This is a genomic window from Paracoccus fistulariae, assembly GCF_028553785.1.
GTDB classification, from domain to species: Bacteria; Pseudomonadota; Alphaproteobacteria; order Rhodobacterales; family Rhodobacteraceae; genus Paracoccus; species Paracoccus fistulariae.
Map to the genome: position 1 here is coordinate 2,797,689 of NZ_CP067136.1, position 222,674 is coordinate 3,020,362.

At 62.8% G+C, this 222,674-nt stretch carries 225 protein-coding genes, 3 tRNA genes and 1 pseudogene (2 of these 229 cut by a window edge); 114 read left to right on the forward strand and 115 right to left on the reverse strand.

The annotated features are described in order from the left end of the window. Positions 1-426: the 3' portion of an IS256 family transposase gene (locus tag JHX87_RS13830; protein WP_272833666.1), read on the forward strand. Its footprint begins 789 nt before the window's first position; the window shows 426 of its 1,215 coding nt (coding positions 790-1,215); its start codon lies beyond the left edge, outside the window; it ends in the stop codon at positions 424-426. 53 nt (positions 427-479) lie between these two features. After that, a pseudogene (locus JHX87_RS13835) lies at positions 480-572 on the forward strand (IS5/IS1182 family transposase); the annotation flags it as partial. Between the two features lie 236 nt (positions 573-808). Here JHX87_RS13835 and JHX87_RS13840 read toward each other — a convergent pair. The 4 genes from JHX87_RS13840 to JHX87_RS13855 all read right to left on the reverse strand — a co-directional run bounded on the left by JHX87_RS13840 (position 809) and on the right by JHX87_RS13855 (position 4,611). Next, positions 809-1,105: a PAAR domain-containing protein gene (locus JHX87_RS13840; RefSeq protein ID WP_271886978.1), complete on the reverse strand. Its 297-nt coding sequence runs from the start codon at positions 1,103-1,105 to the stop codon at positions 809-811. A 31-nt stretch (positions 1,106-1,136) separates the two neighbouring features. Next, positions 1,137-2,063 (reverse strand): hypothetical protein, encoded by a 927-nt coding sequence (locus JHX87_RS13845; RefSeq protein WP_271886979.1) that lies wholly within the window; start codon positions 2,061-2,063, stop codon positions 1,137-1,139. Then, complete coding sequence (locus JHX87_RS13850; RefSeq protein ID WP_271886980.1) at positions 2,063-2,446, reverse strand: hypothetical protein; 384 nt, start codon at positions 2,444-2,446, stop codon at positions 2,063-2,065. The genes JHX87_RS13845 and JHX87_RS13850 overlap by 1 nt, the downstream gene beginning before the upstream one ends. Positions 2,447-2,532: 86 nt before the next feature. Beyond that, positions 2,533-4,611 carry a type VI secretion system Vgr family protein gene (locus JHX87_RS13855; protein ID WP_272833701.1) on the reverse strand — a complete coding sequence of 693 codons (2,079 nt, stop codon included), beginning with the start codon at positions 4,609-4,611 and terminating at the stop codon, positions 2,533-2,535. A 183-nt stretch (positions 4,612-4,794) separates the two neighbouring features. Between JHX87_RS13855 and JHX87_RS13860 the strand changes: the two genes are divergently transcribed. The 3 genes from JHX87_RS13860 to JHX87_RS13870 all read left to right on the forward strand — a co-directional run bounded on the left by JHX87_RS13860 (position 4,795) and on the right by JHX87_RS13870 (position 7,224). Continuing rightward, on the forward strand, positions 4,795-5,484 hold the full coding sequence (locus JHX87_RS13860) for a hypothetical protein (RefSeq protein WP_272833702.1): 690 nt from the start codon (positions 4,795-4,797) through the stop codon (positions 5,482-5,484). A gap of 908 nt (positions 5,485-6,392) precedes the next feature. After that, entirely contained in the window at positions 6,393-6,686 is a 294-nt protein-coding gene (locus JHX87_RS13865) for a hypothetical protein (RefSeq protein WP_271885641.1), read from the forward strand. 82 nt (positions 6,687-6,768) lie between these two features. Continuing rightward, positions 6,769-7,224 (forward strand): transposase, encoded by a 456-nt coding sequence (locus tag JHX87_RS13870; RefSeq protein ID WP_271885663.1) that lies wholly within the window; start codon positions 6,769-6,771, stop codon positions 7,222-7,224. Positions 7,225-7,297: 73 nt separating this feature from the next. Here JHX87_RS13870 and JHX87_RS13875 read toward each other — a convergent pair whose 3' ends face one another. Genes JHX87_RS13875 through JHX87_RS13895 form a run of 5 tightly spaced genes read right to left on the reverse strand, consistent with a single transcriptional unit; the run spans position 7,298 to position 12,555 of the window. Beyond that, positions 7,298-8,245 (reverse strand): phosphotransferase, encoded by a 948-nt coding sequence (locus JHX87_RS13875; protein WP_271885640.1) that lies wholly within the window; start codon positions 8,243-8,245, stop codon positions 7,298-7,300. Next, on the reverse strand, positions 8,242-9,486 hold the full coding sequence (locus tag JHX87_RS13880) for an aspartate aminotransferase family protein (RefSeq protein ID WP_271885638.1): 1,245 nt from the start codon (positions 9,484-9,486) through the stop codon (positions 8,242-8,244). Before JHX87_RS13880 ends, JHX87_RS13875 begins: the two co-directional genes overlap by 4 nt. 44 nt (positions 9,487-9,530) lie before the next feature. Continuing rightward, positions 9,531-10,388, reverse strand: coding sequence for an MBL fold metallo-hydrolase (locus JHX87_RS13885; RefSeq protein ID WP_271885636.1), 858 nt, complete (start codon positions 10,386-10,388; stop codon positions 9,531-9,533). 13 nt (positions 10,389-10,401) lie between these two features. Then, entirely contained in the window at positions 10,402-11,748 is a 1,347-nt protein-coding gene (locus tag JHX87_RS13890) for an aspartate aminotransferase family protein (protein ID WP_271885634.1), read from the reverse strand. Between the two features lie 18 nt (positions 11,749-11,766). Beyond that, on the reverse strand, positions 11,767-12,555 hold the full coding sequence (locus JHX87_RS13895) for an IclR family transcriptional regulator (RefSeq protein ID WP_271885633.1): 789 nt from the start codon (positions 12,553-12,555) through the stop codon (positions 11,767-11,769). Positions 12,556-12,669: 114 nt separating this feature from the next. On the opposite strand from JHX87_RS13895, the gene JHX87_RS13900 reads away from it, so the two are divergent. The 5 genes from JHX87_RS13900 to JHX87_RS13920 all read left to right on the forward strand — a co-directional run bounded on the left by JHX87_RS13900 (position 12,670) and on the right by JHX87_RS13920 (position 18,534). After that, positions 12,670-13,614, forward strand: coding sequence for a tripartite tricarboxylate transporter substrate binding protein (locus tag JHX87_RS13900; RefSeq protein WP_271885632.1), 945 nt, complete (start codon positions 12,670-12,672; stop codon positions 13,612-13,614). Between the two features lie 127 nt (positions 13,615-13,741). Then, entirely contained in the window at positions 13,742-14,221 is a 480-nt protein-coding gene (locus tag JHX87_RS13905; protein ID WP_271885631.1) for a tripartite tricarboxylate transporter TctB family protein, read from the forward strand. A 12-nt stretch (positions 14,222-14,233) separates the two neighbouring features. Beyond that, entirely contained in the window at positions 14,234-15,751 is a 1,518-nt protein-coding gene (locus tag JHX87_RS13910; RefSeq protein WP_271885630.1) for a tripartite tricarboxylate transporter permease, read from the forward strand. A gap of 5 nt (positions 15,752-15,756) precedes the next feature. Continuing rightward, a complete protein-coding gene (locus JHX87_RS13915) occupies positions 15,757-17,241 on the forward strand; it encodes an aldehyde dehydrogenase (RefSeq protein ID WP_271885629.1) in 1,485 nt (494 codons plus the stop codon). A 9-nt stretch (positions 17,242-17,250) separates the two neighbouring features. Continuing rightward, the gene (locus JHX87_RS13920) at positions 17,251-18,534 is read left to right on the forward strand and encodes a Tm-1-like ATP-binding domain-containing protein (RefSeq protein WP_271885628.1); all 1,284 of its coding nucleotides are present in this window, start codon (positions 17,251-17,253) and stop codon (positions 18,532-18,534) included. Here the strand turns inward: JHX87_RS13920 and hpaR are convergent. After that, a complete protein-coding gene (gene hpaR / locus JHX87_RS13925; RefSeq protein ID WP_271885627.1) occupies positions 18,480-18,917 on the reverse strand; it encodes a homoprotocatechuate degradation operon regulator HpaR in 438 nt (145 codons plus the stop codon). The genes JHX87_RS13920 and hpaR overlap by 55 nt on opposite strands. 111 nt (positions 18,918-19,028) lie before the next feature. Here hpaR and JHX87_RS13930 point away from each other — a divergent pair, with 111 nt between their 5' ends. From JHX87_RS13930 to JHX87_RS13955, 6 genes are all read left to right on the forward strand, one after another. Beyond that, positions 19,029-19,418: a 5-carboxymethyl-2-hydroxymuconate isomerase gene (locus JHX87_RS13930; RefSeq protein ID WP_271885626.1), complete on the forward strand. Its 390-nt coding sequence runs from the start codon at positions 19,029-19,031 to the stop codon at positions 19,416-19,418. Next, positions 19,415-20,926, forward strand: a complete 1,512-nt coding sequence (gene hpaE, locus JHX87_RS13935; protein ID WP_271885625.1) for a 5-carboxymethyl-2-hydroxymuconate semialdehyde dehydrogenase — start codon at positions 19,415-19,417, stop codon at positions 20,924-20,926. The genes JHX87_RS13930 and hpaE overlap by 4 nt, the downstream gene beginning before the upstream one ends. A 100-nt stretch (positions 20,927-21,026) precedes the next feature. Next, positions 21,027-22,010 carry a 3,4-dihydroxyphenylacetate 2,3-dioxygenase gene (gene hpaD, locus JHX87_RS13940; RefSeq protein WP_271885624.1) on the forward strand — a complete coding sequence of 328 codons (984 nt, stop codon included), beginning with the start codon at positions 21,027-21,029 and terminating at the stop codon, positions 22,008-22,010. A 195-nt stretch (positions 22,011-22,205) separates the two neighbouring features. Then, positions 22,206-23,060 carry a fumarylacetoacetate hydrolase family protein gene (locus JHX87_RS13945; RefSeq protein WP_271885623.1) on the forward strand — a complete coding sequence of 285 codons (855 nt, stop codon included), beginning with the start codon at positions 22,206-22,208 and terminating at the stop codon, positions 23,058-23,060. Next, entirely contained in the window at positions 23,057-23,857 is an 801-nt protein-coding gene (hpaH, locus tag JHX87_RS13950; protein ID WP_271885622.1) for a 2-oxo-hept-4-ene-1,7-dioate hydratase, read from the forward strand. Before JHX87_RS13945 ends, hpaH begins: the two co-directional genes overlap by 4 nt. Before the next feature lie 10 nt (positions 23,858-23,867). Then, positions 23,868-24,644 carry an HpcH/HpaI aldolase/citrate lyase family protein gene (locus JHX87_RS13955; protein WP_271885621.1) on the forward strand — a complete coding sequence of 259 codons (777 nt, stop codon included), beginning with the start codon at positions 23,868-23,870 and terminating at the stop codon, positions 24,642-24,644. A gap of 232 nt (positions 24,645-24,876) precedes the next feature. Here the strand turns inward: JHX87_RS13955 and JHX87_RS13960 are convergent, their stop codons facing one another. Next, entirely contained in the window at positions 24,877-25,995 is a 1,119-nt protein-coding gene (locus tag JHX87_RS13960) for a class II histone deacetylase (protein WP_271885620.1), read from the reverse strand. Then, positions 25,992-27,425, reverse strand: coding sequence for a purine-cytosine permease family protein (locus JHX87_RS13965; protein WP_271885619.1), 1,434 nt, complete (start codon positions 27,423-27,425; stop codon positions 25,992-25,994). The genes JHX87_RS13960 and JHX87_RS13965 overlap by 4 nt, the downstream gene beginning before the upstream one ends. Positions 27,426-27,823: 398 nt before the next feature. On the opposite strand from JHX87_RS13965, the gene JHX87_RS13970 reads away from it, so the two are divergent. Next, positions 27,824-28,765: a LysR substrate-binding domain-containing protein gene (locus JHX87_RS13970; RefSeq protein WP_271885618.1), complete on the forward strand. Its 942-nt coding sequence runs from the start codon at positions 27,824-27,826 to the stop codon at positions 28,763-28,765. A gap of 17 nt (positions 28,766-28,782) precedes the next feature. Here JHX87_RS13970 and argE read toward each other — a convergent pair whose 3' ends face one another. The 6 genes from argE to JHX87_RS14000 form a co-directional block, all read right to left on the reverse strand. Continuing rightward, a complete protein-coding gene (gene argE, locus JHX87_RS13975; protein WP_271885617.1) occupies positions 28,783-29,940 on the reverse strand; it encodes an acetylornithine deacetylase in 1,158 nt (385 codons plus the stop codon). Positions 29,941-29,942: 2 nt separating this feature from the next. After that, positions 29,943-32,012, reverse strand: a complete 2,070-nt coding sequence (locus tag JHX87_RS13980) for an oxidoreductase (protein ID WP_271885616.1) — start codon at positions 32,010-32,012, stop codon at positions 29,943-29,945. A 62-nt stretch (positions 32,013-32,074) separates the two neighbouring features. Then, entirely contained in the window at positions 32,075-33,565 is a 1,491-nt protein-coding gene (locus JHX87_RS13985) for an aldehyde dehydrogenase (protein WP_271885615.1), read from the reverse strand. Between the two features lie 19 nt (positions 33,566-33,584). Then, a complete protein-coding gene (locus JHX87_RS13990) occupies positions 33,585-34,259 on the reverse strand; it encodes a DUF1028 domain-containing protein (RefSeq protein ID WP_271885614.1) in 675 nt (224 codons plus the stop codon). 4 nt (positions 34,260-34,263) lie between these two features. Next, positions 34,264-34,680 carry a RidA family protein gene (locus JHX87_RS13995; protein ID WP_271885613.1) on the reverse strand — a complete coding sequence of 139 codons (417 nt, stop codon included), beginning with the start codon at positions 34,678-34,680 and terminating at the stop codon, positions 34,264-34,266. 96 nt (positions 34,681-34,776) lie between these two features. After that, positions 34,777-36,048, reverse strand: a complete 1,272-nt coding sequence (locus JHX87_RS14000) for a flavin-containing monooxygenase (protein WP_271885612.1) — start codon at positions 36,046-36,048, stop codon at positions 34,777-34,779. A gap of 687 nt (positions 36,049-36,735) precedes the next feature. Here JHX87_RS14000 and JHX87_RS14005 point away from each other — a divergent pair. Next, positions 36,736-38,130 (forward strand): APC family permease, encoded by a 1,395-nt coding sequence (locus tag JHX87_RS14005; RefSeq protein WP_272833704.1) that lies wholly within the window; start codon positions 36,736-36,738, stop codon positions 38,128-38,130. Positions 38,131-38,256: 126 nt separating this feature from the next. Here the strand turns inward: JHX87_RS14005 and JHX87_RS14010 are convergent, their stop codons facing one another. From JHX87_RS14010 to JHX87_RS14055, 10 genes are all read right to left on the reverse strand, one after another. Then, on the reverse strand, positions 38,257-38,988 hold the full coding sequence (locus tag JHX87_RS14010) for an SDR family NAD(P)-dependent oxidoreductase (RefSeq protein WP_271885610.1): 732 nt from the start codon (positions 38,986-38,988) through the stop codon (positions 38,257-38,259). Further along, entirely contained in the window at positions 38,985-40,229 is a 1,245-nt protein-coding gene (locus JHX87_RS14015) for an MFS transporter (protein WP_271885609.1), read from the reverse strand. The genes JHX87_RS14010 and JHX87_RS14015 overlap by 4 nt, the downstream gene beginning before the upstream one ends. Beyond that, positions 40,222-41,379, reverse strand: a complete 1,158-nt coding sequence (locus tag JHX87_RS14020) for an SAM-dependent methyltransferase (protein WP_271885608.1) — start codon at positions 41,377-41,379, stop codon at positions 40,222-40,224. Before JHX87_RS14020 ends, JHX87_RS14015 begins: the two co-directional genes overlap by 8 nt. Continuing rightward, a complete protein-coding gene (locus JHX87_RS14025; RefSeq protein ID WP_271885607.1) occupies positions 41,372-42,163 on the reverse strand; it encodes a DUF1365 domain-containing protein in 792 nt (263 codons plus the stop codon). Before JHX87_RS14025 ends, JHX87_RS14020 begins: the two co-directional genes overlap by 8 nt. Continuing rightward, positions 42,160-43,446, reverse strand: coding sequence for an NAD(P)/FAD-dependent oxidoreductase (locus JHX87_RS14030; protein ID WP_272833705.1), 1,287 nt, complete (start codon positions 43,444-43,446; stop codon positions 42,160-42,162). The genes JHX87_RS14025 and JHX87_RS14030 overlap by 4 nt, the downstream gene beginning before the upstream one ends. Before the next feature lie 335 nt (positions 43,447-43,781). Continuing rightward, positions 43,782-44,165 carry a GFA family protein gene (locus JHX87_RS14035; RefSeq protein ID WP_271885605.1) on the reverse strand — a complete coding sequence of 128 codons (384 nt, stop codon included), beginning with the start codon at positions 44,163-44,165 and terminating at the stop codon, positions 43,782-43,784. A gap of 9 nt (positions 44,166-44,174) precedes the next feature. Then, positions 44,175-44,507 (reverse strand): DUF2794 domain-containing protein, encoded by a 333-nt coding sequence (locus JHX87_RS14040; RefSeq protein WP_271885661.1) that lies wholly within the window; start codon positions 44,505-44,507, stop codon positions 44,175-44,177. Between the two features lie 90 nt (positions 44,508-44,597). Continuing rightward, on the reverse strand, positions 44,598-44,882 hold the full coding sequence (locus tag JHX87_RS14045) for an I78 family peptidase inhibitor (RefSeq protein WP_271885604.1): 285 nt from the start codon (positions 44,880-44,882) through the stop codon (positions 44,598-44,600). Positions 44,883-44,887: 5 nt separating this feature from the next. Further along, complete coding sequence (locus tag JHX87_RS14050) at positions 44,888-45,250, reverse strand: hypothetical protein (protein ID WP_271885603.1); 363 nt, start codon at positions 45,248-45,250, stop codon at positions 44,888-44,890. 145 nt (positions 45,251-45,395) lie between these two features. Next, positions 45,396-46,046 carry a TetR/AcrR family transcriptional regulator gene (locus tag JHX87_RS14055; protein WP_271885602.1) on the reverse strand — a complete coding sequence of 217 codons (651 nt, stop codon included), beginning with the start codon at positions 46,044-46,046 and terminating at the stop codon, positions 45,396-45,398. A gap of 232 nt (positions 46,047-46,278) precedes the next feature. On the opposite strand from JHX87_RS14055, the gene JHX87_RS14060 reads away from it, so the two are divergent. Beyond that, positions 46,279-47,706 (forward strand): Glu/Leu/Phe/Val family dehydrogenase, encoded by a 1,428-nt coding sequence (locus tag JHX87_RS14060; protein ID WP_271885601.1) that lies wholly within the window; start codon positions 46,279-46,281, stop codon positions 47,704-47,706. 4 nt (positions 47,707-47,710) lie between these two features. Here JHX87_RS14060 and JHX87_RS14065 read toward each other — a convergent pair whose 3' ends face one another. Then, the gene (locus tag JHX87_RS14065) at positions 47,711-48,679 is read right to left on the reverse strand and encodes an L-threonylcarbamoyladenylate synthase (protein WP_271885600.1); all 969 of its coding nucleotides are present in this window, start codon (positions 48,677-48,679) and stop codon (positions 47,711-47,713) included. A gap of 139 nt (positions 48,680-48,818) precedes the next feature. On the opposite strand from JHX87_RS14065, the gene JHX87_RS14070 reads away from it, so the two are divergent. Genes JHX87_RS14070 through JHX87_RS14085 form a run of 4 tightly spaced genes read left to right on the forward strand, consistent with a single transcriptional unit; the run spans position 48,819 to position 52,390 of the window. Next, on the forward strand, positions 48,819-50,516 hold the full coding sequence (locus JHX87_RS14070) for an acyl-CoA dehydrogenase (protein ID WP_271885599.1): 1,698 nt from the start codon (positions 48,819-48,821) through the stop codon (positions 50,514-50,516). Next, positions 50,504-51,535 (forward strand): MBL fold metallo-hydrolase, encoded by a 1,032-nt coding sequence (locus JHX87_RS14075; protein WP_271885659.1) that lies wholly within the window; start codon positions 50,504-50,506, stop codon positions 51,533-51,535. The genes JHX87_RS14070 and JHX87_RS14075 overlap by 13 nt, the downstream gene beginning before the upstream one ends. A gap of 52 nt (positions 51,536-51,587) precedes the next feature. After that, entirely contained in the window at positions 51,588-51,740 is a 153-nt protein-coding gene (locus JHX87_RS14080) for an aa3-type cytochrome c oxidase subunit IV (RefSeq protein ID WP_271885598.1), read from the forward strand. 26 nt (positions 51,741-51,766) lie between these two features. Further along, positions 51,767-52,390 (forward strand): hypothetical protein, encoded by a 624-nt coding sequence (locus JHX87_RS14085; RefSeq protein WP_271885597.1) that lies wholly within the window; start codon positions 51,767-51,769, stop codon positions 52,388-52,390. Here JHX87_RS14085 and JHX87_RS14090 read toward each other — a convergent pair. Both JHX87_RS14090 and JHX87_RS14095 read right to left on the reverse strand, forming a co-directional pair. Continuing rightward, the gene (locus tag JHX87_RS14090; protein ID WP_271885596.1) at positions 52,378-52,710 is read right to left on the reverse strand and encodes an AzlD domain-containing protein; all 333 of its coding nucleotides are present in this window, start codon (positions 52,708-52,710) and stop codon (positions 52,378-52,380) included. The two genes, JHX87_RS14085 and JHX87_RS14090, sit on opposite strands and share 13 nt — an antisense overlap. Continuing rightward, positions 52,707-53,489: an AzlC family ABC transporter permease gene (locus JHX87_RS14095; RefSeq protein ID WP_377776048.1), complete on the reverse strand. Its 783-nt coding sequence runs from the start codon at positions 53,487-53,489 to the stop codon at positions 52,707-52,709. Before JHX87_RS14095 ends, JHX87_RS14090 begins: the two co-directional genes overlap by 4 nt. Positions 53,490-53,561: 72 nt before the next feature. Between JHX87_RS14095 and JHX87_RS14100 the strand changes: the two genes are divergently transcribed. Next, complete coding sequence (locus JHX87_RS14100; protein ID WP_271885595.1) at positions 53,562-54,047, forward strand: GNAT family N-acetyltransferase; 486 nt, start codon at positions 53,562-53,564, stop codon at positions 54,045-54,047. Between the two features lie 83 nt (positions 54,048-54,130). After that, entirely contained in the window at positions 54,131-54,463 is a 333-nt protein-coding gene (locus JHX87_RS14105; RefSeq protein ID WP_271885594.1) for an excalibur calcium-binding domain-containing protein, read from the forward strand. 126 nt (positions 54,464-54,589) lie between these two features. On the opposite strand, the gene JHX87_RS14110 is transcribed toward JHX87_RS14105, so the two are convergent. Then, positions 54,590-55,531 carry a hypothetical protein gene (locus JHX87_RS14110; protein ID WP_271885593.1) on the reverse strand — a complete coding sequence of 314 codons (942 nt, stop codon included), beginning with the start codon at positions 55,529-55,531 and terminating at the stop codon, positions 54,590-54,592. A gap of 14 nt (positions 55,532-55,545) precedes the next feature. Beyond that, positions 55,546-56,016 carry a transcription elongation factor GreA gene (gene greA / locus JHX87_RS14115; protein WP_271885592.1) on the reverse strand — a complete coding sequence of 157 codons (471 nt, stop codon included), beginning with the start codon at positions 56,014-56,016 and terminating at the stop codon, positions 55,546-55,548. 248 nt (positions 56,017-56,264) lie between these two features. On the opposite strand from greA, the gene JHX87_RS14120 reads away from it, so the two are divergent. The 13 genes from JHX87_RS14120 to recO all read left to right on the forward strand — a co-directional run bounded on the left by JHX87_RS14120 (position 56,265) and on the right by recO (position 67,323). Further along, the gene (locus tag JHX87_RS14120; protein WP_271885591.1) at positions 56,265-57,920 is read left to right on the forward strand and encodes an electron transfer flavoprotein-ubiquinone oxidoreductase; all 1,656 of its coding nucleotides are present in this window, start codon (positions 56,265-56,267) and stop codon (positions 57,918-57,920) included. An 86-nt stretch (positions 57,921-58,006) separates the two neighbouring features. Then, positions 58,007-59,830, forward strand: coding sequence for a tetratricopeptide repeat protein (locus tag JHX87_RS14125; protein WP_272833706.1), 1,824 nt, complete (start codon positions 58,007-58,009; stop codon positions 59,828-59,830). Positions 59,831-59,833: 3 nt separating this feature from the next. After that, positions 59,834-60,661: a 4-(cytidine 5'-diphospho)-2-C-methyl-D-erythritol kinase gene (locus tag JHX87_RS14130; RefSeq protein ID WP_271885589.1), complete on the forward strand. Its 828-nt coding sequence runs from the start codon at positions 59,834-59,836 to the stop codon at positions 60,659-60,661. A 25-nt stretch (positions 60,662-60,686) separates the two neighbouring features. Next, a complete protein-coding gene (locus tag JHX87_RS14135; protein WP_271885588.1) occupies positions 60,687-61,421 on the forward strand; it encodes a pyridoxine 5'-phosphate synthase in 735 nt (244 codons plus the stop codon). Continuing rightward, positions 61,418-61,885, forward strand: a complete 468-nt coding sequence (locus JHX87_RS14140; RefSeq protein ID WP_271885587.1) for a hypothetical protein — start codon at positions 61,418-61,420, stop codon at positions 61,883-61,885. The genes JHX87_RS14135 and JHX87_RS14140 overlap by 4 nt, the downstream gene beginning before the upstream one ends. Beyond that, positions 61,882-62,301 carry a holo-ACP synthase gene (gene acpS / locus JHX87_RS14145; RefSeq protein WP_271885586.1) on the forward strand — a complete coding sequence of 140 codons (420 nt, stop codon included), beginning with the start codon at positions 61,882-61,884 and terminating at the stop codon, positions 62,299-62,301. The genes JHX87_RS14140 and acpS overlap by 4 nt, the downstream gene beginning before the upstream one ends. Positions 62,302-62,373: 72 nt before the next feature. Beyond that, a complete protein-coding gene (gene lepB / locus JHX87_RS14150) occupies positions 62,374-63,162 on the forward strand; it encodes a signal peptidase I (RefSeq protein ID WP_271885585.1) in 789 nt (262 codons plus the stop codon). Beyond that, complete coding sequence (gene rnc, locus JHX87_RS14155) at positions 63,159-63,848, forward strand: ribonuclease III (protein WP_271885584.1); 690 nt, start codon at positions 63,159-63,161, stop codon at positions 63,846-63,848. Before lepB ends, rnc begins: the two co-directional genes overlap by 4 nt. After that, positions 63,845-64,759, forward strand: coding sequence for a GTPase Era (era, locus tag JHX87_RS14160; protein ID WP_271885583.1), 915 nt, complete (start codon positions 63,845-63,847; stop codon positions 64,757-64,759). Before rnc ends, era begins: the two co-directional genes overlap by 4 nt. Before the next feature lie 3 nt (positions 64,760-64,762). After that, positions 64,763-65,095 carry a DUF1491 family protein gene (locus JHX87_RS14165; RefSeq protein ID WP_271885582.1) on the forward strand — a complete coding sequence of 111 codons (333 nt, stop codon included), beginning with the start codon at positions 64,763-64,765 and terminating at the stop codon, positions 65,093-65,095. Between the two features lie 72 nt (positions 65,096-65,167). Beyond that, on the forward strand, positions 65,168-66,100 hold the full coding sequence (gene rarD, locus JHX87_RS14170) for an EamA family transporter RarD (RefSeq protein WP_271885581.1): 933 nt from the start codon (positions 65,168-65,170) through the stop codon (positions 66,098-66,100). 53 nt (positions 66,101-66,153) lie between these two features. After that, positions 66,154-66,591, forward strand: coding sequence for a VOC family protein (locus tag JHX87_RS14175; RefSeq protein ID WP_271885655.1), 438 nt, complete (start codon positions 66,154-66,156; stop codon positions 66,589-66,591). A gap of 3 nt (positions 66,592-66,594) precedes the next feature. Further along, positions 66,595-67,323 (forward strand): DNA repair protein RecO, encoded by a 729-nt coding sequence (gene recO, locus JHX87_RS14180; RefSeq protein WP_271885580.1) that lies wholly within the window; start codon positions 66,595-66,597, stop codon positions 67,321-67,323. Between the two features lie 5 nt (positions 67,324-67,328). Here recO and JHX87_RS14185 read toward each other — a convergent pair whose 3' ends face one another. Beyond that, complete coding sequence (locus tag JHX87_RS14185; RefSeq protein ID WP_271885579.1) at positions 67,329-67,796, reverse strand: META domain-containing protein; 468 nt, start codon at positions 67,794-67,796, stop codon at positions 67,329-67,331. A gap of 73 nt (positions 67,797-67,869) precedes the next feature. Next, positions 67,870-69,477, reverse strand: a complete 1,608-nt coding sequence (locus JHX87_RS14190; protein WP_271885578.1) for an acyl-CoA dehydrogenase family protein — start codon at positions 69,475-69,477, stop codon at positions 67,870-67,872. 182 nt (positions 69,478-69,659) lie between these two features. Here JHX87_RS14190 and JHX87_RS14195 point away from each other — a divergent pair, with 182 nt between their 5' ends. From JHX87_RS14195 to rnr, 4 genes are read left to right on the forward strand one after another with little or no spacing between them, the layout of a single operon-like run. Then, entirely contained in the window at positions 69,660-70,424 is a 765-nt protein-coding gene (locus JHX87_RS14195; RefSeq protein ID WP_271885577.1) for a sulfite exporter TauE/SafE family protein, read from the forward strand. A 2-nt stretch (positions 70,425-70,426) separates the two neighbouring features. Further along, the gene (dapE, locus tag JHX87_RS14200; protein WP_271885576.1) at positions 70,427-71,563 is read left to right on the forward strand and encodes a succinyl-diaminopimelate desuccinylase; all 1,137 of its coding nucleotides are present in this window, start codon (positions 70,427-70,429) and stop codon (positions 71,561-71,563) included. Further along, complete coding sequence (locus JHX87_RS14205; RefSeq protein WP_271885575.1) at positions 71,560-71,976, forward strand: GNAT family N-acetyltransferase; 417 nt, start codon at positions 71,560-71,562, stop codon at positions 71,974-71,976. The genes dapE and JHX87_RS14205 overlap by 4 nt, the downstream gene beginning before the upstream one ends. Positions 71,977-72,020: 44 nt before the next feature. After that, complete coding sequence (gene rnr, locus JHX87_RS14210) at positions 72,021-74,279, forward strand: ribonuclease R (protein ID WP_271885574.1); 2,259 nt, start codon at positions 72,021-72,023, stop codon at positions 74,277-74,279. A gap of 70 nt (positions 74,280-74,349) precedes the next feature. Here rnr and JHX87_RS14215 read toward each other — a convergent pair whose 3' ends face one another. The 4 genes from JHX87_RS14215 to JHX87_RS14230 all read right to left on the reverse strand — a co-directional run bounded on the left by JHX87_RS14215 (position 74,350) and on the right by JHX87_RS14230 (position 81,834). Beyond that, a complete protein-coding gene (locus JHX87_RS14215) occupies positions 74,350-75,663 on the reverse strand; it encodes a short-chain fatty acid transporter (protein WP_271885573.1) in 1,314 nt (437 codons plus the stop codon). 142 nt (positions 75,664-75,805) lie between these two features. Next, entirely contained in the window at positions 75,806-77,113 is a 1,308-nt protein-coding gene (locus tag JHX87_RS14220) for an HlyD family type I secretion periplasmic adaptor subunit (RefSeq protein WP_271885653.1), read from the reverse strand. Between the two features lie 248 nt (positions 77,114-77,361). After that, complete coding sequence (locus JHX87_RS14225) at positions 77,362-79,113, reverse strand: type I secretion system permease/ATPase (RefSeq protein WP_271885572.1); 1,752 nt, start codon at positions 79,111-79,113, stop codon at positions 77,362-77,364. Positions 79,114-79,554: 441 nt separating this feature from the next. Next, complete coding sequence (locus JHX87_RS14230; RefSeq protein ID WP_271885571.1) at positions 79,555-81,834, reverse strand: transglycosylase domain-containing protein; 2,280 nt, start codon at positions 81,832-81,834, stop codon at positions 79,555-79,557. A gap of 348 nt (positions 81,835-82,182) precedes the next feature. On the opposite strand from JHX87_RS14230, the gene JHX87_RS14235 reads away from it, so the two are divergent. Further along, positions 82,183-83,499, forward strand: coding sequence for an ammonium transporter (locus JHX87_RS14235; protein ID WP_271885570.1), 1,317 nt, complete (start codon positions 82,183-82,185; stop codon positions 83,497-83,499). A 69-nt stretch (positions 83,500-83,568) separates the two neighbouring features. Here JHX87_RS14235 and JHX87_RS14240 read toward each other — a convergent pair whose 3' ends face one another. Next, complete coding sequence (locus tag JHX87_RS14240; protein WP_271885569.1) at positions 83,569-84,570, reverse strand: polyprenyl synthetase family protein; 1,002 nt, start codon at positions 84,568-84,570, stop codon at positions 83,569-83,571. A 75-nt stretch (positions 84,571-84,645) separates the two neighbouring features. On the opposite strand from JHX87_RS14240, the gene JHX87_RS14245 reads away from it, so the two are divergent. From JHX87_RS14245 to JHX87_RS14255, 3 genes are read left to right on the forward strand one after another with little or no spacing between them, the layout of a single operon-like run. Then, the gene (locus tag JHX87_RS14245; protein WP_271885568.1) at positions 84,646-84,855 is read left to right on the forward strand and encodes a putative signal transducing protein; all 210 of its coding nucleotides are present in this window, start codon (positions 84,646-84,648) and stop codon (positions 84,853-84,855) included. After that, positions 84,848-85,606 (forward strand): tRNA1(Val) (adenine(37)-N6)-methyltransferase, encoded by a 759-nt coding sequence (locus JHX87_RS14250; RefSeq protein ID WP_271885567.1) that lies wholly within the window; start codon positions 84,848-84,850, stop codon positions 85,604-85,606. Before JHX87_RS14245 ends, JHX87_RS14250 begins: the two co-directional genes overlap by 8 nt. 60 nt (positions 85,607-85,666) lie before the next feature. Beyond that, positions 85,667-85,831 (forward strand): YdcH family protein, encoded by a 165-nt coding sequence (locus tag JHX87_RS14255; RefSeq protein WP_271885566.1) that lies wholly within the window; start codon positions 85,667-85,669, stop codon positions 85,829-85,831. A gap of 78 nt (positions 85,832-85,909) precedes the next feature. On the opposite strand, the gene phbB is transcribed toward JHX87_RS14255, so the two are convergent. The 3 genes from phbB to JHX87_RS14270 form a co-directional block, all read right to left on the reverse strand. After that, positions 85,910-86,635: an acetoacetyl-CoA reductase gene (phbB, locus tag JHX87_RS14260; protein WP_271885565.1), complete on the reverse strand. Its 726-nt coding sequence runs from the start codon at positions 86,633-86,635 to the stop codon at positions 85,910-85,912. An 88-nt stretch (positions 86,636-86,723) separates the two neighbouring features. Further along, on the reverse strand, positions 86,724-87,896 hold the full coding sequence (locus tag JHX87_RS14265; RefSeq protein ID WP_271885564.1) for an acetyl-CoA C-acetyltransferase: 1,173 nt from the start codon (positions 87,894-87,896) through the stop codon (positions 86,724-86,726). Between the two features lie 121 nt (positions 87,897-88,017). After that, complete coding sequence (locus tag JHX87_RS14270) at positions 88,018-88,836, reverse strand: EAL domain-containing protein (RefSeq protein WP_271885563.1); 819 nt, start codon at positions 88,834-88,836, stop codon at positions 88,018-88,020. Positions 88,837-88,941: 105 nt separating this feature from the next. Between JHX87_RS14270 and JHX87_RS14275 the strand changes: the two genes are divergently transcribed. Beyond that, positions 88,942-89,520 (forward strand): DNA-3-methyladenine glycosylase I, encoded by a 579-nt coding sequence (locus tag JHX87_RS14275; RefSeq protein ID WP_271885562.1) that lies wholly within the window; start codon positions 88,942-88,944, stop codon positions 89,518-89,520. Here JHX87_RS14275 and JHX87_RS14280 read toward each other — a convergent pair. Further along, positions 89,495-90,043, reverse strand: a complete 549-nt coding sequence (locus JHX87_RS14280) for a TlpA family protein disulfide reductase (RefSeq protein WP_271885561.1) — start codon at positions 90,041-90,043, stop codon at positions 89,495-89,497. The two genes, JHX87_RS14275 and JHX87_RS14280, sit on opposite strands and share 26 nt — an antisense overlap. A gap of 22 nt (positions 90,044-90,065) precedes the next feature. On the opposite strand from JHX87_RS14280, the gene argH reads away from it, so the two are divergent. The 4 genes from argH to JHX87_RS14300 all read left to right on the forward strand — a co-directional run bounded on the left by argH (position 90,066) and on the right by JHX87_RS14300 (position 95,456). After that, complete coding sequence (argH, locus tag JHX87_RS14285; RefSeq protein WP_271885560.1) at positions 90,066-91,472, forward strand: argininosuccinate lyase; 1,407 nt, start codon at positions 90,066-90,068, stop codon at positions 91,470-91,472. Continuing rightward, a complete protein-coding gene (locus JHX87_RS14290) occupies positions 91,469-91,642 on the forward strand; it encodes a hypothetical protein (protein ID WP_271885559.1) in 174 nt (57 codons plus the stop codon). Before argH ends, JHX87_RS14290 begins: the two co-directional genes overlap by 4 nt. Then, on the forward strand, positions 91,642-92,907 hold the full coding sequence (lysA, locus tag JHX87_RS14295; RefSeq protein ID WP_271885558.1) for a diaminopimelate decarboxylase: 1,266 nt from the start codon (positions 91,642-91,644) through the stop codon (positions 92,905-92,907). The genes JHX87_RS14290 and lysA overlap by 1 nt, the downstream gene beginning before the upstream one ends. Positions 92,908-93,023: 116 nt before the next feature. After that, positions 93,024-95,456: a DUF4175 domain-containing protein gene (locus JHX87_RS14300; protein WP_271885557.1), complete on the forward strand. Its 2,433-nt coding sequence runs from the start codon at positions 93,024-93,026 to the stop codon at positions 95,454-95,456. Positions 95,457-95,581: 125 nt separating this feature from the next. On the opposite strand, the gene JHX87_RS14305 is transcribed toward JHX87_RS14300, so the two are convergent. Beyond that, positions 95,582-96,400 carry a zinc-ribbon domain-containing protein gene (locus tag JHX87_RS14305; RefSeq protein ID WP_271885556.1) on the reverse strand — a complete coding sequence of 273 codons (819 nt, stop codon included), beginning with the start codon at positions 96,398-96,400 and terminating at the stop codon, positions 95,582-95,584. 93 nt (positions 96,401-96,493) lie between these two features. Between JHX87_RS14305 and JHX87_RS14310 the strand changes: the two genes are divergently transcribed. The 4 genes from JHX87_RS14310 to JHX87_RS14325 are packed head-to-tail and all read left to right on the forward strand — an operon-like array spanning position 96,494 to position 99,460. Further along, positions 96,494-97,168, forward strand: coding sequence for a cell division ATP-binding protein FtsE (locus tag JHX87_RS14310; protein ID WP_271885555.1), 675 nt, complete (start codon positions 96,494-96,496; stop codon positions 97,166-97,168). Next, positions 97,165-98,094, forward strand: a complete 930-nt coding sequence (locus JHX87_RS14315) for a cell division protein FtsX (RefSeq protein WP_271885554.1) — start codon at positions 97,165-97,167, stop codon at positions 98,092-98,094. Before JHX87_RS14310 ends, JHX87_RS14315 begins: the two co-directional genes overlap by 4 nt. Further along, positions 98,091-98,861, forward strand: a complete 771-nt coding sequence (locus JHX87_RS14320; RefSeq protein ID WP_271885553.1) for a lysophospholipid acyltransferase family protein — start codon at positions 98,091-98,093, stop codon at positions 98,859-98,861. The genes JHX87_RS14315 and JHX87_RS14320 overlap by 4 nt, the downstream gene beginning before the upstream one ends. Then, positions 98,858-99,460, forward strand: a complete 603-nt coding sequence (locus JHX87_RS14325) for a pyridoxamine 5'-phosphate oxidase family protein (RefSeq protein WP_271885552.1) — start codon at positions 98,858-98,860, stop codon at positions 99,458-99,460. The genes JHX87_RS14320 and JHX87_RS14325 overlap by 4 nt, the downstream gene beginning before the upstream one ends. A gap of 32 nt (positions 99,461-99,492) precedes the next feature. Here the strand turns inward: JHX87_RS14325 and JHX87_RS14330 are convergent, their stop codons facing one another. Together JHX87_RS14330 and JHX87_RS14335 are read right to left on the reverse strand one after the other, a co-directional pair. Continuing rightward, complete coding sequence (locus tag JHX87_RS14330) at positions 99,493-99,723, reverse strand: hypothetical protein (RefSeq protein ID WP_271885551.1); 231 nt, start codon at positions 99,721-99,723, stop codon at positions 99,493-99,495. Positions 99,724-100,068: 345 nt separating this feature from the next. Next, positions 100,069-101,028 carry an acetyl-CoA carboxylase carboxyltransferase subunit alpha gene (locus tag JHX87_RS14335; protein ID WP_271885550.1) on the reverse strand — a complete coding sequence of 320 codons (960 nt, stop codon included), beginning with the start codon at positions 101,026-101,028 and terminating at the stop codon, positions 100,069-100,071. Positions 101,029-101,186: 158 nt separating this feature from the next. On the opposite strand from JHX87_RS14335, the gene JHX87_RS14340 reads away from it, so the two are divergent. Continuing rightward, positions 101,187-101,630, forward strand: a complete 444-nt coding sequence (locus JHX87_RS14340) for a hypothetical protein (RefSeq protein ID WP_271885549.1) — start codon at positions 101,187-101,189, stop codon at positions 101,628-101,630. A gap of 266 nt (positions 101,631-101,896) precedes the next feature. Beyond that, the gene (locus tag JHX87_RS14345; protein ID WP_271885548.1) at positions 101,897-102,475 is read left to right on the forward strand and encodes a hypothetical protein; all 579 of its coding nucleotides are present in this window, start codon (positions 101,897-101,899) and stop codon (positions 102,473-102,475) included. Between the two features lie 71 nt (positions 102,476-102,546). Here the strand turns inward: JHX87_RS14345 and JHX87_RS14350 are convergent, their stop codons facing one another. Beyond that, on the reverse strand, positions 102,547-103,731 hold the full coding sequence (locus tag JHX87_RS14350; RefSeq protein ID WP_271885547.1) for a MalY/PatB family protein: 1,185 nt from the start codon (positions 103,729-103,731) through the stop codon (positions 102,547-102,549). 88 nt (positions 103,732-103,819) lie between these two features. Between JHX87_RS14350 and def (JHX87_RS14355) the strand changes: the two genes are divergently transcribed. The 4 genes from def (JHX87_RS14355) (at position 103,820) to fmt (ending at position 106,325) form a co-directional block, all read left to right on the forward strand. Continuing rightward, positions 103,820-104,344 carry a peptide deformylase gene (gene def / locus JHX87_RS14355; protein WP_271885546.1) on the forward strand — a complete coding sequence of 175 codons (525 nt, stop codon included), beginning with the start codon at positions 103,820-103,822 and terminating at the stop codon, positions 104,342-104,344. Beyond that, positions 104,337-104,852: a peptide deformylase gene (locus JHX87_RS14360; protein ID WP_271885545.1), complete on the forward strand. Its 516-nt coding sequence runs from the start codon at positions 104,337-104,339 to the stop codon at positions 104,850-104,852. The genes def (JHX87_RS14355) and JHX87_RS14360 overlap by 8 nt, the downstream gene beginning before the upstream one ends. Before the next feature lie 10 nt (positions 104,853-104,862). Then, on the forward strand, positions 104,863-105,366 hold the full coding sequence (gene def, locus JHX87_RS14365) for a peptide deformylase (RefSeq protein WP_271885544.1): 504 nt from the start codon (positions 104,863-104,865) through the stop codon (positions 105,364-105,366). A 65-nt stretch (positions 105,367-105,431) separates the two neighbouring features. After that, complete coding sequence (fmt, locus tag JHX87_RS14370) at positions 105,432-106,325, forward strand: methionyl-tRNA formyltransferase (RefSeq protein ID WP_271885543.1); 894 nt, start codon at positions 105,432-105,434, stop codon at positions 106,323-106,325. A 59-nt stretch (positions 106,326-106,384) separates the two neighbouring features. On the opposite strand, the gene secA is transcribed toward fmt, so the two are convergent. Further along, positions 106,385-109,102 carry a preprotein translocase subunit SecA gene (gene secA / locus JHX87_RS14375; protein ID WP_271885542.1) on the reverse strand — a complete coding sequence of 906 codons (2,718 nt, stop codon included), beginning with the start codon at positions 109,100-109,102 and terminating at the stop codon, positions 106,385-106,387. Positions 109,103-109,309: 207 nt separating this feature from the next. On the opposite strand from secA, the gene JHX87_RS14380 reads away from it, so the two are divergent. The 4 genes from JHX87_RS14380 (at position 109,310) to JHX87_RS14395 (ending at position 112,002) form a co-directional block, all read left to right on the forward strand. Continuing rightward, the gene (locus tag JHX87_RS14380) at positions 109,310-110,155 is read left to right on the forward strand and encodes a peptidylprolyl isomerase (RefSeq protein WP_271885541.1); all 846 of its coding nucleotides are present in this window, start codon (positions 109,310-109,312) and stop codon (positions 110,153-110,155) included. Next, positions 110,155-111,408, forward strand: a complete 1,254-nt coding sequence (gene argJ, locus JHX87_RS14385; RefSeq protein ID WP_271885540.1) for a bifunctional glutamate N-acetyltransferase/amino-acid acetyltransferase ArgJ — start codon at positions 110,155-110,157, stop codon at positions 111,406-111,408. Before JHX87_RS14380 ends, argJ begins: the two co-directional genes overlap by 1 nt. Then, positions 111,405-111,803, forward strand: a complete 399-nt coding sequence (gene mutT / locus JHX87_RS14390; protein ID WP_271885539.1) for an 8-oxo-dGTP diphosphatase MutT — start codon at positions 111,405-111,407, stop codon at positions 111,801-111,803. The genes argJ and mutT overlap by 4 nt, the downstream gene beginning before the upstream one ends. Positions 111,804-111,873: 70 nt before the next feature. Then, positions 111,874-112,002, forward strand: a complete 129-nt coding sequence (locus JHX87_RS14395; RefSeq protein ID WP_271885538.1) for a hypothetical protein — start codon at positions 111,874-111,876, stop codon at positions 112,000-112,002. 287 nt (positions 112,003-112,289) lie between these two features. Here JHX87_RS14395 and infB read toward each other — a convergent pair whose 3' ends face one another. The 6 genes from infB to pip all read right to left on the reverse strand — a co-directional run bounded on the left by infB (position 112,290) and on the right by pip (position 120,122). Then, entirely contained in the window at positions 112,290-114,872 is a 2,583-nt protein-coding gene (gene infB, locus JHX87_RS14400; RefSeq protein ID WP_271885537.1) for a translation initiation factor IF-2, read from the reverse strand. Positions 114,873-114,880: 8 nt separating this feature from the next. After that, the gene (locus tag JHX87_RS14405; protein WP_271885536.1) at positions 114,881-115,501 is read right to left on the reverse strand and encodes an RNA-binding protein; all 621 of its coding nucleotides are present in this window, start codon (positions 115,499-115,501) and stop codon (positions 114,881-114,883) included. A gap of 19 nt (positions 115,502-115,520) precedes the next feature. Continuing rightward, the gene (gene nusA / locus JHX87_RS14410) at positions 115,521-117,197 is read right to left on the reverse strand and encodes a transcription termination factor NusA (RefSeq protein WP_271885535.1); all 1,677 of its coding nucleotides are present in this window, start codon (positions 117,195-117,197) and stop codon (positions 115,521-115,523) included. 3 nt (positions 117,198-117,200) lie between these two features. Further along, positions 117,201-117,824, reverse strand: coding sequence for a ribosome maturation factor RimP (gene rimP, locus JHX87_RS14415; protein WP_271885534.1), 624 nt, complete (start codon positions 117,822-117,824; stop codon positions 117,201-117,203). Positions 117,825-117,969: 145 nt separating this feature from the next. After that, positions 117,970-119,058, reverse strand: coding sequence for a glycosyltransferase 61 family protein (locus tag JHX87_RS14420; protein ID WP_271885533.1), 1,089 nt, complete (start codon positions 119,056-119,058; stop codon positions 117,970-117,972). Between the two features lie 89 nt (positions 119,059-119,147). Next, a complete protein-coding gene (gene pip / locus JHX87_RS14425) occupies positions 119,148-120,122 on the reverse strand; it encodes a prolyl aminopeptidase (RefSeq protein ID WP_271885532.1) in 975 nt (324 codons plus the stop codon). 48 nt (positions 120,123-120,170) lie between these two features. Between pip and ubiG the strand changes: the two genes are divergently transcribed. Then, on the forward strand, positions 120,171-120,905 hold the full coding sequence (gene ubiG / locus JHX87_RS14430; protein WP_271885531.1) for a bifunctional 2-polyprenyl-6-hydroxyphenol methylase/3-demethylubiquinol 3-O-methyltransferase UbiG: 735 nt from the start codon (positions 120,171-120,173) through the stop codon (positions 120,903-120,905). A 9-nt stretch (positions 120,906-120,914) separates the two neighbouring features. On the opposite strand, the gene JHX87_RS14435 is transcribed toward ubiG, so the two are convergent. The 3 genes from JHX87_RS14435 to JHX87_RS14445 form a co-directional block, all read right to left on the reverse strand. Further along, positions 120,915-121,388, reverse strand: a complete 474-nt coding sequence (locus JHX87_RS14435) for a MarR family winged helix-turn-helix transcriptional regulator (protein WP_271885530.1) — start codon at positions 121,386-121,388, stop codon at positions 120,915-120,917. 216 nt (positions 121,389-121,604) lie between these two features. Next, positions 121,605-121,877 (reverse strand): glutaredoxin 3, encoded by a 273-nt coding sequence (gene grxC, locus JHX87_RS14440; RefSeq protein ID WP_271885529.1) that lies wholly within the window; start codon positions 121,875-121,877, stop codon positions 121,605-121,607. Positions 121,878-121,910: 33 nt separating this feature from the next. Beyond that, on the reverse strand, positions 121,911-122,633 hold the full coding sequence (locus JHX87_RS14445) for a ComF family protein (RefSeq protein WP_271885528.1): 723 nt from the start codon (positions 122,631-122,633) through the stop codon (positions 121,911-121,913). Between the two features lie 49 nt (positions 122,634-122,682). Between JHX87_RS14445 and JHX87_RS14450 the strand changes: the two genes are divergently transcribed. After that, positions 122,683-123,522, forward strand: a complete 840-nt coding sequence (locus tag JHX87_RS14450) for a methyltransferase domain-containing protein (protein ID WP_271885527.1) — start codon at positions 122,683-122,685, stop codon at positions 123,520-123,522. Further along, positions 123,519-124,553: a ferrochelatase gene (gene hemH / locus JHX87_RS14455; protein ID WP_271885526.1), complete on the forward strand. Its 1,035-nt coding sequence runs from the start codon at positions 123,519-123,521 to the stop codon at positions 124,551-124,553. Before JHX87_RS14450 ends, hemH begins: the two co-directional genes overlap by 4 nt. Here the strand turns inward: hemH and JHX87_RS14460 are convergent. Beyond that, positions 124,550-125,011 (reverse strand): Lrp/AsnC family transcriptional regulator, encoded by a 462-nt coding sequence (locus JHX87_RS14460; protein ID WP_271885525.1) that lies wholly within the window; start codon positions 125,009-125,011, stop codon positions 124,550-124,552. The two genes, hemH and JHX87_RS14460, sit on opposite strands and share 4 nt — an antisense overlap. A 117-nt stretch (positions 125,012-125,128) precedes the next feature. Here JHX87_RS14460 and phhA point away from each other — a divergent pair, with 117 nt between their 5' ends. Then, on the forward strand, positions 125,129-125,920 hold the full coding sequence (gene phhA, locus JHX87_RS14465) for a phenylalanine 4-monooxygenase (RefSeq protein ID WP_271885524.1): 792 nt from the start codon (positions 125,129-125,131) through the stop codon (positions 125,918-125,920). Positions 125,921-125,930: 10 nt separating this feature from the next. Then, positions 125,931-126,269, forward strand: coding sequence for a 4a-hydroxytetrahydrobiopterin dehydratase (locus JHX87_RS14470; protein ID WP_271885523.1), 339 nt, complete (start codon positions 125,931-125,933; stop codon positions 126,267-126,269). Positions 126,270-126,317: 48 nt separating this feature from the next. Here JHX87_RS14470 and JHX87_RS14475 read toward each other — a convergent pair whose 3' ends face one another. The 4 genes from JHX87_RS14475 to JHX87_RS14490 form a co-directional block, all read right to left on the reverse strand. After that, a complete protein-coding gene (locus JHX87_RS14475; protein ID WP_271885522.1) occupies positions 126,318-126,803 on the reverse strand; it encodes a RidA family protein in 486 nt (161 codons plus the stop codon). A gap of 72 nt (positions 126,804-126,875) precedes the next feature. Beyond that, a complete protein-coding gene (locus JHX87_RS14480; RefSeq protein WP_271885521.1) occupies positions 126,876-127,265 on the reverse strand; it encodes a c-type cytochrome in 390 nt (129 codons plus the stop codon). Positions 127,266-127,268: 3 nt separating this feature from the next. Continuing rightward, on the reverse strand, positions 127,269-128,867 hold the full coding sequence (locus JHX87_RS14485) for a flavin monoamine oxidase family protein (RefSeq protein ID WP_271885520.1): 1,599 nt from the start codon (positions 128,865-128,867) through the stop codon (positions 127,269-127,271). Positions 128,868-129,059: 192 nt separating this feature from the next. Beyond that, positions 129,060-129,710, reverse strand: coding sequence for a L,D-transpeptidase (locus JHX87_RS14490; RefSeq protein WP_271885519.1), 651 nt, complete (start codon positions 129,708-129,710; stop codon positions 129,060-129,062). A 233-nt stretch (positions 129,711-129,943) separates the two neighbouring features. Between JHX87_RS14490 and dalA the strand changes: the two genes are divergently transcribed. After that, a complete protein-coding gene (gene dalA / locus JHX87_RS14495) occupies positions 129,944-130,459 on the forward strand; it encodes a divisome-associated lipoprotein DalA (RefSeq protein WP_271885518.1) in 516 nt (171 codons plus the stop codon). Between the two features lie 66 nt (positions 130,460-130,525). Here dalA and JHX87_RS14500 read toward each other — a convergent pair whose 3' ends face one another. The 6 genes from JHX87_RS14500 to hslO all read right to left on the reverse strand — a co-directional run bounded on the left by JHX87_RS14500 (position 130,526) and on the right by hslO (position 136,950). After that, positions 130,526-131,041, reverse strand: a complete 516-nt coding sequence (locus JHX87_RS14500; RefSeq protein ID WP_271885517.1) for a L,D-transpeptidase family protein — start codon at positions 131,039-131,041, stop codon at positions 130,526-130,528. 63 nt (positions 131,042-131,104) lie between these two features. Further along, complete coding sequence (locus JHX87_RS14505; protein ID WP_271885516.1) at positions 131,105-132,328, reverse strand: class I SAM-dependent RNA methyltransferase; 1,224 nt, start codon at positions 132,326-132,328, stop codon at positions 131,105-131,107. Next, the gene (locus JHX87_RS14510; protein WP_271885515.1) at positions 132,325-134,169 is read right to left on the reverse strand and encodes an ABC transporter ATP-binding protein; all 1,845 of its coding nucleotides are present in this window, start codon (positions 134,167-134,169) and stop codon (positions 132,325-132,327) included. The genes JHX87_RS14505 and JHX87_RS14510 overlap by 4 nt, the downstream gene beginning before the upstream one ends. After that, a complete protein-coding gene (locus tag JHX87_RS14515) occupies positions 134,166-135,338 on the reverse strand; it encodes a CCA tRNA nucleotidyltransferase (protein WP_271885514.1) in 1,173 nt (390 codons plus the stop codon). The genes JHX87_RS14510 and JHX87_RS14515 overlap by 4 nt, the downstream gene beginning before the upstream one ends. Next, complete coding sequence (locus tag JHX87_RS14520) at positions 135,335-135,928, reverse strand: NUDIX hydrolase (protein WP_377776049.1); 594 nt, start codon at positions 135,926-135,928, stop codon at positions 135,335-135,337. Before JHX87_RS14520 ends, JHX87_RS14515 begins: the two co-directional genes overlap by 4 nt. Further along, positions 135,925-136,950: an Hsp33 family molecular chaperone HslO gene (gene hslO / locus JHX87_RS14525; protein ID WP_271885513.1), complete on the reverse strand. Its 1,026-nt coding sequence runs from the start codon at positions 136,948-136,950 to the stop codon at positions 135,925-135,927. The genes JHX87_RS14520 and hslO overlap by 4 nt, the downstream gene beginning before the upstream one ends. Before the next feature lie 153 nt (positions 136,951-137,103). Here hslO and JHX87_RS14530 point away from each other — a divergent pair, with 153 nt between their 5' ends. Together JHX87_RS14530 and JHX87_RS14535 are read left to right on the forward strand one after the other, a co-directional pair. After that, positions 137,104-137,556 (forward strand): NUDIX hydrolase, encoded by a 453-nt coding sequence (locus JHX87_RS14530; RefSeq protein WP_271885512.1) that lies wholly within the window; start codon positions 137,104-137,106, stop codon positions 137,554-137,556. After that, complete coding sequence (locus tag JHX87_RS14535) at positions 137,553-138,389, forward strand: PhzF family phenazine biosynthesis protein (protein WP_271885511.1); 837 nt, start codon at positions 137,553-137,555, stop codon at positions 138,387-138,389. The genes JHX87_RS14530 and JHX87_RS14535 overlap by 4 nt, the downstream gene beginning before the upstream one ends. 9 nt (positions 138,390-138,398) lie before the next feature. On the opposite strand, the gene JHX87_RS14540 is transcribed toward JHX87_RS14535, so the two are convergent. From JHX87_RS14540 to JHX87_RS14550, 3 genes are all read right to left on the reverse strand, one after another. After that, entirely contained in the window at positions 138,399-139,691 is a 1,293-nt protein-coding gene (locus JHX87_RS14540) for a PP2C family protein-serine/threonine phosphatase (protein ID WP_271885510.1), read from the reverse strand. 70 nt (positions 139,692-139,761) lie between these two features. Then, positions 139,762-141,009, reverse strand: a complete 1,248-nt coding sequence (gene ilvA / locus JHX87_RS14545; RefSeq protein WP_271885509.1) for a threonine ammonia-lyase IlvA — start codon at positions 141,007-141,009, stop codon at positions 139,762-139,764. A gap of 68 nt (positions 141,010-141,077) precedes the next feature. Next, on the reverse strand, positions 141,078-141,938 hold the full coding sequence (locus tag JHX87_RS14550) for a hypothetical protein (protein WP_271885508.1): 861 nt from the start codon (positions 141,936-141,938) through the stop codon (positions 141,078-141,080). Positions 141,939-142,032: 94 nt separating this feature from the next. Between JHX87_RS14550 and JHX87_RS14555 the strand changes: the two genes are divergently transcribed. Next, the gene (locus tag JHX87_RS14555) at positions 142,033-143,256 is read left to right on the forward strand and encodes an argininosuccinate synthase (protein WP_271885507.1); all 1,224 of its coding nucleotides are present in this window, start codon (positions 142,033-142,035) and stop codon (positions 143,254-143,256) included. A gap of 108 nt (positions 143,257-143,364) precedes the next feature. On the opposite strand, the gene JHX87_RS14560 is transcribed toward JHX87_RS14555, so the two are convergent. The 8 genes from JHX87_RS14560 to JHX87_RS14595 all read right to left on the reverse strand — a co-directional run bounded on the left by JHX87_RS14560 (position 143,365) and on the right by JHX87_RS14595 (position 151,464). After that, entirely contained in the window at positions 143,365-143,949 is a 585-nt protein-coding gene (locus JHX87_RS14560; protein WP_271885506.1) for a VPLPA-CTERM sorting domain-containing protein, read from the reverse strand. Between the two features lie 527 nt (positions 143,950-144,476). Continuing rightward, positions 144,477-145,358: a DUF2189 domain-containing protein gene (locus JHX87_RS14565; protein WP_271885505.1), complete on the reverse strand. Its 882-nt coding sequence runs from the start codon at positions 145,356-145,358 to the stop codon at positions 144,477-144,479. A gap of 184 nt (positions 145,359-145,542) precedes the next feature. After that, positions 145,543-146,430, reverse strand: a complete 888-nt coding sequence (ccoP, locus tag JHX87_RS14570) for a cytochrome-c oxidase, cbb3-type subunit III (protein ID WP_271885504.1) — start codon at positions 146,428-146,430, stop codon at positions 145,543-145,545. Then, the gene (locus JHX87_RS14575) at positions 146,421-146,591 is read right to left on the reverse strand and encodes a cbb3-type cytochrome c oxidase subunit 3 (RefSeq protein WP_271885503.1); all 171 of its coding nucleotides are present in this window, start codon (positions 146,589-146,591) and stop codon (positions 146,421-146,423) included. Before JHX87_RS14575 ends, ccoP begins: the two co-directional genes overlap by 10 nt. A 2-nt stretch (positions 146,592-146,593) precedes the next feature. Next, positions 146,594-147,370 (reverse strand): cytochrome-c oxidase, cbb3-type subunit II, encoded by a 777-nt coding sequence (gene ccoO, locus JHX87_RS14580; protein WP_271885502.1) that lies wholly within the window; start codon positions 147,368-147,370, stop codon positions 146,594-146,596. Between the two features lie 4 nt (positions 147,371-147,374). After that, the gene (gene ccoN / locus JHX87_RS14585; protein ID WP_271885501.1) at positions 147,375-149,027 is read right to left on the reverse strand and encodes a cytochrome-c oxidase, cbb3-type subunit I; all 1,653 of its coding nucleotides are present in this window, start codon (positions 149,025-149,027) and stop codon (positions 147,375-147,377) included. Then, positions 149,024-149,218, reverse strand: coding sequence for a cbb3-type cytochrome oxidase assembly protein CcoS (gene ccoS, locus JHX87_RS14590; RefSeq protein WP_271885500.1), 195 nt, complete (start codon positions 149,216-149,218; stop codon positions 149,024-149,026). Before ccoS ends, ccoN begins: the two co-directional genes overlap by 4 nt. Continuing rightward, complete coding sequence (locus tag JHX87_RS14595) at positions 149,215-151,464, reverse strand: heavy metal translocating P-type ATPase (RefSeq protein WP_271885499.1); 2,250 nt, start codon at positions 151,462-151,464, stop codon at positions 149,215-149,217. The genes ccoS and JHX87_RS14595 overlap by 4 nt, the downstream gene beginning before the upstream one ends. 635 nt (positions 151,465-152,099) lie before the next feature. Here JHX87_RS14595 and JHX87_RS14600 point away from each other — a divergent pair. Together JHX87_RS14600 and JHX87_RS14605 are read left to right on the forward strand one after the other, a co-directional pair. Continuing rightward, positions 152,100-152,696, forward strand: a complete 597-nt coding sequence (locus JHX87_RS14600; RefSeq protein ID WP_271885498.1) for an NAD(P)H-dependent oxidoreductase — start codon at positions 152,100-152,102, stop codon at positions 152,694-152,696. Positions 152,697-152,699: 3 nt separating this feature from the next. Then, the gene (locus JHX87_RS14605; RefSeq protein ID WP_271885497.1) at positions 152,700-154,622 is read left to right on the forward strand and encodes a cation:proton antiporter domain-containing protein; all 1,923 of its coding nucleotides are present in this window, start codon (positions 152,700-152,702) and stop codon (positions 154,620-154,622) included. Between the two features lie 36 nt (positions 154,623-154,658). Here the strand turns inward: JHX87_RS14605 and JHX87_RS14610 are convergent, their stop codons facing one another. Then, a complete protein-coding gene (locus JHX87_RS14610; RefSeq protein ID WP_271885496.1) occupies positions 154,659-155,864 on the reverse strand; it encodes an SMP-30/gluconolactonase/LRE family protein in 1,206 nt (401 codons plus the stop codon). A gap of 219 nt (positions 155,865-156,083) precedes the next feature. Between JHX87_RS14610 and JHX87_RS14615 the strand changes: the two genes are divergently transcribed. The 4 genes from JHX87_RS14615 to dinB all read left to right on the forward strand — a co-directional run bounded on the left by JHX87_RS14615 (position 156,084) and on the right by dinB (position 161,760). After that, complete coding sequence (locus tag JHX87_RS14615) at positions 156,084-156,461, forward strand: hypothetical protein (protein ID WP_272833711.1); 378 nt, start codon at positions 156,084-156,086, stop codon at positions 156,459-156,461. Then, positions 156,458-159,289 (forward strand): hybrid sensor histidine kinase/response regulator, encoded by a 2,832-nt coding sequence (locus JHX87_RS14620; protein ID WP_271885494.1) that lies wholly within the window; start codon positions 156,458-156,460, stop codon positions 159,287-159,289. The genes JHX87_RS14615 and JHX87_RS14620 overlap by 4 nt, the downstream gene beginning before the upstream one ends. 50 nt (positions 159,290-159,339) lie before the next feature. After that, positions 159,340-160,242: a GGDEF domain-containing response regulator gene (locus JHX87_RS14625; protein ID WP_272833712.1), complete on the forward strand. Its 903-nt coding sequence runs from the start codon at positions 159,340-159,342 to the stop codon at positions 160,240-160,242. A 408-nt stretch (positions 160,243-160,650) separates the two neighbouring features. After that, on the forward strand, positions 160,651-161,760 hold the full coding sequence (gene dinB / locus JHX87_RS14630; protein WP_271885492.1) for a DNA polymerase IV: 1,110 nt from the start codon (positions 160,651-160,653) through the stop codon (positions 161,758-161,760). Here dinB and JHX87_RS14635 read toward each other — a convergent pair. Both JHX87_RS14635 and efp read right to left on the reverse strand, forming a co-directional pair. Continuing rightward, a complete protein-coding gene (locus JHX87_RS14635; RefSeq protein WP_271885491.1) occupies positions 161,696-162,322 on the reverse strand; it encodes an MOSC domain-containing protein in 627 nt (208 codons plus the stop codon). The two genes, dinB and JHX87_RS14635, sit on opposite strands and share 65 nt — an antisense overlap. A gap of 84 nt (positions 162,323-162,406) precedes the next feature. Continuing rightward, complete coding sequence (gene efp / locus JHX87_RS14640; protein WP_271885490.1) at positions 162,407-162,970, reverse strand: elongation factor P; 564 nt, start codon at positions 162,968-162,970, stop codon at positions 162,407-162,409. A 360-nt stretch (positions 162,971-163,330) separates the two neighbouring features. On the opposite strand from efp, the gene JHX87_RS14645 reads away from it, so the two are divergent. Next, positions 163,331-163,657, forward strand: a complete 327-nt coding sequence (locus JHX87_RS14645) for a DUF6280 family protein (protein WP_042251710.1) — start codon at positions 163,331-163,333, stop codon at positions 163,655-163,657. Positions 163,658-163,735: 78 nt separating this feature from the next. Here the strand turns inward: JHX87_RS14645 and JHX87_RS14650 are convergent, their stop codons facing one another. Next, positions 163,736-164,689, reverse strand: a complete 954-nt coding sequence (locus JHX87_RS14650) for a 1-phosphofructokinase family hexose kinase (protein WP_271885489.1) — start codon at positions 164,687-164,689, stop codon at positions 163,736-163,738. Then, positions 164,686-165,093, reverse strand: coding sequence for a metallopeptidase family protein (locus tag JHX87_RS14655; RefSeq protein ID WP_271885488.1), 408 nt, complete (start codon positions 165,091-165,093; stop codon positions 164,686-164,688). The genes JHX87_RS14650 and JHX87_RS14655 overlap by 4 nt, the downstream gene beginning before the upstream one ends. Positions 165,094-165,172: 79 nt before the next feature. Between JHX87_RS14655 and gltX the strand changes: the two genes are divergently transcribed. Together gltX and JHX87_RS14665 are read left to right on the forward strand one after the other, a co-directional pair. After that, positions 165,173-166,498 carry a glutamate--tRNA ligase gene (gltX, locus tag JHX87_RS14660; RefSeq protein ID WP_271885487.1) on the forward strand — a complete coding sequence of 442 codons (1,326 nt, stop codon included), beginning with the start codon at positions 165,173-165,175 and terminating at the stop codon, positions 166,496-166,498. Positions 166,499-166,646: 148 nt separating this feature from the next. Further along, a tRNA-Met gene (locus tag JHX87_RS14665) sits at positions 166,647-166,723 on the forward strand. A gap of 161 nt (positions 166,724-166,884) precedes the next feature. On the opposite strand, the gene JHX87_RS14670 is transcribed toward JHX87_RS14665, so the two are convergent. The 4 genes from JHX87_RS14670 to ihfA all read right to left on the reverse strand — a co-directional run bounded on the left by JHX87_RS14670 (position 166,885) and on the right by ihfA (position 169,128). Next, a complete protein-coding gene (locus JHX87_RS14670) occupies positions 166,885-167,952 on the reverse strand; it encodes a 2'-deoxycytidine 5'-triphosphate deaminase (protein WP_271885486.1) in 1,068 nt (355 codons plus the stop codon). Positions 167,953-168,015: 63 nt separating this feature from the next. Continuing rightward, positions 168,016-168,093, reverse strand: a tRNA-Pro gene (locus JHX87_RS14675). 80 nt (positions 168,094-168,173) lie between these two features. After that, positions 168,174-168,812 (reverse strand): MerR family transcriptional regulator, encoded by a 639-nt coding sequence (locus JHX87_RS14680; protein ID WP_271885485.1) that lies wholly within the window; start codon positions 168,810-168,812, stop codon positions 168,174-168,176. Between the two features lie 13 nt (positions 168,813-168,825). Beyond that, positions 168,826-169,128, reverse strand: coding sequence for an integration host factor subunit alpha (ihfA, locus tag JHX87_RS14685; RefSeq protein ID WP_111299768.1), 303 nt, complete (start codon positions 169,126-169,128; stop codon positions 168,826-168,828). A gap of 211 nt (positions 169,129-169,339) precedes the next feature. Here ihfA and JHX87_RS14690 point away from each other — a divergent pair, with 211 nt between their 5' ends. Beyond that, on the forward strand, positions 169,340-169,618 hold the full coding sequence (locus tag JHX87_RS14690) for a DksA/TraR family C4-type zinc finger protein (RefSeq protein WP_271885484.1): 279 nt from the start codon (positions 169,340-169,342) through the stop codon (positions 169,616-169,618). A 6-nt stretch (positions 169,619-169,624) separates the two neighbouring features. On the opposite strand, the gene JHX87_RS14695 is transcribed toward JHX87_RS14690, so the two are convergent. From JHX87_RS14695 to JHX87_RS14710, 4 genes are all read right to left on the reverse strand, one after another. Continuing rightward, the gene (locus JHX87_RS14695; RefSeq protein ID WP_271885483.1) at positions 169,625-170,599 is read right to left on the reverse strand and encodes a beta-ketoacyl-ACP synthase III; all 975 of its coding nucleotides are present in this window, start codon (positions 170,597-170,599) and stop codon (positions 169,625-169,627) included. Continuing rightward, positions 170,596-171,705, reverse strand: coding sequence for a phosphate acyltransferase PlsX (gene plsX / locus JHX87_RS14700; protein WP_271885482.1), 1,110 nt, complete (start codon positions 171,703-171,705; stop codon positions 170,596-170,598). Before plsX ends, JHX87_RS14695 begins: the two co-directional genes overlap by 4 nt. A gap of 21 nt (positions 171,706-171,726) precedes the next feature. Continuing rightward, positions 171,727-171,933: a 50S ribosomal protein L32 gene (gene rpmF, locus JHX87_RS14705; RefSeq protein WP_271885481.1), complete on the reverse strand. Its 207-nt coding sequence runs from the start codon at positions 171,931-171,933 to the stop codon at positions 171,727-171,729. Positions 171,934-172,170: 237 nt separating this feature from the next. Beyond that, the gene (locus tag JHX87_RS14710) at positions 172,171-172,698 is read right to left on the reverse strand and encodes a YceD family protein (RefSeq protein WP_271885480.1); all 528 of its coding nucleotides are present in this window, start codon (positions 172,696-172,698) and stop codon (positions 172,171-172,173) included. Between the two features lie 159 nt (positions 172,699-172,857). Between JHX87_RS14710 and JHX87_RS14715 the strand changes: the two genes are divergently transcribed. From JHX87_RS14715 to JHX87_RS14730, 4 genes are all read left to right on the forward strand, one after another. Next, a complete protein-coding gene (locus JHX87_RS14715; RefSeq protein WP_271885479.1) occupies positions 172,858-173,307 on the forward strand; it encodes an outer membrane protein assembly factor BamE in 450 nt (149 codons plus the stop codon). Positions 173,308-173,439: 132 nt separating this feature from the next. Continuing rightward, a complete protein-coding gene (locus tag JHX87_RS14720; protein WP_271885478.1) occupies positions 173,440-174,180 on the forward strand; it encodes an SseB family protein in 741 nt (246 codons plus the stop codon). A 49-nt stretch (positions 174,181-174,229) separates the two neighbouring features. Beyond that, on the forward strand, positions 174,230-174,922 hold the full coding sequence (locus JHX87_RS14725; RefSeq protein WP_271885477.1) for a CDP-alcohol phosphatidyltransferase family protein: 693 nt from the start codon (positions 174,230-174,232) through the stop codon (positions 174,920-174,922). A 68-nt stretch (positions 174,923-174,990) separates the two neighbouring features. Further along, positions 174,991-176,460 carry an ABC transporter substrate-binding protein gene (locus JHX87_RS14730; protein ID WP_271885476.1) on the forward strand — a complete coding sequence of 490 codons (1,470 nt, stop codon included), beginning with the start codon at positions 174,991-174,993 and terminating at the stop codon, positions 176,458-176,460. Between the two features lie 68 nt (positions 176,461-176,528). Here the strand turns inward: JHX87_RS14730 and JHX87_RS14735 are convergent, their stop codons facing one another. The 4 genes from JHX87_RS14735 to fucP all read right to left on the reverse strand — a co-directional run bounded on the left by JHX87_RS14735 (position 176,529) and on the right by fucP (position 180,553). Further along, positions 176,529-178,079 (reverse strand): alanine/glycine:cation symporter family protein, encoded by a 1,551-nt coding sequence (locus tag JHX87_RS14735; RefSeq protein ID WP_271885475.1) that lies wholly within the window; start codon positions 178,077-178,079, stop codon positions 176,529-176,531. Between the two features lie 28 nt (positions 178,080-178,107). Next, complete coding sequence (locus tag JHX87_RS14740) at positions 178,108-178,542, reverse strand: universal stress protein (RefSeq protein WP_271885474.1); 435 nt, start codon at positions 178,540-178,542, stop codon at positions 178,108-178,110. A 469-nt stretch (positions 178,543-179,011) separates the two neighbouring features. Continuing rightward, on the reverse strand, positions 179,012-179,137 hold the full coding sequence (locus JHX87_RS14745; RefSeq protein ID WP_271885473.1) for a hypothetical protein: 126 nt from the start codon (positions 179,135-179,137) through the stop codon (positions 179,012-179,014). Between the two features lie 114 nt (positions 179,138-179,251). Beyond that, positions 179,252-180,553 carry an L-fucose:H+ symporter permease gene (gene fucP / locus JHX87_RS14750; RefSeq protein ID WP_271885472.1) on the reverse strand — a complete coding sequence of 434 codons (1,302 nt, stop codon included), beginning with the start codon at positions 180,551-180,553 and terminating at the stop codon, positions 179,252-179,254. A 402-nt stretch (positions 180,554-180,955) separates the two neighbouring features. On the opposite strand from fucP, the gene JHX87_RS14755 reads away from it, so the two are divergent. The 7 genes from JHX87_RS14755 (at position 180,956) to JHX87_RS14785 (ending at position 189,281) form a co-directional block, all read left to right on the forward strand. Beyond that, on the forward strand, positions 180,956-182,518 hold the full coding sequence (locus tag JHX87_RS14755) for a 2-isopropylmalate synthase (RefSeq protein WP_271885471.1): 1,563 nt from the start codon (positions 180,956-180,958) through the stop codon (positions 182,516-182,518). A gap of 221 nt (positions 182,519-182,739) precedes the next feature. Beyond that, the gene (locus JHX87_RS14760; protein WP_271885470.1) at positions 182,740-183,774 is read left to right on the forward strand and encodes a rod shape-determining protein; all 1,035 of its coding nucleotides are present in this window, start codon (positions 182,740-182,742) and stop codon (positions 183,772-183,774) included. A gap of 41 nt (positions 183,775-183,815) precedes the next feature. Next, positions 183,816-184,757: a rod shape-determining protein MreC gene (gene mreC / locus JHX87_RS14765; protein WP_271885469.1), complete on the forward strand. Its 942-nt coding sequence runs from the start codon at positions 183,816-183,818 to the stop codon at positions 184,755-184,757. Further along, entirely contained in the window at positions 184,750-185,286 is a 537-nt protein-coding gene (locus JHX87_RS14770; RefSeq protein WP_271885468.1) for a rod shape-determining protein MreD, read from the forward strand. The genes mreC and JHX87_RS14770 overlap by 8 nt, the downstream gene beginning before the upstream one ends. After that, positions 185,283-187,223 (forward strand): penicillin-binding protein 2, encoded by a 1,941-nt coding sequence (gene mrdA, locus JHX87_RS14775; protein WP_271885467.1) that lies wholly within the window; start codon positions 185,283-185,285, stop codon positions 187,221-187,223. Before JHX87_RS14770 ends, mrdA begins: the two co-directional genes overlap by 4 nt. 5 nt (positions 187,224-187,228) lie before the next feature. Continuing rightward, the gene (rodA, locus tag JHX87_RS14780; protein WP_271885466.1) at positions 187,229-188,368 is read left to right on the forward strand and encodes a rod shape-determining protein RodA; all 1,140 of its coding nucleotides are present in this window, start codon (positions 187,229-187,231) and stop codon (positions 188,366-188,368) included. 10 nt (positions 188,369-188,378) lie between these two features. Further along, positions 188,379-189,281, forward strand: coding sequence for a 2-hydroxyacid dehydrogenase (locus JHX87_RS14785; protein ID WP_271885465.1), 903 nt, complete (start codon positions 188,379-188,381; stop codon positions 189,279-189,281). Here the strand turns inward: JHX87_RS14785 and JHX87_RS14790 are convergent. The 4 genes from JHX87_RS14790 to folK all read right to left on the reverse strand — a co-directional run bounded on the left by JHX87_RS14790 (position 189,275) and on the right by folK (position 193,218). After that, positions 189,275-189,994, reverse strand: a complete 720-nt coding sequence (locus JHX87_RS14790; RefSeq protein WP_271885464.1) for a DUF2062 domain-containing protein — start codon at positions 189,992-189,994, stop codon at positions 189,275-189,277. The genes JHX87_RS14785 and JHX87_RS14790 overlap by 7 nt on opposite strands. A 46-nt stretch (positions 189,995-190,040) precedes the next feature. Then, complete coding sequence (locus JHX87_RS14795; protein WP_271885463.1) at positions 190,041-192,155, reverse strand: RelA/SpoT family protein; 2,115 nt, start codon at positions 192,153-192,155, stop codon at positions 190,041-190,043. Positions 192,156-192,186: 31 nt separating this feature from the next. Continuing rightward, positions 192,187-192,540 (reverse strand): DNA-directed RNA polymerase subunit omega, encoded by a 354-nt coding sequence (rpoZ, locus tag JHX87_RS14800; RefSeq protein WP_271885462.1) that lies wholly within the window; start codon positions 192,538-192,540, stop codon positions 192,187-192,189. Positions 192,541-192,636: 96 nt separating this feature from the next. Next, positions 192,637-193,218, reverse strand: coding sequence for a 2-amino-4-hydroxy-6-hydroxymethyldihydropteridine diphosphokinase (gene folK, locus JHX87_RS14805; RefSeq protein ID WP_271885461.1), 582 nt, complete (start codon positions 193,216-193,218; stop codon positions 192,637-192,639). A gap of 104 nt (positions 193,219-193,322) precedes the next feature. Here folK and JHX87_RS14810 point away from each other — a divergent pair, with 104 nt between their 5' ends. After that, positions 193,323-193,871, forward strand: coding sequence for a LabA-like NYN domain-containing protein (locus JHX87_RS14810; RefSeq protein WP_271885460.1), 549 nt, complete (start codon positions 193,323-193,325; stop codon positions 193,869-193,871). A gap of 130 nt (positions 193,872-194,001) precedes the next feature. Here the strand turns inward: JHX87_RS14810 and JHX87_RS14815 are convergent, their stop codons facing one another. Together JHX87_RS14815 and secG are read right to left on the reverse strand one after the other, a co-directional pair. Beyond that, positions 194,002-195,645 (reverse strand): CTP synthase, encoded by a 1,644-nt coding sequence (locus tag JHX87_RS14815; protein WP_271885459.1) that lies wholly within the window; start codon positions 195,643-195,645, stop codon positions 194,002-194,004. Between the two features lie 154 nt (positions 195,646-195,799). Further along, a complete protein-coding gene (gene secG, locus JHX87_RS14820; protein WP_271885458.1) occupies positions 195,800-196,282 on the reverse strand; it encodes a preprotein translocase subunit SecG in 483 nt (160 codons plus the stop codon). 71 nt (positions 196,283-196,353) lie between these two features. Here secG and JHX87_RS14825 point away from each other — a divergent pair, with 71 nt between their 5' ends. Continuing rightward, on the forward strand, positions 196,354-197,790 hold the full coding sequence (locus JHX87_RS14825; protein WP_271885457.1) for a cobyric acid synthase: 1,437 nt from the start codon (positions 196,354-196,356) through the stop codon (positions 197,788-197,790). A gap of 9 nt (positions 197,791-197,799) precedes the next feature. Here JHX87_RS14825 and JHX87_RS14830 read toward each other — a convergent pair whose 3' ends face one another. Next, complete coding sequence (locus tag JHX87_RS14830) at positions 197,800-198,195, reverse strand: rhodanese-like domain-containing protein (RefSeq protein ID WP_271885456.1); 396 nt, start codon at positions 198,193-198,195, stop codon at positions 197,800-197,802. Positions 198,196-198,283: 88 nt separating this feature from the next. Between JHX87_RS14830 and ftrA the strand changes: the two genes are divergently transcribed. The 5 genes from ftrA (at position 198,284) to JHX87_RS14855 (ending at position 202,076) form a co-directional block, all read left to right on the forward strand. Further along, on the forward strand, positions 198,284-199,330 hold the full coding sequence (ftrA, locus tag JHX87_RS14835) for a transcriptional regulator FtrA (protein WP_271885455.1): 1,047 nt from the start codon (positions 198,284-198,286) through the stop codon (positions 199,328-199,330). A gap of 9 nt (positions 199,331-199,339) precedes the next feature. After that, positions 199,340-200,293: a 4-hydroxy-3-methylbut-2-enyl diphosphate reductase gene (gene ispH, locus JHX87_RS14840; RefSeq protein ID WP_271885454.1), complete on the forward strand. Its 954-nt coding sequence runs from the start codon at positions 199,340-199,342 to the stop codon at positions 200,291-200,293. Positions 200,294-200,392: 99 nt separating this feature from the next. Then, on the forward strand, positions 200,393-200,995 hold the full coding sequence (locus JHX87_RS14845) for a LysE family translocator (RefSeq protein ID WP_271885453.1): 603 nt from the start codon (positions 200,393-200,395) through the stop codon (positions 200,993-200,995). Beyond that, complete coding sequence (gene rnhA / locus JHX87_RS14850; protein ID WP_271885452.1) at positions 200,992-201,441, forward strand: ribonuclease HI; 450 nt, start codon at positions 200,992-200,994, stop codon at positions 201,439-201,441. Before JHX87_RS14845 ends, rnhA begins: the two co-directional genes overlap by 4 nt. Beyond that, on the forward strand, positions 201,438-202,076 hold the full coding sequence (locus tag JHX87_RS14855; protein WP_271885451.1) for a trimeric intracellular cation channel family protein: 639 nt from the start codon (positions 201,438-201,440) through the stop codon (positions 202,074-202,076). Before rnhA ends, JHX87_RS14855 begins: the two co-directional genes overlap by 4 nt. Here the strand turns inward: JHX87_RS14855 and JHX87_RS14860 are convergent. The 3 genes from JHX87_RS14860 to JHX87_RS14870 are packed head-to-tail and all read right to left on the reverse strand — an operon-like array spanning position 202,073 to position 203,884. After that, complete coding sequence (locus tag JHX87_RS14860; RefSeq protein ID WP_271885450.1) at positions 202,073-202,474, reverse strand: group III truncated hemoglobin; 402 nt, start codon at positions 202,472-202,474, stop codon at positions 202,073-202,075. The two genes, JHX87_RS14855 and JHX87_RS14860, sit on opposite strands and share 4 nt — an antisense overlap. Next, complete coding sequence (locus JHX87_RS14865) at positions 202,455-203,000, reverse strand: FAD-dependent oxidoreductase (protein WP_271885449.1); 546 nt, start codon at positions 202,998-203,000, stop codon at positions 202,455-202,457. Before JHX87_RS14865 ends, JHX87_RS14860 begins: the two co-directional genes overlap by 20 nt. Positions 203,001-203,059: 59 nt before the next feature. Continuing rightward, entirely contained in the window at positions 203,060-203,884 is an 825-nt protein-coding gene (locus JHX87_RS14870; RefSeq protein WP_271885448.1) for a DUF6635 family protein, read from the reverse strand. 207 nt (positions 203,885-204,091) lie between these two features. Between JHX87_RS14870 and ileS the strand changes: the two genes are divergently transcribed. From ileS to mgrA, 3 genes are all read left to right on the forward strand, one after another. Beyond that, positions 204,092-207,025, forward strand: a complete 2,934-nt coding sequence (gene ileS, locus JHX87_RS14875) for an isoleucine--tRNA ligase (RefSeq protein ID WP_271885447.1) — start codon at positions 204,092-204,094, stop codon at positions 207,023-207,025. Between the two features lie 150 nt (positions 207,026-207,175). Next, positions 207,176-208,363, forward strand: a complete 1,188-nt coding sequence (locus JHX87_RS14880) for a GAF domain-containing sensor histidine kinase (RefSeq protein WP_271885446.1) — start codon at positions 207,176-207,178, stop codon at positions 208,361-208,363. 59 nt (positions 208,364-208,422) lie between these two features. Further along, the gene (gene mgrA / locus JHX87_RS14885; protein ID WP_271885445.1) at positions 208,423-209,475 is read left to right on the forward strand and encodes an L-glyceraldehyde 3-phosphate reductase; all 1,053 of its coding nucleotides are present in this window, start codon (positions 208,423-208,425) and stop codon (positions 209,473-209,475) included. Here mgrA and JHX87_RS14890 read toward each other — a convergent pair whose 3' ends face one another. Genes JHX87_RS14890 through JHX87_RS14900 form a run of 3 tightly spaced genes read right to left on the reverse strand, consistent with a single transcriptional unit; the run spans position 209,476 to position 211,381 of the window. Beyond that, positions 209,476-210,468 (reverse strand): hypothetical protein, encoded by a 993-nt coding sequence (locus tag JHX87_RS14890; RefSeq protein WP_271885444.1) that lies wholly within the window; start codon positions 210,466-210,468, stop codon positions 209,476-209,478. Between the two features lie 6 nt (positions 210,469-210,474). Further along, positions 210,475-210,837: an arsenate reductase (glutaredoxin) gene (gene arsC / locus JHX87_RS14895; protein ID WP_271885443.1), complete on the reverse strand. Its 363-nt coding sequence runs from the start codon at positions 210,835-210,837 to the stop codon at positions 210,475-210,477. Between the two features lie 28 nt (positions 210,838-210,865). Beyond that, on the reverse strand, positions 210,866-211,381 hold the full coding sequence (locus JHX87_RS14900) for an Lrp/AsnC family transcriptional regulator (RefSeq protein WP_271885442.1): 516 nt from the start codon (positions 211,379-211,381) through the stop codon (positions 210,866-210,868). Between the two features lie 99 nt (positions 211,382-211,480). Here JHX87_RS14900 and JHX87_RS14905 point away from each other — a divergent pair, with 99 nt between their 5' ends. From JHX87_RS14905 to JHX87_RS14925, 5 genes are read left to right on the forward strand one after another with little or no spacing between them, the layout of a single operon-like run. Then, entirely contained in the window at positions 211,481-211,813 is a 333-nt protein-coding gene (locus JHX87_RS14905) for a DUF2849 domain-containing protein (protein WP_271885441.1), read from the forward strand. Further along, the gene (locus JHX87_RS14910; RefSeq protein ID WP_271885440.1) at positions 211,806-213,464 is read left to right on the forward strand and encodes a nitrite/sulfite reductase; all 1,659 of its coding nucleotides are present in this window, start codon (positions 211,806-211,808) and stop codon (positions 213,462-213,464) included. The genes JHX87_RS14905 and JHX87_RS14910 overlap by 8 nt, the downstream gene beginning before the upstream one ends. Further along, complete coding sequence (locus tag JHX87_RS14915) at positions 213,457-214,188, forward strand: phosphoadenylyl-sulfate reductase (RefSeq protein ID WP_271885439.1); 732 nt, start codon at positions 213,457-213,459, stop codon at positions 214,186-214,188. Before JHX87_RS14910 ends, JHX87_RS14915 begins: the two co-directional genes overlap by 8 nt. Further along, the gene (locus tag JHX87_RS14920) at positions 214,185-214,556 is read left to right on the forward strand and encodes a DUF934 domain-containing protein (RefSeq protein WP_271885438.1); all 372 of its coding nucleotides are present in this window, start codon (positions 214,185-214,187) and stop codon (positions 214,554-214,556) included. The genes JHX87_RS14915 and JHX87_RS14920 overlap by 4 nt, the downstream gene beginning before the upstream one ends. Before the next feature lie 54 nt (positions 214,557-214,610). Further along, a complete protein-coding gene (locus JHX87_RS14925) occupies positions 214,611-215,453 on the forward strand; it encodes a ferredoxin--NADP reductase (protein ID WP_271885437.1) in 843 nt (280 codons plus the stop codon). Positions 215,454-215,562: 109 nt separating this feature from the next. On the opposite strand, the gene JHX87_RS14930 is transcribed toward JHX87_RS14925, so the two are convergent. Beyond that, a complete protein-coding gene (locus JHX87_RS14930) occupies positions 215,563-216,777 on the reverse strand; it encodes an acyl-CoA dehydrogenase (RefSeq protein WP_271885436.1) in 1,215 nt (404 codons plus the stop codon). Positions 216,778-216,938: 161 nt separating this feature from the next. Between JHX87_RS14930 and JHX87_RS14935 the strand changes: the two genes are divergently transcribed. Further along, positions 216,939-218,831: an OmpA family protein gene (locus JHX87_RS14935; protein WP_271885435.1), complete on the forward strand. Its 1,893-nt coding sequence runs from the start codon at positions 216,939-216,941 to the stop codon at positions 218,829-218,831. 69 nt (positions 218,832-218,900) lie between these two features. Here JHX87_RS14935 and JHX87_RS14940 read toward each other — a convergent pair whose 3' ends face one another. The 3 genes from JHX87_RS14940 to rlmB all read right to left on the reverse strand — a co-directional run bounded on the left by JHX87_RS14940 (position 218,901) and on the right by rlmB (position 220,863). Further along, positions 218,901-219,344 (reverse strand): CoA-binding protein, encoded by a 444-nt coding sequence (locus JHX87_RS14940; RefSeq protein ID WP_271885434.1) that lies wholly within the window; start codon positions 219,342-219,344, stop codon positions 218,901-218,903. Positions 219,345-219,565: 221 nt separating this feature from the next. Next, on the reverse strand, positions 219,566-219,973 hold the full coding sequence (locus JHX87_RS14945) for a YHS domain-containing (seleno)protein (protein ID WP_271885433.1): 408 nt from the start codon (positions 219,971-219,973) through the stop codon (positions 219,566-219,568). A gap of 86 nt (positions 219,974-220,059) precedes the next feature. After that, positions 220,060-220,863 carry a 23S rRNA (guanosine(2251)-2'-O)-methyltransferase RlmB gene (gene rlmB, locus JHX87_RS14950; protein ID WP_271885432.1) on the reverse strand — a complete coding sequence of 268 codons (804 nt, stop codon included), beginning with the start codon at positions 220,861-220,863 and terminating at the stop codon, positions 220,060-220,062. A gap of 122 nt (positions 220,864-220,985) precedes the next feature. Between rlmB and JHX87_RS14955 the strand changes: the two genes are divergently transcribed. Then, positions 220,986-221,069 (forward strand) — tRNA-Tyr (locus tag JHX87_RS14955). A 67-nt stretch (positions 221,070-221,136) separates the two neighbouring features. Here the strand turns inward: JHX87_RS14955 and iscR are convergent. Beyond that, complete coding sequence (iscR, locus tag JHX87_RS14960; RefSeq protein WP_271885431.1) at positions 221,137-221,595, reverse strand: Fe-S cluster assembly transcriptional regulator IscR; 459 nt, start codon at positions 221,593-221,595, stop codon at positions 221,137-221,139. A gap of 164 nt (positions 221,596-221,759) precedes the next feature. Between iscR and JHX87_RS14965 the strand changes: the two genes are divergently transcribed. Beyond that, a complete protein-coding gene (locus JHX87_RS14965; protein WP_271885430.1) occupies positions 221,760-222,422 on the forward strand; it encodes an alpha/beta hydrolase in 663 nt (220 codons plus the stop codon). Beyond that, on the forward strand, positions 222,419-222,674 hold the 5' portion of the coding sequence (locus JHX87_RS14970; protein ID WP_271885429.1) for a hypothetical protein. 188 nt of this gene lie beyond the right edge of the window; only the first 256 of its 444 coding nucleotides appear in the window; its start codon is at positions 222,419-222,421; its stop codon lies beyond the right edge, outside the window. The genes JHX87_RS14965 and JHX87_RS14970 overlap by 4 nt, the downstream gene beginning before the upstream one ends.

Below are 222,674 nucleotides of genomic sequence, written 5' to 3' on the forward strand. Positions count from 1 at the left end.
CGGCATTCGATGAACTTCTGCAGCTGGAAGGACCGCAAGGCCGTGGCGGCCGACCTGCGCCCGATTTACGAGGCCCCCACCGCTGAGCAGGCCGCCCGCCAACTGGGTGCCTTCGAGGAGAAATGGGCCGGGAAATACCCATCCATCGCCCCGGCCTGGCGCCGGGCATGGGCGGAAGTGACCCCGCTCTACGCCTTCAGCGCGGCGATCCGGAAGATCATCTACACCACGAATGCGGTGGAATCGCTGAACCGCGTGCTGCGGAAAACGCTGAAGACCAAGGGCTCGTTCCCAACCGAGGAGGCCGCAACGAAGCTGATCTTCCTCGCCATCCGCAACTTCGAAAAGGGCGGCCGCGCGGTCCGGGAATGGGTTGCGGCCCGCAATCAGCTGGCCATAATGTTCGCAGGGCGCTTCGACGCCTGAACGTATCTGAAAACCGCATGGGCCACATCAGATACACAGAGTTTCAGACACACCCCTGGAGGAGGGTCGCAACCCGTTACGACAGATGCCCGGAGACCTTCTTCTCAGCCATCGCTCTCGCCGCAACCATCTTGTTTGGGCTATGAAAAAAGAACGAGTCTGGAGCCTAACAATACCTGTTCTACTGATTTCGATCCGCGCACAGAAACAGCGCCAGGTCGCGATATTCGTTTTGCACCTCGTCAAATTCATCAAGAACCTCTTGTTCATGATAAAGCACCCTTCCGCGCTTGAAGATCATCCATGAAACATAACTGTGATGTCGCAGTTGCCCAATCGGCATCTTGCTACGAAGTCAAAACGTACTTGCAGTCTGACATCTTCAATAGTTATCGTCAGCAAATACATTAGGCGAACCCTGCGCCATTTCACCACCACAATCTATCGCGTCACCAATCCTAACGAGTGATCTGCCATTAACGAAAACGGTTGAGGACCCTTCCGCGACAGTGCGTTCATGCGGCTTATGCTTCGAGCAACTATGCGGCTCCAATCTGTCGCCTAAACGCAGCGCCGGCAGGCCATTCAATTCGACATCTGGACTGCCAGATATCGCAGGGGTGCCCGCGCATCTGTCATGGCCTGCACCCAAATCCGTTTTGCGAGAAACTGACGGCATGATTTAAATCCAACGATTAGGCAGGTGATTTTTATTTGTAATCCCAGTTCGATAGATCCTCCATCGATACTTCGTCAAAAATTTCATCTACTGAGTGCCTGCCCGTATAGGGAAACTCATGAACCGCACCATTGTCCGAATCCATGCCGAGCATATTCTTGACGGAAGGATCTCTTGAAATGTGTAGATTATTCCAACCCGGGATGTCAAAATCTGTCGTGCCGGCAACCCCGAGAAGATCGTAGTCGTATGGCATAAAGTTCACGCTTCTCATTGCTTTGATCGGACCAACAAAATTAGCAGACTCGTCACAGTCAATTTCTATCTCGGTCGAAGCCAGCATATGATTGTGGTTTCCAAACAACTGTCCTGCAGCAACACCTATTCTATGATGCGTATTCAGCATTATTGGTGTATCCGCACTATCCCGTATAAAGACCTCACTATTGGGGAATCCGTCGCCTCTCAAGGTTGATTCAATGAGAATTTTCTTGCGGTGAAGGTCAATTCTCATTGTAAAATTTAGGGTTATATCAAGATTGGGAATCACGGGCTCCAACTTACTTGCCCCGTCATCTCGAACATAATCCTGAGTTGGGCGAGCAGCATGGTTTTTTCCCCAGGAATGCATCACAAGGGAGATGTTCTGTATACTGTCAGGAGTATATCTTGATATTGATTTTGAGAGGTACACCGCTTGAGGCCTCGTCCCCTCCTGCTCATATTTTTCATGCACCGAAAAATATCCACCCAACGGAGATGTGCTTGGATCGGAGTAAGCACTGGGAGCTTCTATATCGCTCTCTTTTGCATCTATGTTCATCAGAACGCCAACACGAGATGTTACCCTACCTCTCGGAAGAAAAGAAAAACCTCTACTATCACCATCAAACCAAAATCCTCCCAAGCCAAAGTTCTCATCAGGGTGAAAGGCGCGTTCATGCAGGGTGAATTTCATTAACCTGCTCCGCTAATAGCATCAAATATTTCTATTTCATTAATATGCCCATAATCTGGATCACAGCTTGGAGTCGCTGATATTGCAACAAAGTCGTAATCAACGCGCGGATAGTCGTCAGGTGTGGGAATAGGAAAATCACCCACTAAAAAACTGCCGTAAGTGCGCTGTTGAAAATACATCCGCACATCTGGACCCTTGTCCAAATTTATAAAACGAAAGTTATATCGACCACTTTTCGAGACAATGATGGCCGGAGTATCTTCAGCGCCGATCTCAAACACTCTGGGAACCACATCTTGTGGTGTATTAGGATCAGAAAATATCAGGAGGGCTGTACAATCCACGCCCCTGAACTTTACAGTGATTTCGGTGACAGACATATCTCTCTCCTCGGACTGGAGTGAGAATATTGCCCACCCCGCAATTAACGCAAAGAAAACCATAAGAATTTTCATTTTATCTCGCGCTAGTTCAGGTCAATCTTATCCGCCTTCATGCGAATGTGCTTCCCCTCGATGGAAATAACGCCTGAAGCATCCATTTTAAACGTGGACGCTCCACAACGAATGTGAACCTCGCGCGCTACGTCAATAAATTGCCGATTTCCGACCATTTCGCGGCGAGATCCAGTCACACTTGAGGTTACCTCGCCCCCGACGTTAAATGAATAGTCCTTAGCGACACTCTCTATGCGATTGCTTCCGGCCATCACAAGCATATTTTCCCCGCTTGTCAGGCTGATGTTTCGCTGAACGCTTAGCTGGTAACTTCCACCAGGCACAGTAGGATGGTCAAGCGAATAGCCCAGCGGTCTGATGCCTTCCCAATTTCGGCCTGCTCTTCCCGTCGCATATGTTTCCCGGTGATTTCCCGTAACGTTGACAGTCATGCTGCCGCCGACATGAACTGTGTCATTGCCTGCTGTCTCCTGAAATCTATTTCGGCCGATTGACCTGACTTCGTTACGATCGATACGGGCGGTACTGTTGTTAAGCACCTTTACAGAAAGATCTTTTTGGGCTCGCAACAGTATTTCCTCTATTTTTGCAGCGTCCTCGAATCTCAGTTCATTAAAGCCTCTGCCCTTGTGGCTATTTGTTCTGAAGGTGGAGCGTGTCTTATTCGCAGGCAGGTCATATGGCACTTTCTGCCTGGCATTCGGGACGACGCCTGTCACCACGGGCCTGTCGGGGTCGCCGTCCAGATAGCTGACCATCACCTCCATACCGATGCGCGGGATCACCTGGCCGCCCCAGCCGGCACCGGCCCAGTTCTGCGTCACCCGCACCCAGCAGGTGTCCGAGCCATCCTTCCTGGCCCGCCGGTCCCAGGGGAACCACAGCTTGACGCGGCCATATTCGTCGGGATGGATCTCCTCACCCGCAGGGCCCGCCACGATCGCCACCTGGGTGCCGTCGATCCGCGGCTGAGGCGTTACCCGCCGCGGCGTCGCGGGCACATCCGCGGGCAGCGCCAGGAAGCGGTTCACATATTCGGGCTGGTTCTCGACGCTTTCATAGCTGGTATCCGTCACCTCATGCTCGATCGCCAGGATCACATGCGGCGCGAAGACATTGTCCGGATTGGCCACGTCATAGGGCGTCAGCCGCGACCCCGCCGCAAGCGTACGCACATTCGACGACCCCTCGACCCGGGCATGCTCGGCCTCATCCGCCTGCATCCGCAGACGGGCCACGCGTTCCACCGCCCCATCCTCGATCCCGTCGCTGGCGCGGCCGCCCGGACCATAGCCCGCCTGTACCGGGTATTCATATCGCTCGTAACCGCCATTCCGGGGCAGGTTGATCAGGCCGGGGCTGACCCCGCCCGGCACATGGCCCGGGGTCTGGAAATTCCAGTCGCCCCCGGCATGCGCCCCCGGAATGTAGCGGAAGGTGGTTTCGAACCGGTTAATGTGATTGCGATCGGTCGAGCCATGGGCAAAGCGCACATCCTCACCCCCCAGATAGCCCGAGGCATGGCTGGCGATATGCAACCGGTGCGCGCCTTCCTCATGCGACCACCAGAAGAACAGCCCGTCCTCCTCCAGCCGCCGCGTCAGATAGGCCAGATCGGTCTCGTTCCATTGCACCGAGTAATGCTGCGGCGGCACCGGATCGGTCACGCCGCCGGTCCGCGGCGCGGCGATGCCATGTTCCGACATCAGCGTCTGCGCCACCTCCAGCGCCGACATGTCCAGCCAGATCCGGCAATCCGAGCGCTGCGACAGAAGCCACAGATCCGGGCGCAGGATCAGCTCGTAATGGCGCAGCCCACGGCTCTGGCGGGGGCCTGCGCGCAGATCGGTGACGATCGCATTCCATTGCCGCCATTGCCCGCCGCCCAGTTCCAGCCGCAGATCGACCGGCTTGCCCAGCAGATCCTGCGGCGTCAGATCCGGCGATTTCGACCGCAGCGAGACACGCCCCTCGAACAGCTCGGAAATCGCCTCACGCCAATGCAGCTTCTGCGCCAGAAGCACATCCGCCCCCAGAGCGCTGTCAATGCGCAGAATCCGCTCAGCCTGGATGAAGTCGGCGCTCATGCGAAACCCCTTAACCACAAAAACTCAACTCAAAATCAGGGCCGACTATATACACGGCCCCGACGGACTGTCAGCCCCGATCTCGCCAGCAACGCAGAAAGACGTCGCGAGAGGCCCTAAAGGCTTTGGCGCGGGCGAAGGGGCCGCTAGAATAAGCGGTCACCGATCGGAGGCAGGAGAGGCATGGCGGATGACAACAATGAGGCGGGCAGCACCGGCAAGTTGGCACCCAAACCGCCATCCCGCCGCGGCCACCCCAGCGACATGTACGGAATTTCCCGCAAGTCACCGGACGCGACCGGCCAGCAAGCCTGGACCGTCCGCCTCTCGCGCGGCGGCCGCATGATCCAAACCTCCTTCTCTGACAGCACATATGGCGGCCCCGCCCAGTCCCTCTTTGTCGCGCGGGCCTACCGGGATGCAGTTCTCGAGATCGTCCCGCCGCTGACCCGCACCGAGATGCGCCAGGTCACCCGCAAAAAAGCCCCCTCCGAGCACCGCTCCGAGATCACCGGCGTCCATTATGCCAAGGCCACAAGAAACCGCTCTGCCGCCTGGATCGCCCGCATCGAGCTGCCCGCCGAGGACATCCCCGGACGCCCCCGCAAGGGCACCAAGCGCCCCCGCCGATCCATCACCCGCCGCTTCTCCATCACGGAACCGTTGGCGCAGCCGGGAAAGACCATCAGCGGAGGATCGACGAAGCGCAACTTCGAAGCGCTAATCCCTAGGGGAAAGCGGGAATGGGTCTTGTCATGTACATATCTAGAGAACAGCGATGCCGATGATCTTCGGTCGCTGGCTGGAGGCGTGGTTCGGCAATGGTGGAACGGCGTCTCATATTTAGGCAATGTTCATCTAAACGTCCGATGAGTAACGCGGCCCGGAGCTGCCTTTCGAGAGGGCCTCGCGCGACCCTGCAGTCTTCATCAGTCCACCCGTTCGTGCGGGACATTTTGCCTAAGCAGTTGGAAGAAACGCGGGGCAAAGCCCGCCGTCGAGACATGATGGCAGCCTGCCAGCAAGGGACGACAAATTGTGCTTGCAGCCTGCTGGGCTACCAGTGGTTGCCGATTGCTGCAAATCTAGTAGGATTGATCTGCAAAGAGACGCATGCTGAAACAAAAAGAGAACGTCTAGGCGATGGCTATTCAACGTGTGCGAGACCCTGTTCATGACCTTATTGAGTTCGACACACGCGACGAGCTTGAACGTGTCGCTTGGATGCTCGTCCAATCGCCAATTTTTCGTCGTCGCTCCACCGGCGCCGACGTTCTACACCCAGAATTTCGCCCCGCATCCCTGCCTCCCTGTAGGAGACGTCTCTAATAACGTCATTATGGACGTCTCTTATCAATCACCGGGACATACGAGCAGGCGGTTCAAATCGGGCGGTTACGAAAAATCGACACCGGAACGCTTGGCCAATGCAAAAGCTTTCTTGGCTGATTTGGCGTCCATCGATCTGCCTCGACCGATTCCCTCTGAGGTGATCCGGTAATTTCAGCTCGAAAGATCAGTCGTGGTCCAGATTACCTACGGAATCCAATTTGTTCCAAAAAGTAGACCTTTGTCTCAAGTGCAGCGAATTCTCACTCATCTCCGGAATTTCTACAAAACAACGCTACGACAAAGGGGAGAATCGCTCCGATAATGGAGGTCTCCGCGCTTCACGTCTTCGCTAACGTAGCAGCCGTAATTTTCTCTTTTTGGTGGCGAAGGTTATGCAACTGGGTGCCGATCTGAGTGAGCCAGCATGCTTGCACCAACAGGAAATTTTGATGCAGACAATTGAAATGTTCGGAACTGAATTGCGGACTACGATTGAAGACCTGAACGGCGAACCCGAGCTCCGAAGAATCGGACTGAGCTTTTTCTATGCAAATGGCTCTATTTGGATCAAGGAAGGGCCACGTCCGGGTGCCGATCTCGCCAATCGAATGGGGGTAGGAGAGGCTATCTCAAGGCACCTGTCAGCAGGCGGAATCCACCTCGCATTGCCTATGGCAAGCGGCGACTCTAAATGGCTTAAGATCACACCAGGAAGGCTGGAGGAACTCGACAAGCCCTCCTAAAGCGGTTCCAGCTTTCATTGAATCGAAAGGGGGGGCTCACGAGGTGTGTTCTCTGATTCATCCTGTTCAGGAGGATCAGTTCATGCCCAACCCGCTTTCCGCCGATATTCGTACGCGTTTTGAGTTGCTCTTTGCCCAAGGCCTGCCGGGCCGCGAGATTGGTCTCCGTCTGATGATTTCGGCGGCCTCCGCTTCGCGCCTGTCTCAAAAGCTCAAACGCGGATTGCGCCTGACGCCCGCCGACAACCCGCGCAATACCGGACATGGGCGGTTGGCTCCGCACCACGATTTTCTCATCGACCTGATTCACCAGGATCCGGACATCACGCTCAGGGAATTGCAGGGGGCCTTGGCCGACGCACATGACGTGACCGCGTCAGTCTCTGGGATCGATCAAGCGCTCAAGCGGCTGGGATACACGTACAAAAAAAGAGCCTCATTGCGGATGAACGCAAGCGCGCAAACCCGTTACGACAGATGCCCGGAGACCTTCTTCTCAGCCATCGCTCTCGCCGCAACCATCTTGTTTGGGCTATGAAACGGGAACGAGGCCTGAACCTAGAAAAAACGGTCGACGGTTCGACGTGACGCGACCTCCCTGAACCCAACGATCATGACTGCTGACTTCTCGACAGGTAATTCCGTGCAAGACGGCGTGCTTCACAGATGAATCGGTCGTTTCGCGCTGCTGCGCCGTCTTCTGCGAGGCGGGTGATGTTCCAGCCGACATAGGTTGCGGCGCGGAGGGCGAGGAAGAGGTCGAGGGCGGCAAGGTCAAGCGGCCGCACGGACGCGTAGCCGTCAAGCAGGGCCGACTGCAAGGCCGTGTAATCGGGTTCGGAGCTGTGTTTAAAAAGCGCCGTGGCGATGTCGAAGATCCGGAAGCCGAACCCGCTGTCGTCGAAATCGATGAACCTGACCTGACCCTCATCCACCATCATGTTGAGGCTGACCAGATCCGCGTGGATCAGGCCGTAATCCAGACTGTCCTGCGACTGTTCAAGAACCGTATTCGCCCTGTCGCGGAATGCCAGAAACAGCGCGCGGTCCTTGTCGTCAAGCGCGGGGTTGGCCCAGAAGCGATCCCAGAGCGGGGCGTCGCCCAGCAGGCCCGCGCGGTCCCACGCACAGCGCATGAACCCCCCGGGCAGGGGCCAGGCGTCGGTGACATCATGCATCCGGGCCATGCGGCAGCCGACCTGACGGAAGATCGCCACCCGTTCTGCGCCCGTCGCCCGGGCCAGAGCCTCGGCCACCGTTCCGCCCTGAAGCCAGGTCAGCACATCGACCTGAATGCCGTCGATGACATGCAGCATCCGGCCGCTGGTCGAGGGGATCGGATCCGGCACCTGAATGCCGCCGCGTGCGACCGCGCTCATCAGTTCCAGTTCGGACCAGAGCTCCTGATCGCTGCGATAGCCCTTGCGGTGCAGGCGCAGGGCGTGGCTGACGCCGTTTGCGGTGACGCGATAGAGCGCGTTTTCCCGCGCCGCGACAAGAGCGTATCTGGCGCCCGAAAGCCCCCACAGGGCAAGGGCCTGTTCGACGACAGCGCTCATGGCGCCACCGGGGTTTCGGTCAGCACCTGGTCGAGCGTGTCGAACAGCAGGTCTGCATTTTCGACAGAGAACGGCATCGGGGGCCGGATCTTGAGCGTGTTCATGTAACGGCCCAGTTTGGAATGGATGATCCCGCGATGGCGCATGGCGTTGATCACCCTGTCGGTGAACCCTGTCGCGGGCGCCTTGCTGTCGCGATCCAGCACCATCTCGGCGCCGAAGATCAGGCCAGAGCCGCGGACATCCCCGATCACCTCGTGTCTGGCGGCAAGCGCGTTCAGGCGCGCGCGGGCGTGATCACCCACCCGTTTGGCATGGGCGACAAGATCGCGGTCGGCGATCTCTTGCAGCACGGCCATGGCTGCGGCGCAGGATACGGGGTTGCCGCCGAAGGTGTTGAAATAGCGATAGCCGTCCCGGAAGGCGCTGACGAGATCGCGATCGGCCACCACCCCGCCCACCGGATGCCCGTTGGCCATCGGCTTGCCCAGCGTCATGATATCGGGGACGACGCCCATTTTCTGATGCGCCCACATATGGGTGCCGGTGCGGCCAAAGCCGGACTGGACCTCATCGCAGATCAGAAGCCCGCCGGCATCGCGCACAACCCTGGCGACGGGGCCAAGCCACCCGTCGGGATGGTCGGGGAAGCCTTCGTTCAGGAAATAGGGGCAGATGAGCAGGGCCGCGAAGCCGGTGCCATCCGCCTTCAGCGCGGCGATCTGCGCGGCGACGCGGGCGGCGAATATCGTGCCATCGGGGTCCGGCGCGCGATAGCTGTCGGGGGCCTCTACGAAACGGAAATACTGGCCCAGTCCAAAGCCCACGCCGGGCGCATTCGATGTGCCAAGCTGACTGACCAGCGCCGTATTGCCGTGATAGGTGGCGTCGGTGGCGATGATGCCGCGTTTGCCTGTCACCGCCTCGGCCATGCGCAGGGCGATGTCATTGGCCTCGGATCCCGTGCAGGTCAGGATCGCGGTATTCAGCGAAGCGTCCATCGTGGCGGTCAGCGCCTCGATATAATCAAGAATCCCGTCATGCAGATAGCGCGTATGCGTGTTCAGCGTCGCCGCCTGACGTTGGATCGCCTCGACCACGCGCGGATTGCAATGCCCGACATGCGGGACATTGTTATAGCAATCCAGATATTTGCGCCCCTCGGCATCCCACAGCCAGACACCGTCGCCCTTCACGACATGGACGGGCTCTTCATAGAAGGTCGGCAGGTTCGGGCCCATCAGGCGTGCCCGGTCTGCGAGAAGCTGGTTTATATCCCGCGCCACTAGAGCTCTATCCTGATACCGTCATGGCCAACGAAAAGCGGGCCGTCCCAATGACCGGCGACGGCATCTTGCCAGTCCTGCGCGCCATAGGCGGGATCGTCGGACGGGATCAGATGCGACAGCGCCAGACGCCCGACCCCGGCCCTGGTGGCCGTCCGGGCGGCGTCATGCGCGAAGGTATGCGAGCGCAGCCAATGCGCCATCAGCTTGTCAGAGCCGTTGCCGACGCGTTCCATCAGCCCCGGCAGGGCGGATTCGAGCATGGCTTCGTGGATCAGCAGATCCGCGCCTTTCGCGAAATCTTCCAGCGCTTCGATGGGGGCGGTATCGCCGGAAAACACGACATGGGTGCTGTCCGTCCTGAAGGACAGCGCAAAGGTGTCGATCAGCGGGGGATGTTCGTTGCGGATCGCCGTAACGGTGACGCCGCCACGCTCCATCACCTTGCCCGAATCGATGACGTGGATGGCGACAAGGTCGCGCAGGTCCGGTCGGCCCTCATCCTCGATCCGCAGGTCGATATCGGCCTTCATCGAGGCCAGGAACCCCTCCCAGCAGACGTCGATCCCGGCAGGGCCGTAGATATCGACGCGGCTCTGCAAACCGGCGGTCCAGGCGGTATGCAGCAGCGGCCCCAGTTCAAGATAGTGATCCGAATGCAGGTGGCTGATGAAGATCAGCGACAGGTCTTTCAGCTGCATCCCCTGATCGACCAGCCCGCGCGTGACGCCCAGACCGCAATCCACCACGATCTGCTGCCCGTTCAGGCAGAACAGGTTCGAGGTGGGCATGGATGAACCGGGCCGGATCGCGGGCCCGCCCTTGGTGCCCAGCAGGGCGACGAAATCTTTTGACATGGTGCTTTTCCCCTCAGACGGCCTTCAGGCCGGCGTCCAGCGCCGACAGGATGGTGTTCACATCGTCTTCTGTCAGCACCAGCGGCGGCGACAGGATCAGGTTCGGGCCAGAGATGCGGACCATGGCGCCGGATTGATAGGCGACTTCCTGAACCGTCGTCGCGCTGTCGGCACCGATGGGTTTCTTGGTGGCGCGGTCGCTGACCATTTCGATGGCGGTCATCAGCCCGTGCCCGCCCCGCACGTCGCCGATGATATCGTGCTTTTCCTGCAGCTTCAGGCAGCCCTCATATAGCTGGGTGCCACGGGCGGCGGCATTTTCCACGACATTCAGGCGCTTGGTTTCCGCAAGGCAGGCCAGGGCCGCGGCTGCGCCCACCGGGTGACCGGAATAGGTATAGCCGTGACCGATCCGGGCCTCGGGGTTGTTTTCGAAGACATCGACCATCCGCGCGCCCAGCATCACCGCGCCAAAGGGGAAAAAGCCGTTGGTGATGGCCTTGGCGGTGCACATCATGTCGGGCTGAATGCCCCACAGCCGCGCGCCGGACCATGCGCCGGTGCGGCCATAGGCGGTGATGACCTCATCGGTGATCAGCAGGATGCCATTGCGGTTGCAGATCTCCTGCACCATCGGGGCAAAGGATTTATGCGGCGGGATGACGCCGCCCGCGCCAAGAATCGGCTCCATGATAAAGGCCGCGATGGTGTTGGCACCCTGAAAGGCGATCTCATCCTCAAGCGCGGCGGCGCAAAGCTGTGCCAGCCGCTCGGGGTCCGTTTCGTTGAACGGGTTGCGATAGGTATAGGGGGCGGGGATGTGGAAACAGCCCGGCAGAAGCGGTTCATATGCGGTGCGGAAATTGGCGTTGCCGTTCACCGAGGCGCCGCCCATATGCGTGCCGTGATAGCCCTTCTTGAGGCTGAGGAATTTCGTGCGCCCCGCCTCGCCACGCAGCTTGTGGTATTGCCGCGCCAGACGCAGCGCGGTTTCAACGCTGTCCGATCCGCCAGAGGTAAAGAAGGCGCGCGACAGGCCGTCGGGCGCAAAGAATTCGCTCAGCTCGTAGGACAGCTCGATCACGGCGTCATTGCTGGTGCCCCGGAAGGTCGAATAATAGGGCAGCTTTTCCAGCTGCGCGGCCATGGCATCTTTCACCGGCTGGCAGGAATAGCCCAGATTCACGTTCCACAGCCCGCCGACACCGTCAACGACCGTGTGGCCGTCGATATCGGTAATGGTCACGCCCTTCGCCCCGGTGATGATCTTGGGCGGCTGTTCGGCACTGTCCTGTGGCGAGGTCATCGGGTGCCACATCCGGCGGCCATTCTGCTCTTTCAGGAAGTTCGAGTCTTTCATGATGTGGATCCCATTAAGTTAAATATGTGACAGATGAGTGGCCCAGGCGGCCTCGATACCGGCGGGGACGGTGCCGCCCCAGTTGCGGGTAATCTCGCGGCTGGCCGCGACCAGATGCGCCTTGATCTTGCGCTCCAGTTCCGGGGTGAAGCGGGATGCGACGCTGGCCACGGTGACCGTGCCTGCGAACAGGTCGGAATGGTCGAATATGGGCGCGGAAACGCCGTAGATCTCGGTCTCGTAGGTCTGATTCGCGCAGCTGAAGCCGGTCTTGCGGACGTTGTCGACCAGCGCGGCCAGATCCTCGCGCGTGGTTGGCGTGGTCTCGGTGAAATGTTCAAGATTTGCTGCCGCGATGTCGAACAGCGATTCGGGACCATAGGCCAGCGCGCAGATGCCCGAGGCGGTCGCGTGCAGCGGAAAGGTATTGATGTCGATCACCGCGCGCGTGCCATGCCGGGGCGATTCGTAATCGGCCAGCGCGTAAAGGCTTTCGCCGGACAGCACGGTGACATGCGTGGTTTCTCCGGTCGCCTCTGCAAGCGCGGTCAGGGCCGAAAGCGCGCTTTCCTTTCGTGGCACCGTGCTTTCCCGCAGATAGGCCAGTTGAATGACGCGGGGGCCAAGGCGGTAATGCCGGGTCGCCGGATTCTGTTCAACAAATCCTGCTGTTTCAAGGGCCTGCAGGTGCCGATAGGTCGTGGCCTTGTCCCGCTTTGCAAGCCGGCACAGCTGCGACAGACCGATTTCCGGCCGCGCGGGCGAGAAATAGGACAAGAGCGCAAGTGCTTTGGCGACAGAGGACATGACGACCATCTCATTTCGTCTGGGTTCAAAAAAGTTTGACACAGTATAATTAACAAGGCAATCTTTATTTTGCAACGATGGTTCAATATATGAACCGAATGCAGGGAGGTGGAGATGTCAAATTTCGTGAAATCCGTGACTGCCATGGCGCTGGCCATGACGGCTGCTGCCGGGGTGGCGCAGGCCGAATACCCCGAAAAGCCGGTCGAATTCGTCGTGCCGTGGCCCCCGGGTGATCTGGAGGACGTGCTGACGCGCATGATCGCGGACAAGTTCCAGGAAACCTATGGCGTGCCCGCTGCGGTGGTGAACAAGCCCGGCGGTGGCGGCGGTCCGTTCCCCGGCGCGGTGTCCGTCGCGACGGCCCCGGCCGATGGCTATACCGTCGGCTCTTTCGTGACCGATGTGTCCATCGGCGGCCCGAAGATCGGCATTCCCGAGCTGAGCCCCAACCCGTTCGAGCCGCTGGGAATCTTCCTGACCTATCCCTTTGTCATCGCCGCGGGCAGCAATGCGCCCTATGACGACTGGAATGGCATGGTCGAATACGCCAAGGAAAACGATCTGGTGCTTGGCCATTTCGGCGACCGTCTGCCGCCGACCAAGGTGACCATTGCCGCCGCGCAGGAATCCGGCGTGGAATTCGCATCCAGCGCCGCCTTCGACGCGCTGGATTGCAATACGCTGGCCTCGGGCGATGTCGATGTGATCAATACCACGCTGCAGCAGATCATGCCCTGCGTGAACGACGTCAAGATCCTTGCCTCGATCGGGCGAGAGCGTATCGGCATCACGCCGGACGTTCCCACCGTGCAGGAAATTCACCCCGATCTGTCGCTGTCGCTGTGGAACGGGCTGTTCGTCGCCGCCGATGTGCCGCAGGATGCCCGCGACAAGATCATCGCGGTGGCGCAAGAGGTCATGGCCTCGCCCGAGGCGGCGAAGCTGGCCGAGGATACGGGCGCGCTGATCTACTGGCAGAATGCCGAGGAAGCGACCGCGCAGATCGCGGCCGATACCGAAGCAACCACCAGGATCGAGGACCTGCTGGCCAAGTAAGGCGAAACCAGAACAGCCGGGCAGAGCGATCTGCCCGGCCATGGCAATTTTGCAAACGGGGCTGGCTATGCTTGGCGTAAAAACGCTTCAATCCTTATTCAAACGATACCGCAGGCCCGGCGACATCGTGTTCGCCTGGTTCATGCTGATCGCATCCTTGTTCCTTTTATTACAACTGACAAAACAGACCACGTGGCGCGATGGCGGTGCCCTGCTGACACAGCCGCGCTTCTGGCCCTCGGTGGCGCTTGGCGGGATGGTGATCTTTGCCGCCTTTCACCTGCTGGGCTCTGCCTGTTCCGACCGTATCCGCGGCCGCCGGGAAGAGGTCTGGCTGTGGATCAGATCGCTGGAATATGCGGGCTGGTTCGTCGTCTATGCGCTGGTGGTGCCCTATCTGGGCTATCTGCCGACGACCGTGATCTTTGCCGTCGCGCTGACGCTGCGGCTTGGATACCGCGCGCCCAAGATGCTGATCGCGGCGGCGCTGTCGGCATTGGTGATCGTCGTGCTGTTCAAGACCCTGATGAAGGTGAACCTGCCTTCCGGTATGGCCTATGAGGCGCTGCCAGACGGGCTGCGCCAGATCATGATGACCTATTTCTGATCGGAAAATCTTATGGAAAACCTCCTTGCCGGAGCAGAGATGCTCGCCCGATGGGACGTCGTCATGGCGTTGCTGGTCGGCTCGATAGGTGGCGTGATCATCGGTGCGATTCCGGGCGTCGGGCCTGCGGTCGCGATTGCGATCCTGCTGCCTGCGACATTCGCCATGGATCCCATCGTGGGCCTGACGATGCTGCTTGGGATCTATGGATCCTCGATGTATGGCGGCGCCATTCCGGCCGTCCTGATCAACACGCCGGGAACGGCGGTGAATGCGCTGACCTCTTACGACGGCTATCCGATGACACAGCGCGGCGAAGCGCATCGGGCGGTGTCACTGGCCTATAGCGCGTCCTTCTGGGGCGGGATTTTCGGCATCGGCTGTCTGATCCTGCTGTCGCCGGTTCTGGCCATCGTCGCGCCGATGTTCGGCAGCCGAGAGATCTTTCTGGCCGCGCTTCTGGGGATCATCCTTGTGATCCTGGCGCATCGCGGTCAGATCTTCGCGGCCGGCTTTCTGGCGATGTTCGGCATCTTCCTGCAGACCGTGGGCCTTGACGCGGTGACCTATACGCCGCGCTATACCTTCGGATCTTCCTTCCTCAGTTCCGGGATAAATCTGATCGTGGTGGTGCTGGGTCTTTTCGCGCTGAGCCAGGCATTCTTCCTGCTGACCACGCCCGACAGCAGCCCCGATGCAAGACCGGTGACCGGCAAGATGTCCGCGGGCTTCCGGGAATTGCTTCGGCACAAGCGGGTGGCGACGGTCGCATCCAGCTTTGGCGTGTTGCTGGGCATGATCCCCGGCACGGGCGAATTCACCGCGCAATTCATGAGCTATACCTACGCGCAGAAGACCTCGAAGACGCCGGACGAGTTCGGCAAGGGCTCTCCCGAAGGGCTGATCGCCTCGGAAGCGGCCAATAATGCCGTGCCCGCCGCCGCGATGATCCCGCTTCTAGCGCTTGGCATCCCCGGCGAGGCGTTGACGGCGATGATGCTGTCGGTGTTCTACGTCCATAATGTCATCCCCGGACCGCAGCTTTTCCAGAACAATATCGATCTGGTCTATGGCCTGTATTTCGCGCTGATCGCGCTGAATGTCATCGTGATGGTGTTCCTGCTGTTCTCGACCAACCTGTTGACCAAGATCATCCGCGTCCCCACACGCTTTCTGGGCATGCTGATCCTGCTTCTGTCCTTTGTCGGCGTCTATTCGCTGCGCAACTCGCTGACGGATTGCATGATCGCGGCGGGGTTCGGGGTGCTGGGTTTGATCCTGAAGCGGCTGAACCTGCCGATCGTGCCGATCATTCTGGGTATGGTCCTGGGCGGCATCATGGAGGTCAAGCTGCGCTCTTCGCTGCCGCGCCTGAAAACGCCGTGGGACATGATCGACCGCCCGATCGCCATGATCATCTTCGGGCTGATCCTTCTGGTCATCGGGCTTCATATACGCATGCTGATCAAGGAATGGCGGTCACGCCAGGCCGCGGAAGACCACGATATTCACGATAGCCAGACGAGGTGACCCCAATGGACCAAAGCAAGATCGACGCCCTTCGGGCCAAACCTGTCCCGGCCTTTTCCCACCTGATCGACGGGCGCCATTGCGCCGCGTCCGACGGCGCCACGATGGAGATCATTTCGCCCATCGACGGGCAGGTTCTGACGACGGTCGCCCGTGGCACGGCGAAGGATATGGAGACGGCCATCGCATCCGCGCGCGCCGCCTTTGAAGATCGCCGCTGGGCGGGCCAGCCCCCCGCCGCGCGCAAGAAGGTGATGATGGCATGGGCCGATCTGATCGAGGCCAACGCACTGGAGCTTGCCGTGCTGGGGGTCAGGGACAATGGCACCGAAATCGGCATGGCATTGCGGGCAGAGCCGGGATCGGCCGCCGCCACGATCCGCTATTACGCCGAGGCGCTGGACAAGGTCTATGGTGAGATCGCCCCGACCCAGGGCGATATTCTGGGGCTGGTCCACAAGGAACCGGTCGGTGTCGTCGGCGCGATCATCCCGTGGAACTTTCCGCTGATGATCGGCGCGTGGAAGCTGGGCCCCGCGCTGGCGATGGGCAATTCCGTGGTGCTGAAGCCCGCGGAAACCGCCTCGCTGTCGCTGATGCGGATGGCCGAACTGGCGCTGGAGGCGGGATTGCCGCCGGGCGTGCTGAATGCCGTGACCGGCGAAGGCGCCGTGGTGGGCGAGGCGATGGGCCTGTCGATGGATGTCGATGTGCTGGTCTTTACCGGGTCCGGCGCGACCGGGCGGCGGCTGCTGGAATATTCGGCACGTTCGAACATGAAGCGGGTCTATCTGGAACTGGGCGGCAAATCCCCCAATATCGTCTTTGCCGATGCGCCCGACCTGTCCGAGGCCGCCAAGGTGTCGGCGGCAGGCATTTTCCGCAATGCCGGTCAGGTCTGCGTGGCCGCGTCGCGGCTGTTGGTCGAAGCCTCGATCCATGACGATTTCGTGGCCGAGGTCGTCAAGGCGGCAGAGGCCATGCGCGTGGGCGATCCGCTGCTGGTCGATACGCATATCGGCGCGGTGAATTCGGAAACCCAGCTTCGGCAGAATCTTGGCTTTGTCGATACCGCCCGCGCCGAGGGCGGCGATGTCGTCACCGGCGGCGATCGCATCCTGACCGAGACCGGCGGCTATTACATGGCGCCGACCGTGGTAACCGGGGTTCGCCCCGATGCGACGCTGGCGCAGAAAGAGGTCTTTGGCCCGGTGCTTGGCGTGACGCCCTTCACCTCGGATGACGAGGCGGTGCGCATTGCCAATTCGACGGTCTATGGCCTTGCCGGGGGGATCTGGACCTCGAACCTCAGCCGGACACACCGGATGCTGCGCGACGTGCGCGCGGGGGTGCTGCATGTGAACACCTATGGCGGGCCGGATAACACCGTGCCGCTGGGCGGGATGGGCCAGTCCGGCAACGGGCAGGACAAGTCCCTGCACGCCATCGAGAAATACATCAACCTCAAGACCGCGTGGATCAAGCTCTAGGAGGTGGCGATGGCCGACAAGACCATTCTGGTAATCGGCACCTATGACACCAAGGATGACGAGCTTGCTTTTCTTGCGGATGTGATCCGCGATCAGGGCGGCAAGGTCGTCACCATGGATGTCTCGGTGCTGGGCGATCCCTCCCGGCCCACCGATTATTCCAAGCATGACGTCGCGCAAGAGGGCGGCAGTTCCATCCGCGCGGCCATCGACAGCGGCGACGAAAATCAGGCGATGCAGATCATGGCGCGGGGGGCAAGCCTGCTTGTCGCGCGGCTATATGCACAGGGTGCCTTTGACGGGCTGATCGTTCTGGGCGGAACCATGGGCACCGATCTGGCGCTGGATGTGACGTCGGTGCTTCCGCTGGGGGTGCCGAAATATATCGTCTCGACCGTTGCGTTCTCGCCGCTGATCGACCGCACGAGGCTGGCTGCCGATACGCAAATGATCCTGTGGGCGGGTGGGCTTTACGGGTTGAATTCGGTCTGCAAGGCGTCGTTGAGCCAGGCTGCCGGCGCCGTTCTGGGCGCCGCCCGCGCCGTGCGTCTGCCCGATCCGGACAGGCCCCTGATCGGGATGATGTCGCTGGGCACATCCGCCCTGAAATATGTGATCCCGCTGAAACCGGCGCTGGAAGCGCGCGGCTTCGAGGTCGCCGTCTTTCACGCCACGGGGATGGGCGGGCAGGCCTTTGAGAACCTTGCCGCGCAGGGCGCATTCGCCTGCGTCTTCGATTTCTGCACGCAAGAGCTGGGCAATCACATCAACGGATCAAGCGTATCGGCCGGGCCCGCGCGGCTGACGGCGGCAGGGCTGAACGGCACGCCGCAGCTTGTCGCGCCTGCCTGTTACGAGCTGGTCGATATGGTCGGATGGGACAGCCTGCCCGAAAAATGGGTCGATCACCCGCAGCGCCCCCATAACCGCCTGCTGGTCAGCGTCGTCCTGAACGAAGAAGAGCGGCGCGATGTTGCCCACGCCCATGCCAGGCAGCTTTCGACGGCGAAGGGGCCAACGGCCCTGCTGTTGCCGAGGCATGGTCTGGGCGAATGGGATCGCGAGGGGGCCGATCTGCACGATCCGGCCGGTCTGGCGCAGTTCTTCAACGACCTCGCCGCGGCGCTGCCGGATAATGTCGAGGCGCATTGGATCGACGGCCATATCAACGATGCGGTCTTTGCCGACAAGGCGCTGGAGATTTTCGATGCCTGGTGCGCCGCTGGAACGGTGACGCCTCAGTCGCGCAGGCCGGGATCAAGCAGTGCCAGCAGGTCAAGCAGCGTCTCGTAATTTTCGGCGCCCAATGTGGTCTTGAAGCCCTGAACGATCTGCGCCGCGCGATCCGAGTGATCGTCGATGATCTTCTGCCCCTCGGGCGTGATCTCGATCAACTGGCGTCGCCGGTCCACATCGTCGCGGGTCTGGGTGATCAGCCCTTTCTCGCGCAGGGTCACGGCCATGCGCGTCAGGCTGGGAAACAGCAGGCTGGCGCGATCGGCCAGCGTCTTGGTGTCCAACTGCCCATGTTCGGACAGTACGCGCAGCACGCGCCACTGCTGTTCGGTGATCCCCGTCTCCGCCAGCATGTCGCGGATCGGCGCCATCACCCCTTCACGCGCGCGGATCAGCGCGATGGGCAGGGATCGGGTCGTCGAAGGCAGTTTGGGCGTCATGCGGACCTCGGAGAATATTTCTGAAAATTCACATGCACCGAGAACCAGCTCTTGACAACCATGCCGGTAATCAATTAACTTAGCAATAATTAACATGTTAAGGAAAATGGGATGCCGCATTTCCACATCGACTATTCGGCCAACCTCGAAGAGGTCGTGGATATGGCGGCCCTGTGCGAAGCCATCCGCGCCGAGGCGTCGCGGATCGAGGCCTTTCCCATGCCCGGCATCCGTGTCCGCGCGACATGCGTGGATCACTGGGCGATGGCGGATGGCGATCCGAAGCATGGCTTCATCGACCTGTCCATTCGCCTGCGCGAAGGCCGGCCGGACGATGTAAAGAAAGATGCCGTGACGCGCATCTTTGCGACTCTCAAGGATTTCCTCGCACCTGCGATGGAAACCCGTTCCATCGCACTCTCGGCAGAGATGCGGGATATCAACGCCGACCTTTCCCCGAAATTCGGGACGGTCCGTCGCCACCTGGAGGGCAAGGCATGACTGTACTCGACGACAATATCGCAAAACTGAACGGCTATCTGCAGCGGTTCCGCGACACCGGCATCCTGAACCGGATCGCGGGCGCGGATGTTCCGGGCGCGGCGGGTGTTTTCGAAAACATCACCCCCGTGGACAGAAGCGTCATCTGTGAGGTGGCTCATGGCGATGCCACGGATATCGACGCGGCGGCGCGCGCGGCCCATGCCGCCTTCACCGACTGGCGCGACATGCCCGCGCTGGAGCGCAAGAAGATCCTGATTCGCGTGGCCGAGGGGATCGAGGCGCGGGCCGAGGAAATCGCCCTCTGCGAATGCTGGGACACCGGCCAGACGCTGAAATTCATGTCCAAGGCCGCCCTGCGCGGGGCCGAAAACTTTCGCTATTTCGCCGATCAGGTGGTGCGGGCGCGCGACGGCCAGCATCTGAAATCGCCGACGCTGATGAATGTGACCACCCGCGTTCCCATCGGGCCGGTGGGCGTGATCACGCCCTGGAACACGCCGTTCATGCTGTCGACCTGGAAGATCGCGCCTGCCTTGGCCGCCGGCTGCACGGTCGTGCACAAACCGGCAGAGGCCTCGCCCCTGACGGCGCGGCTGCTGGTCGAGATCGCGGAAGAGGCGGGGCTGCCGCCGGGCGTCCTGAACACGGTCAACGGATTCGGCGAAGGCGCGGGCAAGGCGCTGTGCGAACATCCGCTGATCAAGGCGATCGCCTTTGTCGGTGAAAGCCGCACCGGCTCTTTGATCGTGAAACAGGGGGCCGATACGCTGAAGCGCAATCACCTTGAACTGGGCGGCAAGAACCCGGTGATCGTGTTTGAAGATGCCGATCTGGACCGCGCGCTGGATGCGGTGATCTTCATGATCTATTCGATCAATGGCGAACGCTGCACCTCTTCGTCGCGCCTGCTGGTTCAGGACAGCATCCGCGAAGAATTCGAAGACAAGCTGATCGCCCGCGTGAACAGCATCAAGGTCGGTCATCCGCTGGACCCCTCGACCGAGATCGGTCCGCTGGTCACGGAAGAGCATTTCAAGAAGGTCACCAGCTATTTCGACATCGCTACCGAGGATGGCGCGACCGTCGCGGCAGGTGGTAAGACCGTTGGCGACGAAGGCTATTTCGTGCGCCCGACGCTTTTCACCAATGCCAGCAACCAGATGCGTATCGCGCAGGAAGAGATTTTTGGCCCGGTGCTGACCTCGATCCCCTTCAAGACCGAGGAAGAGGCATTGCAGATCGCAAATGACATTCCCTACGGCCTGACCGGCTATCTGTGGACCAATGACCTGACCCGCGCCCTGCGCTTTACCGACAGGCTGGAGGCCGGCATGATCTGGGTGAATTCCGAAAATGTCCGCCATCTGCCGACGCCGTTCGGCGGGGTCAAGGCCAGCGGCATTGGCCGCGATGGCGGCGACTGGTCCTTTGAATTCTATATGGAGCAAAAGCATGTCGGCTTTGCCACCGGCCAGCACAAGATCACCCGGCTTGGGGCGGGATGAGCGGAAAGGCCATCCCATCCGCCGCGCCCTGCCGCGCCCTGACTGCCTGCATCTACATTCCCTGTGACATTATCTGAATCCCGGATCTGAGGAGAATCCAATGCCCGTTCCCGCACCGAACCTTTATCCCGATTTCAATACCATCCGCCTGAGCCATGTCTGTCTGAACGTCAAAGACCTGGCCGCGTCGCGCAAGTTCTATACCGACATCCTTGGCCTTCAGGTCACGGATGAGGATGACAGCCGCATCTATCTGCGCGCGATGGAAGAGCGCGGGCACCACTGTGTGATCCTGCAGAAATCCGACCAGCCCGGCACTGTCGAGGTGATGGGTTTCAAGACCTTCGACGAAGACGATCTGGACCGCGCCGAGGCCTATTTCAAGGCAAAGGGCCGCCCGACCGAGTGGGTCGAACGCCCCTATCAGGGCCGCACGCTGCTGACCTCGGACAATATCGGCATTCCGCTGGAATTTTATCACAAGATGGACCGGCTGGCGCCGATCCATCAGAAATATGCCCTGTATCGCGGGGTCAAGCCGCTGCGGATCGACCATTTCAACTGCTTCACGCATGATGTCGATGCATCTGTCGCCTTCTATTCGGATTTCGGCTTCCGCGTGACCGAATATACCGAGGATGAGGACAGCAAGAAGCTGTGGGCCGCCTGGCTGCATCGCAAGGGCGGCGTGCATGACATGGCCTTTACCAACGGCACCGGCCCGCGCATGCATCACGTTGCCTTCTGGGTGCCGACGCCTCTGAATATCATCGACCTGCTGGATCTGATGTCCACCACCGGCTATGTCAGCAATATCGAGCGCGGTCCGGGCCGTCACGGGATCTCGAACGCGTTCTTCCTTTACGTGCTTGACCCCGATGGCCACCGGATCGAGATCTATTGCTCGGATTACCAGACGGTCGACCCGGATCTTGAGCCGATCAAATGGGACCTGAAGGATCCGCAGCGCCAGACGCTGTGGGGCGCACCGGCCCCCGAAAGCTGGTTCAAGCATGGCACGACATTTGCCGGCGTCGAGACAAAGGACTCTGCGCTGGCGGCCAGTCCCATCATCGCGCCCTGATCGGGTTGAACCTGACAGATCCGGCGGTTTCATGGCAGGCCCTGCCTGCCCGAGGCCGCCGGATCGGGGCCGCCTAATCGGGACCGGTGCGAAAGGGGTCGTGGCCCGCTGCAAGACGGCGACCGGCCACGCCCCGGAAACCCGGGCCATATGAAACGACAAAGGCGGCATCTTTGCCGCGACAGGGGTTAGAAAATGCGCTTTGCGACCTATTCCGCCGATGGTGAAACCTTCTACGGCGCCGTGACCGATGCGGGCATGATCGCCCTGAACGATACCTTTCCGCAATGGCCAAGCCTGCTGGATGCGGTTCGGGCCGATGGTCTGGGGCAGCTGGAACAGGCCGCACAGGGCAGGCCGGTCAGCCATACCGATTTCCAATACGACATGGTCCTGCCCAATGCGCGCCGCATCCTGTGCGTCGGGGTGAATTTTCCCGACCGGAATGCCGAATACAAGGATGGCAGCGCGCAGCCGAAATACATGTCGCTGTTTCCACGCTTTGCCAGCGGTTTTACCGGCCATGACCGCCCGCTGATCCGCCCGCCGGAAAGTCCACAACTGGATTACGAGGGCGAGGTCGCCATCGTGATCGGCAAGGGCGGGCGGCGCATTGCGCAGGCCGATGCCTATGACCACATCGCCGCGCTGACCCTGTGCAACGAAGGTACCATCCGCGATTGGGTGCGCCATGCGAAATTCAACGTCACGCAGGGCAAGAACTGGGACAATTCCGGCTCTATCGGGCCGTGGCTCGTGCCATTTACCGATGCGGCGCAACTGGACGATGCCCGCATCGTCACCCGCGTGAATGGCGAAGTCCGGCAGGATGATGTCCTCAGCCGCATGATGCACCCGATCCGGCGAGAGATCGAATATATCTCGACCTTCATGACCTTGCAGCCCGGTGATATCATCGTGACGGGCACGCCGACAGGATCGGGCGCGCGGCTTGATCCGCCGCAATTCCTGAAGCCCGGCGATGTGGTCGAGGTCGAGGTGAACGGCATCGGCATCTTGCGCAACACGGTCGAGGACGAAGCGATATGACACCTCAGGATCACGCCCAGGCCGCCGCCGATCTGCTGAAGGCCGAAGAAACCGGCACACAGATCGGCCTGCTCAGCGCGCGTTACCCCAAGATGACGATGGACGATGCCTATGCGGTTCAGAACGCCATCTCCCGGGCCAAGCTGGATCAGGGGCGCAAGGTGATCGGCTGGAAAATCGGCCTGACCTCGAAGGCGATGCAATATGCGCTGAATATCGATATCCCCGATAGCGGCATCCTGTTCGATGACATGCTGTTTCACGATGGCGCGCAGGTGCCCAAGGGCCGCTTCATCCAGCCCCGCATCGAGGCAGAGATCGCCTTTGTGATGAAATCGGCGGTTGGCGGTCTTGACGTCACGCGCGACGATATCATCGCGGCAACGGATTATGTCGCACCATCGCTTGAGATCCTGGACACAAGGATCGTCCGGGTCGATGAGGCGACCGGCAAGGCGCGCACCGTACTGGACACGATCAGCGACAATGCCGCCAATGCGGGTGTTGTGCTGGGCCCGCAGCGGCACCCGGTCGATGCTTTCGATCTGCGTTGGGTCGGCGCGATCACATCGCGGAATGGCGAGGTCGAGGAAACCGGCCTTGGGGCCGGCGTGCTGAACGATCCGGTGGAAAGCGTCGTCTGGCTTGCCCGTCGCATGGCGCAATATGGTCAGACGATCGAGCCCGGACAGATCATCCTGTCGGGTAGCTTCATCCGCCCCGTCGAAGCCCCGCCCGGCGCGCAGATCGCCGCCGATTTCGGCGCCTTCGGCCATGTCGCCATCTCTTTCGCGTAAGGATTGACCCATGCCCGCACCCGTAAACCCGTTCAAACACGCCATTGCCAGTGGTCAGCTGCAGCTGGGATGCTGGCTGGGTCTGGCCGATCCCTATATTGCCGAGATCAGCGCGGGTGCCGGGTTTGACTGGCTGCTGGTCGATGGCGAGCATGCACCCAACGATCTGCGCTCGATTGTGGCGCAGCTGCAGGTGATCGCGGCGCGCGACAGCCATGCGGTCGTGCGCCCGCCCATCGGCGAAACCTGGATCATCAAGCAATTGCTGGACGCGGGCGCGCAAAGCCTGCTGATCCCGATGGTCGAAACGGCAGGTCAGGCGCGGGCGCTGGTCGATGCGGTGACCTATCCGCCCCATGGCGTTCGCGGCGTCGGCTCGGCCCTGGCCCGCGCGTCCGATTTCGCAGCGATTGGCGATTACCTGACGACCGCCCGGCAAGAGATCTGCCTTCTTGCGCAGGTGGAAAACCGAAAAGGCCTTGAGGCGCTGGACGAGATCCTGTCGGTCGATGGCCTTGATGGCGTCTTCATCGGTCCGTCGGATCTGGCGGCGGATATGGGATTTCTTGGTCAGGCAGGCGCGGCAGACGTAAAGGCTGCGGTGCTGTCCGCCATCGAAAAGATCGTGGCTTCGGGCAAGGCTGCGGGCATCCTTACGCTCGACACCGAATTGCAGCGGCAGTGCCGGGATCTGGGGGCAAGCTTCATCGCCACGGAAATCGACGTGACCCTGTTCGCCCGCAATATGCGCGCTGCCGCCAGAACCGCGGCAGAGCATCTGCGCTGAGCGCTTCGTGGGGGCCAGAAGGCAAGGCCGCAAACAGACAGGCGGTCAGATGGGCGGCCAACCGTTCCTGACAGTGCGGCGTCGCGACGGGCAGGTCCGCCTTTCCGCGCGCCGATGAAGCCATGCTCCACGCAGGCCAACGGGACGCCATCCGCCGGTTCGGGTCAGGCTGAGCGAACCGGGGGGCGGGGCGCCTACCCGTGATCGTCACGAAAGCCGAAGCGCGGGCGGATCAGCCCAGACCAAGCTCTTTTGCGATATCATCGACGATCTGGCGTTGGTATCTTGTCACGCGGTCCGAGGGTTGCTGACCGATGAAAATCTCCTCGAACGGATCGACGACCTCGGTACGAATACCGGAAAGCGCCTCCATCACGGCAAGGCCGCAAAACGGCACAACGGATTCCGCATAGCCACCTTCATGCACCGCGACCAGCCGACCCCCGCAGATCTGGTCGGCTTCTGTCATCAGCATGGCGGTCATCTCTCTGTAAGAGCCGCTATGCAGCATCTGGCGCGCCAGCGGATCGACCGTGTTGGCGTCCAGGCCACTGGCGATGATGATCATGTCGGGCGCGTAATCTCGGATGGCGGGAAGGACGATCTGCTGCATCGCATAAAGATATGCGTCATGTCCCGACCCCGGCGGCATCGGGATATTCAGGTTGAAACCAGCGCCGCGCCCTTGGCCGCGTTCACCCACGCCTCCGCTGTTCAACGGAAAGCAGTTTTCCTGATGGATCGAGATCGTCAGAACGTCATCCCGGTCGTAGAAAATCGACTGGGTGCCGTTGCCGTGATGCACGTCCCAGTCAAAAACGACCACACGACCCAGGCCCATTTCTGCCTTGGCGGCCTCGATTGCGATGGCAATATTCGCCAGCAGGCAGAAGCCCATGCCCTGATCGCGGAGGCAATGGTGCCCGGGCGGCCGCGAAAGCGAATAAGCGTTGCGCAGCTTGCCGTCCAGAACGTCCAGAACAGCGCGCTTGGCCAGACCCGCCGACAGACAGGCGATCTCGTACCCGCCATGAGAAAAGACCGCCTCGTGACCTATTTCACCACCGCGACCGTCGCTGAGCGATTTGAAGCGATCAACATAGCTTGCCGGATGCACGCGCAGCAGATCCTCGCGTGTCGCGGGCGGGGCCGAGTTCACCGCCAGTTGCGGCGTCAGACCCGACACATCCAGCAGCGATTTAAAACGGCGCTTCGATTCCGGGGATTCTGGATGACTTGCGCCCGCCATGGGCTGAAGCCACGGCCCCATCGGCAGGAAAAGAACAGCCTCGCCGGTCGTGTGCCACAGGCAAAGCTCGTCATGGTAAAATCCGGTTCCGGGCCTGCTCATTTCGCCACCTCGCCGGTCTGAAGCGACGGCTGTTCATGATCCTGTTGCGGCGCGGACCTGCGGGCAATCAGGTAATAGGCGCCGCCCGAGACGATCAGCCCCACGATCCACGCGATATCCACCCCGCCAAGATCATCCACCAGAAATCCGGTATAGGCGCCGGTCGCCACGAAGGGAAGCTGCACGGCGACACCGATCACATAGAGGGTCAGGGCAACGACATTCCAGTTGCCGTAACGACCGCCACCCGGAATGAAGAACTCATTGACCGCATAATGCCCGCGACGAACGACATAGTAGTCAACCAGATTGATCGCCGACCAGGGGATGAGGATATACAGCATCCAGGTGATGAAATCGTAGAAGAAGGCAAGGAAGTTCGACTGCGCCGCCAGCGCAATTGCCAGACCGCAGATATGGATCGCGACAGTCACCACCAGACGGCTGGTCAGTCCGGGCATCCAGCCGGGACGAAACGTCTCGGCAACGCTCAGCGCACAAAGGGCGCTGCAATAGGTGTTGACGCTGTTATATGCGGCGGTCGCCAGCGCAAAGCCCAGCAACACAACCGGCCCGGCCGACCCGATAAGCGAATTCAGCGCCGACATCGTGTCCTCGGACCGCGTGATCGCGCCAACTGAAGCGCCAAGGACCATCAGCAGGACAGAGCTTGTCACGCAACCGCCATAGGTGCCCCAAAATGCGCCCTTCGCCCCCGTATCGGCGGGCATATAGCGCGAATAGTCAGAGACATAGGGCGAATAGGCGATCTGCCAGACGGCACCGATCGCAAACATCGACAGGAAACCGGGCAGGGTGAATTGCCCACCGCTCCAATCATATGTGGCGGTGTCATTGATCACGAAGATCCAGAGGAATGACAGGGCGACAAGCGAGCCCACGATCAGCGCGCTGGCAATCGTGACCCAACGCAGCACCTTGTACCCTATGGATGCGACGATCAGGCTGGTCAGCGTGGCCAGTATCAGGACCAGGGTGCTGTCGACGTCAGGCAGGATGGATCCGAAAGCCTGTGCGATGATCACAAGGTTTGATGCGAAGAAACCGATGAACATCCCCACTGCCAGAACTGCAATGATCGCGGCGCCATACATGCCGAACTGACCGCGCGCCTGAAGAAGCTGAGGCACGCCAAGTTGCGGCCCCTGTGCTGCGTGAAGCGCCATCACCACGCCGCCGACCACATTTCCCAGCACGATTGCCAGAATCGCCCAGCCGATGGGAAGGCCAAGGCCCAGCGTCGCCAGCGCACCCGTCACCACGGTCAGGGGCGACATGTTCATCCCGAACCAGATCCCGAACAGGTCACGGACGCTGCCGAAGCGTTCATTTTCGGGAATTGGACCGATTGTGCGGGTCTCAAGCGCGAAATCGCTGCCAGTGTCGTTGGGATCACGGCTTTCTTGCATTAAAACTACTCCCGTCGGGTGGGTTTGCGGGTGAATGAAAAACAGTCATGCAACTTGCAAAGGACGGTATCCCGCCGCCAGAGGCCCGGAAAAGGCGTATTAACCTTGGCTTTGGTAAGGGGAAAACTAACCAGTGGCCGGGCGAGGTGACGCCTGGGTGCCGGTCGTTCCCCGAAGGTGACCAGAGCCTGGTCTGATATGTCTGAATTGCATAGGCCCGGCGACGTGAAATGCGGTGGTCACGGCCTGTCCGCTTGCGCCGGATGGGAAATCAGGTCAATAATTACAGACGCTTACCTTGCCCAACCGAAAGCGATGGCGTTAAGCGCGGCTCGGCTTTGTGTTGCGCCGCGCCCGAGGGTGAGAGCGTAGAAGATCTTTGCCGCAGAGGAAGCCCGATGCCGCTTCGTTATACGCTGAGACAGCTGGAATATTTCGTGGCGGTCGGTGAAACCGGCAGCGTCGCGGCGGCGTCCCAGCAGGTGAATGTGTCGTCGCCGTCGATCTCGGCCGGTGTGTCGCAGTTGGAGGATGAGCTTGGGGTCGAGCTGTTCGTGCGTCACCACGCCCAGGGGCTGACGCCGACATTGGCCGGGCAGAAGCTGCTGGATCACGCAAAGCTGGTTCTGCGTCAGGCGGCGGCGCTGCGCGATCTGGCGGGGGATCTGTCGGGGTCGATCAGGGGGCCGATGTCGGTGGGCTGTCTCAGCAGCTTCGCGCAGGTGGTCCTGCCCGGCCTTCGGCGCAGCTTCATCGAGAAATATGTCGATGTTCGCATCACGCAAGTCGAGGCCGATCAGTCCGAATTGTTCAGCCTGCTGCGGCGCGCGAAAATCGACATGGCGCTGACCTATGATCTGGAGGTGCCGCGCGACCTTCGTTTCACGCCGGTCATCGAACTTCCGCCCATGGTCGCGCTGTGCGACACGCATCCGCTGGCGCAATTGCCCTCGATCCCGGTCGAGCAGCTTGCACCCCATCCGATGGTGCTGCTGGATCTGCCCCACAGCGCGGATTATTTCCTGTCGTTTTTCGGCAAGGCCGGGGTCAAGGCCAATATCGCGGAACGGACGCGCGACATGGCGGTGATGCGCAGTCTGGTCGCCAACGGGTTCGGCTATTCGATTGTCAACATGCGGCCGCTTCAGGATCTGGCGCCCGATGGCAAGCCGCTGCGATTTGTCCCGCTGAGCGGCGATCAGCGGTCGATGAAGCTGGGTCTTCTGACGGCCTCTGGCAATGAGCGGACCGAATTGCACAAGGCGTTTCAGGCCCATGCGCAGGATTGGATCAAGGCGCATACCGGCCAGTTGTTCAGCGGCCGGTCAGCGCCGGTCTGACAGGATGCGGGCGGACGTCATGTCCCGCTGATCTGCGACAGGATCCGATCCATCATCGCGTCGCATTCGGCAAGCTGCCCAAGGCAGAGATATTCGTCCGGCTTATGTCCCTGCGCGTTCATGTCGCCCGGCCCGCAAACCAGCGTCGGGATGCCCAGATCGGCGAAAAATCCCGCTTCGGTCCCGTAGGCGACCTTGATGGGCCGGTCCGTTCCGCACAGATCTGCAACCCGCGCGACTGCCGGATCGTCTGCCGCGACATCAAGACCGGGGTAGCTGTTGGTAATCTCGATCTCGACCCTAGCCTCGGCCTGGCCCGCGTAACGATCGGCCAGTATCCTGTCCATGGCCGCCCCGATGCGCGACAGGAAGGCGGCGGCATCGTCGCTGGGCAGATGCCGCAATTCGAACTCGACCAGCGCCTTGTCGGGCACGATGTTCAGCGCCGTGCCCCCCTGCATGCGACCGGCGTGGACGGTAGAGTAGGGGATGTCATAGGCGCGGTCCTGTGCGCCGGACGCCGCGAATTCATCCTGGCTCTGACGCAGAACCGACAAAAGATCGGCGGCAAGATGCAGGGCATTCACAAAGCGCGGGGCCATCGAGGAATGGCCCGCGACCCCGTGGCAGGTCGCCAGAAAGGCCGCCTTGCCCTTGTGCCCGATGGCGGGCCGCATGGATGTCGGTTCGCCGACAAGACAAAGCTCGGGTCGCCAGCCAAGCGCCCGCAGGTCCGGCAGCATCTGCCTGATGCCCCGGCAGCCGACCTCTTCATCATAGGATATCACCAGCATCAGCGGGCGCGACCAGTCGGTGCCACGAAGCGCCGCCGACAGCATCGAGGCAAGATAGCCCTTCATGTCGGTGGTGCCGCGCCCGTAAAGGCGGTCGCCCTCTTGCGTCAGGCGGAATTGCGGGCGGGACCATTGCTGCCCCTCGACAGGGACGACATCGCTATGGGCGGACAGCATGATCCCGCCCGGCCCCGCGGGGCCAATCCGCGCGACAAGTCCCGCCTTTGTGCCGCTGCCGTCCGGCAACCGCCGCGTGTCGAACCCGGCATTGCGCAGAAGATCCTCGGCATATCCGATCAGGGGCAGGTTGCTGTCGGCACTGACCGTTGGAAAGGCGATCAGCCGGTCCAGGATCTGAAGCGTCGAGGGGTGAGGTGCCATGACTATTCGGCCGCCAATTCGGTGATCTCGCGCCGGAAGGGCAGATCGTCGCCAAGATCGGGCATGTCCAGTTCCCGCGCATAGCGGTGGCCGGCATAGGTGGCCCAGGCGATCGGCCCTGCGGCTTCGGCGTCACCGAACAGCTTGACACTGCGGATCCCGGCATCCGCCCAGTCATCCTTCCGCGCCATCAGATCGTGGAAGACCTGATCATTGCCGCTGCGGGATGCGACCATCACCACCGCGTCGGCGGGATAGCTGCGGGTCTTGCCGGTATAGACGCAATTGCTGATCACGTGATCCGCGGCGATTTCGGTCACCCCGCGGTTCAGCACGATATCCACGCCCATCTCATCAAGGCGGGCGTGAATCGTCGCCTGCTCAAGCGTGTTGTTGGTCCAGTCGGAAACGAAGGCCGAGGGCGTGATCAGCGTGACCTTGACCCCTTTCTGGACCAGAAGCTCGGCCAGAACGCCGCCCATGTAATAGTGATCGTCGTCATAGATCACGACATTGCCGGCCGGGATCGTGCCGTCCATCAGATCGTCCGGGGTAAAGACCTTCGCGCCCTTGGCGATGGGCATCGGGACCACGTGCTGCCGTGCGACGCCATCGCGACGCCATGTCGCGCCGGTGGCAAGCGCGATGTTCTGGAAACCGAATTCCATGATGTCATCGGCGGTCAGGCGGCTGTCGAAATAGGTTTCGACATTGGCGCGCTGGCTCAGCTGATATTCGCGATATTCCAGCACCCGTCCCCAGGCCGACAGGCCGGGAAGCCTGCGTTCGCGCGCGACGCGACCGCCCAATGTGGTGCCCGCCTCGGCAATCGCCACGTCATAGCCACGCAGCGCCAATGCCCGTGCGGCCTCCAGCCCCGCAGGGCCGGACCCCACGACAAGCACGTTCTGGCTATCGCCCTTGGCGTTCATCTTTTCGGGATGCCAGCCCTTGCGCCATTCCTCCATGAAGGTGGGGTTCTGGGTGCAGCGGCTGATCGACATGGTCATATCGCCGGTGATGCAGATATTGCAGCCGATGCATTCGCGAATGTCCTCGATCCGGCCCTCGTCGATCTTCCGGGGCAGGAACGGATCGGCGATGGACGGGCGCGCGCAGCCGATGAAATCCAGCGTGCCCGAATTGATCATCCGCACCATCGTATCGGCCGAGGTGAAGCGACCCACGCCCACCACCGGCTTGTCGGTCAAATCGCGGATGCCGCGCACCAGACCCTCTTGCGCTGCTTCGTCCTTGAAGCGCGAGGGGCCAGAGCAATCTTCCCAGGTGCCTTGCGCCATATCCCACAGATCCGGCAGGTTGCGGTTCATTTCGACGAAATCGCGCACCTCTGCATTGGAAAAGCCCAGCTCGCCGATGGTTTCGTCAAGGCTGACCCGCAGCGTAATGCCCATCGTGTCGCCCACCGCATCTCGCATGTCGGCGATGACTTCGTTCACGAAGCGAGAGCGGTTTTCAAGCGAGCCGCCATATTCGTCGCTGCGCTGGTTGGTCGCGCGGGACAGGAAATGCTGGAAGATCCCGAACCCATGCGCGCCATAAAGGCAGATCAGATCGAACCCCGCCAGTTTCGAGCGTTTGGCTGCGTTCACGAACCAGCGGCGCAGATCGCGGATGTCGGTTTTCGACAAGGCGCGCGCCTGCACGGGATCATTGGTAAAGGTGCGGATCGGCAGCGGGGACGGGGCCAGCGGAACCTCTTTGGTATAAAGGTTCGGCCCGTTGATGCCGGAATAGGCAAGCTGGATCCCCGCCAGCGCGCCATGCGTCTTCATCTTCTCCGACATGCGGCGCAATTGCGGAATGTCCTTGTCTTCCCACAGCCGCAATTCGATGAAGGGCGTGATTTCCGAGGTGTGATGCATCTCGCATTGTTCGGTAAAGATGACGCCCCAGCCCCCTTCGGCCTTGATGCCGCGCATCTCAGCGGCGGCAGAGGGATCGCGATAGCCGCCGCCATTGCAATGGGGCACCTGGTAAAAGCGATTGGGTGCTGTCACCGGGCCGATCTGCATCGGCTGGAACAGGATATCATAGCGGGGATCGCGCATGGTCGTCTCCTTCGCGGATCTAGGTGTTGGTTGCGCTGACAGGTCAGGTGCTGCCTACAAGATCAGACGCCGTACTTGATCCAGGTGGTTTTCAGGGCGGTGTATTTGTCCAGCGAATGCAGCGACAGATCGCGGCCAAAGCCCGATTGCTTCATGCCGCCGAAGGGTGTCTGCGCGGACAGGGCATCGACCGTGTTGACCGAGACCGTGCCCACATGAAGGCGATCGGAGACGCGGCAGGCCCGTGACAGGCTGCCCGTCCAGACCGAGGCCGCCAGCCCGTAGATCGAGTCATTGGCCATTCCGACCGCCTCTTCCTCGCTGTCGAAGGGGATCACGGACAGGACCGGTCCGAAGATCTCATCCCGTGCCAGCGGATCGCCCTGCTTCACGTCGGAAAAGATCGTCGGCTGGACAAAGCATCCCTTGCCCTCGATGCGGACGCGCTCGCCCCCCGTCGCAAGGTCGGCACTGTCGCGCCCGGCCTCGATAAAGCGCATGATCGCCTGCGTCTGCTTTTCATCGACGATGGCGCCCATGCGCGATGCCGGATCAAGCGGATCGCCGGGCTGCATGCCCTTTGCGCGCTCGACCAGACGCTCGACCAGAGCATCCTTGATCGAGCGTTCGACATAAAGACGCGAATTGGCCGAACAGACCTCGCCCTGATTGAAAAAGATGCCAAAGGCCGCCATGTCGGCCGCCTTGTCCAGATCCTCGCAATCGGCAAAGACGATATTGGGGCTTTTGCCGCCGGTTTCCGGCCAGACCTGCTTCAGGTTCGACTGACCGGCATATTGCATGAACAGCTTGCCCGTCGCGGTCGAGCCGGTGAAGGCAAGGCAATCGACATCCATATGCAGGCCAAGCGCCCGACCGGCTGTGGCGCCCAGGCCAGGAACGACGTTGAACACACCGTCCGGCACCCCGGCCTCGGCGGCAAGTTCGGCCAGACGCAGGGCGGACAGCGGCGATTGCTCGGCGGGTTTCAGGACAACCGAATTGCCAGCGGCCAGCGCCGCCGCCGATTTCCACGTCGCCATGTCCAGCGGGAAATTCCAGGGCACGACCGCGCCGACGACGCCCAGGGGCACCCGCCGCACCAGCGCCAGATCGCCGGGCCCGGTCGGTGCGACCTCGTCGTAAAGCTTGTCGATCGCCTCGGCATGCCATTGAAAGAAACGCGCCGAGCCCGGCACATCGACCGTCGCTGCATCCGCGACAAGCTTGCCCATGTCCAGACTGTCCAGCAGCGCCAACTCTGTCAGATTGGCGCGGATCAGATCTGCCAGTCGCAACAGGATTGCCTTGCGATCGCCCGGTGCCATGCGCGACCAGCGACCATCCTCGAAGGCGCGCCGACCGGCCGCGACAGCAAGGTCGATATCCTCGATATCGCAGGCCGCGACAGAGGCCAGCACCTCGTCGGTGGCGGGATTGATGCTGTCGAAGGTCTTGCCCGAACGTGCGGCGACGAATTTGCCGTCGATGAAAGCCTGATTGCGGAACGTCAGCCCTGCGGCGCGAGATTTCCAACCCTGGTGGTCAAGCATGGGGTTCCCCCTCCTGTTTTTATTCGTCGCCGGGCACGCCATAGGACGGCGCGTGCCGCGGATCGATGGCGCGTTGGACGTAAGCCTCTAATTGCGGCTGATAAATTTCCCAGAGTTCGGCAAGGGCTTCAATCGGGCAATCCGCTGTCCAGTCGCAGCGCAGATCGGCGACGGGCCAGCTGACCTTGTCGACGATCATCATCCCTGCCGAATGGACCGGTCCTGCCTCTCCGCCCGCAGCCAATCCCGCGCGCATTGCCGCGATCAGGCGGTCGCCCAGATGCCCGGTGGATGACCGGAAACCGTCCACGATGGCCTGCGGCACGCCGTCATTGGCCAGCAGGTTTCCCCCCGATGCCACATCCGTCGCCGATGCCTGCGTCCAGATCCCAAGCGAGTTCGGACCCGAATGGATCGCGGTTCTGCCTTCCCGATCCACGGCCAGAAGCTGCCTGTATTCCATGAATTTGCCGCGCTGCGAGATCTGGCCGATGGCATCATCCGCAGAGGCGCCGCGCTGCAACAGGTCCAGCACCTGCGGACCAAGCGAGGGATCGGTCACATTCTGGCTGGCCACCGCGCCGACGCCCGCACGGGCAAAGGCACAGCGGGCCGCGACAGCCGGGGACGAGGATGAGATGGCAACGCCGAACATGCCGGTTTCAGCGCAACGGGCGACAAGGGAAAAGGTCATGGGCTCAGTCCGGGATAACGGCGGTGCCGTCGATTTCAACCAGCCATTCGGGCCGCGCCAGCGCCTGCACCACAAGCCCGGTCGAGACCGGATGCACGCCCTTCAGATATTCGCCCATGGTCCTGTAGACCGCCTCGCGATGGCGCACATCGGTCAGGTAGACGACCACTTTGACCAGATGTTCCATGCTGCCGCCTGCCTCCTCGATCAGCTGACGGATATTCTGCATGACCTTATGCGTCTGTTCGACCGGATCGTGGCTTTCGATATTGCGGGCGTCGTCCAGATTCTGCGGGCATTGACCGCGCAGCCAGACAATCCGGCCGCCCTGCGTCACTACCGCCTGGCACAGATCATTATCCAGATTCTGTTCCGGATAGGTCTCCTTGGTGTTGAACTTGCGGATACGGGTATGGGCCATTGTGAACTCCAGTAATGACGCGTCATGCGTCGCGTTTGCGTGCCGGATTATGAAACCAGGGCGACCGGCCTTGTCGGCAAGGTCGGCACCTGTAGCTCAGGCATCCTGCGTGTTGAGCTGCGCCTTGTCATGGTAATCCATATACTTGCGCTGGATATCGATCTGTTCGCTGATGTGCTTGGCGTCATGCCACACACCCCAGATAAAGCTGGAACCACGCCGGGACTGCCAGGGAAGCCCAAGGAAGAAGACGCCCTGCTGCGGCGATACGCCCCGCTGATGGATCGGCCTGCCATTGCCGTCGAAGGCGTCGATCTTCAGCCAGTTGTAATCCTGAACATATCCCGTCGCCCAGATGATGGTGGTGATGTCGGCCTCTGCCAGATCCAGTTCGCGGATCGGGTCCGACACGCAGGCCGGTTCCGGTTCGCGCCGACGCGCCTCGGGCTCCTGCGGCAGATCCAGCCCGTTGGCCAGGACATAGGCATCGGCCTCGTCCAGCAGGCCCAGATAGTTTGCATCGCCCTTGTCCAGATTTTCCTTCAGATCGGCCGCGAAGCTGACGACGCCATCGGAATATCCCTCGGTCCGTCCCAGCAGGATCATGCCCTGATTGGCCAGCCGCCGGAAATCGACCGTCTGCCCGCCATAGGCGCCGCTGACGGCGATTGTCACATGTTCCGTGCCGGGTTCGGGCGCGGACATGTCCCATTTCCCCAGAACGCCCAGCCACCAGCAAAAGTCGCGACCCCGATAGGCGCGCGGCGGCCGGTCATGCGGCCCCATCGACAGATAGACCCGCCGCCCGCTGCGCATCAGTTCATCCGCAATCTGGACACCGGATGAGCCGGCACCCACGACCAGAACGGCGCCGTCCGCCAGCTGTCCGGGATTGCGGTAATCGGCCGAGTGGATCTGCGTGACACCCGCTGTTTCGTCAACGATCGGCGGATAGACCGGCTTCTGGAAAGCGCCGGTCGCAACGACGATATTATCCGCTTCGATGGCACCTTCGGAGGTCTCGACGATATAGCCGCGCCGACCTTCGTTGCGGCGGGCGTTCCTGACCTCGACACCGCAGCGGATCGGTGCACCGATCTGTTCTGCATAGGTGACAAAGTAATCCGCGACCTGTTCCTTGGGGACGAAGCCTTCGGGATCAGCCGCGAATTCAAGCCCGGGGAAGCGGTCATGCCACGCAGGGCCATTCGCGACCAGAGAATCCCAACGCCCGCTGCGCCAGCGCTCGGCGATGCGGCCGCGTTCCACCACGATATGGGGCACGCCCGCCTTGCCCAGATGCTCGCTCATGGCAACGCCGGCCTGGCCTGCGCCTACGACGAGAGTATTGGTTTTCTCCAAGGCCATTCCGGCCTCCTTTCCTGATCAAAAGCGGATGTCGCAGAGGTGCTGAGCCGGAACCTAGGGCAGGTTGCAGATCGCGAACATTATGATTTCTTGCAGCATTGCTTAGGCCCTTCCTAAACTGCCGGTTTGCGCGGCAGATGCCCGCCCGATGCATGCGATTTTCGCAAAACCCGCCCGTCAGGACAGCCGGAAGGAAGGCCGGTTAGGTTTTTCCACAGCACTGGCTCGGCAAAGGTTAATTTAACCGGACCGTTCGTTCGGTCATATCATTCGCCACTCGAACCTTCGCCGGGGGAGGCGGCCTTGGTAAATTCGAACAGACATATGCGCCGGGATGGTGCCGGATGACCGCCCGGACGCCCGGGGCCGCGATGATCTGCGGCCGCATGGCTGCAACTGCGGGACGGGACGGCGGGCAGAGACGCGCCCGCAGGCATGTGCATCGGCAGGTCCGCGATCCGGGTAAGGGCATTCCAGACGCCGCAGGCGGCCATCGCCCGTGACATTCCGCGCGTCCATGCCGCGCAGGAACGGAACCGATCTTCCAGACCGCACATCCTGGCCCGGTCGTCACCCGCTTCGGCGGTGCCCGGAGGCCGATTGAAAAAACAACCGGCGATGCTCGGCCAGCGCAACCACCGGCGCCCGGACAAAAAGCCAATCCAAGAGGGAGAAGAGAACATGTCAATGAACGATCCGAACGCAGCGCAGGGCGCTTTGCCCGGGCTGAAGGGCAAGCTGGGCCTTGGACCGCTGATTGCCGTAGGTGTTGGCCTTGTGGTGTCGCAGGGCGTCATGGTCATCATGCTGCAAGGCGCGGGCTTTGGCGGCTATGGCTTTCTGATGACCACGCTGATCGCCTATGGTCTTGCGCTGACCTATGTCTTTTCCTTCTCGGAATTGACATTGATGTTCGAAAGCCCCGGCACGCTGGCCACCTTTACCGAGGTCGCCATCGGGAATTTCCCAGCCATCGTCGCGGTATTTTCAGGATATCTTGTGGTCGCGATGTTCGCCCTGTCGGCGGAACTGGTGCTGATCGAGCTGATGCTGGTCGAGATCACGGGGCTCGAATTGCCACCGGGGCTTCTGCTGCTTCTGCTGCTGGCGGCGTTCTCGGTGCTCAATATCCTGGGGCTGGATGTCTTTGCCACGGTCCAGTCGGCGCTGTCATTCGTGATGGTGGCGACAATCTCGCTTCTGGGGATCGTCGCGCTGACCGGCTGGGGCATGCCGCGCCCGGATGAGATCATCACCGAAAGCGTCGGCACCTTCAGCGGGGGCATGTTCTCATTGATCGCGCTGGCGATCTGGGGCTTTGTCGGGCTGGAATTCGTCTGCCCGCTGGTGCAGGAAAGCGCCAATCCCACGCGCAACATCCCACGGGCGATGATCATCGGCGCGACGATAATCCTGGCCATGTATCTGATCTATTGCTGGGGCGCGCTGATCTATGTTCCGACCGAGACTCTGGCGACCTCACCTTTGCCGCATTACAACTATGTTCAGGCGGTCCTTGGCAAAGCCGGTCTGTTCGTGCTGGTCATCGCGGCGTTCACGGCGACATGCAGCACCGTCAATACATCGCTGGCGGCCGTGCCCCGGATGATCTTCGGCATGGCCCGCAATGGCCAGACCTTCGCGGTTTTCGGCAAGCTGCACCATAAATACGCGACGCCCTGGGCCGCGATCCTGCTGGTCGCCGGCATGACCGCGCTGCCGATCCTGTTCTATGGCGTCAATGCGGATGCGATTCTGGTCCTGCTGGTGGGCGCGGCGATTGCCTGGCTGCTGGCCTATATCATCGTCCATATCGACGTGATCGTGCTGCGCCGCCGCTATCCCGACCTGCCGCGGCCGTACAAGACCCCGTTCTACCCGCTACCGCAGGTTCTGGGCATTGCCGGGATGGTCTATGCCATCTGGCATGCATCGCCATCCCCGGAATTGACGGCGAAGGTGTTCTCGATTGCGGGGTTCACCCTGGTGGTGGGTGCCGTTTTGGCCGCGATCTGGGTTCGTTTCGTGATGAAGAAGGGCCTGTTCGAACCGGAATCCCCACAGTTCATCGTGACCGAATAGCTTCCGTGCCTCTGGCGGTTCCGCCGCCAGAGGCATCGGGCAGGGTTGACAGTCCTTGTCCTGAACCGCCCGGTTCGCGGGCGGATTTCTGAATTTCCACGGACCGGGGAACGGCAAGCGCCCCCTTTACCGCACAAGCCTTTTGGTCAGCGGCAGCGAGATGGCATAGGGCAGGGCGCGCAGAAGTTTCAGGGGCAGGGTCAGGCGGCGGGGGAAATGGACCTCGAAACCCTTACGGTTCAGGCCATTCACGATTGCTTTCGCCGCATCTTCGGGCTGCATCAGCGCGGGCATGTCGAACTCGTTCTTCTCGGTCAGGCGTGTTGCCACGAAACCCGGACTGATCAGCCTGACGTCGGTCTGGGGGGCCAGTTCGGCGCGCAAGGATTCGGCAAGGTTGGCGACCGCGGCCTTGGTCGCCGAATAGATCTGGCCCTGTGGCAGCCCCATATATCCCGCAACCGATCCGGTCAGCGCCAGTTGCCCACCCTGTCGCAGCACAGGCGTGGCGGCGCGGGCAAAGTTGAAACAGCCCGTCAGGTTCACGGTGACGATCTGGCCCGCGCGGTCGGGGTCCACCTGCATGACCTTGCCCGGATCGTAAAGCGCGGCCAGCGTCACCGCGCGATCCAGCGGCCCGCCCTCTTGTATCCGCGATGCGGCAGCGGCCAGACTGTCCCGATCGGTGACATCGCAGGGCAGCACGGTCGCCCCGCTGCCCAGTTCTTCGGCCAGATCCGACAGCTTGTCGGCCGAGCGTGCAGACAGGATCAGATCGGCCCCCTCCGCCGCCCAGACCCGGGCAAGGGCCGCGCCGATCCCGTCCGAGGCCCCCATGATCCAGATTCTCTCGCTCATATCGATCCCCTTTTGTGCAGAAAGATCAGCCCCATTACAGCCAATGCTCGCAGCGCCAGTGGCAGCGCCGCGTAAAGCAGCAGCAATGCCCGCAAGGCCTGTGGCCCATTTGATTGACCGGGCTGAAAATCGGCCAGTTGCAGCAGTGGCAGCGCGACCACCCCGGCCAAAGCCAGCGCCAGCTTGGTCAGAAAGCCCAGCATGGCATAGGCGCGGCTGGCGGCGGCCTGTGTCGCAGTGGCCTCGATCCGGTCCGATAGAATGGCGGGCGGCAGGACCAGATCGGCGCCAAAGCAGAACCCGGTGGCAAGGCAGATCCACAGGAAGGCCGCCGTGTCGCCCGGGTCCAATGTCAGCGCAAAGGCGAAGCCGATACCGGACAGGATCAGGCTGACCGCCCAGACCGGGACCGCGCCCCTGCGTCCGGCAAGCCAGCCTGCCATCGCGGCGCCGGGCAAGGCGGCGGCGAAATAGGCCAGCAGGAAGATCCCGGCCAGATCCTCGGCCCCCAGAAGATCGCGAACCAGCATCAGGATCAGCGCGGCGGGCAGCGCGGCCGATAGCAGAACAAGTGCCGCGACCCCGTAGAAGGGCAGCAGCGCCTTCCAATCCGGTCTTGCATCCGGCACGATGCGGATCTGAAGCCTGACCGAGGCCAGCCAGCGGCGAAAAATCGGCAATGTGATCAGCAGCAGCACCGCCAGAATCCCCGCAAGCGCCATCAGCGCCGCCTGTCGCCCGATGACCTGCTGCAGGGTCGAGGGCAGCACGACCGCAAGGATCAGCCCCGCCAGCCCAAAGCCCTCGCGTGCGGCGCTGATGCGGGATTTCTGCGCCGGATCCTGCCGCCACAGGCCGCCAAGCGTCATCAGATTGACCGAAATCAGGCTGTGCCCAAGGCTGGCCAGCACCATCGCCACAAGGAACCAGATCAGCACGGGCAAGGGGGGCGGCGCGAACAGTGCCATGACACCCAGTCCCAGCAGAACGGCCCCGGCCGTTACCAGCGCGCCGCGCGCGCGCGGCCAGCGATCCCCGGCCCATCCGGCCATCGGGTCCAGCACCGCGTCGAATATCCGCAGCCAGAACAGCGCCAGCCCCAATGCTGCCAGCGAAACCCCACGCTCGACCGCGAAGAAATCCGGGGCGTGGATGTAAAGCGGCAGGCCGCCAAAGGCCAGCGGCAGGGCAAGCGCGCCGTAGGCCGCCAGATCGCGATGGCCCGGCGCGGCATCAGGCATGGGCCAGCCGGTACTGCTTCACATCCGTCCGACCGACCGAGAAAGAGGCGATGCAGGCGGCAAGGTAAAAGCGCCAGACGCGGATGAAGGCGTCGTCAAAGCCCATCGCCTGAATCTCGGCCCGGCGGGCGTCGAAACGCTCAAGCCATTCGGTCAGGGTGCGGGCATAGTCGCGACCGAAGCTGAAGGCATCCTCGATCCGCAGGCCGGTACGCTCGGCCTCTGCCCGGAAGCGTTCGGGCGAGGGCAGCATGCCGCCGGGAAAGATGAAGCTGCGGATCATGTCGCCGCCCTTGCGATAGCGGTCGAAATAGCGGTCGGCGACGGTGATGGTCTGGATCATGGCGCGGCCCTTGTCGCTCAGCGCCTCGGCCAGCTTGCCGAAATACGAGGGCCAGTAGGCCTCGCCCACGGCCTCGAACATCTCGATCGAGACGATGTGATCGAAGCGGCTTTTCTCGTCGCGGTAATCCTGCAGCGCAATCTCGGCCCCCGGTCCCAGACGGGCGCGGGCATAGGCGGCCTGTTCGCTGGAGAGCGTCAGCCCTTTCGGCGCAAAATCGCCCCGTTGCAGGGCACGTTCGGCAAATCCGCCCCATCCGCAGCCGATTTCCAGCAGGCGGCCGGAATTCCCGGCAAGCCCGTCGATGACACGGTCATATTTGCGCCGCTGGGCGGCGGCCAGATCGTCGCCCTTGCCGAACAGGGCCGATGAATAGGTCATGGTTTCGTCCAGCCAGAGGCCGTAAAACGCGTTTCCCAGATCGTAATGCGCGGCAATATTGCGCCGCGATCCGGATCGCGTGTTGCGGTTCAGCAGATACAGCAGCCGCATGGCCAGCGCCTGTAAGGGTTTGCCATAGATATAGCGTTCAAGCGCCTCTTCATTCATCAGCCCCAATGTCAGCAGCGCGGCCAGATCGGACGAATCGCACCAGCCATCGCGATAGGCCTCGGTCAGGCCGATATCGCCTTTCGCGGCCAGCGCGGGCACCATGCGCCAGTCATGGATGGTCAGATCCGCGACCGGCCCCGGCTGGTCGCCCGCAAAGACGCGCGTCGTGCCATCAGGTATCGTCAGGCTGAGCTGTCCAAAGCTGATGCCATCAAGGCTGCGCAGAAATTGCGATCTTATGCGCTGCTCAAACATCGGTACTCTCCGTCTTCGTGGCCTGCGACTGTCGCGTGACAAGTTGCGTGGGCTTGGTTCGATAGCGGACACCCCGCGAAAACAGCTTCGCGGCCTGCCAATGGATCAGCCCGACAACGCGCAAGGGCTGCCATGCGTTGCGCAGCGTTGCACGGCGCAGGCTGGCACGGGTCAGCGGGCGCGCCTGCCCCGCCATCGAGGTTTGAAGCCGCAGCGTCCCGTCAACGCCGATCCAGTCCACCCAGGCGCCGAAGCGCCCCGGGCCGGGATCGAAGCGAAAGACATAGCTGCCCTCGCGCGGCAGGAAGGGCGAGACGTGAAACAGCTTGTCGCCGGTCAGCCGGTCGCTGCGCCGGATGGGGCGGTTATCGGGGTGGTGGCACAGGTACAGATGGCTTTCGCCGAATGTGTTCGAGACCTCGGCCAGAACGGCGCGCAGCCCCTGATCGTCGCGGGCCAGCCAGAAGCTGACCGGATTGAACCCGTTCAGAAGCCCGCGCGGCATGGTCACCAGCGTGGTATGGCAATGATCCAACCCGATCGCGCCAAGCTGATCGCGGATGAAATCGGACAGCGGGCTGCCATCCCGCGCGCCGTAATCCCTGCGCAGCAGCCGCCAGATCCCGGCACGGTCGGGGCGAAGCGGCAGGCGGTCAGCCTCCAGCGCCTCGACCGGCAGCGCCGCGTAGAGCGCGCGATACCGGAATTGCCGCGACACATCGCCCGACCGCGCATGCCAGATCGCCGCGTCGATCAGCGCGCCGTCCCACAGATCGACGCTCATCGCGCCAGCCTTTTCGCCGGGGTCCAGGGATCGGCGCCCAATGGCCAGTCGATGCCCATTGCCTGTGCCACGCGCAGGGCCGAAAGCAGGCCGTCTTCGTGAAAGCCAAAGCGGGTCCATGCACCGGCGTAATAGATCCCGCCGCGCCCCTGGATCCCGGGCAGGCGGTCCTGCGCCGCAACGGCGGCCGCGTCGAATTGCGGATGGGCGAAAATCGCCTCGTCATGGATATGGGTGGGCTCGATCTCGGGGTTCAGGGTGACGATCAGCGGGTGCCGGGTTTGCAGATTCTGCAAGCGGTTCATCCAATAGGACAGGCTGATCGGCCGGTCCGTCGCAGGCGTCGCACCGCGTGTCACATAGTTCCAGGACGCCCAGGCAGAGCGCCGCCGGGGCATCAGCCGCGTATCCGAATGCAGCGCCATCCGGTTGGGCTGCGTCCGCATCGCCCCCAGAATCGCGGTTTCCTCGTGATCGGGCTGCTGCAACATCGCCAAAGCCTGCGGCGCATGGGTCGCAAAGACAACCGCGTCAAAGCGTTCTTCGCCGCGCGGGCTGGCAATCACCACGCCATCGCCATCGCGCCGCACGGAATCCACCGGACAGGACAGCCTGACATCGCCCGAGATCCGTTTCAGCATCGCCGAGACATAGCTTTGCGACCCGCCCGTGACGGTCAGCCATTGCGGCTGACCATTCACCGACAGCAGCCCGTGATTGTCAAAAAAGCGCACGAAGGTGCTGGCCGGGAATTGCATCATATCTGCTGTCGGCGTCGACCAGATCGCCCCCGAGATCGGCAGCAGGAACCGGTCGCGAAACTCATCGCCCAGACGCAGGGACCGGATCAGCTCTCCGATGCTGCCTTCGTGGTTCTGATAGGTCGGCGCCTGCCTGAAAAAGCGCAGGATATCGCGGATCAGCCGCCAATGCCCGGCATCCATCAGGCACATGGGCTGCGCGAACATGGCGCGGGTGGAAAAGGTGCCATATTCATAACGGCCATCCGCGAAGCTGGCGGCGAAGGACATGTCGCTTGGTTCCAGCGCGACGCCCAGATGTTCCATCAGCGGCACGAACAGCGGATAGGTGCGGCGATTGCAGACGATGAAGCCGGTATCGACATCGACGTCCTCGGCGCGCACGGTGCGGGCATGCCCGCCGGCCCGGGCTTCCTTTTCAAACAGCGTGACCTCGTGATGCGGATCCAGCAGCCAGGCCGCGCCCAGACCCGAGATTCCGCTGCCAATGACCGCGACACGCCCTCGTTTCACACCCCTCACGCCCGGACCTCTTCTGCCTTGACGCGCGGATGGGCGTTGATGTGGCGAGGCCGACTGCCTCCGGCATGGATCGGCGTGCCGACAGGTGGGACAGAGCCGTGCAGGAACGCGCTGCGGAGACAGGGAGTTTGCACCGTTGTTGGGAAGAAAATCAGGGCCTTGGTCCTTCTATCATCGTTACTTCACAGACGAGATCGCAGCCCAGATTGTTGCATCAATCACGCTTTCGTGAATATTGCTTCGGCCTTGCGGCGGCTCGTGCTGACATGACCTGAACCATGTCCGCCAACTACGGTTGCGATCACGGCGCGACTGCAGACTGTCGCCCTGCGGGCCTATGGTTCGTCCCGATCTTTATCGAAGCTGGGCAGGCCCTCGAACGGGGGAAGCCAGGCCTCGCGGCGGCAGGTCCAAAGCTGGTAGTCCGGGACAAACTGGTCGATCTCGTCCATCGCGCCAAGATGCACCTCGATTTCATCGCCCGAACGCGACAGGACCGAGGATCCGCAGCGGGGGCAGAAGGCGCGGCCCTGATAGTCGGACAGATCGCCGGTGATGTCGACGGCATCCTGCGGATAGATCGCAGCTGCAAAGAACAGCGCGCCGTGATGCTTGCGACAGTCCAGACAATGGCACAGCCCGACGCGCAATGGCGCCCCTGTCGCCTGAAAGCGAACCTTGCCGCACAGGCAGCCGCCGGAACATCGCGCCGCTTTCATCCCCGGACCTTATTCCACCGCCCGGATCAGCTTCTTGTCCAGCACACGCAGCACCTGTGCCAGATCGTGGCCGCGTTTCAGGATGCGCCCATCCATGCCGATCACCGCATAGGCGCCCTGCGCGCCGCGCAGCCGGGGGCGCTTTTCGATCCGATACAGCGGATGTTCGGTCGCACGGCGAAAGACGCTGAAGATCGCGACCTCTTTCAGGAAGGACATGGCATAGTCGCGCCACTCTCCTGCGGCGACGAATCTGCCATAGACGGACAGGATCAGGCCCAGCTCTTGCCGGTCAAAGACAACGCGATCTGGATCAGCCGGAAAGGGCGGCGCTGCATTCATCATATCGGGATGGTGGCACCGGCTGCGGTGCAAATCAATGCAAAAAGGCGGCATCGCCGGATGCCGCCTTCGGTTGCGTCAATGGGCCGGTCAGTAGCAGCTGACCTTCTCGATCCGGCCGCTGGCGCCATATTCGATATTCAGCCGCTTCGCCTGAAAATCGGCGGTAACGGCGTCATCGGGACCGATCTGGCGGGTGCCAATGGGGAAATTCATCTGATCCAACACGGCGCGCGGTTGGCCGATCAGCCCCTGATAGGCCGAGGCGCGGCAGGCATCGCCCGCCTCATCCGGTTTCGGGGTCACCGGCACCGGATCGCACGCGGCAAGAATCGCGGTGCCGGTCAGGGCCAGCAGAATAGGCAGGTGGCGCATGGCAATCATCCGCAATCGACATTCGTGACATTCCCGGCAGCATCCAGCCGGAAGACGACGCGGTTCGGATCATATTCCTGCGGCTCGATCCCGCGATATTCGACGACGCGATATTCCTTGGTCACGCCAAGGGTCGGGATCACGCTTCCCGGCTGGTTCAGCGCGCTGGTATAGTTCTTGGCGCCGCACAGGTCCGGCTTGCGCTCTTCCAGGCCGCTGATGCCGCTTGCCGCGGCGGGAACAGGCTGCACCGGCGCGGGGGCGACGGCGGGCTGGTCATAGGCAGGGACGGGGGCGGGTGCGGGCATGCAACCCGCCAGCGCGGCGGCGGCCGCGATCAGCGGCAGGATCAACTTGGTCTGGGTCATCGTGCTATGGTCTCTTCCCTCATGCGCGCCTGTTATCACGTCAGGCTTTCGCGACCATGTATAGGCCGCTTGCGCCGGTCTGAGAAGCCAAGGGCTGGCTCACGTTTATATCAGTGTTGCCCATCTGTCGGGGCCAGCCCCCGGTTCATTCCGCAGCCGTCATCCGTTCCGCATCATTCGCCAGCCGTGTATAGGCCCGCAGAAAGACCCGCGCCGCCGAATCCGCGTTTCGCGCCAGTTCCGGCTCGGTCACGGGATCGCGCTTGCCCAGAAGTGCCGCATCCATCAGCCCGGTTCCGGCGAGGCAGACAAGCTGTTCGGCCGCCACGACGCTGTCCTCGATCTGCAGCTCGCCGCCCGCGACCCAACGATCCAGATGCGGGCGCAGCTCATCCACCAGCAGCCTGCGGACCGTCGCACGATAGTCGGCGGCAAGACCCGCAAAGCGACCGGCTTCGGCCACATGGATGCGATACATATGCACATTCGCGGGGGTAACCAGCCACACCGCAATCTGCCTGGCGATCAGGGGAATCGCCTGTTCCGCAGTCGTATCTGACGAAATTTTGATCGGGGTAATCTCTCCCAAGCGCCGCAATTCGGTGCCGATCGCCTCGTCGAACATCAATTTCTTGTCTGGAAAATAGCTGTAGAGCGTCGCCTTGGAAACAGCGGCGGCCTGCGCAATTTCATCGACGCTCGCCCCGGCATAGCCGTCGCGAAGAAAAATGTTCTTGGCGCCCTCTACGACCTGGCTGAACTTGCGCCCCTGGCTAACTGTTTGTTTTTTCTTCATGATCAGTCCTGAACTTGGTACAACGGCGTGCTGGTTACTTTAGATAATGCGATAACTTACCTTTGGGTTTCGTCACAATTTTCATTCTGTGCAAGTAGACCGCTCAAAGGTGCTGTATGTTGGAGCAATTTTGCTTGAAAAATAATCAACTCTTTCGTGACGACGACCAGCCGCTTCGACTAGCCTGAAGGATCAGAGGTGGAGAATCGATTAACAATTGAAGGAGGGACCTATGTCAGTTGGCCAAACGTCTTTTCGCGACTCTGTCGAGCGGATGTACACGCATGCGGCGGGCTTCATGAATCTTTCGCCCGGTCTGGAAGAAAAGATCCGGGTTTGCAATTCGACCTATACCGTGCGTTTCGGCGTTCGTCTGCGGGGGCAGATCCAGACCTTCACGGGCTACAGGTCGGTCCACTCTGAACATATGGAGCCGGTCAAGGGCGGTATTCGCTATTCGCTGGATGTCACCCAGGACGAGGTCGAGGCGCTGGCGGCGCTGATGACATTCAAATGCGCGCTGGTCGAGGTGCCCTTTGGGGGTTCGAAAGGCGGGCTGTGCATCGATCCGCGCGCCTGGGAAGAGCATGAGCTGGAGATGATCACCCGCCGCTTCACCTATGAGCTGTCGCGCCGCAACCTGATCTCTCCCAGCCAGAACGTGCCCGCCCCCGACATGGGCACGGGCGAACGCGAAATGGCCTGGATGGCCGATGCCTATAAGCGGCTTCACCCCGATGATATCAATGCGCGCGGCTGCGTGACCGGCAAGCCCTTGTCCTTTGGCGGCATCGCCGGCCGTGTCGAGGCGACGGGGCGCGGCGTGCAATATGCGATCCACGAATTCTTCCGCCATCCCGATGCGATGAAGACCGCCGGCATGGAGGGGCAACTGGCGGGCAAAAGGGTCATCGTGCAGGGTCTGGGCAATGTGGGCTATCACGCCGCCAAGTTCCTTTCGACCGAAGATGACGCCCGCATCATTGCCGTGGCCGAACGTGACGGCGCGGTGATGAATACGGCCGGTCTGGATATCGACAAGCTGCGCGCCCATATCGCCGAAACCGGCGGCGTACATGGTTTCCCCGACGCGGAATATTCGCAAAACAGCCTTGGCGCGCTGGAACTGGAATGCGACATCCTGATCCCCGCCGCGGTCGAGGGCGTGATCAACACCGGCAATGCCGACAAGATCAACACCCGCCTGATCGTCGAGGCCGCGAATGGTCCCGTCACCGCCGAGGCCGATGAGGTGCTGAAAAAGCGCGGCGTGGTGATCATTCCCGACATGTATGCCAATGCGGGCGGTGTGACCGTGTCCTATTTCGAATGGGTCAAGAACCTGACCCATATCCGCTTCGGCCGCATGCAGCGCCGCGAGCAAGAGGCCCGGCATCTGATGCTGGTGAATGAACTTGAACGGCTGTCGGCGGATCGCGGCCTTGGCTGGACCCTGTCCGACAATTTCAAGGACCGCTATCTGAAGGGCGCAAGCGAGCTGGAACTGGTGCGTTCGGGTCTTGACGACACCATGCGCGCCGCGTTCCAGAGCATGGCCGAGGTCTGGTATACAAACGAACGTGTCGATGACCTGCGCACGGCGGCCTATATCGTGTCCATCGACCGCATCTCGCAATCCTATCGCGCGATGGGCCTGTAACCGGTCAGGATCTGGGGGCGGCGGCGCGGCGCAATCTGTCGTTGATCGCCACCCCCAACCCGTGATCCGGGATCGGATCGACCGCAATCGGACGGCCAAGGCTGTCCGCACGGCGCAGCATGTCGAACAGATTGGCCGCGGCCTCGGTCAGATCGCCGACAGAGGACAGGGCGAAGGGGCCCGGTCGGCCAAAGGTCAGATGCGTCTCGCCCTCGCGCGTCTCGGTGGCGTTCAGGCGCAGGTGCGCCTTGGGTGCGTAATGGCTGGTCAGCTGGCCGGGCGCATTGGGGGCGGACTGATCGGCTGTGTAACCGGCCAGTTCGTGACCCAGTGCCGCCTCTATCGCCTCGGCCGGGATGCCGCCGGGACGCAGCAGCGTGGCGCGGCCATGCACCCAGCCGATGATGGTGGATTCCACGCCGACGGGGCAGGGGCCCGCATCCAGCACGGCGGCGATCCTGCCCGACAGGCCGCCTTCCGGGTCCAGCACATGATCGGCGCTGGTCGGGCTGATCCGGCCCGAAGCATTGGCGGATGGCGCGGCCAGCGGACCGCCAAAGCGGCGCAGCAGCGCCCGCGCGGTGTCATTGGCAGGCAGGCGCAGCGCAATCGTGTCCAGCCCCGCCGTCACCAGCGAGGCGATCCGGGCAATTGGCCGCAGCGGCAGCACCAGCGTCAGCGCGCCGGGCCAGAAGGCATCGGCCAGCAGACCGGCCTCTGGCCCGAAGACGCCGATTTCATCGGCCATCGCCCGGTCGGCCAGATGCACGATCAGCGGATTGAAGCTGGGCCGCCCCTTGGCCGCATAGATCCGCGCCACCGCATCGCCGTTGCGCGCGTCGCCGGCAAGGCCATAGACCGTCTCGGTCGGGATGGCGACGGTTTCGCCCTGGGCCAGCAGCGTCGCGGCCTGTTCGATACCGCCATCATCCGCGATCAAGCGGCGGGTTTGCTTTGTGACGTGGGGTTTCATCCATGATCACCCTGATCGGCCTTCGTTATGACGCCGGGTTTTTGTTGAGCCTGACGGCAGGCTTCCTAAGATATCCGTACACGCATTTTGATAGTCGCGACTTTGGGTAAAGCCAAGCCGCGCTTGGGGGAGAAGGAAGATGGCTTACACTGCACCGGTCGAACAGATCAGTTTTATCCTGAACAATATCGTCGGGTTTCCTGAACTTGCCAACAGCGAGCGCTTTGCCGATGCGACCTCGGAAACGGCCGAGGCGATCCTGTCGGAAGCGGGCAAGATGGCCACCAATGTGCTGGCGCCGCTGAACCGCAATGGCGATGAACATCCGGCCGTTCTGGAAAACGGCAAGCTGCGCTCCAGCCCCGGATATGCCGAGGGTTTCCGCGCGATTGCCGAGGGGGGCTGGATCGGCCTGCCCGCCAATCCCGATTATGGCGGAATGGGTCTGCCGCAGGCGCTGAACATGTCGGTGTCGGAAATGATGGCGGGCGCCTGCCTGTCGCTGCAACTGAACCCGCTGCTGACGCAGGGCCAGATCGAGGCGCTGGAACATCACGCCAGCGATGAGCTGAAATCGCTGTACCTGCCCAAGCTGATCAGCGGCGAATGGTCGGGCACGATGAACCTGACCGAACCGGGCGCGGGCAGCGATGTCGGCGCGCTGAGCAGCAAGGCCGAGCGCAACGATGACGGCACCTACAGCGTTACCGGGCAGAAGATCTTCATCACCTGGGGCGATAGTGATGTGACGGAAAACGTCTGCCATCTGGTGCTGGCGCGCCTGCCCGATGGCGGCAAGGGCACCAAGGGCATCAGCCTGTTCATGGTGCCGAAGCTGATCCCGGATGCCGAGGGCAATCCCGGCGTGGCCAACAGCCTGAAGGTGGTCAGCCTTGAAGAAAAACTTGGCATCCACGGCAGCCCGACCTGCGTGATGTCCTATGACGGCGCGACCGGCTGGCTGGTTGGCAAGGAGCATGGCGGCATGGCGGCCATGTTCACGATGATGAATGTCGCGCGTCTGGGCGTTGGCATGCAGGGCGTCGGCGTGGCCGAGGCGGCATTGCAACAGGCCGTGGCCTATGCCCATGACCGCAACCAGATGGGTCCGATCATCCAGCACCCCGATGTGCGCCGGATGCTGGCCACCGCCCGGGCCGAGATCTTTGCCGCCCGCGCCATCTGCCTGGCCTGCGCCACCGCCATCGACATGGAAATTGCCACCGGCGATGCCGAACATGCGGCCCGCGCGGCCTTCCTGACGCCGATTGCCAAGGCTTACGGCACCGATGTCGGCTGCCGCGTGGCCGATACCGGCGTGCAGGTGCATGGCGGCATGGGCTATGTCGAGGAAACCGGCGCCGCGCAATATCTTCGCGATGTGCGCATCACCCCGATCTATGAGGGAACGAACGGCATTCAGGCGATGGATCTGGTCGGCCGCAAGCTTTCGGACGGGGGCGAGGCCGCGATGCGGCTGCTGGATGAGATCCTTGATGGCGCGAAGGCCGTGCAGCCCTCGCATCCCGATCTGGCCAATCAGGTCTGGCAGGCCGCCGAGACCCTGCGTGAAGCCACGCAAGAGATGCTGGAGCGTGACATGGCCGAGCGTTTCGCGGGCGCTGTGCCCTATCTGTCGGCTTTCGCGCGGGTGCTGGGCGGGGCCTATCACCTGAAGGCCGCGCAGAATGGCGGGGCCGATCATCTGGCGCTGGCGCGGGTCTATATGGCACGGGTCCTGCCGCGCTATGCCTCGGACCTTGTCGAGGCGCAGGCGGGTCTGGCCGATCTCAGCCAGATTGACGACGCGGTTCTGGCCGGTGAATTCCGGGCGTGATCGTCACCCCGTTCCCCACAACCCCGGCCGAGGGCGACGCGATCGAGGTCGCCCCCGGCGTGCTGTGGACGCGGCTGCCTTTGCCGATGGCGCTGGATCACGTGAATATCTATGCGCTGGAGGATGAGGACGGCTGGACCGTTGTCGATACCGGCTTTGACAGCCGCCGGGGTCGCGCCATCTGGCAGCAATTGCGTGACGGCCCGCTGGCCGGACGACCGATCCGCCGCGTGATCGGCACGCATCACCATCCCGATCATATCGGGCTGGCGGGCTGGCTGATGGCGCAGGATGGCGCCGACCTGCTGATCAGCCGCACCGCCTGGCTGATGGCGCGGATGCTGGTTCTGGATGAACAGGACCGCCCCTCGGAACAGGCGCTGCGATTCTGGCGTCGCGCGGGCATGCCGCCCGAGATTTTGGCCAGCCGCGCCAGCGAACGCCCCTTCAATTTCGCCGATGTCGTCCACCCCCTGCCGCTGGGCTTCACCCGCCTGACCGAGGGGCAGGAGATCCGCTTTGGCAACCGTCGCTGGCGGGTGGTGATGGGGCACGGCCACGCGCCCTGTCATGCGACCTTCTGGTCGCTGGATGACGATCTGGTCATCGGCGGCGATCAGCTTTTGCCCTCGATCTCGCCCAATCTGGGGGTTTACCCGACCGAGCCCGAGGCGAATCCCGTCGCAGAATGGCTGGACAGTTGTCAGCGCATGCTGGACCTGGCGCAGCCGCGCCATCTGGTGCTGCCCGGCCACAAGCTGCCCTTTACCGGTCTGCCCACCCGGCTGCGGCAATTGATCGACAATCACCACGGCGCGTTGCAGCGGTTGGAAAAGGCACTGTCCGACGCCCCGCGCAGCGCCGTCGGATGTTTCGACGTCCTCTTCAAGCGCCAGATCGGCGACGGAGAGATCGGTCTGGCACTGGTCGAAGCCGTCGCCCATATCAACTATCTGCGCCAGAAAGGCGTTGTCACAGCGGTCGGCGAAAGCGACGGCGCAGTGCTGTGGGGGGCGTGACAGCCGGATCGCTTTCCGTTATCGGATGAAGAAACGCTGACAGGAGAACGGCATGGCCTCGCATGACGAAGTGACCGATTACAAACCGGGTGAGATGGACATCACCGAGCAACGCAAAACCTTTTCCGGTTTTTTGAAGGCGGTGAACTGGGTGTGCATGGCCTCGATCGTGGCACTGATTTTCCTGGCGCTGGTCAATTCCTGACCCGGCCTTAACGGCGGTTTTGTTTTATGAAGAGACGTGTTTTCCTGGCGGCCGCAGCGCCCGCCCTTCTTGCCGCTTGCGGCGCTGACAATATCTGGGCCAGCGACGAGGCCGTACGGAATGCGCGTTTCGTATCGAATGAGCCGCCGTCGATCACGCTGTTCACCGTGATCGGCATTCCCCGGGGCGAGGGCGGGCATTCCGGCCTGCTGATCAATGGCAGCCAGCGGATCATTTACGACCCCGCAGGCAGCTGGAGCCATCCCTATATCCCCGAACGGCATGACGTGCTGTATGGGATCACCGACAATTACAAGAATTTTTACATCGATTACCACGCCCGCAGCACCTATTGGGTGGCCGAGGATCGCGTTCCGGTCAGCCGAGAGGTGGCCGATCTGGCCATCCGCCGGGCCGAGGCGAATGGCGCCGCCAATAAAAGCTTCTGCGCCGTGGCCACCAGTCAGGTTCTGCGCGGTGTGCCGGGCTTCGAAGGCGCGCCCTCGGGCTTTTCACCGATCCGTCTGCGGAACTGGTTCCTGACCCTTCCGGGCGTGACCTCGAAGCGCCATCAGGATGGCGATCCGGCCAATAATCACGATGTGCTGCTGCGTCAGAAAGACGGCACGATCACCGGCTATATCAGGTAAAGCGTCAGCGCCAGCGTCGCCGCCCCGGCAATGATCGCGGCGATGACACTGCGGCTGAGGACGCCGACAACCAGCGTCGCCGTGGCGGCCAGAAGCCGCGCGGGATCGGTTTCGCCCCCCGTCGCGGCGGGCCATGTCACCAGCGGGGCGACCAGCGCGGGCAGCACCGCCACGGGCGTGTAGCGCAGCATCCGCAGTGCCCATTCGGGGATCTGCCGATTGCCAAGCCCGCCCAGAAAGGACCAGCGCAGTAGGAAGGTTCCGACCCCCAGAACCAGAATGATGATCCAGATCCGCAGATCGCCGTAATCGCTGGTCATGGCAGCTTCCTCTGTTCCGTCCAGACCTCGACCACGGCCCCCGTGATCATGCCCAGCGGCGCGGCCACCAGCAGCCCAAGCCCCGAGGGCAATCCGGCAAAGATCAGCGCCGCGACGATCGAGACAAAGCAGGCCGCCAGATGTCCCGGCGTGCGCAGAATCGGCGCGATCATGGCGATGAAGGTGATCGGCAGTGCGAAATCCAGCGCGATATCGTCGGGGATCGCCTTGCCCGCGGTCGCGCCCAGCCAGGTCGCGATCATCCACGGCCCGCAAAGCGCCACTGCGGCCCCGGCGAAATAGGCCAGGCGCTGCGTCATCGTCAGGCGCGGATATTTCTCGTAATGCTGGATCGACAGCACATAGGTCTGATCGATCATGGAATAAGCGACCCAAGCCTTTTGCGCGCCGGTTGCCCCGCCCAGCCAGGGCACCAGCGATGCCGAATACATCGCCATCCGCAAATTCACCGCCAGGGCCGAGATGATGACAATGATCGTCGGCGCATTTTCGGTGATCAGCTGCACGGCGGTAAATTGCGACGCCCCCGCCAGCACCAGCACCGAAAAGCCCATCACCTGCAGAATATCCATCCCGGCCTCGGTCGCGACCACACCAAACAGCAGGCCAAAGGGGATGATCACGATCAGCAGCGGAATGGACTGGATCATGCCATGCAGAAACGCCTCGCGCGGGGTGCGCGACAGGGCGCGTCTGACAGCCGGATCATCGGCGACGGGTTGCTGATCGTCAGGACGCGGGGCAGGGGTCGGAGACATTGCGCTTTTGCTTTCTGGCGGTTCGAGGCACCTTGCTGTCATGATGATCCAGAAGAAGCAAGCTGGCCCCTGATGCGCCTGCTGAGCCCGATACCCCAAACCCATCTGTCCGAGGCCGCGCGGATCTGGTGGCACAGTTTTGGCCCGCGCCATCGGCGTGACCGCGTGCCGCATATCTGCCCGGCCCATGGTATTGCCGCCATCGACGCGCAGGATCGGGTGGCGGGCGTCATGGGTTTGCGCGATTCCGAGGGCGGCTTTCTGCTGGCGCCCCCCCTGTCGCTGCGCTGGCTGTATCGCGCCGCGCCGCCGACGGCGGATCTGGTGATCGACGGGATCGTGGCCCGGCAGCGCCGTGCGGGCACCGGGCGCGCCCTTCTGGCCGAGGCCGGCCGCCGCGCCCGTGCCTGCGGCCGACCCGGTCTGCGGGCCGAGGTTCTGGCCCGCAACACAGCCGCCATTGCCTTCTATCGCGCCCTTGGGTTTTCCGAGCTGACGCGCGGACGCTATGGCCGGATCTGGTCGGGGCAGGTTGTGATCATGCGCAGGCCGGTATGAGCAATTGACGTGCGGGGAACTTGACTCGAATCGCCTCCGGGGGCTTCGTTAACGAATATTAATAATTCGTTAACAGATTTGAGATGAGTATTTTGCTGCTCTTCTTGCTGGCATTTTTCTGTGCCGTTTATCCCTCTGACAGCGCAGCGCATGGCGGTGGGCTGAATTCGGAAGGCTGTCACACGAACCGAAAGACCGGGGATTATCACTGCCACAGGGCGCCGACGCAGCAGGTTGGCGCGATGGTCGAGGCTTCTGGCCTGATCGGGGCTTTGCCAGAGGCGCGACCCTATCGCAATTGCACGGAAGCAAGACAGGCGGGCGCCGCACCGGTCATGATCGGGACGCCCGGATATGGCCCGCATCTGGACCGGGACGGCGACGGGATCGGATGTGAGATTTCCAACCGCAACTAGGTCTTTTTGGGTTCAGCTTGAGACATATCCGCTCAGCCTGCCCCACGGCAGACGCTCAACGCGAAGCAAGACTGCTTCACCCTTAACCCGGAACGCTTTCGTCAGGCGACTAAAGGCCGGTCCGGGTCAGTCGAAGATCCCGGCCACACGGCCCAACAGCATGAAAGCGCGGGCCGAGCGGGTGTCGGCCAGCATGGCGATCTGGTCGTCCTCCAGCGCCGGGATCAGCCGGGTCATTGTCACGTCGAATTGCCGCATGAAGTGATGGGCCGTGTCGCGAAAGATCTCATCCGCGCGCAGGTAATCGGCGGTCACCTCGATCGCCATGGCGTCGCGGATCGCGCCGACCCCCGCCACGGTCGCGCCGCGCTGCCCCTCGCCAAAGCCGCGCCAGGCGGCGATATCGGTTGGCGTCGCCACGAGGTCATCCATATAGACATCGCGCCCGGCCAGCAGCGTCACCACATCCTGCGCGGCGCGCAGGATGCGGGAATAATTGGGATCTTTCAGCGCCATGCGCAGGGCGGTGATGGCCTCGGTATCCTCGGGGCCATTCGGGAAATTCATTGCCCGGATCATCGTCTCTGGCGTGACCGAGGCCTGCTCGGGCCCGTCAAAGCGCATGCTGTGCTGCCGCTGGTCAGATGCGCGGGCCGGGCGCGGCATGGGCTGGGCCGGACGTTCTGCCGGGCGATCCTGCGCGCGGGGCGCCTGAGCCGGGGCGACCATGCGCACGCCGGAGCCGCCGGGCCTTGTCTGATCCGGCAGCGGGCGGGCGGGCACCACGCCCCCTTGCATCTGGGCCATATCGCGGCGCAATTCCTGCGCCTCGGTCTGCAGGGTGGCGATGGCGCGGGCCAGTCCGATGGCCAGCCAGATCAGCGCCACCGGCAGCACCGCCCCCATCACCCCCAGCAATGTCGCAAGCCCGCCCTGACCGCCATCGCCCGGGGGCGCCAGCAGCCAGAACAGCAGCAACAGAACCAGCCAGGCGGCCGACAGGGCGATTCCGATGATGGACAGGGAATCGCTTTGTGCCAGCGATGTGACGCGGTGACGCAAGGACATGGGGCTGCTGCGGGTCAGATAAAGCGGACGCGAAGGATCTCGTAGCTGCGCTGGCCGCCGGGGGTGGTGACATCGACGCTGTCGCCCTCCTCCTTGCCGATCAGCGCGCGCGCCAGAGGCGAGCGGACGTTCAGCAGGCCGCGTTCGATATCGGCCTCGGGTTCGCCGACGATCTGATAGCTGCGCTCTTCCTCGGTATCCTCATCGATCAGCTCGATCGTGGCGCCGAACTTGATCGCGCCGGAAAGCTTTGTCGGGTCAATCACTTCGGCCAGCGACAGGATCGATTCCAGCTCTTTGATGCGGCCCTCGATAAAGCCCTGCTTTTCGCGAGCAGCGTGATATTCGGCATTCTCGGACAGGTCGCCATGTTCGCGCGCCTCGGCGATCTGACGGATGATCGCGGGACGCTCTTTCGACTTCAGCTGGTTCAGTTCCTGCTCCAGCGCATCGGCGCCTTTACGGGTCATCGGTATCTTGTCCATCGCGGCCCTCATCCTCGTGGATCTGCGCTTTGCCAAGCAGATGCTAAGTGAACGCCCCCGCCATTCGGAATGGCAGGGGCGCGAAAACTAATCCTGTCCGGGCACGAGAACCGAAATTCCGGTGCTTTGCAAGCCCATCGCCAGGGGGGCAGGCCAATTTCAGCCATTTGCATCCCTGCGTCACAATTGCCCCAGACCGCGTGGCAGGTTACTTATTGGCCAACATCGCAGCCAGGAGGAAGCCAAGCATGTCCGAGGAAGTCCAGATCGAACGCGAGTCGATGGAATATGACGTCGTGATCGTGGGGGCTGGCCCCGCCGGGCTTTCGGCGGCGATCCGCCTGAAGCAGATCAATCCCGAGATCAACGTGGTGGTGCTGGAAAAGGGGTCCGAGGTCGGCGCCCATATCCTGTCGGGCGCGGTGCTGGATCCCTCGGGTCTGAACCGGCTGATCCCGGACTGGAAGGAAAAGGGCGCGCCGGTCAGCACCGAGGTGGTGGACGATAATTTCTTCGTTCTGGGCGAGGCCGGTCAGGTCCGCGTGCCGAACTGGCCGATGCCGCCCCTGATGAACAATCACGGCAATTACATCGTCAGCATGGGCAATGTCTGCCGCTGGCTGGCCGAGCAGGCCGAGGCGCTGGAGGTCGAGATCTTTCCCGGCATGGCGGCCAGCAAGATCGTCTGGGACGGCGACCGCGTAAAAGGCGTCGTCGCGGGCGAGATGGGGCTGAACCCCGATGGCACGCCCGGCCCGATGTACGAGCCGGGGATGGAACTGCACGGTAAATATGTCTTCATCGCCGAAGGCGTGCGCGGCTCTCTGGCCAAGGAGATCATCACCAGGCTGAACCTGTCCGACGGTCATGAGCCGCAGAAATTCGGCATCGGCATGAAGGAAATCTGGGAGGTCGATCCGGCCAAGTTCCAGAAGGGGCGGGTCATTCACACCATGGGCTGGCCGCTGGGCAAGAATGCCGGTGGCGGCAGCTTCATCTATCACTTCGAGGATAATCAGGTTCTGGTCGGCTTCGTCGTGCACCTGAATTACCAGAACCCGCATCTTTATCCCTATATGGAATTCCAGCGTTTCAAGCATCACCCGATGGTGGCCGAGCTGCTGGAAGGCGGCAAGCGCGTCGCCTATGGCGCCCGCGCGATCAGCGAGGGTGGCTGGCAATCGCTGCCGCAGCTGTCCTTCGATGGCGGCGTGCTGCTGGGCTGTTCGGCCGGGATGGTCAATGTGCCGCGGATCAAGGGCAACCATAATGCGATGATCTCGGGCATCGAGGCGGCCGAGGCGGCCGCGGCGGCACTGGCCGCGGATCGCGCGGGCGACCGGCTGGAGGCCTATGACAGCGCCGTGCGCGGCGGCGATATCGCCAAGGATCTGAAAAAGGTCCGCAATGTGAAGCCGATCTGGTCGAAGCTGGGCCTGTGGCCGTCGCTGGCCCTGGGCGGTTTCGACATGTGGGTGTCCAACCTGACCGGCTGGAACCCGCTGGGCACCTGGAAACATGGCAAGACCGATGCCGCAGCCACGGGCAAGGCGGCGGATTTCCCGAAGATCGACTATCCGAGACCGGACGGCAAGCTGTCCTTCGACCGGCTGACCAATGTGGCCTTCAGCTTTACCAATCACGAGGAAAGCCAGCCCTGCCACCTGAAACTGAAGGATCCCTCGATCCCGATCTCGGTGAACCTGCCGGTCTATGACGAACCCGCGCAGCGCTATTGCCCGGCGGGCGTCTATGAGGTGATCGAGGGCAGCGACGGGCCACGCTTCCAGATCAACTTCCAGAACTGCGTCCATTGCAAGACCTGCGACATCAAGGACCCCAGCCAGAACATCAACTGGACCACCCCACAAGGCGGAGATGGGCCGAATTACCCGAATATGTGAATTTTGGGCGGGGCGCAGCGATTGCTTGCCCCGCCCGTCGCGTTTAGGGTCGCCGGAACAGTTTAGTGATTTCCGGGATGGAAGACGTGACCCAAAGCCGCCCGAACATGGCCCTGATCGCCGCGCTGATGGCCGGCCTGGCCCTGCCTGCCGCCGCGCAGCAGCGACCCGAGCCCCGGCCGGGCGATGATGCGCCCGCGGCGCAGGCCAAGGCGCCTCAGGCCCCGCTGACCTTCGGTCTGGCCGGACCCTATCTGGCCGCGCGGATGGCGACGGTGGAAAATGATTTCGGGGCCGCCGCGCGCTATTTCGTGCAGGCGGTGGCGCATGATCCCTCGGATCGGTACCTGCAGGACAGCGCGCTGGTCTCGCTGGTCTCGGCGGGTGAGATCGACCGCGCGGTGAAGCTGTCCGACCAGATCGCGACCGAAGGCGATCCGACCGAGCTTTCCGGCCTGATCCAGCGCGCCGCGCTGGCCCATGGCGGCGACTGGCAGGGGCTGCTGGACTCGTTGGCCAACAAGCCCACGGGTGCAGCCATCGAATCCGATCTGCTGGATGGCATGCTGGAGGCATGGGGCCTGCTGGGGGCGGGCCGCGCGCAAGAGGCATTGCAGAAATTCGAAGACATGGCCAAGGCGCGCAGCGTGGCGCCGATGGTGAATTACCATCTGGCGCTGGCCCGCGCGATGGTCGGCGATTACGAAGGTGCCGACAGCCTGCTGGCCGATCCGGCCACCGGCGCGCATCTGTTGGGCTTTACCGCCCGGGCCGAGATCCTGACCCAGCTTGATCGTCGCGACGAGGCCGTGGCGATGCTGGATTCGCTTGAGGGGATCGAGGCAGAGCCGCAACTGCTGGCCCTGCGCAACCGCATCGCCGATGGTGAGCCGGTCAGCTTCGACGTGGTCAAGACCGCAGCCGATGGCATCGCGCAGGTCTTTCTGACGCTGGCCACGGCGCTGGCCAGCAGCCCCGAACCGGAACCGCTGTCGCTGATCTATTCCCGTCTTGCCGTCTGGCTGTCGCCCGACAGCGCTGAGGCGCGGCTGATGATGGCCCAGCTTTTGCAGGAACGAGAGCAATTCCACCTGGCCGAGCCGGAATTCGAGGCCCTGCGCCGCATGGGTCAGATGCGTCCGATCGCCGAACTGGCGCGGATCGACGCGCTGTCCCGCGCGGATCACCGCGATGAGGCCGAAAAGGCCGCCCTGGCGCTGACCGCCGCCTATCCCGACCTTCCGCAGGCCTGGATGGCGCTGGGCGATCTGCTGCGGCAGCAGGAAAAATTCAACAAGGCCGTGCCGGCCTATGACAAGGCGCTGGCCCTGCTGGAGGATCAGCCGCCCGAGGCGAAATGGTTCCCGCTTTACGCGCGCGGCATCGCGCTGGAACGGGCGGGTCAGTTCGAGCGCGCCGAGCAGGATCTGCTGGCCGCCATCGAGATCCGCCCCGATCAGGCCAGTCTGCTGAACTATCTTGGCTATAGCTGGATCGACCGGAACGAGAATCTGGATCGCGGGCTGGAGATGATCCAGAAGGCGGTCGAGCTGTCGCCCGATGACGGTTATATTCAGGATTCGCTGGCCTGGGCCTATTTCCGTCTGGGCCGTTTCGAGGAAGCCGTCGAACCGATGGAACGTGCCATCGGCACCATGTCGCAGGATCCGCTGGTCAACGACCATCTGGGCGATATCTATTGGATGGTGGGCCGCCATCGCGAAGCCGAAATCCAGTGGAAACGTGCCTTGTCGCTGGAACCGACCGATGCGGGGGATGTCGATGCCGACCGGGTCCGGGCCAAGCTGGAGCGTGGTCTTGATGCGGTGCTGGCCGAGGAAAAAGCCTCGGGCAACCAGCCGAAGGGATCGGCGCCGATAGCAGAGCCGCAGGCCTCGAATCACAACTGATCCATGTCGCTGCAGACCGAATTTGCCCCGGCCAAGCTGAATCTTGCGCTGCATGTCACCGGGCGGCGCAAGGATGGCTATCACCTGCTGGATTCGCTGGTGGTGTTCGCCGGGATTGGCGATCATCTGCGGCTTCAGCCGGGGCCGCTGTCGCTGACGCTGGATGGTCCCTTCGCCGCTGGTCTGCAACCGGATGAGGATAACCTTTGCCTGCGCGCCGCGCGGTCGATGGGGGCAGAGGTCGCCATCGGCCTGACCAAGAACCTGCCCGTCGCCTCGGGCATCGGCGGCGGGTCCGCGGATGCGGCGGCGGTGCTGCGGACGCTGACGCGGATGGGCTATGGATTGCCCGACAACCCGGAACGGCTGGGCGCGGATGTGCCGGTCTGCCTGCTCTCCGCTCCGGCGCGGATGCAGGGCGTGGGCGAGATCGTAACGCCCTTGCCCGCCATTCCCTCGGTGCCGATGGTGCTGGTCAATCCGGGCGTGGCGGTGCCGACGCCGCAGGTTTTCGCCGCGATGGAGCGGCGCGACAATCCGCCCCTGCCGACGATCCCGGCATTTTCCGGGCTTGATGATCTTGTCGGCTGGCTGCGCGGCACGCGCAACGATCTGCAGCCCGCCGCCTGCCGGATCTGTCCGCAGATCGATCAGGTCTTGCGGGCCTTGCAGGACAGCGGCGCGGCCCTGTCACGGATGTCGGGATCGGGCGCGACATGCTTTGGCCTTTATGACAGCGCCGATGCCGCGCGGACGGCTGCGGATGCGCTGTCGGGGCGCGGCTGGTGGGCGGTTGCAACGGAACTGGCACAGCCGCTGCGGCGGCGCTAGGCTGGCGAAAAGACAAGAGGGAACCATGCTGCGTCTGGGAGTGAATATCGATCATATCGCAACGGTGCGGAACGCGCGTGGCACCCCCTGGCCCGATCCGCTGCGCGCGGCAAAGCTGGCCGAACAGGCGGGCGCCGATGGCATCACCGCCCATCTGCGCGAAGATCGCCGCCACATCCGCGATTCCGATATCGACGGGCTGATGCGGGAGTTGTCACTGCCGCTGAACCTTGAAATGGCGGCAACCCCCGAAATGCAGGCCATCGCCCTGCGGCACCGGCCCCATGCCATCTGCGTCGTCCCCGAAAAACGTGAGGAACGCACGACCGAGGGCGGTCTGGATGTCGCCGGAAATCAGGCCTATCTGGCGGATTTCATCGCCCCCCTGCGTGAGGCGGGCAGCCGTGTCTCGTTATTTATCGGGCATGAGCCTGCGCAGATCGAAGCCGCTGCCCGGATCGGCGCGGCGGTGGTGGAACTGCACACCGGCGCCTATTGCGATTTCGACACCGAAGGCCGCGCGGCGGAACGCGACGCGGAACTGGCCGGTCTGGTCCTGGGCGCCGAACTGGCCGCCCGCCTAGGGCTGGAGGTGCATGCGGGCCACGGCCTGACCTATGACAATGTCGCGACGATTGCCGCCATCCCGCAGATCGCCGAGCTGAATATCGGCCATTTCCTGATGGGCGAGGCGATGTTCCTGGGCCTGGACGGCGCCATTCGCGAGATGCGCCGCCGCATGGATGAGGCCCGCGGATGAGGGCGCTGTTTCCGCTTCTGGCCCTTGTCGCCGCCCCGTCCTTCGCGCAATCGGTGGGTGAGTGCGGCGACTGGAGCCTTGCCCGCAACCTGCCCGAGCCGTGGGAAGAGAACAGCGCGACCTATGCCAATGGTCAGGTGCGGCTGGCGCTTCTGGACACGCTGGAACCTGCGGCGACGGCCATGCATCTGATGATCCTGTCGCCGCCTCTGGATGAGCTTGGCGACCGGCAATGCAAGACCGTATCCCTTGCCGCCGCGCCGGATCAGGGCGGCTGGCCCGCAGGCTTCATGGCGATCGATTTCGCCGCGCGTCAGGCCGATTACGATCCGCAGAACGGTCTGCAGATCACCCTGCCGGTGCGCGTCTTCAACCCCGACCTGCCGCAGGGCGACCGGGGCGCGCTGGACATCACCATCAACCAGCAGACCGGGCAGATCGGCGCGGTGATGGTGGCCGAATGATTTTGGGTATCGGCACCGATCTGGCCAATATCGAGCGGATTCAGGGCACGCTGGACCGTTTCGGCGACCGGTTCCGCAATCGCGTCTTCACCGAGACGGAACTGGCCAAGGCCCGTCGCCGCAAGGATGAGGCCGGGACGCTGGCGAAACGCTGGGCCGCGAAGGAGGCCTGTTCCAAGGCGCTTGGCACCGGGCTGGCCATGGGCATCAGCTGGCGTGACATGGCGGTCAGCAATCTGCGCAGTGGTCAGCCGGTGATGGAGCTGACCGGCTGGGCCGCGCGGAAGCTGGATCAGATGACCCCGCCCGGGCATCGCGCCATTGTTCATGTCACCCTGACCGACGATCATCCCTGGGCGCAGGCTTTTGTGGTGATCGAGGCGCTGGCCGACCAAAACAGCCCTGCAAAACCTTGACTTTGCCCCCGCGCGGGGACCATGAACGCGCGACGCGGCGATCTGGCCCGCGCAATGCCAAAGGACGACATCATGGCCGAAAAAGCAGCGAAGAAGGAAGGTCTGTGGGAGACCGTCAAGACGATCTTCTGGGCGCTTGTCATCGCGGGCATCTTCCGCACGCTGTTCTTTCAGCCCTTCTGGATCCCCTCGGGCAGCATGAAGGACACGCTGCTGATCGGCGATTTCCTGTTCGTCAACAAGATGGCCTATGGCTATTCGCAATATTCCTGCCCCTTCGCGATGTGCCCGATCACCGGCCGCATTCTGGGCAGCGAGCCTGAACGCGGCGATGTCGTCGTGTTCCGTCACCCGACCCAGGGCGTCGATTTCATCAAGCGCCTGATCGGCCTGCCCGGCGACACGGTGCGCATGACCGACGGTCGCCTGTGGATCAATGGCGAAGAGGTGCCGCAGGTGCAGAAGGAAGATTTCGTCGAGATCAAGGAACAGCAGGGGCCGCAGGGTCTGGTGCCGCGCTGTATCAACGATCCCGTCGCCGAGGGCGGCCAATGCGTGAAAGAGCGGTTCACCGAAACCCTGCCCAATGGTGTCAGCTATGATGTGCTGAACATCGTCGATGGCTGGGACGTCGATGATACCGCGACCTTCACCGTCCCCGAGGGGCATTATTTCTTCATGGGCGACAATCGCGACAACTCCAAGGATTCGCGCTTCCGGGCGGAATTCGGTGGCGTGGGCTTTGTCTCCGAGGAATATCTGATCGGTCGGGCCGACCGGATCATGTTCTCGTCCGCCGGGCGGTCGCTGCTGTATTTCTGGACCTGGCGCGGGGACCGTTTCTTCAAGGCGGTGAATTGAAACCGGGCGCGGATATTCAGGCGTTCATGACCCGGCTGGGTTATGAATTCACGCGGCCGGAACTGCTGATCCGGGCGCTGACGCATGGCTCGATCGGTTCGGCCACGCGGCCCGACAATCAGCGGCTGGAATTTCTGGGCGATCGCGTGCTGGGCCTTGTCATGGCCGAGGCGCTGTTCAAGGCGGATCGTGCCGCCCAGGAAGGCCAGTTGGCGCCGCGCTATAACGCCCTCGTCCGCGGAGAGACCTGCGCCGCTGTCGCGCGCGAGATCGGTCTGGGCGAGGTGCTGAAGCTTGGCCGGTCCGAGATGATGTCGGGCGGCCGCCGCAAAGAGGCATTGCTGGCCGATGCGATGGAGGCGGTGCTGGCCGCGATCTATCTGGATGGCGGTTTCGAGGCGGCCGAGCGTGTCATCCTGACGCTGTGGGCCGACCGTCTGACCAGCCTTGACGAGGATCCCCGCGACGCCAAGACCGCCTTGCAGGAATGGGCGCAGGCGCATGGCATGTCGCCGCCCAGCTACGAGCAGACGGGTCGCAGCGGCCCGGATCATGCGCCCGTCTTTCACATCACGGTGCTGCTGGACGATGGCAGCACGGCCGATGCCACCGGCGCCGGCACCAAACGCAGTATCGAACAGGAAGCCGCGCAGAAATTGCTGTCCCGGCTGGAGGGCGGCGAATGACCGACACCCAAACCCGCGCCGGCTTCGTGGCGCTGATCGGCGAACCCAATGCCGGGAAATCCACCCTGCTGAACCAGATGGTCGGCGCCAAGGTCAGCATTGTCACCCATAAGGTGCAGACAACCCGCGCCCGCATTCGCGGCATCGCCATCGAAGGCGACAGCCAGTTGGTTTTTGTCGACACGCCCGGCATCTTCCGGCCCCGGCGCAGGCTGGACCGCTCGATGGTGGCCGCCGCATGGGGCGGGGCCTCGGATGCCGATATCATCCTGCTGCTGGTCGAGGCGCATCGTGGCCTGACCGATGGCGTGCAGGCGATCATCGATCAGCTTGCCGCGCTGGAGCGCAAGACGCCGGTGGCGCTGGTGATCAACAAGATCGACCGCGTCAAGGCCGAGGTCCTGCTGGCCCTGTCGCAGAAACTGAACGACGCCTATCCGTTTTCCCAGACCTTCATGATTTCGGCCGAGCGCGGCTATGGCTGTGCCGATCTGCGGCAATGGCTGGCCCAGACGCTGCCGGTCAGCCCGTGGCTTTACCCGGAAGATCAGATTGCCGATCTGCCCATGCGGATGATCGCGGCCGAAATCACGCGCGAGAAACTGACCCTGCGGCTGCATGAGGAAATCCCCTATCAGCTGACGGTCGAAACCGAATCCTGGGAAGAGCGCAAGGATGGCAGCGCCCGCGTGGATCAGGTGATCTATGTCGCCCGCAACGGCCATAAGGGCATCGTGCTGGGCAAGCATGGCGAAACCATCAAGGCCGTCAGCCAGGCCGCGCGGCAAGAGCTGGAAGAGTTCATGGGCCGCCGTATCCACCTGTTCCTGCAGGTCAAGCTGCGCGAAAACTGGCAGGAAGAGGCCGAGCGCTATGGCGAGATCGGCCTTGATTTCCGCGACGGTGACTAGGCCATGGCCAATCCGCGCCTGGCCACCGGGATCTGGGTGTCCGCCTATCTGAGACGGCTTGGGCTTCAGAATATACCGGCCTATGTGGTCGCACATGGCGACGACACGGCGGGGGCGGTTCTGGTGAAATGCGCGCTGCTGGACGGAACGGCCCAGCTTTGGACGCGGGAATGGGATTTCGAAACCGACAGCCACGACTGGCGCATGTCCCTGCAGGCCGATGAGGAATCGGTCGATGCCGCCATCCGGCGACAGCGCGGTTTCGATCCGGATCTGTGGGTCATCGAAATCGAAAGCCGCGAAGGCCGCGTGCTGTTGGAAGAAGAGGGTTTCTGACCCGCTGCGCCGGTCCTCCGGCGTTGCGCGCGACCTCTGGTATCGGCTGCGAATGCGCCATATGGTTCGCGCATGACAACCATCCCCGATCAGAATGTCGATACGCCGCGCGGTCTGGCCTATGCCATCGCCGCCTATGCGCTATGGGGCTTTCTGCCGCTTTACATGAAGGCGCTGGCGCATATACCCCCGACCGAGGTGATCGCCCATCGGGTCATCTGGTCGCTGCCCATCGCCGGGGCCGTGCTGCTGTATCAGGGTCGGTCCAGCGATGTCATCGCCGCCTTCCGCACGCCGCGCCTTTTGGCGATGGCGGGGCTGACGGCGATGCTGATCTCGGTCAACTGGCTGACCTATGTCTGGGCCATCGCCAATGACAAGGCGCTGGACGCGGCGCTTGGCTATTACATCAACCCGCTGTTCAGCGTCTTCCTGGGCGCGACCCTGCTGGGAGAGCGTCTGAGCCGCCTGCAGATGATCGCCATTGCGCTGGCCGCGGCGGCTGTGATCCTGCTGACGGTGCAGGCGGGCAGCCTGCCGCTTGTCTCGATCTCGCTGATGCTGACCTGGGGTTTTTACGCCTATTGCAAGAAAAAGCTGCCGCTGGGCCCCAATCAGGGCTTCACGCTAGAGGTGCTGATCCTGACGCCTCTGGCCTTGGGCTGGCTGTTCTGGCAGGCCGCCGGGGGCGCGTCGCATTTCGGGCTGAACTGGCGCGATACGCTGTTGCTGATCGGCTGCGGCCCGATCACGGCCATTCCGCTGCTGTTCTATGCCAATGGTGCCAAGCGCTTGCGCCTCTCGACCATCGGTATCCTGCAATATATCGCGCCGACAATGATCTTCCTGACCGCCGTTTTCGTCTTTGACGAACCCTTCGACACGGCCCGCATGATTGCCTTCCCGATGATCTGGGCGTCGCTGGTTCTCTATTCCATCAGCCTGATCCGGCAATCGGGCGCAAAGCGGTTCGGGGCCGGGGATCGCACGCGGCGCATGCAGTAAGACCCACAGGCGGCGGAGCCTCCGTCGCCGCAAAACACAGGTGAAACATGTCCCTGCCACGACAACGCGTCACGCTGATCACATTGGGGGTGGCCGATCTGGACCGCGCCCGCGAATTTTACACCGCATGGGGCTGGCAGCCCTATGACGGTCCCGATAAAGGGATTGTCTTCTTTCAGATGAATGGCGCGGTTCTGGGCCTGTTCGGGCTGCAGGATCTGGCCAAGGATCAGGGGCGGCCGGGCGCCAGTCTGGGGACCGGCGCGATGACGCTGGCCCAGAATTGCGCCGATGATGCCGAAACCGATGCCGTGTTTCAGGCGGCCTTGCAGGCGGGCGCCACGGCGCTGAAACAGCCCGAGAAGGTGTTCTGGGGCGGATATTCCGGCTATTTCGCCGATCCTGACGGCCATGTCTGGGAAATCGCCACCAATCCCTTCTGGCCGCTGGAAAAGGACGGCAGCCTGATCCTGCCCGCGCCGCAGGGCTGAGCCATGGAGTGGCAGGCCGAGGGCACGGTGATCTCTCGCCGTCCGCATGGCGAGACTGCCGTGATCATCGACGTGCTGACGATGGAATATGGTCGCCATGCCGGGCTGGTGCCGGGCGGGGCCTCGCAAAAGCGGGCGGCGATGCTGCAACCGGGAAACCGGCTGGATCTGCGCTGGCGCGCGCGGCGGGACGATCAGCTTGGCACCTTCACCGCCGAACCGCTGCGCCTGCGTACCGGGATCCTGGGCGATGCGCTGTCACTGGCGGGGCTGAACGCGGTCAGCGCGCTGCTGCTGTTCGTGCTGCCCGAACGCGATCCGCATCCCCGTCTTGCCGCCCTGACGGAAGCCCTGCTGGACCGGATGGAACGGGCCGAGGACTGGGCGCAGGATTACATGCACTGGGAAATGCTGCTGCTGGATGAGATGGGTTTCGGGCTGGATCTGAGCCGCTGCGCCGTGACCGGCGCGCGTGAGGGGCTGGCCTATGTCAGCCCGCGATCGGGGCGGGCGGTCAGCCGGGCCGGGGCCGGGGAATGGGCCGACAAGCTGCTGCCGCTGCCCGGCATTCTGGGCGGCGCGGGCGATAACCGGGGGCGCGGGATCGAGGATGGGCTGGCGATCACCGGGCATTTCCTGCACCACCGCGTCGCCTCGGATCTGGTCGGGCGGCAATTACCCGCCGCCCGTGACCGTCTGATCAGACGGCTGACCCGAAGCCAGCCGTCCTAAGGATTTTACTGCAGGCCCTGCTGGCCGCGCGCCGCGTCAAGGGCGCTGATCTGGTCGCGCTTGGGCACGCCGCGTTCAAAGATCAGCCAGGTCTGCGGGGCTTTGACCTTCAGCACGCCGCCGTAATATTCGACCGAAGTGGCGCTTTGCAGCGTCTGGAAGAAGCTGGTCTCCAGATCCTGATTGACCGCGCAAGCCTGCGTGGACGAGCTGATCGGACCCAGCTGCAGCGCGGGCAGATCGCCGTTATTTTCGACAGTGTAGCGGTTGCAGGGGCCGTGGCCGGACAGGCGGTTTTCCTCGACCCGCAGGGTGACATCGCGCAGCGGCACGGTGCGGCCACCAAGGCCGACCAGCACGTAATCGCCCAGCGGGATGCCACCGGCAGAGGTTTTCGGGGCCGGGTCTTCACAAGCGGCAAGGGACAGCACGGCCGCAGCAGCGGCAACGGCCATGAAAGGACGACTGAACATCTAAAGCTCCTTCAAAGGGCAGGGCGGTTGCGGCGGGCGCCGCAGATTGCCCAAGAGATTACAGCAATCTCTTTCACCCCAAAAGGCGCCGCGCAATAACTTGCGCCTGAATCTCGGCGGCACCCTCGAAAATATTCAGAATGCGTGCGTCACAAAGCACACGGCTGATCTGATATTCCAGCGCAAAGCCGTTGCCGCCATGGATCTGCAGCGCATTGTCGGCATTTGCCCAGGCGACCCGCGCGCCCAGCAGCTTGGCCATTCCGGCCTCCAGATCGCAGCGATGGCCCTGATCCTTTTCGCGGGCGCTGAAATAGGTCAGCTGGCGCGCGATCATGATTTCCACCGCCATCATCGCCAGCTTGTCGGCCACGCGCGGGAAGGCGATCAGCGATTTGCCGAATTGCTTGCGGTCCAGCGCATATTGCAGGCCCAGTTCCAGCGCATTCTGCGCCACGCCGATGGCCCGCGCAGCCGTCTGGATGCGGGCGCTTTCGAAGGTCTGCATCAATTGCTTGAAGCCTTGCCCGGTTTCGCCGCCCAGAAGGTTCTCGCCCTTGACCTCGAACCCGTCGAAGCCAAGCTCGTATTCCTTCATGCCGCGATAGCCCAGAACCTCGATCTCACCCCCGGTCATGCCGGGCGTCGGGAAGGGGTTCGCATCATCGCCGGGTGTCTTTTCGGCAATGAACATCGACAACCCGCGATAATCCGTCGTGTCGGGATCGGTGCGCGCAAGCAGCGTCATGATATGGGTGCGGGCGGCATGGGTGATCCAGGTCTTGTTGCCGGTCACCTTCCAGTTGTCGCCATCCCTGACCGCCCGCGTGCGCAGGCTGCCCAGATCGCTGCCGGTATTGGGTTCGGTAAAGACGGCGGTGGGCAGGATCTCTCCGCTGGCCAGCTTCGGCAGCCAATGTGCCTTCTGATCATCCGTGCCGCCGCCCAGGATCAGTTCCGCCGCAATCTCGCTGCGGGTGCCCAGACTGCCGACGCCAATATAACCGCGCGACAATTCCTCGCTGACGACGACCATCGCGGCCTTGGACATGCCAAGCCCGCCCAGATTTTCCGGAATCGTCAGGCCAAAGACGCCCAGCTCGGCCAGTTCCTCGATGATTTCCATCGGGATCAGCTCATCCTTCAGGTGCCAGTCATGGGCATAGGGGACGACCTTGTCATCGGCCCAGCGGCGGAACTGGTCGCGAATCATTTCCAGATCCTCGTCCAGCCCGGTGGCGCCAAAGGTCGCGCTGCCGCGATTATCCGCGATCAGTTCGGCCAGCCGCGCGCGGGCCTTGGGCGTGTTGCCCGCCATCAATTCGCGCGCCGCATCCGAGGGCTGCCAGTCGATGCCCAGATCCGACAGCCGGGCAAATTCGTTCTGGCTCATCGGGATCCCGCCAAGGATCTGCGTCAGATATTCGCCAAAGCCGATCTGCGCGATCAGCTGCTCGGTCTCTCCGCTGCAGGTTTCGGCCCAGGCGCCAAGCTGTTTCAGCGATTCGACATAGGTTGCCAGCCAGGACAGCGTATGGGCGGCATGCTGATGCATCTCCAGCGCGGCGGGGTCGGGGCGACCCTCTGGCGCGACAAGGTCGCGCAGGGCCTGCGTGGCGCGGGCCTGAAGCTCTTCGATCTCGGTCAGAACAAGGGCGGTCTGTGACGGCATATCTTTCATCTTCTCGTCCTTTGCGGCGTTGCAGCATTGGTAGTGCCTTAGCAGATGCGGCGCAACTATAATGCGCAGAAAGATCGAAATTTGACCGAATGTGTCGCAACGTTTTCTGCGGCACGTTCCGCGGCATATCCCGCGACACAAGCGGGATTTTCTTTTCCGAATCCCGGGTCTAGCCTGCGCGCATGTTTGGACTGGACCCCTGGCAATTCTGGGCAATCATCGCGATCACGGGCTTTGCGGGTTTCGTGAAGGGCGCGGTCGGATTCGCCATGCCGATGATCATGATGTCGGCCTTCAGTTCGATCCTGCCCGCGCAGACGGCACTGGCCTGTCTGATCATGCCCACGCTGTTCACCAATATTCAGCAGGCCTTCCGCTTTGGCCGGGCCGAGGTCGTATCCTCGATCCGCAGCTATCGCTGGCATATCGCGATGGTGCTGATCTTCATCTGCGTCTCGGCCGGGTTCGCCGCCGCGATTCCGCAGGGCTGGATGTATCTGATGCTGGGCGTGCCCATCGTCGCTTTCGCGGTCTGGCAATTGTCGGGGCGGCCGATCCTTCTGGACATGCATCATCGCCGCCGGGCCGAGATCGTGACCGGCATCATCGGTGGGCTTTACGGCGGCATCTCCGGGATCTGGGGGCCGCCGCTGATCGTCTATCTGCTGTCCACCGGGGCCAGCAAATCCGAACAGATGCGGGTGCAGGGGATCGTGTTCCTGCTGGGCGCGATCATGCTGCTGGTGGCGCATCTGTTTTCGGGCATCCTGAATGCCCAGACGCTGCCCCTGTCGCTGATCCTGTGCATTCCGGCCTTTCTGGGCATGCAACTGGGCTTTGCCTTGCATGATCGCATGGATGTGGTGCAGTTTCGGCGTTGGACGCTGATCCTGCTTGTGATCACCGGGCTGAATCTGGTCCGTCGCGCATTTTCAATTGGGTTTTGACCATGACTGACGCAGCCGATCTGACGGCGAAACTGATCCGTTGCCCCTCTGTCACCCCGGTCGAAGGGGGGGCGCTGGTGCTTCTGGGCGATCTGCTGACGCAGGCGGGGTTCGAGGTGCATCGCGTCGACCGAAACGGCACGCCGAACATGTTTGCCCGATGGGGCGCCAAGGGCGTGCGCAGTTTCGGCTTCAACGGTCACACAGATGTGGTGCCGCCGGGTGATCTGGCCTCATGGACCTATCCGCCCTTTTCCGGCCATGTCGGGGATGGTTTGATCTGGGGGCGCGGGGCCACGGATATGAAATCCGGCGTGGCGGCCTTTGTTGCGGCGGCGATAGATTTTGTCACCGGGACACCGCCTGACGGTGCCGTCATCCTGACCATTACCGGCGATGAAGAGGGGCCGGGGCGCGATGGAACCCGCGCCCTGCTGGATTGGATGGATCAACAGGGCGAGCGGATGGATGTCTGCATCGTGGGCGAGCCCTCGAACCCCGATATCATGGGTGAGATGATGAAGATCGGGCGGCGCGGCTCGGTCACGTTCAGGATCGCGGCCAAGGGGGTGCAGGGCCATGCCGCCTATCCGCATCGCGCCAAAAATCCGCTGCATGCGCTGACCCGCTATCTGGACGATCTGATCGCCACGCCGCTGGATCAGGGCACCGATCATTTCGACCCGACCGGCTTGCAGATCACCTCGATCGATTGTGGCAACCCGGCCTCGAACGTGATCCCCGAGGCCGCGTCGGCGGTGGTCAATATCCGCTTCAACGATCTGCATACGGGCGAATCGCTGACCCGTGACCTGACAGCGCGCGCGCAGAAGATAAGCGATGAAACCGGCGTTGCCCTGACCCTCCAGGCAGATATCAGCGGCGAGGCGTTTCTGACCCAACCCGGTCCCTTCGTCGATCTGGTCCGCGATATCGTGACCCGCGAAACGGGGCGGCAGCCTGTACTGTCGACCTCGGGCGGGACCTCGGATGCGCGTTTCGTCAAGGATCACTGCCCTGTGGTGGAATTCGGTCTGGTCGGACATTTCATGCACCAGGTCGATGAACGCGTGCCTGCAGCGCAGGTCCAGCAGTTGAAAGACATCTATCAGCGCATTCTGGAAAGATATTTCGAATGAGGATCGAACTGACCGGGGATATCGCCACCTGCCGCGATCTGCGCCGTGCCGTCTTTATCGACGAACAGGGCATTGCCGAGGCGGATGAGTGGGACGATCTGGACGATCAGGCGATCCACCTGCTGGCCTGGCGGGATGGGCGGGCGGTGGGCACGGCACGGATCCTGCTGAAGGGTCAGGTCGGCAAGCTGGGACGGATCTGCGTGCTGCCGCAGGCGCGGGGCACCGGACTGGGCGCGCAGATGGTGCGGGCCAGCATGGATATCCTGCGCACGCGACCGGGGATCATGCAGGTCAGGCTGTCGGCGCAGGAAAGCGCCATCGGGTTCTATGAAAAGCTGGGATTCGCGGTGGTCAGCGGCGCCTATGACGACGCGGGTATCCCGCATTATGACATGATCCGCGAACTCTGACGCGGCCCGCTGCGTTATCCCATCCCGTCTGTTAGGTTGCCCATATGACTCAGATTCCCAGCAAGCAGCAGATATTGGATTGGGTGGCCGACCATCCCGACGCCAATTCCAAGCGCGACATCGCCAAGGCCTTTGGCATCAAGGGCGCACAGCGCATCGAATTGAAACGCCTTCTGAAAGAGCTTGAGGCCGAGGGCACGCTGGAGCGTCGCCGCCGTCACTATCTGGATGCGGAAAAGCTGCCGCCTGTGACGGTTGTGGAATTGCTGGCCCCGGACGGATCGGGCGATCTTTTCGTGCGGCCGCTGGAATGGCGGGGCGAGGGGCCGGTGCCCCGGATCCTGTACATGCCCCGGCAGAACGACCCGGCCCTGGGGCGCGGCGAACGCTTTCTGGCCCGGCTGATCGAGGTGCAGGGAGAGGATTACCAGTATCAGGCGCGTCTGATGCGGCGCATTACCGCCTCGGCCAACCGCATCACCGGGATCTTTCGCAAAGATGCCGAAGGCGGGCGTATCCTGCCCATCGACAAGGGGCAGGACAAGGAATGGCGCGTGCGCGCCGATGCCACTCTGGGCGCGGAAAATGGCGAATTGGTGCAGGCGGAACAGGCGGGGCCGAAAAACCGGCTGGGCCTGCCGCTGGCACGGATCATCGAACGGCTGGGCGATCCTTCGGCGCCGCGCGCGGTCAGCCTGATCGCGATTCATCAGCACGGCATCCCCGACGAATTCCCCGATGCCGTGATCGAAGAGGCCGAGGCGCAGAAGCCCGCCGGCATGAAGGGTCGCGACGATCTGCGCGACCTGCCGCTGGTCACGATCGACCCGGCCGATGCCCGCGACCATGACGATGCCGTGGCCGCCGTGATCGAGGAAGACGGCGGCGCCACCATCTGGGTCGCCATTGCCGATGTGGCCTATTACGTGCGCCCCGGATCGGCGCTGGATCGCGAGGCCTGGACGCGCGGCAATTCCAGCTATTTCCCCGACCGCGTCGTGCCCATGCTGCCCGAGGCGCTGTCCGCCGATCTGTGTTCGCTGCATGAACAGGTTGACCGGGCGGTGATTGCGGTGCGGATGCGGCTGGATGCGCAGGGCAACAAGATCAGCCACAACTTTCATCGCGGCATGATGAACAGCCGCGCCAGCCTGTCCTATGAACAGGCGCAGGCGGCCGCCGATGGCAATCCCGACGATCAGACCGCGCCGCTGATGGGCAGCGTGATCAAGCCGCTTTGGCATGCCTATGAACTGCTGAAATCCGCCCGCGATCGCCGTCAGCCGCTGGATCTGGACCTGCCCGAACGCCGGATCGAACTGACCCCGGACGGGCGGGTGAAATCGGTGAATTTCCGCGAACGCTTTGACGCGCACAAACTGATCGAGGAATTCATGGTGCTGGCCAATGTCGCCGCCGCCGAAGAACTGATCCGCCGACAGCGCCCCTTGCTGTTCCGCGTCCATGAAGAGCCCAGTCAGGACAAGCTGGAGGCGCTGCGCGAGGTTGCCCAGGCCTCGGGCTTTACGCTGGCCAAGGGGCAGGTGCTGCAAACCGGCCATCTGAACCGCCTGCTGGCCCAGGCCGAGGGCAGCGATTTCGACGAGCTGATCAATATCTCGACCCTGCGATCCATGACGCAGGCCTATTATCACCCCGAAAACTATGGGCATTTTGGGCTGGCCTTGAAAAGCTACGCGCATTTCACCTCTCCCATCCGGCGCTATTCGGACCTGATCGTGCATCGCGCGCTGATCTCGGCCCATGGCTGGAAGGGCGGGCAGGGCGGCAAGCCGGACGGCTTGAGCGACGGCGATATGGACCGGATATCCGAAACCGCGACGCATATTTCCGAGACCGAGCGCCGCTCGATGGCGGCAGAACGGGACACCACCGACCGCTATCTGGCGGCCTATCTGTCGGATCGCGTCGGCACGGAAATGACCGGGCGCATCAACGGGTTGCAGCGTTTCGGCGCCTTTGTCCGGCTGGATGAAACCGGGGCCGACGGGCTTCTGCCGATCCGCGAGATCGGGCAGGAATATTTCCATTTCGATCCCGATGCGCAGATGCTGATCGGCAGCGATACCGGGCTGGAAATCGGCATTGGCCAGCGCGTGACCGTCCGCCTGTCCGAGGCAATTCCGATGACGGGTGGCCTGACGCTGGAATTGCTGGAACTGGAGGGCAAGCCCCTTCCGCGCGGCCCGCAAAAGCGCAAGGGCAAGGGGCCGAAGCGCATGTCCACGAAATCGCGCCTGGCCGAGGTTAAACGCGCCGCCAAGCGGCGGCGTAAACGCTGACGGCTTCCCCGATATCGGGGCAATGAAAATGGCGGGGCATATCGGCCCCGCCATCCGCTTCGATGATCGCTTACAGCAGCAGCAACAGCCCACCGATCACGATGCCGGTGACCAGCAATTGCACGACGCAAAAGCCCATGATGTCACGCGCTTTTAGCCCGGCAATCCCCAGCATCGGCAGCGCCCAGAAGGGCTGCAGCAGGTTGGTCCAGGCATCGCCCCAGGCGACACCCATCGCCACGCGCGCATAATCCGCGCCCAGGGCCTCGGCCGCGGGCAGCATGACCGGCGCCTGCACCGCCCATTGCCCGCCGCCCGAAGGCACGAAGACATTGACGATGCCCGCGCTGATGAAGCTCCAGAAGGGCAGCGTCTGCGCCGATGAGATCGAGACGAACCATTCCGACAGCGAGGCCGCCAGCCCGCTTTGGATCATGATCGCCATGATGCCTGCATAGAAGGGGAACTGGATCACGATGCCCGCGCCACCGCGCACGGCCTCATCCAGCGCCGCCAGCAGGCTGCGCGCGGTGCCGTGACACAGGATGCCGACAAAGAGGAACAGGAAGTTCACCACATTCAGGTTCAGCCCGCCGCCGCCGATGAAATAAAGCGCCAGCCAGATCAGGCCGGGAATGCCGATCAGCCACATCAGAACGCGGCTGTTTTCCAGCCGCTCGGCCGGGGTGGGGTGCTGGCTCATTGGCGCGGGCCTGCCCTGATCGGCCAGTTTCGCCGGATCGATCAGGACCTGCTCATCCTCCAGCGGGATCATCAGCCGGTTGACCAGCGGCACCGCGATCAGCACGGCCAGCACGATCACCAGATTCCAGGGCGCGAAGATGGTGTCCGATGTCGGGATTACGCCGATCTGCGCCTGCGAAAAATGGTCCGGCGTCGCGATGGTCAGCGGGACCGAGCCTGACAATCCGCCATGCCAGATCACAAAGCCCGAATAGGCCGAGGCGACCAGCAGCCGGTAGTCGACCTTGACCTGACGGGCGACCTCCTTGGCGAAGATCGCGCCCACCACAAGGCCAAAGCCCCAGTTCAACCAGCTTGCCGCCAGCGATACCAGCGACACGAGGATGATGGCGGATCCGCGGCTGCTGGCCAGTCCGGCGATGCTTTGCAGGATTTTCCGCACCGGCGGAGAACTGGCCAGAATGAAGCCCGTGACCAGCACCAGCAGCATCTGCATGGAAAAGGACAGCAGCGCCCAGAAGCCATCGCCCCACATCTGGATCAGCGCGATCGGGGACGTGCCTTGCGTGGCGATGGCGGCAATGGCGGCAACCAGCGTCAGAACGATCACGAAGATGAACGGATCTGGCAGCCATCGCTCCATCAATTTGGTCGCGGGGCGGGAAAGTACTCGTAACACTGCATCCTCCTCAGTCAGTATTTTTCTGAAGGCTGAGGCGGAAGTAGGGAAAGTGCAACCCGGGATCAGTAATATAGCGCCGGGGTTATCCCGGTCCTGTGCCGGGTATCGCGGGGCCGCCGCAGTGGCGGCCCCGACAGGGTCAATTGTCGCGGAAGGCGCGGTTGAAGTAATCGGCCATCGGCTTGACAAGATAGGCCATCGGGCTGCGCTCGCCCGTCTGGATATAGACCTCGACCGGCATGCCGGGGATCAGGGCCAGCCCGTCCAGCTTCTCAAGCTCTTCCGGTGCGATTGTGACCTCGGCGCGGTAATAGGGCATCTGCGTGGCCTCATCCATCAGCGCATCGGCCGAGACGCGCAGCAGCGTGCCGTCGATCTCGGGCGTCGTGCGTGAGGAGAAGGCCGAAAAGCGCAGCACGACTTCCTGACCTGGATGGATCTCATCGACATGAATCGTCTGCACACGCGCGCCGATCACCAGCGGCCGGTCCTGCGGGATCAGGTAAAGCAGCGGATCTGCCGGGCGCACGACCGAGCGGGGCGTGGTGACCTGCATGTTATAGACGATCCCGGCCACCGGGGCGCGGATGTCCAGACGGTTGATCTGTTCGATCAGGCCGCGCCGCCGTTCCGCCAGTTCCAATTCGCGATAGCCCAGCTCTCGCAATTCGGTCTCGGCCTCTTCGCGGCGCTCTGATCCAAGGCGAAGGCGCTGGATTTCCAGTTCGGTCTGACGCGTCTCGGCCGAGGCGCGGCTGGCGTTCAATTCGCCAAGCTGACCGTCCAGACGAACGGCTTCCCGCTGCAGGGCCAGAACGCGCGACGCCTGCGCAAGACCGCGTTCGAACAGCGATTCCTGATCTTCAAGCTCTTCACCGATCAATTCGCGCTGCCGCGCGAGGGCCGCGATCTGCGCGTCGATGCCCTCGACCTGCTTTTCGACCTGTTCGGACTGTTTCTCAAGCTGCTCTATGGATTTATGCAGCGTATCGCCGCGCTTTTCGAACAGGTTCCGCTGACCGGTGATCAGATCGGCGACCTGCTGACGGGTCTTCGCGACCTCGACCACCTCTTCGGGGAAGGTCAGGGTTTCGATATCGTTCCGCTCGGCCTCAAGACGGCCGCGACGGGCGAGGATTTCGAAATATTGCCCTTCGACGATGGCCAGTTCGGTTTGCAGCAGGGTGCCATCCAACTGGATCAGCAATTGCCCCGCTTCGACCTCGGCGCCATCCTTGACCTCGATCTTCTCGACCACGCCGCCATCGGGATGCTGGACGACCTGCCGTTGCTGTTCGACCTCGACCTGGCCGCTGGCGACGACGGCGCCGGCGATCTGGCTGGTCATGGCCCACAGGAAGAAGCCGCCGAACAGCACGAATACCGCGACGAAGCCGACGATCAACGCGGTCCGGCTGGACCAGCGATTCGGATCGGGCGGCGTGATCGGGGGCGGCGGTGGAGGAGGAGAGGCCGCTTGCGTGGGTTGGGTCGGGCTGATCTTGCCCAGCGGTGTGCCCGCGCCCGCGGCCTTCTTCTCGGCTGTTGAGGCGGCGGGGGCCGCTTCGCCCTGTGCGGGCAGGGGCGGGCCGATGCGGCTGGAGAAAAGCCCCGTTTGCGGACGAGAGGGCTGCTTGGGGGCTGGCGCGTCGCCATTGGCCTTGGCCGGGCTGTCGCCCTTGCGGTCTTCGTCGCTCACGACACGCCTCCTGCTTTGCCGGCTTCCTGCGCCTTCATGATCTGTTGCGAGTTCTGAACCATTTCCTGCAAGACCTTGTCACGTGGCCCGAAGGCGCGCCGCATTCCCTGCTCCATGACCAGCAACACCTCGCATTCATTGATGGCCGCGGGGCGGTGGGCCATGATGATGACGACGCCGCCCTGCGCCTTGACGCGGCGAATTGCGGCATTCAGCGCCTCTGAACCCTGATTGTCGAGATTCGAGTTCGGTTCATCCAGCACCAGCAGCACCGGATCGGGATAAAGCGCGCGGGCCAGGCCGATTCGCTGGATCTGGCCGCCGGACAGGCGACCGATGCTTTGGCTGATCCGGGTGTCATAGCCATTGGGCAGGTCCAGGATCATCTGATGCGCGGCCGCCGCCTGCGCGGCACGAACGACGCGTTCGGGGTCGGGTTCGGGCGACAGCCGGGCGATGTTTTCGGCGATGGTGCCGTCGAAAAGCGTCACCTGCTGCGGCAGATAGCCGATCAGATTGCCCAGCACATCCGGATCATATTGATCCAGCGTCGCGCCGCCCAGCCGGATCGTTCCGGCACCCACTGGCCATGCACCGATCAGCGCCCGCGCCAGCGTGGATTTACCCGCGCCCGAGGGGCCGATGACGCCAAGCGCCTGCCCGGGGCCGACGCCAAAGGTCACATTGCGAACCGTCGCATTGTTCTGACCCGGAGGCGCCACGCTGAGCTGGCGAACCTCCAGTTGCGCCTCGGGGCGGGGCAGGGGTGTCAGTTGCGCCTGTTGCGGCTGTTTGGACAGCAGGTTGGCCAAACGGGCCCAGGCGTCCTGTGCCCCCTGGATCATCGGCCAGCCGCCAACGATCTGTTCAATCGGCGCCAGCGCACGGCCCATCATGATGGAGCTGGCAATCATCGCGCCGGGCGTTATTTCCTGTTGCAGCACCAGCCAGGCACCGGCGGCCAGCAGCGCGCTTTGCAGGAACAGGCGGAAGCTTTTGGAAAACACCGTGAAGCCCGAGGCGACATCGGCGCCCTTCACGGCCTGCTCTTGCGCCTCGGCCCGGGCCTTGCGCCAGCGGGTATAGGTGGCGCCGCGCATGCCCAGGGCGCTGATCACCTCGCCCTCGTCGCGATACAGATCGGCCATGCGCTGCGCCTGCGCCGAATAGGCGTTCGACTGCTGCAGCGGTGCCTTGCTCAGCATCCGGTTGGCGAAGGTCGAGACCACAAGGATGCCGCCGCCAATGGTGGCCACGACCCCCAGGAAGGGGTGGAAGATATAGACGGCCGCAAGGAACAGCGGTGCCCAGGGCAGGTCGAAGATCGCCAGGATCACCGGCGATCCGATCAGCCGCTGGACGGCGTCCAGATCGCGCAGACCGCTGGCCGTTGCGGCCGATTCGTCGCCGCTGACCGCGCCTTCGCGCAGGGCGGCGGTGAAGACACGGCCTTCCAGACGGTCCTGAAACCGGGCGGCAACGCGCTGCATCACCCGGGTCCGGATCAGATCGACAACCCCCATCAGCAGGAACAGGAAAACGACCAGCACGAACAGCGCGGTCAGCGTTTCCACCGAACGAGAGCCAAGCACCCGGTCATAGACCTGCAGCATGAACAGCGGGCCGGTCAGCATCAGCAGGTTGACGATGGCCGAGAAGACAGCGATCGACAGAAACAGGCGACTGCCGATCGATCGCGCCTGTCGTAATTCCTTGAGGCCCTGGTGATTGGCCGGTGGCTTACTCATTGGTTAAGCGTCCTTGTTGTTCCTTGGCCGGACATCTGTCGCATTGAAATCTGGGTGACAGCGTTCCCGTATGCATCTTCTCAGTCCACGTCCCGTCCGGTCTTATAGCGTCGTATATAGAAAAATTCAGTAAAGCCTAAGCCGACTAGCTCACATCTTCGAAGCAAATCGCCAATATAGAGAATGAGACAGGCGATCAAACATTTGTTGTCGGGTCTATGCAGGAAGACAGGTACAGGCAAGGATGCGCCAAGCGCGGATGCGCCGGGCGACTGATTTTCACGGTTTTTTGTGGATTTTGAGGCCGGATCGCAGATGCGCGGAACCCAAGCGGGCCTGGCCGTCGCGGCAGGAAACGGGCTTTTGCAACCAGAGCGCCTGGTGCCGGGGCGGATGATCGCCTGTGACGATCACCCGCTTGTCGTCGTCGCGCCGGGCGGATCAGTTTCCACCCAGGATTCCGTTCAGCGCGCGTGTCAGCGCATCGTCCGAATTGGCCTCGGTGCTGCTGCCCGGGGTGCGCGGTGCGGTGGGCGCGTCCCCATTCGCGGGCGGCTGGCCGCCCTGACCCGAGCTGTTGATGACCCCTGCCAGCGCCGCCGCCAGCGGATCATCCGCCGAACCAGAGGTCACGACCTTGGGGCCGCCATTATCGCCCGACAGGATGATACCGCTGCCATCGGGGGACACCGTCGAAAGCGGCAGTTCCGGCAGACCTTCATGGATATCGGTCATCACCGCCTGCCAGATCTCGGCCGGCAGACCGCCGCCGGTCACGCCTTTCAGCGGCGTATTGTCGTCATAGCCCATCCAGACGCCGGTGACATATTGTTCGGAAAAGCCCACGAACCAGGCGTCGCGATAGCTGCTGGTGGTTCCGGTCTTGCCTGCGACCGGGCGGCTGCCCATCTTGGCGCGCCCGCCAGTGCCGCTGTCGATCACCTGCTGCATCATATAGATCAGCTGACCCGCCGCGCGCTGGCTGATCACCCGCGCGCCCAGACCGCCGGCCTGTCCCATCAGCGGCTGATCGTCGCCCTTGATGCGCAGCTCGATCAGGCCATAGGGCGCGACCGAGGTGCCGCCATTGCGGATCCCGGCATAAGAGCCGGTCAGTTCCAGCAGCGTCGCCTCGGACGCGCCAAGGCCAAGTGACGGGCTGGTGGTCAGATTGCTGACGATGCCGAAATCATGCGCGACGCGGCGCACGGCCTCGCGGCCAACCGCCTCTTGCAGGCGAATCGTCGCCGTGTTCAGCGATTTCTTGAGCGCCGTGGTCAGGCTGACGCTGCCATAGAAACGGCGGGTATAGTTCTTGGGCGACCAGCTGCGCCCGCCCGGAATGCGGATGGTCAGCGGCCCGTCCTCGATCATCGTCGAGGGGGAATAGCCCGCCTCAAGCGCGGCCGCGTAAACGAAGGGTTTGAAGCTGGATCCGGTCTGGCGCTTGGCCTGAATGGCGCGGTTGAAGACGCCGTTCACCGTGGTGTCGCGCCCGCCGATCATGGCGCGGACCGCGCCATCGGCCGACATGACGACGACGGCAGCCTCGGCCTTGCTGCCCGGCGCGACCTTTTCGTCAAAGACCCGCTTCAACGCGCGTTCTGCGGCGCGCTGAATGCGCTGGTCGAAGGTGGTGCGGATGGTGACATCCTCGGTGGTTTCGCTGGTCAGGAAGCCGGGACCGGTTTCCATGACCCAATCCGCAAAATACCCCCCGGCCCGCGCTGCGGCGGCCTGTGACAGCACGGCGGGATGGGCGCGGGCCTGCGCGACCTCTTCATCGGTCAGGTAATCCTGTTCGCCCATCAGACCCAGAATCACATTCGCACGGTCCTGCGACCGCTGCAGATTGGCGGTTGGTGCGTAATAGCTGGGCGCCTTCAGCAGCCCTGCCAGCATCGCGGCCTCGGAGGCATTCACATCCGAAGCCGGCTTGTTGAAGTAACGCTGGCTTGCAGCCTCGAACCCGCGCGCACCGGCGCCCAGATAGGAGCGGTTCATATAGATGTTGAGGATGTCATCCTTGGAATATTTGGCCTCCAGCGCGAAAGAGTAAGGCACTTCCTTGATCTTGCGCCACAGCGAGCCGACGCGGCAATCCTGTTCGAATTCCGCCTCGTTCTTCCAGCGGATCGGGTCGAAAGTTTCGCCCAGACAAAGCAGTTTCGCGACCTGCTGGGTGATGGTCGAACCACCGTTCCCCTCAAGCGCGCCGCGGCCTTCGGCCAGGTTGATCTTGATGGCGCTGGCGATGCCGCGCGGGCTGATGCCCATATGGCCATAAAAGCGACGGTCCTCGGTCGAGATCACGGCCTCTTTCAGAACCGGCGCGATCCTGTCGCTGGAGACTGTTCCGAACGTCTCGCCCCGCCAGGCAAAGACGTCGCCGCGATTGTCCAGCATCGTGACCGAACCGCGTGCGCGGGCGTCGAACAGATCCTCGGGTTCGGGCAGGCTGGCATAGTAATAGGCCGTCGCGCCGCCCACGATCAGCAGCACCACCATGGCCAGCCGCCAGAACGAGCCCCAGATGATCCGCCAGATCAGGTTGACCGTCCCCACGATCGACCGCACAACGACGTTTCCGCGCGGCTTCTGCTTGTGCCGACGAACCGTCGAGGATTTCGTCTCTTTCGTCTTCTGCGTCGGTGCCAGATTGCGTTTTTCGGCAACGGGGCTGCGGCCCGTGCGCTTCGGAGTGCCGGTCGGTCGTTTCATAGCTTTAGGGTGCCTGCGTTCTGCCCAGACCGGTTAATCCGGCCAAATTGCGCTTTACCTTACACGAAGAATCACCCTGATGGAATTGGGCTGACCAATCCGTGAATTTCTGCAGCAAAATGTGACCGATTGCCGCGACTGCGCGCTCTGCGGGCATGTCCGGCGCTGGCGGCGCAGCTTTTGCCCGCAATCGCGGCGATCTGTCCAATAAGCGGCTATTTTTTGGGCAATCGGTTTTTCTGCACCTGCAAAGGCGGCCCCTCACTTGTGCCACGGGCGCCCAAGTCCCGATCAAAGGCGTGACGGCAGCCGGACCGGCGGCTGCATCAAGAAAGCTGAGGTAATCCCATGAAGACGTCATTCCTGTCTTTGGCGACGATACTGGCCCTGACGGCACTGCCCGCCGCCGCGCAAGAGGCAACCGAGCCCGTCACGCCAGAGGTCGCCTATATCTTCAACACGCTGCTGTTCCTGATCGGCGGCTTTCTGGTCATGTGGATGGCTGCGGGCTTTGCCATGCTGGAGGCCGGGCTGGTCAGGTCCAAGAATGTCACCACCCAGCTGTTCAAGAATATCGCGGCCTTTTCCATTGCCGGGCTGATGTATTGGATCGTCGGCTATAACCTGATGTATCCGGGCGATGGCTGGACCGTTCCCGGCGTGATCGGCCAGCTTTTCGTGCCGAAAACGGTCGATGGCGTCGCCTCGGCCGTTGTCGGGGATGGCTATTCGTCCGGGTCGGACTTTTTCTTCCAGCTGATGTTCTGCGCCACCACGGCCTCGATCGTGTCGGGAACGCTGGCCGAGCGGGTGAAGCTTTGGGCCTTTGTCATCTTCACCGTGGTGCTGACGGGTCTGATCTATCCCATCGAGGCAAGCTGGCAATGGGGTGGCGGCTGGCTGTCGGAAATGGGTTTTGGCGATTTCGCCGGATCGACGCTGGTTCATGCGACCGGGGGTTTTGCAGCGCTGGCCGGGGCGCTGGTTCTGGGTGCGCGGCACGGGAAATACCGTGCCGATGGCCGGATGCAGCCGATGCCCGGATCCAATCTGGCGCTGGCGACCCTGGGCACCTTTATCCTGTGGCTGGGCTGGTTCGGCTTCAACGGCGCCTCGCAACTGGCCATTGGTACGGTCAATGACGCGGCCGATGTCAGCCGGATCTTCGTGAATACGAATATGGCCGCCTCGGCCGGGGCTGTCGCCGCGATGGTCACGACGCAGCTTTATTTCGGCAAGGTTGACCTGACCATGGTGCTGAACGGTGCGCTGGCCGGGCTGGTCTCGATCACGGCAGAGCCTTTGACCCCGTCCATCTTCGCGGCGGTTCTGATCGGCGGTGTCGGCGGCGTGATTGCGGTGTTGGTGGTGCCGCTGCTGGACCGGCTGAAAATCGACGATGTGGTGGGCGCGATCCCGGTGCATCTGGTCGCCGGTGTCTGGGGCACGCTGGTCGTTCCGGCCACCAATCCCGATAAAAGCTATCTGACGCAGATCATCGGGATCGCAGCCATCGGCGCCTTCGTCTTTCTGACCAGCCTGATCCTGTGGATGGTGCTGAAGGCGACCATGGGGATCCGCGTCGATGCCGAATCCGAGATCACCGGGCTGGATATTTCGGAAATGGGGATGGAGGCCTATCCCGACTTCATTCAGGCAAAATAGCCGGATCCGGACGATCTTTTCAGGGCGGGGCGGGCTGCAACAGCGGTCCGCCCCGTATCATGGCTGCGATCAGGCGACGCGGCTGACCACGAAATCGGCCAGTTCCGACAGCATGTCGCGGATCGGATGCGGGGGCAGCTTGGTCAGCGCCTGCCGGGCCTTGGCCGCCCAGTTCAGCGCATTCATCCGCGCCGCTTCCAGCGCGCCATGCCGCGCCAGCAGGTGCAGCGCATGCTCCAGATCGCCATCGCGCTGATCGCCCTGTTCAATGGTGCGCTGCCAGAAGGCACGCTCTTCCGCGTCGGCCAAAGCGACGGCCTTGATGACCGGCAGGGTCAGCTTCCGCTCGCGGAAATCATCGCCGACATTCTTGCCGATCGTGTCCGCTGCGCCGCCATAATCCAGCACATCATCGACGATCTGAAACGCAATGCCCAAAGCGTCCCCATAATCGAACAGCGCCTGCACCATCTCGGCCGGGGCGTCGGCGATGACGCCGCCCACCTCGGTCGCGGCAGAGAACAGGGCAGCGGTCTTGCCGCGCACGACCTGCAGGTAAATCGCCTCATCCGTGCGCAAATCCTGCGCAGCGGTCAGTTGCAGCACCTCGCCCTCGGCAATCGTGGCGCTGGCATTGGACAGGATTTCCAGGGTGCGCAGATTGCCCGGCTCGACCATCAGCTGGAAGCTGCGGGCGAACAGGTAATCGCCGACCAGAACCGAGGATTTGTTGTCCCACAGCAGATTCGCAGTCGGCCGGCCACGACGCTGCCTGCTTTCATCGACCACATCATCATGCAGCAACGTGGCGGTGTGGATGAATTCCACCGTCGCGGCCAGATGGATGTGATAGGGGCCGTCATAGCCAACCATCCGGGCTGAAGCCAGGGTCAGCAGCGGCCGCAGGCGCTTGCCCCCCGCCTCGATCAGATGGGCCGTGACCTCGGGGATGCGCGGCGCGTGGCGCGACAGCATTTTCTGCCGGATCAGCGCATTCACGGCCTCCATGTCCGAAGCCAAGGCCTCTGACAGGCGGTCCAGCGGTTTTTGGACGTCTTCCTTCACACCCATGAGCATATCCCGTTTCTGCGCAATCGCATTGCCATGCCATCGACAATTGCGCAACCGCCGCGTAACGTTTTGCGGATGAAAGAGTTATTTCGCAGCACCGATCCTGTCAGGATTTCCCGCGCCTCCAGCCTGCTGGAAAGTGAAGGGATCGCCTCATTCGAAATGGACCAGCATACCAGCGTGCTGGAAGGATCCATCGGGGTGCTGCCGCGTCGGCTGATGGTGGCCGACCGCGATGAATTCATAGCCCGTGCGATCCTGCGGGATCTGGGACTGGATGAGTGATCTTCGCCTTGACGGCTTTCTGGGCGGGCGGCTGCAGATCGCACAGCCGCGACGCGGCTATCGCGCGGGTGCGGATGCAGTGATGCTGGCGGCGGCCTGCCCGGCGCGACCCGGACAGGCAGTGCTGGAACTGGGCTGCGGGGCAGGGGTGGCGCTGCTGTCGCTGGGCTGGCGGGTTCCCGACCTGCGCCTGACCGGGATCGAGCGGCAACAGGATTATGCCGATCTTGCCCGTAGCAATGCTGCCGCGAATGGCATCCCCTGCAAGATCGTCACCGCTGATCTTGCCGCCCTGCCTGCCGATCTGAGGGGCGAGAGCTTTGATCATGTGATTGCGAATCCGCCCTATTTCCTGGACGGCACCGCCGCCCCCGATCCGGGCCGCGCGCAGGCCCGGCAGGAACAGACGCCCTTGCAGATCTGGATCGACATTGCCCTGCGCCGCCTGCGCCCCGGGGGGGTGCTGACCGTGATCCAGCGCGCCGACAGGCTGGACCGTCTGATCGCCACGCTTCAGGACCGCGCCGGAGATCTTGTGATCCTGCCGATCGCTGCGCGCGCGGGCCGCGAGGCCGGACGGATCATCCTGACCGCGCGCAAGGGCGCCCGTGGCCCGCTGCGGCTTCTGGCCCCGTTCATCATGCATGAAAACCTGATGCATCAGCGGGATGCCGAAGACCTGAGCCCCGCCGCATCCGCCGTCTTGCGCGAAGGTCAACCGATCACAAGTCTGTTTGCAAAAGTCTCGTGACATAAAGGGATTCCTGTGCTGAAATCCACTTGTTCGACACAACTTATACAGGAGGACGCGATGTCGGTTGCTTCCCATGTCGAGGAGCTGCGCAGAAAGCACCAGGTTCTTTCGGATGCCGTTGAAAAGGCACAAAGAAGTCCCGGTGCAAGCACGATGGAAATTACCGAGATGAAACGGGAGAAGCTTCGTCTGAAGGAAGAGATTTCCCGACTGTCCCACTAGCGAGTTGACCTGTCACAGAAATACAAAAAAGGCCCGCGCAGATCGCGCGGGCCGCTTTCGTTTCAGCCGCGGGCCGGATCAGACGAAGAACTGACCGCCATTCGCGCTGATGGTCGACCCGGTGATGAAGCCTGCATCGTCAGACGCCAGGAAAACCACCGCGCGCGCGATTTCTTCGGGCTCGCCCAGGCGACCGACCGGAATCTGCGGAATGATTCGCTCGTTCAGGACTTTTTCGTCAATCGCACGCACCATCTCGGTCCCGATATAGCCGGGGGCGATGGCGTTGACGGTGATGCCTGCACGCGCGCCCTCCTGCGCCAGCGCCTTGGTCAGGCCGATATCGCCCGCCTTCGCGGCGGAATAGTTGGCCTGACCGGCCTGACCCTTCTGGCCATTGATCGAGCTGATATTGATGACCCGGCCGAATTTGCGGTCACGCATGCCGCCCCAGATGGGATGGGTCATGTTGAACACGCCCGTCAGGTTGGTGTCGATCACCTCTTTCCACTGCTGCGGCGTCATCTTGTGGAACATCGCATCGCGCGTGATCCCGGCATTGTTCACCAGCACCGCGACGGGACCCAGTTCTTCCTCGACCTGCTTGATGCCTGCGGCGCAGGCGTCGTAATCTGCGACCGACCACTTATAGGTCTTGATCCCGGTCTCATCCGTGAACGCCTTCGCTGCGTCGTCATTGCCGGCATAATTCGCCGCCACGGTATAGCCCGCATCCTTCAACGCCTTAGAGATCGCAGCGCCGATACCGCGCGAACCGCCTGTGACAATTGCAACTTTGGACATTTAGTCTCCCCCAAAAGAATTGTGATCTTGAAATCTTGCTATCGAAATGAGACCGGCTGCGCAACATCATTGCGCAGCCGATTTGTTTTTACCGCTCAAGGCACAGGGCAACTCCCATGCCGCCGCCGATGCACAGGGTCGCAATGCCCTTCTTGGCGTCGCGGCGGGCCATTTCGAAGATCAGGGTGTTCAGAATGCGCGCGCCGGAGGCGCCGATCGGGTGGCCGATGGCGATGGCGCCGCCGTTCACGTTCACGATGTCGGGGTTCCAGCCCATTTCCTTGTTCACCGCCAGCGCCTGTGCGGCAAAGGCTTCGTTCGCCTCGACAAGGTCCAGATCGTCGACCGACCAGCCCGCCTTTTCCAGCGCCTTGCGGCTGGCATAGACCGGGCCGACGCCCATGATCGCCGGATCCAGACCCGCCGTCGCGTAAGAGGCGATCCGCGCCAGCGGGGTCAGACCCCGGCGGGCGGCCTCATCTTCGGACATGACCATGACCGCCGCCGCGCCATCGTTCAGGCCCGATGCGTTGCCGGCCGTCACCGTGCCATCCTTGGTAAAGGCCGGGCGCAGCTTCTGCATCGCCTCCAGCGTAGCGCCGTGGCGGATATATTCGTCCTTGTCGACGACGATATCGCCCTTGCGGGTCTTGACCGTATAGCCAACGATCTCATCGTCGAACTTGCCGGCATTCTGCGCCGCTTCGGCCTTGTTCTGCGAGGCGACGGCGAATTCATCCTGCTGTTCACGGGTGATCTGCCACTTTTCGGCGACATTCTCTGCGGTCTGGCCCATGTGGTAATTGTTGAACGCGTCCCAGAGACCGTCCTTGATCATCGTGTCGACGGCTTTCATGTCGCCCATTTTCTGGCCCGAGCGCAGATAAGAGGCGTGGGGCGACAGCGACATGCTTTCCTGCCCGCCGGCAATGACCACATCGGCGTCGCCAAGGCTGACCTGCTGGGCGGCCAGCGCCACGGCGCGCAGGCCCGAGCCGCAGACCTGGTTCAGCACCCAGGCCGCCGATTCCTTGGGCAGGCCCGCATTGATATGCGCCTGGCGGCCGGGGTTCTGTCCCTGTGCGGCGGTCAGAACCTGACCCAGAATGGTCTCACTGACTTCGGCAGGATCAACACCGGCGCGGGCGACGACTTCTTTCAGCACGGTCGCGCCAAGGTCGTGGGCAGGGACGTTGGCAAAAGATCCAAGGAAACTGCCGACCGGAGTACGGGCGGCGGATACGATAACGGCTTTGGTCATAACGGGCTCCTTCCCAGCGACACCAAGATGGCGAATCGTCGCTAGGATGCGGGTTCGTGCCGCCGCGTCAAGCAGATCGCTGTTCGCGGGGGCGCCGCTGGGACCAGTTGTCGCGCCGCAGTCAGCGCACCGCCGCCGTCGGAGGAGAGCGCCATGGCGGCGCAATCGTCGGCGCGCCGAAATAATATCCCTGCATGCAGTCGATGCCGTTTTCGATCAGGAAACGCGCGTCATCCGCAGTTTCGACCCATTCCGCCACGGTGAACATGTCGAAATGCTGTGCGATCGACATCAGCGCACGTGTCAGCACCTGATTGTCGCGGTTTTCGGTGATATTGCGGATGAATTGCCCATCGATCTTGATCATGTCGAAGCAGAAATCGCGCAGATAGCGGAATGAGGTATATCCCGCGCCGAAATCGTCCAGCGCCAGGCTGATGCCGAAGCGATGCACCTCACGCATGAAGGTATTGACCTGATCCGGCATATCCATGGCCGAGCTTTCGGTGACTTCCAGGATCAGCCGCTCTCCCACACTTGGGTCGTTGGCGATGCAGCTGCGCAAGGTATCCATCCATTCGGGATAATCGATGGAGCGCGCCGACATGTTGATCGACAGCCGCAGGACCGGGTTTTCCAGCAGCGCATTGATGCCCAGCGTCAGCGACAGGCAGTCGATCTGCCGCCCCAGTTCGGTGGTTTCGGCAATCGGCATGAAATCGCGCAGCGGCACGATGCGGCCGGTATCGTCAATGATCCGGATCAGCCCTTCGTAAAAGGCCGGCCGCCCGGTTCGTTCCGCCTGTACGATAGGCTGGAAGGCCAGGACGCCATTCCCGCGGGTCACTGCCGCCTTCACGGCGGGCAATGTCAGCTGGTCCTGTCGGTTGATCGCATGATCCAGCGGCGAAGTTTTTGCGGGCGGGGTGCCGTTTGTCACGTCGAACCTCGAAGGTCTTGGGAATTGTTCTGCTTTGATTGTTGAAGATGATCCCCTAAAAACGCGTAAATTCGCAGTGTTTTCGGGAAAAGAGGTTAACGGATCATGAGCAGCCATTGCACCTGGTGTGGCACGGACCCGCTTTACGTGGCCTATCACGATGAGGAATGGGGCGTGCCGGAACATGACCCGCGCGCCCTGTGGGAAAAGCTGGTTCTGGACGGCTTTCAGGCGGGGCTGAGCTGGATCACGATCCTGCGCAAACGCGAGGATTTTCGCGAGGAATTCGACCAGTTCGATCCTGAAAAGATCGCCAAATGGGATCAGGCGCGGATCGAAAAGGCGCTGCAGAATCCCGGTATCGTGCGCCATCGCGGCAAGATCGAGGCGACCGTCAAGGGCGCCCGGCTTTTCCTTGAGATCGAGCGTGACGAGGGCTTTGCGCCCTGGCTGTGGTCCTTTGTCGGCGGCGCGCCAATTCAGAACAATTTTAGCGATATGTCACAGGTTCCGGCCTCGACCCCCGAATCGATTGCGATGTCAAAGGCGCTGAAAAAGCGCGGCTTCAACTTCTGCGGACCGGTGATCGTCTATGCCTTCATGCAGGCAACCGGCATGGTCAACGACCATATGACCGGATGCCCGCGTCACGCGGAACTCAGTCGGCCATCAATTGCCGGATAACCTCTTTCGCGGGTTCGCTGGCCCAGTCGGCATCGCCCAGAAGCCGCGCGACCTCTTGTCCTTCGCGATTGATCAGGACCGTCACCGGCAGGCCGATCACCGCCATCTCACGCGCCAACTGCTGCCGCGGATCCAGCAGGACGGGCAGGTTTTCGATGCCGTTTTCCTGAAAGAAACGGTCGATCTTCTCGGGCGGGTTGCGGCCGGTCGCCACAGGGACGACCTGAAAATCATCGCCGCCCAGTTCCGTCTGCAGACGATCCAGCGAAGGCATTTCTTCCCGGCAGGGCGCGCACCAGGTTGCCCAGAAATTCAGCAGCACCACCTGACCCTTGTAATCGGCAAGGGTGTGGGCATTGCCTTCGGGGTCGGTGAATTCGATATCGGGCAGCGGCCGCGCATCCGCGCTTGGCACCAGCTTTTCCAGCCCGGCCTCTTGCGCGGCCTTCCAGTCCACCTCCTGCGCAAAGGCGGCATTTGCACCGAAAACCAGTGCCGTATAAAGCAGAACAGAACGCAGCATATTACCTCCGAAGGACGTATCAATGACCGACCGGCCCCAAACCAAGGACGCCGCCAACAGCATGTGGGGCGGACGCTTTGCCGCCGGACCGGACGCGATCATGGAGGCGATCAACGCCTCGATCGGGTTCGACCGTCGACTTTATGCCCAGGATATTCAAGGCAGCCGGGCCCATGCCGCCATGTTGGCCGCGCAGGGCATCATCAGCGATAGCGATGCGAAGGCGATCGGGGAAGGCCTGCTCACCGTATTGTCAGAGATCGAGGCCGGAGAATTTCCCTTCACCACCGCGCTGGAAGATATTCACATGAATGTCGAAGCGCGGCTGAAAAAGCTGATCGGAGAGCCTGCCGGCCGTCTGCACACGGGCCGGTCGCGCAACGATCAGGTGGCGACCGATTTCCGGCTGTGGGTGCGCGATCAGTGCGATGCGGCGATTTCGGGGCTGCAGGCGCTGATCCGCGCGGCCCTGTCGCAGGCCGAGGCGGGGGCCGATTGGGTGATGCCGGGCTTTACCCATCTGCAAACCGCGCAGCCGGTGACCTGGGGCCATCACATGATGGCCTATGTCGAGATGTTCGGCCGCGATCTGTCGCGCTTTCAGGATGCGCGCAGGCGGATGAACGAATCGCCTTTGGGTGCCGCTGCGCTGGCCGGAACCGGCTATCCCATCGACCGCGAAGCCACCGCGCAGGCGCTTGGTTTCGACCGGCCCATGGCCAACAGCCTTGATGCTGTCAGCGACCGCGATTTCGCGCTGGAATTCCTGTCTTCGGCCAGCATCTGCGCCGTGCATCTGTCGCGGCTGGCGGAAGAGCTGGTGATCTGGTCCTCGGCCCAGTTCCGTTTCGTGTCGATGTCGGACAAATGGTCCACGGGATCCTCGATCATGCCGCAAAAGCGCAATCCGGACGCGGCAGAGTTGATCCGCGCCAAGATCGGCCGCATTCTGGGGGCGAATGTGGCGCTGTTCACGGTGATGAAGGGGCTGCCGCTGGCCTATTCCAAGGACATGCAAGAGGATAAGGAACAGGTGTTCGATGCCGCCGATCACCTCATGCTGGCGCTGGCTGCAATGGCCGGGATGCTGTCGGACCTGACCGCCAATCGCGACAGGTTGGAAGCCGCGGCCTCGACCGGCTTCTCGACCGCGACGGATCTTGCCGACTGGCTGGTACGCGAACTGGGCCTGCCCTTCCGCGATGCGCATCACGTGACCGGATCGCTGGTGGCGATGGCCGAGGAACAGGGCATCGACCTGCCCGATCTGACGCTGGAGCAGATGCAATCCGTCCATGAGGCGATCACCGATGACGTGTTTTCCGTTTTGGGCGTTCACAATTCGGTCGCCTCGCGGCAAAGCTATGGCGGAACCGCACCCGATCAGGTGCGCGCGCAGATCGCCCGCTGGAAGGAGAAACTGGCATGAGAGGCCTGAAAATCGTCGCTGCCACCATCGCGCTGCCCGCGCTGCTGGTCTTGCAGGGCTGCGGTGTGGACGGCCCGCCTGAACGGCCCGCGACCGCGCCGAAGACCGAGGCGCAGTCCAGCGTCTCTGTCTCGGGCTATGGCACCATCGGCGTCACCACGGGGTCGTGATGGATCACTTCAACTATCGCGACGGGGTGCTGTGCGCCGAAGAGGTGCCGCTGTCGCGCATCGCCGCGCAGGTCGGCACGCCCGTCTATGTCTATTCCACCGCCACGCTGACCCGGCATTTCGGCCTGTTTCAGCAGGCGCTGGACTGGACCGAGCATCTGGTCTGTTTCGCGGTCAAGGCCAACAGCAATCTGGCCGTGCTGAAGCTGATGGGCGATCTGGGTGCGGGGATGGATGTGGTCTCCGGCGGTGAATATGCCCGTGCGCGTGCGGCGGGCGTTCCCGGTGAGCGCATCGTCTTTTCCGGCGTCGGCAAGACGCGGGATGAGATGCGCATGACCATCGCGGGCGGCATCCGGCAGTTCAATGTCGAATCCGAGCCTGAATTGCGCGCCCTGTCCGAGGTTGCGGCCTCGATGGGAGCCGAGGTGCCGATTGCGCTCCGGGTAAACCCGGATGTCGATGCCAGGACGCATGAGAAGATCGCCACCGGCAAATCCGAGAACAAGTTCGGCATCCCGATCGCCAGATCGCGCGAGGTCTATGCCGAGGCGGCGCGTCTGCCCGGTCTGAAAGTGGTGGGGGTCGATGTGCATATCGGCAGCCAGCTGACCGATCTGGACCCCTATCGTCAGGCCTATGGAAAGGTGGCGGAACTGACCCGGGCCCTGCGGGCTGACGGGCATGAGATCTCACGTCTGGATCTGGGGGGGGGCTTAGGCATTCCCTATCGCCGCGACAACAGCGCCCCGCCCTTGCCCATCGAATATGGGCAGGTGATCCGTGACACGGTCGGCCATCTGGGCTGCGAGATCGAGATCGAGCCGGGGCGCAATATCGTCGGCAATGCCGGGGTGCTGCTGTCGCAGGTGATCTATGTGAAACAGGGCGAGGGGCGCGATTTCCTGATCGTCGATGCGGCGATGAACGATCTGCTGCGTCCGGCCATGTATGGTGCGCATCACGACATCGTTCCCGTGACCGAGCCTGCGTTTGACCGTGCCTATCGGCCTTTCGACGTGGTTGGCCCGATCTGCGAATCGGGCGATACCTTCCAGAAGGGCACCTCCTTGCCCGAGATGGCGGATGGGGATCTGATCGCCTTCCGTTCGGCCGGGGCTTACGGTGCGGTGATGGCGTCCGAGTATAATTCGCGGCCTCTGGTGCCCGAGGTTCTGGTCAATGGCGATCAATTCGCCGTCATCAGGGCGCGGCCGACATATGAGGATATGTTGTCGCGCGATAGCATACCGGAATGGCTGTAACGCATCCTCAGCGCGACAGGGAAAGGCCGGGGGCTGTCTGCCCCCGGACCCCCGAGGATATTTCCGCACAAAAGATATGGTCTGTTCGCAGGGCCCTGCGTCTGACCGGCTGGGGGATGTGGTGGGAGCGCGTGGCGCGCTCTTTCTGGCCTTTGGCGACGCTGCTGGCGCTGGTACTGGCCTGTTTCGCGTTGGATCTGGTGTCGGCCGTTCCTGCGGGGTGGCTGCTGTGGCTGGCCGGTGGTGTTTCGCTGGCGGTGATTGCGGCGGCGATCTGGGGTGGTTTGCGGTTCCGGCCGGTGCGCCGGGCCGAGGTGGTGGCGCGGCTTGATGGTACCTTGCCGGGGCGTCCGCTGGCTGCGCTGTCGGATCGTGCGGCGGTCGGGGGCGAGGGTGCCCTGTGGCAGGCGCATCTGGCGCAGATGCGGCAGGTGGCGCTGGCGGCGCGGCCGGTGAGGCCCGATGCTGAACTGGCCCGGCGCGATCCCTTTGCCCTGCGGTTGGTGGGGCTGGTGGCACTGGCCATGGCGGTGATCTTTGGTGGCGTCAGCGAGATCGGGCGGGGTGTGGCGGCGCTGGCCTCGACCGCGGCGCCGCCCGAGATTGCGGCGACGCTGCCTATCGGGCCGAGTTGGGAGGGCTGGGCCGAGCCGCCTGCCTATACCCGCCGTCCGACGATTTATCTGAATGCGTTGCCCGAAGGCGAGAGGATGGAATTGCCCAAGGGCAGCCGCGTGACATTCCGGCTTTACGATGAGGCGGCAGAGGTGGTGCAGGATATCGGCCCGGCGCTGTCGGAAGAGGCGCAGGCACCGGGCTTTCGGGCTGAGAATTCTGGTCGGATCGAGGTCGCGGGGCGAGGTTTCGATGTGACCGTGCTGCCGGATCTGCCGCCGGTGATCCGGGCCGGAGCCCTGTCCGAGCGGCGTGCCGATGGGCGGATGGTTCAGGATTACCGCGCCAGTGACGACCATGGCGTGATGCGTGCGGTGGCGCGGATCGCGCTGGATCTGGAGGCCGTTGACAGGCGCTTCGGTCTGGCCATCGATCCAGAGCCGCGCGAGGCGGTGGAGCTGCCCTTGCCGATGCCGCGTGGCGGGGATCGCAAGCAGGTCCGGGGGCAGTTGGTGCGGGATCTGTCGCGCCACCCCTGGGCCAATCTGCCGGTCAGCCTGACGCTGCGGGCCGAGGACGGGATCGAGCAGGTCGGGACTGCGCCGCCGATCCGCGCGGTTCTGCCGGGACGGCGTTTCTTTCAGCCGCTGGCCGCTGCGCTGATCGAAATGCGGCGCGATCTGCTGTGGTCGCGCGGGAATGCCGGTCGGAGTGCCGAGATCCTGCGGGCGGTCACCTGGCAACCCGAAGGCTTTGTCGAGCCGCGGCTTTATGGCGAATTGCGCGGCGCCGTGGGTCTGTTGGAAGGCGGCGATCTGACCATCAAACAGCGCGACGAATTGGCCGAGGCGCTGTGGCGCGCGGCCATCGAGCTGGAGGATGGTGGCCTGTCCGACGCGCTGGAACGAATGCAACAGGCGCAGCAGAAACTGTCCGAGGCGATCCGCAATGGCGCCAGCAAGGATGAGATCCAGCGCCTGATGGACGAATTGAAAGAGGCGACGGATGACTATACCCGCATGCTGGCCGAGCAGAGCGAGGCGGATCCTTCGGAGCGCTTCACCCGTCAGAAATCCAATCAGATCGTCACAGCCGATCAGATCCAGGAGATGATGGATGAGATTCAGCGGCTGATGAATGAGGGCCGGATGGCCGAGGCGCAGGAATTGCTGGAACAGTTCAACCGGATGATGGAGAACCTGCGGATCCGTGAAGTTGAAGGCGAGGGGCGTGGCTTTGGCGAGGGCGGTCAGAACGGATCCATGAACCGTCTGGCCGACAGTCTGAGGGAGCAGCAGCGCCTGTCCGATGAGGCGTTTCGCGATCTGCAAGAGCAGTTCAATCAGGGCCAGTCGGGTCAGCCTTCCGAAAATTCCGACGATCTGGCCGACCGCCAGCGGCAGCTGCGCGAAGAGCTGGGGCAGCAGCGGGGCCTGCTGCCGGGTCAGGGCTCGACCGGCGGGGATGAGGCCGGTCGGCAACTGGACGAGGCCGGTCGCGCCATGGAGCAGGCCGAAGAGGCCTTGCGTCAGGGCGATATGTCCGGCGCGATGCAGAAACAGGCCGATGCGATCCAGTCGATGCGCGAAGGCATGCGCGCCCTGGGCGATATGATGATGGATCAGCGTCAGGGCGAGGCCGGTCGGGATGGCGAGCAGGCGGGCGAGGCCGAGGAGGGTCAGCGCGGCCTGGCCGGTCCGCGCAGCGGCAGCCCGCAGGGGCAGCGCGACGGTGAGACTGCATTCGATCCGCTGGGACGGTCGCGTGACGGCAATGGCAATATCATCGCGGGCGGGGACACTATCGGCGATGGGGTTGTCGATCCGGCGCGGCGCGCCCGTGATCTGCTGGACGAAATCCGCCGCCGCAGCGGTCAGCGTGACCGCTCCGAGGATGAGCGCGGCTATCTGGACCGGCTGCTGGACCGGTTCTAGCGCTTTTCGGGTTTAGGTTGGTACATATCCGCTCAGCCTGCCTGTCGCGTCAGCGGCAGGCACGCGCCCACCCGGGCAGACGCTCAACGCGAAGCAAGACTGCCTTAATTTTAAGCCGAAATGCTTTAGTTGCCCGGCCCGTCTGCGGCATTCTGCAGCCACAGGCGCGCCTGATCCAGCCCGTTGCGGATATCGGCCAGCGGCCCCTCGGCCGGGGCAAGAAGGTAAAGTGCCAACAGCGCGGCCACCATCGCAATGGCGACAGCAAAGCCCTGCCAATAGCGGTTCCTGGGCGGGCTTGGCGTAAGGGCGGGCAGGGTGTTGATCTCTGCCGGGGCAGGCTCTGGCTGAACCTGCTCAGCGGGGGCGGCGATGATGTCGGGCGAGGCCGGTTCATCGGCGGATGGTTCGGGCTGATCCGGCGCGGCCTCGGGTTCCGGGGCGTCCCATTGACCGGTCACGGTGGTCGCGGGCCAGTCGGGTTCCTGCAGCATCTCATCCGCCTTGGCGGCGGCGGCGCGCAGGTCCGGATCCTGATGGCGCATGTCATCGGCCTGACGGGCCTGCCGTTCATGTTCGACCGCTTCCAGAAGGATATTCAGCACATTGCCGGGCAGCGGCCGGTTCAGCGAGGGCGCTTCGCCTGCAGGTTGTTCCGGCGGTGTTTCGCGTGCGACCTCTGCCCCGGATGCGGCACCCGGCAAGGGCTGCGCAGGCTCGATCGGGAGCGGGATTCCCTGCGGGTCGGTCAGCCCCTTGAATTCACGGAAATTATAGGCGTAGACGCCCATTTCCCGGGGTTTCGGCGGCCAGCCGGGACGTTCGGCATGCCAGATGCGGCCACATTCGCTGCATTCGACATCGCGACCGCCTTCGGGGACCGCGATCTCGGGGATTTGATACTCTGTTCCGCAATCCGGACAGATCAGCCTGATTTCCGTCATCCCGACTCTCGCATTCGCTTTGATGCTGTTCTATCAAGCCGGGGTCCGGCTTCCAAGCGGCCGGTAGATAAACCCGAACCAAGGGGGTGAAGCTTGATCGAGATGCGCGATGTCGGCTTCGGCTATCAGGGCAATGCCGAATTGCTGTCGAACATGACGCTGACCCTGCAGCCGGGCATGCTGCATTTCCTGACCGGACCCTCGGGATCGGGCAAAACCACGTTGCTTCGGCTGTGTTACGCCGATCTGCTGCCAAGCTCGGGCGAGATGACGGCCTTTGGTCAGGATGTACGAGGCCTGTCGCGTGACGGGATCGCGGATCTGCGCCGCCGGGTGGGGGTCGTGCATCAGGATACGCAATTCCTTGATCACCTTCCGGTTGCGGAAAACATCGCCCTGCCGCTGACCGTTTCGGGGCAGGGTGTCGATATGGCGGCGCTGCGCGATCTGCTGGGATGGGTGCAACTGACGCAGCATGCCCGCGCCATGCCGCCCTCGCTCTCGGGGGGCGAACGGCAGCGTGCCGCGCTGGCGCGTGCGGTGATCCTGTCGCCGGATCTGGTGCTGGCGGATGAGCCGACGGGCAATCTGGACTGGGACATGTCGATGCGGCTGATGCAATTGCTGATCGAACTGAACAAATCGGGCAAGACCGTGCTGGTCGCGACCCATGACCTGAACCTGATCCGGGCGACGAAGTCGCAGGTTTCGGCACGGGTGCTGCGGATCGCGAACGGAACCTTGCAACTGGCGGGGGCGGATCTGTGAGAAAGGTGGAATTTCGCGGGTTGAACCTGAAAGCGCTGTGGCGCGGTCTGCTGCGGGGTGACGGCGATGTCGGCAACCGGATCGTGCCGCCCACGGGCTTTACGGCGCAGCTGACTGTCTTCGCGTCCGGGGCAATGGCCTTTCTGGCGGTCTTTGCGCTGGCTTTGGCGCTGGCGACGGGCCGTCTGGCCGAACGCTGGTCGCAAGAGCTGGCAAGCTCGGTCACGGTACGGGTCACCAGTTCGGACGCGGATCGCGATGCGCGGGTGCAGGCGGCGCTGACGGTGCTGGAAACGACGCCGGGCATCGGCGCGGCGCAGAAGCTGTCGGACGATCAGGTCGCGGATCTGCTGACCCCGTGGTTCGGGCCCGACATGCCGGTCGATGCGCTGCCGGTGCCAGCACTGATCGACGTGCCGGTCACCTCGGCCGATTTTGACAGCGAAGGCCTGCGCCTGCGGCTGGAGGCCGAGGTGCCGGGCGCGGTTCTGGACGATCATACCCAATGGCGCCGCCCGCTGGTCTCGGCGGCGAAGCGGCTGAAGGCCCTGGGGGTGATCTCGCTGATCCTGATCACGGCGGCCTCTGCCGCGATGATCACGCTGGCGGCCAAGGCGGCACTGTCCGCGAATGTGCAGGTGATCCGTGTGCTGCGGCTGATCGGGGCGCGGGACATCACCATCGCCACCGCCTTCGTCCGCCGCTTCACGCAACGCGCCGCGATCGGCGCGGCAGGGGGAACCCTGGCCGGGATCATTGCCATCGCGCTGCTGCCCGATATGGACGCGGCGGGCGGTTTCCTGACGGGTCTTGGCTTTCACGGCTGGGGATGGCTGCTGCCGCTGCTGATTCCGCTGATCGCTGCCGGGGTCGGCTTTTTCGCAACCCGCTGGGCGGCGCTGAAAATGTTGGGAGCCGTCAGATGAGCCATCGAACCTCTTCCCCCGTGCCCGGGCCGGTGACCTTCTGGCAATATCTGCAGAACGGGCTGTTCTACATTCACGTCGCCATCGTGACGATCATCATGGGCGTCTTTGGCATTTTCTGGGTGATCTTTGACGGGCGGCGCGGTGCGAATGCCGTGGCGACCCGCTGGATCGGTTATATGCTCTGGGCGGCGCGGCTGCATATGGGCGTATCGTGCGAGATCCGTGGCACGCCGCCAACGGGCGATTGCATCGTTGCGGCCAAGCATCAGAGCTTTCTGGATATCCTCGCCATTGCCCATGCCGTGCCGCGCCGTGCCTTCATCATGAAGAAAGAGATCATGCGCGTGCCGATCATGGGCTGGTACGCCTATAAGGTCGGCTGCATTCCCATTGACCGGGCGCGCGGACGCGACGCGATGAAGGCGATCACGAAGCAGATCAATAACCGCATCGCCGGTGATGGGCTGGGCCAGCTGATCATCTATCCCGAAGGCACGCGGACCCGCCCGGGCGAGCGGAAATCCTATAAGCACGGGGTTCAGACGATCCGCAATGCGACCGGCCTGCCGGTGGTGCCGGTGGCGGTCAATTGCGGTCTGTTCTGGCCGCGCAAGGGATGGGGCGTGCATCCCGGCCGGGCGGTGGTCGAGTTTCTGCCCGCCATCGACAGCGACCTTCCCAGTGACGAATTCATGCCACGGCTGGAAGATGAGATCGAAGGCAATTCGGAACGGCTGATGGCAGAAGCGGGGTTCAAGCCATGAACTGGTTGCAGCAGGGTGATCTGGACCGCATCTACGGCACGCCTGCAGCGGCCTCATTGCGCAAGGTCGCGGATCGCCTGACGCCGGATTATGCGACCTTTATCCGGGCCTCGCGCTTTTGCGTTCTGTCCACCGTCGGGCCGGAAGGCACCGATGGCAGCCCGCGCGGCGATGATGGTCCGGTGGTGACGGCGCTGGATGACCGGCATCTGGCGCTGCCCGACTGGCATGGCAATAACCGCATAGATTCGCTGCAGAATATCCTGCGTGACGAACATTGCAGCCTGATGTTCATGGTGCGCGGCGCGACCAATGTGGTGCGGGTGAATGGCACCGCACGGCTGACCGATGACGCCGAATTGCGGGCGCAATTCGCCCGTCAGGGCAAAGAGCCGCGCTGCGTGATCGTCATGCGCATCGGTGAGATTTATTTCCAATGTGCCCGCGCCGTGATGCGGGCCGGGCTGTGGACCGGTCAGGATGACAGCGATGGTCTGCCGACACCGGGGCAGATCCTGGCCAATATGACCAGCGGAGAGGTCGGCGGCGACAGCTATGACAGCGAATGGCCCCTTCGCGCGGCCAGGACCATGTGGTGAACGGGGCGCCATCAGGACGCCCCGCCTTGGGTTCATCTCAGCTCGAAATATTGCGGAACATGTGGCGCTTCCGGCGGCAGGCCGATATCGCGCCGCAAATGCGGGCTAAGCTCGTGCAGGTCCGGTGGCCGGGGCCGCCTGCGGCGGGGCGCCAGCAAGGCGCGGGCCAGCGCCCATAAGACCGGCCTCACACCATATTGGGCCAGCATGACTTCCATTCTGGGGCGCAGCATGGACCTGCGCAGAGTTGCCTTGGCAATCATTGTCGTCTCCTCGACGGATCACGCCCGCAGGCGTGTTTTTCTGGATGGATCTTGGGAAAAAGACATGCGGACAGGGCGCACAAATGCGCGTCAGTCATGCTGTCTTTTCAGGGAAAGCCCCAGCCGGGCGTTCGGATCAGCCCTGTCGCAGGCCGGTCACTGCCCAAAACGCGCCGGAGGTGGCGTCACAGGTGAAATAATTCATGCTGACCCCTCCTTTTCGCTGTTTGACACAGGGCAGACCTCTTGGATGGCGCGGGGCCGGCCATCGGGCAAGATTTAAAAACGGCCATGCCCGATTGCGGGAATGGCCGTTGCCGAAATGCTACAATAGCTCGCAGGGGGTCAGGCCAGCGATTTTGACCCCATGTTCAGGAATTTCTCGCGCCGGTCCCGCACCAGGGCGGCGGCGTCCTGACCGTTCAACTGATCCAGCATGGCGCTGATTTCCTTGCCAACGGCCTGCATGACCGCCTGCGGATCGCGCTGCGCCCCGCCCAGAGGTTCGGGAATGATGCCATCCACCACATTCAGCTTTTTCAGATCCTGCGCGGTCAGGCGCAGCGCCTCGGCCGCTTCGCGCATGCGTTCGGAATCCTTCCACAGGATCGAGGCGCAGCCCTCGGGCGAGATCACCGAATAGATCGAATGTTCCAGCATGGCGATGCGATTCGCCGTGGCAAAGGCAACCGCCCCGCCCGATCCGCCTTCGCCGATGATGACGCTGACCAGCGGCACCCCGATCTGCAGGCATTTTTCGGTGCAGCGGGCGATGGCCTCGGACTGGCCACGCTCTTCCGCGCCCTTGCCGGGATAGGCGCCGGGCGTATCGACCAATGTAATGACCGGCAGGCCGAAACGGTTGGCGATTTCCATCAGGCGGATGGCCTTGCGATAGCCTTCGGGCCGGGCCATGCCGAAATTGCGGCTGATGCGGGATTGGGTATCGTTGCCCTTCTCATGGCCGATCACGATGCAGGGCATGTCATTGAAGCGGGCCAGACCGCCCATCACGGCGTGATCATCGCCAAAGGCGCGGTCGCCGGCCAGCGGGGTGTATTCGGTGAAAAGCGCCGCGATATAATCGCTGCAATGGGGACGTTCGGGATGCCGTGCGACCTGAGTTTTCCGCCAGGGCGTCAGGTTCTTGTACAGGTCTTTCAGCAGATCGCTGGCCTTCTTGTCCAGCGCCGCGGCCTCTTTTTCGACATCGACGCCGCCCTCATCCTGCTTGGCCATGGCGCGAAGTTCTTCGGCCTTGCCCTCAATATCGGCAAGAGGTTTTTCGAAATCCAGATAGACCATGCGCAACTGCTCCGCGGCGTGTGGTGGGGGCGTGTGGTTTGTGACTATATGAGGGTCTTGGCGCAGGAATGCAACGCGGCGTCGCAACCTGTGCTATGATATCCAAACGACGCAGTCCGCCCGTCTTCTGCGGGTATGCGGCAAGGCAGGAGATACCGGTGAACGCTCATATCGTTACAGTTTTCCTTGCACTGTCCGTTGGTTTGGCGGACACCGCCTTCGCGCAGGACATAGATTTCGGCGATGATCAGGGGCAATGGGCCAAAGACGGCGAATGCGACGACAAGCGTTTCGATGGCCCCGGCATGACCGATACGTTGCTGCTGGACGAGGATATCGGCCATGACCGGACGGATTGCGCGAAGGCCTTCAAGTCGGGGCGCGTGACGCTGCGCAGCCGGGTGACCGAGATGCTGATCGTCGATGGCATCGTCTTTGGCAGGGATGGCAGCCAATGGGCCAATGACAATGAATGCGACGATCCGCGCTTTGAAGGGCCGGGCATGTCGCAGACGGTGTTATTTGATGAAGACCGCCTGATGGACGCGACCGACTGCCTGAAAGCCTATCAGCAGGGGCTGATCGATTTGAAGACGATCTGACCTGCCATTCGCCGGAGATTTCTGCGTTTCGCCGATGCGGCCTGTGCCGTGTGGGGATGGCCGCTGTCGGATCCGCCCTGCCTTTGTGACATGGACCGGGGCGCCGCAAAGCTTACCAAAGGTAAAGCCAATATGCCCTCTGCAGATTTTTACCCCGGAGTCTTCGCATTGAAGAATAATGATTTTTAATAAAAACAAAACTAAACGATATAGTATTGACAGATATCGGGATCGGGGTATTTTGAATGCTTCAATAAGAGGTAATCATGGAACGAATTTTAAAGACCGCCGGTCTGCTGACCGCGCTTGCCATCACCACCGCGCCCGCACATGCCGTGACGCTTGATCCCTGGACGATCTCTGGCCCCGGGACAAACTCTGTGACCCAGAATGGCGCAGATGGCGGTATCTTCAACTATAACGCGACCAGCGATATGGGCAGCCCCGTGACCTTCACCGCACAGACGACGGTGACCGAGGGCGGGACCTGGAACTATCTCTGGAACTATACGGGCTTCCACGCCTACTACATGGTGACGGCATTCCTGCGCGCCGAATCGCCCACCACCCAGGTTCTGGTGAATGCCGGGCCGCGAAACTGCTGCACGTCGCCCTCGGCGGGCTTCAACTTCAGCGGCGAATCCTCGATCGATCTGGCTGCGGGCGATATCCTGCGCTTCACCTTTGGCGGGGACAATCAGGACAGCAACCGCACCATCACCGGTACGCTGACGCTGTCGGACGTCGCCCCGGTGCCACTGGCCCCTGCGGGTGTGTTGCTGATCTCGGCCCTGGGTGGTTTCGCGGCATTCGGCAAGCGCAAATCGCGCGCCGAAAAGGCTTGATTACGCTCATAGCGACAGCACGCGATGAGACACTGGCAGATGGCGCGGACGGTGACGCCCGCGCCATTCTGTTATTGCAGATCCGCGAAAGCGTCCTGCAGGCGGCGCACGGCCTCTTCCACGCGGCTGCGCGGCGTGGCGATGTTGAAGCGCAGATGGGTTTCGCCGCCCGTGCCGAAGGTCGCGCCGTGATTGGCGGCGATACGGGCGGTTTTCTCGACCCGACCGATGAATTCCGCAGGCGCCATGCCGGTTCCCGAAAAATCCACCCATGACAGATAGGTCGCTTCTAGCGGCATGGAGCGCAGGCCGGGGATTGCATTGACCCCATCGTCAAAGATCCGGCGGTTTTCGTCCAGATAAAGCACCAGCGCATCGACCCAGGCGGCGCCTTCGGGGGAATAGGCGGCGGCCACCATATCCATGCCCAGCATCCCGACCGAGACGCCGCGCGCCATCAGCGCGCCCTTGAAGCGATTGCGCAGCGCCTGATCGGGGATAATGGCATTGCCGATATGGGCGCCCGCGATATTGAAGGTCTTGGTGGCTGCGGTCAGCATGACCAGCCTGTCAGCGATTCCCGGCACCAGATCGGCGATGATGCGATGCCTGTGGCCCGGCATGACCAGATCGCAATGAATATCGTCCGACACCAGGATCAGGTCGTGACGCTGGCAGAAATCGGCGACCTCGCGCAGTTCGGCCTCGGACCAGACCCGCCCGCCGGGATTATGCGGCGAACAGAGGATCATCAGCTTTTCCCGCCCGGTCAGCATGCCCTCCCATCGGGACCAGTCCATCTGATAGCGGCCATCGACTGTTTTCAGCGGAAATTCGATCAGCTCGCGACCCGCCGCACGGATGACGCGGCCAAAGGCGTGATAGACCGGGCTCATCACAATCACGCCATCCCCGGGCTGGGTACAGGCGTCCAGCGCCATGCCCACGCCATTGACCAGACCGGCGCAGGTCAGGATCCAGCTTGTGTCGATCTGCCATCCGTGGCGGTTCGCCATCCACCATTTGATCGCGTTCAGATAGGGCTCATTCGCGCCGGGATAGCCGTAAACGCCATGCGCGGCAGCCTTTTCCACGGCTTTCTGCACGGCGGCGGGGGGGCGGAAATCCATATCCGCCACCCACATGGCAAGCCCGCCATCTTGTGGCGCGACGCCATAGCCCGCCTGCATATCGTCCCATTTCGAGCATCTGGTGCCGACGCGATCGATCACCTCATCGAAGTCCGGTTTTGTCATTTTTGCCCGCTTCCTTGATCCGCAAACTGTTTTTTAACGCATAAGCTGGTTATTGCTTATGATGAAGCCATGCCATACACGGCAAATTATGAGTAAGTTGCGCAGTATTCTGATCCATCCTGATCCCCGGCTCAAGAAGCTGGCGGAACCTGTTGCGCGTATCACGCCAGAGATCGAGACTCTGGCGGCCGATATGCTGGCGACGATGTATGACGCCCCCGGTATCGGTCTGGCTGCACCCCAGGTCGGCATCGCCTCGCGCATCTTCGTGATGGATGCGAATCGCGATCCCGAGGCCGAGCGGCGGCCGATGGTGCTGATCAATCCCGAAATCACCTGGAGTTCCCAGGAAGAGAACACCTATGAAGAGGGCTGCCTGTCGATCCCGGATCAATATGCCGATGTCACTCGGCCCAAGCAGGTGAAGATGCAATGGCTGGGTCTGGACGGCAAAACGCATGAAGAGGAATTCGACGATCTCTGGGCGACCTGCGCGCAGCATGAGCTGGACCACCTGAACGGGGTTCTGTTCATCGACCATCTGTCGATGGTCAAGCGCCAGATGATCACCCGCAAGATGGTCAAGCTGAAGAGAGAACGGGCGCGTGTCTGATCCGGGGGACAGCCGGAGCTGGGCCGCTCCTGATCTGCCGGAAAATCTGGCGGGCGGTGTCATTCATGACATCCTCACCTTCCCCGATCCGGTGCTGCGCGAGAATTGCGCCTCGGCCGGGTATCTGACGGGCACAGAACTGATCCAGCTTGCGGCGGATCTTCTTGCCACGATGTATGCTTCGGGCGGGTGCGGCCTTGCCGCGCCGCAGATCGGCGTCATGCGGCGGATCTTCGTCATGGATGCGGGCTGGAAAGATGGCGAATCCCGTCCCATCGTGATGCTGGATCCCGAGATTCTGGCGGTTTCGGATGCGCGTTCGCCCATGCGCGAGGATTGCCTGTCCTTCCCGGTGGAAGAGATCGAGTCCCTGCGACCCGATCATATCGAGATCGCCTGGTATGATCTGATCGGGCTGTATCACCGTGAAACCCTGTCACATCGCGCCGCTGGCATCGCACAGCATCAGACCGATCATCTGGATGGTCGTCTGATCATCGATCTGTGACGGGCCGGTCATGAGCGTCCGTGCCTTCCTGCCCTATACGGATCGCAGGTTGCATATTCCGGCCGAGCCGGTGGCCGAGGTCAATGAGACCGTGCGCATGATCTGGGACGATATGGTTGACACGATGGATGCCATGCCCGGGGTCGGACTGGCTGCGCCGCAGATCGGGATCATGCTGCGGCTGGCGGTCGTCGATGCCTCGGACAAGCGCGGGCAGGCGGTGCGGATGGCCAATCCCGAGATCCTGCATGAAAGCGTGCAGTTGCGCAGCCATGACGAGGCCAGCCCGAATCTGCCCGGGGTATTCGCTCCGATCACCCGGCCGCGCGCCGTGACGGTGCGGTTTCTGAATGAGACGGGCGAGATGGAAGATCGCGATTTCGTCGGGCTTTGGGCGACCAGCGTGCAGCATCAGATCGACCATTTGAACGGTCGCATGTATGTCGATCACCTGTCGCCCTTGCGCCGCAAGATGCTGGTACAGAAATCGGCAAAGCTGGCGCGGCGGGGATAGGCCGGGGGATTTCGCATCCCCCGGACCCCCTGCGGGATATTTGTACAAAGAAGAAAGGGGCCGCGATGCGTGTCGTTTTCATGGGGACGCCCGAGTTTTCGGTGCCTGCGCTGCGGGCCATTGCCGAGGCGCATGAGGTTGTGGCAGTCTATTCACAGCCGCCGCGTCAGGCGGGGCGGGGGCAGAAGCCGCGCCCGTCGCCGGTGCAGCGGGCTGCCGAGGAGTTGGGGATCGAGGTTCGGGTGCCCGCGCGGCTGCGCGATGCCCGGGCGCAGGAGGATTTTGCAGCCCTGCAGGCGGATGTGGCCGTGGTCGTGGCCTATGGGCTGATCCTGCCGCAAGCGGTTCTGGGTGCGCCGCGTCTGGGCTGTCTGAATATTCATGCCTCATTGCTGCCGCGCTGGCGCGGGGCGGCGCCGATCCATCGGGCTGTCATGTCGGGCGATGCGCAGACCGGGGTGGCGATCATGCAGATGGAGGCAGGATTGGATACCGGGCCGGTTCTGGCCGAGGCGCGGACCGAAATCGGGGCCGAAGAGACGACGGCGGATCTGCATGATCGTCTGGCCGGGACGGGGGCCGGGCTGATCGTCGATGTGTTGGGCCGTTTGCCGATGGCCGCTGTGGCGCAGCCTGCCGAGGGGGTGACCTATGCCGAGAAGATCGACAAGGCCGAGGCGCGGATCGACTGGGCCCGCCCTGCGATCGAGGTGGATCGGTTGATCCGGGGGCTTTCGCCCTTTCCCGGGGCCTGGTGCGAGGTTGCCGGTGAGCGGGTGAAGCTGTTGCGCAGCCGGGTCGTGCCGGGGCAGGGGGCGCCGGGCGACGTCTTGTCAGGCTTCCGGATTGCCTGCGGGGATGGCGCGGTCGAGGTGACCGACGCGCAGCGGGCAGGCAAGAAGCCGATGGCGGCTGAAGATCTGCTGAAGGGATGGACCTTGCCCGCGCGGCTGGACTGAGCGTCGAGGTGAAGGCGAAAAAGGCCGCCTGAGGTGTCAGGCGGCCTTGTCTGTGTCGATCAGATCGATCCGTGGCAATGTTTGAACTTCTTGCCCGATCCGCAGGGGCAGGGATCGTTGCGCGAGGGATTGCCCCAGGTGGCGGGATTGGTTTCGTCGAAGCCCTGAACCAGCGGGGTCGGCCTGTTCGCGTCATCTTCGGACTGGCTGTCGCCGCCATGCTCCATCGTCAGATGTTCCTGCGCGGCCTTTTGCTGCTGCTCCATCTGGCGCAGCATCTCTTCGCGTTCGGCATCGGTCAGCGGGCGGATCTGCGCCAGTCGCTGGGTGACGTCGAAGCGCAGCCCGTCAAGGAGAGTTTCGAACAGCTGGAAGGCCTCGGTCTTGTATTCCGACAGCGGGTCGCGCTGCGCATAGCCCCGGAAGCCCACGACCGAGCGCAGATGTTCCAGCGTCAGAAGGTGGTCGCGCCATTTCTGGTCGATCATCTGCAGCAGGACCTGCTTTTCGATCATGCGCATGTTTTCTTCGCCGAAGGCCTGGGTCTTGTCGGCCATATAGGTGTCGGTGGCCTCTTCGATGCGCTCGCGCATGATGGTGGCGTCCACGCCCTCTTCCTCGGCCCATTCGCCGACCGGCAGGTTCATGTTCAGCCTTTCGCGCACGGCGGATTGCAGGCCTTCCAGATCCCATTGTTCGGCATAGGATTTGGCGGGCATGAATTCCTCGACCAGATCGTCGATGACCTGATGGCGCATATCGCCCGCGATCTCTCCGACCTCGTCGCTGTCCATGATTTCGCGGCGCTGGCCGAAGATGGCCTTGCGCTGGTCATTCATCACATCGTCGAATTTCAGCAATTGCTTGCGGATGTCGAAGTTGCGACCCTCGACCTTGGCCTGGGCGCGTTCCAGCGATTTGTTGACCCAGGGGTGGATGATCGCCTCGCCCTCTTTCATGCCCAGCGTGGACAGCACCTTGTCCAGACGTTCCGAGCCGAAGATGCGCATCAGATCGTCGTCCAGCGACAGGAAGAACAGCGAGCGGCCCGGATCGCCCTGACGGCCCGAGCGGCCGCGCAGCTGGTTGTCGATCCGGCGGCTTTCGTGACGTTCGGTGCCCAGAACGAACAGCCCACCCGCATCCAGAACCTGTTGCTTGGCGGTGGCGTGTTCGGCCTCGATGCTGGCGCGCAATTCGTCGGGATTGGCCTCGGGATCGGCGTTCAGCGCCTCCATCACCTTCATCTCGACATTGCCGCCCAGCTGGATGTCGGTGCCGCGACCGGCCATGTTGGTGGCGATGGTGACGGCGCCCAGCTTGCCCGCATCGGCGACGATCTGGGCTTCGGCCTCGTGCTGGCGGGCGTTCAGGACGTTATGGGGAACGCCCGCCTGTTTCAGCACCTCCGAAAGCATTTCGGATTTTTCGATGCTGGTGGTGCCGACCAGGGTGGGCTGACCCTTTTCATGGGCCTCTTTGATCGCCTCGACCACGGCGTTGTATTTCTCGGCCGCGGTGCGATAGACGCGGTCATGTTCGTCCAGACGCTGGATGCCGCGATTGGTCGGAACCTCGACCACGCCCAGCTTGTAGATTTCCGCGAATTCGTCCGCCTCGGTGGCCGCGGTGCCGGTCATGCCGGCCAGCTTGCTGTACAGGCGGAAGTAGTTCTGGAAGGTGACCGAGGCCAGCGTGACGTTTTCAGGCTGGATCTGGACGCCTTCCTTGGCCTCGATGGCCTGATGCAGACCGTCGGACAGGCGGCGGCCCTTCATCATCCGGCCGGTGAATTCGTCGATCAGCATCACCTCGCCATCGCGGACCATGTAATGCTGGTCCTTGATATACAGCCTGTGCGCGCGCAGGGCCTGATTGGCATGGTGGACGATGGTGGTGGATTCGGGATCATAGAGCGTCTGATCCTCGGGCAGGATGCCATCGGCCTGCAGGCGCTGTTCCAGAAACTCGTTGCCTTCCTCGGTAAAGGTCGCGTTCCGGGTCTTTTCGTCCAGCTTGTAATGCTCTTCGGTCAGATGCGGGATATAGGCGTTCAGCGTGACGTAAAGTTCGCTGCGATCCTGAGAGGGGCCAGAGATGATCAGCGGCGTCCGTGCCTCGTCGATGAGGATCGAGTCGACCTCGTCCACGATGGCAAAGTTATGGCCGCGCTGGACCATCTCGGCCACGCTGCCCTTCATGTTGTCGCGCAGATAGTCGAAGCCCAGCTCATTATTGGTGGCATAGGTGACGTCGGCGGCATAGGCCTCGCGCTTTTCCGGCTCGGGCTGGAAGGGATAGACGACGCCGGTGGTCAGGCCAAGCTGGCCGAACACCTTGCTCATCCATTCGGCGTCACGCTTGGCCAGATAGTCGTTCACGGTGACCACATGCACGCCCTTGCCGGTCAGCGCATTCAGATAGGCCGGGAAGGTCGCCACAAGCGTCTTGCCCTCGCCGGTCTTCATCTCGGCAATGTTACCCTGATGCAGGAAGATCCCGCCCATCAGCTGCACGTCGAAGGCCCGCAGGCCAAGCGCCCGGCGCGCGCCTTCGCGGCAATTGGCGAAGGCTTCCGGCAGCAGCGCATCCAGCGCCTCGCCATTGGCGATGCGATCCTGAAATTCGCGCGTCTTTTCAATCAGCTGATCGTCGGTCAGCGATTTGAACTCATCTTCAAGCGCGTTGATGCGCGCCACGACCGCGCGGGTTCCCTTGACCTTCCGATCATTCGGTGTGCCAAAGACTTTCTTCGCCAGATTTCCAATACCGAGCATATTACCTTCGCAATCACGTTGTTGGGAAAGACAGTCTCGTGCGGCACTACTTGCCCGTACCGACCGCATTGCCGTATCAGGGGCCTGAACGAAAAAGCGGCGGAGTGCCTTCCTCGGAGTTGGCTGGGATGTATGCCTCGCTTGCCTGACTGTCAACGCTGGCCCTGCCATTCAAGCGGTCTGGGCGTCATTATATAAGGGATTCTCATGCTCAAACCATCGCTACTGGCCGCTGTCATGGTCGCGCTGCCGCTGATGGCACCTGTTCAGGTGCTGGCGCAGGATCAAAGCGCGGATACGGTTGTCGCGACCGTGAACGGTCAGGACATCACCCTGGGCCAGATGATCGTGATGCGGCAGTCGATCCAGGACCCCTCGGTCGCCGATCTGTCCGATCAGGATCTGTGGGACATGCTTCTGGAACAGCTGGTGCGGCAGGCGGTCATGGCCGGCGAGGGCAAGGAAAACGCCGCCATCCGCGCGCAGCTGGAACTGCAGCGCCGCAATACGCTGGCGACCGAAGCCGTCGCCGCGCTTGCCGAAACCGCCCCGACTCAGGATGAGATCAAGGCCGCCTATGACCGCCTGTTCGGCGAGGCAGAGCCGGTCAAGGAATATTCCGCCGCCCATATCCTTGTCGCCACCGAGGATGAGGCGAAAGAGATCAGGCAGCAGTTGGAGGATGGCGCCGATTTCGGCGAACTGGCCGCCCAGAAATCGCAGGACAATTCCAGCCAGAACAAGGGCGATCTGGGCTGGTTCTCGGCCGATATGATGGTCGAGCCCTTTGCCAATGCGGTCGAGGCGTTGGAAAACGGCCAGATCTCTGATCCTGTGCAAAGCGATTTCGGCTGGCATGTGATCCGGCTGAACGAGACCCGCATGCGCGAGGTGCCGAAGATGGAAGAGGTGCAGACCGAGGTCGAGCAATTCGTGCGCCGCGAAAATCTGGAAGCCGCGGTCGAGCGTCTGGTGGGTGAGGCCAAGGTCGAAAAGGCCGAGGGCATCCCGGCCGGGGCGATGAATGACACCGCGCTGCTGGAGGCCGAATAATGGGCAAGGCCGGACTTCCCGTCTCTCCTCTGGCGCCGACGTCCTTCCCGGATCTGCCGGTCATTGAAGGCGTCGAATTTGCCAGTGGCGCGGCCGGGGTCAAATATCAGGGTCGCACCGATGTGACGCTGATCCGCATCGCGGAAGGCTCTTCGATTGCCGGGGCGTTCACGAAATCCTCGACCCGTGCGGCCTGCATCCTGGACAATCAGGACAAGCTGGCCCGGGGCAAGGATGACAAGGCCGGGGCCGCGATCATCGTCAATTCCGGCAATGCCAACGCCTTTACTGGCGCGCGGGGCCGGGAATCGGTGACGGCTGTGACCGGCGCGGTGGCGCAGGCGCTGGACTTGCCCGAGGGCCGGGTCTATTCCTCCTCGACCGGCGTGATCGGAGAGCCGCTGCCCCATGCTCGCATCATCGCGATCATCGGCGATCTGGCCACGGGTCTGGATCAGGGTGGCGCGGCCGATGCGGCCCGCGCGATCATGACCACCGACACCTTTCCCAAGGGTGCTTCCGCAACAATCGCGGCGGATGGGGGCGATATCCACATCGCCGGGATCGCCAAGGGCTCTGGCATGATCGCGCCGGATATGGCGACCATGCTGGTCTATATCTTCACCGATGCCCGCATCGCGCCGACGCTGCTGCAACAGGCGCTGGATCGCGGGCTGTCTTCGACCTTCAACGCGATCACGGTGGACAGCGATACCTCGACCTCGGATGCGCTGATCCTCGCGGCCACCGGACGCAGCCCGGCGGCAGAGATCACCGATCTGGCTTCGGCGGATGGGCAGGCCTTCGTGACCGCGCTGCATGGCGTCATGCGCGATCTGGCCCAGCTTGTGGTGCGCGATGGTGAAGGGGCGACGAAATTCGTCGAAATTCAGGTCACAGGCGCGGCATCTGACGGGGATGCCCATAGGGTCGCCATGTCCATCGCCAATTCGCCGCTGGTCAAGACCGCAATCGCGGGCGAGGACGCGAATTGGGGCCGCATTGTCGCCGCAGTCGGCAAGTCGGGGGCCAAGGCCGACCGTGACCTGCTGACCATCCGCTTCGGCGATATGGTCGTGGCCGAAAACGGCTGGCGCGCGCCTGATTACGACGAGGACAAGACCAGCGCCTATATGAAGAACAGCGAGCTGGTGATCGGCGTCGATCTGGGTCTGGGGCAGGGTGCTCGCACCGTCTGGACCTGCGATCTGACCCACGGCTATATCGACATCAACGCGGATTACCGATCGTGAAGACGGTTCTGGTCGCCGCCGTTGCGCTGATCGATCCTGACGGGCGCGTGCTTCTGGCACAGCGCCCCGAGGGGAAATCCATGGCCGGTCTGTGGGAATTTCCCGGCGGCAAGGTCGAGCCGGGCGAAACGCCCGAGGCTGCGCTGATCCGTGAGTTGCACGAGGAACTGGGGATCGAAACCTGGACCAGTTGCCTTGCGCCGCTGACCTTTGCCAGCCACAGCTATGATGATTTCCACCTGCTGATGCCGGTCTTTGCGTGCCGCAAGTGGCAGGGCATCGTGACCCCGCAAGAGGGGCAGAGGCTGGCCTGGGTCCGCGCCGCCGATCTGCGCAGCTATGAGATGCCACCGGCGGATATTCCGCTGATCCCAGCCTTGCAAATGTGGCTGTGAAGCCGAAATGTTAGCGTCTTTTTAACCTCTTTTCCCCCAAGCTTCACTCAGGGATGAAAGAGGGTTTCACATGATTCGTACGATCTCTGTCGGCAGTTGCATCCAGATTCAGGGCCTTTTTGAACGGCTGGCACCAAACGGGAATATCGTGGTGCGCGTCGGCAGCCTGACCTACGAGGGGAAGCCGGTAACGCCTTGAATACAGGGCCTCCCTGGGGCGAAACTCGCGTTCAAAAAAAGTTGAAAAAGAATATAGGAGATATGATTTTTTCGGGAATCTGGTAAGATTCTATCAGGGTCTATGACATTGCGGCTGACCCTGTGGCTTGTTCCTTCCCGAAACGAGTCACTGTTTCGGTGGGCTATGCGCTCTCACCTGCGGTGATCGAATGGGGAGCTATTCGATTGCTGCACGGCTCACCGAAACACAATAAGAAAGGGGCCGCTGCAGAAGCGGCCCCTTTTTTGTTCTGACGATCTCGGCGCTTACAGCGAGCGTTCGACCTCTTCGCGTTCGAAGATTTCGATAACATCCTGCGGGCGTATATCGTCGTAATTTTCAAAGGCCATGCCGCATTCCTGACCGGACTGCACCTCTTTGACCTCATCCTTGAAGCGCTTCAGCGTCTTCAGCGTGCCTTCATGGATCACCACGTTATCGCGCAGCAGGCGCACACCGGCGCTGCGGCGGGCAACGCCTTCGGTGACCAGACAGCCTGCAACCTTGCCGACGCCGGTGACCTTGAAGACTTCCTTGATCTCGGCATAGCCGATGAAGTTTTCACGGACTTCGGCCGACAAGAGACCCGAGGCCGCCGCTTTGATGTCATCCACCAGATCGTAGATGATCGAGTAATAGCGGATCTCGACCCCCTTCTGGTTGGCGGCATTGCGGGCCGGGGCATTGGCGCGGACGTTGAAGCCGATCACCGGCGCACCCGAGGCTTCGGCCAGGCCGATATCGGATTCGGTGATGGCGCCGACACCGTAATGCAGCACGCGGACGCGCACCTCATCATTGCCGATCTTCTCCAGCGCCTGAACGATCGCCTCGGCCGAGCCCTGCACGTCGGCTTTCACCACCACGGGCAGTTCGGACACGCTTTCATCCGCCTTGGCCTTGGCCATCAGCTGTTCCAGCGTGGTCGCCGCACCGGCAGCCGCGCGCTTGTCCTTGGCCTGCTGGACGCGGTAATCCGCGATCTCGCGGGCCTGCGCCTCGGTTTCGACCACGTTCAGCACATCGCCTGCTTCCGGCGTGCCGTTCAGGCCCAGAACCTCGACCGGGACCGAGGGACCGGCCTCTTCAACGCGGTCGCCCTTGTCATTGATCAGGGCGCGGACTTTACCCCACTGCTCGCCCACGACGAAGATATCGCCGCGACGCAGGGTGCCGTTCTGCACCAGAACCGTCGCCACCGGGCCGCGACCCACGTCAAGCTGCGCTTCGATCACGGCGCCCTGTGCGGCACGCTTGGGATTGGCGGTCAGTTCCAGGATCTCTGCCTGCAGCGCGATGGCCTCCAGCAATTCGTCCAGACCCTGGCCGGTCTTGGCAGACACCTCGACATCCTGCACCTCACCCGACATCTTTTCGACGACGACTTCATGCTGCAGCAGATCGGTGCGCACCTTGTTGATATCGGCTGCGGGCTTGTCGATCTTGTTGATGGCAACGATCATCGGCACACCAGCCGCCTTGGCATGGCTGATCGCCTCGACCGTCTGCGGCATCACCGCGTCATCAGCCGCCACCACCAGCACCACGATATCCGTCACCTGCGCACCACGGGCACGCATCGAGGTGAAGGCGGCGTGGCCGGGCGTGTCAAGGAAGCTCAGCACCGCGCCGGATTCGGTTTTCACCTGATAGGCGCCGATATGCTGGGTGATCCCGCCGGCCTCGCCCGAGACGACATTGGCATTGCGGATCGCATCCAGAAGCGAGGTCTTGCCGTGATCGACGTGACCCATGATCGTGATGACCGGGGGCCGCGTCTGCAGATCTTCGGCCTTGTCCTCGATCGTGTCGATCACCTGCTCCACATCGGCATCCGAGACGCGGACGGCGCGGTGGCCGAATTCGTCGATGACCAGTTCGGCGGTATCGGCGTCGATGGGCTGGTTCATGGAAACCATCATGCCCATTTTCATCAGCGACTTGACGACATCGGCGGCACGTTCGGCCATCCGGTTCGCCAGTTCCGACACGACGATAGTTTCGGGCAACTGCACATCGCGCACCTGCTTTTCGACGCGCTGGCCGCCGCCGGTCGCCTTCTGGCGGGCGCGGTCCTGCTTGCGCTTCATCGCCGCCAGCGAGCGTTGACGCCCGCCTTCACCGTCCAGAGCCTGGCTCAGCGACAGCTTGCCCGAACGGCGGTTGTCATCGCGGGCGCCCTTGCCGCGGGAATCGCGGTCGGCTGCGCCACGATCGCCACGGTCGCGGTCGGTCTTGCGGGCGCCGCCCGCAGACACGCCCTTGGTTTCGGCGCGGGCGGCGGCGGCTTCGATCGAGGCCTGATCCTGCGCCGGCGCGCGTGCACCACCTGCTGCGGGCTTGGCCGCGCGGGGCTGCTCTTTCTTCGGCTCATCCTTGCGCTTGGCACGTTCCTCGGCCTCGCGCGCGCGGCGCTCGTCCTCTTCGGCCTTGGCCTTCAGCGCTTCTTCGCGCTCGCGCTCTTCGCGTTCCTTGGCCTCGGCCTCGGCGCGGCGACGCTCGCGTTCTTCCTCGCGGGCCTTTTCCTCGGCGGCGCGGGCGGCGGCCTCTTCGACTTCGCGCGCTTTCGCGGCGGCCAAAGCCTTCAGGCGGCGCTCCATTTCGGCTTCAGAGATGCCTGCGGGACGTTTCGAGGGGTCGCCTGCATGTTTGGCGACCATGGGGGATTTGGCCTTGTCGGCCGAGGCAGCACCCTGCTGCGCGCCCGTCTTGGGAACCACGACACGCTTGCGCTTGGTTTCGACGACCACGCTTTTGGTGCGGCCATGGCTGAAACTTTGCTTGACCTGACCGGACCGGCCGCTTCCGCCGCCGACACCCAGAGTCCTTTTTTCGTCTTTGTCGCTCATCTGCGTATTCATTCCTTCCCGACAGCCGAATTGCTGCCGTCATGCCCGCGCAGACCCGTCAGTCTGCCGGCTTCCAAGATCACCTTGTCCGTCAGGCCACCCGCCGCAAGCGCGCCGTGTATGACATGATCGCGGCCAAAGGACAAACCCAATTCTGATGCCGTCAGGCAACCGAACCAGCGTCCGCCCTTGGGCGTCCATAACTTGCCTTTTCCTCGTTCTGATCCGTCCGAGGCCTGCAACAAAACCTTTGCCACACCATCGGCCAGCCAGCCTTTCACCTTCTCGAATCCGGCCACCGCCTTGCCCGATTTCCGGGCCAGAGAGACCAGATCGACCACCCGTCTTGCCTGACCCGCTTCGACAAGCTCGGCCAGACCGTCAGGGGTCGTGACTTGCATCTTCGCCGCACGCGAAAACAATCCTTTCGCAGCGGCCTTGTCGATCGCGGCCTTGTCGGCCACGACCCAGATTCCTCGCCCCGGCAGCTTCTGGGCCAGATCGGGAATGATCATCCCGTCAGGCCCGACGACGAACCGGATCAGCCCCTGGGTGGGCTGCACGTCGCCGGTGACGATGCAGCGCCGTTCGGGCTGCGTCCGGTCCTTGTCACGTCCGCCGCGGCTCACGCCGGTCAGTCCGGGGCGATCAGGCCCCGGCCTCCACGTCGTTTTCCTCGGTTTCTTCGACAGTCTCTTCCAGTTCTGCGGGATCGACCCAACCAAGGCTGACGCGCGCGGTCATGATCAGATTTTGCGCTTCTTCCAGCGAAACGTCAAAGGCTTCCAGCAGACCGTCATCCTTGACGCGCTGGCCGTCGACCGTGGTCCAGCCACCGGCCAGTTCCCAGTCGGCGCAGGTCGCGAAATCTTCCAGCGTCTTGATGTCGTCCTTTGCCAGCGCCTCAATCATCTGGGGTGTCAGGCCTTCGAATTCAACCAGGCTGTCCTCGACCCCAAGGGCGCGGGCATTGTCCAAGGCGGCCTTGTTGCGGGCTTCCAGAACGTCGCGGGCGCGGGCCTGCAACTCTTCTGCGGTGCCCTCGTCGACGCCTTCGATGGTCAGCAGTTCGTCCTGATCGACATAGGCGACCTCTTCCAGGTCGGTAAAGCCTTCCGCCACCAGAAGCTGGGCAAAGAATTCATCCAGATCAAGCGCTTCCATGAACAGCTTGGTCCGGGCGTTGAATTCGGCCTGACGACGCTTTGATTCCTCTTCCTCGGTGAGGATGTCGATATCGAGGCCAGTCAACTGGCTGGCCAGTCGCACGTTCTGGCCGCGACGGCCAATGGCCAGCGACAGCTGTTCGTCGGGAACCACGACTTCGATCTTGTTGGCTTCCTCGTCAAAGACGACCTTGGTCACCTCGGCCGGCTGCAGCGCGTTCACCAGGAAGGTGGCCTGATCCTCATTCCACGGGATGATGTCGATCTTTTCGCCCTGCAATTCACCGACTACCGCCTGAACGCGGCTGCCGCGCATGCCGACGCAGGCGCCCACGGGGTCGATGCTGTTGTCATAGCTGATCACGGCGATTTTCGCACGGCTGCCCGGGTCGCGCGCGACGGCCTTGATGTCGATGATGCCGTCATAGATTTCGGGCACCTCCATCTTGAACAGTTCAGCCATGAATTGCGGATCGGTGCGCGACAGGAAAATCTGCGGACCGCGCGATTCGCGGCGCACATCCTTTACAAAGGCGCGGATGCGGTCATTCGGACGATAGCTTTCGCGACCGATCTTTTCATTGCGGCGCAGGATCGCCTCGCCCCGGCCGACATCGACGATGATATTGCCGTATTCCTCGCGCTTGACGACGCCATTGATGATGGTGTTGGCGCGATCCTTGAATTCTTCGTATTGACGGTCACGCTCGGCCTCGCGGACACGCTGCAGGATGACCTGCTTGGCGGATTGCGCCGCGATACGGCCCAGTTCGACAGGCGGAACCTGCTCCTGGAAAATATCGCCGATCTGAGGGCCACCGGCATAATCGGCCAGACGCTCGCCCTCGCGGCTCCAGAAATTCGCCGGATCGCGCTGCGCTTCGAAATAGGGTTTGGCCTGATCGCGGGTGAATTCGGCCTGATAATTCTCGACCAGTTCATCCTCGACGACGGTGCGCACGCGGGTGAAGGTGGCATTGCCGGTCTTGCGGTCGATCTTGACGCGGATGTCCATCTCGGCGCCGTAACGCGACTTGGCGGCACGGGCCAGACTGTCCTCCATCGCTTCGATGACCAGTTCCGGTTCGATCATCTTCTCGCGCGCAACGGCTTCGGCCGTTTGCAGCAGTTCCAGCTGGTTGGCAGAGGTGATTGCCATCACTTACTCCTTGGCAGTGGCGCCGTCCGCGCCCGCTTCGTTGTCATCTTCGGTTTCAATCGCGTCAAAGGCGGATTCGTCGAGATTGTCGATTTCGACCCCCGCTTCCTTCTTCTGACGCAGCATTTCGCGAATCAGCTCGTCGGTCAGGACCAGCTTGGCATCGCTGAGCCAGTCGAAATTCAGCCCGATGGTCTGCGATTCGCCATTTTCGTCGATATTCAGCAGAACCTCATCACCCTCGACACCCGCCAGAACGCCTTTCCAGCGTTTGCGGCTGTCGATGGCCTGATTGGTTTCCAGCCTGACCTCGTAGCCCTCGAAGGTTTCGAAATCCTTGAGCCGGGTCAGCGGTCGGTCGATACCGGGGCTGGACACCTCCAGGTGATAGGCATCCTCGATCGGGTCCTCGACATCCAGGGCGGCGCTGACGGCGACGGAAATATCGCCGCAATCATCGACATTGATGCCGCCATCCGGGCGGTCGGCCATGATCTGAAGGGTCGCCGTATTGCCGCCCTGCAGGCGGATACGCACCAGTTCGAAGCCCAGATCCTCGATCACCGGAGAGATGATCTCGGCCAGGCGCCGGTCAATGGCGGTCTTGGCGATCAGGTCGTTCGACATATGCTCCCCTTAGAAATGAAAAAACGGGCCTTTCAGCGGGCCCGCATCCTGTGTCCGGTGGGGCAGGGGGTGGAGGCCTGCACCGCTGTTGGCATGGTATATAGGGCCGTTTGCGAAAAAGTGCAAGGCAAACTGGCGGATGTTGTTAAACCGCGTCGAGGGTTTCGATACGGGCCAGCAGTTTGTCGATCATAGCCAGAACTTCATCTGGATCGATTGTGATTCCGCCCTCGGCTGCGTGACCGATGACAATACCACTATTGAGTTCGAGGTTGCGAACCCATTCGTGGGTCGAGACATAGAACCTATCTGGCGGCAACAGGCTCAGCATGCCTCCGCCATCGCGCAGATTGTAGCTCGCGTGCCGATCCTGACTGCCCTCGATGCTAATAATGATGGTGGCGTCCAGCATATCCGCGATCAACTGATGTGTATCGCCCTCCGCTGTTACGATTTGGACACCTGCAGCATCGAGGCGCCGTTCCAATTCTGACGAGTTTACGATCTGCCTTGGATCTCCACTTGGACCACGGCGCAGGAAGACGACCTTTGACCGATTTTCCGGGAGGCTGCCGAAATTCTGGCGCAGGCGATCACGTAGGGTGCGATAGCGATCCGCCTTGTCGAGGCTGAAACCAAGATCGCGCACCAGTGTCAGCTTACGGCTGCGAAGCACCATCCGCTGATCCCAATTGTGATCGAACAGCCCCGCGTATACCGGCACATTGTCCCATGACGGTAATGGTAAGGACACAAGGCCTGGATGTTGACGGTACGCTTCAAAGGCAGTGGTGTCGTCGCCTAGCCAATGTCCGAAATAGCGCAGACCGGGCATGGAGTTGATTAATACCGTGTCATCCATCACCGGAGTGGATTTGACGACGTCGCCAAGGCCAGGATGCACGAATTTAGAATGGATCAGCGCTTTGCCATCGGCAAAAATGACACCGCCTATGACGATGGCGTCGGTCAATTCCAGTGTTTCCAGCGGGTTTTCGATATAGTGATCTGCAGTCATCACCTTGTGCAGGTCATCCAGAGAGGCGCCGAAAGCACATTGTGTAACGCGGGACAGGTGCTCTGGATCAAACAGTGCTGGCCTACAGGGAACGCGCTTGCCTGCACGGGTTGGCTTGAAGGGGGGCGTCCGGTCGAACTCGAAACGGCGCCCGGACAAGCGCGCGAAGGTCTTGCTTGAAAGATGCCCAAGCCATTGCGCCGCTGCTGTCTTCATCTACTCGGTAACCTTCATCAACGAAATACGGCGGTACTCTAGCCGCACACCGTAGTCGCTTCAAGCCAAAGGATAAATCGGATTACCCGTCAGATTTCGGTCCGGCGCAGCCCGTTCATCACGTTCACCAGTTCGCTCGCGATGCGGGGTTCGGACAGGGCGTGGCCGGATGCCGGGATCAGGCGCAGATCGCAGGCGTCCCATCCCTTGGACAGTCGCCAGGCGCTTTGCGGTGGGCAAACCATGTCATAGCGCCCCTGGACGATCGCGGCGGGCAGATGCGCGATCTTGTGGCGGTCGCGCAGCAGTTGGCCCTCGTCAAGAAAGCAATTGTTGAGGAAATAGTGGTTTTCCAGCCGCGCAAAGGCGCGGGCGTAATCGGGGGGCGCATGGCTGACGGGTGAGGATTGCAGACCCGCCAGCGCATTTTCCCAGATCAGCCATGGCAGCGCGAACCGCGCCTGCACCAAGGGATCGTCGTCAAACAGCCGCTTGTGATAGGCGGCGATCATGTCGCCCTGTTCCTCGGCCGGGATATGATCGCGGAACCGTGCCCATTGATCGGGAAAGAACCGCGCGACGCCGCCGCCATAGAACCAGTCAAGCTCGGCCTGCGTGCCCAGAAACACGCCGCGCAGAATCAGCCCGGTCACGTGATCCGGATGCGCCTGCGCATAGGCCAGCGCCAGCGTTGCCCCCCAACTGCCGCCAAAGAGTAGCCAGCTGGAAATGCCCAGCTTCTGGCGGATCTCTTCGATATCGCGGATCAGGTGCTGTGTCGTGTTCGCCTCGACCGAGGCCGTCGGGCGTGATCGGCCACAGCCGCGCTGATCGAACAGCACGATGCGATAATGCGCCGGATCAAAGAAACGGCGCATGAAGGGGCTGCAGCCGCCGCCCGGTCCGCCATGCAGTACCACCACCGGCACCCCGTCGGGATGGCCGCATTCCTCGACATAAAGCACATGCCCGTCGCCGACCGGCATGCGGTGAGTCGCAAAGGGTTCGCCCGTGGGATAAAGACGGCCATGTGACACGGCGTTTTGTTCTGCCATTCGATCCATTTGTAAACTATAGAGCCAAGCGCCCCCGCCCGCCAGAAGGAGAGTGCCATGAGCAGCATCGACCCCGCCGAGATCGCCAAATTCGAGGCCATGGCCGCCGAATGGTGGGATCCCAAGGGTAAATTCAAGCCGCTGCACATGATGAATCCGGTGCGGCTGGACTATATCCACAGGCAGATCGCGGCGGAATTCGGCCGCGACCGCCGGGCGCCGCGTCCGTTCGAGGGGCTGCGAATCCTTGATATCGGCTGCGGTGGCGGGCTGGTGTCAGAGCCGATGGCGCGGCTGGGCGCGCAGGTTCTGGGCGCGGATGCGGCCGAGGGCAATATCGCCGTGGCCAGCCTGCATGCGCGGCAACAGGATCTGCCCATCGATTATCGCGCCACCACGGCCGAGGCGCTGGCCGATGCGGGCGAACGCTTTGATGTCGTGCTGGCGCTGGAAATCGTGGAACATGTCGCCGACCCGGCGGAATTCATTGCCACCTGCCGCAATCTGACGCGGCCCGGTGGGCTGACCATCGCGTCGACCCTGAACCGCACGGCGAAAAGCTTTGGTGCGGCGATCATCGGGGCCGAATGGATCATGCGCTGGCTGCCCAGGGGCACGCATGAATGGGCGCGCTTCATCACCCCGGATGAGCTTTCGGCCATGGCCTCGGGCGCGGGGCTGGATGTCGTGGATCGCTGCGGGATGGTCTTCAACCCGCTGACCTGGGACTGGAGCCTGTCGCACAGGGATCTGTCGGTGAATTACATCCTGACAGGGCGGCACGCGGCCTGAATTACGGCCTCAATCGCCGCCTTCAAGGCGCAGGCGCAATTCGCGCAGAACCGGCAGGGCGGTGCGCACGCGTTCCGCGCCAATGTCGCGCACGACATCGCCGATCAGCGGCATGAAGGCCGCGATGGCGGCATCGCGCGCCGTCCGGCCCGCCGGGCTGATCGAGACGAATTTCCGCCGCGCATCGTCCCAATCGGGGCGGATATGGATATGCCCCGCCCATTCCAGTCGCGACAGCGTATTGGTCATCGCGCCGCGGGTGACGTGAAACGCCTCTGCCAGCTGCGCGGGAGAGCGTTCCTCGTTCACATGGGCCAGCAGGTTCAGCACCGAGAAATGAGAGATCTGCATCCCGCGCGGCAGCGCCTTGCTGATCAGGTTGCGCGACAACTGGTCGGCAATCAGCACTTCGGCAAAGAGACTGGCGGCCAGGCTCTCTGTCGTCTGATGCTTGTCTTTGTTGTCGCGAACTATCTGGTTCATTTCCTGCGCGGCGGTGAGGGACGTCATTGTGGTCGGAAAACGGAAGGTGGAACCGTGCACTAACACGGATTGCCTGGTCAAGTTGCCTAAAAGTTTGTCCCTGTCATCAGGGGCCTTCCCCGTGCTTATAGCACAGTTTTTGCCGCGACGCGCCTGTGACGGGCGCCAGGGTGATTTTGCCCCCGTCACATTATCGGTTCGGACGCGGTCGCGGCGTCAGGCGTTTTTGCCATTCAGCAGGGAATCCAGCTTGCCCGCGCGTTCCAGATCATACAGGTCGTCGCTGCCGCCGACATGCAGGTCGCCGATGAAGATCTGAGGGACCGAACGGCGGCCATTGGCACGGCGCATCATGGCCTCGCGGATCGAGGGGTCGCGGGCGACGTCGATTTCATCGAAACTTGCGCCCTTCTGATCCAGCAGCGCCTTGGCGCGGACGCAGAAAGGGCAGGTCGGGGTGGTGTAGATCGTGATTGTTGGCTGGCTCATGTTCTTTCCGTGCAAGCGAGTGTGCGACCATATCTAGTCATCCTTGACCGCGCGTGCCAGCACCGCGACGAAAACCGGCCCTGAACCCGCCGCCAGCAGCGCTTGAGTCGCTACCGAAAGGGTTGCGCCAGAGGTCATGACGTCATCGACCAGCAGGATCGGTCGGCCCTGAATTCCCTGCGCGCGCTTCGCGCTGACGGTCATGGAGCCCCGCAGGTTTTCGAACCTGTCGCTGACGCCGCGGTGATCCTGCATCTGGGTATGTGTGCGGCGGATCAGCAGGTCGTCGCGATGTTCCAGCCCATGGCTGCGTGCCAACCGGGTCGAGATCAGGGTCGCCTGGTTGTATTTCCGCTTCAGCAGCCGCCGCAGATGCAGCGGTACGGGGGCCACGATCATGTCCGGGCTGATCACCGGCTGCGCGGCCCGGGCCAGCCAGGCGGCCAATGTCGGCGCCAGATCGGGTCGGTCACCATGTTTCAGCATCAGCACCAGCTGTCGTCCGATGCCGGAATAGACCAGCGCCGCGCGCCCGCTGTCCCAGGGTCGGGCGATGGCAAGGCAGTCGTCGCAGGTCAGCGCCTCATCCGTGGACTGGCCATGACCGTCGTCGGGCAGCGGCGCGCCGCATCGCCCGCAGCACGCGCCGGTGATAAAGCGCGTCTCGGCCCAGCAGCCGGGGCACAGGCTGCCGGTGCCGTCACCCGCTGCGGTGACTGACGCCGCGCAACCAAGGCATTGCGGCGGGAATATCATCCGCAGCGCGCCTTTAACTGACCCGGCAATCACCCTATGTTGCAGCCCCATGGACACCCTTTCTGACAATGGCCGCCCGGCCTTTACCGATCGCGCTGCCCTGCTGCGGCAGCGGCAACGCGCCCTGCGATCGGGTTTTGTCGATATCTTTCACCGAATCGCCGCCGATGAGATCCATGATAGGCTCGCCGACGTTAACAGAACCTTTCTGAAACCGGCCATCGTGACCGGCTTTCCCGATTTCTGGCGGGCCGAGTTTCCCCACGCGGTGATTGTCAGCGACGCTGCCGTTCTGGATCTGACCCCGGGCAGCCACGATCTGGTTATCCACGCGATGGCGCTGCACTGGGCGGATGACCCGGTGGGCCAGATCGTGCAATGCGCCCGTGCGCTGCAACCTGACGGGCTGTTCATCGGGGTAATGTTCGGCGGTCAGACCCTGCAGGAATTGCGTGCCGCGCTGGCCCAGGCCGAGGCCGAGGTGACGGGCGGCCTGTCCCCCCGCGTCCTGCCGATGGGCGAGATCCGCGATTTGGGTGCCCTGCTGGGCCGGGCCGGACTGGCCCTGCCGGTTGCCGATCTGCTGCCGCAGCGGGCCAGCTATCGCGATCTGGTCCACCTGTCCCAAGATCTGCGCGCCATGGGTGAGGGCAACGCCATGGCTGCCCGCCTGCGCCAGCCCGGCAAGCGCGACATCTTTGCCCGCGCGGGTGCGATCATGGCGGCCCACCACCCCGACCGCGACGATCCGTCCCGTATAACTGCCACCTTCGATCTGGTTTTCTTGACCGGATGGGCGCCCGCGCCAAACCAACAGAAACCGCTTCGCCCGGGCTCGGCACAGAAAAGCCTGGCCGATGCTTTGGAGAAGATCAGGAAAACCACATGACGCCAGCCGCAGTGCCCGCGAATCACCCGAAAATTCCCGACGCAAAAACCGGAATCCTGATCGCCAATCTGGGCACGCCCGATGGTTATGATTACTGGTCAATGCGCCGCTATCTGAACGAATTCCTGTCGGATAAGCGGGTGATCGATCTGCCGTCCTGGAAATGGCAGCCGATCCTGCAGGGCATTATCCTGACCAAGCGGCCCTTCAGTTCAGGCGAGAATTACAAGCTGATCTGGAATGAGGAAAAGGGCGAAAGCCCCCTGATGACGATCACCCGCGATCAGACCAAGGCGCTGCGCGCCCGCGCCGCACAGGAATGGGGCGATCAGGTGATGGTCGATTTCTGCATGCGCTATGGCAACCCCTCGACCGAGGAGGTGCTGGAGCGCATGGTCAAGGCCGGTTGCCGCCGCATCGTCTTTGTGCCGCTCTATCCGCAATATGCGGGCGCGACCTCGGCCACAGCGAATGACCAGCTGTACCGGGCACTGATGAAGCAGACCTGGCAACCCGCCGTGCGCACCATCGATCCCTATTTCGACCGCCCCGATTACATTGCCGCGCTGGCCGATTCCGTGCGCCGCAAGCTGGGCGACAAGACGCCGTCCAAGCTGGTTGCGTCCTATCACGGCATGCCGAAACGCTATCTGATGCAGGGCGATCCCTATCATTGCCAGTGCCAGAAAACCTCGCGCCTGCTGAAAGAGGCGCTTGGCTTGGAAGACGGCATCATCGACACCACCTTCCAGTCAGTCTTTGGCCGCGAGGAATGGCTGCGTCCCTATACGGTCGAACATGTGGCCGAACTGGCGAAACAGGGGCACAGCGATATCGCCGTGATCTCGCCCGCCTTCGCCTCGGACTGCATCGAGACGCTGGAAGAGATCAATGGCGAGATCCGCGAAAGCTTTGAACATGCCGGGGGCAAGGAGTTCACCTATATCCCCTGCCTGAACGACGATCCCACGCATATCGAGGTCATCATGAATGTAGTGCGCGAAAATATCGGCGGTTGGGTCAAGGCCTAGACCGGCATCGCCGTGGTATATTTCGTCTGCCGCAGCACGAAATTCGTGACCGAGCCGCGGATGATGCCCAGGGCCAGCAGGCGGCGCATGATGAAATGTTCCAGCCCCTCGGGGTCGGGCGCGACGATCTTCAGCAGGAAGTCCGAGGTTCCGGTGATCGTCGCGCATTCGATGATCTGATCCTCGACCTGCACGAAACGCTCGAATTTGGCGATCGAGGCTTCGGTATGGTCCAGCAGTTGTACCTGCACATAGGCCATCGCATGCAGACCGACCTTGACCGGCGGCACGATGGCCACCTGCCGCGCGATATAGCCTTCGTCGATCAGCCGCCGGACCCGCCGCCATGCGGGCGAAGAGGACAGCCCGCTTTCATCGGCCAGCGCCTGCGTCGACAGTGTCGAGTCGCGTTGGAGCAGTTTCAGAAGGCGGCGGTCGGCCTCATCCAGTTTCGGCAAGATTTTTCTCCTTATGTGGCATATTAGGCATGAAATGCCTGATTATCCGCGTTTTGCCACCTCTGTGGCAAGAAATACCTTCCAGTTCAGGTATAATATTCGCGGGAGGAGCAAGACATGCCTAAATCGACCGAATATGAAGCCAAGACCGCCGATGCTGACGGCTTCATCGCCTATGATGCCGAGGAAAACGGGGTCTGGAACGACCTGATCACGCGCCAGTTGCCCGCCGTGGACAAGCATATGGCCCAGCCCTATCTGAAGGGGTTGCAGCTTCTTGAGATGCCGACCGACCGGGTGCCGCAATGCCCCGATATCTCGGCAAAGCTGGGTGCGCTGACGGGCTGGAAGGTCGAGCCGGTGCCCGCCCTGATCGGCTTTGGAAAATTTTTCGGCATGCTGGCGGACCGCACCTTCCCGGCGGCCAGCTTCATCCGCAAGCGCAAGCATTTCGATTATATCGAAGAACCAGACATCTTTCACGAGATCTTCGGCCATACGCCCCTGCTGACCGATCCGGCCTTTGCCGCCTTCAGCCAGGCCATCGGCAAGGCCGGCACAGGTTGCGACAAATCCGATTACAGCTGGCTGATCCGGCTTTACTGGTTCACCATCGAATTCGGCCTGACGCGCGAAAATGGGCAGCTGAAGGCGCTTGGATCGGGGCTGGCAAGTTCCGTGACCGAACTGCCCTGGTCGCTGTCGGACCAGCCAGAGCATCGGCCCTTCGACGTGATCGACATTCTGCGCACGCCCTATCGCATCGACATTCATCAGCCGGTTTACTTCGTGATCGATGATCTGCAGGATCTTTTCGCGGCGGCCAAGCGCGACCTGCTGGCGGATGTGGATGAGGCCCGCAGCCTTGGCCTGCACGCGCCGAAATACCCGCCCAAGGACGCAGCATAAGGAGCAGATGATGAGCAAGACCGATCTGGCCAGCAAGACCTGCGAACCCTGTCAGGGCGGCATTGCCGCCTATGATGCGGGCAAGGCAATGGAGATGGTGGCGCAACTGGAAGGCTGGACCTTGTCTGAAAACGCCACCGCCATCAGCCGCCGCTTTGAATTCAAGGGCTTTGCCAAGGCGGTCGAGATGGCCAATCTTTGCGCCTGGCTTGGCAACAAGCAGGGTCATCACCCCGATATCTGCTTTGGCTGGGGCTATTGTCAGGTCACCTTCACCACGCATGACGCGGGCGGGTTGACCGAAAATGACTTTATCTGCGCCGCGCATCTGGACGCGCTGGTCGCCTGACATGCATGGCCCGCCCGGAACCGGGCGGGCCGATGTTTTTGCACGATCTTACGGGCGAACGGCGGTCACTTCGATTTCGACCAGCCAGTTCGGATTCACCAGCGCATCCACCACCATGGCAGAACGCGAGGGCAGATTGGGCTGATCATCCGTGCCAAAGAACTGCGTGTAGCCCGCCATGAAGCCCGAGAAATCGACCGTCTCACCTTCCGGCGCGACGAGGAAGGCCTGCATCTTGACCACATCGCCCATGGTCAGATCCATCCCTTCCAGCGTCGCCTTGATCGCATTCAGCACGCTGACCGTCTGGGCTTCGGTATTGCCCCACGCTTCGGGCGTTGCCGGGTCTGCGGCCTCATCCGCGACCGAGGGCACGACGCCGCTGAGATAAACCGTGGTCTTGCCGCCGGGGATCTCGACGGCCTGCGCGATGGGGAAATCCGAATTCGGGATCGGGTGCCGGATCACATCCTCTGCCGAGGCGGCCAGCGGCGCGGCCATCAATGCGGTGGCGATTGCAAATGTCTTGAACATGGGTGTCCTCATCCTTTGGTGAATAGCTGCCGACAGGGGTGCGTGACCCCTGCCGGAAAGGTCGCATCGCGGTCAGCGCGACTGCGCGACGTAATCGGCGTCGGTATCGCCTTCGTAATCATTGCCCAGATTGTGCCGGATATAATTCACCACGGCCGCGACCTGCGCATCATCCAGATAATCGCCCAGCGGCGGCATCGCCTTCTGACCGTGGATGATGAGATAGATCGGATAGTCGGCAACCTCCAGATTGCTGTTTCCGGCCAGCGCGGGATATTCACCCGCCCCGACCGCGCCCGAGCCATCCGGCATATGGCAGCCAGAGCAGATGGCGTTATAGATCGCCTCGCCCTCGGTCTGGGGCAGTTTGGCAGAGGTGCCGCTTTGCACGAAATCCTGTGCAAAGGCCGCGCCAGACAGCGTCAGGACGGTGGCGATCATCGTCAGAGAAAGACGGTTCATGGCTTAGTTCCCCTCGGTTTCGGCGCCGGTGACATGGGCGTGCAGTCTTTTCACCGCATTCAGCGCGGACAGGATCGCCCCTTCCTGCCACGCAGGCAGGTCGGACATATGTTCGCCCGCCATCAGCGTGCGCTGATCCATCTTGACGGCATCGGCGTAATTCGCCTCTCCGTCGCGCCAGATGCCATAGCAGCCCAGAACCCAGGGCACGCGATGCCAGGCAACCGAGACACCGCTGGCAAATTCATCCCGGTATTGCGGGTGGATCTGGGCGCCGAATTCCAATGCGCGCTCGATGCGTTCCTCGGGTGCGATGGCATTGAACTGGTAGGATGCCGCGCCCCAGGAATAGCAGCCCAGCAGCACCCCCGGCCCGTCGCTGAAGAAATCGTTGGAAGGATAGGAGATCAGCGTGATCGGCAGGTCGGTATAGCTGATGCCGCCGAAAATATGTTCGTCCTGTTCCCAGAAGCGGCGCTTCATCTCCAACCCGATCTTGATCGAGCTGTCGTAATAGACGCTGTCGATGGCGGCCTGCATCCCGCCCGAGAAATTGTTCTCGATCTGGCCAAGGATCGAGAAGGGGATGGTGCAGATACAGTAATCCGCCGTGACGGTGGTTTCCTCGGTCCCGCCATCGGCGGCGACATAGGTAGCCTCGACCCCGTCTTCGGTGCCGTTGATGCGGATGACCTTGGCGTTATAGGTGACGATATCGCCGATTTCGCGGGCGAAGGCCTGTGCGATCATGTCCATGCCGCCGACGGGTTGAAAGATCGCCTGCTGGTGGTCGATGGTTTCCCCGACCAGCAGATCCTTCCACAGACGTCCTTTCAGGATATCGCCAAGCGAGATGATATCCGACGGTTCTGGCGCCGGATCCGTGCCGCCGCCCGGATCGACCGCCCAGCCGCGATAGATCGCGGTGGCGTCGGATTTTACATATTCCAGATTATCGTTCAGCACGCCGAAGGTCTTCAGCGATTCGACCAGCAGTTCGGCATCCTCATCCGTGACCAATTCATCCAGCTTGTCCTGATGTACCGCCTTGGCCAGCAGTTCCGAAATCTGGCCGCGGTAATCCGCCTGAATTTCGCGGAAGCGCTGCGGCTTGCCGTCAAAGGCCTGACTATTATGCAGATAGGCATAGTAATTTTGCTGGATGAACGGCTCCAGCTTGACGCCGAAGCGCTTGCAGTAATCCAGCACCGCATGGTGATCGGTCGGAATACGCCAGGGGCCGCCATTCAGGTAGTTCCCCTCGCTGAACTGGACGTCCTGTTTGTAGCCGCCCAGTTCGGTATAGCTGTCGCCGCCACGCAGCGTCCAGCAGCGCCCGCCCGCCTTTTCGCGATATTCAAGGATCTGCACCTTGTAGCCCGCCTTGCCCAATTCATAGGCGGCGGTCATCCCTGCCAGACCCGCACCAAGGATCAGAACCGAGGCGCCATTGCCGTCGCCTTCAAGTTCAAGCGGCCCCTCATAGGACGAGCTTCCCGCATAGCCCATGCCCGCCATCGCGGTATACATGGCTGAAGCCCCCGCCGCATAGCCGACCATGGTCAGCAAATCGCGCCGCGTCATTCCTGCTGTGTGTTCCATCGCGCTCTCCCACTGGTTGCTGGCCCAGTCAGATCTTCGCGGAGGGGAATGTCAATGCGCATACAATTTAAATCCGGGTGGCCGAAACCGTCCCGGGCGATGTGATCGCATTTCATCCATTTCCGCCAAGCGCTTATGCAGCATGAAAAAAGGGGCCGTGTTGGCCCCTTTTACGCCCGGTTGCGGGATGCGTCAGATCAGCAGGACCTGCGTGCCGATCTTGGTCAGATCGTACAGTTCCTTGATGTGTTCATTATACAGGCCGATGCAGCCGTTCGAGGATTTGCGCCCGATCTTGCGGGTGTCGTGGGTTCCGTGCAGCCGGTAATATTGCCAGCTCAGCCACAGCGCATGTGTGCCCAGCGGGTTGTCCGGGCCGGGACCGACGAAATCGGGCCATTCCGGGTTGCGCTTCTTCATGTCCGGGGTCGGTGCCCAGCTGGGGCCGACGACCTTCTTGATGATTTCGGTCCGGCCGGTGCGCGTCAGGTCGGGGCTGACCGGGATCGAGGAGGGGTAGACGCGATAGACGCTTTCATCCTCGGACCAGAAATGCACCGTGCGCGAGGGCAGGTCGCACAGCACGGCGCCATTGGTCAGGTTCGTGAAATAGGGGCGCCAGTCCTGTGCGTGCCAGCTGGAGATATTGTGCCGCTGATCGGATTGGCTGTCATATTGCACCGCGCCCGCATCGGGCGTGGCACCTGTGGTCGCGCCATAGATCGGCTGCCCGGTATAGGGGTCGATCTGCTGAGCCACAGAAGGCAGTGCCAAGCCTGTGGCCCCGAATGCCGCGGCCGTGCCAAGGAACGCGCGACGGTTGAGAGCAGGGGGTGTGCTCATCTGACAAAGTCCTTCGTTCGGGATGGCCGCTCTTTGGGGCGACCTTGGGTTACTGCGCCTCATGCAGCCCTGCCAATATATTCCGATTGCGCAGCTCCGGCAATTCGGCGGCGCATCAAACTGCCGTTAGCGGCGAAGATGCCACAGCCTCGATGCTCACGAATTCTTTCGTTTGAAGCACTATCGGCAAGCCTGTAGATCTGTCGCAATATAATAATGAGGGATGGCGGCAAATGCTGAATTTCAAGGTGATCGCGACGCTGTCGCTGCTGGGTCTGACGGCCTGTGCACCGCGCATGGTGCCGCAGCAGCTCGGTCCGGACGGGCAGGCGCTGCCGGTTGCCTATCAGATCGACGCACGGGAATCGCAGCAGATCCCGACGCGGGTTCTGGGGCAGATCAACACATTGCGGGGCAATGTCGGTGCGCCGCAACTGATCCTCAGCCCGCAGCTTTCGGCGGCGGCGGTGGTGCATTCGCGGGACATGTCGGCACAGAACCGGGCGTGGCACTGGGGCTCTGACGGATCCTCGCCGCTGGATCGGGTGCGCAGCCAGGGCTATCCGGGCAGCCTGGTGGGCGAGAATATCTCGGAAACCTACGAAAATGACATCCAGACGCTGAGCGCATGGATGGCCACGCGTGAAACCCGCGATGTGATCATGGATCCGGCCGCGACCAATCTGGGCTTCGGCTGGTATCAGGAGCCATCGGGCAAGATCTGGTGGACGCTGCTGACCGGCAAGTAACCCGGCCCCGGATATGACAAAGCCCCGCATCATGCGGGGCTTTTTCGTGGCCGTGTCCGGGCGCGATCAGGGATTGATGGTGATCGGCGTGCCGCCGCGCACCATGGCATAGATCTCTTCGATCTCATCATCCTTCACCGCGATGCAGCCTGCGGTCCAGTCTTGTTTCTTGGGCGCCAGCTGACGCCCCTCGGGGCCCCAGCCGTGGATGAAGATATCGCCGCCCGGCTTGCGGCCAAGGGCGGCGGCCAGCTGTGTATCCTCGGGGCTGGGATAGGAGACGCCGACCGACAGGTGATAGCGGCTGCGGGGGTTGAATCGGTCGATGATATAGGTGCCTTCGGGCGTCTTGCCGTCACCCTCATACTGCTTGTCGCCGATGGGCTCATTGCCCAGGCCGATCTTGTAGGTTTTCAGAACGGTCCGGTTGTTCAGCAGATACAGGCGGCGGTCGCCCTTGTTGATCACGACCTGCGTGACGGCGGGACCGTTATAGGTCTTGAATTTGGATTTGGGCTTTCCACAGGCGGCCAGCAAGGCCAGCATCGAAAAGGTCACCGTGCGACGGGTTGCGCGATACATCACTGCCTCGAACGTTTCTTGAATATTTATAGGGTTGGAATATCACGATTCCGAAGGATATGGCTAGCGCAGGATGAATTCCGCGACGGTCTCGACATGGGGTGACCAGCGGAACTGGTCGACGACGAAAAGCTGCGTCAGGGTATAGCCCGCATCGGCAAGAATCCTCGCATCCCTTGAGAAATTGACCGGATCGCAGGCGACAAAGGCGATTTTCGGCACGCCCGATGCTGCGATTTCGTGCATCTGCGCCTCGGCTCCGGCACGGGGCGGGTCGATCACAATCGCGTCAAAGGCCGAAAGCTCGTCTGGCAAGAGAGGGTTGCGGGCCAGATCGCGAATCTGCGTCGTCACCCGGTTCAGCCCCGGGGCCGCGCGCCAGCCCGCATCCAGCGCCTGAAGCGGCGCGGCCAGACCTTCGACCGCATGGACCGAGGCCGACTGGGCCAGAGGCAGGCTGAAGGTGCCGCAACCGGCAAAAAGGTCCACGATCCGGCCTGCCCCTTGGGTAAAGCTGCGCAGGGCGGCCAGTAGCGCGGCTTCGCCCTCGGCCGTGGCTTGCAGGAAGGCCGCGGGCGGTGGCACGACCATGGCGCGGCCCATCGGCAGGGCGGGTGTGCGGCGGGTGATGCTTTGCCCGTCCCAATCCAGCCGCGCCAGATCCCCCTGTTCGGCCAGCGCCGCGAGGTTCTGAAACAGCGCCGGATCCATCGGCTTGCCGCCGGTCACCGCCACATCCAGCCCGGCGGGGCCGGCGATCACGGTGATCGTCAGTTCGGCCGCGCGCGAGGCACCTGCCACCACGATCTGCCGCAGCAGGGGCAGGGCATCCATGATCTGCGGCCGCAGCAGGTGGCAATCGCTCAGATCCGTGATCACATCCGAGGCGCGGGCGTGAAAGCCCAGCAAGGCGCCCTTCTTGGTGCGCCGTCCCGACAGCACCGCCCGCCTGCGAGAGCGCGGGGGCGAGACATGCACCCCCTTGATCGGTGCGGGCAGATCGCGCGCGGCCAGTGCGGTTTCCACCACCTGCCGCTTCCAGTTGGTCGTGAACCCCTCGCTGGCATGCATCAGCGAACAGCCGCCACAGGCGCGGTAATGGCTGCAGACGGGCTTCACGCGATCGGGCGACGGGGCCAGGATGCGAGGCGCGGCGATGCGTCCGTCAAGGGCCTCTCCCTCGATCTCTTCTCCGGGCAGGGTCAGCGGCGCCAGCGCCTGTCCCGCCGTACTGATGGCCACGCCATCGCCGCGTCGCCCCAGACGTTCGATCCGCCAGCTTGTCATTCGGCGGCCTCTTCGGTGCCCAGAAAACCGCCCGATTGCCGGTTCCAATACCGCGCGTAAAGCCCGTTCCGGGCCAGCAGCGCCTGATGGCTGCCCTCTTCCACGATCTGGCCGGCATCCATCACGATGATCCGGTCCAGTTCGGCAATGGTGGACAGGCGATGGGCGATGGCCAGAACGGTCTTGCCGGACATGGCGCGGGTCAGCGCCTCTTGCACCTGCGCCTCAACCTCGCTGTCCAGAGCACTTGTGGCCTCATCCAGCACCAGGATCGGCGCGTCCTTCAGGAAGGCGCGGGCCAGTGCGATCCGCTGCCGCTGGCCGCCAGACAGCTTGACCCCACGCTCTCCCAGATGCGCATCGTAACCCTTGCGACCGGCGAAATCTTCCAGCCCCAGAATGAAGTCATGGGCCTCGGCGGCGCGGGCGGCGGCCTCGACCTCGTCCTGCGTGGCACCGGGGCGGCCATAAAGGATATTGTCGCGGGCCGAGCGGTTGAACATCGCGGTTTCCTGCGTGACCATGCCGATCTGCTGGCGCAGGCTTTCCTGCGTTACGTCGCGGATGTCATGGCCATCAATGCGGATCGCACCCTTTTCGACGTCGTAAAGCCGCAGCAGCAGCGCAACCAGCGTCGATTTCCCCGCGCCCGAGGCGCCGACAATGCCGATCCGCTCGCCCGGGGCGATATGCAGGTCGATCTGGCGTAGCCCGCCATCGCGCCGACCATAGGCAAATCCGACATCGCTGAAATCCACCCGCCCTTCGACGCGGTTCAGGGCGATGGCATCGGGCTTATCCGTCAGCGCATGGGGCGGGGACAGGGTGCGCATGCCATCCTCGACCTCGCCAATGCTGCCCCAGATCCCCATCAGCGCCATGCTGACCCAGCCGGTCATCTGGCTGAGCCGCATCGAGATTGCCCCCGCCGTGGCCACATCGCCCGGCGTGGCCGCGCCCTGACGCCACAGCAGGATCGTGCCGCCCACAAGGATCACCGGCAGGATCCCGGCCACCACCATCAGCGACACCCGGAATGTGCTGCTGACCACGCCGAAATCCAGCGCGCGTTCGCGGAAACCGGCCATGGCGCTGAGCGCTTCGCGGTCCTCATGCTGGGCATGGGCGAACAGCTTGACGGTCTTGATATTGGTGATCGTGTCAACGACCTGCCCGGTCACCATCGCCCGGGCCGAGGCGCGCGCGCCCGACCGCGACCGGATACGTGGCAGGAAAAACCGGATCAGCGCCAGATAGGCCGCCAGCCACAGGATCAGCGCCACCGCGCCCCAGCCATCGACCGAGATCAGGAACGCCGCCGAGCCCAGAACCGAGGCCAGCGCGAAAGCGACCACATTGACCATTTCCGTTGCAACATCAGTCACGGCACGCGCGGTCTGCATCTGCTTTTGCGCCAGCCGCCCGGCAAAGTCATTGTCGAAGAAGGTCACGGAATGGCCCATCGTCCAGCGGTGCAACCGCGACAGCACCAGCGGCATGACATTCGGGCCGACGATCACGCTGGACGTGGCGGCAGAGAGGCCAAAGATCAGCGGGCGCAGGATCAGGAAAAAGCCGACAAAGGCGCCGATCAGCAGGGCGCTGTCCGACAGCACCGTATCCGCATTGCCACCGGCGACGGCATCGACAACCGCGCCCAGCAGCACCGCCGCAATCACATCCGCCGCCCCGCCAATGGCCGAGGCCATCGCCGCCAGCGACAACCCGCCCCCGGCCCCCGAGAGACACCAGCGGAAAAAACGCAGCAGCGTGTCGGGCGGCGGCCCTTCGGCCGGGCGAAAGGCGTCGATGATGCGGCCAAGACGGCGGTGCAGGCTCATTCGCTGCCCTCCGCCCGGCGGGCCAGTGCCACAAGATCCGGCGCAGTGGCGCGGAAATCGCTGTCGATCCAGTGATCCTCGGCCATGCGCAGCGCCGCTCCAAGGGCCGCACCTGAAAGCTGCGGCATCAGATCGGTGGCCGATATCGGCAGCTTCTGCTGCGCAGCGCGTTGAATTCGGCGGTCCCAGTCCGGCGGCAGATCCCGCCCCTCTGCCAGCCGGTATTGCGCCACCTGACGCGCCAGATCCTGTCCGTGGCGATAGGCGATGCGCTCAAGGCTGTCATCGCCTTGGGCCAGTTCCCGCAATTGCATGACGATCCGGGCGCTGCGATTGCTGAGGCGCAGACTCCCGCGCGGGTCGTCGGCCTGCAACGTGGCCAGCCGCAGCCGCCAGTCGGGTGCGGTTTCGACCCTTCGCAGCGCCGTCAGCAGATCCAGCCGCGCACCCGGCAAGACATGCTGCAGCACGCCGGTCTGCTCCATCAGGCACAAGGCATCCAGTGGATCGGGCGCTTTCAGCAACTTCTGCATCTCCTCCCCGATCCGCTCTTTCGAGATCCGGTTCAGGCCCTCGGCCAATTCGGCGCAGGCCGCCAGCGCATCGGGGTCGGCCGCACCGGGCGCGCCGTACCAAGCGTGGAAGCGGAAGAAACGCAGGATGCGCAGATAATCTTCGGTGATCCGCGCGCGCGGATCGCCCACAAAGCGCAGCCGCCGCGCCAGCAGGTCCGGCAGCCCGCCGATCGGGTCCAGAACTTCGCCCGTCGCCGTGGCATAAAGAGCGTTCATGGTGAAATCCCGCCGTCGCGCATCCTCGGCCAGGTCGGTCGAGAAGGAGACGACCGCATGGCGGCCATCGGTTTCGACATCGCGGCGAAAGGTGGTGATTTCAAAGCTGCGCCAGGGGCCGCTCTCTGTCGTCAGGACAGTGACGGTGCCATGCTCGATCCCGGTGGGCACGGTCTTCAGCCCTGCGGCTCCGGCCAGATCAATGACCTGCTGCGGCAGCGCGTCGGTGGACAGATCGACATCCGACACATCTTCGCCCAGCATCGCGTTGCGCACGGCGCCGCCCACGATCAGCGCCTGATGGCCCGCCGCCGTCAGGGTTGTCAGCACCTGCTGCAGCCCCGGCGAGGACAGGAATTCGGCCCTGATCGCGCTCATCCCCGCATCCTGTCCGCCAGCCCCAGCAGGATGCGCGCCGTCGCGCCCCACAGATAATAGGGACCGTAGGGCGCGATGTGATAGCTGCGCCAGCCGCCGCGCCAGCGGCGTTTCTCGATACGGTAGCTGGCCGGGTCGCAGACATGGGCAAAGGGCAGGGTAAACACCTCTTCCACCTCGCCCGGTTCCGCGACGGGGGTGAAATCGCCCCGGATGATGCCGACCAGCGGCATGACCGAGAAGCCGGTGACGGTGCGATGCGGGGGCATGGCGCCCAAAATATCGACCTGATCGCTGGCCAGCCCGATCTCTTCCCAGGCCTCGCGCAGGGCGGCGGCGGTCTCATCGGCATCGCCGGGATCGACCTTGCCGCCGGGCAAGGAGATCTGGCCCGGGTGATGGCGCAGGCCAGAGGCGCGCTTGGTCAGGACCAGCCTGCCGTCATCTTCGTGAAACGCTGCCAGAACGCCCGCCGGACGCAGGGTCCCGGCGGGCGGTGTGACATCGGCATTCAGGTCGAAATCCGAGCTGGCTTCGGCCGGCCGCGCAAGCGCCCGGCGCAGCTGCTCTTCGGACCAGTTCAGCGTCACTCTTGCACCTTGTCGTCGCTTTCCTCCAGCGGCTGGCCTTCGGCATCGACGGTCGCTTCAAAGCCCAGACTGCTGGGATCAAGCTCGTAATGCGCGCCGCAGAACTGGCAATCGGCGGTCACGATGCCCTCATCCGTGGTCATCTGCGCGATATCCTTGGCCGAATAGATCGACAGCGTGTCGCGCACCCGGTCCGAGGTGCAGGAACAGCCGAATTCGACCCGCTGCGGATCGAAGACGCGCGGGTCTTCTTCGTGAAACAGCCGGACCAGCAGGTCCGTGGGGCCGACCGTCGGGCCGATCAGTTCCAGCGTTTCGACCGTGTCCAGCAGGATATTGGCGCGGTTCCAGTCTTCGGATTCGCCCCCCTGCAGGATATCGGCCGCCTCGATCAGGCCGCCTTCGCCGCTGCCGCCCTGACTGGCATCCATCGGCTGCGCGGGCAGGGTTTGCAGCATCACGCCACCGGCGCGCCAATGCCCCTCTTCGCCGGACATGCGGGAAAATCCGCTGGCCAGTTCGAACCGCGTCGGCAGCTGCTCGGACTGGGCGAAATAGGTCTGGGCACAGGCGGACAGTGATCCGCCCGACAGCGGGGTGATGCCCTGATAGGGATGGGTGCCTTCGCCCTGATCGATGAGAATGGCGAAATAGCCCTCGCCGATCTGTTCGAAAGGGTCGCGATCATCCAGACGCTCTTCGTCAAAGCTGGCCCAGGCGCGGATGCGGGCGGGCGCGTCTTCGGCTTCGGGCGCATAGTAATCGGCAGCGATGGTGCGCACGGCACCGTTCCCACGGACCTGAAGGCTCAGCTTCCAGCGCAGTTTCATGGTCGGGCCGATCAGCGCCATCAGCAAGGCAAGCTCGGCCACCAGGGCGCTGACGGGTGCGGGATAGTCATGGCGCGACAGGATGTGGTCCAGCACCCCGTCCAGCCGCGCGATCCGGCCGCGGATGTTCGAACGGTCAAGCTGAAAGGGCAGAACCGTGTCGTCCCAGGCAATCTGGTTAAGCATGCTCATGGCGTATCCTTGAAATCTGTCGGGCCCGTCGCAAGCACGGGCCGGTTGTGCCCAATATAGGTCATTTGCCGCCGATCCCAAGGGGGGGCTGCCCGCGCTTTGCACCGGCGGCCCGTCGCGGTAAGGGATCGGAAACGATGACAGGGAATGCTGATGATTCCGCGATTTGGCAAAACTCCCCTGCGGGGGCAATCCTACCGGCGTAGGCCGGGCGCCTATGCGATCCTCTATCGCGACGGCCATCTGCTGATGACGCATCAGGTGCGGCCCTCGCCGGAATATCAGCTTCCGGGCGGCGGGATCGACCCGGGCGAGGGGCCGATCACCGCCCTGCATCGCGAGGTCTTCGAAGAGACCGGGTTCAGCATTGCCGCGCCGCGTTATCTGGGCAGCTACCGGCGCTATGCCTATCTGCCTGATTATGGCTATCACGCCGAAAAGATGTGCCATGTCTGGCTGGCACGCCCGATCCTGCGCCGTGGTCCGCCGACCGAGCCGCATCACGATGCCTGCTGGATGACACCGGAGCGCGCCTATCGGCTGTTGCCGGATGCCGGATCACGCGCGATGTTGCGCCGGTCAGGTCTGATCAGGGGGACAGCATGAGTCCGTTCGATTACCGTCAGGTGGATGTTTTCACCTCGACCGCGCTGCGGGGCAATCCGCTGGCCGTTGTGCTGGGTGCCGAAGGGCTGTCGGACGATGTCATGGCGCGCTTCGCCAATTGGACCAATCTCAGCGAGACGGTGTTTCTGCTGCCCCCGACGCAGCCCGAGGCGGATTACCGCCTGCGCATCTTCACGCCCAAAAGCGAATTGCCCTTCGCAGGCCATCCGACGCTGGGATCCTGTCATGCCTGGCTTGAGGCCGGAGGCAAGCCCAAGGGCACGGATATCGTGCAGGAATGCGGGGTCGGGCTGATCCGGATCCGGCGCAGCGAGGATGGGCTGGCCTTTGCCGCCCCGCCGCTGATCCGCAGTGGCGCGCTGAAGCCTGCCTTGTTGCAGCGGGTGATGGAGGCACTGTCACTGCGGCCCGATCAGGTGGTCGAGGGGCAATGGGTCGATAACGGGCCGGGATGGCTGGCGCTGCTTCTGAAGCGTCGGGCCGATCTGCTGGCGGTGCAGCCCGATTACAGCAAGCTGGCGGGGCTGGAAGTCGGGCTGGTCGCGCCCTTCGATCGCGACGAAGACGGCGACGGCGCGGATTTCGAGCTGCGGTCGTTCATGTCAGAAGGCGCCGAGGATCCCGTGACCGGTAGCCTCAATGCCAGCGTGGCGATCTGGCTGATCGGAAACGGGATCGCCCAACCATCCTATGTCGCGGCGCAGGGCACCTGCCTGGGCCGCGCGGGGCGGGTGCATGTCCGGCAAGAGGGCGACACCATCTGGGTCGGCGGCCAGTCCGTGACCTGCATCAGCGGGCAGGTGTCGCTGTAGTTACGTGATCTAATGCCGGCGGCTGGATTTCTTGGCCACGGTATATTCGATCAGCACGGCGGATACGTCGTCCTGCCGGTCGCCACGGCAATATTCCGACACCGACCAGGCCATGGATTCCAGAAAGACATGGCCTTTGAGAAAGGCATTGGTGCGCAGGATCGCCTCCAGCCCTTCTTCGCCGAGTGACACGCCCGCGCGGTTCGAGGCCTCGCTGATCCCGTCCGAGGTGATCAGCAAACGATCGCCGGGCTGCAATTGCAGTTCAACCTCGTCGAAGGTTGGACTTCCGAAGACGCCGATGGGCATGCCGCCCTGACCCACGCGCTGAACCTGCCCGTCGGCGCGTTGCAGCATCGGATAGGGGTGCCCGGCCTGCACAAGCTGAAGCTGACCGGTGACATGGTTCAATTCGGCATAGATCATGGTGAAATAGGTGTCGGTGCACATCTCCTCCAGCATCATGTTGTTCAGCGCATGGGCCAGCGCGGCGGGCGGCATGAAGCCCGACGCGGATTTCTTGCCGCGCAAGGCGATGCTGTGCTCGGTCGCGCCGGACAGATGCACCGACAGCTGCGCCGTCAGCAGCGCCGCCGTCACCCCATGCCCCGAAACATCCAGCGCATAAATCCCCACACGGTCGCGACCGATGGGGAAAAAGCCGACCAGATCGCCGCCGACATGGCCTGCCGGACGCAGCATCAGCGAAATCTCGATATCGCCAAAGCGGCCGGTTCTTTCCCGCACCAGCCCCTGTTGCAGCATCCGCGCCTCTTGCAGGTCACGGACGATGGCGGCCTGCGCCTCTCGCAGCTTGTCCAGCGTGTTGCGCAGCTTGGCATTGCTTGCGCGCAGCTCACCCTCGATGCGCAAGATCCGTTCGCCGGCGGCCAGCCGCGCGATCAGTTCGACGCGGGTGATCGGTTTGGTCAGGAAATCATCCGCGCCCGCATCCAGCCCCAGAACAATGTCTTCCTGCATCCGATGGGCGGTCAGAAGGATGAAGTAACCATAGCTGTCGCGGGGCAGGCTGCGGAAGGCGCGACACAGTTCCAGCCCGCTCATCCCCGGGATGTCCCAGTCCGACAGCACGAAATCAGGTTCCGACTGCTTGCACAGTTCAAGCGCCTCGGGGCCTGTCGATGCCTCCATCACCCGGTATCCCGCAAGGCGAAGCTGGATCCCGAAAAGCCGCCGATGTGCCGGGCTGGATTCGACCAGAAGCACCGTGCGTACAGGCAGGTTCTTCAGGCATTCCGTGGCCTGGATATTGTTTCCATCAGAAGGATTCGCGGGCGTCATGCCCTCTTCTTAGGCGCGTTGACGTAAAGATCAGGTAAATCGGCGACGGTCCGCCCGACAGGTCCCTGATCTAGACCAGCAGTTCCGCCAGAATCTCGTCATTGGTGATGTCGCGATAGGCGATCCCGGCCTGCGACATGCGCTGCGCCAGGGTTTGCAGATTTGACGGATCGCTGGTTTCGATGCCGATCAGGATCGAGCCGAAATTCCGTGCCGATTTCTTCAGATATTCGAAGCGGCTGATATCGTCGTTCGGGCCCAGAAGCTCCAGCAGGTCGCGCAGCGCGCCCGGTCGTTGCGGCAGACGCAGAACGTAATATTTCTTGATGCCCGCAAAGCGCAGCGCGCGTTCCTTCACCTCGGGCAGGCGCTCGAAATCGAAATTCCCGCCCGAGCAGATGCAGACCACGGTCTTGCCGCGCAGATCGCCCAGATCGTCCAGCACATCGATGGTCAGCGCGCCGGCCGGTTCCAGAACGACGCCCTCGGTATTCAGCATGTCCAGCATGGTGCGGCAGATGCGGTCCTCGGGCGCCAGATGCACGTCCGAGGGTTTGAAGCGGCGCAGGGTCTCGAAGGGCAGGGCGCCGATCCGCGCGACCGCCGCGCCATCGACAAAGCTGTCCACGGCGGGCAGGGCAACCGGGGCACCGGCCTCAAGCGCGGCTTGCAAACTGGCACCGCCCAGCGGCTCGGCAAAGCTGAAGCGGGTATCGGGCGCGGTTTCGCCAAGGAACCGCACAACGCCCGAGGACAATCCCCCGCCGCCCACCGGTAGCACCACCAGATCCGGCGCACGGCCAAGCTGGCCCAGGATTTCCAGACCGACCGTGGCCTGCCCCTCGATGATATCGGGCGCATCGAAGGGGGACACGAATTGCGCCCCTTCATCAGCGGCAAAGGCCTGCGCTGCGGCCAGTGTCTGGTCGAAATAATCCCCGGTCAGCACAATCTGGACGGAATCCCCGCCGAAGGTGCGGGTCTTGTCGATCTTTTGCTTGGGCGTCGTCACCGGCATGAAGATGGTGCCAAGCGCGCCGAAATGGCGGCAGGCATAGGCGACGCCCTGCGCGTGATTGCCCGCGCTGGCGCAGACGAAATGCGCCCTGTCGCCTTCCCCCGGCGTAATCAGCTTGCGAATGGCATTGAAGGCGCCGCGCAGCTTGTAGCTGCGCACCGGCGTCAGATCCTCGCGCTTCAGCCAGATATCCGCGCCATATTTCGCGGACAGGTGGTCGTTGCGCTGCAACGGGGTAGGCTCGAACAGGTCGCGAATCGCGGCCTCGGCCTGATGGACGGAGGCGACAAAATTTTCCATGCCTGCCCCATGACCCGAATGCGCCTGTTTGGCAAGTGCCCGCGCCCTCTCGGCCCGGGCGGGCGCCCTTAAAGGTTGGTGCGCAGCGGCCGGTTTTCGACGAAATGGCCGTAAAGCGTCGTCAGGACGGACAGCACGATGATCATGTAGACCCAGCTGCCTACCAGCGACACCATCAGGTCGAAGATGATCGAGAATATCGAGTCCAGCGATCCCATCGGTAACATTTCGATCAGGCTCAGCGGGATTTGCAACGCGGCCATCATCAGCACCACCAGCAGGAAGGTGCTGCCATGTCCCGATGTCGCTTTCCAGGCGGTTCGAATGGGCTTTGACGCACCGACCGCGGCGGCTGGCAATGCGGTGCTGAGGCGAAACAGAATGACCGCTACGAACAACACGGCGATGGACGTAACGCCCATGGCCAGGATCGCGCTTCGCGTGCCTGAACCGACCAGAACGATCCGGGTCATCGTCAAGACGAAAATCGCGAGCACGATCACGAGGAGACTGACCAGAAGGCTCGTTCCGAAATAGCGCAGCATGGCGACCAGCGGCAGGCTTGGCAGCATCGGTTGCGGCTGGTTCAGCAGGATATAGCGGTGCCAGTTGACCGCCGCCCAGGTCATGGGAAACAAGATGAATGCCGCGGCCAGCGCCAGCACGAACAGGCTTGGGGGCGCGCTGTCCACGAGGGTGTGGGTTGCCGGGCTGAGCATCAGCAGCAAGGCGCCCGCGACCTGCAGCACCAGGGGAAGCAGCACGATGTGAAGCAGCTGCCGCAGATTCCCGAAAATCTGAAGAAATGCATGTTTCAGAATGCCAATTGCCAGCATGATCCACCCACGATGTAATTTTGCCCGCTGCCTAGAAGCTGCGGAATGTCCGGGCAACCGAAAAGCGGGGCGGGTTTGACGAATATTCAGCATTTGTTGCCCATCCGGGCGCCGTTGCGGCCTGCCCGCTCTTGTGACAGCGCAGGAAACGTCCTATGCCGCTTGCGAAATTCCGCAGGAGTTAACTATGTCTGACGCGCCGAAGAAAGTCGTCCTTGCCTATTCCGGAGGGCTGGACACCTCGATCATCCTGAAATGGCTGCAAACCGAATATGGCTGTGAGGTGATCACCTTCACCGCCGATCTGGGGCAGGGCGAGGAACTGGAACCCGCGCGACAGAAGGCCGAACTGCTGGGCATCAAGCCCGAGAATATCCATATCGAGGACCTGCGCGAGGAATTCGTCCGCGATTTCGTTTTCCCGATGTCCCGCGCCAATGCGGTCTATGAGGGGCTGTATCTGCTGGGCACCTCGATCGCGCGGCCGCTGATCTCTCAGCGTTTGGTGGAACTGGCCCATCAGCATGGCGCCGATGCGGTGGCCCATGGCGCGACCGGCAAGGGCAACGATCAGGTTCGCTTCGAACTTTCTGCCTATGCGCTGGATCCGTCGATCAAGGTGATCGCACCCTGGCGGGAATGGGATCTGACCAGCCGCACCAAGCTGCTGGAATTTGCCGAGGCGAACCAGATCCCGATTGCCAAGGACAAGCGCGGCGAAGCTCCGTTCAGCGTCGACGCGAACCTGCTGCACACCAGCAGCGAGGGCAAGGCGCTTGAAGATCCTGCGGTCGAGGCCGGCGATTACGTCTATCAGCGCACCGTCGCCCCCGAGGACGCGCCCGACACGCCCGAATATATCGAGATCAGTTTTGAACGCGGCGATGCGGTGGCCATCAATGGCGAGGCGATGTCGCCCGCCACGATCCTGGCCACGCTGAACGATTATGGCCGCAAGCATGGCATCGGTCGTCTGGATTTCGTCGAAAACCGCTTTGTCGGCATGAAGTCGCGCGGCATTTACGAAACGCCCGGCGGCACCATCCTGCTGGAGGCGCATCGCGGCATTGAACAGATCACGCTGGACGCAGGTGCGGGCCATCTGAAGGACAGCCTGATGCCGCGCTATGCCGAACTGATCTATAACGGGTTCTGGTTCAGCCCCGAACGCGAGATGCTGCAGGCCGCCATCGACAAGTCGCAGGAACATGTCACCGGCACGGTGCGGCTGAAACTGTACAAGGGCAGCGCGAATACGGTGGGCCGCTGGTCCGATCATTCGCTTTACAGCGAAGCGCATGTGACCTTCGAAGACGATGCAGGCGCCTATGATCAGAAAGACGCTGCAGGCTTCATCCGGCTGAACGCCTTGCGTCTGAAACTGCTGGCGGCGCGGAACGCCAAGTTCTGATCCGCCGCTGTCGCGACAGTTGAACCGTCGCAGGCGCTGATCTTAGCGCCGGACGTGAAATGAAAAAAGGCGGGGCCGGACCCCGCCTTTTCTTCTTTTGCGTGCCGTTCAGGATTTCTTGCGACGACGCATCGCAGCAAATCCACCCAGACCCGCGACCAGCAGCAAGCCGCTGGCCGGAAGCGGGATCGGGGCCATTTCCGGAGTGGTATAGAGTGAGATATGCGAAATATCCGGCGTCTGGCCGCCTTTATTGGTCAGCGCAAAGACGGACCAGCCGCCGCTGAGACCAGCCGTCATGTCCAGCAGATAGGCCGCCCAGCCGGTTCCGCCCTTGACCACCAGCGCGGCGCTGCCGATGCCGGCCCAACTGTCAACCATCCAGCTGCCGGTTTTGTCGCCATTATCCACGATGGACAGGATTCCTGCCGGAGAATAGCTGCCGTCGTCTTCCTCCCACCTGGAATTCAGGCTCCAGTTATTGATGTCGAAAACGCCATTGCCGCCAGCATAGCTGTTCATGGCGCTGGCGCTGTCGTTCACGGGATCCGATATCTGTCCGACACAATTGGTCGAGGTCCACACATCGGCATTTTCAGTAAAGTCGGCCTCTGTCCCATACTGGCAGGTCGCAGCGGAGGCGGCGTTGGCTGCAATTACCAGCGCGGCAGAGGCAAGCAGTTTTCTTAGCATCATAAATGTTCCTTCACCGATTATTGTACGCAATTAATAGCAAGATAATTTTATCAATTTTTGCTGGTTATTTCATCGGGGTGAGCGCCCGGTCATTTGCGCAATTAGGAGTTGCAGATTCTGCAAGGCATTTATTTTGTAAATGCTTTTGGCTTATCGCTTGCCTTATTATTGCGAGCGAGTTGGGTTGTTAATCAACGCTTTCTGCGCGAGTAATTGGGCTATTTATTCAAGCGTACAATATATCTTGCAATTGGTGATTGCATTTCCCTTTGGGCAATACCACTTTGCAATGAGTTAATGTTTATCAGGCTGACATCCCGCACGCGATTTTCACGCTGTGGGCGGGTACCAGCGCAGGCGAATTCAAAGCGTGATTCGCGGGCACAGGCAGGCCAGGGTAAAACGGGCGTGCCGATCCGCAGGGGCGTCCGCACAAGGCCGCGTTGAAACAACTGCGGCTTGACGTCGCCTCTGCCTGATCTGGCACGCCCCGGGGCCGTCTGCGTCAGGTCGTCGGTTTCCCTTCAGGCGGGGCTGATGAACATTCGCTCGGCCTCTCCATGCTCGCGATCATCGGGACGCAGCGCGCGATAGGCGTGCCAGGTGCCGTGGCCCAGAAGCGGAAAGATCACGATCAGGCCCAGAAAGCCGGTCAGGACAGACAGGACGAACAGCGCCATCACGATCGCACCCCAGGCGATCATCACCGGCAGATTGTTCCAGACCATCGCCATGCTGATGCCCAATGCCGACAGCGCATCGGTTCGTTCCTCCAGCAGCATCGGCACGGAAAAGACGCTGATCGAGAAGGAAAAGGCCGCAAACAGCGCACCCACCGCGCCGCCAACGATCAGCAGCGCCCAGCCGGTTGCCGTCGTGAACAGCGTCGGCAGGATCTGATCCATGCCCGGAAAGGGCTGGATGCCGAAAAACAGCGCCCAGATCACCACCGCCGCGCGGTTCCACAGCAGGAACAGCATCAGCAGGATCAGCCCGACCATGAAAGAGGATGCTAGAGAGCGGGGCTTGACGAAGATCATCTCGGCAAAGCTGGTCGATTTGCCCTGTTCCAGATTGCGGCTTTTGACGTAAAGCCCGTTGGCGATCAGCGGGCCGATCACCATGAAGCCCGCAAGCGCGGGAAACAGCGCGTAATCCAGATCGAAACGGAACAGCAGCCAGACGACCAGAACCGAGATCAGGAACACGCCAAAGCCGTAAAGCAGGCTGGGCAGCGGGTTGGTCCACAGATCCGACCAGCCCTGACGCAGCCATGTCATCGCTGTCTCTTGTGGCAGTTCCTTGGCAAGCCGGTTTTCAACGGGCAGGGGCGGAACGACCTCGGGGATCAGGTCGTGGTCGTCATATTCATCGGGGGGCGGGGGTCCGGTACGGTCGCTCAGCATGAGGGTCTCGCCGCGCGCAAGGTCGCGACGCCTTCCGTGTTGGGGTTCAGGACGCAGTCGGGGCGCGATGACAGGGACACCGCGACCAGGTGGATATTTGCGGCGATGAAGATCGCCAGGACCAGCGCGGCGACGGATAGCGCAAAGAGACGCGGCCCCGTCCAATATGCCTTGCTGAGCACGCTCATTTCACCGCGACCTGTGCGTCGCGCTGCTGGCCAAGCTGCATCAGATACAGCGCCAGGATCTTGCGCTCGGTCAGGCCAAGGCGGTTTTCCCAGGCGGGCATCCAGCCCTGACGCCCGCCGAAGATGGTGGTGAACAGGGCCTTGTCGCTGCCGCCATAGATCCAGAAATCATCCGTCAGATTCGGCGCCCCAAGGCTGGCATCGCCGATGCCGCTGTCACCGTGGCAGCTTGCACAGTTATCCGCAAAGATCTGCGCGCCATGTTCCCGACGCGTCGCCGAGATATCTTCGCCCGACAGGCTTTGGACATAATCCGCGACCACGCGCACCTCGTCGCGCGACAGGATCCCTTCGCGGCCAAAGGCCATCATCTGCCCGAAACGGGTTTCCGGGTGATCGCTGTTGATGCCGACACGCAGCGTTTCCATGATATTGCCGAAATCACCGCCCCAAAGCCAGGCCGCGTCGGTCAGGCTGGGAAAGCCCGGCCCGCCCTGGGCGTTGGTTCCGTGACAACCGGCGCAGTTGTCGCCGAAAAGCTGGTGGCCCGTCTCGGCCACGCGACGCGACAGGTCGCCATTGGCCAGAACCTCTTGCGGGGGCAAATGGTCGATCTGCGTCGCCCAGTCCGCGCGCTGCGCATTCGCGGCGACCACCGCCTCTTCGACCTGCTCTTGCTGATCGACGCCCAACAGGCCCTTGGTATAGGTGGTCAGCAGGGGCCAGGTCGGCAGCAGGATCCAGGCGATCAGCGCCCAGATATGCGTCACGATGATAAAGAACCAGACGGCGCGCGGAACGGGGGTGTTCAGCTCTGTGATGCCGTCCCATTCATGCCCGGTCGTCTGATGACCGGTCAGCGGATCGCGTTCTTTTACCGACATGGCCCGTCCTCATCATCCAGAATGCTGTTCGCGGCGCGGTCAAAGCGTTTGCCCAGCGAGGGCCAGAAGGCATAGATCGTGACGATCACGAAAAAGCCCATCAGGTAGAAAAGGCCGTAGGATTTCGCGAGGCCGACCAGCAGTTCATGCGTGATCTCCATGACTATTCCTCCGCTTTCGGTTCAATCTCGTAGGGAAGCTGCGTCAGCTGCCCCAGAATTTGCAGATAGGCGACCAGCGCATCCATTTCGGTGACCCGTGCGTTGCTGCCATCGAACAGGCGCAGGTTGGTCGCCTCGCCATAGCGTTCGGTGACGCCGCCTGCCGCTGTGCTGTCGGGCATTGCCTGACCGATGGCGTCATGGCTGGCATTGGCGATCTGGTCATCCGTATAGGGCACGCCCACCGCCCGCAGCGCGGCCAGCCGGCCGGGCAGGCTGTCGGTTTCCAGCGGGGCGTCCTGCAGGAAGGCATAGGACGGCATGACCGATTCCGGCACCAGGTCGCGCGGGTCGATCAGGTGCCGGACCTGCCAGTCATCGGAATATTTCCCGCCCAGACGCGCCAGATCCGGGCCGGTCCGCTTCGACCCCCACAGCATCGGATGGTCATACTGGCTTTCCGCCGCCAGCGAATAGGGGCCATAGCGTTCGACCTCGTCCCGCAGGGTGCGGATCATCTGGCTGTGACAGGCATAGCAGCCCTCGCGGATATAGATGTCGCGCCCGGCCTGCTCCAGCGGGGTATAGACGCGCATGTCCGGCGCGGCCTCGACCGTGCTGTCGATGGTGAAAAGCGGGGCGATCTCGACAATGCCGCCGATACTGGCCGCCCCGATGATGCCCAGAGCCAGCGCGATCGAGTGGCGTTCGGCCTTGTAATGGGTGCGCGCCTGGAAATTGAAGAAGCGCGCGAAGGGTTTCAACAGATCTTTCAGCATGGCATCACTCCGCCGCCGGCAGGGCCGGTTCGCTAGCTTCGGACGAGGTCGGATAGTCGCGTTCGGGTTGCTGCCTGGGGGCGCGGCGCACCGTCATCACCACGTTCCACAACCCGATACAGGCACCGATCAGGAACAGCAGACCGCCGAAGGTCCGCGCGATGTAATAGGGATGCATCGCGATCAGGCTGTCGAGGAAGGAATATTCCAGCGTCCCGGTTTCGTTGTAGGTCCGCCACATCAGCCCCTGAATGATGCCGCTGTTCCACATCGCAAAGACGTAGATGATGGTCCCGGCCAGCGCCAACCAGAAGTGCCACTCGACCGCCTTGGCGGAATACATGCCGGTCTTGCGCCACAAAAGCGGCGCCAGCGCATAGATCGAGCCGAAGCTGATCAGCGCCACCCATCCCATCGCGCCTGCATGGACGTGGCCGATGGTCCAGTCGGTGTAATGCGACAACCCATTGACCGGGCGGATCGCCATGAAAGAGCCCTCGAAGGTGGACAGCCCGTAAAACACCGCCGCCACCATCATGAAGCGCAGCGTGGCATCGTCGCGGACCTTGTGCCAGGCGCCGTTCAGCGTCATCAGCGCATTCCCGGCCGAGGCCCAGGAAGGCACCAGCAGCATGACCGAGAATGTCATGCCCAGCGTCTGCACCCATTGCGGCAGGGCCGTATAATGCAGGTGGTGAGAGCCCGCCCACATATAGAAGAAGGTGATCCCCCAGAAGGACAGGATCGACAGGCGATAGGAATAGATCGGCCGCTCGGCCCGCTTGGGCAGAAAGTAATACAGCATGCCCAGAAAGCCCGCCGTCAGGAAGAAGGCGACCGCATTATGGCCGTACCACCATTGCGTCATTGCATCCTGCACGCCCGAAAAGGCCGAATAGCTTTTCGCCCCGGTCCACGAGGCAGGCACCGCAAGGTTGTTGATGATATGCAGCATCGCCACGACCAGAATGAAGGCCATGTAATACCAGTTGGCGACATAGATATGCGGCTCGTTCCGGCGGGCCAGCGTGCGCAGATACAGCACGAAATAGGTGACCCAGACCACCACCAGCCAGATATCGGCATACCATTCCGGCTCGGCATATTCCTTGGACTGGGTGACGCCCATCACATAGCCGCTGGCGGCGACGACGCAGAACAGGTTGTAGCCCATCAGCACGAACCAGGGCGACAGTTGCCCCGGCATCCGCGCGCGGCAGGTGCGCTGCATGACGTGGTAAGAGGTGGCGATCAGGATATTGCCGCCAAAGCCGAAGATCACGCCCGAGGTATGCACGGGCCGCAACCGGCCAAAGCTGGACCATGCCCCGTCAAAGCGCAGTTCCGGCCAGGCCAACATCGCGGCGACCCAGACCCCCATGCCCATGCCGATCACGGCCCAGATCATGCCGATGATGATACCGGCCTTGGTGGGATCGTCGTAATAGCTGGCCGACCGGTCCTCGGTCGGTTCGGGATCGCCGATGGTGGGCATGATGAACCACAGCATCAGCGCGCAATAGGCGATCACCACCCAGCCCTGCGCCCCCATCAGGTCGCCGTGACCAAGCGCCGCCATCGCGACCCCGGCAAGCAGGACCGCGATACAGATCAGCAGGGCGGATTGGCGTTCCGCGCCCGTCAGTTTGGACATCATGGGGTCGTCTCCTTGTCATCTGGCCGCCTGTGGCGGGCGGGCAGGGGTGTATCGTCGCCGTCAAAGAGGATGCGTTCGGCATCGCCGACCAGATCCTCATACTGTCCGCTGCGCAGGCTCCACATGAAGGCAAGCAGGCCGACAGCGCCCATCAGCAGCGTCACAGGGATCAGGAAAAGAAGAATATTCATGCCGTCACCTCTTTCGGAACGGGGGCCGCAGCCCTGTGCGGCAGGGCGCGGTCGGCGCCGTTCAGCCGTAGCGAATTGGCAATCACCACCACCGAGGAAATGGACATGGCCAGCGCGGCCACCAGCGGCGTGACAAAGCCCATCACCGCCAGCGGAACGGCGATGCAGTTATAGATGATGGCCAGGACGAAATTCTGGCGCACGACGCGGGCGGTTTTCCGCGCCAGGTTCAGCGCCAGCGGCACCGCATCTAGCCCGTCGCGCAGGAACACGAAATCGGCCGCCATCCGGCCCGCATCGCTGGCACTGGCCGGCGCCATCGAGACATGGGCCGCGGCCAGCGCCGCCGCATCGTTCAGCCCGTCGCCCACCATCAGCGGCCGATGACCCTGATCGCGCAGCTTTTCGAGAAAGGCGATCTTGCCGTCGGGCGTCATGCCGGGATGCGCCTCGGCGATGCCCAGTTCCGCCGCGACATGGCCGACGCGGGCGCTGTTATCGCCGGACAGCATGGCCACGTTCAGCCCCTGACCCTGCAATGCGGCAATGGCCGAGGTGGCGCCCGGACGCAGGGTTTCGGTCAGCGGGAAGCTGACAGGCACGCCATCCTGAAAGGCGAAGGCGGGATCGTCGCTTCGGGGGGCGCGTGCCGCGATCTCGGCCACCCAATCGCTGCGGCCCAGCCGGGCAGGGCGGCCATCGATGATCGCGCTGACGCCAAGGCCGGGCAGCTCCGTCACCTGCTGCACCGCCAGCCCGCTGGCGGCGGCCTCGGGCGCGGGGGCGATGGCGCGCGCGGCCGGATGGCCGGATTGCGCGGCCAATGCCCGCGCCGCCGCCAGAACCGGCGCATCGGCGTGGATGGGGCCAAGCGTCGGCCTGCCCGTCGTCAGCGTGCCGGTCTTGTCAAAGACGGCGCCGTCGATCTCGGCCAGCCGTTCCAGCGCGGCGCCATCCTTCATCAAGATGCCCTGCGCCATCAGCCGCCCCGCAGCCACGACATGCGCGACCGGCACCGCCAGCCCCAGCGCACAGGGGCAGGTGATGATCAGCACGCTGATCGCGATAAAGGCCGAACGCTGCCAGTCGCCGCCGGTCCAGATCATCCAGCCGATAAAGGTGATCAGCGCCGTCAGATGCACCAGCGGCGCATAAAGCCGCGCGGCGCGATCGGCGATGCGGACATAGGTGCTGCGCCCCTGTTCGGCGGCGGCCTGCATGCGGATCATCTGCGACAGGAACGAGTCCTCGGCGTCGCGCAGCGCCACCGCCGTGATCTGGCCGGTCAGGTTCAGCGTCCCGGCCTCCAGCACATCGCCGGGACCAGAGGCGATGGGCAACGCCTCGCCCGTGATCAGCGAGCGGTCCAGATCGGTGTTGCCTTCGGTGATCCGCAGATCCACCGGGACATATTCATTGGCCGAGACCAGAATCCTGTCGCCCGGCCTGATCTGATCCAGCGGCACGAAATCGGGACTGCCATCGGCTTGCACCACCATCGCGCCCTTCGGCGACAGCCGCTCCAACCCGGATACGGCACTGCGCGCGCGCTGGCGCATCATATGATCCAGATAGCGCCCGCCCAGCAGAAAGAACAGCAGGGTCACCGCCGCGTCGAAGAAGACATGCTCGCCGCCCCGCGCCAGTTCGAACAGGCTCAGCGCGGTCGCCAGCAGAATGGCCAGCGCGATGGGCACATCCATGTTCAGACGACGGGCGCGAAGGGCCGCGAGCGCAGAGCGGAAAAAGGGCCGCCCGGCATAGGCGACGACGGGCACCGCGATCAGCGCGGCGACCAGATGAAATGTCTCGCGCGTGGCCCCTTCGGCCCCGGACCAGACGCCCACCGACAGCAGCATGATATTGGCCGCGCCAAAGCCCGCAACGGCGGTCGCGCGCAGCAGCGAGGGGCCGATATCGTCGCGCGGCTGATCGACGGTATCGGCGGGGCTGGCCTTGAAACCCATCGCGCCCAGCGCGTCGATGATCGGGCCGGGATCGCTATCGGCGCGAGGCAACAGGATCCGCGCCTGTTTCAACGTCAGATTGACCCGGGCCGAGACCACGTCGGGCCGCGCATTCAGCGCCCGCTCGATCGAGGCGACGCAGCCACCGCAATGGATGCCCGGAACTGACAGCACCGCCAGCCCGCGACCCTCATCTGCCACGCGGACGCTGCGTCGTGCCTGTGCGCGCGTCATGGCCGAGGCCTGGAAACCGCGTTCTGTCTGGGCGTGGGTCGTCACGGCTGGCATCCTTGTGACAGGTCAACACTGTGGCCCAGCGTTCTTGACGCGGCAGGGCCGGGGCAGGCGTTAGTCCGAAAAAACCGGGCTCACTCGTGATGTTGGCCGATGCAATCCGGGGGAAATATGCCCCGGTGGTCCAGGCAGACCCCTGCTTCCGCCGATGCCGCACATTCATGCCCGGCATCAGTGAAACGGGCTGCGTGCGGTCTGAAATCCGTGAAGCGGGTCAAGTACATGCCGAGAGCCATTTCTTGCGTCGACCGTTGCAAACATTAAATTCCATTTGACCCTGCAATTCAACAAATGAGGTCGCGAAATCGTGAGGTCGGGCTGCGGCATGCTGTCGCAAATACGGGTATTATTCCCCTTATAGTTGAATTATAATTTCTTTTTTCAGGCAAAACCGCTTTTGATTCGGCGCGCTCCTGTCGGGTTTTTTGGCGGGGCGGCGCAGCTTTTCCCCTTCGTCAGAATCACCCCCGGATGGCTTCGATGCACTGCACGACGGCCACTCTGTCAGCCGCCTTTCGCGCTGGCGGATTTTCATTTGTTGGTTTCTGCCTTAAAATATGCAGCAAAGTTATCATGTTGCCGGGCAATGCGACCCGGCATTTTTAAAGGAACGGTCGCCGATGGCAGCTCTGCTTCACTATTATGCCCATCCCGGACAACGGTTCTCGCAGGTGAACAGCGCCATGTGGCGCGCCGCGCAGACGGTTGAGGCGATCACCTCGGTCGATCTTTATCGCGACTATCCCCGCCACATCATCGATGTCGGACATGAGCAGCGCCTGATTGCCGATCACGACGCGGTTCTGCTGCAATTTCCGCTGTTCTGGTATTCCTCGCCCTCGTTGCTGAAGGAATGGATCGATCTCGTCTTCGCGGATGGCTTTGCCTATGGCGAGGGCGGCGACAAGCTGCGGGGCAAGCGGATGATGCTGGCGGTGACGGCGTCGGCCTCGCAGCAGGCCTATTCGCCCGAGGGATATCAGCACTATCCGTTGCGGACCTTCCTGACCCCGTTCGAGCAGACGGCGCGGCTGTCGATGATGCGATTTGGCGCGCCCTATGTGATGTTTGAGGCGCTGAAGGCGGCGCCCGGCGCCCATGCCGCAGGCTTTGCCCGGCTGCTGACGGCGATCCGCGACGATCACTTTGACTGGGATCGGGCCGAACAGGCCGAGATCCTGACCCACGACACCCTGCCCCTGACTGAAAAGGCCTGAGACATGACCACGGATTTCCTGCTTCTGGCCTTTATCCTGCTTGGCGCCGGTGCGGTGGCGGTGCCCATCGCCACGCGGCTGGGCCTTGGATCGGTCCTTGGCTATCTGATCGCCGGGATCGTGATCAGCCCGATTCTGGCGGCGCTGCATGTCGATGTCGTCGCCATCCAGCATTTCGCCGAGTTCGGCGTGGTCATGATGCTGTTTCTTGTCGGGCTGGAACTGCAACCCCGCACCCTGTGGGAGATGCGGGGCCGCCTGCTGGGTCTGGGCGGCTTGCAGGTGCTGGGCACGACCGCGATCGTCACCGCCGCGGCGATTGCCCTGGGGCAGCCCTGGACGGTTGCGCTGGCGATCGGGCTGGTGCTGTCGCTGTCATCGACGGCAATCGTCTTGCAGACGCTGAATGAAAAGGGGCTGATGCGCTCGGATGGCGGGCAGGCCAGCTTCTCGGTGCTGCTGTTTCAGGATATCGCCGTCATTCCGATGCTGGCGCTGATCCCGCTTCTGGCGATGCCGGAACTGGCGCAGGAGGCGGCCAGCCATGTGGCGGATACCGAAGAGCATGACGCGGGGCTAAGTCTGGTTGCCGGGCTTCCGGGCTGGCAGGCCGCATTGGTCACCATCGCCGCGATTGCCAGCGTAGTTGCGGGCGGGATCTATCTGACGCGCCCGGTCTTTCGCTATATCGCGATGGCAAATCTGCGGGAATTGTTCGTCGCCACCGCCTTGCTGTTCATTGTCGGCATCGCTTTGCTGATGTCGCTGGTGGGCCTGTCGCCCGCGCTTGGCACCTTTATCGCCGGGGTGGTTCTGGCCAACAGCGAATACCGGCACGAGCTGGAAAGCGATATCAATCCGTTTCGGGGCCTGTTGCTGGGCCTGTTCTTCATGACCGTCGGGGCGGGCATCAATTTCGTGCTGCTGAGTGAAAATCCGTTCAGCATCATCGGCATGACCCTGGGCCTGATGGTGATCAAGGCGACCGTGCTGATGGCACTTGCCTGGATCTTCCGGCTGCGTGGCGCCGATAAGTGGCTGTTCAGCCTTGGTCTGGCGCAGGCGGGCGAATTCGGCTTTGTCCTTCTGTCCTTCACGGTCGCTAATTTTGTGATGCCAGAGGCCGTCGCGGACCGGCTGTCGCTGATCGTCGCGCTGTCCATGCTGTTGACGCCGCTGCTGTTCATCCTGTTCGAACGGGTGATCCTGCCGCGTTTCGACGGCAAGAACGCGCGCGAGGCCGATGAGATCGACTCGAAAGGCCAGATCATCGTGGCCGGGATCGGGCGCTTTGGCGGTGTGGTCAACCGGATGCTGCTGGCGGCGGGCTATGAAACGACGGTGCTGGATTACTCGGCCTCGCAACTGGAAACGCTGCGGGCTTTCGACGTGCGGGTCTTCTATGGCGACGCCACCCGAGCCGACCTGTTGGAGGCCGCCGGCATCGCCGAGGCGCGCATGCTGGTCATCGCCATCGACCAGCGAGAGGCGACCACCGAACTGGTGCGGCATGTGACCTCGACCTATCCGCATGTCTATGTGATTGCGCGGGCGATGGACCGCCATCACGTTTACGAATTGTGGGCCGCAGGCTGTCGCGACATTATTCGCGACACCTTTGACAGCAGCGTCCGCGCGGGCCGTTCGGCCTATGAGGCGCTAGGCATCCACCCCTATGAGGCCGAGCGTCTTGCCCGCATCTATGTCGACGATGATCGCCACCTGCTGCGCGAAATGGCCGATCTCTATGATCCGGAGGTTCCGACACATCTGAACGAGCCTTATGTCAAGCGTGCGAGAGAACTGAGCGCCGAACGCATGGAGGCCATGGCCAAGGGCGGCGGCGCCTTCCGCGACCGCGCCCATAGTGCCTGGCTGCGCCCCTCGGAACAGGATCGCGCGGCCACGGAAGAGCGGCAGGATTAGGTCAGGGGGCGCGTCACGTGACGCGCCCTTTCGCTGTCAGCCAAAGCTGACGCCCTGCGTCGCCAGATGCAGCGCGTAAAGCGATTGGCTGGCGGTCATGAACAGCACATTGCGCTTTGGGCCGCCAAAGCACAGGTTGCCGCAGATTTCCGGCAGGCGGATGCGGCCCAGCAACACCCCCTCGGGCGACCAGCATGTGACGCCGTTATAGCCAACCGCGTGCCCGGCGCTGCTGGACGCCCAGAGATTGCCGAAGACATCGGTGCAGACCCCGTCGGGCGAACATTTGATATCGTCCACCATGCAATCCGAAAAAAGACGCCCGTTCAGGATCGCGCCTTCCTCGTCCAGATCGAAGACAAAGATCTCCCCCTTGCCGCCGCCGCCGGTGTCGCCCGGTCCGGCGCCGGTGCTGGTGACATAAAGCCGGTCGAAACCGGGCGAAAAGCACAGCCCGTTCGGATTTTGCAATTGCGCCTCGTCGATCACGCGGCTGATCGCGCCATCCTCGGTCACGCGATAGACGCCATGCCCCATTTCTCGCCGTGCCTGCCCGATTTCCGGTGGCTGGCCGACGCGCGGATCGATCAGACCTTCGGGATTGGACGGCCCGCCCGGGGCGTCGGCCGCGCCCTCGTAAAGCTGGCCGCCATAGGGCGGATCGGTGAACCAGACCGAGCCATCGGGATGCTGGATCACGTCATTGGGCGAATTCAGCGCCTTACCCTGAAACTGGTCCGCGACGATCGAAACGGTGCCATCCAGTTCATAGCGCACCACCCGCCGTGTCAGATGCTCGCAGGACAGCTGGCGCCCCTGCCGGTCAAAACAATTCCCATTTGAATTATTCGACGGCGCGCGCATGGCGCTGACATGGCCATCCTCTTGCAGCCAGCGCATTTGCCGGTTGTTCGGAATATCGGACCAGACCAGATATTGCCCGACCGCGCTCCACGCCGGACCTTCGGCCCAAAGCGACCCGGTCCATAGCCGCTGCAACGGCGCATTCGCCTGTATCAATGCGCCGAAGCCCGGATCATGGCTCACCAGATCAGGATCGGTGAAATAGACATTCGGCGGGGCGTCGGGCGCAAAACTGCGCGGGGGCGTTGTGACCGTACTGGGCGGCTGCTGCGCCAGCACCGCCGGTGCCGCCAGCATGGCCGCCGTGCCAAGGCCCAGGGCCCCCAAGGATTGCCGCCGATTGATGATCATGGGTTTCCGCCCGTGCCGTTCGCTCATTCTGATCCCTCATCCGTTCTGATGTGACATTCATTTAGTATGCTCAAATGAATAAAGGGCAGAGGACTAAAATCTTACGCAGTTTTGCCATCGGCGGGATGGCGCTGCCTGCTTGTGCTGCAAGCGCTAAAACTTTCAGTGTTTTCGGCTTTGGAATTAACGCGATCGGGACCCTAATGGCCTAGCTTGGCACGCTGCAATGAGGATCGGAAAGGAGCGATGGTGATCGACAGACGGGGCAATCTTCACGCCAATAGCCTGACAGAGCCAGAGGCCGACTGGCGGGACGTCATGCCCGCATTGGCGGCGCTGGCGGTCGGTTTGATATGCCTTGTCCTTGGCACCCTGCTGACGAAGACGATCCCGGGGCAATATCTGGTTGTGACACCGCTGGATGCGGGCCGGGTCGAAATGCTTGAACTGGTCTATGCCGCGAATGGTGGTGTTGTCGGCTTTGGCGGATTGCCCAATATCGCCATCGCAACCTCTGTCGATCCCGGCTTCAAACAGGCGGCGCTTGCTGGTGGGGCGCTGTTCGTGATGCCTTCTCCGCGCCTTCTGGGCTGCATCACGCTTGGCGATGGGGTCGGCCCGTGAATGCGGAAGTCAACCGCCTCCGGGCGCGCTTTGGCGGGCTTCTGACCTGGCTGCTCTGGGCGCATGTGCCCCTTTTCGGGGCCGCTGCCGCCTGGAACGACGCGATGCCCGTGGGCACGGCCATGACCATCGGCGCGATTCTGGCCGCGATCTATCACATGGCCTGGCTGCGATACGGTATCGCACCGCTGACGCGCTATCTGGCCAGCATCGTTCTGATCGGCGAGCCGGCCTTTCTACTGGTGCTGTTCACGGGACACCCCTGGCAGATGGACATGCATATGTATTTCTTCGCTGTCATGGCGCTGAATATCGCATGGTTCGACCGGGTGGCGCTGATCCTGGCGGCGACGGCGACCGCGCTGCACCATCTGGTCCTGCTTTATGTGCTGCCCTTCATGGTCTTCCCGGGAGAGGGGAACCTTGCCCGCGTGGCGCTTCACGCCGTGATCGTGGTGTTCCAGATGCTGGTCCTGATCTGGGTGTCCGACAAGATCCGGATGGCCTTTGACCGGATCGGGTTGATGAGCGACGAGCTGGTTCTGAAAAGCATCGCGCTGGAAGACCGCAACCGCGCGGTCGAGGAATCCAGCCATGCCAAAAGCATGTTTCTGGCCAATGTCAGCCACGAAATCCGCACCCCCATCAATGCCATTCTCGGCTTCAGCCATCTGCTGCAGCGCAGCCCGCTTGACCCGCAACAGCGCGACTACATCGGGAAACTGAACAGCGCGGGCGTTTCCCTGTTGCGGCTGATCAACGACATTCTAGATTTTTCGAAGAATGAGGCCGGAAAGCTGCTGCTGGAATCACATGATTTCGACCTGCGCGCCGCGATCGCAAGCCAGATCCAGCTTGTCGCCGAAAGCGCCCATGCCAAGCGGTTGGTCATTGATCTGCAGATCGACGAAAACATCCCGCAGGTTCTGATCGGCGACGAATTGCGGCTGAACCAGGTGATCCTGAATCTGCTCAGCAATGCGGTCAAGTTCACGGAAAAGGGCGATGTCACGATCCGCGTCCAGATGACAGGGAAAAGCGGCGGCGATGCCCAGATCGAATTTTCGATACGGGATAGCGGGATCGGCATGACGCCGCAGCAGCAGGAAAATCTGTTTACCTCTTTCACTCAGGCCGACAGTTCGACCACACGGCGTTTTGGCGGCACCGGGCTGGGACTGGTTATCAGCAAGCAGATCGTCGAACAGATGGGCGGCTGGATCCGGGTGAACAGCACGCCCGACCTGGGCAGTGAGTTTTCCTTCATGGTGCGTTTGAAGGCGTCCTGCGCGCCGGTTCAGCCGCTGCCCGGGACGAACAGCTGCCTGAATGGCCTGAAGGTGCTGGTCGTGGATGACAACCCGATGTCGCGCGACATCATCCATGCGATCTTGGCGCGCTGGGATGCGCAGGCGGATCTGGTGTCTTCGGGGCCAGAGGCGTTGTCCATGCTGGAAAGTCGGGCGAAGGACGGGCGGCCCTATGATCTTGTGCTGCTGGATTGGCGCATGCCCGGCATGGATGGGCTGGAGACGCTGCACGAGATGCAGGAAAATATCTGCCTGGACAGGTTGCCGGTGACGGTCATGATTACCGCCTATGGTATCGACGAAGCGCTCAGCGACCGGGACCGGCGTGCCATCAGTGCAGTTTTGCGCAAGCCCGTTGATCCGCAGAACCTCCTGGATATCTTGCACCAGCTTTTTCCGGCACGCGCAGGCAGTCCCGGTGCCACACCTGACAGGATATCTGCCACGATCCCCCGCCTGCGCGATGATCTGCGCGGACAAAGGGTGCTGCTGGTCGAAGACAATGCCATCAATCGCGAAATCGCGGTGGAACTGCTGATGGATGCCGGGGTGCAGGTGGACTGCGCCGAAGACGGGCTTCAAGCCTGTCAGAAGGTGCTGCGGGGCGGCGCCGGATATGCGGCCATCCTGATGGACGTCCAGATGCCGCAGATGGATGGCATCGAGGCAACGCGCCAGATCCGCATGACAAGAAGCGCCGAAGACCTTCCCATCATTGCCCTGACCGCCCATGCCTATGAGGAAGAACGGCAAAGATGCTTTGCCGCCGGTATGAATGATCATATCTGCAAGCCTGTCGATCCCCGCCTGCTGGTTGAGACATTGCAGCGATGGCTGAAGGCGCCCGTAACGCCAGATGCCGGGGGACAGGTGCCGTCTGCAACCCCGTCTGCCGGTGATCTGCCGGATGAACTGCCACCATTCGATCTGCCCTCGATCCTGCGCCGTGTGAACGGGAAGCCGGGGCTGGCGCGCCGCCTGATTGTGAATTTCGCCGAAACCTATGCCAAGGTCGGCGAAGATTTGTCTGCATTGCTGCACGAGCAGCGCGTCGAGGATGCAGGGCGGCTGGCACATTCGCTGAAAAGCGTGGCCGGATCGCTGGAATTGTCGAAGGTGTCGGATCTCGCCGCCCGGATCGAAGCAAAACTGGCGCAGAATGAGCTTTTCGGTGTGCTCCAATTGGTCGAAAGCCTCGCCATTGAGATCGCCCCGGCAATTGCCGCCGCAGATGGACTTCGCCCATCGACATCGCTGCAGCCTCCGCATGCGGAAAAACCTTGCGATCCGGCAGAGGCCAGGGCGATGTTCGAGGAACTCTGCCGACAGATCGCGCGCAGAAGCCTCTCGGCACGACAGGGTTTTCGGGACTATGCCAAGGCGACCGGACTTTCGCCGGAAAGCTGCGTTGCCCATCCGGTGATGCAGGCATTGGACCGGCTGGACTACGATACGGCCGCGAGGCTTTTGAGAGCCGGTTACCCGTCGCAAGACGCAATCGCGGTGGCCTCAGCATGAAACGGCCGACTATTCTGATCGTCGATGATGAGATCTCGAATATCGAGATCATGGGCGCGGTGCTGGAAGAGCAATATGAGATCTGTTTTGCGCGCTCTGGCGAAGAGGCGCTGGCGATGGTGCAGGCATTCTCGCCGGATCTGATCCTGCTGGATATCGTCATGCCGGGGATGGACGGCTATGCGGTCTGCCGTCATTTGAAGCAGGATCCCGACCTGTCGCAGGTGCCCGTGATTTTCACGACCGGGTTGAACCATACAGACGATGAGGTGCAGGGTTTCGCCGTTGGCGCGGTGGATTACGTCACCAAGCCCATTCAGCCCATCGCGCTGCGCAGCCGTGTGCGAAATCACATCGAACTCAAGCGGATGCGTGATCAGTTTGCAGATCTGGCGATGACAGATCCGCTGACGGGGCTGGGCAACCGGCGGATGCTGGAGCAGTTGATGCCCTCGGAAATCCGGCGTCTGGCACGGCAGGGCGAGTGGCTGTCTTTCGTCATGATCGATGTCGATTGTTTCAAGCAATTCAACGACGAATATGGACATCCCGAGGGCGATCGCTGCCTGCGCGTGGTGGCGACCACATTGGTCGAAACGCTGTCCCGCTCTCACGACGTCTGCTTACGCTATGGGGGTGAGGAATTCGCCTGCATCCTGCCGGAAACCGACGCCTCCGGCGCATTGCATATCGCCGAGCAGATGCGTCAGCGCATAGAGGATTTGGCAATTCCCAACAAGGCTTCAACCGTCCGCCCCCTCGTCACGGTAAGCTTGGGGATCGCGAGTGGCATATGCGGTACAGAGTCCACCCCAGACCGGTGGATAGCCGCTGCCGATGAGGCCCTGTATCAGGCGAAACATTTCGGTCGAAACAAGGTGTTCATGTCCTGCTGTCCCCAGTCGGCTGCCGCAGATCCGATTCCGATCAGTCGCCAGGATTCGTCACTCTAGACAGGTCCTGGACATGAAGGCATTGGGACTCTGTGCCCGTAGTGCGAGGGCGACGCCGAACAGCGACGCCCTGACAACATCCGGCTGGCATCGCCAATGCCCTGACCGACCACCCTGTCACTGCAAAGAACTCGCTGGATTGGCGCAGCCCTGAGCACCTGACAGAGGCCTTGCCGGTCAACTGCGACAATCGTCGTATAACCGACAAGGCCAGCGGCAAGAGCAGCGTCTGGCCTTCAGATCGCAGCAGCCGCCCGTCGGCATGGACAAATTCAGCCCAGCCGCATCGTCACCGATGACCACCTGTCGCCGCGTCCTCGTTCGTGATGTGTTCTGGAAATCTGCGGGAATTTCGGTCAGGATCGACGGTGGCGGGTTGGAAGGATTGCCCGCCTTTGACGTGATCAGATGCAAGATATTAGTGCCACCAATTCGCCGATTGCAGATGTGCCGCTGCGCAAGATCATCCATATCGACATGGATGCCTTCTATGCCTCGGTCGAGCAGCGCGACCATCCCGAACTGCGGGGCAAGCCCGTGGCCGTCGGGGGATCAAACCTGCGCGGGGTGGTGGCGGCGGCAAGCTATGAGGCGCGGGTGTTCGGCGTGCGCTCGGCCATGCCCTCGGTCACGGCGGCGCGGCTGTGTCCGGATCTGATTTTCGTGAAGCACCGCTTTGACGTCTATCGCGCGGTCAGCGCCCAGATTCGCGATATTTTCGCCGATTACACCCCGCTGATCGAGCCGCTGTCACTGGATGAGGCCTATCTGGACGTGACCGACCACCTGTGGCCGGGCCAGACCGCGACGCAGGTGGCCCGCGATATCCGTGCCCGCATCCGCGAGGCGACGGGGCTGACCGCCAGTGCCGGGGTCAGCTATAACAAGTTTCTGGCAAAGCTGGCTTCGGATCAGAACAAGCCGGACGGGCTTTGCGTGATCACGCCCGAAAAGGGGCCGGATTTCGTGCTGTCCCTGCCGGTCGGGAAATTTCACGGGATCGGCCCGGCGACGGCGAGAAAGATGAATGCGATGGGGATTCACAGCGGCGCGGATCTGCGGGCGCAGGAACTGGAGTTTCTGCAGCGGCGCTTTGGCAAGTCCGGGCAATATTACTGGAACATCTCGCGCGGCATTGACCACCGGCAGGTGCGGCCGGACCGGATCCGGAAATCCGTCGGGGCCGAGAACACCTATTCGACCGATCTGATGGCGCTGTCGGATTGTCATCAGGCGCTGGCGCCGCTGGCCGAAAAGGTCTGGCGCCATGTCAGCAAAGGCGAATTGCAGGGGCGGACGGTGACGCTGAAGGTGAAATATGCCGATTTCCAGCAGGTGACACGCGCCCGGACCTTGCGCCACAGCGTCGCCTCGGAACAGGAACTGCTGGAGGTTGCCTGCGAGCTGTCGCAGCTGGTGCTGCCCGATCGGCGCGGGGCGCGGCTGTTGGGGATCACCCTGTCGGGCTTTGATCTTGAACCGCCCCCGGACAGCGCGCAGCTGGATCTGTTCGACTGACCTGACCGGCCAGTTTGCGGACGGGATCGCTCAACCTGACCTCTCCATCCCGCTCGACCGAGCAGAGGATCCCGCGCAGGCGCAGCGGCAGGTGATGCGGCGTCACGATCCAGTCCTTGGCCGCGGCGCCGTATCGGACTTTCCATTTGACGCAGCCGTCATTGAACACATCCGACACCCGCAGAACGGCCGAGCCGACCTGCAACAGGCTGCCAGCGGGCAGGTTCTCTTCCGACATGTCCAGATCGCAGATGATCGGATCGCCGGGATGGGGAGTGCCTTCGCGGTCGCGCCAGACGGTGTCCATCACCCGCAGCGGCAGGATCGAGACCTGAATGCGCGGATCCGGGCTGCCATCGGGCAGTTTCAGCCAGGGCGCGGTCATCCAGCGTTCTCCGGGGATGCCCCGGTCGCGGGTCAGGGTCAGGCTGTCGGGAAAGCTGCGCTGGTTGAAGCCGGGTCGGAAGCACAAGGATTCGACGCGGCTGTCATCCTTGGGCGCCGCAAGGATATGCGGCATGGCCCGTGCCAGTTCGGTTTCGGTGATGTGATGTCCGCTCATGCCATCTTGGTGGCGCAAATGGGCGGTATGCGCAATGTCCTTGCGCGCGGACGCCCCGCCACATCGGACGGGGCGTTCATGGCTTCAGGCGCGTTCGCTGTATTCCATGGTTTCGGTATGGACGATGATATCTTCGCCCTCGCCCACGAAAGGCGGGATCATCAGCCGGACGCCGTTATCCAGAATCGCCGGTTTGAAGCTGTTGGCGGCGGTCTGGCCTTTGACGACGGGTTCCGTCTCGGCCACCTTGCAGGTCACCTTTTGCGGCAGCGCGACCGACAGCGGCTCATCGCCGTAATATTCGATCTTGGCGACCATGCCATCCTGCAGGAAGGGGCGACGCTCGCCCAGCAGATCGGCATCGAGTTCGGTCTGTTCGAAGGTCTCGCTATCCATGAAGACCAGCTTGCCATCGGTCTCGTACAGGAATTGCTGATCCTTCTGTTCCAGCGCCACCCGCTCGACCCGGTCTTCGCTGCGGAAGCGTTCGTTCAGTTTGCGCCCGTCGCGCAGATTTTTCAGCTCGACCTGGGCAAAGGCGCCACCCTTTCCGGGTTTGACGTGGTTGACCTTGACCGCCGCCCACAGGCCGCCGTCATGTTCCAGAATGTTTCCGGGACGAATTTCATTGCCATTTATCTTGGGCATTACGAGATCTCATAGAAAAGACAGGAATTTTTTCTGACTCTGAGTTGAACGGTCTGGTAAAGAGCCTACATCAACCTGGCCAAACCGACGCAACCACATCGAATTTCGTGCGTTGTCAAGTTGTCCTGTTGGCGGAAACCTGCCGAAAGAGATAGGTCGACACGAAAATTTCTATGCTTTTTTGCAGGTTATGCAGGATAAGCATGGCAGGCATGCGGCAAGTGGAATACCGAATCGCCGTTGTTTTCGTCTATTGAGGCGGAACCGTCGGAGAAACGGGAACTAAAACCGAAGGATGGTTGCGAAATCCTCCTTCAATGGCTTCGGCGTTGCCGAGCCACATAAGAATGGACGAATGATATGCGCGATTTTGTTGACGGTTCAGCTTTCAATTTTGAACAAGGCCAGCGTGCCCGCAAGCTGTTTGCGGCAGTCGTATTGGCGGCCTTGGACGACGCTATCGCGGACGACAAGAAATATGGCAACGGCCCAGAGCAGATTGCCCGCTGGGCGCGTTCGCGCGATGGCCGTGAAGTGCTGTCCTGTGCTGGTATCGACCCCAATGAGCGGGTCGTCAAAGGGCTGATGGAATTTGTTTCCAAAGGTGTCCGCACCTCGGTCGCGCTGTCGCGTGAAGAGAGCGAGCGTCGCATGGCGGCCGAGGCTGAAGAAGCCGAAGCGGCCTGATTTAAGACATACCTCTGAATTCGGGGCCGTCCTTTTGGGGGCGGCCTTTTTCTGTGGCCGCTTCTGTCGCGGGCTGCGTCACAGGCGGGTGATGACGCGGTCGGCGTAGAAGTTTTCCACGTCGCGGCTGTGGCAAAGCTCTGTCGCGGGGGTCATCACGGCGGCCGATGCTGCTGCCGCGCCAAGTGCCAGCGCCTCTTCCACCGGCCAGTTGCGCGCCATGGCCAGCACGAAGCCCGCGACAAAGCTGTCGCCGGCGCCGACGGCGCTGACCACCTTCACCCGGGCGGCGGCGGCGTGCCAGGCGCCATCGGCGCCCGCAATCACCGAACCATCGGCGCCGCGTGCGACGATCACCGATCTGGCGACACCATCGCGAACCAGCCCGGCGGCAAAATCGGCGCTGTCGCTGCGCAGGGGCAGGGGGCGACCAGCCAGTTCCTGAGCCTCGTGGCTGTCCATGCGCAGCACATCGACGGGGATCGAGGATCCGGCCAGCGCCCGCAGGGCCTCGCCCGAAGTGTCGACCAGCAGCTTTGCCCTGCTGTCTTTCAGCCGCACGGTCAGCATCTGCTCGAACCCCGGTGCGACGCCTGGGGGGTGCGATCCAGACACCACCACCCAGCCACCGGCGCGCGCCGCCTCGGCAATGGCGGCCATGCTGTCGGCCAGATGCGCCTTGTGCCATTCGGGGCCGGGCAGAACGAAGCGGTATTGCCCGCCGGTCATCCGGTCGGTGACCGCCAGCGATTGCCGGGTTTCGCCGGGCGCGGTCAGGCGCAGGATCTGCAGGCCGTCGGATTTCAGCATCTCTGCCATCCGCGTGCCGGTCGCACCGCCAAGCGCCACCATCGCCGTGGATTGCCCGCCCATGATCTTGATCGCGCGGCTGACATTGATGCCGCCACCGCCGGGATCGGCCACCGGCTTGTCGCAGCGCAGTTTCAGGTCCGGGCGGACCTCATCGGCGGCTGTGGAAAGGTCCAGCGCCGGATTCAGGGTCACCGTTAAAATCGGTTCTTGTTCACTCATTCCCACCATCTGTCGATCTGTGCGATCTGCTCATCTGACCAGCCGAAGTGATGAGCCAACTCATGGGTGACGACATGGTTCACCAATTCGCCAAGGCTGACATTGCCGCGCGCTGCCCATTCATCCAGCAGCGGCCTGCGGAACAGCCAGACGATATCCGGTCCCTGCGGCTGATCAGACACCGATTTTTCCGTCACCGGGATGCCCTCGTAAAGTCCGGTCAGATCGAACGGATCGTCGATCTGCATTTCGTCCAGCAGATCCTCGGGCGCGAAATCGGCCACGCGGATCGCCACCTCTTGCGCCAGGGCGCGGAACTCGGCGGGAAGCGCCTGCAATGCGGCCTGGGCCATGGCCTCGATCCCGGCCTCATCCGGGGCTTTCAGGGTGTTCCAGTCGCTCATCCGTGCCTCCTGCATTTCGCCCTTGATATGGACAAAAATCGCAACCTGTGAAAGAGCAAGCGGCAACAGGAGATGTTCCATGACCACCACCCGCTTTGCCCCGTCGCCCACCGGCCACATCCATGTCGGCAACCTGCGTGCCGCGCTGTTCAACTATATGATCGCGCGCAAGGCGGGCGGAACCTTCATCCTGCGCCTTGACGACACCGACCGCGAACGCTCGAAACAGGAATATGTCGATGGCATCATGCGGGATCTGGAATGGCTGGGTCTTGAATGGGACCGGGTCGAGCGTCAGTCGCTGCGGCTGGACCGCTATGGCGAGGTTGCGGATCAGCTGCGCGCCAGCAATCACCTTTACGAGGTGTTCGAAACCCCGACCGAGTTGGATCTGAAGCGCAAGAAGCAGCTGAACATGGGCAAGCCCCCGGTCTATGACCGCACGGGTCTGAACCTGTCCGATGCCGAGCGCGAGAAGCTGCGGGCCGAAGGACGCGACGGCTATTGGCGCTTCAAGCTGGATCACGAGCGGATCGAATGGGATGATGGCATTCTGGGCGATATCTCGATCGACGCGGCCTCGGTCAGCGATCCGGTGCTGATCCGCGCAGACGGGCAGGTGCTGTATACCTTTGCCAGCGTGGTGGATGATGTCGATATGGGCGTGACCGATATCGTGCGCGGTGCCGATCACGTGACGAATACCGCGACGCAGATCCAGATCATCAAGGCGATGGGCGGCAACGTCCCCAATTTCGGCCATCACAGCCTGCTGACCGGTGCCAAGGGCGAGGAACTGTCCAAGCGCATCGGCGCGCTGTCGATCCGCGATCTGCGCGAGTCCGGCGTCGCGCCCGAGGCGCTGGTGTCGATGATGGCGCGGCTGGGTTCCAGCCAGCCGGTCGAATTGAAGATGAGCCTTGAGGAGTTGGCCGAGGGCTTTGATCTGTCGCAATTCGGCGCTTCGCCGACGAAATTCGATGCCGAGGATCTGTGGCCCCTGACCCGAGAGCGGAACCAGAGCCTGCCCTTCGATGCGGTCAAGGATCGGATCGCCGCGCTTGGCGTGCCGGATGATCTGGCCCAGCGGTTCTGGAAGGTGGCGTCTCAGAACATCACCAAGCTGGACGATCTGTCGGCCTGGTGGTCGATTTTCAGCCAGGGGGCAGAGCCGCAGATCGCAGCCGAGGATGCCGAATTCGTGGCCGAGGCGATGAAGATGCTGCCGCCGCCGCCCTATACGGATGCGACCTGGGGCGACTGGACCGCGCAGGTGAAAGAGGCAACGGGCCGCAAGGGCAAGGGCCTGTTCATGCCACTGCGCAAGGCGCTGACCGGGCAGGCGCATGGCCCCGAAATGTCCGATGTCATGCCGCTGTTGCAGGTGGTCCGCGCCCGCGACTGATCGCGGCAAATTCGCGTTTTCAGGGCAGGTGCCGCAGGGTGCCTGCCTTTTTTCATGGGCCGGTCGGGTTTTCTGCGGGGCTGGCGCAAAAAGGTGCAGAAAGGTGCTTGACGCCCCCGGCCCCCTCCCTTAGATCGCTCCCACCCGTGGCGGAGTAGCTCAGTTGGTTAGAGCAGAGGAATCATAATCCTTGTGTCGGGGGTTCAAATCCCTCCTCCGCTACCATTTTCCCGACAAGACTTTGAATCACATATGACTTGGCGTCGGTCTGCGCCTTGCCTTGGATCAAGCGATCCCGGCACCAAAATTGCGCGGTCTGTAAAGTTGGAGAGGGCGCGCGTCTGAGCGGCCACATGCCGGGCAGGGCCGGCTGTCGCCACGGATCGCTAACGAAACTGTTTCGCCAGCTTCAGCCCCTGACCCTGATAGTTCGACTTGATCCCAGCCCCATAGAGCCGGTCCGGGCGGCGCGCCATGCGTTCATAGACCAACCGCCCGACGACCTGCCCATCCTCCAGCACGAAGGGCGCTTCATGGCAGCGCACCTCCAGCACGCCACGCGCGCCTGTGCCTGCCTTGCCAATGCCGAAGCCGGGGTCAAAGAAGCCTGCGTAATGCACCCGGAATTCACCGACCATGGCCAGATAGGGGGCCATTTCGGCGGCGTAATCGGCGGGGATCGCCACCGATTCGCGGCTGACCAGGATGTAGAAGGCACCCGGGTCCAGAATCAGGCGGCCCTCGGTGGTGCGCAATTCGTCCCAGAATTCGCGGGCGTCATATTCGCCGATCCGGTCAAGGTCGATCACACCGCTATGCGGACGGGCGCGATAGCCGACCAGATCGCCATGATCGGGGCGCAGATCGACAGAGAATCCAAGCCCCTGATCGATCAGCGCGTCACCGCCAACCAGCGGTTCGCGCGCGTTCAGATCGCGCAGCTCGGTATCGCTCAGCACCGCCTGACCGTCGCGCAGGCGAAGCTGGTTCAGGCGCATGCCGGGGCGCACCAGAACCGAAAAACTGCGCGGGCAGATCTCGGCATAAAGCGGGCCGTCGTAATCTTCGGGCAGGCGGTCGAACTCGGTGCCGTCATCGGCCACCAGCCGCGTCAGCAGGTCCAGACGCCCGGTCGAGGATTTGGCATTGGCCACCGCGCTGAGCCCCGCAGGCAGGCTGACACGCTCCATCAGCGGGACCAGATAGACACAGCCGCGTTCCAGCACGGCGCCATCGGTCAGATCCATCTGATGCATCTGGAAATCGGGCAGGCGATCCTCGACCCGCTTGCCCTTGCCCGCCAGAAAGCTGGCGCGCAGCCGATATGCGGTGGTGCCAAGGCGCAGGTCAAGGCTGGCCGGCTGGATCTGTTCGGGGATGATCGCGGGATCGGCAGAAATCGCGCCGGTTTCGATCAGCTTGCGGATTTCGCTGTCAGGCAGAACGCCGTTCATCGCAGGGCCCCCGTCAGGAAAAGGGAAACGCCCACCCCCGCAAAGGGATGGGCGTTTTCGGAATGGTCGGGCCGGCGAGATTCGAACTCGCGGCCTTCCGCCCCCCAGACGGACGCGCTAACCAGGCTGCGCCACGGCCCGACGAGCGCCATATAGAGCGAAGCGGTGGTGCTGCACAAGGGTCGCAATGGCAATTTTTGCGTCAAGGTGCTGATCGGCGGTTAATAAAGGCGCTGGATGGCGTCGCTAAGCTGCGCGCCCACGCTCTGGCCGCGTTGCCAGGCGGCATCGCCTGCGCGCAGGTTGCGCAACTGGCCCGACAAAAGGATCAGCCGTGGCAGCCATTGCGTGTCCCCCTTGCCCCGGTCCAGTTCGGGAAACAGCGGCAAAGCGCCATCGTCGCCGGGCAGGCGGCGCTTGCGCTGGCGCGCGCGGGGCGTTTGGGACATCTCGTCACCCTCCCAATCCAGATCATCCTCAGCGATGGGAACATCGTCAGATGCGACTGTATCGAAAGGTTCGGGCTGGGCAATAGCCGATGCCGGTTCGGCTGCGCTGTCCGCAGGCGCAGCCTGTGCGGCGCCCAGAAAGGCCGCGCCGCGTTCGCGCACGCTTTGGCCGCGATCCTTGGACATCAGCTTTTTCGCACCGCGAATGGTCAGCCCCTCTTCCCGCAGCAGGTCAAAGATCCCCGCTGCCAGGGACACATCATCGGGTCGGTAATAGCGCCGCCCATCGGGCCGCTTCATCGGCTTGAGCAGGGGAAACTGCGTCTCCCAATAGCGCAGGACATGCGGTGCCACGCCAATCAGCGTGGCAACCTCACCAATGGACCGAAAGGCATCCGCGCTTTTCTTCATGCCGCAAGCCGCCTCAGCGCTTGTTGCCGGCCGCCACGCGGTCTTTCATCAGATGCGACGGACGGAACGACAGCACCCGACGCGGGGTGATCGGCACCTCTTCCCCGGTCTTGGGGTTGCGTCCGATGCGTTCGTTCTTGTCGCGCACGCTGAATGTCCCGAAGGATGAAATCTTGACCTGTTCGCCGCGCACAAGCGCATCCGAGATGTGGTCCAATACGCTTTCGACCAATTGGGCCGATTCATGGCGTGACAGTCCGACATCGCGGAAGACAGCCTCCGCAAGATCCATTCGGGTCAGAGTCTTGTCGCCCATATCTTTCCCTCTGCAATGTCAACAGGATGGTTCGCTTTAAGTGCTGAGTCAACGAGCGAGCGGAGATTTCGTTCAATGCTCAATGTGTTGCCCGACAATTGCGCGATTTGCCGCCCATCCCCCCGTCAGGGACTCCTTGCCTTGGACTACCTGTCTTTGCAACCTGACCTTTGAATACCCATCTTGGGTTGAAAGGTGAGGGGTGACGGATATGGCCGGTGGTTGGGCAAAAGATGATTCGATCAATGACCAGATCGAGGTCAGCACGGCAGAGGCGATCGCGCGGGCCAGGCTGCGCGCGGCGCAGTCCAACTCTGCGGCGGAAAGCGCCGAATTCTGCGTGGAATGCGATGAGCCGATCCCCGAGGCGCGGCGTCAGGCCATTCTCGGCGTGCAATTATGCGTGGAATGTCAGGGCGGGCGCGATCAACGATATCGCGCATCCGCCGGGATCAACCGGCGCGGCAGCAAGGATTCGCAGCTGAAATAGCCCGCCCTACCAGCGGATGATGACCGAGCCCCAGCTGAGCCCGCCACCGATCGCCTCGGTCACGATGACATCGCCCTGCTGAAAGCGGCCTTCGCGATCCGCGACCGACAGGGCCAGCGGGATCGAGGCGGCCGAGGTATTGCCATGTTCGGCAACGGTCAGCACGACCTTGTCCATCGGCAGTTCCATCTTCTGCGCGGTCGCGGTGATAATGCGCAGATTGGCCTGATGCGGCACCAGCCAATCGACCTCCGAGGTTTGCAGCCCGGCCTTGTCCAGCGCCGTATGCGCGGTCTTTGCCAGTTTTTCGACCGCATGACGGAAAACCAGATTGCCCTGCATCCGCAACTGTCCCGCCGTGCCGGTGCTGGACACGCCGCCATCGACATAAAGCAGATCGCGATACTGGCCGTCGCTGTTCAGATCGCTGGCAAGGATACCGCGATCAGCGCTGTTGCCGCTGCTTTCCTGCGCCTCCAGCACGACGGCACCGGCGCCATCGCCGAACAGCACGCAGGTGCCGCGATCGGTCCAGTCCATGATGCGGGAAAAGGTCTCGGCGCCGATGACCAGAACGCGATTGGCCAGCCCGCCGCGAATCATCGCATCGGCATTGGCCAGCGCAAAGACAAAGCCCGCACAGACCGCCTGGACGTCATAGGCAAAGCCCGATTTGATCCCCAGGTTCGCCTGCACCATGGTCGCGACCGCCGGAAAGGTGAAATCCGGGGTCGAGGTTGCCAGGATCACCCCGTCGATATCCCCGGCGCTCAGACCGCTATTGGCCAGGGCGGCTTGCGCCGCGCGGGTGGCCAGATCGCTGGTGGTCTGGCCGTCTTCGGCAAAGTGTCGCCGCTCGATCCCGGTGCGGGTCCGGATCCATTCGTCACTGGTGTCCAGCTTGTCTTCGAACCAGCTGTTTTCGACGACACGCTCGGGCAGGTAATGCCCGGTACCACGGATGACTGAACGACGGATCACGAAGCTGCCTCCACATCAGAAGCGCCCGAGGAAATTCCGGCGCTTTGGGCCACACGGGCGGCCAGACGATCCTGAAAGCCCGATTTGGCCAGTTGGAAAGCCAGCTTGATGGCGGCCGAGATCCCTGTCGCATCGGCGGCGCCATGAGATTTCACGACCGTACCATTCAGGCCCAGAAAAACACCACCATTCACACGGCGCGGATCGATTCGCTTTTGCAGCCGCTTCAGCGAGGACATCGCCAGAAGGGCCGCGAATTTCGACATGATGGAATTGCGAAAGGCGCCGCGCATGAATTCGCCAATCAGCTTGGCGGTGCCTTCGCCGGTCTTCAAGGCGATATTGCCGGTAAAGCCGTCAGTCACGATGACATCGACGCGCGAGCCGGGCAGATCGCCGCCCTCGACAAAGCCGACATAATCGAAATTCGCCTCATCCGCGGCGGCGGCGATCAGGTCGTTGGCCTGCTTCATCTCGGCCCGGCCCTTGTGCTCTTCGGTGCCGACATTCAGCAGCCCGACGCGGGGGCGTTCGATATCCAGACCGTTGCGCGCATAAGAGGCGCCCATCAGCGCATATTGCAGCAGATCGGGGGCGTCGGCTTTGATATCGGCGCCCACATCCAGCATGATGTTGAAGCCCTGCACATTGCGCGAAGGCCACAGGCAGGCGATGGCGGGGCGGTTCACGCCCGGCAACTTGCGCAGGCGCAGCATCGACAGCGCCATCAGCGCGCCGGTATTGCCACAGGAGACGGCGACCTCGGCCTCGCCCTGCTTGACCGATTCGATGGCCGCCCACATCGAGGTATCGCCGCCTTTGCGGACGATCTGGCTGGGCTTGTCCTCCATCGTCACCACGCCGGGGGCATGGCGGATGTCGCAGCGGTCGATCAGATGCTTGCGACGACCGATAAGGCGGCGAAGCTGGGCTTCGTCACCATGCACGATGAAACGGATTTCCGGGTTCTTGTCAGCGCTTTCAGCCATGCCTGCGACGACGGCCGAGGGACCATTATCCCCGCCCATCGCGTCAACCGAAATCACCACGCTGCCCTGATCCAAGAGGGCGCGCGGTGCCGGTGAATTCGACGTGTCTTCGGTCATCTGGCGGCGAACCGGAACAGATTATGCCGCGTCGTCGTCCAGGTCGATCTCGTTCGCCTGGGCAACGACTTCGCGATCAGCGTAGTGGCCGCAGGACGGGCAAACGTGATGCGGGCGCTTCAACTCGCCGCAGTTGGTGCATTCATTGGGGTTACCGGCAACCAGTGCATCATGGGCACGACGCATGTTGCGCCGCGAGCGGGTAACGCGATTCTGAGGGACAGCCATGTCTCAACCTCGGTTTGTCGGGCCAGGCGCAACGGCACCTTCTGCCACAGGATTTGAATTCGAAATGAACCGCGCAGATACGCCATGAAAGGCGCGTTCGCAAGCCCTTGCAACGGCGCATCTGACTTAAATGCAGCTTAGCAACCTATTGTGACAGCACAATACGGTCTGCAGATCGAGAAATAGGCCACGGCCTGTGACAGGATTGCCACGCGCGGCGGCTGACGCGCCGGGCGGTCAGTCGTCCTTTCTGCCCTGCATCAGCTGATTCAGCCCCTCGAAGGGGCGGCGGGTGTCGCGGCTGTCATCCTCGATCGCGTCCTGCCCCAGTTCGGCCCCGTCGGCGCGCGGATATTCCGGCAGCGCCAGCGACAGTTCTTCGACCATCACCGCGGCCAGGTCGATGAATTGTCCCAGCGGCTCGATACTGTCGTCCAGCATCTCGATCTCTTCGCCCTCGGGCACGACGACATGCGGCGAATAGTGACGCTCGACCGTTTCGTTGAGGCTGGTCTTGACGGGCTTCAGCGTCACCACGCAGGGCTGGACCACGCGCGCCTTCAACTGCCCGGTCAGGTGCCAGGCATCGCCCCCCTCGGCCCGGATCTCGCCTGTGAATTCCAGCTTGGGCAGGTCGGACAGTTCCAGTTCCTGCGCGATGGCGGCGCGTGTGGCCTCATCCGGTTGCAGGGCGAATGGCGTGGGGGCGCGCGGGTTCAGATGGGCCACGCGCAGGCGGTTTTGCGGGGACGGAGATGCGGTCATGCTTGTGTCTTCCTAACGGGGTGTCGCGGCGGAATCTGTGCATTGCGGATCATTGATGCAATGCAAACCACGGTGCCGAATTGATATTCTTGAGCGCGCTGCCCGAGTTTGCTAAGCCATGCAGGTCGCGTCAACCGCACCAATCTGAGGAAGTCCCATATGACAACAATCAGGAACCTGCTGATCCTGGCATTCATAGTTGTCACGGGGCTTGCCGCCTGCACACCGATTTATCGCAACCACGGCTATGTCCCGACCGAGATGGACCTGTCGCAGGTGGTGATCGGCCAGACCTCGATCGACGAATTGCAGGGGCTGATCGGGCAACCCTCGGCGCAGGGTCTGCTGACCGGGTCGGGCTGGTACTATGTCGGCTCTCGCTGGCGTCACTATGGCGCTGCCGAGCCGGAAGAGGTCAACCGGCAGGTCGTGGCGATCTCTTTCACGCCGAATCGTGTGGTGTCGAATATCGAACGCTTCGGCCTTGATCGCGGCCGGATCGTGCTGCTGTCGCGTCGTGTGACCGAAGGCAGCGTGACCGAGATTTCGCTGATCGGGCAGTTGCTGGGCAATATCGGCAATTTCCAGGCCGGGGATATCATCGACTGATCCTTGGCTGGTGACGGGCGGTTCGCGACGGCTGTTGTTCCTGCGCGGACATGATTCGCCGCCCGCCCGGTCTTGTCGCGCGCATCCTGCCTGATTAGGGCAGGGCAACCGCATTTCAGCCAAAGGCCCGCCATGACCGCGCTTGATGAGCTTGCCACCATCCCGTTCCACGATGCCGATGCGCCGCAGCGCGCGCGGATGTTGTCGCGGCTGGCCGATACCGAACTGATCGTCGCGCTTGGGGCCGAGCCTGTCGGCGATGACGTGGAACTGCGGATGTTTCCGCTGGAGGACGGGCAGGTCGCGCTGGCCTGCGATACCGAGGACCGGCTGTCGGATTTCTTTGGCCAGCCGGTGCATTATATCGGCCTGCCGGGCCGGGTACTGGCCGGGCTGCTGCGGGCCGAAGGTGCGGGGCTGCTGGTCAATCCGGGGCATCCGTCGGAAATGCTGCTGGATGCGGCGATGCTGGATTGGCTGACCGGCGCACTTGCCGCCACGCCGCAAGAGGATCTGGCGCGGCTGCGGCTGACAGCGCCGGCCCGCGACACGGCGGATGCGCTGGCCCCGCCGCTGGCGGCGCGGCTGTCGGATATGCGCGGGCTGATCAGCGGGGCGGCGCTTGTGGGTGTGGCCGGTCAGGGCGGCGCGGCCTCGCATCTGTTGCTGATCGCGGGGGCCGATCCTGAACGCCAGCCGCAGATCGCCAAGGCCCTGGCCGAGACGCTGGCCTTTCTGCCGCCGCAGCCGGGCGGCGTCGATATCAGCTTTACCGAAAATGCCACCGCGCCCGGGGCGCTGTTCTTCGATCTCAGCCCGCCAGAGCAGCCGGAACAGCCCAAAGCGCCAAAAGGTCCGCCCATTCTGCGCTGATATCGGCAGACTTGTTGCACTGGTCGATCCAAGCTGTCAGAACATGCCGATGCACCTTCGACATAAAGCCCTTTTCGTTCACCTTCTGACTGCGACTGGCGCCGTTCTGGCGATGCTGTCGATGCTGGCGGCTGTGGACGGAAAATGGTCGCTGATGTTCGGCTGGCTGGTGGTGGCCTTCGTGGTGGACGGGGTCGATGGCCCACTGGCGCGGCGCTATGACGTGCATGCTAATTCGCCCAATTACGATGGCGTGATCATGGATCTGATCATCGACTATCTGACCTATGTGTTCATCCCGGCCTATGCGCTGTTCAAATCCGACCTGCTGTCGGGCTGGACCGGCTGGTTCGCGATCATCGTGATCGTCTATTTCAGCGTGCTTTACTTCGCCGATACGCGGATGAAGACGAAGGATAATTCCTTTTCGGGATTTCCGGGCTGCTGGAATATGGTGGTGCTGGTCCTGTTCGCGACCAAGCCGCATTGGACCATCATCCTGCTGATCGTGATCGTGCTGACCGTGGCGATGTTCCTGAATATCAAATTCGTCCACCCCGTCCGCACGGAACGCTGGCGCGAGATCACCCTGCCGGTGACAATCCTGTGGACCTTCTTTGCAGGCTGGGCAGTCATCGTGAATTTCCATCCCGCAAGCTGGGCCAATTGGGGGCTGGTTCTGACCTCTCTCTGGCTGATCTCGGCCGGGGCGCTGCAGCAGCTGTTCCCCGAACGGAAATAGCCCTTTCGCTTGCCAGCCCGCGGCATCCGTCCGATGATCGCGGCAAATGGCAATTCGACGGGGAACCCATGCTGAACAGATTGAAGATGTCGGTGGCGGCGCTGGCCTTGATGGCGGCACCCGCAATGGCGCAGGACGCGATCACCCTGGGTATGGTGCTGGAGCCGCCGAACCTGGACCCCACGGGCGGCGCGGCGGCGGCAATAGATGAGGTGGTCTATGCCAATCTGTTCGAGGGGCTGACCCGCTTTGGCCCCGATGGCACGATCCGTCCCGCCCTTGCCGAAAGCTGGGAGGCGCAAGAAGAGGGCAAGGTCTATGTCTTTCACCTCAATGAGGGCGTGACCTTTCACGATGGCAGCGATTTCACCGCCGAAGACGTGGTCTTCAGCCTGAACCGCGCCCGGGCCGAGGAGTCGACCAATGCCCAGAAGGTGCTGTTCGAGGGGATCGAGTCGGTCGAGGCCGTGGACCCGCTGACCGTTCGTGTCACATTATCGGCGCCGGACGGCAATTTCCCCTTCAAGATGGCATGGGGCGATGCGGTGATGGTGGATGAGGGCAGCGTGGCCGATATCGCCACAAAGCCCATCGGCACCGGCCCGTTCAAATTCGACAACTGGGTTCAGGGCGATCGGATCACGCTGTCGGCCTTTGACGGCTATTGGGGCGAAAAACCGGCGCTGAAAAGCGCGACCTTCCGCATCATCTCGGACCCAAGCGCGGCCTTTGCGGCGATGATGGCCGGCGATGTGGATGCCTTTCCGAACTATCCCGCGCCGGAAACGCTGCCGCAGCTAGAGGCCGATCCGCGCTTTCGCGTGATTGTCGGCACGACCGAGGGCGAAACCATTCTGGCGCTGAACAATGCCAAACCGCCGCTGGATAATGTGAAGGTCCGGCAGGCCATCGCGCATGCGATCAACCGTCAGGATATCATCGACGGCGCGATGTTCGGCTATGGCACCCCGATTGGCAGTCACTTCGCGCCGCATAATCCCGATTACGTGGATCTGACCGGCAAATCGGGTTTTGATCCAGAACAGTCCCGCGCCCTTCTGGACGAGGCCGGGACCGGGCCGCTGACCCTGCGGCTGGCCCTGCCCCCCACGCCCTATGCCCGCCGCGGCGGAGAGATCGTGCAGGCGCAACTGGCCGCTGTGGGCATTCAGGCGCAGATCACCAATATGGAATGGGCACAATGGCTGGAAACGGTTTTCAAGGGCGGTGATTTCGACATGACGATCATCAGCCATACCGAGCCGCTGGACATCGATATCTATGCCCGGCCCGACTATTATTTCAGCTATGCCAAGCCCGAATTCGTCGCGCTGATGGATGAGTTGCAGACGGCGACCAGCCCGGATCAGCGCAGCGCCCTTTACAAGCAGGCGCAGGAAATGATCGCGGATGATTACGTCAACGCCTTTCTGTTCCAACTGGCCAAGACTGGCGTGGCCAATGCCAAGATCGAAGGGCTGTGGGAAAACGCGCCGACGCAGGCCAATGATCTGACGCAGGTGCGCTGGACCCAGTAACAGCCCTCGACAAAGCAAAACGGGCGCATCGCTGCGCCCGTTTCTTTTTTGCCTGATGTCCCAAAGGGTCAGTTGAACTTGCGGATCTCACCCGAGCGCAGCCGGTCCAGATAGCTGTTCAACTCTCGCTTGACGATCGGCATCAGCACATACAGCGCGATGATATTGACGACCGCCATGGCGAAGATCATCGCATCCGAGAAGTCGATGACCGGGCCAAGGCTGGCCGCCGCACCAATCCAGGTGAAGATGCAGAAGATGACCTTGAAGGTCAGTTCCTTGGTCTTGCCTTCGCCAAAGAGGAAGGTCCAGGCCTTCAGGCCATAGTAGCTCCAAGAGATCATGGTCGAGAAGGCGAACAGGATCACCGCGACGGCCAGCACATAGCGGAACCAGCCAAAGGTTTCGCTGAAGGCCGCCGAGGTCAGCGCGACCCCGCTATTGCCGCTGACGGTCTGGATCGCGGTGCCGGCTTCGTTCAGGACGAACATGCCGGTTTCGGGATCGGTGACCAGCTGGCCGGTGATGGTGATGACCAGCGCGGTCATGGTGCAGATCACGACCGTATCGATGAAAGGCTCCAGCAGCGACACGAAGCCTTCGGTGATCGGCTCTTTGGTGCGCACCGCGCTGTGCGCGATAGCGGCCGAACCGACGCCTGCCTCGTTCGAGAAGGCCGCGCGGCGGAAGCCCTGGATCAGCGCACCGACGGCACCGCCGACGGCCCCGTCCCAGGTAAAGGCGCCACGGAAGATCTGGCCAAAGGCATTCCCGATCTGGTCGAAGTTGATCAGGATGATGATCAGCGCGGTCGCGACATAGATCACGCCCATGAAGGGGACGACTTTCTCGGTCACGCGGGCGATGGATTTCAGACCGCCGACGATGACCAGGAACACGACCACGGCAAAGACAAGGCCGGTGATCCAGCCCGGAAAGTCCCGTCCGACCACATTGGCGATCTGGGCATGGGCCTGATTCGACTGGAACATGTTCCCGCCGCCGAAGCTGCCGAGGATACAGAAGATCGCGAACAGGATGGCAAGGATCTTGCCCCCGGCCACGCCACGTTCGGCAAAGCCCTTGGTCATGTAATACATCGGACCGCCCGAGACGTGCCCGTCCGAGAATTCGTTGCGGTATTTCACGCCCAGCGTACATTCGGTGAATTTGGTGGCCATCCCCAGAAGACCCGCAAGGATCATCCAGAAGGTCGCGCCCGGTCCGCCAATGCCAACGGCCACGGCCACGCCCGCGATATTGCCCAGACCGACCGTGCCCGACAGCGCGGTTGCAAGCGCCTGGAAATGGCTGACCTCGCCCGCGTCATTGGGGTCGGAATAATCACCCTTCACCAGCGCGATGGCATGGCCAAAGGCGCGGAACTGGATGATGCCGAAATAGATGGTGAAGATCAGGGCGGCGATCACCAGCCAGGCGACGATCCATGGAAAGCTGGTGCCCGGGAAATTCGAAAAGATAAAGCTGACGAACCAGCCGGTCGATTTGGCGAAAGCCGCATTCACGGTTTCGTCGATGCCTTGCGCGGCGGCGGGAAGCCCTGCGGCAAAGCTTGCTGCCAAGGTTGCGGCAGCCAGGTTGAAGACACGTTGAGTCATCTTTTGTCTCGCTTTCTGCTACCTTGCGTTAGGGGACGATGGTGACCGGCACCGGCGATACCTGCGCCAGCGTACCCGCGACCGATCCGAAAATGCGCGACGACAGGCCGGAATGCCCCATGCGCCCAATGAAGATCAGGGCGGCGTTCTCATTTTCGGCGATCTTGCACAGCGTATCGGCGATATGGCCGTATTTCATGACCGAGGTCACGGGAACGCCCGATGCCTCGACCTTTTTCACCATCGGCGCGATGATCGCGGCTTCGGCCCGGTCCAGCTCTTCCTGACGACGGGTGTGGCGTTCCTCGATCTCGGTCGGGGTCAGAAAGCTGTAGGGCGACCATTCCAGGACATGCGCGATGATAAGACTGTCCCCAAGCGCGGCAGCGCGGGTTATGGCAAAGTCCAGCGCGCGTTGTGACGCCGGGCTGCCGTCATAACCGACGACGATTTTTCGTGACATTTTACCTCCTAATTTCGCAATTTTCTTGCTGTTGGTGATTAAAGTGTAGGCAGAGGCATTGCCTTAGGACCAGAAAAAACTGCGATTTAGGTCGTTTATCGGGCTGATAAGTCAGGATTTGCCGAGATTTTGCGTGATTTGCAGCGCGGTGTGGGCATGAAATTTGCAGATTGTGCAATGGCGCGCAGCGCATGCTTCTTTGCCGCGGCGGTAACACGGGACCGCGCGGGCGATGGCGTCAAATTCGCAAGATGTCCCTGAAGAGGCTTCGGCTGCCAGGGGCGCGACGCGGTCTTTTTGCCGACCCGCAAGGGCCGCGAAGACCGGTGATCTCGGCCCGCTGCGCTGCAAGCCGGGACGCATGTTTTCAGAAATGGGGGAATATCTGGCGGCCGCGACGGCGTGGTCCGGTCGGATGCGCGCTCGTCAGGGCGCCGCCAGAGATATGTCGGAATGACGGCCTGACGCCTCAGCGGGCGTTCAGACGGGCGATCTGGTGGGGCAACCAGCCCAGCCAGGACCGGCTGGCCGTTGCCTCGGGGCTGATCAGTTGATCGGCAAAGCGGCTGTTATAGATCGCGAAATAACCAAGCATCATTTATCTCCTGCGTGGCTGAGGTATCGGCAGGGGATATGATGCTGCGCCGCAGAAAAACAAGCGACCTCGCCCGCAATCCAGCCCTGCAGCGGCTGCAGGGCTGGCTGCGCGTCATTCAGCCGGGGCCGCGACGCGCGGATGGCGGCGCTTGGCGATCAGGTCGAACAACCCGTAGGACATCACCACAAGGAAGCACAGCGCGGGCACGATATAGCTGACCGCCGCCCCGCGCGCATCCATGATCGCGCCATGCACCAAGGGCATCAGCGCGCCGCCCAGAATCGCCATGACCAGACCGGCGGCGCCGAATTTGGTATCCTCGCCCAGGCCTTCCAGTGCCACGCCATAGATGGTCGGGAACATCAGCGACAGCGTGGCCGAAACCAGCACCACCGCCCAAACGCCCGACATGTTCGGGTTGGCGACCGCGAACAGGCACAGCACCGCGCCCATCAGCGCCATGATGCATAGCAGGACCGAAGGCCGGATATAGCCCATCAGCCAGACCATCACGAAGCGTGACACAAGGAAGATCAGCAGGCTGATCTGCAGGTAACGCCCTGCCTCGGCCTCGGTCCCGCCAATGGCCTCTATCACGTATTGGATGGTGAAGGTCCAGACGCAGGTCTGCGCCGCAACGTTGAAAAATTGCGCAATGACGCCAAAGACATAGCGGCGGCGTTTCATCAGCCGACGGACGCTGGCGCCGAAATGCAGCTCGCGCGGGCCATCGGCGGCGGCTTCGCGTTCGGTCGGCATCTTAGTCATGTAGATCGCGACCCAGATCAACAGCAGAACGCAGGCAAAGCCGACATAGGGTGTCATCACCGCCTGCAATTCCGCCGATTGCACCGCGCGCAGCGCCTCGGGGTCCATCGCCGCGCGCTCTTCCGGTGTCGCGGGGTTCAGGCGCGGCAGAATCAGCGCCGCCGACAGGAACACCCCGATATTCGTGCCCACCGGATTGAATGCCTGCGCGAAGTTCAGGCGGCGCGTGGCGTTATATTCCGGACCCATCGCAATGACGAAAGGGTTGGCCGAGGTTTCCAGGATCGACAGCCCCCCGGCCAGCGTGAACAGCGCCAGCAGGAAAAATCCGAAGGTCATGGATTGCGCGGCGGGATAGAACAGAAAGGCACCGGCAATGGCGCAGCCCAGCCCGACCAGAACCCCGGTCTTGTAGGAATAGCGCCGGTTGATGAAGGCCGCAGGCAGCGCAAGGCAGAAATATGCGCCGTAATAGGCGAATTGCACGAAAGACGCCTGCAGCGTGCTCATCGAGAAGATTTTCGAGAAGACCTTGACCAGCGGGTCGGTCATGTTTGCGGCGATGCCCCATGCCGCGAAACAGATGACGATCAGGGTAAAGGGCAGCTTCATCCCATCATAAACGAACTTACCACGGTCGGACATTGGATAACTTTCTACGATTGCTATAAATCTCGCCGTATGCTGGCCAATTGTGCAAGTTAATTCACCATTGTGACCTAAGGTCAACGCGAAATGTTAGCGGTCGCACAGATAGGCCCTGCGCGGGCGCGCGGGTTGGGCGGCGGGTCGCCCGATGCCGTGACGATTTTTCGCTTTTCATCCGTGATCTCTGTCGCCATAGTCGCGGGCATGACACGGATGCATCAGATTTCCACAGCCTCGACCGCGCCTTTCGGTGCGCGCATCGCTGTGCAACTCCGTGGTCTACTGCTTCTTACGCTGCGCTGAGCGGGTCTCCGGGCCGCCGCTCAGCCTGGTATGCGCCCGGATATGTCGGCCGAAAACCGGTCGGTCCCCTCTTGAAAGCGTAAGAAAGACGTAAAGATGACAGACAAGAATCGCGTATTGATCTTTGACACCACGCTGCGCGATGGCGAACAGTCGCCCGGCGCCACCATGACCCATGCCGAAAAGCTGGAGATTGCAGGGCTTCTGGATGAGATGGGCGTGGATATCATCGAGGCTGGGTTCCCTATTGCCTCAGAGGGTGATTTCGCCGCCGTCAGCGAGATTGCCAAACAGGCGAAGAACAGCACCATCTGCGGCCTTGCCCGCGCCCAGCTGCCCGATATCGACCGCTGCTGGGAGGCCGTCAAGCACGCCAAAAGCCCGCGGATCCACACCTTTATCGGCACCTCTCCGCTGCACCGGGCGATCCCGAATCTGGACATGGACCAGATGGCCGAGCGGATCGAACAGACCGTGACACATGCCCGCAACCTTTGCGACAATGTGCAATGGTCGCCGATGGACGCGACGCGGACCGAACATGATTACCTGTGCCGCGTGGTCGAGATCGCGATCAAATGCGGCGCCACCACGATCAATATTCCCGATACCGTGGGCTATACCGCGCCGCGCGAAAGCGCCGATCTGATCCGCATGTTGCTGGAGCGGGTGCCCGGCGCTGATGAAATCGTCTTTGCCACCCATTGCCACAACGACCTTGGCATGGCGACCGCGAACAGCCTTGCCGCGGTCGAGGCGGGCGCACGTCAGATCGAATGCACCATCAACGGTCTGGGCGAGCGTGCGGGCAACACCGCGCTGGAAGAGGTGGTCATGGCGATGAGGGTGCGCAACGATATCATGCCCTTCAGCACCGGCATTGACACGACCCGGATCATGAACCTGTCGCGCCGGGTGGCGCAGGTCTCGGGCTTCGTCGTGCAGCCGAACAAGGCCATCGTCGGAAAGAACGCCTTCCTGCACGAATCCGGCATTCATCAGGATGGCGTGCTGAAGAATGTCGAGACCTTCGAAATCATGCGCCCCGCCGATATCGGCCTGAACGAGGCGAATATCGCCATGGGCAAGCATTCCGGCCGTGCCGCACTGCGTTCGAAGCTGAAGGATCTTGGCTTCGAGGTCGGGGACAACCAGCTGAAGGACGTTTTCGTCCGCTTCAAGGCTTTGGCCGACCGCAAGAAAGAGGTCTATGACGAAGACCTTGTCGCCCTGATGCAGGACGCCGCCGCCAATACCGAAAGCGATCATATGCAGGTCAAGCATCTGCGCGTGGTTTGCGGCAGCGACGGTCAGTCCGCCGATCTGACCATGATCGTCGATGGCGAGGAAAAAACGGTTCATGCCGAGGGCGACGGCCCCGTCGACGCCTGTTTCAACGCGGTCAAGGCGATCTTTCCGCATCAGGCGCGGCTGCAGCTTTATCAGGTTCACGCCGTAACCGAGGGCACTGATGCGCAGGCAACCGTGACCGTGCGCATGGAAGAAGACGGCCGGATCGTTTCTGGGCAATCTGCGGATACCGACACGATTCTGGCCTCGGTCAAGGCCTATGTCGGGGCATTGAACCATCTGGTTCTGCGCCGCGCCCAGATCAGCAAGGACGGCGACGCCAAGCATATCACCATGTATTCACACTGAAATCACGGGAAGCGCCGCCCACTTCGGGCGGCGTTTTCGTTTCACGCGGGGCCGTCGGCGCGCACGCTGCGTGGGGGAACGCGACAGAAGGCGCTAACGGGGCTTTCGCGATTGCGCGCTACAATTTATATGGGGCAGCGTCTTGCGTCAGTGCCGATTCCCCGGCAAATGGGACGATTTATAAGGGCAGGCCGGAGAAACCGGCGCGAAAGGATACAGGCATGGCATTCGGCGGTTTGTTTTCGACCGATATCGCGATTGATCTTGGGACGGCGAATACGCTGATCTATGTCAAAGGCAAAGGGATCATCCTGAACGAACCTTCGGTCGTGGCTTATCACGTCAAGGATGGCAAACGGCAGGTTCTGGCCGTGGGTGAGGATGCCAAGCTGATGCTGGGCCGTACCCCGGGCAGCATCGAGGCCATTCGCCCGATGCGCGAAGGCGTGATCGCCGATTTCGACAGCGCCGAACAGATGATCAAGCACTTCATCAAGAAGGTGTTCAAGCGCACCAGCTTTTCCAAGCCCAAGGTCATCGTCTGTGTCCCTCATGGCGCGACCCCGGTGGAAAAACGTGCCATTCGCCAGTCGGTCCTGTCGGCGGGTGCCCGCAAGGCGGGGCTGATCGCGGAACCGATTGCAGCCGCCATCGGCGCGGGCATGCCCATCACCGAGCCGACCGGCAGCATGGTCGTCGATATCGGGGGCGGCACGACCGAGGTGGCAGTGCTGTCGCTGGGCGATGTGGTCTATGCGCGCTCTGTCCGGATCGGCGGCGACCGCATGGATGAGGCGATCATCAACTATCTGCGCCGCAACCAGAACATGCTGATCGGCGATTCCACGGCCGAGCGGGTCAAGACCTCGATCGGCACGGCGCGCATGCCCGATGACGGGCGCGGTGCGACGATCATGGTGCGTGGCCGCGATCTGCTGAACGGCATCCCCAAGGAAATCGAGATCAGCCAGGCCATGGTGGCCGAAGCCCTGACCGAGCCGATGCAGGCCATTGTCGAGGCCGTCATGGTCGCGCTGGAAGCCACGCCCCCCGATCTGGCGGCAGATATCGTGGATCGCGGCGTGATGCTGACGGGTGGCGGGGCCATGCTGGGCGAGTTGGATCTGGCGCTGCGCGAACAGACCGGGCTGTCGATCAGCCTGGCGGATCAGCCGATGAACTGCGTGGCTCTGGGCACCGGCAAGGCGCTGGAATACGAAAAGCAACTGCGCCACGTCATCGATTACGAAAGCTAAGAATGGCCCGCGCCGGGGCCATCGCAGCAGAGGCCGCCTGAATGGCACGCAAGGGACCAGATTTCATCGCCCCGATCCGGCGCGTTCTGATCGCGCTGATGTCGATTGCCCTGATCACGCTTTTCCTGTTCTGGCGTATCGACAGTCCGCGCGCGGAACAGATGCGCACCGCGATTATCGACCGGGTTGTGCCCAGCTTCGATTGGGCGCTGGTGCCGGTCACCCGTTTCAGCCAGATGGTGTCGGGCTTTCAGTCCTATGCCCGCATCTATGAACAGAACCAGGAATTGCGCCGGGAACTGCAGAAGATGCAGGCCTGGAAGGAAGCGGCCGTGCAGTTGGAGCAAGAGAACTCGAAACTGCTGGCCCAGAATAATGTGCGCATCGACCCCGCCCTGACCAGTGTGACCGGCGTGGTCATGGTCGATTCCGGTTCGGCCTTTCGGCAATCCGTGCTGCTGAATGTCGGCGCCCGCGACGGCATTATCGAGGGCTGGGCAACGATGGATGGGCTGGGGCTGGTCGGACGTATCGCCGGGGTGGGTCAGCGGACCAGCCGTGTCGTGCTGCTGACCGACCCTTCCTCGCGCATTCCCGTGACGGTGCAGCCATCGGGCGAACGCGCGCTGCTGACCGGGGACAATACGCCGCTGCCGCTGCTGGATTTCATCGAGGCACCCGATAACGTGCGACCGGGTGACCGGGTCGTGACCTCGGGCGATGGCGGGGTATTCCCGCCGGGTCTGGTGGTGGGGCAGGTGGCGCAGGCCACCGATGGGCGGTTGCGCCTGCGCATGGCCGCAGATTACGGCCGTCTGGAATTCCTGCGTGTGCTGCGCACCCATCCGGCCGAAACCGTGGTCGATGCCGGGGCGATCATCGTGCCGGGGGATCGTGGCTTCATCGGGCCGCAATTGCCGACCTCGCCCGTCGATGCGGCCAGCGCCACCGATCCGCTGTCCACAGGCACCGAGAATGATTGACGGGCCAAAGCGCAACATCATCCTTGGCGGCATCGGCTATTGCCTGTGCATGGCGCTGCTGCTGTTCGTGCGCCTGCTGCCGATTGACGGCTTCAGCCGCTGGCCGGGGCCGGATATCGCCATGTGCCTGACCTTTGTCTGGGTGCTGCGGCGCCCCGATCAGGTCCCCGCCCTGCTGGTGGTGCTGATCTTCCTGATCGAGGATGTGCTGCTTTACCGCCCGCCGGGACTGTGGCCCTTGTTCATGCTGCTGGGGACCGAGGCTGCACGCTCTCGTGAGGTGCGTTGGCGTGACCAGCCATTCGTGCTTGAATGGTTGCGCGTCTCGATCCTGATGGGCGCGATGATCCTGGGCTATCGTATCGTGCAGTTCACATTCCTCTTGCCGGTCCCTTCTCTGGGTCAGGTGCTGTTGCAATATATCGCGACCGTGATGGTCTATCCGGTCGTGGCGCTGGCCGCACGTCTGCTGATCGGCCTGCGCCGGATCAGCCCGGTCGAGGCCGAAATGATGAGATATGCCCGATGACAAAGCCGCCGAAGGATATCGTCGAAAGCTCTCGCCGGATCGGCCGCCGGGGCCTGTTGCTGGCCGGGGTGCAGCTGGGCGTCATCACCACGCTGGCGCTGAAGCTGCGGTCGATGCAGATCGAACATGCCGAGGAATATCGGACATTGGCCGATGGCAATTCGATCAAGGTCAGGCTGCTGGCCCCGGCGCGCGGGCTGCTGCTGGACCGCAACGGCATCCTGATCGCGGGGAATGAGCAGAATTATCAGATCACCCTGACGCGCGAGGATGCGGGCGGCGATGTCGAACCCGTGCTGCGCCGCCTGTCGCATCTGATCCCGATCAGCGACGACCGCATGACCGAATTGCTGGATGAATTCGCCAAGCGCACGGCGATCACGCCCATTGTCGTGGCCGACCGCCTGACCTGGGAACAGTTCAGTTCCATTGCGGTCAATGCGCCCTCGCTGGCCGGGGTGCAGCCGGAAACCGCGCTGTCGCGGGTCTATCCGCGGGCGGGCGATCTGGCGCATGTGCTGGGCTATGTCGGGCCGGTCTCGGATTACGATCTGTCCAAGATCGAGGATCCCGATCCGGTCCTGATGCTGCCGGAATTCCAGCTTGGCAAGCTGGGCTTCGAATCGCGCTTCGAGGAAAAGCTGCGCGGCAAGGCCGGGGCCCGCCGGGTCGAGGTCAACAGCGCCGGGCGCGAGATGCGTGAACTGTCCCGCAAAGAGGGCGAGCAGGGCGCCACCATCCAGATGACGCTGGACGCGCAGTTGCAGAACTATGCCGCCCAGCGTCTGGGAGAGGAAAGCGCGGCGGCGGTGGTGATCGATATCCAGACCGGGGATATTGTCGCGATCTCATCCTCGCCCAGCTTCGACCCCAACAAATTCGTGCGCGGGATTTCCGGCCCCGATTACCGGGCGCTGACCAACCATGACCACCGCCCGCTGGCCGACAAGACGGTGCAGGGGGTCTATCCGCCCGGCTCGACCTTCAAGATGGTCACCCTGCTGGCCGGGCTTGAGGCGGGCGTCATCAATGCCGGCAGCCGCTTTTACTGCCCCGGCTTCACCGAGGTTGGCGGCCGCCGCTTCCATTGCTGGAGCAGGGGCGGCCACGGATCGGTCGATGCGCTGAACAGCCTGTCGCGCAGTTGCGACGTCTACTATTACGAACTGGCACAGCGGGTCGGGATCGACCGGATCGCGATCATGGCGCGCAAGCTGGGGATCGGCGTCAAGCATGATCTGCCCATGTCCGCCGTGGCCGAAGGCATTGCGCCGGATCGCGAATGGAAGCGTGCGCGTTACGATCAGCCCTGGCAGGTCGGGGACAGTCTGAATTCCTCGATCGGGCAGGGCTATGTGCTGGCCTCGCCGCTGCAACTGGCGGTGATGACGGCGCGGATCGCCTCGGGCAAGGTGGTGGTGCCACGGCTGGTGCGGGCGATTGACGGCGTGCAGCAGCCGGTCCCGGAATTCGAGGATCTGGACGTCCACCCCGCCTTCCTGCGCGTCGCGCGGCTGGGCATGGATGAGGTGATGAATTCCGCGACCGGCACCGCGCGCCGCTCCCGCATCATCCGCGAGGAATGGCGCATGGCCGGCAAGACGGGCACCAGCCAGGTGCGCAACATCACCGCCGCTGAACGTGCGCGGGGCGTCATCCGCAACGAACAACTGCCCTGGAACCGCCGCGATCATGCACTGTTCGTCTGCTTCGCGCCGACCACGGCCCCCCGCTATGCGATTTCCGTCGTGGTTGAACATGGCGGCGGCGGCAGCACGGCGGCCGCGCCGATTGCGCGCGACATCATGCTGTTCGCGCTGCAAGGCGGGTTGCCGCCTCTGGATGCCGTCCCCTCGGATCAGCAGGCCGACATGAAGGCGCGGCACGAGGCGATGCACCTGTTCACCCCCGAAGCGCCCCGGCTGACGCGGGCCTGATCGCCATGTCCTATCTGAACTACACCGTCACGCATACGCCGGTCGGCATCCGCAAGATCCTGTATCTGAACTGGCCGCTGGTCTTTCTGATCTCGGCCGTGGCGTCGATCGGCTTTCTGATGTTGGTCTCGGTCGCGGGGGGCGATGTCGATCAATGGGCCGCGCCGCAGATGTATCGCTTTGCCGTGGGCATGGTAATCATGATCGGGCTGGCCTTTGTACCGATGTGGTTCTGGCGCGGGATTTCGGTGGGCGCCTATATCATCTGTGTCCTGCTGCTGGTCGGGGTCGAGGTCGCGGGCGAGATCGGCATGGGCGCACAGCGCTGGATCGATATCGGCCCGATCCGCCTGCAACCCTCGGAACTGATGAAGATCGCGCTGGTCCTGCTGCTGGCCGCCTATTACGACTGGCTGCCGCTGAACAAGGTGTCGCATCCGTTATGGGTGCTGATCCCGGTGCTGCTGATTCTGGCGCCGACCGGGCTGGTTATCATCCAGCCGGATCTGGGCACCTCGATCATGCTGATCACGGGCGGCGCCATCGTGATGTTCGCGGCCGGGGTCTCTTTGTGGTATTTCGCGGCGGTGATCGGCATGGCGGTCGGGCTTGTGATGGCGGTGATGGAAAGCCGCGGAACCCCGTGGCAATTGCTGAAGGATTACCAGTTCAAGCGGATCGATACCTTTCTGGACCCGACCGCCGATCCGCTGGGCGCGGGCTATAACGTCATTCAAAGCCAGATCGCGCTTGGGTCTGGCGGCTGGTCGGGACGCGGCTTCATGCAGGGATCGCAGTCGCGGCTGAACTTCCTGCCGGAAAAGCATACAGATTTCATCTTCACCGTTCTGGCCGAGGAATTCGGCTTCATCGGCGCGATTTCCCTGTTGATCCTCTATACGCTGATCGTCGGTTTCTGCCTGTATTCCGCGCTGACCAATCGCGACCGTTTTGCCAGCCTGATCACCATCGGCATCAGCGGCACCTTTTTCCTCTATTTCGCCATCAATATGGCGACCGTGATGGGGCTGCTGCCGGCCAAGGGCTCTCCTCTGCCGCTGGTCAGCTATGGCGGCACCTCGCTGATGATCCTGATGCTGGGCTTCGGGCTGGTGCAATCCGCCCATGTCCACCGCCCAAGATAAGGAGCCGCCGATGCGCGTTCTTTTTGCAGCCCCCGGATGGGATCGCTGGGCACCGGCCCTGCAACAGGCCGCACCCGAGATGGAGTTGCTGCAAGACGGCGATCCGGCCGGTTTCGACGCCATCATCTACGCGCCGGGCGGAGAGATCGAGGATCTGTCGCCCTATGTGAATGCGCGTCTGGTCCAAAGCCTCTGGGCGGGGGTAGAGCGGATCGTGACCAATCCCACGCTGACGCAACCGCTGGCGCGGATGGTGGATCCGGGGCTGGCGCAGGGCATGGCCGAATTCTGCACCGGTTGGGCGATGCGGGCACATCTGGGCATGGACCGCTATGCGCAGGACGGGCTGTGGCGCGGCGGCCTGACACCGCCGCTGGCCAGTGACCGCAATGTCACCATTCTGGGGATGGGAGAGCTTGGCCGGGCCGTGGCAGCCATGCTGCGCGGAATCGGGTTTCGGGTGACGGGCTACAGCGCCTCTGGGCGGCCCGTCGAGGGTGTGCGCGTGGTCGCGGGCGACGGGCTGGATCAGGCGCTGTCGCAGGCCGAGATCCTGATCAACCTGCTGCCCGATACGCCCGACACACGCGATATCCTGAATGCGCGGACCCTGGCGCAACTGCCGCAGGGCGCCTGGCTGATCAATCCCGGTCGGGGCACCGTGCTGGAGGATGCCGCGCTGCTTGAGGCGCTGGATCGTGGGCATCTGGGGCATGCAGTGCTGGATGTGTTCCGGACCGAACCCTTGCCTGCCGAGCATCCGTTCTGGACCCATCCGGGGGTCACGGTCACGCCGCATATCGCCGCCGAAACCCGGCCCGAGACCGCAGCCCCCGTCGCGGTCGAAAACATCCGCCGCGCCATGCGGGGGCAGCCGGTGCTGCATCTGGTGGATCGGACGAAGGGCTACTGATCGCGATCTGCCGACCCGGGGGCGGCAGACATACCCTCACCGCTGTCAAGGCGATGCTTTTCCAGCGCCTCTTCGCGGATATGGCGGTCACGCTCTTCCGCGGCCTTCTTCACCCGCTCGATCCGCTCGGCCATCTTCTTTGACCGTCTGCGGTGATAGGCCTGAACGACCGGCACGGTCAGGTAATGCGCCAATGCGCCGCACAGGATGCCCGGGATCAGGCCGCCGACAAGATAGGGGATATAGACGTCGTGGAAAAATTCCGACAGCTGCGTCCATTGCGTGGTCTCGGGGCCGAAGATCGCCTTGATATTATGCCATAACTCGGCGCTTGCGCGGCCGAATTCGACAAAGATCAGATGCGGGGGCAGATCGCCCGGCAGGCCCATGATCTCTCGTCCCAGGGTGACGCAGAGCACGCCGATGAACGGAAAGGTGGCGGGGTTGCCGACAAATGTCGCCAGAAGCGCCGCCAGAATATTGCCGCGCATCACCCAGGCGACAGCGGCCGCGGCCAGAAAGTGAAAGCCGAAGAAAGGCGTGAACGAGACCGCGACGCCCGCAGCCACCCCCCGGCCGATGCGCTGCGGCTGATCCGGCAGGCGGCGCAGGCGGTGCACGACATAAGTGCCCGCACGACGCCAGCCGCCGCGCGGATAGATCATTTCCGTCGCGATCTGACCATAGCTTCGGGGTTTGCGGCGCTTGAACACGGTCGCCCTTCATCTTTCATTGCTGCAGCTGAACGCGATCTGCGTGTCACAGCCGTTGCGAGGTGTCCCTTATTCGCTCGACCTGTGCAACATCGCTTTCCGCTTCAAGCACCGTCATCAGATTGTGAAGGTGCTCCTGATCGCGCAGTTCGACGGCGACATCGATCCGGTAGAAATCCGGCTTGCGGTCGATGAATTCCAGATCCGAGATATTGGCCCCCTGAGCGCCGATCAGGCTGCAGATCCGGCCCAGAACCCCTGCATCATGGCGGATCGTCAGCTGCAGCAGCGTCGAATAGGCGGCGGGGTGGCGGCCTTCGCGCCATTGCACGTCGATCCAGCGATCCGGCTGATCCTCGTATTCGGCAAGCACCGGGCAGTCGATGGCATGGATGACCACACCGCGCCCGCGATAGGTGATGCCGACGATGCGTTCACCCGGCAGCGGGCTGCAACAGGGGGCGCGCTGGATCTCGGCATCCGCTTCCAGCCCGGCAAAGGGGCGCGAGACGTCGATCTCGTCCTGCTCATCGGCCAGATCGGGATACAGGATCTGCAGCACTTCCTTGGCGGAATGTTCGGCGCTGCCAATCTGTGCCAGCAGGTCATCGGCGCTGCCGATGCCCATTTGCTTGGCCGCGGTGCGCAGGGCCTTGTCAGTGACCTTGCGACCGACATGTTCAAAGCTGACCCGGACCAGTTCGCGGCCCAGCCGGATGAAGCGGTCGCGATCCTCTTCGCGCAGGCTGCGGCGGATCGCGGCCTTGGCGCGGCCGGTCACGACGATATCCAGCCAGGTCGCCTGCGGGCGCTGCCCCGAGGCGGCGATGATCTCGACCGATTGCCCGTTCCGCAGTCGCGTCCACAAGGGCACGCGAATGCCATCCACCTTGGCACCGACGCAGGAATTGCCCAGCTTGGTGTGGATCGCATAGGCGAAATCGATGGGCGTGGCGCCCTTTGGCAGCTGGATCACATCGCCCTTGGGGCTGAAGCAGAAGACCTGATCCTGGTACATCTCCAGTTTGACATGTTCCAGAAAATCGTCGTGATCCTCTCCCTCGAAACGGTTGCTGAGGCCCTGTGCCCATTCGGCGGGATTGACGGCAAAGGGGTTCTTGGCCCGCACGCCGTCGCGATAGGCCCAATGCGCCGCAACCCCGGCTTCGGCCACCTCATGCATCTGACGGGTGCGGATCTGCACCTCGACCCGCTTGCCGTCACGGCCCGACACCGTGGTGTGGATCGAGCGGTAGCCGTTCGATTTCGGCTGGCTGATGTAGTCCTTGAAGCGGCCCGGAACGGCGCGCCAGCGGTTATGGATCACGCCAAGCGCGCGGTAGCAGTCCATTTCCGTCTTGGTGATGATGCGAAAGCCGTAAATGTCGGACAGCCGCGAAAAGGCCAGCTGCTTTTCCTGCATCTTGCGCCAGACGGAAAAGGGGCGCTTGGCGCGGCCAAAGACGGTGGCTTCGATGCCTTCCTTTTCCAGTTCGGCCCGGATGTCGGTGGTGATCTGGCCGATTACATCGCCGGATTCGCGCTGCAGGCTGACGAAACGGCGAATGATGGATTTGCGCGCCTCGGGGTTGATGACCTTGAAGGCCAGATCCTCAAGCTCTTCACGCATCCATTGCATGCCCATGCGTCCGGCAAGGGGGGCAAAGATATCCATCGTCTCGCGCGCCTTCTGCACCTGCTTGTCGGGCCGCATCGAGCGGATCGTGCGCATATTGTGCAGACGGTCGGCCAGCTTCACCAGAATGACCCGCAGATCGCGGGACATGGCCATGAACAGCTTGCGGAAATTCTCGGCCTGTTTCGAGGCGGCAGAGCTGAGCTGAAGATTGGTCAGCTTGGTGACGCCATCGACCAGTTCCGAGATTTCTTCGCCAAAGATGCCGGCGATCTCTTCCTTGGTCGAGCGCGTGTCCTCGACCGTGTCATGCAGCAGCGCGGTGACAATCGTGGCATCGTCCAGACGCATTTCGGTCAGGATCGCGGCAACGGCAATGGGGTGGGTGAAATAAGGCTCGCCGGAATGGCGGAACTGACCTTCATGCATCCGCATGCCATATTCATAGGCGTCGCGGATCAGGTCGGAATTGCTTTTCGGGTTGTAGTTGCGGACAAGCGCAATGAGGTCTTCGACGTCGATCATGTTCCTGACGAAGACCTCATCCGCAAGTTACTTAGCGCTGGTTGGCTTCCAGCATCATGCGCAGCATACGCTCTTCCGATTCTTCATCGGCGGGCTTGGGGCGGTCAACTTCCGCGCCCAGCAGCAGCGCCATCGCGTCCTCTTCGGGCTCATCGACTTCGATCTGGGTCTGGGTCGACTCAATCATCCGCTCGCGCAGATCATCGACGGGCTGGGTTTCATCTGCGATTTCGCGCAGGGCAACAACGGGGTTTTTGTCATTGTCGCGTTCAACCGTCGGGGCGCTGCCGGTGGCGATTTCGCGCGCGCGATGCGAGGCCAGCATGACCAGATCAAACCGGTTGGGAACTTTGTCGACGCAATCTTCGACCGTTACGCGGGCCATATGTCACCTGTGCTGTTTCGAATCGTATATTCGGGGGCGAAACCATGTATCTGTGTGACGCAAGCGGAAATGTCAAGGAAGACCGGGCCAAAGGCGTCATGCCAGAGGCGACATTCCCGCGGTTGCATCGGGGCTCAGCCCTGACAGCATCTCAACCACGGTCAGGCCCGTCAAGGGGTGGCGCCACAGCGGCGCGATTTCCGCCAGAGGCGCCAGAACGAAACCACGGTCCTGCAGGCGCGGATGCGGCAGGATCAATTCGGTCGGCGCCTGGCGTCGTTGTTGGTCCGGCGGCAGGTCCATCCAATGCTGCAGCGTCGCCTGATTCGGTGCGATCATCTGACCGAAAGCAAGCAGGTCAAGGTCCAATACGCGGGCAGACCAGCGACCGGTCCCGCGATCTCGGCCAAAATTCGCCTCTATCCGGTGCAGCTTGTCGAGAATTTCGTTAGCGTGCAAACTAGTAGTAATTGCTGCCGTTGCGTTAACGAAATCCGGCCCGGAGCCCGCCGGAACGGCCGGTGTCTGCCAAAAGCGGCTTAACGCGGAGATTGAAATATCTTGCTCATCGTGCAGAGTATTTATCGCTGCATGCAGTGTTTCACTCGCGCTGCCTGTGGTGGACGGCAAATTCGCACCAAAGGCAACCAGTCCTAAAGATAAAGACAGGTTTCTCATACTGCTTCTCCCGTCCTAGAACACAGTGACCGGGCCAGTCACGCCGGACCCCTCATCCGGATGGCCCGTCACCGAACGATAAAGTCCCATTGAAAGCAACAAGAATGTTCTACAAGGATGACCGATTGGCGATTTTCATTGACGGGGCGAACCTATACGCCGCCGCGAAATCGCTAGGTTTCGACATAGATTACAAACTGCTAAGACAAGAATTCGACCGTCGTGGCAAGCTGATGCGAGCCTACTACTATACCGCGTTGATGGAAGGCGAGGAATATTCCCCGATCCGTCCGCTGGTCGACTGGCTGCATTACAACGGCTACTGCGTTGTGACAAAACCTGCCAAGGAATTCACCGACACCATGGGTCGGCGCAAGATCAAGGGCAATATGGATATCGAACTGACTGTCGATGCCATGCAGCTTGCGCCGCGTCTGGACCATGTGGTCCTGTTCTCGGGTGATGGCGATTTTCGTCCATTGATCGAGGCGCTGCAGCGCCAGGGCGTGCGGGTCTCGGTCGTGTCGACGATCCGGTCGCAGCCGCCGATGATTGCCGACGATCTGCGTCGCCAGGCCGATAACTTCATCGAGCTTGACGCCCTGCGCGACATCATCGGCCGACCGCAGCGCGAGGCGCAGAACGGCGAGTGACCTGTCGGGCCCGGCTGTCCCGAAGTGCAGCATCCCAAGACTGCGCGCGGGCAGCCTGCGCGGCATGAAGACGTGCCGCGCATGTTCCTGACAGCGCCTTTCTGCGGCTGGCGCTCGGCGGCTGGTCGGATCAGACCAGCCTGCCTTCCTCCATCGCAGCACGCACGAAACCCGCGAATAGCGGTGCGGGTTCGAATGGCTTCGACTTCAGTTCCGGATGGGACTGAACCCCGATGAACCAGGGGTGGTCGGGATATTCCACCGCCTCGGGCAGCTTGCCATCGGGCGACATGCCGGAAAAGGACATGCCCGCCTCTTCCAACTGGTTGCGATAGGTGGCGTCGACTTCGTAACGGTGGCGGTGGCGATCCTCGATTTCGGTGGCGCCATCATAGACTTCCGAGATCTTGGACCCCGGTTTCAGCACGGCGGTATAAGATCCAAGCCGCATCGTGCCGCCCTTGTCATCCGACAGCTTGCGCTGGACGGTATAGTTCCCCTGCACCCATTCCTTCAGGTGATAGACCACCGGGGTAAAGCGCGCCTTGCCTGCCTCGTGGTCGAATTCCTCGCTGCCGGCATCGGGAAGACCGGCCAGATTACGCGCGCCTTCGATCACGGCCATCTGCATGCCCAGGCAGATGCCCAGATAGGGCACCTCTTTCTCGCGCGCATATTTTGCCGCGGTGATCATGCCTTCGGTGCCGCGTTCGCCAAAGCCGCCGGGCACGATGATCCCGTGATAGCCGTCCAGCAGATGGGCGCCTTCGCCCTCCAGCTTTTCGCTATCCACCCAATCGGCCTTGACCCGGACGCGATTGGCCATGCCGCCATGGGTCAGCGCCTCGGCGATGGATTTATAGGCATCCTCAAGCTGCGTATATTTGCCGACAATGGCGATCCTGACCTCTCCCTCGGCATTGTGCAGGCGGTCCATGACGTCTTCCCAGCGGGACAGATCCGGGCGCGGCGCGGGGCTGATGCCAAAGGCATCCAGAACCGCCTGATCCAGACCCGCGCGGTGATAGGCCAGCGGCGCCTCGTAGATCGAGCGCAGGTCATAGGCCGGGATGACGTGATCGGGACGGACATTGCAGAACAGCGCGATCTTGGCGCGTTCCTTTTCCGGGATCGGCTGTTCCGACCGGCAGACAAGCACATCCGGCGCCAGGCCGATGGATTGCAGTTCCTTGACACTGTGCTGCGTCGGCTTGGTCTTCAATTCGCCGCTGGCGGCCAGATAGGGCAGCAGGGTCAGGTGCATCAGGATGCATTCGCCGCGCGGGCGTTCATGGTTGAACTGACGAATCGCCTCGAAAAAGGGCAGGCCCTCGATATCGCCGACCGTGCCGCCGATCTCGCACAGCATGAAATCCACCTCATCCTCGCCAATGGCCAGGAAATCCTTGATCTCATTCGTGACGTGGGGAATCACCTGAATGGTCTTGCCCAGATATTCGCCGCGCCGCTCTTTCTCCAGCACGTTGGAGTAGATCCGGCCCGAGGAAATCGAGTCGGTCTTGCGCGCATGCACGCCCGTGAAGCGTTCGTAATGGCCCAGATCCAGATCGGTTTCGGCGCCGTCATCGGTGACAAAGACCTCGCCATGTTCAAAGGGCGACATCGTGCCGGGATCGACGTTCAGATAGGGGTCAAGCTTGCGCAGGCGGACGGTATAGCCGCGGGCCTGCAGCAACGCGCCCAACGCCGCCGAGGCCAGCCCCTTGCCAAGGGACGACACCACGCCGCCGGTGATAAAGATATAACGCGCCATAAGGCCCCCGTGATCTGCAAGAATTCGATTGTCGGCGGGCCAATTACGGCCTGCGTCACGGGACTAAAGATATAGGCGATTCGCCCCGTGGCCGCAATGGACCGCAAGTTTCTTCGAGGGCAGATTTCCTCTGCCCCCAATGCGTTGTGATGATTCAGTTCGCCGGGGCCGGTTCCTGGGCGGCGCTGTCGGCCGCAGGCGGGGTGACCGGATCGGCCGCAGCCGGGGCCGCAGCAGGGGCCGTGGCGGGCGCGTCGCTGGCCGGGGCCACCGCATCGGGCACCGGCGGGGTCAGCGGATCGCCGCTGGTCGAGGGCGGCGGCGTATAGGCGGGCAGTTGCGGGGTCGAGCCGCCATCTGTCTGACTGCTGGCCGGAACGCCCAGCTGATCCATGATCGAGCTGTTGGACACCTGGCTTGCCGCAATGATGGTCAGCGCGATCGAGGTCACGAACAGCGCGATGCCGAAGATCCAGGTCAGGCGGGTCAGCGCATTCGCGGCCTGACGGCCACTCATCACGCCACCACCCGTGCCGCCTCCCGTTCCAAGCCCGCCACCTTCTGAACGCTGCAGCAGCACAACGCCCGTCAGCAGCACTGCGAGGATAAGATGGACGGTCAGGACGACGTTTTCCACGGTGTTCGGCCTTTCATTTGCGGACGCGCCTATCTAGTCACCGAAACAGATGAAGGCAAGCATGGTGTCCAATGTCCGCAATCATGATTCAGGGCACAGGTTCGAATGTGGGAAAATCGCTGCTGGTGGCAGGGCTGTGCCGGGCCGCGCGGCGGCGCGGGATCGCGGTGGCGCCCTTCAAGCCGCAGAACATGTCGAACAACGCCGCCGTGACCGTCGACGGCGGAGAGATCGGCCGCGCGCAGGCGCTGCAGGCGCGCGCCTGTGGCCTGCTGCCGCAGAGCGACATGAACCCGGTGCTGCTGAAGCCCGAAACCGATACCGGGGCGCAGGTTGTCCTGCAGGGTCGCGCGATCGCCCGTGCCCAGGCGCGCGATTACGCCGGGCTGAAGCCGCGCCTGATGCAGGGCGTCATGGACAGCTTCCACCGTCTGCGTGCCGCGCATGATCTGGTCATCGTCGAGGGCGCGGGCAGCCCGGCAGAGATCAATCTGCGCCCCCGCGACATTGCCAATATGGGATTCGCGCGGGCGGCGCAGGTGCCGGTGCTGCTGGCGGGAGATATCGACCGGGGTGGGGTGATCGCCCAGATCGTCGGCACGCAGGCGGCGCTTGACCCGGAAGATGCGGCAATGATCTGCGGCTTCATGATCAACAAGTTCCGGGGCGATCCACGTCTGTTCGACGACGGCTATCAGATGATACAGGATCGCACGGGCTGGCGCGGTTTCGGGGTCGTGCCGTGGTTTCGCGACGCCTATCGCCTGCCGGCCGAGGATGCGGTCGACCTGCGCGCCTCGCAGGGGCAGGGGCTGCATATCGTCTGCCTTGCCCTGTCGCGGATCGCGAATTTCGATGATCTGGACCCTCTGGCGGCCGAGCCGGGCGTGCAACTGACCATGCTGGGGCCGGGACGCGCCATTCCCGGCGACGCGGATCTGGTCATCATCCCGGGCACCAAGTCGACGCTGGGCGATCTGGCCTTTCTGCGCGCGCAGGGATGGGATATCGACCTGCAGGCGCATCTGCGGCGCGGCGGGCATGTGCTGGGCATCTGCGGCGGCTATCAGATGCTGGGTCGCGTGATCCGCGACCCCGATGGCGCCGATGGGCTGGCCGGAGAGGTCAGCGGGCTGGGCCTGCTGGACATCTCCACCACCATGTCCCCCGACAAGCGGTTGCAGCGGATCAGCGGCACGGCGCTGGATCACCCCATTTCGGGATACGAGATCCATATGGGCCACAGTACCGGCCCCGATTGTGTCCGCCCCTTTGCGCATCTGCCCCATCCTGATGGGGCGATCAGTGCCGATGGCCGGGTCTCGGGCACCTATCTGCATGGGTTGTTCGGGGATGACGGCTTTCGCGCCGCGTGGCTGGCGCGCTTCGGCACCCCCTCGCAGCCGGGATATGAGGCCCGCGTGGATCAGGTACTGGACGATCTGGCCGATCATCTGGAATCGCATCTGGACGTGGCGGGCCTGCTGGCCGTGGCGGGCTGCTGCTGAGCTTTGCGATCACGCCCCGGTCGCCAGGTCAAAACCCTCGTCCCGCCAGCCGGTCACGCCGCCCGCCATGATCTTCACCGGCCGCCCCAGTTCCGCCAGCCGCAGCGCGGCCCGGGCGGCGCCGTTGCAATGCGGTCCGGCGCAATAGGTGACGAACAGCGTCTGGTCGGGCCAGTCGGCCATCCTGCGGCGGGTGATCTTGCCATGTGGCAGGCTGATCGCCCCCGGCACATGCCCCGCCGCGAACATCGCCGGGCTGCGGACGTCCAGCAGCACGAAATCCGCGCCCGCAGACAGCGCCTCATGCACGTCCCAGCAATCGGTCCGAAAGGTGAATTCGGCGGCGAAATGTGCCTGTGCCAGATGGCTGGGCGCGGCGGGGATATCGGTCACGGCCGAGGTCATGGCATGCTCCTGCAAAGGTTCCTGCCCTGATCTTGCACCAGCCTCGCCGCCTTGCCAGATGGCGCGAATGACAATATGCGTCAAGATCATGCCAAACATCGCCGATCAGCCCGTTCCCCCGCAAGGCCCTCTGGTCGTCGCGCTGCTTTATGACGGGCTCTGCACCTTCGAATTCGGCATCGTGGCCGAGGTGTTCGGCCTGCCGCGCCCGGAACTGGGGCCGGGCTGGTATCGCTTTGCCAGTTGCGCGGTCGAACCCGGGCCGCTGCGCGCCCATGGCGGCTTTACCCTGACCCCCGATCACGGCCCCGAGGCGCTGGAGCAGGCCGATATCATCGTCGTTCCGGGCTGGAAGGGTGTCGATATCGCGGTGCCAGAGGCGCTGTGCGACCGGCTGCGGGCGGCGCATGCGCGTGGGGCGCGGCTGGTCTCGATCTGTTCGGGCGCTGTCGTGCTGGCGGCGACGGGGTTGCTGGATGGCGGCATGATCGCAACCCATTGGCGCTATGCGGACACCCTGCAGGCGCGCCATCCGCAGCTGACGGTGGATACGGCATCGCTCTATCGGGTCGAGGGGCGGATCTTTACCTCGGCGGGCAGTGCGGCGGGGATCGACCTGATGATCGAGATCGTGCGGCAGGAGTTCGGCACCGATGCCGCCAATTCCGTCGCCCGCCGTCTGGTCGTGCCCGCCCATCGCAGCGGCGGTCAGGCGCAGTTTCTGGAACGCCCGGTGCCTGCCCGCCCCACCGGCGAGATCGCACCGCTGCTGGATCAGATCCGTGCGGATCTTGGGCGCGGCTGGACGACCGCTGACATGGCCGCCGAATGCCGGATGAGCCTGCGCACCTTCCTGCGCCGCTTCCACGACGCCACCGGCACCAGCCCGGGCGAATGGCTGATCGCCGAACGGGTCGAGGCGGCCAAGACCCTGCTGTCTTCGGGCCATGACGGGATCGGGGTGATCGCCGCAGCCCTGGGCTTTGGCAGCGGCCACGGGTTGCGCCATCATTTCCGGCAGCGGGTTGGCGTGACGCCCTCGGATTATCGCGCGGGCTTCCTGCGCCGGTCGCGCGACCAGCTTCCGCCGAATGTGAGCACCCCGTCACTGGACGAACGCCCCGCCACGCGCTAGGGCGGTGCCATGGAACAGATCAAGCCGCCCCTGACCCTTTTTCTGGCCGCGCCGCGCGGGTTCTGCGCCGGCGTGGATCGCGCCATCAAGATCGTCGAGATGGCGCTGCAGAAATGGGGCGCTCCGGTCTATGTCCGGCACGAGATCGTGCATAACAAATTCGTTGTGGATTCGCTGCGCGATCAGGGCGCCGTCTTTGTCGAGGAACTGGACGAATGCCCCGATGACCGCCCGGTGATCTTTTCCGCCCATGGCGTGCCCAAGGCCGTCCCGGCCGAAGCCCGCCGCCGCGAGATGGTCTTTGTCGATGCCACCTGCCCGCTGGTCAGCAAGGTCCATGTCGAGGCCGAGCGTCACTTTGCCAATGGATTGCAGATGGTGATGATCGGCCATGCGGGCCACCCCGAGGTTCTGGGCACCATGGGCCAATTGCCGGAGGGTGAGGTGCTGCTGGTCGAAACCGTCGCGGATGTGGGGGATATTGCGCCGCGCGATCCGTCGCAACTGGCCTTCATCACCCAGACCACGCTGTCGGTCGATGATACCGCCGAGATCGTGGCCGCCTTGCAGCGGCGCTTTCCCGCGATCATCGGCCCGGCCAAGGAAGATATCTGCTACGCCACCACCAACCGTCAGGCCGCCGTCAAGGCGATCGCCGGTCAGATTGACGCGCTGCTGGTCATCGGCGCGCCCAACAGCTCGAACTCGCGCCGGCTGGTCGAGGTGGGCAGCGCCGCAGGCTGTGCCTATTCCCAGCTTGTGATGCGTGCCGATCAGATCGACTGGCGCGCCATTGACGGCGCCCGCGCCGTGGGCGTGACCGCCGGCGCCAGCGCGCCCGAGGTGCTGGTGGATGAGGTCGTCGATGCCTTCCGCCAGCGCTATGACGTGACCGTCGAACTGGTCGAAACCGCGCAGGAGCGCGTCGAATTCAAGGTGCCCCGCATTCTGCGCGAGGCCTGAGGCCGCCGGAAACTGGACCTCCCCCGCATCTGTCACTATCCTTCCCAACAACAGGCCTGCGGATCCTCGGCAGGTATTTGGGAAAAAAGGATTATCGGGATGAGCTGGGATTATATTCTGACGGCGTTCATTGTCTGTGTCGCACCCGGAATCGGGGTGATCTACACCCTGTCCATGACGCTGGGCGGCGGGATGCGTGCGGGGCTTTGGGCCTCGGTCGGCTGCACCATCGCCACGGTGTTCCACATGGGCGTCGCCATGGCCGGACTGGCCGCCATCCTGCACAGCAGCGCGGTGCTGTTCCAGATGCTGAAATTCGCAGGCGTGCTGTATCTGCTGTGGATGGCCTGGGCCGTGCTGAAGGACTGGGGCGGCATGTCGGTCACGCCCTCGGCCCCGACGCCTGCCGGGCAGATCGTCAAGCGCGGCATCCTGCTGAACCTGCTGAACCCCAAGCTGCCCTTGTTCTTCATGGCCTTCATTCCGCAATTCATGCCGCAGGGATCGGGCCTGCCGCTGCTGATTCAGCTTGGATCTGTGTTTTCGCTGGTGACCTTCCTGACCTTCATCGGTTATGCCGCGCTGGCAGCCAGCGGCCGACAGGCGCTGCTGGCTTCGGAAACGGCAATGCGCTGGATGCGGCGGGTCTTTGCGGCCTCCTTTGCGGCGCTTGGGGTGAAACTGGCAATGGCGCGGGCTTGACGGAACTTTTTGCATGGACAGATGGCGCGTGCAGCGGCAATCCCGGCCCCGGTGGCTGGGGTGTGCTGATGCGCGCCGTCAAGGGCGATCAGATCGCCAAGGAGAGAGAGCTTTCCGGCGGAGAGCCCGATACGACGAATAACCGGATGGAGTTGATGGCCGCGATTCAGGCGCTGGAAACCCTGTCCCGCCCGTCCGAGATCACGATCACCACCGACAGCGCCTATGTGAAGAATGGCGTGACGCAGTGGATCCACGGCTGGAAGCGCAATGGCTGGCGCACGGCGGGCAAGAAGCCGGTCAAGAATGTCGAACTGTGGCAGCGTCTGGACGAGGCGCAAAAGCGTCACACGGTGCATTGGAAATGGATCAAGGGCCATGCGGGCCATGCCGAAAACGAACGCGCCGATGAATTGGCGCGTGCGGGGATGGCGCCCTTCAAATGACGCTGGAAACGCTTGTGACCCTGCTGGATTACGGCTCGGTCCTGATCTTTGCGCTGACCGGCGCGCTGGTGGCCAGCCGGGCGCAGCTTGATCTGGTCGGATTTGTCTTCATGGCCTCGCTGACTGCCGTGGGCGGCGGGACGTTGCGTGACCTGATCCTGAACCGCGATGCGGTGTTCTGGGTCGCAAGCCCGTCCTATGTGGTGACGGCGACGCTGGCCGCGATTCTGGTCTTCTGGACCGCGCATCTCTTTGAAAGCCGCTACAAATGGCTGGTCTGGCTGGATGCCGTCGCGCTGTCCGTGGCGGTGGCGGCGGGTGTCGGTGTCGCGGTCGAGGGTGGTTTCGGCCCGGTGATCGTGGTGATGATGGGCGTCATGACCGGCACCTTTGGCGGGCTGATGCGCGATGTGGTCGGCAATGAGGTGCCGCTGGTCCTGAAACAGGGGCAGCTTTACCTGACGGCGGCCTTTGGCGGGGCGGTGGCGGCGGTGGTGCTGATCTGGTGCGGCGTGCCGCGTTTCGCGGCCCTGATCCTGTGCGGTTTCGTGGTGCTGGCGCTGCGGGCCGGCAGCCTGCGATGGGGGTGGAGCCTGCCGGTCTACAAGCCGCGACCGCCGCGGACGCGCGGTTAGCGCAGCACCGGCGGGGCGTCCTTCGGGCGCTGGAATTCCTGCAGCCCAAGGCTCAGCCCGCGGCCGATCCGATGCGCCAGCAGCGACCAGCCCGCCGCGGCCTCGGGCGGCAGGGTGTCGCGCAGCGTCCTGTCGAACAGATCCAGCCAGACCGGGAAATGCTGCGGCGTCACATCCCCCGCCTCGCGATGGACGCGCATGGGATTGCCGTCATAGCCCCGCTGATGCAGGATCGATTTCTTCCAGAAATGCGCGATCTTGATCTCATGCCGTGGCCAGTCGTGGATATGGCCGTTAAACACCGGCCCCAGAACCGGATGTCGGCGGACCTGCGCATAAAATCGGGCGACGACCTGTTCGATCTGGGCTTCGCTGACGTCAAACCGGGGTGGGATCATGTCGTTCCTCACAAAGGCAATGGGATTCACATGGGGGCAGCCTTTCCCCGGCCAGTGGCGGCAGCAGGCTGCCCGCGACGACATAGCTCAGCACCCGGCGCATGGCGGCATAGTTTGGCAGCGCCTCTGCCACCGGTCCGCGCCGCGCCAGCGCATCGGTGACCTCCGCATCGGCGACCTGCGCATCGGTGATGGTGGCGATCCCGGCAGCTTGCGCGGCGCGCCATAGCAGGTCGAACAGGCTGGCGCGATGAAAGGCGCGGCCCGGCATGTCGGCGGGATAGAAGATATCCAGCGCCATCCGCCCTTTCAGCCGGTCAAGGCCCAGCATCCGCGTGATCGGGGTGGATAGCGTGCGGGCCGCCGCGCCGATCCCGATCTGATCCAGCACCATCAGCCCCGAGCCGACCGGACGCGGCTGTGCGAAACGCGCGAACAGGGTGACGCGATGACCCTCTTGCGCGGCAAGCGCCGCTGTGGCCGGCCCGCCGATCCCTGCTCCGACGATGGCGATCTGTTTGCTCATGGGAAATTGGTGCCGCAATGGGGCAGATGCCGCAAGTGTCCTCTTGTCGCAGGTATCCCTTAGCGCAAAGAGCGCCACAGAACCGTCAGGGTATCGCCAAGATCGCCCAGCCGCGCCAGAAGATGCTCTCGCTCGATCCCGCTGCCGGGTTCGGCGCGGTCAAGCTGGGACAGCATCCGCATCAGGCGGCGGCGATGCGTGCCGGTCAGGGTTTGCAGCGGATCGGCCAGCACGCCCGCGAAGGTCGTCACGACCGATCCGATCATCGCCAGCGCCACCCCGGTCAGCACCACCTCCCACGGCGAAAGCTGCACCGGAAAGGCCCAGTACCAGGCCCGGCCAAGCGTTTCGCCAAGCGCGAAATCCGCGACCGCATTGGACCGGGCACGCAATTCGGCCAGCGGCCCGGCCATCGAGATGATGCCGGGCGTGGCGCGGTGAAACAGCAGCAGGCCGCAGGACAGCACCACCAGCGAGGTGACGATCTCGGCCACGGCGTTGCGCGTCTCGGTATAGCTGGCGATGCGGTCGCGGGTCGCCTGCGGCGGCGCGCCCGGCCCGATCCCATCGGCATCCAGCCCGTCGATGAAGCGGATCAGATCCTGCTGCAGGATCCGCGACATGTCCGAGGTCAGAAAGATCCGCCGCCGCGCCAGCCAGCCAGCCGCGCGTCTGGCCCCCAGCCATCCCAGCAGGGCGGCCAGCAGCCGTGTCAGCAGGAAGACCGGCGACAGCATCACATTCAGCGGCGCCCGCAGCAGATCCCAGCCAAGCGCCGTGCGATGCAGCAGCAAGGTGCCGCGCAGCCCAAAGCGCGCGCGCACAAAGCGCGACACCCGGTCCTGTCGGGCGGCAAGTCTGGCGGGATCAGTTGCGTCGGTCATGGCGCTTGTGGCTTTTGGTCACGCTTCATAGATAAGCTGGGCGGCGAAAATGGCAATGATGGCTTCACGGCTTGCAGCGTCAGCACGGGCTTTCTATAGAGGCGGCATGGAATTTCTGGCGTTCGGCATACGAATTAGCAGCCCGGTGGCGTAAGGTTTTGCGCCGCCGGGTTAGCCATGTCCGACCCTGATACAAAGGAAGCCCCGATGGCCGCCGATAAAAGCGCCGATACCCCCGATTACCGCGATACCGTTTTCCTGCCCCAGACCGATCTGCCGATGCGCGCAGGCCTGCCCGCGCGTGAGCCCGAATGGCTGGCCCGCTGGGAGCGGATCGGCATCTATGACCGCCTGCGCGAACGCAGCAAGGGCCGCGCGCCCTTTATCCTGCATGACGGCCCTCCCTATGCGAACGGGCATCTGCATATCGGCCACGCGCTGAACAAGACGATCAAGGATATCATCGTGCGCAGCCATCAGATGATGGGCCGCGATGCGCGCTATGTGCCCGGCTGGGACTGCCACGGGTTGCCGATCGAATGGAAGATCGAGGAAAAATACCGCGCCGCAGGCAAGGACAAGGACGCGGTGGATGTGGTCGAGTTCCGTCAGGAATGCCGCCGCTTTGCCGATGAGTGGATCGATATCCAGCGCCAGGAATTCAAGCGTCTGGGCATCACCGGCAAATGGGACGATCCCTATCTGACGATGGATTATCACGCCGAGGCGGTGATCGCGGCGGATTTCATGAAGCTGCTGATGAATGGCAGCCTGTATCAGGGGTCGAAGCCCGTGATGTGGTCGCCGGTCGAAAAGACCGCGCTGGCCGAGGCCGAGGTCGAATATCACGACAAAGATAGCGACACGATCTGGGTTCGCTTCCCGGTGGTAAATGGCGAAGAGGTCGGCCTTGGTAAAGCCGATGTGGTGATCTGGACCACAACGCCCTGGACCATTCCGTCGAACAAAGGCGTCGTTTATGGCGCCGATTACAGCTATGGCCTCTATGAAGTCATCGGCACGCCTGAGGAAAGCTGGGCGAAGGTCGGCGACCGCTTCCTGCTGGCCGACAAGCTGGCCGAAGGTGTGATGACCAAGGGCCGCCTGACGCCTGAAATGTATCGCCGCGTCGCCGATGTCAGCGCAGAAACCCTTTCGAGCCTGAAACTGGCCCATCCCTTTGCCGGGATCAATGGCGGCGAAGGTGAGTGGGACGAGCTGCGCGATTTCCGGGCCGCCCCCTTTGTCACGGACGAGGAAGGCACCGGCTTTGTCCATTGCGCGCCCAGCCACGGGATGGAGGAATACGAGCTTTACCGCGATGCCGGTATGCTTCAGCAGGTCATCACCTATAATGTGATGGACGATGGCAGCTTCCGCGCTGATCTGCCGCTGTTCGGCGGCAAGCGCATCCTCAAGCCGAATGGCAAGGAAGGCGATGCCAACAAAGCCGTCATTGACGCCTTGGTCAGTGTCGGAAAGCTGCTCGCGCGGGGCAAGATCAAGCACAGCTATCCGCATAGCTGGCGGTCCAAGGCGCCTCTGATCTATCGTAATACGCCGCAATGGTTCGCGGCCATCGACCATGACCTGAATGACGGCATGGGCGAATATGGCAATACGATCCGGTCGCGTGCGCTGACCAGCATCGACAAGCTGGTAAAGTGGTGGCCACAATCGGGGCGCAACCGCATCCATTCGATGGTGGAAAGCCGCCCCGACTGGGTGCTGTCGCGGCAGCGGGCATGGGGCGTGCCGCTGACCTGCTTTGTCAAAAAGGGCGCAAGGCCGACCGATCCCGATTTCCTGCTGCGCGATCAGCGCGTGAATGACCGCATCATCGCGGCCTTCCAGAAGGGCGGGGCGGATGTCTGGTATAATGACGGCTTCAAGGCGCAGGTGCTGGACGGCGTTGTGAACCCGGACGATTACGAGCAGGTCATGGACGTGCTGGATGTGTGGTTCGATTCCGGCTCGACCCATGCCTTCGTGCTGCGCGACCGCGCAGATGGCGCGCCCGACGGGATTGCAGATGTCTATCTTGAGGGCACCGACCAGCATCGCGGCTGGTTCCAGTCCTCTCTGCTGCAGGCCAGCGCGACCCGGGGCCGCGCGCCCTATCGCAACGTGGTGACGCATGGCTTCACCCTGGACGAAAAGGGCATGAAAATGTCCAAATCATTGGGCAATACCATCGTCCCCGAGGCGGTGATCAAGCAATATGGCGCCGATATCCTGCGCCTGTGGGTGGCGCAGACCGATTACACCGCCGATCAGCGCATCGGGCCTGAAATCCTGAAGGGCACGGCAGACAGCTATCGCCGCTTGCGCAATACGCTGCGCTTTCTGCTGGGGGCGCTGGACGGCTTTACCGATGGCGAAAAGGTCGAGCCTGCGCAGATGCCAGAGCTGGAACGCTGGGTCCTGCACCGTCTGGCGCGGTTGGATCATCAGGTCCGCGCGGGCTATGACAGCTTTGATTTCCAAGGGGTTTTCCAGACCCTTTTCCAGTTCTGCACCGTGGATCTGTCGTCGCTGTATTTCGATATCCGCAAGGACAGCCTCTATTGCGACGGTCCGGGCAGCCTGACCCGACGCTCGGCCCGGACGGTGCTGGATCTGCTGTTCCACCGCCTCGTGACCTGGCTTGCGCCGATCCTGCCCTTTACCATGGAGGATGTCTGGCTGTCGCGCTTCCCGTCCGAGGATGACAGCGTGCATCTGCACGACTTCCCGGTCACGCCTGCCGAATGGCTGGATGAGCCGCTGGCCCGCAAATGGGAGCACGTGCGCCGCGCCCGCCGCGTCGTCACGGCGGCGCTGGAGGTCAAGCGCAGCGACAAGACCATCGGTGCCAGCCTTGAGGCCGCACCGGTCGTCCATGTCGAGGATGCCGATATGCTGGCGGCGCTGAAATCGGTGCCCTTCGCGGATATCTGCATCGTCTCGGATCTGTCACTGACGGATGATCCTGCCCCGAACGAGGCGTTTCGCATGTCGGATATGCCGGGGGTTGGCGTGGTCTTCGAACTGGCGGATGGCAGTAAGTGTCAGCGTTGCTGGAAAATTCTTCCAGATGTTGGCACGCATCAGCATCCCGGCGTCTGCGCGCGCTGCGACGGCGTTCTGAACGCCATCTGACACAGGCGCCAAGATCGCCCCGCAAGGGCGACCCAGCATGACGGTAAACCTTTGTTTGTCGTCATGTTTCCTTATTGATATTTCCATTCCCGGGTGCTCAACCGTTATATCTAACGTGTTGTGATGATCCATTTATTCCCGGACGACGTCATGAATGTTTCCGCAGACGAATTCGACCGCGACGTCCAGACCGTTCAGTCGATCCCGCAGATCCCGACGATCCTTGACATCTGCCGACGGGTATCCGGCCTGCGCTATGTTGCCGTAGCGCGTGTCACCGCCGACCGCTGGATCAACTGTGCCTCCTCGGACAGGCTGAATTTCGGCGGCGGTCCGGGGCAGCGGCTAGATGCCAAAGAGACCCTGTGTCAGGTGGTGCGACAGAAGGGTCAGATGATCACGATCAATGACGCCCATCGCGAGACCCTGTTCGACACGCTTCAAAGGTCCGCCGCTTACGGGATCCGCAGCTATATCTCGGTCCCGATCCTGCGCAAGGATGGCAGTTTCTTCGGCACGCTCTGCGCCAGCGATACCGAGCCGCGCGATATCGATAGCGATGAGGTGACCAGCACCTTTCGCATGTTTGCCGATATGATCTCTGATCAGCTTGATATTGCAGAGGAATTGCAGCAGGGGCAGCAGGCATTGGCGCATGCCCGCGAAACCGAACGCCTGCGCGAGGAATTCATTGCCGTGGTCGGCCATGACCTGCGTAATCCGCTGGCCTCGCTGTCTGCGGGATTGCGGCTGATGGGCAGGCAGGAGCATGGCGAGGACAGCCGACTGCTGCTGTCCGAGATGACACGCTCGCTTGATCGCATGTCCTCGATTGTCACCGATCTGATGGATTTCGCGCGCGGGCGGCTGGGGTCCGGGATCAGTGCCCAGATCGAGGATGACGCCGATCTGCGCCAGGTGATCGAGACGGTGATCGCCGAGGTCGAGGCGTCAGAGGGGCGGGCGGTTGAGGCCCGGATCGATCTGCCCGATACCGTGCCTTGCGATCCGCAGCGCATGGGGCAGTTGGTGTCCAACCTGCTGATCAACGCCTTCACCCATGGCGACAAGGATTTCCCGGTTCGGCTCAGCGCCACGACCGAGCGCGGGAAGCTGAAACTGGCCGTCTCCAACAAGGGCGAACCGATTGCCCCCAATGCGCTACCGCTGCTGTTTCAGCCCTTCTACCGGCGCAGCAATGCGACCCACCACAGCGGGTTGGGGCTTGGCCTTTACATCGCCTCGGAAATCGCGAAATCGCATCGCGGGCGGTTGAAGGTGCGTTCGGATGCCGAGCAGACGGAATTCACGATGACAATGCCCCTGCCGCGCCCCTAAGGGTGCAGGGCCGCGCGGTTGGGGATTGCGCTTGTCCCCGCGCTCAGAAGGGAAAGATCATGGTTGCCGAACATCGCTATCAGCCCGCAAGCGATCGCTATGACCGGATGAGCTATCGCCGCTGTGGGCGCTCGGGGCTGAAACTGCCCGCGATCAGCCTGGGGCTGTGGCATAATTTCGGCGAGGATACGCCGCATCAGACCAAGCGCGAGATCTGTCGCACGGCCTTTGATCTGGGCATCACCCATTTCGATCTGGCCAATAACTATGGCCCGCCGCCCGGCAGCGCCGAAGAGGCCTTTGGCCAGATCCTGCGGCAGGATTTCGCGGGCTATCGTGATCAGCTGATCGTCAGCAGCAAGGCGGGCTATGACATGTGGGTCGGCCCCTATGGCGAATGGGGCAGCCGCAAATACCTGATCGCGTCATGCGATCAGTCGCTGAAGCGGATGGGCCTCGATTACGTCGATATCTTCTATTCGCACCGTTTCGATCCCGATACCCCGCTGGAAGAAACCATGGGCGCGCTGGATCATATCGTGCGGTCGGGGCGCGCGCTTTATGCCGGGATCAGCAGCTATAACAGCCAGCGCACGGCCGAGGCGGTGGCGATCCTGAAGGATCTGGGCACGCCCTGCCTGATCCATCAGCCCAGCTATAACATGCTGAACCGATGGGTCGAAAATGACGGGCTGCTGGATGCGCTGGACGATCTGGGCGTGGGCAGCATCGTCTTTACCCCGCTGGCGCAGGGCATGCTGACGGGCAAATATCTGAACGGCATCCCCGATGGCAGCCGCGCGGCGCAGGGCAAGTCGCTGTCGCAGGACTGGCTGACGGATGAGATGATCCGCCGCCTGAACGGGCTGAACGAGATCGCGCAGGCGCGGGGTCAGACCCTTGCGCAGATGGCCGTGGCTTGGGTGCTGCGTGGCGGGCGGGTGACCAGCGCGCTGATCGGCGCCTCTCGTCCCGCGCAGGTCGAGGATTGCGTGGGCGCCCTGGGCAATACCGACTTCAGCCGGGACGAGCTGGCGCAGATCGACCATCTGACCGCCGATGGCGATGTGAATATCTGGGCGCGATCTTCGGAAGGGGCGGGCGAGGACTGATCAGACCAGCCACCAGCCCCGCTTTTTCAGCCGCTGTCGGATGGGCTGTTCCTTGGTCGGCAGCGCGCTGCGATCGAACATGGGGCGCAGCTTGTCGCGCCCCTTGCCCTGATAGATCAGCTTTTTCGCCGGATCGTGATTGCGCAGGTGCTTCTTGATCCAGTTCGGGGCCACCGCTGCCTCCAGCACCTCCAGCGCGGCGTCGCTTTCGCGGGCGTAAAGCAGCGACAGGTTGCGGTAATGGCAGGTGATATCGCCATCCAGCCCGGCCAGTTCCGGGCCGGGCCTGCCGCCGCCGAGGGAATGGATCACCAGCGGCAGAATGACCTGATCCAGCCACGGGTCCAGGCTTTGGCAGGCCAGTTCATCCTGCGGATCGCGCTGCACCTCCAGCGCCCAGTTCAGGAAGCGCTGACCGAATTCCGCCGGATCGGCGCCAAAGAACCAGCCGGCATTGAAATAGAGATAGCGTTCCCAATGTTCATCCGGCTGGCTGCGATCCAGCGATGAGGCGAAATCCAGCCCGAAGCGGTCGTAAAGCGAGGCCCAGATCTGGCTGTAATCCGGCCCGTAAAGCGGCGGGTCGGGCCATGTCCCCTCGCGCCGCATCGAGGCCGAGGGCCGGGACAGATCGAAAGCCACCTGATCCAGCGGGCCTGTGATCAGCGTATCGGTGTCGAAGAAGATGAAGGGCTGGCCCGTGGGCAGGGCCAGCAGCGCCTCGATCTTGTTGCCATAGGGATAGCTGGCGCCGAAATGGCGCGCGGTGAAGGGCAGGATACGGGCGTCCAGACGTTCCAGAATGGCGCGCCCCTCGGCGCTGAGCCTTGTGTCATGTCCGGCCCATGCGCCGTCGGGCTGGGGTTCGGCCACATAAAGCCCGCCCTGCCAGCCGGGCGCGGCATGGCGCAGGCTGGCGGCAAAGATGATCGCCTCGTATTCCAGCCGCCCGGCCTGGGCCACGATCACAAGATTGGGCGGCTCAGGGGGCATGCCGTGTCAGCTTTGCTGCGTCAGGAAATCGTGGATGGTTTCCTTGGGCCGCGCCAGGATCGCGCCACTGGGGCCAAAGATGGCGGGGCGTTCGATCAGCAGCGGATGATCGGCCATGGCCTGGATCAACGCCGCATCCGACAGGCTCTTGTCGCCAAGGCCAAGCTCGTCATAGGGCGTGTTCCGCTTGCGCAGCAGATCGCGCGGCTGGATGCCAAGCTGCGCCAGCGCCTCGGTCAGTTCGGCGGGCGAGGGGGGATCCTTCTGATAGTCGCGCACGGTCACATCCACCTGCGCCTCTTCCAGCGCCTTCAGCGCATAGCGAGAGGTCGAACATTTCGGATTATGCCAGATGGTAAAGTCGGACATGCGCGCCCCCTTTCAAGTCGTGGCGATGCTATCTTGTGCCATCGGGGATGGGAAGCGCCGTCGTGGCCTTGATTTCCTCCATCGACAGAAGCGCGGTGACATTGTGGATCTTCACCTCGGAAATCAGCGATTGATAGAAGCGGTCATAGGCGCGGGCGTTTTTCACCTGAACCTTCAGGATATAGTCGATATCGCCTGCCAGCCGGTGCGCCTCGATCACCTCGGGGCGTTCGCGCAGCGCCCGCAGAAAGCGCGCGGCCCAGTCCTTGTCATGCTCGCTGGTGCGGATCAGCACAAAGAAACAGGCCTCCAGCCCAAGCGCGTCGGGGTCAAGGATCGTGACCTGCCTGCGGATCACCCCGGCCTCTCGCAGCTTGCGGATTCTGTTCCAGACCGGCGTCTTGGAGGCGCCGACCTGCTCTGCAATCTGGTCCAGCGACAGGGTCGCGTCCTCTTGCAGCAGGGACAGGATTTTACGGTCCACCTCATCCAAACGGACGGCTGTTTGCTCAATCGGCGCTGTATGGGTATCGGGTTCTGCCATTCCTGTCCTCTGCGTGTGGTTGTTCTTATTTTTATCAGCCTATCGCAAAAATACAGAACAAAATTCTATATAGGAAGTGTCAATCGAAAGGTCCGATTCATGAGCAAAGCCTTCACCCCAAGCGCCGCAAAGCCCGGCGTCATCACCGCAAACGATTTGCGCGAAGGCCATAACGTCTGGATGTGCGAGGATGGCTGGACCGCCGATCCCGCGCAGGCGACCTTGTTCGAGGATGAGGCGATTGCCGAACTGGCCCTGCTGAAAGCGATTGGTCAGTCCAATATCGTCGTCGGCCCCTATGTGGTCGAGGCCCGGCGCGGGCCCGAGGGTCCCGAACCCACGCATTTCCGCGAGGCGTTCCGCCAGACCGGACCTTCCAACTATTTCCACGGCATCCAAGCCGCAAAGCAAGCCGAGGCCAGCAATGTTTGATGTCCGTCCCGTCGATACCGATTACGTACGCCACCGTGCGGCCCAGTTCCGCGCCCAGGTCGATCGTCGCCTGGATGGTAGCCTGACGGAAGATGAGTTTCGCCCGCTGCGCCTGATGAATGGCGTCTACCTGCAGCTGCATGCCTATATGCTGCGGGTGGCGATCCCCTATGGCACGATCAGCCCCGATCAGATGCGCATGCTGGCCCATCTGGCGCGGAATTATGACAAGGGCTACGGCCACTGGACCACCCGCCAGAACATCCAGTTCAACTGGCCCAAGCTGGTGGATATTCCGGATATGCTGGACCATCTGGCCTCGGTCGGGATGCATGCCATCCAGACCTCGGGCAATACGATCCGCAACGTGACCACCGACGCTTTCGCGGGCGCGGCACCCGATGAAATTGCCGATCCGCGCCCCTATGCGGAACTGCTGCGCAGTTGGTCCACCGATCACGCCGAATTCCAGTTCCTGCCGCGCAAGTTCAAGATCGCCATTTCCGGCGGTGCCAAGGATCGCGCCATCGTTTCGGCCCATGATATCGGGCTGCGTCTGGTGGAACAGGATGGCAAGCCGGGCTTCGAGGTCTGGGTTGGCGGCGGTCTGGGCCGGACGCCGCTGCTGGGTCAGGTGATCCGCGATTTCCTGCCCGAAGAGGATCTTCTGCCCTATATCGAGGCGATCATCGCCACCTATAACCTGACCGGCCGCCGCGACAATAAATACAAGGCGCGGATCAAGATCACGGTCAGCGAGCGTGGTCTGGACGTGTTCCGCGATGAGGTCGAGGCCGAATTCATCAACCGCCGCCGCGATTTCCACGGCGCCGACCGCGAGGCGCTGAAGATCTTCCGCGACCGCTTTGCCGCGCCCGCCTTCCGCAATGCGCCGGTCGAGGGCTATGAACAGGCGCGGGCCGCCAACCCGGGTTTCCGCAGCTGGACCGATACCAACCTGCACCCGCACAAGATCGACGGCTATGCCAGCGTGATCGTCACCTTCAAGGCGCCGGGCGCCACACCGGGCGATGCTTCGGCCGATCAGATGCGGCTGCTGGCCGATCTGGCCGAGCGTTACGGCCATGCCGATCTGCGCGTGATGCACGATCAGAACGTGGCGCTGCCGCATGTGCATAAATCCGATCTGCCCGCGCTTTACGCCGCACTGCGCGAGGCCGGGCTGGCCACCGCCAATGCGGGCAAGACCAGCGATATCATCGCCTGCCCGGGCATGGATTACTGCACGCTGGCCACCGCCCGCTCGATCCCGATTGCGCAGGAGATCGCCGAGCATTTCCGGGCCGCGGGTCTGGAAGATGAGATCGGCAACCTGAATATCCGCATCTCGGGCTGCATCAATGCCTGCGGTCACCACCATCTGGGCCATATCGGCATTCTGGGTCTGGATCGCGCCGGCGTGGAAAACTATCAGATCACGCTGGGCGGCGATGCCTATGACATCCCGGCCATTGGCCAGCGTGCTGGCGCAGGCTTCCCGGCCGAAGAGGTCGTGCCCGCCATCGACCGCCTGCTGCGCGCCTATCTGGATATCCGCGAGGATGAGGGCGAGCGCTTTATCGACGCCTATCGCCGTCTTGGCCCCGCGCCCTTCAAGGCCGCGCTTTACCCCGAGGTCGCTCATGCTTGATCAGTCCCTGGACGATCGTGCCGGGCGGTTGAATGACCGCTATCGGCACCACGCCGCGACCGAGGTGTTGCGCCGTGCTGTCAGCGACCCGGATCTGGGTCGTGTCGCGCTGGTGTCGTCCTTCGGGGCGGAATCGGTGGTGCTGCTGCATATGGTCAGCCGCGTGGCGCCCGGCCTGCCGGTGCTGTTCATCGACACCCAGATGCTGTTTCCCGAAACGCTGGAATACCAGCGCGAGGTTGCGGCGAAACTGGGCCTGACCAATGTGCAGCTGATCGGCGCGACGGATGCGGAAATCGCCCGCCATGACCCGGATGGCAGCCTGCATCAGGTCAATCCCGACGCCTGCTGCGATTTTCGCAAGACCGTGCCGCTGGAACGCGCGCTGTCGCAATATGACGCCTGGATCACCGGGCGGAAGCGCTTTCAGGGCGGGCAGCGCAAGCAGCTTGAGTTCTTTGAGCCAGAGCCGCCGCACCGTCTGCGTGTCAATCCGCTGGCCTTCTGGCGGTCCGAGGATGTTCAGGAATATATGGCGGAAAACAATCTGCCGCGGCATCCACTGGTCGCCAGGGGCTATCCCTCGATCGGCTGCGCACCCTGCACCTCTCCGGTCAAGCCGGGCGAGGATCCCCGTTCGGGCCGCTGGCGCGGCAGTGACAAGACCGAATGCGGCATTCACTTCATTGGCGGGCGCATGGTCCGCGGAAAGGTTTCGGCATGACCAGCCAGATCGTCGCCCGCGATGACGGGTTCCACGAGGTGACCGAGGAGGCCGGGGTTGTCCTGGCCCCTGATACCCCGGTCGAAGAGCTGGCAGATCACCTGAATGTCGATCTGGTGGCGGTGGATTTTCCCGCCTTCACCGATGGGCGCGGCTTTTCCATCGCCCGCCGCCTGCGCGAACTGGGCTTCAAGGGCCGGTTGCGCGCCAATGGCCGTCTGATCGCCGATCAATACGGCATGGCCCGCCGCGTGGGCTTTGACGAGGTGGTCGTGGCCCCCGATGTCGCCGAACGCCAGCCGCAGGAACAATGGCTGGCACGTGCCGATTGGAAGGAATGGGATCACCGCGCCCAGCTGGCCGATTAGAGCCCCTTTCCCTTTGGCCCCCTTATGTCCTAGAAGGCACAGGAATATTCACTCATGACTCTGGATCTGACCGTGGCCGATGCCGCTGCAAAAACCGTGACCAAGACGCTTCCCGATGCGCAGACCGTGACCTCGGTGACGCATTGGACCGACAGCCTGTTTTCCTTTCGCGTGACGCGCCCCGCCTCGCTGCGCTTCCGTTCGGGCGAATTCGTTATGATCGGCCTGCCGGGCGACAATGGCAAACCGATCCTGCGCGCCTATTCCATCGCCTCGCCCAATTGGGATGACGAGTTGGAGTTCTATTCGATCAAGGTGCCGGACGGACCGCTGACCTCGAAGCTGCAGCATATCAAGGAAGGCGACGAGATCATCCTGCGGCCCAAGCCCGTCGGCACGCTGGTGCTGGATGCGCTGCTGCCGGGCAAGCGGCTGTGGTTTCTGGCCACCGGAACGGGCTTTGCGCCCTTTGCCAGCCTGATGCGCGACCCCGAGACCTATGAGCGCTATGAGCAGGTCGTGATGATGCATACCTGCCGCACGGCAGAGGAACTGACCTATGGCCGCGAGTTGATCGAGAATCTGCGCCATGACCCGCTGCTGGGCGAGCTTTATGGCGAGGATTTCGCCAACCGCCTGCTGTATTACCCCACCACGACGCGAGAGGATTCGCCGCGGATGGGGCGGATCACCGACAATATGACCTCGGGCAAGGTGTTTCAGGATCTGAGCCTGCCGCCAATGTCGCCCGAGACGGACCGGGCGATGATCTGCGGCAGTCTGGCCTTTAATGTCGATGTCAAATCGGTGCTGGAAGGGTTCGGTCTGAACGAGGGGGCGAATTCGGATCCGAAGGAATTCGTGGTCGAAAAGGCCTTTGTCGGCGAGGGCGTCTGATCGCAGGATCTGAGGGGCCTTGCCCCTCGGGCCCTAGTGGGCCCTCACCCCGCGGATATTTGTGCAAAGAAGAAAGGGCGTCGCCGGGGAGCGGCGCCCTTTTTCGGTTTCAGAAGAAGGCCTGCAGCCCGGTGATGGCGCGACCCAGGATCAGGGCGTGGACGTCGTGGGTGCCTTCATAGGTATTGACGGTTTCCAGGTTCATCATGTGGCGGATGACCTGATATTCTTCGGAAATGCCGTTGCCGCCATGCATGTCGCGGGCCCAGCGGGCGATCTCCAGCGCCTTGCCGCAATTGTTGCGCTTGATTATCGAGATCATTTCCGGGGCAGCCTGCGCCTCGTCCATCAGGCGGCCGACGCGCAGGCTGCCCTGCAGGCCGAGCGCGATTTCGGTCAGCATATTGGCCATTTTCAGCTGATGCAGCTGCGTCTGGGCCAGAGGTTTGCCGAATTGCTGGCGGTCGAGCCCGTATTGGCGGGCGGCGTTGAGGCAGAACTCGGCCGCGCCCATGACACCCCAGCTGATGCCATAGCGGGCGCGATTGAGGCAGCCGAAGGGGCCTTTCAGGCCTTCGACATTGGGCAGCAGGGCATCTTCGCCGACTTCGACATTCTCCATGACGATCTCGCCGGTGATCGAGGCGCGCAGGGACAGCTTGCCGCCGATCTTGGGGGCGGAGAGGCCTTTGGTGCCCTTGTCCAGCACGAAGCCGCGGATCTTGCCGCCATGGGCATCGGATTTCGCCCAGACCACGAAGACATCTGCAATGGGTGAATTCGAGATCCACATTTTCGAGCCGTTCAGCACATAGCCGGTATCGGTCTTGCGGGCCGTGGTTTTCATGCCGGCCGGATCCGAGCCTGCATCGGGTTCGGTCAGGCCGAAACAGCCGATCCATTCGCCCGAGGCCAGTTTGGGCAGGTATTTGCGGCGCTGTTCCTCGGACCCATAGGCGTAGATCGGATACATCACCAGCGAGCTTTGCACCGACATCATGCTGCGATAGCCGCTGTCCACACGCTCGACCTCTCGGGCGACGAGGCCGTAGGCCACGTAAGAGGCGCCCAGGCCGCCATATTCTTCGGGGACGGTGACGCCCAGAAGCCCCATCTCGCCCATTTCGCGGAAGATGGCGGGATCGGTTTCCTCATCGCGGAAGGCGTCGATGACGCGGGATTGCAGCTTGTCCTGCGCATAGGCGCGGGCGGCGTCGCGCAGCATGCGTTCCTCTTCGCTGAGCTGTTCGTCGAGCCGGAAAGGGTCTTCCCAGTCGAAGCGTCCCAGATCGGGTGCGTCTTTTGCCTTCAATGTACCAGCCATGCCGTCCTCCCTTATGCGTGTGATGATGTTTAGGGCGGATGGCGGGGCGTGGCAATCTGCGCAATCACGCGCTTGTTCACGCAGGTTTCGGGAACATGTGAACGCGGATGCGGTTATCACGTCAACTTGGATGTCGCAGCGACCTGGGAAGAGGGATTCAGATGCGCGGGATGATTAGCAATACGACCACGATGGCCATGTGTCTGACATTGATGGCGCCGCAATTTGCGCGATCGCAGCCCGCGATGCCGATGCGACAGGCGCCTGTGGCGATCGATGCGCCGCTGGTTCTGGCCCAGGCGGAGCAGGATGAGGTGAAGCGGCGCAGGCAGGAGCGCCGGGCCGAGCGGGCCGAGAGGCGGCAGGAGCGGGCAGAGCGGCGCAAGGCCCGGCAAGAGGGGCGCGAGGCCAATCAGGCGCGGCGCGGGGCCGAGGGTGGAGCGAAGCGCAAGCAAGAGGCAGAGCGCCCCCGTCAGCAGCGCGAAGATGGTGATCGCCAGAGGGCTGGGAAGCGCGGTGACCCGCAGCAGGCGGCGGACCGCACTCAGCGGCAGGAGCGGCGAGCGGCCGAAGAAGAGCGGCGCAAGGACAGGCAAGAACGCCAGCAGCGTCGTGAGGCGCGGCAGCAGGAAGAGCGCCAACAGCAAGAACGCCAGCGCGCCAGACGGGAAGGCCAGCGGCAAGAGGCCGCGTTGGCCACCGGGCAGCGGGCGCAGCAGCGCAATGACAGCATGCAGAATCTGAGCAAAGCTCTGCAGACCGAAATTGACCGCGGGTTGCGTAATGAAGATCTGCGCTGCCTGTCCGGGGGAAGCCCGCCCTGTGGCGGCAGGAATGCGCGGATGGTGACGCCGGAAGGCGCGGTCGTGCAGCGCAATGGCAAGGGTGAATTGCTGCTGGCGCCGCGTGATGCGCAATTGTATCGCGTCACCAATGACGGCCGCTTTGTCCGCCGCGCTGCCGAAGAAGACCGGCGTCAGACCGCGCTGTCGCGCGAGGCCGCGCAAGAGCGTCGCTTGGGCGAAAATGTGGCGGCCTTGCTGAACGGGCAGGGTCGATTGCGGGAAGAGCGGATCACGCGCCAGAACTCGCGGCGCTCGGATCAGGATTTCGCGACCGATCTTCGGGATGCGCTGAATGGCGACCGTGCGAAACGCCGCGACGACGATGATAACGATCTGATGAAGGCGCTGCTGCTGGGTGCGGGTGCGCTGGCCGTGGGGGCGATGCTGAACAACAACCGCCAGGTCGCGCTGAGTTCGCCGGATCGTGTTGTCCTCAGCCGACCCGATGGCAGCCAGGAGATCGTGAAGGACGAAACCGCGCTGCTGCGGCAGCCGGGATCCACCGTGACGACCGAGGAATTCGACGATGGCTCCAGCCGGACCATCGTGACCCGCGCCGATGGCAGCAAGGTGGTGACGATCCGTGATGCCGATCTTCGGGTGCTGCGCCGCTCGGTCATTTCACCGGATGGCAAAAGCGTGCGGCTGATCGACGACACGCAAGAGGTCGCGCCGGTCGATCTGGCGACCTTGCCTGAACCCGCGCCGGTCTATCAGGGCAGCAGCGTCACGGATGAGGCCGCCCTGCGCGAGGCGCTGTATCAGGAAGCGGGGGCGGATCGGCGTTTCAGCCTTGGCCAGATCCGCAACGTCCCCGAGGTGCGCGCCCTTGCCGCGCCGGTGAATATCGACGCGATCACCTTTGACACGGGCTCGGCAGCGATCAGCGCCGATCAGGCGCGGCAATTGGCGGGGCTTGGTGAGGTGATTGGCGATGCGGTCGCCGAAAATCCGCAAGAGATGTTTCTGATCGAGGGCCATACCGACACCGTGGGGTCAGAGGCCACCAATCTGGCCCTGTCGGATCGCCGTGCGGAATCCGTGGCGCTGGCGCTGTCGGAATATTTCGCCGTGCCGCCCGAGAATCTGGTCGTGCAGGGCTATGGCGAACAATATCTCAGCATCCGCAGCGAAGGCGATATTCGCGAAAATCGTCGTGCCTCGGTCCGGCGGATCACCAATCTTCTGCAAACCGCGCAGGAGGAATAGGGGCGGCCGGACATGGCAAGGCCCCGGTCATTCATGCCGGGGCCTTCTATCCTCACGCAGGAAGACCGCTCAGGCCACGCGTGCAAATTCGATTTTCGGGCAGCGATCCTGCACCACGGTCATGCCGCGATCGCGGGCCTTTTCGGCGGCCTTGTCGTCGCGCACGCCAAGCTGGCACCAGATGGTCTTCAGGCCCGGCAGGTTCTGCAATGCCTCATCCACGATGGTTCCGACAGCGTCAGAGCGGCGGAAGATATCCACCATATCGACAGGGATCGAGTCGGGGATATCGGCAAGGCGCGCATAGGTGGTCTCGCCCAGAATGACCTTGCCTGTATGGCCCGGATTGACCGGGATCACCCGCATGCCCAGGGCCAGCAGATATCGCGCCACACCCCAGCTTGGCCGGGTCTCATTGGGCGAAAGCCCGACCATCGCCACAACCCTGGTCGTGGACATGATTCGGGCCATATCCTCATCTTCTGCAGCATAATCATCCAGCTGGATATTCATCGCGAGCTCCCTCTCGTTCAGAACACGGCTATAACCTTACACATAAAAGGCGCCCGGTCCATATGGATGGCCGGGCGCAAGTCGCGGAACGAGGGACAGTGATCTGAACATGACCGTTCCGGGGCCATGTTCTGACACCTAAATGGGTATCCTCTGTGCAAAGTTCCAGAGTTTTCCCGATTTCGTGATTCGTTTTTTAAGAAATTCCCGTTTTCTTCCGCCTAGCGTGCTTGCCATGTCGAACGAGCCAGCGACAGGATCGGTTCCGGGTTCTGGACGAATTCCCTCAATGCCGCCCGAGAGCGCAGCAGATAGATCCGGCGGTCGCGAATGGCGAAATAGCTGGGATTTCCGATTTCGAACCGCCCTTTCGACAATTGCACCGGGCAATAGCCGTCGAAGACCGGGATATAGCTGCGGGGATTGGCCTCGAACCGGGCGCGGTTCTCTTCGCTGACGAAATGCCAGACCTTGCCGCGCCACATCGTGCTGATATCGCTGCGACCGGGCAGGGCGCGGTTCTGCGTGATATAGCCGACGGGGTCGAACCCCTCTAACGCCCAGTCCTGCGCGCCTGCGGGCAGGGCGAGCGATAGCGTCAGAAGGATCGGGGCAAGCAGGGTTTTCATGGCGGAACCGGATGGAGATAACCCATAACTGGCAGGCCCTCGCTCGATTCTCAATGTGACAGGGCAGGACGTCGCATGGATGTGATTTAGCCGTGTCCTGCGGCGTAGAGCGCCACCGCCGCCGCGTTCGAGACGTTCAGCGATCCGAAATCCGCCGCAAAGGGAATGCGCGCGACGTAATCGCAGGTCTTCATGGTCAGATCGCGCATGCCCGGCCCCTCGGCCCCCATGACCAGACAGATCGCCCGGCCCGGCAGGTCGTCCAGAAGCTGCGGCAGCGTGTCTTGCCCGGTGCCGTCAAGTCCGATCAGGATGAAGCCCATGCCCTTCAGCTGGGTCAGCGCCTCGGCCAGGTTGGGGACGCGCAGATAGGGCTGGCGTTCCAGCGCGCCCGATGCCGTCTTGGCCAGCGCCCCGGTTTCGGGGGCGGAATGACGGGCAGGCGCGATCACCGCCCGGGCGCCGAACACCTCGGCCGAACGCAGGATGGCGCCGATATTATGCGGATCCGTCACCCGATCCAGCGCCACCAGCAGCGGGCGTTGTTCGCCCGGGGCCTCGCGCAGCGCCACCTCGCTGAGGCTGCCCCATTTCAGCGGCTTCACCTCCAGCGCGGCGCCCTGATGGACGCTGTCGGGCGCCAGCGGCACGGATTTGCCGAAAACGCGCGGATCGGTGATCTCGGGCGTCATGCCATGCAGGTCGCCCAGACGGTCCACGGCGTTCTGCGTCACCACCAGCCGCAGCTTTTCCCGCGCCGGATTGGCCAGCGCATCGCGCACGGCATGCAGGCCGAACAGCCAGACCGTCTCGGCCCCGGCCGCGCGGCGGGCGCGTTCCTTGTCGATCACCCAGCTGGGTTTCTTGGCTTTCCCGGATTTTTCGGCCATTCCATCGTCCTTTTGTCAGGCTTCTTCATCGCCTGTTAGATAGCTTTCGTGCAAGACCCCGAAATCTGCTTGACGCCCCCGGACAGGGCCGCTAATCACCCCACCACGCCGAGGCGTTCGGCGGGCGACGTGCTGCAAGGTGCGGCAGCGGACTGTAACTCCGCCGGGGAGACCCATGCCTGGTTCGATTCCAGGGTCGCCCACCACTTCCTTCCCGAAATTCCGGATGATGCTTCCCAAACCCGTGGTGGTGTTGTTGGGCGCTGACGCCCGTTATTCATCCACGACATTCAGGATCTGCGGCAGGGCGGGGCAGGGCAGAAGCTGGTTCTTGGCGACATCGGCCAGCGTGTGATTATGCAGGAAAACATAGACATGCGCCGACAGGCTTTCCCACAGCCGGTTGGACAGCGTCTGCGCCCGCGATCCCGACACCCCGCCCGAGGCGCCCGCGCCGATATGCATGGCGCTGACGGTTTCGTCCACGGCTTCCAGGATCTCGGCCACGCGGATGGTCTCGGGCGCGCGGCCCAGGCGATAGCCGCCCCCGGGGCCCCGGACCGAGGCGACCAGCTCGGCGCGGCGCAGGCGCACGAAAAGCTGTTCCAGATAGGGCAGCGAGATATCCTGACGCTCGGATATCTCGGCCAGCGATGTCAGGCGGTCCTTGCCCGCGGTCGCAAGATCGACCAAGGCGATAATCGCGTAGCGTCCTTTGGTGGACAGTTTCATGGTCACACTCCCCTATATCACCGGCATCCATTGACGGCTTGCGCTGACACGCGCTATTCCGCCAGGGTCCGTTTCTTGCGCAATCGCCGCAGGCATACCAGATAATTGATCTAGAAGTCGCGCCCAGAAGCGTCAAGAAACCACAAAATCCCTGAAGGAAGACGATGCCCGAGCTGATTTTCCCTGGCCCTGAAGGCCGCCTTGAAGGCCGCTATCATCCGCAACCGGGCAAGCCCGACGCCCCGATTGCCATCGTGCTGCACCCGCATCCGCAATATGGCGGGACGATGAACAACCGCGTCGTGTATAACCTGCATTACGCCTTCCACAATATGGGCTTCACGGTGATGCGGTTCAATTTCCGTGGCGTGGGGCGCAGCCAGGGTGAGTTCGATCAGGGCATCGGCGAATTGTCCGATGCCGCCTCGGCGCTGGATTACCTGCAGGCGATGAACCCCAACAGCAAGCATTGCTGGGTCGCGGGTTTCAGCTTTGGCGCCTGGATCGGAATGCAGCTGCTGATGCGTCGGCCCGAGATCACCGGCTTTATCAGCGTCGCGCCGCCCGCGAACATGTATGATTTCAGTTTCCTTGCGCCCTGTCCGTCCTCGGGGCTGATCGTGAATGGCACCGCCGATCGCGTGGCGCCGCCCAAGGATACCCATGCCCTTGTCGGCAAGCTGCGCGAGCAGAAGGGCATCTCGATCACGCATGAGGAAATCGTCGAGGCCGATCACTTCTTCCGCGATGATGAGGCGCATATGAAGCCCATGATCGATCTGGTTCAAAGCTATGTCCGCCGCCGCCTGACCGAGTCCAGCCGGTGACACGACAGATGGGCGCGGCCTGGCTGGTGACAGCCGTTGGCCTTGCCCTGGCGCTGACCTGTCTTGCGGCGGCGCTGTTGCAGCAGATCGAAGACTGCGCGGGGCAGCTGGTTGCCTCGCAGCGGGCCTTTGATCCGTCCAGCCGCAATCTGTGGGATTACTTGCGGCCGCTGGATTTCCTGATATTTCTGGCTTGCCTGCTGCCCTCGGCCCTTTGGGCCGTGCTGCTGCGCGGGCGCAGGCAGATGGTGC

What these genes read in the sequence shown, in the direction of transcription:
- JHX87_RS14475 (WP_271885522.1), bottom strand. Translation starts at nt 126,803, where the DNA reads ATGTTCAAGACATTTGCAATCGCCACCGCATTGATGGCCGCGCCGCTG.
- argE (WP_271885617.1), bottom strand. Translation starts at nt 29,940, where the DNA reads ATGGCACCTCACCCCTCGACGCTTCAGATCCTGGACCGGCTGATCGCC.
- JHX87_RS14810 (WP_271885460.1), top strand. Translation starts at nt 193,323, where the DNA reads ATGTTCTACAAGGATGACCGATTGGCGATTTTCATTGACGGGGCGAAC.
- JHX87_RS13980 (WP_271885616.1), bottom strand. Translation starts at nt 32,012, where the DNA reads ATGCGCGATCCCCGCTATGATATCCTGTTCCAGCCGATGCAGATCGGC.
- JHX87_RS14005 (WP_272833704.1), top strand. Translation starts at nt 36,736, where the DNA reads ATGAACGATCCGAACGCAGCGCAGGGCGCTTTGCCCGGGCTGAAGGGC.
- JHX87_RS14945 (WP_271885433.1), bottom strand. Translation starts at nt 219,973, where the DNA reads ATGAAAACCCTGCTTGCCCCGATCCTTCTGACGCTATCGCTCGCCCTG.
- JHX87_RS14615 (WP_272833711.1), top strand. Translation starts at nt 156,084, where the DNA reads ATGGTGATCGACAGACGGGGCAATCTTCACGCCAATAGCCTGACAGAG.
- JHX87_RS14250 (WP_271885567.1), top strand. Translation starts at nt 84,848, where the DNA reads ATGAGTGATCTTCGCCTTGACGGCTTTCTGGGCGGGCGGCTGCAGATC.
- folK (WP_271885461.1), bottom strand. Translation starts at nt 193,218, where the DNA reads ATGAGAAACCTGTCTTTATCTTTAGGACTGGTTGCCTTTGGTGCGAAT.
- argJ (WP_271885540.1), top strand. Translation starts at nt 110,155, where the DNA reads ATGGGCAAGGCCGGACTTCCCGTCTCTCCTCTGGCGCCGACGTCCTTC.
- JHX87_RS14280 (WP_271885561.1), bottom strand. Translation starts at nt 90,043, where the DNA reads ATGCTGCGTTCTGTTCTGCTTTATACGGCACTGGTTTTCGGTGCAAAT.
- JHX87_RS14680 (WP_271885485.1), bottom strand. Translation starts at nt 168,812, where the DNA reads ATGAAGAAAAGCGCGGATGCCTTTCGGTCCATTGGTGAGGTTGCCACG.
- JHX87_RS14190 (WP_271885578.1), bottom strand. Translation starts at nt 69,477, where the DNA reads ATGAAAGATATGCCGTCACAGACCGCCCTTGTTCTGACCGAGATCGAA.
- JHX87_RS13955 (WP_271885621.1), top strand. Translation starts at nt 23,868, where the DNA reads ATGCCCGCACCCGTAAACCCGTTCAAACACGCCATTGCCAGTGGTCAG.
- lysA (WP_271885558.1), top strand. Translation starts at nt 91,642, where the DNA reads ATGGATCACTTCAACTATCGCGACGGGGTGCTGTGCGCCGAAGAGGTG.
- JHX87_RS14450 (WP_271885527.1), top strand. Translation starts at nt 122,683, where the DNA reads ATGGACACCCTTTCTGACAATGGCCGCCCGGCCTTTACCGATCGCGCT.
- JHX87_RS14745 (WP_271885473.1), bottom strand. Translation starts at nt 179,137, where the DNA reads ATGCTTGGTTATTTCGCGATCTATAACAGCCGCTTTGCCGATCAACTG.
- JHX87_RS14930 (WP_271885436.1), bottom strand. Translation starts at nt 216,777, where the DNA reads ATGGCTGGTACATTGAAGGCAAAAGACGCACCCGATCTGGGACGCTTC.
- JHX87_RS14325 (WP_271885552.1), top strand. Translation starts at nt 98,858, where the DNA reads ATGAACTGGTTGCAGCAGGGTGATCTGGACCGCATCTACGGCACGCCT.
- JHX87_RS14480 (WP_271885521.1), bottom strand. Translation starts at nt 127,265, where the DNA reads ATGAACCGTCTTTCTCTGACGATGATCGCCACCGTCCTGACGCTGTCT.
- secA (WP_271885542.1), bottom strand. Translation starts at nt 109,102, where the DNA reads ATGCTCGGTATTGGAAATCTGGCGAAGAAAGTCTTTGGCACACCGAAT.
- hpaD (WP_271885624.1), top strand. Translation starts at nt 21,027, where the DNA reads ATGCCCGTTCCCGCACCGAACCTTTATCCCGATTTCAATACCATCCGC.
- fmt (WP_271885543.1), top strand. Translation starts at nt 105,432, where the DNA reads ATGCGTGTCGTTTTCATGGGGACGCCCGAGTTTTCGGTGCCTGCGCTG.
- JHX87_RS14060 (WP_271885601.1), top strand. Translation starts at nt 46,279, where the DNA reads ATGTCAGTTGGCCAAACGTCTTTTCGCGACTCTGTCGAGCGGATGTAC.
- JHX87_RS14915 (WP_271885439.1), top strand. Translation starts at nt 213,457, where the DNA reads ATGCTTGATCAGTCCCTGGACGATCGTGCCGGGCGGTTGAATGACCGC.
- efp (WP_271885490.1), bottom strand. Translation starts at nt 162,970, where the DNA reads ATGCCCAAGATAAATGGCAATGAAATTCGTCCCGGAAACATTCTGGAA.
- JHX87_RS14225 (WP_271885572.1), bottom strand. Translation starts at nt 79,113, where the DNA reads ATGAGTAAGCCACCGGCCAATCACCAGGGCCTCAAGGAATTACGACAG.
- JHX87_RS14645 (WP_042251710.1), top strand. Translation starts at nt 163,331, where the DNA reads ATGCGCGATTTTGTTGACGGTTCAGCTTTCAATTTTGAACAAGGCCAG.
- JHX87_RS13995 (WP_271885613.1), bottom strand. Translation starts at nt 34,680, where the DNA reads ATGGCCCATACCCGTATCCGCAAGTTCAACACCAAGGAGACCTATCCG.
- JHX87_RS14080 (WP_271885598.1), top strand. Translation starts at nt 51,588, where the DNA reads ATGGCCTCGCATGACGAAGTGACCGATTACAAACCGGGTGAGATGGAC.
- mgrA (WP_271885445.1), top strand. Translation starts at nt 208,423, where the DNA reads ATGGTTGCCGAACATCGCTATCAGCCCGCAAGCGATCGCTATGACCGG.
- rlmB (WP_271885432.1), bottom strand. Translation starts at nt 220,863, where the DNA reads ATGGCCGAAAAATCCGGGAAAGCCAAGAAACCCAGCTGGGTGATCGAC.
- dinB (WP_271885492.1), top strand. Translation starts at nt 160,651, where the DNA reads ATGCAAGATATTAGTGCCACCAATTCGCCGATTGCAGATGTGCCGCTG.
- rarD (WP_271885581.1), top strand. Translation starts at nt 65,168, where the DNA reads ATGACAACCATCCCCGATCAGAATGTCGATACGCCGCGCGGTCTGGCC.
- hpaR (WP_271885627.1), bottom strand. Translation starts at nt 18,917, where the DNA reads ATGACGCCCAAACTGCCTTCGACGACCCGATCCCTGCCCATCGCGCTG.
- JHX87_RS14785 (WP_271885465.1), top strand. Translation starts at nt 188,379, where the DNA reads ATGCGCGTTCTTTTTGCAGCCCCCGGATGGGATCGCTGGGCACCGGCC.
- JHX87_RS14555 (WP_271885507.1), top strand. Translation starts at nt 142,033, where the DNA reads ATGTCTGACGCGCCGAAGAAAGTCGTCCTTGCCTATTCCGGAGGGCTG.
- JHX87_RS14560 (WP_271885506.1), bottom strand. Translation starts at nt 143,949, where the DNA reads ATGCTAAGAAAACTGCTTGCCTCTGCCGCGCTGGTAATTGCAGCCAAC.
- JHX87_RS14655 (WP_271885488.1), bottom strand. Translation starts at nt 165,093, where the DNA reads ATGAGCGACTGGAACACCCTGAAAGCCCCGGATGAGGCCGGGATCGAG.
- JHX87_RS13850 (WP_271886980.1), bottom strand. Translation starts at nt 2,446, where the DNA reads ATGTCTGTCACCGAAATCACTGTAAAGTTCAGGGGCGTGGATTGTACA.
- JHX87_RS14650 (WP_271885489.1), bottom strand. Translation starts at nt 164,689, where the DNA reads ATGAGTGAACAAGAACCGATTTTAACGGTGACCCTGAATCCGGCGCTG.
- JHX87_RS13860 (WP_272833702.1), top strand. Translation starts at nt 4,795, where the DNA reads ATGGCGGATGACAACAATGAGGCGGGCAGCACCGGCAAGTTGGCACCC.
- mreC (WP_271885469.1), top strand. Translation starts at nt 183,816, where the DNA reads ATGGCACGCAAGGGACCAGATTTCATCGCCCCGATCCGGCGCGTTCTG.
- JHX87_RS14610 (WP_271885496.1), bottom strand. Translation starts at nt 155,864, where the DNA reads ATGAGCGAACGGCACGGGCGGAAACCCATGATCATCAATCGGCGGCAA.
- JHX87_RS14925 (WP_271885437.1), top strand. Translation starts at nt 214,611, where the DNA reads ATGACTCTGGATCTGACCGTGGCCGATGCCGCTGCAAAAACCGTGACC.
- nusA (WP_271885535.1), bottom strand. Translation starts at nt 117,197, where the DNA reads ATGGCAATCACCTCTGCCAACCAGCTGGAACTGCTGCAAACGGCCGAA.
- JHX87_RS14845 (WP_271885453.1), top strand. Translation starts at nt 200,393, where the DNA reads ATGAGCTGGGATTATATTCTGACGGCGTTCATTGTCTGTGTCGCACCC.
- ccoN (WP_271885501.1), bottom strand. Translation starts at nt 149,027, where the DNA reads ATGATGTCCAAACTGACGGGCGCGGAACGCCAATCCGCCCTGCTGATC.
- JHX87_RS14715 (WP_271885479.1), top strand. Translation starts at nt 172,858, where the DNA reads ATGACAACAATCAGGAACCTGCTGATCCTGGCATTCATAGTTGTCACG.
- JHX87_RS14855 (WP_271885451.1), top strand. Translation starts at nt 201,438, where the DNA reads ATGACGCTGGAAACGCTTGTGACCCTGCTGGATTACGGCTCGGTCCTG.
- JHX87_RS14725 (WP_271885477.1), top strand. Translation starts at nt 174,230, where the DNA reads ATGCACCTTCGACATAAAGCCCTTTTCGTTCACCTTCTGACTGCGACT.
- JHX87_RS14185 (WP_271885579.1), bottom strand. Translation starts at nt 67,796, where the DNA reads ATGTTCAGTCGTCCTTTCATGGCCGTTGCCGCTGCTGCGGCCGTGCTG.
- JHX87_RS14795 (WP_271885463.1), bottom strand. Translation starts at nt 192,155, where the DNA reads ATGATCGACGTCGAAGACCTCATTGCGCTTGTCCGCAACTACAACCCG.
- JHX87_RS14490 (WP_271885519.1), bottom strand. Translation starts at nt 129,710, where the DNA reads ATGAGCACACCCCCTGCTCTCAACCGTCGCGCGTTCCTTGGCACGGCC.
- JHX87_RS14900 (WP_271885442.1), bottom strand. Translation starts at nt 211,381, where the DNA reads ATGGCAGAACCCGATACCCATACAGCGCCGATTGAGCAAACAGCCGTC.
- JHX87_RS14205 (WP_271885575.1), top strand. Translation starts at nt 71,560, where the DNA reads ATGAGGATCGAACTGACCGGGGATATCGCCACCTGCCGCGATCTGCGC.
- JHX87_RS14770 (WP_271885468.1), top strand. Translation starts at nt 184,750, where the DNA reads ATGATTGACGGGCCAAAGCGCAACATCATCCTTGGCGGCATCGGCTAT.
- JHX87_RS13895 (WP_271885633.1), bottom strand. Translation starts at nt 12,555, where the DNA reads ATGTCCTCTGTCGCCAAAGCACTTGCGCTCTTGTCCTATTTCTCGCCC.
- JHX87_RS14905 (WP_271885441.1), top strand. Translation starts at nt 211,481, where the DNA reads ATGAGCAAAGCCTTCACCCCAAGCGCCGCAAAGCCCGGCGTCATCACC.
- JHX87_RS14830 (WP_271885456.1), bottom strand. Translation starts at nt 198,195, where the DNA reads ATGACCTCGGCCGTGACCGATATCCCCGCCGCGCCCAGCCATCTGGCA.
- JHX87_RS14500 (WP_271885517.1), bottom strand. Translation starts at nt 131,041, where the DNA reads ATGTATCGCGCAACCCGTCGCACGGTGACCTTTTCGATGCTGGCCTTG.
- JHX87_RS14330 (WP_271885551.1), bottom strand. Translation starts at nt 99,723, where the DNA reads ATGATTGCCAAGGCAACTCTGCGCAGGTCCATGCTGCGCCCCAGAATG.
- JHX87_RS13965 (WP_271885619.1), bottom strand. Translation starts at nt 27,425, where the DNA reads ATGCAAGAAAGCCGTGATCCCAACGACACTGGCAGCGATTTCGCGCTT.
- rimP (WP_271885534.1), bottom strand. Translation starts at nt 117,824, where the DNA reads ATGTCGAACGACCTGATCGCCAAGACCGCCATTGACCGGCGCCTGGCC.
- JHX87_RS14755 (WP_271885471.1), top strand. Translation starts at nt 180,956, where the DNA reads ATGACAGACAAGAATCGCGTATTGATCTTTGACACCACGCTGCGCGAT.
- JHX87_RS14195 (WP_271885577.1), top strand. Translation starts at nt 69,660, where the DNA reads ATGTTTGGACTGGACCCCTGGCAATTCTGGGCAATCATCGCGATCACG.
- greA (WP_271885592.1), bottom strand. Translation starts at nt 56,016, where the DNA reads ATGGACAAGATACCGATGACCCGTAAAGGCGCCGATGCGCTGGAGCAG.
- JHX87_RS13945 (WP_271885623.1), top strand. Translation starts at nt 22,206, where the DNA reads ATGCGCTTTGCGACCTATTCCGCCGATGGTGAAACCTTCTACGGCGCC.
- def (WP_271885546.1), top strand. Translation starts at nt 103,820, where the DNA reads ATGAGTAAGTTGCGCAGTATTCTGATCCATCCTGATCCCCGGCTCAAG.
- JHX87_RS14940 (WP_271885434.1), bottom strand. Translation starts at nt 219,344, where the DNA reads ATGAATATCCAGCTGGATGATTATGCTGCAGAAGATGAGGATATGGCC.
- JHX87_RS14300 (WP_271885557.1), top strand. Translation starts at nt 93,024, where the DNA reads ATGTGGTGGGAGCGCGTGGCGCGCTCTTTCTGGCCTTTGGCGACGCTG.
- recO (WP_271885580.1), top strand. Translation starts at nt 66,595, where the DNA reads ATGGAGTGGCAGGCCGAGGGCACGGTGATCTCTCGCCGTCCGCATGGC.
- JHX87_RS14265 (WP_271885564.1), bottom strand. Translation starts at nt 87,896, where the DNA reads ATGACCAAAGCCGTTATCGTATCCGCCGCCCGTACTCCGGTCGGCAGT.
- era (WP_271885583.1), top strand. Translation starts at nt 63,845, where the DNA reads ATGACCGACACCCAAACCCGCGCCGGCTTCGTGGCGCTGATCGGCGAA.
- ileS (WP_271885447.1), top strand. Translation starts at nt 204,092, where the DNA reads ATGGCCGCCGATAAAAGCGCCGATACCCCCGATTACCGCGATACCGTT.
- JHX87_RS14625 (WP_272833712.1), top strand. Translation starts at nt 159,340, where the DNA reads ATGGGCGCGGTGCTGGAAGAGCAATATGAGATCTGTTTTGCGCGCTCT.
- JHX87_RS13865 (WP_271885641.1), top strand. Translation starts at nt 6,393, where the DNA reads ATGCAGACAATTGAAATGTTCGGAACTGAATTGCGGACTACGATTGAA.
- ccoP (WP_271885504.1), bottom strand. Translation starts at nt 146,430, where the DNA reads ATGTCGGTAAAAGAACGCGATCCGCTGACCGGTCATCAGACGACCGGG.
- JHX87_RS13855 (WP_272833701.1), bottom strand. Translation starts at nt 4,611, where the DNA reads ATGAGCGCCGACTTCATCCAGGCTGAGCGGATTCTGCGCATTGACAGC.
- JHX87_RS14825 (WP_271885457.1), top strand. Translation starts at nt 196,354, where the DNA reads ATGTCCGCAATCATGATTCAGGGCACAGGTTCGAATGTGGGAAAATCG.
- JHX87_RS13870 (WP_271885663.1), top strand. Translation starts at nt 6,769, where the DNA reads ATGCCCAACCCGCTTTCCGCCGATATTCGTACGCGTTTTGAGTTGCTC.
- acpS (WP_271885586.1), top strand. Translation starts at nt 61,882, where the DNA reads ATGATTTTGGGTATCGGCACCGATCTGGCCAATATCGAGCGGATTCAG.
- JHX87_RS13910 (WP_271885630.1), top strand. Translation starts at nt 14,234, where the DNA reads ATGGAAAACCTCCTTGCCGGAGCAGAGATGCTCGCCCGATGGGACGTC.
- JHX87_RS14110 (WP_271885593.1), bottom strand. Translation starts at nt 55,531, where the DNA reads ATGTCCTTGCGTCACCGCGTCACATCGCTGGCACAAAGCGATTCCCTG.
- JHX87_RS14670 (WP_271885486.1), bottom strand. Translation starts at nt 167,952, where the DNA reads ATGAACGGCGTTCTGCCTGACAGCGAAATCCGCAAGCTGATCGAAACC.
- JHX87_RS14000 (WP_271885612.1), bottom strand. Translation starts at nt 36,048, where the DNA reads ATGGCCTTGGAGAAAACCAATACTCTCGTCGTAGGCGCAGGCCAGGCC.
- rpmF (WP_271885481.1), bottom strand. Translation starts at nt 171,933, where the DNA reads ATGGCTGTCCCTCAGAATCGCGTTACCCGCTCGCGGCGCAACATGCGT.
- lepB (WP_271885585.1), top strand. Translation starts at nt 62,374, where the DNA reads ATGGCCGAAAAAGCAGCGAAGAAGGAAGGTCTGTGGGAGACCGTCAAG.
- mrdA (WP_271885467.1), top strand. Translation starts at nt 185,283, where the DNA reads ATGACAAAGCCGCCGAAGGATATCGTCGAAAGCTCTCGCCGGATCGGC.
- ftrA (WP_271885455.1), top strand. Translation starts at nt 198,284, where the DNA reads ATGCCAAACATCGCCGATCAGCCCGTTCCCCCGCAAGGCCCTCTGGTC.
- JHX87_RS13990 (WP_271885614.1), bottom strand. Translation starts at nt 34,259, where the DNA reads ATGACCTTTTCCCTTGTCGCCCGTTGCGCTGAAACCGGCATGTTCGGC.
- phbB (WP_271885565.1), bottom strand. Translation starts at nt 86,635, where the DNA reads ATGTCCAAAGTTGCAATTGTCACAGGCGGTTCGCGCGGTATCGGCGCT.
- hpaH (WP_271885622.1), top strand. Translation starts at nt 23,057, where the DNA reads ATGACACCTCAGGATCACGCCCAGGCCGCCGCCGATCTGCTGAAGGCC.
- argH (WP_271885560.1), top strand. Translation starts at nt 90,066, where the DNA reads ATGACCGACCGGCCCCAAACCAAGGACGCCGCCAACAGCATGTGGGGC.
- JHX87_RS13970 (WP_271885618.1), top strand. Translation starts at nt 27,824, where the DNA reads ATGCCGCTTCGTTATACGCTGAGACAGCTGGAATATTTCGTGGCGGTC.
- JHX87_RS14880 (WP_271885446.1), top strand. Translation starts at nt 207,176, where the DNA reads ATGAATGTTTCCGCAGACGAATTCGACCGCGACGTCCAGACCGTTCAG.
- JHX87_RS14730 (WP_271885476.1), top strand. Translation starts at nt 174,991, where the DNA reads ATGCTGAACAGATTGAAGATGTCGGTGGCGGCGCTGGCCTTGATGGCG.
- JHX87_RS14535 (WP_271885511.1), top strand. Translation starts at nt 137,553, where the DNA reads ATGAGTCCGTTCGATTACCGTCAGGTGGATGTTTTCACCTCGACCGCG.
- JHX87_RS14085 (WP_271885597.1), top strand. Translation starts at nt 51,767, where the DNA reads ATGAAGAGACGTGTTTTCCTGGCGGCCGCAGCGCCCGCCCTTCTTGCC.
- JHX87_RS14235 (WP_271885570.1), top strand. Translation starts at nt 82,183, where the DNA reads ATGAAGACGTCATTCCTGTCTTTGGCGACGATACTGGCCCTGACGGCA.
- plsX (WP_271885482.1), bottom strand. Translation starts at nt 171,705, where the DNA reads ATGACCGAAGACACGTCGAATTCACCGGCACCGCGCGCCCTCTTGGAT.
- JHX87_RS13920 (WP_271885628.1), top strand. Translation starts at nt 17,251, where the DNA reads ATGGCCGACAAGACCATTCTGGTAATCGGCACCTATGACACCAAGGAT.
- JHX87_RS14100 (WP_271885595.1), top strand. Translation starts at nt 53,562, where the DNA reads ATGCGCCTGCTGAGCCCGATACCCCAAACCCATCTGTCCGAGGCCGCG.
- JHX87_RS14760 (WP_271885470.1), top strand. Translation starts at nt 182,740, where the DNA reads ATGGCATTCGGCGGTTTGTTTTCGACCGATATCGCGATTGATCTTGGG.
- JHX87_RS13880 (WP_271885638.1), bottom strand. Translation starts at nt 9,486, where the DNA reads ATGGGCCCGAACCTGCCGACCTTCTATGAAGAGCCCGTCCATGTCGTG.
- JHX87_RS14720 (WP_271885478.1), top strand. Translation starts at nt 173,440, where the DNA reads ATGACCGCGCTTGATGAGCTTGCCACCATCCCGTTCCACGATGCCGAT.
- JHX87_RS14865 (WP_271885449.1), bottom strand. Translation starts at nt 203,000, where the DNA reads ATGAGCAAACAGATCGCCATCGTCGGAGCAGGGATCGGCGGGCCGGCC.
- JHX87_RS14320 (WP_271885553.1), top strand. Translation starts at nt 98,091, where the DNA reads ATGAGCCATCGAACCTCTTCCCCCGTGCCCGGGCCGGTGACCTTCTGG.
- JHX87_RS14515 (WP_271885514.1), bottom strand. Translation starts at nt 135,338, where the DNA reads ATGAGCGCGATCAGGGCCGAATTCCTGTCCTCGCCGGGGCTGCAGCAG.
- JHX87_RS14135 (WP_271885588.1), top strand. Translation starts at nt 60,687, where the DNA reads ATGCTGCGTCTGGGAGTGAATATCGATCATATCGCAACGGTGCGGAAC.
- JHX87_RS14470 (WP_271885523.1), top strand. Translation starts at nt 125,931, where the DNA reads ATGAGCAAGACCGATCTGGCCAGCAAGACCTGCGAACCCTGTCAGGGC.
- JHX87_RS14350 (WP_271885547.1), bottom strand. Translation starts at nt 103,731, where the DNA reads ATGACAAAACCGGACTTCGATGAGGTGATCGATCGCGTCGGCACCAGA.
- JHX87_RS14710 (WP_271885480.1), bottom strand. Translation starts at nt 172,698, where the DNA reads ATGACCGCATCTCCGTCCCCGCAAAACCGCCTGCGCGTGGCCCATCTG.
- ccoS (WP_271885500.1), bottom strand. Translation starts at nt 149,218, where the DNA reads ATGAATATTCTTCTTTTCCTGATCCCTGTGACGCTGCTGATGGGCGCT.
- JHX87_RS14305 (WP_271885556.1), bottom strand. Translation starts at nt 96,400, where the DNA reads ATGACGGAAATCAGGCTGATCTGTCCGGATTGCGGAACAGAGTATCAA.
- JHX87_RS14335 (WP_271885550.1), bottom strand. Translation starts at nt 101,028, where the DNA reads ATGGTCTATCTGGATTTCGAAAAACCTCTTGCCGATATTGAGGGCAAG.
- rpoZ (WP_271885462.1), bottom strand. Translation starts at nt 192,540, where the DNA reads ATGGCCCGCGTAACGGTCGAAGATTGCGTCGACAAAGTTCCCAACCGG.
- JHX87_RS14045 (WP_271885604.1), bottom strand. Translation starts at nt 44,882, where the DNA reads ATGCGCCACCTGCCTATTCTGCTGGCCCTGACCGGCACCGCGATTCTT.
- JHX87_RS14035 (WP_271885605.1), bottom strand. Translation starts at nt 44,165, where the DNA reads ATGAAAGCGGCGCGATGTTCCGGCGGCTGCCTGTGCGGCAAGGTTCGC.
- JHX87_RS14070 (WP_271885599.1), top strand. Translation starts at nt 48,819, where the DNA reads ATGGCTTACACTGCACCGGTCGAACAGATCAGTTTTATCCTGAACAAT.
- JHX87_RS14635 (WP_271885491.1), bottom strand. Translation starts at nt 162,322, where the DNA reads ATGAGCGGACATCACATCACCGAAACCGAACTGGCACGGGCCATGCCG.
- JHX87_RS14740 (WP_271885474.1), bottom strand. Translation starts at nt 178,542, where the DNA reads ATGTCACGAAAAATCGTCGTCGGTTATGACGGCAGCCCGGCGTCACAA.
- JHX87_RS14020 (WP_271885608.1), bottom strand. Translation starts at nt 41,379, where the DNA reads ATGTTTGAGCAGCGCATAAGATCGCAATTTCTGCGCAGCCTTGATGGC.
- dalA (WP_271885518.1), top strand. Translation starts at nt 129,944, where the DNA reads ATGCTGAATTTCAAGGTGATCGCGACGCTGTCGCTGCTGGGTCTGACG.
- JHX87_RS14095 (WP_377776048.1), bottom strand. Translation starts at nt 53,489, where the DNA reads ATGTCTCCGACCCCTGCCCCGCGTCCTGACGATCAGCAACCCGTCGCC.
- def (WP_271885544.1), top strand. Translation starts at nt 104,863, where the DNA reads ATGAGCGTCCGTGCCTTCCTGCCCTATACGGATCGCAGGTTGCATATT.
- JHX87_RS13960 (WP_271885620.1), bottom strand. Translation starts at nt 25,995, where the DNA reads ATGAGCAGGCCCGGAACCGGATTTTACCATGACGAGCTTTGCCTGTGG.
- hpaE (WP_271885625.1), top strand. Translation starts at nt 19,415, where the DNA reads ATGACTGTACTCGACGACAATATCGCAAAACTGAACGGCTATCTGCAG.
- ispH (WP_271885454.1), top strand. Translation starts at nt 199,340, where the DNA reads ATGGAACAGATCAAGCCGCCCCTGACCCTTTTTCTGGCCGCGCCGCGC.
- JHX87_RS14860 (WP_271885450.1), bottom strand. Translation starts at nt 202,474, where the DNA reads ATGATCCCACCCCGGTTTGACGTCAGCGAAGCCCAGATCGAACAGGTC.
- JHX87_RS13890 (WP_271885634.1), bottom strand. Translation starts at nt 11,748, where the DNA reads ATGAAAGACTCGAACTTCCTGAAAGAGCAGAATGGCCGCCGGATGTGG.
- ihfA (WP_111299768.1), bottom strand. Translation starts at nt 169,128, where the DNA reads ATGGGCGACAAGACTCTGACCCGAATGGATCTTGCGGAGGCTGTCTTC.
- JHX87_RS14120 (WP_271885591.1), top strand. Translation starts at nt 56,265, where the DNA reads ATGTCCGAGGAAGTCCAGATCGAACGCGAGTCGATGGAATATGACGTC.
- JHX87_RS14420 (WP_271885533.1), bottom strand. Translation starts at nt 119,058, where the DNA reads ATGAAGACAGCAGCGGCGCAATGGCTTGGGCATCTTTCAAGCAAGACC.
- JHX87_RS14890 (WP_271885444.1), bottom strand. Translation starts at nt 210,468, where the DNA reads ATGCCCCCTGAGCCGCCCAATCTTGTGATCGTGGCCCAGGCCGGGCGG.
- JHX87_RS14510 (WP_271885515.1), bottom strand. Translation starts at nt 134,169, where the DNA reads ATGAGCCTGCACCGCCGTCTTGGCCGCATCATCGACGCCTTTCGCCCG.
- JHX87_RS14240 (WP_271885569.1), bottom strand. Translation starts at nt 84,570, where the DNA reads ATGGGTGTGAAGGAAGACGTCCAAAAACCGCTGGACCGCCTGTCAGAG.
- JHX87_RS14575 (WP_271885503.1), bottom strand. Translation starts at nt 146,591, where the DNA reads ATGGAGATCACGCATGAACTGCTGGTCGGCCTCGCGAAATCCTACGGC.
- JHX87_RS13985 (WP_271885615.1), bottom strand. Translation starts at nt 33,565, where the DNA reads ATGCTTGACCACCAGGGTTGGAAATCTCGCGCCGCAGGGCTGACGTTC.
- gltX (WP_271885487.1), top strand. Translation starts at nt 165,173, where the DNA reads ATGACCACCACCCGCTTTGCCCCGTCGCCCACCGGCCACATCCATGTC.
- arsC (WP_271885443.1), bottom strand. Translation starts at nt 210,837, where the DNA reads ATGTCCGACTTTACCATCTGGCATAATCCGAAATGTTCGACCTCTCGC.
- rnr (WP_271885574.1), top strand. Translation starts at nt 72,021, where the DNA reads ATGACTCAGATTCCCAGCAAGCAGCAGATATTGGATTGGGTGGCCGAC.
- JHX87_RS14065 (WP_271885600.1), bottom strand. Translation starts at nt 48,679, where the DNA reads ATGAAACCCCACGTCACAAAGCAAACCCGCCGCTTGATCGCGGATGAT.
- JHX87_RS14530 (WP_271885512.1), top strand. Translation starts at nt 137,104, where the DNA reads ATGATTCCGCGATTTGGCAAAACTCCCCTGCGGGGGCAATCCTACCGG.
- JHX87_RS14690 (WP_271885484.1), top strand. Translation starts at nt 169,340, where the DNA reads ATGGCCGGTGGTTGGGCAAAAGATGATTCGATCAATGACCAGATCGAG.
- JHX87_RS14910 (WP_271885440.1), top strand. Translation starts at nt 211,806, where the DNA reads ATGTTTGATGTCCGTCCCGTCGATACCGATTACGTACGCCACCGTGCG.
- JHX87_RS14380 (WP_271885541.1), top strand. Translation starts at nt 109,310, where the DNA reads ATGCTCAAACCATCGCTACTGGCCGCTGTCATGGTCGCGCTGCCGCTG.
- JHX87_RS14015 (WP_271885609.1), bottom strand. Translation starts at nt 40,229, where the DNA reads ATGCCTGATGCCGCGCCGGGCCATCGCGATCTGGCGGCCTACGGCGCG.
- JHX87_RS14050 (WP_271885603.1), bottom strand. Translation starts at nt 45,250, where the DNA reads ATGACCCAGACCAAGTTGATCCTGCCGCTGATCGCGGCCGCCGCCGCG.
- hslO (WP_271885513.1), bottom strand. Translation starts at nt 136,950, where the DNA reads ATGAGCATGCTTAACCAGATTGCCTGGGACGACACGGTTCTGCCCTTT.
- JHX87_RS14245 (WP_271885568.1), top strand. Translation starts at nt 84,646, where the DNA reads ATGAAAGAGTTATTTCGCAGCACCGATCCTGTCAGGATTTCCCGCGCC.
- JHX87_RS14920 (WP_271885438.1), top strand. Translation starts at nt 214,185, where the DNA reads ATGACCAGCCAGATCGTCGCCCGCGATGACGGGTTCCACGAGGTGACC.
- JHX87_RS14055 (WP_271885602.1), bottom strand. Translation starts at nt 46,046, where the DNA reads ATGAAGAAAAAACAAACAGTTAGCCAGGGGCGCAAGTTCAGCCAGGTC.
- JHX87_RS13930 (WP_271885626.1), top strand. Translation starts at nt 19,029, where the DNA reads ATGCCGCATTTCCACATCGACTATTCGGCCAACCTCGAAGAGGTCGTG.
- JHX87_RS14140 (WP_271885587.1), top strand. Translation starts at nt 61,418, where the DNA reads ATGAGGGCGCTGTTTCCGCTTCTGGCCCTTGTCGCCGCCCCGTCCTTC.
- JHX87_RS14025 (WP_271885607.1), bottom strand. Translation starts at nt 42,163, where the DNA reads ATGAGCGTCGATCTGTGGGACGGCGCGCTGATCGACGCGGCGATCTGG.
- JHX87_RS13900 (WP_271885632.1), top strand. Translation starts at nt 12,670, where the DNA reads ATGTCAAATTTCGTGAAATCCGTGACTGCCATGGCGCTGGCCATGACG.
- fucP (WP_271885472.1), bottom strand. Translation starts at nt 180,553, where the DNA reads ATGTCCGACCGTGGTAAGTTCGTTTATGATGGGATGAAGCTGCCCTTT.
- ccoO (WP_271885502.1), bottom strand. Translation starts at nt 147,370, where the DNA reads ATGCTGAAAGATCTGTTGAAACCCTTCGCGCGCTTCTTCAATTTCCAG.
- JHX87_RS14815 (WP_271885459.1), bottom strand. Translation starts at nt 195,645, where the DNA reads ATGGCGCGTTATATCTTTATCACCGGCGGCGTGGTGTCGTCCCTTGGC.
- ilvA (WP_271885509.1), bottom strand. Translation starts at nt 141,009, where the DNA reads ATGGAAAATTTTGTCGCCTCCGTCCATCAGGCCGAGGCCGCGATTCGC.
- JHX87_RS14010 (WP_271885610.1), bottom strand. Translation starts at nt 38,988, where the DNA reads ATGAGCGAGAGAATCTGGATCATGGGGGCCTCGGACGGGATCGGCGCG.
- JHX87_RS14735 (WP_271885475.1), bottom strand. Translation starts at nt 178,079, where the DNA reads ATGACTCAACGTGTCTTCAACCTGGCTGCCGCAACCTTGGCAGCAAGC.
- JHX87_RS14445 (WP_271885528.1), bottom strand. Translation starts at nt 122,633, where the DNA reads ATGATATTCCCGCCGCAATGCCTTGGTTGCGCGGCGTCAGTCACCGCA.
- JHX87_RS14600 (WP_271885498.1), top strand. Translation starts at nt 152,100, where the DNA reads ATGGCAGCTCTGCTTCACTATTATGCCCATCCCGGACAACGGTTCTCG.
- JHX87_RS13845 (WP_271886979.1), bottom strand. Translation starts at nt 2,063, where the DNA reads ATGAAATTCACCCTGCATGAACGCGCCTTTCACCCTGATGAGAACTTT.
- phhA (WP_271885524.1), top strand. Translation starts at nt 125,129, where the DNA reads ATGCCTAAATCGACCGAATATGAAGCCAAGACCGCCGATGCTGACGGC.
- JHX87_RS14130 (WP_271885589.1), top strand. Translation starts at nt 59,834, where the DNA reads ATGTCGCTGCAGACCGAATTTGCCCCGGCCAAGCTGAATCTTGCGCTG.
- JHX87_RS13915 (WP_271885629.1), top strand. Translation starts at nt 15,757, where the DNA reads ATGGACCAAAGCAAGATCGACGCCCTTCGGGCCAAACCTGTCCCGGCC.
- JHX87_RS14540 (WP_271885510.1), bottom strand. Translation starts at nt 139,691, where the DNA reads ATGACGCCCGCGAATCCTTCTGATGGAAACAATATCCAGGCCACGGAA.
- JHX87_RS14550 (WP_271885508.1), bottom strand. Translation starts at nt 141,938, where the DNA reads ATGCTGAATATTCGTCAAACCCGCCCCGCTTTTCGGTTGCCCGGACAT.
- JHX87_RS14485 (WP_271885520.1), bottom strand. Translation starts at nt 128,867, where the DNA reads ATGGAACACACAGCAGGAATGACGCGGCGCGATTTGCTGACCATGGTC.
- JHX87_RS14345 (WP_271885548.1), top strand. Translation starts at nt 101,897, where the DNA reads ATGGAACGAATTTTAAAGACCGCCGGTCTGCTGACCGCGCTTGCCATC.
- JHX87_RS14275 (WP_271885562.1), top strand. Translation starts at nt 88,942, where the DNA reads ATGAGCAGCCATTGCACCTGGTGTGGCACGGACCCGCTTTACGTGGCC.
- JHX87_RS14105 (WP_271885594.1), top strand. Translation starts at nt 54,131, where the DNA reads ATGAGTATTTTGCTGCTCTTCTTGCTGGCATTTTTCTGTGCCGTTTAT.
- JHX87_RS13885 (WP_271885636.1), bottom strand. Translation starts at nt 10,388, where the DNA reads ATGTCAAAAGATTTCGTCGCCCTGCTGGGCACCAAGGGCGGGCCCGCG.
- JHX87_RS14565 (WP_271885505.1), bottom strand. Translation starts at nt 145,358, where the DNA reads ATGCTGAGCGACCGTACCGGACCCCCGCCCCCCGATGAATATGACGAC.
- JHX87_RS13875 (WP_271885640.1), bottom strand. Translation starts at nt 8,245, where the DNA reads ATGAGCGCTGTCGTCGAACAGGCCCTTGCCCTGTGGGGGCTTTCGGGC.
- JHX87_RS14290 (WP_271885559.1), top strand. Translation starts at nt 91,469, where the DNA reads ATGAGAGGCCTGAAAATCGTCGCTGCCACCATCGCGCTGCCCGCGCTG.
- infB (WP_271885537.1), bottom strand. Translation starts at nt 114,872, where the DNA reads ATGAGCGACAAAGACGAAAAAAGGACTCTGGGTGTCGGCGGCGGAAGC.
- iscR (WP_271885431.1), bottom strand. Translation starts at nt 221,595, where the DNA reads ATGAAACTGTCCACCAAAGGACGCTACGCGATTATCGCCTTGGTCGAT.
- JHX87_RS14870 (WP_271885448.1), bottom strand. Translation starts at nt 203,884, where the DNA reads ATGACCGACGCAACTGATCCCGCCAGACTTGCCGCCCGACAGGACCGG.
- JHX87_RS13840 (WP_271886978.1), bottom strand. Translation starts at nt 1,105, where the DNA reads ATGCCGTCAGTTTCTCGCAAAACGGATTTGGGTGCAGGCCATGACAGA.
- dapE (WP_271885576.1), top strand. Translation starts at nt 70,427, where the DNA reads ATGACTGACGCAGCCGATCTGACGGCGAAACTGATCCGTTGCCCCTCT.
- rodA (WP_271885466.1), top strand. Translation starts at nt 187,229, where the DNA reads ATGTCCTATCTGAACTACACCGTCACGCATACGCCGGTCGGCATCCGC.
- JHX87_RS14965 (WP_271885430.1), top strand. Translation starts at nt 221,760, where the DNA reads ATGCCCGAGCTGATTTTCCCTGGCCCTGAAGGCCGCCTTGAAGGCCGC.
- JHX87_RS14255 (WP_271885566.1), top strand. Translation starts at nt 85,667, where the DNA reads ATGTCGGTTGCTTCCCATGTCGAGGAGCTGCGCAGAAAGCACCAGGTT.
- grxC (WP_271885529.1), bottom strand. Translation starts at nt 121,877, where the DNA reads ATGAGCCAGCCAACAATCACGATCTACACCACCCCGACCTGCCCTTTC.
- JHX87_RS14435 (WP_271885530.1), bottom strand. Translation starts at nt 121,388, where the DNA reads ATGAACCAGATAGTTCGCGACAACAAAGACAAGCATCAGACGACAGAG.
- JHX87_RS14040 (WP_271885661.1), bottom strand. Translation starts at nt 44,507, where the DNA reads ATGAATGCAGCGCCGCCCTTTCCGGCTGATCCAGATCGCGTTGTCTTT.
- JHX87_RS14505 (WP_271885516.1), bottom strand. Translation starts at nt 132,328, where the DNA reads ATGACAAGCTGGCGGATCGAACGTCTGGGGCGACGCGGCGATGGCGTG.
- ubiG (WP_271885531.1), top strand. Translation starts at nt 120,171, where the DNA reads ATGAGCAGCATCGACCCCGCCGAGATCGCCAAATTCGAGGCCATGGCC.
- JHX87_RS14605 (WP_271885497.1), top strand. Translation starts at nt 152,700, where the DNA reads ATGACCACGGATTTCCTGCTTCTGGCCTTTATCCTGCTTGGCGCCGGT.
- hemH (WP_271885526.1), top strand. Translation starts at nt 123,519, where the DNA reads ATGACGCCAGCCGCAGTGCCCGCGAATCACCCGAAAATTCCCGACGCA.
- JHX87_RS14090 (WP_271885596.1), bottom strand. Translation starts at nt 52,710, where the DNA reads ATGACCAGCGATTACGGCGATCTGCGGATCTGGATCATCATTCTGGTT.
- JHX87_RS14395 (WP_271885538.1), top strand. Translation starts at nt 111,874, where the DNA reads ATGATTCGTACGATCTCTGTCGGCAGTTGCATCCAGATTCAGGGCCTT.
- JHX87_RS14935 (WP_271885435.1), top strand. Translation starts at nt 216,939, where the DNA reads ATGCGCGGGATGATTAGCAATACGACCACGATGGCCATGTGTCTGACA.
- JHX87_RS14165 (WP_271885582.1), top strand. Translation starts at nt 64,763, where the DNA reads ATGGCCAATCCGCGCCTGGCCACCGGGATCTGGGTGTCCGCCTATCTG.
- pip (WP_271885532.1), bottom strand. Translation starts at nt 120,122, where the DNA reads ATGGATCGAATGGCAGAACAAAACGCCGTGTCACATGGCCGTCTTTAT.
- JHX87_RS14230 (WP_271885571.1), bottom strand. Translation starts at nt 81,834, where the DNA reads ATGAAACGACCGACCGGCACTCCGAAGCGCACGGGCCGCAGCCCCGTT.